The 225,425-nt window shown below is 63.2% G+C and carries 218 protein-coding genes and 3 pseudogenes (1 of these 221 only partly in view); 99 read left to right on the top strand and 122 right to left on the bottom strand.

What is annotated here, in order from left to right; genetic code table 11:
* The 7 genes from E4P09_RS11000 to E4P09_RS10970 form a co-directional block, all read right to left on the bottom strand.
* Positions 1-1,097 carry the 5' portion of an AMP-binding protein gene (locus E4P09_RS11000; protein WP_137389649.1) on the bottom strand. Its footprint begins 442 nt before the window's first position, so 1,097 of the gene's 1,539 nt are visible here — the first part of the coding sequence; the start codon lies at positions 1,095-1,097; the stop codon falls past the left edge of the window.
* Positions 1,097-2,011, bottom strand: coding sequence for a fumarylacetoacetate hydrolase family protein (locus E4P09_RS10995; protein ID WP_137389648.1), 915 nt, complete (start codon positions 2,009-2,011; stop codon positions 1,097-1,099). Before E4P09_RS10995 ends, E4P09_RS11000 begins: the two co-directional genes overlap by 1 nt.
* An 81-nt stretch (positions 2,012-2,092) precedes the next feature.
* A complete protein-coding gene (locus E4P09_RS10990; protein ID WP_170984430.1) occupies positions 2,093-3,181 on the bottom strand; it encodes a TRAP transporter substrate-binding protein in 1,089 nt (362 codons plus the stop codon).
* Between the two features lie 148 nt (positions 3,182-3,329).
* On the bottom strand, positions 3,330-4,694 hold the full coding sequence (locus E4P09_RS10985; RefSeq protein ID WP_239025133.1) for an FAD-binding oxidoreductase: 1,365 nt from the start codon (positions 4,692-4,694) through the stop codon (positions 3,330-3,332).
* Between the two features lie 44 nt (positions 4,695-4,738).
* Positions 4,739-5,896 (bottom strand): acyl-CoA dehydrogenase family protein, encoded by a 1,158-nt coding sequence (locus tag E4P09_RS10980; protein WP_137389646.1) that lies wholly within the window; start codon positions 5,894-5,896, stop codon positions 4,739-4,741.
* A complete protein-coding gene (locus tag E4P09_RS10975) occupies positions 5,886-6,776 on the bottom strand; it encodes a MaoC/PaaZ C-terminal domain-containing protein (protein WP_137389645.1) in 891 nt (296 codons plus the stop codon). The genes E4P09_RS10980 and E4P09_RS10975 overlap by 11 nt, the downstream gene beginning before the upstream one ends.
* A 3-nt stretch (positions 6,777-6,779) precedes the next feature.
* On the bottom strand, positions 6,780-8,003 hold the full coding sequence (locus tag E4P09_RS10970; protein WP_239025132.1) for a thiolase family protein: 1,224 nt from the start codon (positions 8,001-8,003) through the stop codon (positions 6,780-6,782).
* On the opposite strand from E4P09_RS10970, the gene fabG reads away from it, so the two are divergent.
* From fabG to E4P09_RS10950, 4 genes are all read left to right on the top strand, one after another.
* Complete coding sequence (gene fabG, locus E4P09_RS10965; RefSeq protein ID WP_205042085.1) at positions 7,983-8,927, top strand: 3-oxoacyl-ACP reductase FabG; 945 nt, start codon at positions 7,983-7,985, stop codon at positions 8,925-8,927. The two genes, E4P09_RS10970 and fabG, sit on opposite strands and share 21 nt — an antisense overlap.
* 48 nt (positions 8,928-8,975) lie before the next feature.
* Positions 8,976-11,033, top strand: a complete 2,058-nt coding sequence (locus tag E4P09_RS10960) for a flavin-containing monooxygenase (RefSeq protein WP_137389643.1) — start codon at positions 8,976-8,978, stop codon at positions 11,031-11,033.
* Positions 11,021-11,821, top strand: coding sequence for an alpha/beta fold hydrolase (locus E4P09_RS10955; RefSeq protein WP_137389642.1), 801 nt, complete (start codon positions 11,021-11,023; stop codon positions 11,819-11,821). The genes E4P09_RS10960 and E4P09_RS10955 overlap by 13 nt, the downstream gene beginning before the upstream one ends.
* A gap of 99 nt (positions 11,822-11,920) precedes the next feature.
* Positions 11,921-12,811, top strand: coding sequence for an IclR family transcriptional regulator (locus E4P09_RS10950; protein ID WP_137389641.1), 891 nt, complete (start codon positions 11,921-11,923; stop codon positions 12,809-12,811).
* 35 nt (positions 12,812-12,846) lie between these two features.
* On the opposite strand, the gene E4P09_RS10945 is transcribed toward E4P09_RS10950, so the two are convergent.
* Positions 12,847-13,764 (bottom strand): LysR family transcriptional regulator, encoded by a 918-nt coding sequence (locus tag E4P09_RS10945; protein WP_137389640.1) that lies wholly within the window; start codon positions 13,762-13,764, stop codon positions 12,847-12,849.
* 95 nt (positions 13,765-13,859) lie between these two features.
* On the opposite strand from E4P09_RS10945, the gene E4P09_RS10940 reads away from it, so the two are divergent.
* Complete coding sequence (locus E4P09_RS10940) at positions 13,860-14,741, top strand: aldo/keto reductase family oxidoreductase (protein WP_137389639.1); 882 nt, start codon at positions 13,860-13,862, stop codon at positions 14,739-14,741.
* Positions 14,742-14,790: 49 nt separating this feature from the next.
* On the opposite strand, the gene E4P09_RS10935 is transcribed toward E4P09_RS10940, so the two are convergent.
* The 4 genes from E4P09_RS10935 to E4P09_RS10920 form a co-directional block, all read right to left on the bottom strand.
* Complete coding sequence (locus tag E4P09_RS10935) at positions 14,791-15,018, bottom strand: hypothetical protein (RefSeq protein ID WP_137389638.1); 228 nt, start codon at positions 15,016-15,018, stop codon at positions 14,791-14,793.
* Positions 15,019-15,065: 47 nt separating this feature from the next.
* Positions 15,066-15,497 carry an SRPBCC family protein gene (locus E4P09_RS10930; RefSeq protein ID WP_137389637.1) on the bottom strand — a complete coding sequence of 144 codons (432 nt, stop codon included), beginning with the start codon at positions 15,495-15,497 and terminating at the stop codon, positions 15,066-15,068.
* Entirely contained in the window at positions 15,494-15,817 is a 324-nt protein-coding gene (locus tag E4P09_RS10925; RefSeq protein ID WP_137389636.1) for an ArsR/SmtB family transcription factor, read from the bottom strand. The genes E4P09_RS10930 and E4P09_RS10925 overlap by 4 nt, the downstream gene beginning before the upstream one ends.
* Positions 15,818-15,938: 121 nt before the next feature.
* Positions 15,939-16,220: a hypothetical protein gene (locus tag E4P09_RS10920; RefSeq protein WP_137389635.1), complete on the bottom strand. Its 282-nt coding sequence runs from the start codon at positions 16,218-16,220 to the stop codon at positions 15,939-15,941.
* A gap of 448 nt (positions 16,221-16,668) precedes the next feature.
* Between E4P09_RS10920 and E4P09_RS10915 the strand changes: the two genes are divergently transcribed.
* On the top strand, positions 16,669-18,186 hold the full coding sequence (locus E4P09_RS10915; RefSeq protein WP_137389634.1) for a S10 family peptidase: 1,518 nt from the start codon (positions 16,669-16,671) through the stop codon (positions 18,184-18,186).
* A gap of 89 nt (positions 18,187-18,275) precedes the next feature.
* On the top strand, positions 18,276-19,106 hold the full coding sequence (locus E4P09_RS10910) for an isocitrate lyase/PEP mutase family protein (protein WP_137389633.1): 831 nt from the start codon (positions 18,276-18,278) through the stop codon (positions 19,104-19,106).
* A 237-nt stretch (positions 19,107-19,343) separates the two neighbouring features.
* Here the strand turns inward: E4P09_RS10910 and E4P09_RS10905 are convergent, their stop codons facing one another.
* From E4P09_RS10905 to nthA, 5 genes are all read right to left on the bottom strand, one after another.
* Positions 19,344-19,763: a DUF3597 domain-containing protein gene (locus E4P09_RS10905; protein ID WP_137389632.1), complete on the bottom strand. Its 420-nt coding sequence runs from the start codon at positions 19,761-19,763 to the stop codon at positions 19,344-19,346.
* A 185-nt stretch (positions 19,764-19,948) separates the two neighbouring features.
* Complete coding sequence (locus E4P09_RS10900) at positions 19,949-20,581, bottom strand: hypothetical protein (protein WP_137389631.1); 633 nt, start codon at positions 20,579-20,581, stop codon at positions 19,949-19,951.
* 146 nt (positions 20,582-20,727) lie between these two features.
* Positions 20,728-21,087: a nitrile hydratase accessory protein gene (locus tag E4P09_RS10895; protein WP_239025131.1), complete on the bottom strand. Its 360-nt coding sequence runs from the start codon at positions 21,085-21,087 to the stop codon at positions 20,728-20,730.
* Positions 21,074-21,733, bottom strand: a complete 660-nt coding sequence (gene nthB, locus E4P09_RS10890) for a nitrile hydratase subunit beta (protein ID WP_137389629.1) — start codon at positions 21,731-21,733, stop codon at positions 21,074-21,076. Before nthB ends, E4P09_RS10895 begins: the two co-directional genes overlap by 14 nt.
* Positions 21,730-22,347, bottom strand: coding sequence for a nitrile hydratase subunit alpha (gene nthA, locus E4P09_RS10885; protein ID WP_137389628.1), 618 nt, complete (start codon positions 22,345-22,347; stop codon positions 21,730-21,732). The genes nthB and nthA overlap by 4 nt, the downstream gene beginning before the upstream one ends.
* 260 nt (positions 22,348-22,607) lie before the next feature.
* Here nthA and E4P09_RS10880 point away from each other — a divergent pair, with 260 nt between their 5' ends.
* Positions 22,608-24,107, top strand: a complete 1,500-nt coding sequence (locus E4P09_RS10880; protein ID WP_137389627.1) for an aldehyde dehydrogenase family protein — start codon at positions 22,608-22,610, stop codon at positions 24,105-24,107.
* 37 nt (positions 24,108-24,144) lie between these two features.
* Here the strand turns inward: E4P09_RS10880 and E4P09_RS10875 are convergent, their stop codons facing one another.
* Positions 24,145-25,158 (bottom strand): TRAP transporter substrate-binding protein, encoded by a 1,014-nt coding sequence (locus E4P09_RS10875; protein ID WP_137389626.1) that lies wholly within the window; start codon positions 25,156-25,158, stop codon positions 24,145-24,147.
* Between the two features lie 26 nt (positions 25,159-25,184).
* Positions 25,185-27,053, bottom strand: a complete 1,869-nt coding sequence (locus E4P09_RS10870; protein ID WP_137389625.1) for a TRAP transporter large permease subunit — start codon at positions 27,051-27,053, stop codon at positions 25,185-25,187.
* A 232-nt stretch (positions 27,054-27,285) separates the two neighbouring features.
* Here E4P09_RS10870 and E4P09_RS10865 point away from each other — a divergent pair, with 232 nt between their 5' ends.
* On the top strand, positions 27,286-27,606 hold the full coding sequence (locus E4P09_RS10865; RefSeq protein WP_137389624.1) for a hypothetical protein: 321 nt from the start codon (positions 27,286-27,288) through the stop codon (positions 27,604-27,606).
* A gap of 70 nt (positions 27,607-27,676) precedes the next feature.
* On the opposite strand, the gene E4P09_RS10860 is transcribed toward E4P09_RS10865, so the two are convergent.
* Positions 27,677-28,438 carry a crotonase/enoyl-CoA hydratase family protein gene (locus E4P09_RS10860; protein WP_137389623.1) on the bottom strand — a complete coding sequence of 254 codons (762 nt, stop codon included), beginning with the start codon at positions 28,436-28,438 and terminating at the stop codon, positions 27,677-27,679.
* Between the two features lie 173 nt (positions 28,439-28,611).
* Here E4P09_RS10860 and E4P09_RS10855 point away from each other — a divergent pair, with 173 nt between their 5' ends.
* Together E4P09_RS10855 and E4P09_RS26470 are read left to right on the top strand one after the other, a co-directional pair.
* Positions 28,612-29,175: a hypothetical protein gene (locus E4P09_RS10855; RefSeq protein ID WP_137389622.1), complete on the top strand. Its 564-nt coding sequence runs from the start codon at positions 28,612-28,614 to the stop codon at positions 29,173-29,175.
* Between the two features lie 148 nt (positions 29,176-29,323).
* Entirely contained in the window at positions 29,324-30,040 is a 717-nt protein-coding gene (locus tag E4P09_RS26470; protein WP_239025130.1) for an META domain-containing protein, read from the top strand.
* 55 nt (positions 30,041-30,095) lie between these two features.
* Here E4P09_RS26470 and E4P09_RS10845 read toward each other — a convergent pair whose 3' ends face one another.
* The 3 genes from E4P09_RS10845 to E4P09_RS10835 form a co-directional block, all read right to left on the bottom strand.
* Complete coding sequence (locus E4P09_RS10845; protein ID WP_137389621.1) at positions 30,096-30,413, bottom strand: hypothetical protein; 318 nt, start codon at positions 30,411-30,413, stop codon at positions 30,096-30,098.
* Between the two features lie 144 nt (positions 30,414-30,557).
* Entirely contained in the window at positions 30,558-32,372 is a 1,815-nt protein-coding gene (locus tag E4P09_RS10840) for an ATP-binding protein (protein ID WP_170984363.1), read from the bottom strand.
* Position 32,373: 1 nt separating this feature from the next.
* A complete protein-coding gene (locus E4P09_RS10835) occupies positions 32,374-33,240 on the bottom strand; it encodes a sensor histidine kinase (protein ID WP_137389619.1) in 867 nt (288 codons plus the stop codon).
* Between the two features lie 393 nt (positions 33,241-33,633).
* Here E4P09_RS10835 and E4P09_RS10830 point away from each other — a divergent pair, with 393 nt between their 5' ends.
* Both E4P09_RS10830 and E4P09_RS10825 read left to right on the top strand, forming a co-directional pair.
* Positions 33,634-34,779, top strand: coding sequence for a Ppx/GppA phosphatase family protein (locus tag E4P09_RS10830; protein WP_239025129.1), 1,146 nt, complete (start codon positions 33,634-33,636; stop codon positions 34,777-34,779).
* On the top strand, positions 34,779-35,474 hold the full coding sequence (locus E4P09_RS10825) for an RlmE family RNA methyltransferase (RefSeq protein ID WP_137389617.1): 696 nt from the start codon (positions 34,779-34,781) through the stop codon (positions 35,472-35,474). The genes E4P09_RS10830 and E4P09_RS10825 overlap by 1 nt, the downstream gene beginning before the upstream one ends.
* 9 nt (positions 35,475-35,483) lie before the next feature.
* Here E4P09_RS10825 and E4P09_RS10820 read toward each other — a convergent pair whose 3' ends face one another.
* On the bottom strand, positions 35,484-36,944 hold the full coding sequence (locus E4P09_RS10820; protein ID WP_137389616.1) for a DHA2 family efflux MFS transporter permease subunit: 1,461 nt from the start codon (positions 36,942-36,944) through the stop codon (positions 35,484-35,486).
* Between the two features lie 228 nt (positions 36,945-37,172).
* Between E4P09_RS10820 and guaB the strand changes: the two genes are divergently transcribed.
* From guaB to E4P09_RS10800, 4 genes and pseudogenes are all read left to right on the top strand, one after another.
* Positions 37,173-38,675: an IMP dehydrogenase gene (guaB, locus tag E4P09_RS10815; RefSeq protein WP_137389615.1), complete on the top strand. Its 1,503-nt coding sequence runs from the start codon at positions 37,173-37,175 to the stop codon at positions 38,673-38,675.
* Between the two features lie 31 nt (positions 38,676-38,706).
* The gene (locus E4P09_RS10810; RefSeq protein WP_137389614.1) at positions 38,707-39,999 is read left to right on the top strand and encodes an RsmB/NOP family class I SAM-dependent RNA methyltransferase; all 1,293 of its coding nucleotides are present in this window, start codon (positions 38,707-38,709) and stop codon (positions 39,997-39,999) included.
* Positions 39,971-41,632, top strand: a complete 1,662-nt coding sequence (guaA, locus tag E4P09_RS10805; RefSeq protein WP_170984362.1) for a glutamine-hydrolyzing GMP synthase — start codon at positions 39,971-39,973, stop codon at positions 41,630-41,632. Before E4P09_RS10810 ends, guaA begins: the two co-directional genes overlap by 29 nt.
* A gap of 24 nt (positions 41,633-41,656) precedes the next feature.
* Positions 41,657-42,413 (top strand): annotated as a pseudogene (locus tag E4P09_RS10800) (tyrosine-type recombinase/integrase); the annotation flags it as partial.
* On the opposite strand, the pseudogene E4P09_RS10795 reads toward E4P09_RS10800, so the two are convergent.
* A pseudogene (locus tag E4P09_RS10795) lies at positions 42,379-42,661 on the bottom strand (helix-turn-helix transcriptional regulator). The pseudogenes E4P09_RS10800 and E4P09_RS10795 overlap by 35 nt on opposite strands.
* Positions 42,662-43,066: 405 nt before the next feature.
* Complete coding sequence (gene gcvA, locus E4P09_RS10790; protein WP_137389612.1) at positions 43,067-43,954, bottom strand: transcriptional regulator GcvA; 888 nt, start codon at positions 43,952-43,954, stop codon at positions 43,067-43,069.
* Positions 43,955-44,167: 213 nt separating this feature from the next.
* Between gcvA and E4P09_RS10785 the strand changes: the two genes are divergently transcribed.
* Together E4P09_RS10785 and E4P09_RS25905 are read left to right on the top strand one after the other, a co-directional pair.
* Positions 44,168-44,620 (top strand): VOC family protein, encoded by a 453-nt coding sequence (locus E4P09_RS10785; protein ID WP_137389611.1) that lies wholly within the window; start codon positions 44,168-44,170, stop codon positions 44,618-44,620.
* Between the two features lie 144 nt (positions 44,621-44,764).
* On the top strand, positions 44,765-44,938 hold the full coding sequence (locus E4P09_RS25905) for a hypothetical protein (protein ID WP_170984361.1): 174 nt from the start codon (positions 44,765-44,767) through the stop codon (positions 44,936-44,938).
* A 7-nt stretch (positions 44,939-44,945) separates the two neighbouring features.
* Here E4P09_RS25905 and E4P09_RS10780 read toward each other — a convergent pair whose 3' ends face one another.
* A complete protein-coding gene (locus E4P09_RS10780; protein ID WP_170984360.1) occupies positions 44,946-45,557 on the bottom strand; it encodes a PadR family transcriptional regulator in 612 nt (203 codons plus the stop codon).
* Between the two features lie 97 nt (positions 45,558-45,654).
* On the opposite strand from E4P09_RS10780, the gene E4P09_RS10775 reads away from it, so the two are divergent.
* Complete coding sequence (locus tag E4P09_RS10775; protein ID WP_137389609.1) at positions 45,655-46,065, top strand: DUF6194 family protein; 411 nt, start codon at positions 45,655-45,657, stop codon at positions 46,063-46,065.
* 144 nt (positions 46,066-46,209) lie between these two features.
* Here E4P09_RS10775 and E4P09_RS10770 read toward each other — a convergent pair whose 3' ends face one another.
* The 3 genes from E4P09_RS10770 to E4P09_RS10760 all read right to left on the bottom strand — a co-directional run bounded on the left by E4P09_RS10770 (position 46,210) and on the right by E4P09_RS10760 (position 49,338).
* Positions 46,210-47,646 carry a carotenoid oxygenase family protein gene (locus E4P09_RS10770; protein ID WP_137389608.1) on the bottom strand — a complete coding sequence of 479 codons (1,437 nt, stop codon included), beginning with the start codon at positions 47,644-47,646 and terminating at the stop codon, positions 46,210-46,212.
* Between the two features lie 407 nt (positions 47,647-48,053).
* Positions 48,054-48,509 (bottom strand): VOC family protein, encoded by a 456-nt coding sequence (locus E4P09_RS10765; protein ID WP_137389607.1) that lies wholly within the window; start codon positions 48,507-48,509, stop codon positions 48,054-48,056.
* Between the two features lie 49 nt (positions 48,510-48,558).
* Positions 48,559-49,338 carry a LytTR family DNA-binding domain-containing protein gene (locus tag E4P09_RS10760; protein ID WP_170984359.1) on the bottom strand — a complete coding sequence of 260 codons (780 nt, stop codon included), beginning with the start codon at positions 49,336-49,338 and terminating at the stop codon, positions 48,559-48,561.
* A 366-nt stretch (positions 49,339-49,704) separates the two neighbouring features.
* On the opposite strand from E4P09_RS10760, the gene E4P09_RS10755 reads away from it, so the two are divergent.
* The 3 genes from E4P09_RS10755 to E4P09_RS10745 are packed head-to-tail and all read left to right on the top strand — an operon-like array spanning position 49,705 to position 52,068.
* Complete coding sequence (locus tag E4P09_RS10755) at positions 49,705-50,628, top strand: LysR family transcriptional regulator (RefSeq protein ID WP_137389605.1); 924 nt, start codon at positions 49,705-49,707, stop codon at positions 50,626-50,628.
* Between the two features lie 35 nt (positions 50,629-50,663).
* Positions 50,664-51,245, top strand: a complete 582-nt coding sequence (locus E4P09_RS10750; protein ID WP_137389604.1) for an antibiotic biosynthesis monooxygenase — start codon at positions 50,664-50,666, stop codon at positions 51,243-51,245.
* Between the two features lie 22 nt (positions 51,246-51,267).
* Positions 51,268-52,068, top strand: a complete 801-nt coding sequence (locus E4P09_RS10745) for an endonuclease/exonuclease/phosphatase family protein (RefSeq protein ID WP_137390268.1) — start codon at positions 51,268-51,270, stop codon at positions 52,066-52,068.
* A gap of 153 nt (positions 52,069-52,221) precedes the next feature.
* Here E4P09_RS10745 and E4P09_RS10740 read toward each other — a convergent pair whose 3' ends face one another.
* Entirely contained in the window at positions 52,222-52,359 is a 138-nt protein-coding gene (locus E4P09_RS10740; protein ID WP_428977704.1) for a DUF2274 domain-containing protein, read from the bottom strand.
* Between the two features lie 167 nt (positions 52,360-52,526).
* Between E4P09_RS10740 and E4P09_RS10735 the strand changes: the two genes are divergently transcribed.
* The 3 genes from E4P09_RS10735 to E4P09_RS10725 are packed head-to-tail and all read left to right on the top strand — an operon-like array spanning position 52,527 to position 54,877.
* Positions 52,527-52,802 (top strand): metal-sensing transcriptional repressor, encoded by a 276-nt coding sequence (locus E4P09_RS10735; protein WP_137389603.1) that lies wholly within the window; start codon positions 52,527-52,529, stop codon positions 52,800-52,802.
* Positions 52,803-52,810: 8 nt separating this feature from the next.
* A complete protein-coding gene (locus E4P09_RS10730; RefSeq protein WP_137389602.1) occupies positions 52,811-54,130 on the top strand; it encodes an MFS transporter in 1,320 nt (439 codons plus the stop codon).
* 27 nt (positions 54,131-54,157) lie between these two features.
* On the top strand, positions 54,158-54,877 hold the full coding sequence (locus tag E4P09_RS10725; RefSeq protein WP_137390266.1) for a nickel/cobalt transporter: 720 nt from the start codon (positions 54,158-54,160) through the stop codon (positions 54,875-54,877).
* Here E4P09_RS10725 and E4P09_RS26875 read toward each other — a convergent pair.
* Together E4P09_RS26875 and E4P09_RS10715 are read right to left on the bottom strand one after the other, a co-directional pair.
* Positions 54,773-55,138 carry a DUF2274 domain-containing protein gene (locus E4P09_RS26875; RefSeq protein WP_137389601.1) on the bottom strand — a complete coding sequence of 122 codons (366 nt, stop codon included), beginning with the start codon at positions 55,136-55,138 and terminating at the stop codon, positions 54,773-54,775. The genes E4P09_RS10725 and E4P09_RS26875 overlap by 105 nt on opposite strands.
* Positions 55,139-55,451: 313 nt before the next feature.
* Positions 55,452-56,783 carry a CaiB/BaiF CoA transferase family protein gene (locus E4P09_RS10715; RefSeq protein ID WP_239025127.1) on the bottom strand — a complete coding sequence of 444 codons (1,332 nt, stop codon included), beginning with the start codon at positions 56,781-56,783 and terminating at the stop codon, positions 55,452-55,454.
* 188 nt (positions 56,784-56,971) lie between these two features.
* On the opposite strand from E4P09_RS10715, the gene E4P09_RS10710 reads away from it, so the two are divergent.
* The 14 genes from E4P09_RS10710 (at position 56,972) to E4P09_RS10645 (ending at position 70,244) form a co-directional block, all read left to right on the top strand.
* Positions 56,972-58,183 (top strand): ABC transporter substrate-binding protein, encoded by a 1,212-nt coding sequence (locus tag E4P09_RS10710; RefSeq protein WP_137389600.1) that lies wholly within the window; start codon positions 56,972-56,974, stop codon positions 58,181-58,183.
* A gap of 82 nt (positions 58,184-58,265) precedes the next feature.
* Positions 58,266-59,015, top strand: a complete 750-nt coding sequence (locus E4P09_RS10705; RefSeq protein WP_137389599.1) for an SDR family NAD(P)-dependent oxidoreductase — start codon at positions 58,266-58,268, stop codon at positions 59,013-59,015.
* 5 nt (positions 59,016-59,020) lie between these two features.
* Positions 59,021-59,929: an NAD(P)-dependent oxidoreductase gene (locus E4P09_RS10700; RefSeq protein WP_137389598.1), complete on the top strand. Its 909-nt coding sequence runs from the start codon at positions 59,021-59,023 to the stop codon at positions 59,927-59,929.
* Positions 59,926-60,834, top strand: a complete 909-nt coding sequence (locus E4P09_RS10695) for a branched-chain amino acid ABC transporter permease (protein ID WP_137389597.1) — start codon at positions 59,926-59,928, stop codon at positions 60,832-60,834. Before E4P09_RS10700 ends, E4P09_RS10695 begins: the two co-directional genes overlap by 4 nt.
* Positions 60,827-61,804, top strand: a complete 978-nt coding sequence (locus tag E4P09_RS10690; RefSeq protein WP_239025126.1) for a branched-chain amino acid ABC transporter permease — start codon at positions 60,827-60,829, stop codon at positions 61,802-61,804. Before E4P09_RS10695 ends, E4P09_RS10690 begins: the two co-directional genes overlap by 8 nt.
* Positions 61,801-62,577 carry an ABC transporter ATP-binding protein gene (locus E4P09_RS10685; RefSeq protein ID WP_137389596.1) on the top strand — a complete coding sequence of 259 codons (777 nt, stop codon included), beginning with the start codon at positions 61,801-61,803 and terminating at the stop codon, positions 62,575-62,577. The genes E4P09_RS10690 and E4P09_RS10685 overlap by 4 nt, the downstream gene beginning before the upstream one ends.
* Positions 62,570-63,298: an ABC transporter ATP-binding protein gene (locus E4P09_RS10680; RefSeq protein ID WP_137389595.1), complete on the top strand. Its 729-nt coding sequence runs from the start codon at positions 62,570-62,572 to the stop codon at positions 63,296-63,298. The genes E4P09_RS10685 and E4P09_RS10680 overlap by 8 nt, the downstream gene beginning before the upstream one ends.
* 27 nt (positions 63,299-63,325) lie before the next feature.
* Complete coding sequence (locus tag E4P09_RS10675; RefSeq protein ID WP_137389594.1) at positions 63,326-64,135, top strand: N-acyl homoserine lactonase family protein; 810 nt, start codon at positions 63,326-63,328, stop codon at positions 64,133-64,135.
* Between the two features lie 82 nt (positions 64,136-64,217).
* Entirely contained in the window at positions 64,218-64,853 is a 636-nt protein-coding gene (locus E4P09_RS10670) for a GntR family transcriptional regulator (RefSeq protein WP_137389593.1), read from the top strand.
* Between the two features lie 79 nt (positions 64,854-64,932).
* Positions 64,933-65,511, top strand: a complete 579-nt coding sequence (locus E4P09_RS10665; RefSeq protein ID WP_137389592.1) for a cysteine hydrolase family protein — start codon at positions 64,933-64,935, stop codon at positions 65,509-65,511.
* Positions 65,512-65,743: 232 nt separating this feature from the next.
* Positions 65,744-66,955 carry an FAS1-like dehydratase domain-containing protein gene (locus E4P09_RS10660; RefSeq protein ID WP_137390263.1) on the top strand — a complete coding sequence of 404 codons (1,212 nt, stop codon included), beginning with the start codon at positions 65,744-65,746 and terminating at the stop codon, positions 66,953-66,955.
* A 23-nt stretch (positions 66,956-66,978) separates the two neighbouring features.
* The gene (locus E4P09_RS10655; protein ID WP_137389591.1) at positions 66,979-68,181 is read left to right on the top strand and encodes a CaiB/BaiF CoA transferase family protein; all 1,203 of its coding nucleotides are present in this window, start codon (positions 66,979-66,981) and stop codon (positions 68,179-68,181) included.
* On the top strand, positions 68,178-69,371 hold the full coding sequence (locus tag E4P09_RS10650) for a CaiB/BaiF CoA transferase family protein (RefSeq protein ID WP_137389590.1): 1,194 nt from the start codon (positions 68,178-68,180) through the stop codon (positions 69,369-69,371). Before E4P09_RS10655 ends, E4P09_RS10650 begins: the two co-directional genes overlap by 4 nt.
* A gap of 21 nt (positions 69,372-69,392) precedes the next feature.
* The gene (locus E4P09_RS10645; protein ID WP_137389589.1) at positions 69,393-70,244 is read left to right on the top strand and encodes an HTD2 family dehydratase; all 852 of its coding nucleotides are present in this window, start codon (positions 69,393-69,395) and stop codon (positions 70,242-70,244) included.
* A gap of 229 nt (positions 70,245-70,473) precedes the next feature.
* Here the strand turns inward: E4P09_RS10645 and E4P09_RS10640 are convergent, their stop codons facing one another.
* From E4P09_RS10640 to E4P09_RS26460, 6 genes and pseudogenes are all read right to left on the bottom strand, one after another.
* A complete protein-coding gene (locus E4P09_RS10640) occupies positions 70,474-71,205 on the bottom strand; it encodes an ABC transporter permease (RefSeq protein WP_170984358.1) in 732 nt (243 codons plus the stop codon).
* 23 nt (positions 71,206-71,228) lie between these two features.
* Positions 71,229-71,987, bottom strand: coding sequence for an ABC transporter ATP-binding protein (locus E4P09_RS10635; RefSeq protein ID WP_137389587.1), 759 nt, complete (start codon positions 71,985-71,987; stop codon positions 71,229-71,231).
* Positions 71,988-72,049: 62 nt separating this feature from the next.
* Entirely contained in the window at positions 72,050-73,039 is a 990-nt protein-coding gene (locus tag E4P09_RS10630) for an ABC transporter substrate-binding protein (protein ID WP_170984357.1), read from the bottom strand.
* A gap of 41 nt (positions 73,040-73,080) precedes the next feature.
* Entirely contained in the window at positions 73,081-74,406 is a 1,326-nt protein-coding gene (locus tag E4P09_RS10625; RefSeq protein ID WP_137389585.1) for a UbiD family decarboxylase, read from the bottom strand.
* The gene (locus E4P09_RS26465; RefSeq protein WP_239025185.1) at positions 74,399-75,025 is read right to left on the bottom strand and encodes a TIGR02444 family protein; all 627 of its coding nucleotides are present in this window, start codon (positions 75,023-75,025) and stop codon (positions 74,399-74,401) included. Before E4P09_RS26465 ends, E4P09_RS10625 begins: the two co-directional genes overlap by 8 nt.
* A 57-nt stretch (positions 75,026-75,082) precedes the next feature.
* Positions 75,083-75,652 (bottom strand): annotated as a pseudogene (locus E4P09_RS26460) (UbiX family flavin prenyltransferase); the annotation flags it as partial.
* A 191-nt stretch (positions 75,653-75,843) separates the two neighbouring features.
* On the opposite strand from E4P09_RS26460, the gene E4P09_RS10615 reads away from it, so the two are divergent.
* Positions 75,844-76,653: an IclR family transcriptional regulator gene (locus tag E4P09_RS10615; RefSeq protein ID WP_137389583.1), complete on the top strand. Its 810-nt coding sequence runs from the start codon at positions 75,844-75,846 to the stop codon at positions 76,651-76,653.
* Between the two features lie 84 nt (positions 76,654-76,737).
* Here the strand turns inward: E4P09_RS10615 and E4P09_RS10610 are convergent, their stop codons facing one another.
* The 8 genes from E4P09_RS10610 to E4P09_RS10575 all read right to left on the bottom strand — a co-directional run bounded on the left by E4P09_RS10610 (position 76,738) and on the right by E4P09_RS10575 (position 88,277).
* Entirely contained in the window at positions 76,738-78,336 is a 1,599-nt protein-coding gene (locus E4P09_RS10610; protein ID WP_205042111.1) for an ABC transporter ATP-binding protein, read from the bottom strand.
* 14 nt (positions 78,337-78,350) lie between these two features.
* Positions 78,351-79,214 carry an ABC transporter permease gene (locus E4P09_RS10605; protein ID WP_170984356.1) on the bottom strand — a complete coding sequence of 288 codons (864 nt, stop codon included), beginning with the start codon at positions 79,212-79,214 and terminating at the stop codon, positions 78,351-78,353.
* 28 nt (positions 79,215-79,242) lie between these two features.
* Positions 79,243-80,184: an ABC transporter permease gene (locus tag E4P09_RS10600; RefSeq protein ID WP_137389580.1), complete on the bottom strand. Its 942-nt coding sequence runs from the start codon at positions 80,182-80,184 to the stop codon at positions 79,243-79,245.
* Positions 80,184-81,767, bottom strand: a complete 1,584-nt coding sequence (locus tag E4P09_RS10595) for an ABC transporter substrate-binding protein (protein ID WP_137389579.1) — start codon at positions 81,765-81,767, stop codon at positions 80,184-80,186. The genes E4P09_RS10600 and E4P09_RS10595 overlap by 1 nt, the downstream gene beginning before the upstream one ends.
* Before the next feature lie 61 nt (positions 81,768-81,828).
* Positions 81,829-83,496: a gamma-glutamyltransferase gene (ggt, locus tag E4P09_RS10590; RefSeq protein ID WP_205042084.1), complete on the bottom strand. Its 1,668-nt coding sequence runs from the start codon at positions 83,494-83,496 to the stop codon at positions 81,829-81,831.
* Positions 83,497-83,706: 210 nt separating this feature from the next.
* Positions 83,707-84,675 carry a LysR family transcriptional regulator gene (locus E4P09_RS10585; protein ID WP_275406462.1) on the bottom strand — a complete coding sequence of 323 codons (969 nt, stop codon included), beginning with the start codon at positions 84,673-84,675 and terminating at the stop codon, positions 83,707-83,709.
* Between the two features lie 57 nt (positions 84,676-84,732).
* Positions 84,733-85,959 carry a CaiB/BaiF CoA transferase family protein gene (locus E4P09_RS10580; protein WP_137389576.1) on the bottom strand — a complete coding sequence of 409 codons (1,227 nt, stop codon included), beginning with the start codon at positions 85,957-85,959 and terminating at the stop codon, positions 84,733-84,735.
* A 23-nt stretch (positions 85,960-85,982) separates the two neighbouring features.
* Positions 85,983-88,277, bottom strand: a complete 2,295-nt coding sequence (locus E4P09_RS10575; protein WP_137389575.1) for a molybdopterin-dependent oxidoreductase — start codon at positions 88,275-88,277, stop codon at positions 85,983-85,985.
* 264 nt (positions 88,278-88,541) lie between these two features.
* On the opposite strand from E4P09_RS10575, the gene E4P09_RS10570 reads away from it, so the two are divergent.
* The gene (locus E4P09_RS10570) at positions 88,542-89,837 is read left to right on the top strand and encodes an NAD(P)/FAD-dependent oxidoreductase (RefSeq protein WP_170984355.1); all 1,296 of its coding nucleotides are present in this window, start codon (positions 88,542-88,544) and stop codon (positions 89,835-89,837) included.
* Between the two features lie 135 nt (positions 89,838-89,972).
* Here E4P09_RS10570 and E4P09_RS10565 read toward each other — a convergent pair whose 3' ends face one another.
* The 17 genes from E4P09_RS10565 to E4P09_RS10490 all read right to left on the bottom strand — a co-directional run bounded on the left by E4P09_RS10565 (position 89,973) and on the right by E4P09_RS10490 (position 105,832).
* A complete protein-coding gene (locus E4P09_RS10565; protein WP_137389573.1) occupies positions 89,973-90,818 on the bottom strand; it encodes a c-type cytochrome in 846 nt (281 codons plus the stop codon).
* Positions 90,815-91,201 carry a c-type cytochrome gene (locus tag E4P09_RS10560; protein ID WP_137389572.1) on the bottom strand — a complete coding sequence of 129 codons (387 nt, stop codon included), beginning with the start codon at positions 91,199-91,201 and terminating at the stop codon, positions 90,815-90,817. The genes E4P09_RS10565 and E4P09_RS10560 overlap by 4 nt, the downstream gene beginning before the upstream one ends.
* The gene (locus tag E4P09_RS10555) at positions 91,198-92,124 is read right to left on the bottom strand and encodes a cytochrome c oxidase assembly protein (RefSeq protein WP_170984354.1); all 927 of its coding nucleotides are present in this window, start codon (positions 92,122-92,124) and stop codon (positions 91,198-91,200) included. The genes E4P09_RS10560 and E4P09_RS10555 overlap by 4 nt, the downstream gene beginning before the upstream one ends.
* Positions 92,124-92,510 (bottom strand): hypothetical protein, encoded by a 387-nt coding sequence (locus E4P09_RS25900; protein ID WP_170984353.1) that lies wholly within the window; start codon positions 92,508-92,510, stop codon positions 92,124-92,126. The genes E4P09_RS10555 and E4P09_RS25900 overlap by 1 nt, the downstream gene beginning before the upstream one ends.
* Positions 92,511-92,525: 15 nt before the next feature.
* Entirely contained in the window at positions 92,526-93,128 is a 603-nt protein-coding gene (locus E4P09_RS10550; RefSeq protein WP_137389570.1) for a cytochrome c oxidase subunit 3, read from the bottom strand.
* On the bottom strand, positions 93,129-95,042 hold the full coding sequence (ctaD, locus tag E4P09_RS10545) for a cytochrome c oxidase subunit I (protein WP_137389569.1): 1,914 nt from the start codon (positions 95,040-95,042) through the stop codon (positions 93,129-93,131). It lies immediately after the preceding gene.
* The gene (locus tag E4P09_RS10540) at positions 95,039-96,124 is read right to left on the bottom strand and encodes a cytochrome c oxidase subunit II (RefSeq protein ID WP_137389568.1); all 1,086 of its coding nucleotides are present in this window, start codon (positions 96,122-96,124) and stop codon (positions 95,039-95,041) included. Before E4P09_RS10540 ends, ctaD begins: the two co-directional genes overlap by 4 nt.
* Before the next feature lie 62 nt (positions 96,125-96,186).
* Positions 96,187-97,104 (bottom strand): cation diffusion facilitator family transporter, encoded by a 918-nt coding sequence (locus tag E4P09_RS10535; RefSeq protein WP_137389567.1) that lies wholly within the window; start codon positions 97,102-97,104, stop codon positions 96,187-96,189.
* A 40-nt stretch (positions 97,105-97,144) separates the two neighbouring features.
* Positions 97,145-97,501: a sensory rhodopsin transducer gene (locus E4P09_RS10530; protein WP_170984352.1), complete on the bottom strand. Its 357-nt coding sequence runs from the start codon at positions 97,499-97,501 to the stop codon at positions 97,145-97,147.
* A gap of 288 nt (positions 97,502-97,789) precedes the next feature.
* Complete coding sequence (locus tag E4P09_RS26870) at positions 97,790-97,927, bottom strand: sensory rhodopsin transducer (RefSeq protein ID WP_137389565.1); 138 nt, start codon at positions 97,925-97,927, stop codon at positions 97,790-97,792.
* 100 nt (positions 97,928-98,027) lie between these two features.
* Entirely contained in the window at positions 98,028-98,774 is a 747-nt protein-coding gene (locus tag E4P09_RS10520) for a siderophore-interacting protein (RefSeq protein WP_137389564.1), read from the bottom strand.
* Between the two features lie 11 nt (positions 98,775-98,785).
* Positions 98,786-99,586, bottom strand: a complete 801-nt coding sequence (locus tag E4P09_RS10515) for an ABC transporter ATP-binding protein (protein ID WP_137389563.1) — start codon at positions 99,584-99,586, stop codon at positions 98,786-98,788.
* Positions 99,586-100,635: a FecCD family ABC transporter permease gene (locus E4P09_RS10510; RefSeq protein ID WP_137389562.1), complete on the bottom strand. Its 1,050-nt coding sequence runs from the start codon at positions 100,633-100,635 to the stop codon at positions 99,586-99,588. Before E4P09_RS10510 ends, E4P09_RS10515 begins: the two co-directional genes overlap by 1 nt.
* Positions 100,632-101,756, bottom strand: a complete 1,125-nt coding sequence (locus tag E4P09_RS10505) for an ABC transporter substrate-binding protein (RefSeq protein WP_137389561.1) — start codon at positions 101,754-101,756, stop codon at positions 100,632-100,634. The genes E4P09_RS10510 and E4P09_RS10505 overlap by 4 nt, the downstream gene beginning before the upstream one ends.
* Before the next feature lie 17 nt (positions 101,757-101,773).
* Positions 101,774-104,089, bottom strand: coding sequence for a TonB-dependent receptor (locus tag E4P09_RS10500; RefSeq protein WP_137389560.1), 2,316 nt, complete (start codon positions 104,087-104,089; stop codon positions 101,774-101,776).
* 191 nt (positions 104,090-104,280) lie between these two features.
* Complete coding sequence (locus E4P09_RS10495) at positions 104,281-105,252, bottom strand: FecR family protein (protein ID WP_137389559.1); 972 nt, start codon at positions 105,250-105,252, stop codon at positions 104,281-104,283.
* Positions 105,253-105,346: 94 nt separating this feature from the next.
* Positions 105,347-105,832: an RNA polymerase sigma factor gene (locus E4P09_RS10490; RefSeq protein ID WP_137390262.1), complete on the bottom strand. Its 486-nt coding sequence runs from the start codon at positions 105,830-105,832 to the stop codon at positions 105,347-105,349.
* 374 nt (positions 105,833-106,206) lie between these two features.
* On the opposite strand from E4P09_RS10490, the gene phnF reads away from it, so the two are divergent.
* From phnF to E4P09_RS10460, 6 genes are all read left to right on the top strand, one after another.
* Positions 106,207-106,929 (top strand): phosphonate metabolism transcriptional regulator PhnF, encoded by a 723-nt coding sequence (gene phnF / locus E4P09_RS10485; protein WP_137389558.1) that lies wholly within the window; start codon positions 106,207-106,209, stop codon positions 106,927-106,929.
* Between the two features lie 127 nt (positions 106,930-107,056).
* Positions 107,057-108,352 (top strand): extracellular solute-binding protein, encoded by a 1,296-nt coding sequence (locus E4P09_RS10480; protein WP_137389557.1) that lies wholly within the window; start codon positions 107,057-107,059, stop codon positions 108,350-108,352.
* Positions 108,353-108,417: 65 nt separating this feature from the next.
* Positions 108,418-109,599 carry an ABC transporter ATP-binding protein gene (locus E4P09_RS10475; RefSeq protein ID WP_137389556.1) on the top strand — a complete coding sequence of 394 codons (1,182 nt, stop codon included), beginning with the start codon at positions 108,418-108,420 and terminating at the stop codon, positions 109,597-109,599.
* Positions 109,596-110,525 carry a carbohydrate ABC transporter permease gene (locus E4P09_RS10470; RefSeq protein ID WP_137389555.1) on the top strand — a complete coding sequence of 310 codons (930 nt, stop codon included), beginning with the start codon at positions 109,596-109,598 and terminating at the stop codon, positions 110,523-110,525. Before E4P09_RS10475 ends, E4P09_RS10470 begins: the two co-directional genes overlap by 4 nt.
* Positions 110,522-111,346 carry a carbohydrate ABC transporter permease gene (locus E4P09_RS10465; RefSeq protein WP_137389554.1) on the top strand — a complete coding sequence of 275 codons (825 nt, stop codon included), beginning with the start codon at positions 110,522-110,524 and terminating at the stop codon, positions 111,344-111,346. Before E4P09_RS10470 ends, E4P09_RS10465 begins: the two co-directional genes overlap by 4 nt.
* A gap of 15 nt (positions 111,347-111,361) precedes the next feature.
* On the top strand, positions 111,362-112,186 hold the full coding sequence (locus tag E4P09_RS10460) for a phosphodiesterase (RefSeq protein ID WP_137389553.1): 825 nt from the start codon (positions 111,362-111,364) through the stop codon (positions 112,184-112,186).
* 18 nt (positions 112,187-112,204) lie between these two features.
* On the opposite strand, the gene E4P09_RS10455 is transcribed toward E4P09_RS10460, so the two are convergent.
* The 3 genes from E4P09_RS10455 to E4P09_RS10445 are packed head-to-tail and all read right to left on the bottom strand — an operon-like array spanning position 112,205 to position 116,582.
* Positions 112,205-113,809 carry a GMC family oxidoreductase gene (locus tag E4P09_RS10455; RefSeq protein WP_137389552.1) on the bottom strand — a complete coding sequence of 535 codons (1,605 nt, stop codon included), beginning with the start codon at positions 113,807-113,809 and terminating at the stop codon, positions 112,205-112,207.
* 23 nt (positions 113,810-113,832) lie between these two features.
* Complete coding sequence (locus E4P09_RS10450; RefSeq protein ID WP_275406461.1) at positions 113,833-115,017, bottom strand: mandelate racemase/muconate lactonizing enzyme family protein; 1,185 nt, start codon at positions 115,015-115,017, stop codon at positions 113,833-113,835.
* Positions 115,005-116,582, bottom strand: coding sequence for an ABC transporter substrate-binding protein (locus E4P09_RS10445; protein ID WP_137389550.1), 1,578 nt, complete (start codon positions 116,580-116,582; stop codon positions 115,005-115,007). Before E4P09_RS10445 ends, E4P09_RS10450 begins: the two co-directional genes overlap by 13 nt.
* Positions 116,583-116,705: 123 nt before the next feature.
* Between E4P09_RS10445 and E4P09_RS10440 the strand changes: the two genes are divergently transcribed.
* Positions 116,706-117,611, top strand: a complete 906-nt coding sequence (locus E4P09_RS10440) for a LysR substrate-binding domain-containing protein (protein ID WP_137389549.1) — start codon at positions 116,706-116,708, stop codon at positions 117,609-117,611.
* A gap of 125 nt (positions 117,612-117,736) precedes the next feature.
* Here the strand turns inward: E4P09_RS10440 and E4P09_RS10435 are convergent, their stop codons facing one another.
* Positions 117,737-118,744, bottom strand: a complete 1,008-nt coding sequence (locus E4P09_RS10435) for a TerC family protein (protein ID WP_137389548.1) — start codon at positions 118,742-118,744, stop codon at positions 117,737-117,739.
* Between the two features lie 105 nt (positions 118,745-118,849).
* Complete coding sequence (locus tag E4P09_RS10430) at positions 118,850-119,110, bottom strand: TFIIB-type zinc ribbon-containing protein (RefSeq protein WP_137389547.1); 261 nt, start codon at positions 119,108-119,110, stop codon at positions 118,850-118,852.
* Positions 119,111-119,393: 283 nt separating this feature from the next.
* Here E4P09_RS10430 and E4P09_RS10425 point away from each other — a divergent pair, with 283 nt between their 5' ends.
* From E4P09_RS10425 to E4P09_RS10380, 10 genes are all read left to right on the top strand, one after another.
* Positions 119,394-119,723, top strand: coding sequence for an ArsR/SmtB family transcription factor (locus tag E4P09_RS10425; protein ID WP_137389546.1), 330 nt, complete (start codon positions 119,394-119,396; stop codon positions 119,721-119,723).
* On the top strand, positions 119,720-120,184 hold the full coding sequence (locus tag E4P09_RS10420) for an SRPBCC family protein (RefSeq protein WP_137389545.1): 465 nt from the start codon (positions 119,720-119,722) through the stop codon (positions 120,182-120,184). Before E4P09_RS10425 ends, E4P09_RS10420 begins: the two co-directional genes overlap by 4 nt.
* A 539-nt stretch (positions 120,185-120,723) precedes the next feature.
* On the top strand, positions 120,724-121,227 hold the full coding sequence (locus E4P09_RS10415; protein ID WP_170984351.1) for a TRAP transporter small permease subunit: 504 nt from the start codon (positions 120,724-120,726) through the stop codon (positions 121,225-121,227).
* Positions 121,224-122,531: a TRAP transporter large permease gene (locus E4P09_RS10410; protein ID WP_137389543.1), complete on the top strand. Its 1,308-nt coding sequence runs from the start codon at positions 121,224-121,226 to the stop codon at positions 122,529-122,531. Before E4P09_RS10415 ends, E4P09_RS10410 begins: the two co-directional genes overlap by 4 nt.
* Before the next feature lie 34 nt (positions 122,532-122,565).
* Positions 122,566-123,582, top strand: coding sequence for a TRAP transporter substrate-binding protein (locus E4P09_RS10405; RefSeq protein ID WP_137389542.1), 1,017 nt, complete (start codon positions 122,566-122,568; stop codon positions 123,580-123,582).
* Between the two features lie 250 nt (positions 123,583-123,832).
* A complete protein-coding gene (locus E4P09_RS10400; protein WP_137389541.1) occupies positions 123,833-125,038 on the top strand; it encodes an alpha-hydroxy acid oxidase in 1,206 nt (401 codons plus the stop codon).
* Between the two features lie 29 nt (positions 125,039-125,067).
* Positions 125,068-126,375, top strand: coding sequence for an NtaA/DmoA family FMN-dependent monooxygenase (locus E4P09_RS10395; RefSeq protein ID WP_137389540.1), 1,308 nt, complete (start codon positions 125,068-125,070; stop codon positions 126,373-126,375).
* 17 nt (positions 126,376-126,392) lie between these two features.
* Positions 126,393-127,235: an amidohydrolase family protein gene (locus E4P09_RS10390; RefSeq protein WP_137389539.1), complete on the top strand. Its 843-nt coding sequence runs from the start codon at positions 126,393-126,395 to the stop codon at positions 127,233-127,235.
* Between the two features lie 157 nt (positions 127,236-127,392).
* Positions 127,393-128,358, top strand: coding sequence for a LysR family transcriptional regulator (locus E4P09_RS10385; RefSeq protein WP_170984350.1), 966 nt, complete (start codon positions 127,393-127,395; stop codon positions 128,356-128,358).
* Positions 128,359-128,389: 31 nt separating this feature from the next.
* The gene (locus E4P09_RS10380; RefSeq protein WP_137389537.1) at positions 128,390-129,361 is read left to right on the top strand and encodes a flavin reductase; all 972 of its coding nucleotides are present in this window, start codon (positions 128,390-128,392) and stop codon (positions 129,359-129,361) included.
* Between the two features lie 52 nt (positions 129,362-129,413).
* Here the strand turns inward: E4P09_RS10380 and E4P09_RS10375 are convergent, their stop codons facing one another.
* Positions 129,414-130,130 (bottom strand): 4-carboxy-4-hydroxy-2-oxoadipate aldolase/oxaloacetate decarboxylase, encoded by a 717-nt coding sequence (locus E4P09_RS10375; protein WP_137389536.1) that lies wholly within the window; start codon positions 130,128-130,130, stop codon positions 129,414-129,416.
* A 241-nt stretch (positions 130,131-130,371) separates the two neighbouring features.
* The gene (locus E4P09_RS10370; protein WP_239025124.1) at positions 130,372-131,790 is read right to left on the bottom strand and encodes an MFS transporter; all 1,419 of its coding nucleotides are present in this window, start codon (positions 131,788-131,790) and stop codon (positions 130,372-130,374) included.
* A gap of 99 nt (positions 131,791-131,889) precedes the next feature.
* Here E4P09_RS10370 and E4P09_RS10365 point away from each other — a divergent pair, with 99 nt between their 5' ends.
* Entirely contained in the window at positions 131,890-132,315 is a 426-nt protein-coding gene (locus E4P09_RS10365; protein WP_137389535.1) for a winged helix-turn-helix transcriptional regulator, read from the top strand.
* Positions 132,316-132,362: 47 nt separating this feature from the next.
* On the opposite strand, the gene E4P09_RS10360 is transcribed toward E4P09_RS10365, so the two are convergent.
* From E4P09_RS10360 to E4P09_RS10335, 6 genes are all read right to left on the bottom strand, one after another.
* Positions 132,363-133,199, bottom strand: a complete 837-nt coding sequence (locus E4P09_RS10360) for a CoA-transferase (RefSeq protein ID WP_137389534.1) — start codon at positions 133,197-133,199, stop codon at positions 132,363-132,365.
* Positions 133,196-134,104, bottom strand: a complete 909-nt coding sequence (locus tag E4P09_RS10355; protein WP_137389533.1) for a CoA transferase subunit A — start codon at positions 134,102-134,104, stop codon at positions 133,196-133,198. The genes E4P09_RS10360 and E4P09_RS10355 overlap by 4 nt, the downstream gene beginning before the upstream one ends.
* Positions 134,101-135,108, bottom strand: coding sequence for an ABC transporter permease (locus E4P09_RS10350; RefSeq protein WP_170984349.1), 1,008 nt, complete (start codon positions 135,106-135,108; stop codon positions 134,101-134,103). The genes E4P09_RS10355 and E4P09_RS10350 overlap by 4 nt, the downstream gene beginning before the upstream one ends.
* Before the next feature lie 60 nt (positions 135,109-135,168).
* Positions 135,169-136,143 (bottom strand): sugar ABC transporter substrate-binding protein, encoded by a 975-nt coding sequence (locus E4P09_RS10345; RefSeq protein ID WP_170984348.1) that lies wholly within the window; start codon positions 136,141-136,143, stop codon positions 135,169-135,171.
* Between the two features lie 182 nt (positions 136,144-136,325).
* Positions 136,326-137,519: a CaiB/BaiF CoA transferase family protein gene (locus tag E4P09_RS10340; RefSeq protein WP_137389530.1), complete on the bottom strand. Its 1,194-nt coding sequence runs from the start codon at positions 137,517-137,519 to the stop codon at positions 136,326-136,328.
* Positions 137,520-137,521: 2 nt separating this feature from the next.
* Positions 137,522-139,000 (bottom strand): xylulokinase, encoded by a 1,479-nt coding sequence (locus tag E4P09_RS10335; protein WP_137389529.1) that lies wholly within the window; start codon positions 138,998-139,000, stop codon positions 137,522-137,524.
* 194 nt (positions 139,001-139,194) lie between these two features.
* Between E4P09_RS10335 and E4P09_RS10330 the strand changes: the two genes are divergently transcribed.
* Genes E4P09_RS10330 through E4P09_RS10315 form a run of 4 tightly spaced genes read left to right on the top strand, consistent with a single transcriptional unit; the run spans position 139,195 to position 143,644 of the window.
* Positions 139,195-140,877 (top strand): thiamine pyrophosphate-binding protein, encoded by a 1,683-nt coding sequence (locus E4P09_RS10330; RefSeq protein WP_137389528.1) that lies wholly within the window; start codon positions 139,195-139,197, stop codon positions 140,875-140,877.
* Positions 140,874-141,899, top strand: a complete 1,026-nt coding sequence (locus E4P09_RS10325) for an ABC transporter permease (protein WP_170984347.1) — start codon at positions 140,874-140,876, stop codon at positions 141,897-141,899. Before E4P09_RS10330 ends, E4P09_RS10325 begins: the two co-directional genes overlap by 4 nt.
* 48 nt (positions 141,900-141,947) lie before the next feature.
* Positions 141,948-142,868 carry a substrate-binding domain-containing protein gene (locus E4P09_RS10320; protein ID WP_137389526.1) on the top strand — a complete coding sequence of 307 codons (921 nt, stop codon included), beginning with the start codon at positions 141,948-141,950 and terminating at the stop codon, positions 142,866-142,868.
* Between the two features lie 26 nt (positions 142,869-142,894).
* On the top strand, positions 142,895-143,644 hold the full coding sequence (locus tag E4P09_RS10315) for an ATP-binding cassette domain-containing protein (RefSeq protein ID WP_137389525.1): 750 nt from the start codon (positions 142,895-142,897) through the stop codon (positions 143,642-143,644).
* Here E4P09_RS10315 and E4P09_RS10310 read toward each other — a convergent pair whose 3' ends face one another.
* The 4 genes from E4P09_RS10310 to E4P09_RS10295 are packed head-to-tail and all read right to left on the bottom strand — an operon-like array spanning position 143,645 to position 146,936.
* The gene (locus tag E4P09_RS10310) at positions 143,645-144,397 is read right to left on the bottom strand and encodes a CoA transferase subunit A (protein WP_137389524.1); all 753 of its coding nucleotides are present in this window, start codon (positions 144,395-144,397) and stop codon (positions 143,645-143,647) included.
* Between the two features lie 15 nt (positions 144,398-144,412).
* A complete protein-coding gene (locus tag E4P09_RS10305) occupies positions 144,413-145,198 on the bottom strand; it encodes a CoA-transferase subunit beta (RefSeq protein WP_205042083.1) in 786 nt (261 codons plus the stop codon).
* A complete protein-coding gene (locus E4P09_RS10300) occupies positions 145,191-146,123 on the bottom strand; it encodes a CoA transferase subunit A (protein ID WP_137389523.1) in 933 nt (310 codons plus the stop codon). The genes E4P09_RS10305 and E4P09_RS10300 overlap by 8 nt, the downstream gene beginning before the upstream one ends.
* 33 nt (positions 146,124-146,156) lie before the next feature.
* Positions 146,157-146,936: an ATP-binding cassette domain-containing protein gene (locus E4P09_RS10295; protein WP_239025123.1), complete on the bottom strand. Its 780-nt coding sequence runs from the start codon at positions 146,934-146,936 to the stop codon at positions 146,157-146,159.
* 216 nt (positions 146,937-147,152) lie between these two features.
* Here E4P09_RS10295 and E4P09_RS10290 point away from each other — a divergent pair, with 216 nt between their 5' ends.
* Both E4P09_RS10290 and E4P09_RS10285 read left to right on the top strand, forming a co-directional pair.
* Positions 147,153-148,211: a LacI family DNA-binding transcriptional regulator gene (locus E4P09_RS10290; RefSeq protein ID WP_137389522.1), complete on the top strand. Its 1,059-nt coding sequence runs from the start codon at positions 147,153-147,155 to the stop codon at positions 148,209-148,211.
* A gap of 9 nt (positions 148,212-148,220) precedes the next feature.
* Positions 148,221-149,396 carry a CaiB/BaiF CoA transferase family protein gene (locus tag E4P09_RS10285; protein WP_137389521.1) on the top strand — a complete coding sequence of 392 codons (1,176 nt, stop codon included), beginning with the start codon at positions 148,221-148,223 and terminating at the stop codon, positions 149,394-149,396.
* Positions 149,397-149,407: 11 nt separating this feature from the next.
* Here the strand turns inward: E4P09_RS10285 and E4P09_RS10280 are convergent, their stop codons facing one another.
* From E4P09_RS10280 to E4P09_RS10270, 3 genes are read right to left on the bottom strand one after another with little or no spacing between them, the layout of a single operon-like run.
* Positions 149,408-151,156, bottom strand: coding sequence for an acetolactate synthase catalytic subunit (locus E4P09_RS10280; protein WP_239025122.1), 1,749 nt, complete (start codon positions 151,154-151,156; stop codon positions 149,408-149,410).
* A gap of 37 nt (positions 151,157-151,193) precedes the next feature.
* The gene (locus E4P09_RS10275; RefSeq protein ID WP_137389520.1) at positions 151,194-152,000 is read right to left on the bottom strand and encodes a CoA-transferase subunit beta; all 807 of its coding nucleotides are present in this window, start codon (positions 151,998-152,000) and stop codon (positions 151,194-151,196) included.
* 4 nt (positions 152,001-152,004) lie between these two features.
* Positions 152,005-152,895: a CoA transferase subunit A gene (locus E4P09_RS10270; protein ID WP_137389519.1), complete on the bottom strand. Its 891-nt coding sequence runs from the start codon at positions 152,893-152,895 to the stop codon at positions 152,005-152,007.
* Between the two features lie 149 nt (positions 152,896-153,044).
* On the opposite strand from E4P09_RS10270, the gene E4P09_RS10265 reads away from it, so the two are divergent.
* Genes E4P09_RS10265 through E4P09_RS10250 form a run of 4 tightly spaced genes read left to right on the top strand, consistent with a single transcriptional unit; the run spans position 153,045 to position 157,667 of the window.
* Positions 153,045-154,577, top strand: a complete 1,533-nt coding sequence (locus E4P09_RS10265; RefSeq protein ID WP_428977703.1) for a sugar ABC transporter ATP-binding protein — start codon at positions 153,045-153,047, stop codon at positions 154,575-154,577.
* The gene (locus E4P09_RS10260; RefSeq protein ID WP_137389517.1) at positions 154,574-155,557 is read left to right on the top strand and encodes an ABC transporter permease; all 984 of its coding nucleotides are present in this window, start codon (positions 154,574-154,576) and stop codon (positions 155,555-155,557) included. The genes E4P09_RS10265 and E4P09_RS10260 overlap by 4 nt, the downstream gene beginning before the upstream one ends.
* Before the next feature lie 27 nt (positions 155,558-155,584).
* The gene (locus tag E4P09_RS10255) at positions 155,585-156,595 is read left to right on the top strand and encodes a substrate-binding domain-containing protein (protein ID WP_137389516.1); all 1,011 of its coding nucleotides are present in this window, start codon (positions 155,585-155,587) and stop codon (positions 156,593-156,595) included.
* 58 nt (positions 156,596-156,653) lie between these two features.
* On the top strand, positions 156,654-157,667 hold the full coding sequence (locus E4P09_RS10250; protein ID WP_137389515.1) for a hotdog family protein: 1,014 nt from the start codon (positions 156,654-156,656) through the stop codon (positions 157,665-157,667).
* Positions 157,668-157,676: 9 nt separating this feature from the next.
* Here the strand turns inward: E4P09_RS10250 and E4P09_RS10245 are convergent, their stop codons facing one another.
* Positions 157,677-158,522 carry a transcriptional regulator gene (locus tag E4P09_RS10245; protein WP_137389514.1) on the bottom strand — a complete coding sequence of 282 codons (846 nt, stop codon included), beginning with the start codon at positions 158,520-158,522 and terminating at the stop codon, positions 157,677-157,679.
* A 203-nt stretch (positions 158,523-158,725) separates the two neighbouring features.
* On the opposite strand from E4P09_RS10245, the gene E4P09_RS10240 reads away from it, so the two are divergent.
* Positions 158,726-159,946, top strand: a complete 1,221-nt coding sequence (locus tag E4P09_RS10240) for an ABC transporter substrate-binding protein (protein WP_170984346.1) — start codon at positions 158,726-158,728, stop codon at positions 159,944-159,946.
* 93 nt (positions 159,947-160,039) lie between these two features.
* Here the strand turns inward: E4P09_RS10240 and E4P09_RS10235 are convergent, their stop codons facing one another.
* From E4P09_RS10235 to E4P09_RS10200, 8 genes are all read right to left on the bottom strand, one after another.
* On the bottom strand, positions 160,040-160,756 hold the full coding sequence (locus E4P09_RS10235; RefSeq protein WP_137389512.1) for an ABC transporter ATP-binding protein: 717 nt from the start codon (positions 160,754-160,756) through the stop codon (positions 160,040-160,042).
* Positions 160,746-161,477, bottom strand: coding sequence for an ABC transporter ATP-binding protein (locus tag E4P09_RS10230; protein WP_137389511.1), 732 nt, complete (start codon positions 161,475-161,477; stop codon positions 160,746-160,748). The genes E4P09_RS10235 and E4P09_RS10230 overlap by 11 nt, the downstream gene beginning before the upstream one ends.
* Entirely contained in the window at positions 161,470-162,411 is a 942-nt protein-coding gene (locus tag E4P09_RS10225; protein WP_137389510.1) for a branched-chain amino acid ABC transporter permease, read from the bottom strand. The genes E4P09_RS10230 and E4P09_RS10225 overlap by 8 nt, the downstream gene beginning before the upstream one ends.
* Positions 162,408-163,310, bottom strand: coding sequence for a branched-chain amino acid ABC transporter permease (locus tag E4P09_RS10220; protein ID WP_137389509.1), 903 nt, complete (start codon positions 163,308-163,310; stop codon positions 162,408-162,410). Before E4P09_RS10220 ends, E4P09_RS10225 begins: the two co-directional genes overlap by 4 nt.
* 196 nt (positions 163,311-163,506) lie before the next feature.
* On the bottom strand, positions 163,507-164,901 hold the full coding sequence (gene lpdA / locus E4P09_RS10215) for a dihydrolipoyl dehydrogenase (protein ID WP_137389508.1): 1,395 nt from the start codon (positions 164,899-164,901) through the stop codon (positions 163,507-163,509).
* 3 nt (positions 164,902-164,904) lie between these two features.
* Positions 164,905-166,143: a dihydrolipoamide acetyltransferase family protein gene (locus E4P09_RS10210; RefSeq protein WP_137389507.1), complete on the bottom strand. Its 1,239-nt coding sequence runs from the start codon at positions 166,141-166,143 to the stop codon at positions 164,905-164,907.
* A gap of 1 nt (position 166,144) precedes the next feature.
* Positions 166,145-167,158 carry an alpha-ketoacid dehydrogenase subunit beta gene (locus E4P09_RS10205; protein WP_137389506.1) on the bottom strand — a complete coding sequence of 338 codons (1,014 nt, stop codon included), beginning with the start codon at positions 167,156-167,158 and terminating at the stop codon, positions 166,145-166,147.
* 2 nt (positions 167,159-167,160) lie between these two features.
* Complete coding sequence (locus tag E4P09_RS10200; RefSeq protein WP_137389505.1) at positions 167,161-168,399, bottom strand: thiamine pyrophosphate-dependent enzyme; 1,239 nt, start codon at positions 168,397-168,399, stop codon at positions 167,161-167,163.
* Between the two features lie 513 nt (positions 168,400-168,912).
* On the opposite strand from E4P09_RS10200, the gene E4P09_RS10195 reads away from it, so the two are divergent.
* The 3 genes from E4P09_RS10195 to E4P09_RS10185 are packed head-to-tail and all read left to right on the top strand — an operon-like array spanning position 168,913 to position 170,315.
* Complete coding sequence (locus tag E4P09_RS10195) at positions 168,913-169,386, top strand: Lrp/AsnC family transcriptional regulator (protein ID WP_137389504.1); 474 nt, start codon at positions 168,913-168,915, stop codon at positions 169,384-169,386.
* A gap of 48 nt (positions 169,387-169,434) precedes the next feature.
* The gene (locus tag E4P09_RS26950) at positions 169,435-170,001 is read left to right on the top strand and encodes an MmcQ/YjbR family DNA-binding protein (RefSeq protein WP_487392613.1); all 567 of its coding nucleotides are present in this window, start codon (positions 169,435-169,437) and stop codon (positions 169,999-170,001) included.
* Positions 169,998-170,315, top strand: coding sequence for a GNAT family N-acetyltransferase (locus E4P09_RS10185; RefSeq protein ID WP_239025121.1), 318 nt, complete (start codon positions 169,998-170,000; stop codon positions 170,313-170,315). The genes E4P09_RS26950 and E4P09_RS10185 overlap by 4 nt, the downstream gene beginning before the upstream one ends.
* 19 nt (positions 170,316-170,334) lie before the next feature.
* On the opposite strand, the gene E4P09_RS10180 is transcribed toward E4P09_RS10185, so the two are convergent.
* Both E4P09_RS10180 and E4P09_RS10175 read right to left on the bottom strand, forming a co-directional pair.
* A complete protein-coding gene (locus E4P09_RS10180) occupies positions 170,335-171,213 on the bottom strand; it encodes a sigma-70 family RNA polymerase sigma factor (protein WP_137389503.1) in 879 nt (292 codons plus the stop codon).
* Positions 171,214-171,536: 323 nt separating this feature from the next.
* Positions 171,537-172,187 carry a glutathione S-transferase N-terminal domain-containing protein gene (locus E4P09_RS10175; RefSeq protein WP_137389502.1) on the bottom strand — a complete coding sequence of 217 codons (651 nt, stop codon included), beginning with the start codon at positions 172,185-172,187 and terminating at the stop codon, positions 171,537-171,539.
* 134 nt (positions 172,188-172,321) lie between these two features.
* On the opposite strand from E4P09_RS10175, the gene E4P09_RS10170 reads away from it, so the two are divergent.
* Positions 172,322-172,954, top strand: coding sequence for a TetR/AcrR family transcriptional regulator (locus E4P09_RS10170; RefSeq protein WP_137389501.1), 633 nt, complete (start codon positions 172,322-172,324; stop codon positions 172,952-172,954).
* Positions 172,955-173,021: 67 nt separating this feature from the next.
* On the opposite strand, the gene E4P09_RS10165 is transcribed toward E4P09_RS10170, so the two are convergent.
* A complete protein-coding gene (locus E4P09_RS10165) occupies positions 173,022-173,426 on the bottom strand; it encodes a MerR family DNA-binding protein (RefSeq protein ID WP_239025120.1) in 405 nt (134 codons plus the stop codon).
* 171 nt (positions 173,427-173,597) lie between these two features.
* On the opposite strand from E4P09_RS10165, the gene E4P09_RS10160 reads away from it, so the two are divergent.
* Positions 173,598-173,963: a SpoIIAA family protein gene (locus E4P09_RS10160; protein ID WP_137389499.1), complete on the top strand. Its 366-nt coding sequence runs from the start codon at positions 173,598-173,600 to the stop codon at positions 173,961-173,963.
* A gap of 225 nt (positions 173,964-174,188) precedes the next feature.
* Positions 174,189-175,325 (top strand): amidohydrolase family protein, encoded by a 1,137-nt coding sequence (locus tag E4P09_RS10155; RefSeq protein WP_137389498.1) that lies wholly within the window; start codon positions 174,189-174,191, stop codon positions 175,323-175,325.
* Positions 175,326-175,486: 161 nt separating this feature from the next.
* Here the strand turns inward: E4P09_RS10155 and E4P09_RS10150 are convergent, their stop codons facing one another.
* On the bottom strand, positions 175,487-175,879 hold the full coding sequence (locus tag E4P09_RS10150; RefSeq protein WP_137389497.1) for a VOC family protein: 393 nt from the start codon (positions 175,877-175,879) through the stop codon (positions 175,487-175,489).
* A gap of 699 nt (positions 175,880-176,578) precedes the next feature.
* Between E4P09_RS10150 and E4P09_RS10145 the strand changes: the two genes are divergently transcribed.
* Together E4P09_RS10145 and E4P09_RS10140 are read left to right on the top strand one after the other, a co-directional pair.
* Entirely contained in the window at positions 176,579-176,908 is a 330-nt protein-coding gene (locus E4P09_RS10145; protein ID WP_137389496.1) for an antibiotic biosynthesis monooxygenase family protein, read from the top strand.
* Between the two features lie 37 nt (positions 176,909-176,945).
* The gene (locus E4P09_RS10140; protein ID WP_170984345.1) at positions 176,946-177,563 is read left to right on the top strand and encodes a class I SAM-dependent DNA methyltransferase; all 618 of its coding nucleotides are present in this window, start codon (positions 176,946-176,948) and stop codon (positions 177,561-177,563) included.
* 80 nt (positions 177,564-177,643) lie between these two features.
* Here E4P09_RS10140 and E4P09_RS10135 read toward each other — a convergent pair whose 3' ends face one another.
* Together E4P09_RS10135 and E4P09_RS10130 are read right to left on the bottom strand one after the other, a co-directional pair.
* Complete coding sequence (locus E4P09_RS10135; RefSeq protein WP_205042082.1) at positions 177,644-178,012, bottom strand: cupin domain-containing protein; 369 nt, start codon at positions 178,010-178,012, stop codon at positions 177,644-177,646.
* 61 nt (positions 178,013-178,073) lie between these two features.
* Positions 178,074-178,943, bottom strand: a complete 870-nt coding sequence (locus E4P09_RS10130) for a LysR family transcriptional regulator (protein ID WP_137389494.1) — start codon at positions 178,941-178,943, stop codon at positions 178,074-178,076.
* Between the two features lie 162 nt (positions 178,944-179,105).
* On the opposite strand from E4P09_RS10130, the gene E4P09_RS10125 reads away from it, so the two are divergent.
* On the top strand, positions 179,106-180,080 hold the full coding sequence (locus tag E4P09_RS10125; RefSeq protein ID WP_137389493.1) for a LysR family transcriptional regulator: 975 nt from the start codon (positions 179,106-179,108) through the stop codon (positions 180,078-180,080).
* On the opposite strand, the gene E4P09_RS10120 is transcribed toward E4P09_RS10125, so the two are convergent.
* Both E4P09_RS10120 and E4P09_RS10115 read right to left on the bottom strand, forming a co-directional pair.
* Complete coding sequence (locus E4P09_RS10120) at positions 179,993-180,718, bottom strand: ribonuclease activity regulator RraA (protein WP_137389492.1); 726 nt, start codon at positions 180,716-180,718, stop codon at positions 179,993-179,995. The two genes, E4P09_RS10125 and E4P09_RS10120, sit on opposite strands and share 88 nt — an antisense overlap.
* Before the next feature lie 36 nt (positions 180,719-180,754).
* Entirely contained in the window at positions 180,755-182,128 is a 1,374-nt protein-coding gene (locus tag E4P09_RS10115; protein ID WP_137389491.1) for an MmgE/PrpD family protein, read from the bottom strand.
* Positions 182,129-182,384: 256 nt separating this feature from the next.
* On the opposite strand from E4P09_RS10115, the gene E4P09_RS10110 reads away from it, so the two are divergent.
* Positions 182,385-183,161 (top strand): SDR family oxidoreductase, encoded by a 777-nt coding sequence (locus tag E4P09_RS10110; protein WP_137389490.1) that lies wholly within the window; start codon positions 182,385-182,387, stop codon positions 183,159-183,161.
* On the opposite strand, the gene E4P09_RS10105 is transcribed toward E4P09_RS10110, so the two are convergent.
* The gene (locus tag E4P09_RS10105; protein WP_137389489.1) at positions 183,158-184,285 is read right to left on the bottom strand and encodes a Rid family hydrolase; all 1,128 of its coding nucleotides are present in this window, start codon (positions 184,283-184,285) and stop codon (positions 183,158-183,160) included. The genes E4P09_RS10110 and E4P09_RS10105 overlap by 4 nt on opposite strands.
* A gap of 263 nt (positions 184,286-184,548) precedes the next feature.
* Between E4P09_RS10105 and E4P09_RS10100 the strand changes: the two genes are divergently transcribed.
* The 7 genes from E4P09_RS10100 to E4P09_RS10070 all read left to right on the top strand — a co-directional run bounded on the left by E4P09_RS10100 (position 184,549) and on the right by E4P09_RS10070 (position 189,796).
* Positions 184,549-185,475: an amino acid ABC transporter substrate-binding protein gene (locus E4P09_RS10100; RefSeq protein WP_205042081.1), complete on the top strand. Its 927-nt coding sequence runs from the start codon at positions 184,549-184,551 to the stop codon at positions 185,473-185,475.
* 69 nt (positions 185,476-185,544) lie between these two features.
* The gene (locus tag E4P09_RS10095) at positions 185,545-186,318 is read left to right on the top strand and encodes an amino acid ABC transporter permease (RefSeq protein ID WP_137389488.1); all 774 of its coding nucleotides are present in this window, start codon (positions 185,545-185,547) and stop codon (positions 186,316-186,318) included.
* Positions 186,302-186,985, top strand: coding sequence for an amino acid ABC transporter permease (locus tag E4P09_RS10090; RefSeq protein ID WP_137389487.1), 684 nt, complete (start codon positions 186,302-186,304; stop codon positions 186,983-186,985). The genes E4P09_RS10095 and E4P09_RS10090 overlap by 17 nt, the downstream gene beginning before the upstream one ends.
* 41 nt (positions 186,986-187,026) lie before the next feature.
* Positions 187,027-187,761 carry an amino acid ABC transporter ATP-binding protein gene (locus tag E4P09_RS10085; protein ID WP_137389486.1) on the top strand — a complete coding sequence of 245 codons (735 nt, stop codon included), beginning with the start codon at positions 187,027-187,029 and terminating at the stop codon, positions 187,759-187,761.
* Positions 187,762-187,885: 124 nt separating this feature from the next.
* Positions 187,886-188,539 carry an RraA family protein gene (locus E4P09_RS10080; protein WP_137389485.1) on the top strand — a complete coding sequence of 218 codons (654 nt, stop codon included), beginning with the start codon at positions 187,886-187,888 and terminating at the stop codon, positions 188,537-188,539.
* A gap of 3 nt (positions 188,540-188,542) precedes the next feature.
* Positions 188,543-189,199: an RraA family protein gene (locus tag E4P09_RS10075; protein ID WP_137389484.1), complete on the top strand. Its 657-nt coding sequence runs from the start codon at positions 188,543-188,545 to the stop codon at positions 189,197-189,199.
* Positions 189,200-189,796: an RraA family protein gene (locus tag E4P09_RS10070; protein ID WP_205042080.1), complete on the top strand. Its 597-nt coding sequence runs from the start codon at positions 189,200-189,202 to the stop codon at positions 189,794-189,796.
* An 83-nt stretch (positions 189,797-189,879) separates the two neighbouring features.
* Here the strand turns inward: E4P09_RS10070 and E4P09_RS10065 are convergent, their stop codons facing one another.
* From E4P09_RS10065 to E4P09_RS10030, 8 genes are all read right to left on the bottom strand, one after another.
* Positions 189,880-190,497 carry a hypothetical protein gene (locus tag E4P09_RS10065; protein WP_137389483.1) on the bottom strand — a complete coding sequence of 206 codons (618 nt, stop codon included), beginning with the start codon at positions 190,495-190,497 and terminating at the stop codon, positions 189,880-189,882.
* 154 nt (positions 190,498-190,651) lie between these two features.
* Positions 190,652-191,473, bottom strand: coding sequence for a PRC-barrel domain-containing protein (locus E4P09_RS10060; protein ID WP_137389482.1), 822 nt, complete (start codon positions 191,471-191,473; stop codon positions 190,652-190,654).
* 115 nt (positions 191,474-191,588) lie between these two features.
* Positions 191,589-192,650 (bottom strand): ABC transporter ATP-binding protein, encoded by a 1,062-nt coding sequence (locus E4P09_RS10055; RefSeq protein ID WP_137389481.1) that lies wholly within the window; start codon positions 192,648-192,650, stop codon positions 191,589-191,591.
* A 5-nt stretch (positions 192,651-192,655) separates the two neighbouring features.
* Positions 192,656-193,315 carry a pyroglutamyl-peptidase I gene (locus E4P09_RS10050; protein ID WP_137389480.1) on the bottom strand — a complete coding sequence of 220 codons (660 nt, stop codon included), beginning with the start codon at positions 193,313-193,315 and terminating at the stop codon, positions 192,656-192,658.
* Between the two features lie 11 nt (positions 193,316-193,326).
* Positions 193,327-194,091 (bottom strand): ABC transporter permease, encoded by a 765-nt coding sequence (locus E4P09_RS10045; protein WP_137389479.1) that lies wholly within the window; start codon positions 194,089-194,091, stop codon positions 193,327-193,329.
* 1 nt (position 194,092) lies between these two features.
* Positions 194,093-194,968: an ABC transporter permease gene (locus E4P09_RS10040; protein WP_137389478.1), complete on the bottom strand. Its 876-nt coding sequence runs from the start codon at positions 194,966-194,968 to the stop codon at positions 194,093-194,095.
* 15 nt (positions 194,969-194,983) lie between these two features.
* Positions 194,984-196,150, bottom strand: coding sequence for an ABC transporter substrate-binding protein (locus E4P09_RS10035; RefSeq protein WP_170984344.1), 1,167 nt, complete (start codon positions 196,148-196,150; stop codon positions 194,984-194,986).
* A 93-nt stretch (positions 196,151-196,243) separates the two neighbouring features.
* A complete protein-coding gene (locus E4P09_RS10030) occupies positions 196,244-196,765 on the bottom strand; it encodes a winged helix DNA-binding protein (protein ID WP_239025119.1) in 522 nt (173 codons plus the stop codon).
* A gap of 113 nt (positions 196,766-196,878) precedes the next feature.
* Between E4P09_RS10030 and E4P09_RS10025 the strand changes: the two genes are divergently transcribed.
* Together E4P09_RS10025 and E4P09_RS10020 are read left to right on the top strand one after the other, a co-directional pair.
* The gene (locus E4P09_RS10025) at positions 196,879-200,490 is read left to right on the top strand and encodes a hydantoinase B/oxoprolinase family protein (RefSeq protein ID WP_205042079.1); all 3,612 of its coding nucleotides are present in this window, start codon (positions 196,879-196,881) and stop codon (positions 200,488-200,490) included.
* 100 nt (positions 200,491-200,590) lie between these two features.
* Positions 200,591-201,874 (top strand): NAD(P)/FAD-dependent oxidoreductase, encoded by a 1,284-nt coding sequence (locus tag E4P09_RS10020; protein WP_137389474.1) that lies wholly within the window; start codon positions 200,591-200,593, stop codon positions 201,872-201,874.
* A gap of 12 nt (positions 201,875-201,886) precedes the next feature.
* Here the strand turns inward: E4P09_RS10020 and E4P09_RS10015 are convergent, their stop codons facing one another.
* The 5 genes from E4P09_RS10015 to E4P09_RS09995 are packed head-to-tail and all read right to left on the bottom strand — an operon-like array spanning position 201,887 to position 207,034.
* Entirely contained in the window at positions 201,887-203,044 is a 1,158-nt protein-coding gene (locus E4P09_RS10015) for a M24 family metallopeptidase (RefSeq protein WP_137389473.1), read from the bottom strand.
* A gap of 31 nt (positions 203,045-203,075) precedes the next feature.
* The gene (locus E4P09_RS10010) at positions 203,076-203,888 is read right to left on the bottom strand and encodes an ABC transporter permease (RefSeq protein ID WP_137389472.1); all 813 of its coding nucleotides are present in this window, start codon (positions 203,886-203,888) and stop codon (positions 203,076-203,078) included.
* On the bottom strand, positions 203,888-204,802 hold the full coding sequence (locus E4P09_RS10005) for an ABC transporter permease (RefSeq protein ID WP_137389471.1): 915 nt from the start codon (positions 204,800-204,802) through the stop codon (positions 203,888-203,890). The genes E4P09_RS10010 and E4P09_RS10005 overlap by 1 nt, the downstream gene beginning before the upstream one ends.
* Positions 204,799-205,944 carry an ABC transporter ATP-binding protein gene (locus E4P09_RS10000; protein WP_428977702.1) on the bottom strand — a complete coding sequence of 382 codons (1,146 nt, stop codon included), beginning with the start codon at positions 205,942-205,944 and terminating at the stop codon, positions 204,799-204,801. Before E4P09_RS10000 ends, E4P09_RS10005 begins: the two co-directional genes overlap by 4 nt.
* Before the next feature lie 52 nt (positions 205,945-205,996).
* On the bottom strand, positions 205,997-207,034 hold the full coding sequence (locus E4P09_RS09995; protein ID WP_170984343.1) for a polyamine ABC transporter substrate-binding protein: 1,038 nt from the start codon (positions 207,032-207,034) through the stop codon (positions 205,997-205,999).
* Positions 207,035-207,260: 226 nt separating this feature from the next.
* Between E4P09_RS09995 and E4P09_RS09990 the strand changes: the two genes are divergently transcribed.
* Positions 207,261-208,880, top strand: a complete 1,620-nt coding sequence (locus tag E4P09_RS09990; protein WP_137389469.1) for an amidohydrolase — start codon at positions 207,261-207,263, stop codon at positions 208,878-208,880.
* Between the two features lie 6 nt (positions 208,881-208,886).
* On the opposite strand, the gene E4P09_RS09985 is transcribed toward E4P09_RS09990, so the two are convergent.
* Both E4P09_RS09985 and E4P09_RS09980 read right to left on the bottom strand, forming a co-directional pair.
* Entirely contained in the window at positions 208,887-209,789 is a 903-nt protein-coding gene (locus E4P09_RS09985; protein WP_137389468.1) for a DMT family transporter, read from the bottom strand.
* Positions 209,786-210,568: an IclR family transcriptional regulator gene (locus tag E4P09_RS09980; protein ID WP_275406460.1), complete on the bottom strand. Its 783-nt coding sequence runs from the start codon at positions 210,566-210,568 to the stop codon at positions 209,786-209,788. Before E4P09_RS09980 ends, E4P09_RS09985 begins: the two co-directional genes overlap by 4 nt.
* Before the next feature lie 150 nt (positions 210,569-210,718).
* On the opposite strand from E4P09_RS09980, the gene E4P09_RS09975 reads away from it, so the two are divergent.
* The 8 genes from E4P09_RS09975 (at position 210,719) to E4P09_RS09940 (ending at position 218,695) form a co-directional block, all read left to right on the top strand.
* Entirely contained in the window at positions 210,719-212,011 is a 1,293-nt protein-coding gene (locus tag E4P09_RS09975) for an ArgE/DapE family deacylase (protein ID WP_137389466.1), read from the top strand.
* Positions 212,012-212,073: 62 nt separating this feature from the next.
* A complete protein-coding gene (locus E4P09_RS09970) occupies positions 212,074-213,315 on the top strand; it encodes an ABC transporter substrate-binding protein (RefSeq protein ID WP_137389465.1) in 1,242 nt (413 codons plus the stop codon).
* An 87-nt stretch (positions 213,316-213,402) separates the two neighbouring features.
* Positions 213,403-214,146: an ABC transporter ATP-binding protein gene (locus E4P09_RS09965; protein ID WP_137389464.1), complete on the top strand. Its 744-nt coding sequence runs from the start codon at positions 213,403-213,405 to the stop codon at positions 214,144-214,146.
* Positions 214,139-214,858, top strand: a complete 720-nt coding sequence (locus E4P09_RS09960) for an ABC transporter ATP-binding protein (protein WP_239025118.1) — start codon at positions 214,139-214,141, stop codon at positions 214,856-214,858. The genes E4P09_RS09965 and E4P09_RS09960 overlap by 8 nt, the downstream gene beginning before the upstream one ends.
* Before the next feature lie 15 nt (positions 214,859-214,873).
* A complete protein-coding gene (locus E4P09_RS09955; protein WP_137389463.1) occupies positions 214,874-215,749 on the top strand; it encodes a branched-chain amino acid ABC transporter permease in 876 nt (291 codons plus the stop codon).
* A gap of 19 nt (positions 215,750-215,768) precedes the next feature.
* A complete protein-coding gene (locus E4P09_RS09950; protein WP_137389462.1) occupies positions 215,769-216,755 on the top strand; it encodes a branched-chain amino acid ABC transporter permease in 987 nt (328 codons plus the stop codon).
* Positions 216,756-216,774: 19 nt separating this feature from the next.
* Positions 216,775-218,061 carry an ArgE/DapE family deacylase gene (locus tag E4P09_RS09945; RefSeq protein ID WP_137389461.1) on the top strand — a complete coding sequence of 429 codons (1,287 nt, stop codon included), beginning with the start codon at positions 216,775-216,777 and terminating at the stop codon, positions 218,059-218,061.
* 49 nt (positions 218,062-218,110) lie between these two features.
* Positions 218,111-218,695, top strand: coding sequence for a putative glycolipid-binding domain-containing protein (locus E4P09_RS09940; protein ID WP_137389460.1), 585 nt, complete (start codon positions 218,111-218,113; stop codon positions 218,693-218,695).
* 38 nt (positions 218,696-218,733) lie between these two features.
* On the opposite strand, the gene E4P09_RS09935 is transcribed toward E4P09_RS09940, so the two are convergent.
* From E4P09_RS09935 to E4P09_RS09915, 5 genes are all read right to left on the bottom strand, one after another.
* Complete coding sequence (locus E4P09_RS09935; RefSeq protein ID WP_137389459.1) at positions 218,734-219,870, bottom strand: DJ-1/PfpI family protein; 1,137 nt, start codon at positions 219,868-219,870, stop codon at positions 218,734-218,736.
* A gap of 50 nt (positions 219,871-219,920) precedes the next feature.
* On the bottom strand, positions 219,921-220,946 hold the full coding sequence (locus E4P09_RS09930) for a GlxA family transcriptional regulator (protein WP_137389458.1): 1,026 nt from the start codon (positions 220,944-220,946) through the stop codon (positions 219,921-219,923).
* 268 nt (positions 220,947-221,214) lie between these two features.
* Positions 221,215-222,387, bottom strand: coding sequence for a mandelate racemase/muconate lactonizing enzyme family protein (locus tag E4P09_RS09925; RefSeq protein WP_137389457.1), 1,173 nt, complete (start codon positions 222,385-222,387; stop codon positions 221,215-221,217).
* A gap of 19 nt (positions 222,388-222,406) precedes the next feature.
* The gene (locus E4P09_RS09920) at positions 222,407-224,431 is read right to left on the bottom strand and encodes an oxidoreductase (RefSeq protein ID WP_137390252.1); all 2,025 of its coding nucleotides are present in this window, start codon (positions 224,429-224,431) and stop codon (positions 222,407-222,409) included.
* Positions 224,432-224,456: 25 nt separating this feature from the next.
* Positions 224,457-225,419: an ornithine cyclodeaminase gene (locus tag E4P09_RS09915; RefSeq protein ID WP_239025116.1), complete on the bottom strand. Its 963-nt coding sequence runs from the start codon at positions 225,417-225,419 to the stop codon at positions 224,457-224,459.
* Positions 225,420-225,425 lie beyond the last annotated feature (6 nt).

The following is a 225,425-nucleotide window of genomic DNA, read 5'->3' as shown; positions in this document are numbered from 1 at the left end:
AAGTCCGGATGGGCGGCATTCTTCGCGAGGATCTCGCCGACGCTGCCGGTCGGAAGCGGATTTCCCTCGCTGTCCTCGATCCTGATGGTCACGCCCGGTGCCGGGCGACCCACCGTTCCCCGATGCGCCAGCCACTCCTCACTGGTGCAGAAGGTGAGCGGCCCGTGCTCGGTCGATCCGTAGTATTCGTGCACCACCGGTCCAAGCCATTCGATTATTCGCAGCTTGACGGAGGGCGAGCACGGCCCCCCGGCATGCAGTACGAATCTGAGCGATGTCAGGTCGTAGTGCCTGCGGATCCCGGGGTCGAGCTCCAGCAGGCGCACGAACATCGTCGGAACGGCATAAAGATGAGTGATGCGATGGCGCTCGATATCCGCCAGCAGGCCTTTCGGGTCGAAGCGTGGTGGAAGCACGAGCGTCTCGGCCATGCGTAGCGCGCGCAGCGCAAAGAAGTTCGGCGCCGTGTGATAGAGTGGCGCCGAGACCAAGACGCGATCGCCCGGGCCGATCCCGAAGACCCGCGAGCGCATCTCCTCATTCTTCTCGGCCTGGTCGGGCGAGGGGGGCTTGCGGCGCACGCCCTTGGGATGGCCAGAGGTGCCGGAGGTATAAATCAGGCTATCCGTCGCAGCCGGCGGAGCATCGTCGAGCGGCGCGTGGCGGGAGAGCCAGTCGTTCCAATCCGTCCAGCCCGCGGCCACGCGGCATTCGTGGCGCTCTATACGATAGGCCTCCGCGATGTGCTGAGGAGTCGGAACGGCCAGCACCATCATGCCGTCCGGCAGCCTGCCGACGATGCTGGCCAGGAGATCCGCATGGGAGACCAGCACCTTCGGCGTACAATCGCCGATCACATAGAGCAGCTCGTCCGGCGTGAAATGCCAGTTCAGCGGCACGGGATAGGCGCTCACCGTCTGCGCCGCGACGGTTGCTTCGAGAAAAGGGCCGTCATTGCGCATCAGGATGGCGACGCAATCTTCGCGCCCGACACCAAGACAGCGGAAACCCGAGGCCGCCCTTCGCGCCCGGTCTTTCAGGCGCTGGCCGGGTAGCACGTCGTCACCGAGATATACCGTTGGGCCAGGGCCGTTCATCAGCCGACCGCCCGCACCGTGTTCCGCAGCACACCCACTCCTTCGATTTCGGCCTCGATGACGTCGCCGTCTGCCAGCCAGACCTGCGGCGACATTCCAAGACCCACGCCGGACGGCGTCCCCGTCGTCACGATGTCACCGGGCTCCAGCGTCATGCCGGCGGAAAGGCTTTCCAGGATCTCCGCACAACTGAAGAGCATGTCTGCGGTCGAGGACAGCTGCCTGGTCTCGCCATTCACCCGCAGCGACAGCCGCCGGCCACTCGGTGTGCCGAACTCGTCGGTGGTCACGATCCAGGGGCCAATGGGGCAGAACGTGTCGAGCGCCTTTCCCTTGAACCATTGGCCGTGCGAGAACTGGAGATCGCGCGCGGTGACGTCGTTGAGCACGGTATAACCGAAGATGACCCGTTCGGCGTCCGACGCCGCCAGGTCGCGGCATCTCTGGCCGATGACAAAGGCCAGTTCCACCTCATAGTCGAGCTTTCCCGTAACCCGCGGATCGAGGCGGATCTCGGCGTCGTGGCCGATCACCGAAGTCGGCGGCTTGGTGAAAAACTCGGGCACTTCCGGATAGGAAGGCGCGGCCCCCCGCGCTCTCGCGCCTTCCTCGATGTGCGCCTTGTAATTGCGTCCGACGCAGAAGATGTTCTTGTGCGGCCTCGGGATCGGAGAAAGCAAGCGCACGGTATCCAAGCGTTCGAAGAGTGCTGATGGATCCTCGGCGCGCGCCTTCTCGACCAATTCGGCGGCTTCGTCCAATGCTGCCTGTCCCGCGGCCAAGAAGTCGAGCGCGGTTTCCGGCCCCTCGGCGCCGCTCAGGCGCTGGCGCGCGCGGGCGAGGTCCAATATCGCCTCTGCGACTATGATCCCCAGTCGCTCCTTGCCGTCTTTCGCGTAGGTCGCGATCCTCATTCCTCTCGCCTGTCGTTGGAAGCACCACCCGCGCGCCACCGCCGTCCGCGCATTTCAGGGACGGCTCATGCCGGAAGAGAACTAGGCCTTGCCCCGCGTCCGCACCATGAAGGAGTCATAGGCATATTCGCTGATCTGCCACCAGGGCAGCACATCGCCGCGGAACGCCACCATGGAATCGTACATCGTCTTGAAAGCGGGGCTCTCGCCCGAAAGCTGATCATAGAGCTTGTTCGCCACTTGCAGCGACGCCTTCAGGATGCTGTCCGGCAGGGGCCGCACCTCGGCACCCGCGGCCACCATTCGGCGCAGGGCCGGCCCATTTGTGCTGTCATAGGCCCAGGTCATGTAGTTATGGCCGTATTGGGCCGCCGTGGTGACGATCGCCTTGTAGTTTTCCGGCAGCTCTTCCCACTTGTCCTTGCCGAACATCACGCAGCATTGCGAGCTGCCTTCCCAGAAGCTCGGCGCATAGTAGTATTTCGCCACCTTGACGAAGCCGAGCTTCTCGTCGTCGGCGGGGCCCGAAAACTCCACCGCATCCAGCGTGCCCCGCTCCAACGCCGAATAGACGTCGGTGACCGGAATCTGCTGCGCAACCACGCCGAGCTCGCCGAGGATACGGCCGGCGAGCCCGCTGACGCGGAACTTGAGGCCCTTTATGTCCTCGAGCCCCTTGATCTCCTTACGGAAGAAGCCGCCCATCTGCGCGCCCGAATTCCCGCAGGCCATCGCATAGGCGTTGTATTTGGAAAGCATCTCGTTGAAGAGATCCTGCCCGCCGCCCAGGTGCCACCAGGCATCGTGCTGGCGCGCGTTCAGGCCGAAGGGAATGCCGTTGCCGAAGGCGAAGCCCACATCCTTGCCGATGTAGTAATTCCCTGGCGTATGGGCCACCTCGATCGTGCCGTCGGACACGGCGTCGAGCGCCTGGTTGCCCGCGACGATCTCTCCCGGCCCAAAGAGCTGGATCTCGAAATTGCCGTCCGTCGCCTTGGTCACATATTTCGCGAAGGCGCTGGCGGATCCATAGAGATTCGGCAGCGTCTGGGGAAAACTGGTGACCATGCGCCAGCGAATTTTCGGCGAGGACTGCGCCACGGCCGGAGCTGAAAGCGCGGTGGCCGACGCGGCCACGGCGGCACCCTTCAGGAAGTTTCGGCGCAACAAGGTCTTGGTCATCGGATCTCGTTCCTCCCTGGTCGATTTGGATGTTTTCTTCATTGGCCTTCGCTCCTCCGCCCCGGCTGTGCACGCGGGTCGAGAGGTCGGCGGCTGCAGTACTCGACACTAGACATCACAAATATGAAAGTCAATTTCATGTCGAGTCCAGCAGCTTTCCCGGGTTCATGATTCCCAGCGGATCGAATGCGTGCTTGATCCGCCGCATCGCTGCGATCTCGGCCTCGCTGCGCGAAAGGCTGAGATACGGTTTTTTGGTCAGGCCGATGCCATGCTCGGCCGAGACGCTGCCGCCGAACGCGGCCAGCGCGCCGTAAACCTCGGCCTCGATCTCCGCCTTGGGCTGACTGGCTCCGGCCGAGGGGATGTGGACGACGAGATGAACGTTGTTGTCGCCGAGATGCCCGAAGGCCATGTGCACGGCATCGGGCCAATTTGCCCGAATGTCCGCTACGGCCGTGCGGATGAAAGCATCGGCGTCCTGCGCGGCAAGGCCGATGTCGAAAGAGGTGATCGGCCCGAGCAGGTTGCGCAGCTCGCCCACGCCTTCGCGAATGCGCCAGAAGTCTGCGGCCTCTCGCGCGGTCTGTGCGACCAGCGCGTCCGCTATGGCAGCCTCGTCCATGAGGCCGGCCAGACAGGCTTCCAGCCGTTCCGAACAGCGCTCCGGATCCATGCTGCTGATTTCGATGAGCGCATAGGCACCATGCATCGCGGCGAACGGGGGGCGAAGACCCAGCTTTGTCGTCATAAAATCCCAGAAGTCGGGCCACATCGCCTCGAAAGCCGTCAGCGCCGGTCCGAGCTGCGACCGGAGCGCGCCGAGCAGCATGAGAAGATTGTCGTAACCGGGTGCGGCGCATAGTGCGACGATGGTGCCACGCGGTCGCGGCTGCAGCTTGAGCACCGCGCGCGTGATGACGCCGAGCGTGCCCTCGGAACCGATGAAGAGCTGTTTCAGGTCGTAGCCGGTATTGTTCTTGACCAGACGGTTGAGCGCGCTCACCACCGTGCCGTCGGGCAGGACGACCTCGAGCCCGAGGACATGATCGCGCGCCGTACCGTAGCGGATCACGCGGTTGCCCCCGGCATTGGTGGCGAGGTTGCCGCCGATCGTGCAACTGCCCCTGGCGCCGAGATCGAGCGGGAAGCTCCATCCGGCCTCTTCCGCGGCCGCCTGGACCTGTTCGAGTGGCGTGCCGGCGAGCACGGTCATCGTGCCGGCCACCGGGTCGACATCATCCACGCCGACCATCCGATCGAGTGACAGCGCCACACACCCCGGCACGGGATGCGCACCCCCGACCAACCCGGTCAGGCCGCCCTGCGGCACGACCGGCGTTCGCGTTTCATGGCAGGCCCGAAGAATGGCGGAAACCTGGGCGACCGTGCGCGGCCGCGCCAGCGCGAGCGGTCGCACCGGCGGCAGGCGCGTCCAATCAGCGTAATGCTTCGCCGGAATATCCTCACCGAGGACGATGATCCCCGTCTCGCCCTCCACAGCCCTGAGCAGCAAGGTGTCGATTCCGGTGGGCTGCGCGAGGTTCATTGCCCTAGCCCCGTTTCCCGCAGCATGTTCCGCGCGATCACGAGCTGCTGGATCTGCGTCGTGCCCTCATAGATGCGCAGCACCCGCACGTCGCGGTAGAACCGCTCCACGCCGGCCTCCTGCATGTAGCCGGCGCCGCCGAAGATCTGGACCGTCCGGTCGGCAACGCGTCCGACCATCTCGGTTGCGAACATCTTGCAGCACGAGGCTTCGGTGGAAACCGTGGCGCCGGCATCGTATCTCGCGGCTGCGTCGCGGACCATGCACTCGGCGGCATAAATCTCGGCGCGGCTGTCGGCGAGCATGGCCTGCACCAGCTGGAACTCGCCGATGGGGCGGCCGAACTGTTTGCGCTCCACCGCATAGGCGAGGCCCTCATGCAGCAGCCGTCTCGCTTGGCCGATCGCAGCGGCTGCCACGCCGATCCGCCCGCGGTCGAGCACCTTCATGGCCGTTGCAAAGCCGCGACCTGGCTCGCCGCCGAGGATGCTGGACGCCGGTACGCGCACCCCATCGAGTATGACGTCGGCCGTCGCCGCGCCCCGCTGCCCCATTTTCCTGTCCCGCTTGCCGACGCTGAGGCCGGGGGTGTCGGCAGGCACGAGGAATGCCGTCACATGCCGGTTGCCCGGTAGCCGCTCGGCACTGGTGCGCGCCATGACGATGAACAGTCCGGCGAGCGGCGCATTGCTGATATAGCGCTTGGTCCCGGAGATCACGTACTCGTCCCCGTCCGGTATCGCGCTCGTGCGGAGGGCTGCACTGTCGGAACCGGAATCCGGCTCGGTGAGGCAGAAGGCGGTGATGATCTCACCGGAGGCGATGCGCGGCAGCCAGCGTTCCTTCTGCGCGCGCGTTCCGTCCATGACGATTCCCTGCGAGCCGACGCCGAGATTCATCGCAATGACCGAGCGGAACGCAAGCGAGGTCCAGGTCAGCTCGAAAACGAGCTCGATTTCTTCCGACAATGTCAGGCCCAGACCGCCGTACTCCTCGGGGATGGTGATGCCGAACAGGCCCATTTCCCGCATCTCGTCGATCACGTCGTCGGGCACGTGGTCCTCTTCGGCCACCTGGAACTCCAGCGGTACCAGCCGCTCACGCACGTAGCGCCGCAAGGTTTCACGCAAAGCCGTATCGATATCAGACGGCATGGTCCGTCACTTTCTCCTGCTCTGTCGCATTCGCCGTGCTGCTCGCGCCAAAGTCGACGACAACGGCGTCGCGTTCGAGCACGCGGGCCCGGAACGCCCCATTCGCGTAAATCTCGGTGCGCAGCGTCTCGCCCGGGAAGACCGGCCCTGTGAACCGTGCCGACATTGCGACCAATCGTGCCGGGTCGTCACTGCACAGCTGTTGCGCCACCGCCTTGGCCACCATGCCGAAGGTGCACATGCCGTGCAGCAGTGGTTTCGGAAAGCCGGCTTGCCTGGCGGCCAGCGGATCGCTGTGGATGGGATTCATATCGCCGTTCAGGCGGTAGAGCAGTGCCTGCTCGGGGCGGATCGGCAGATCCACGATGCCCGCCGGGCTGCCTTGCAAGCCGCTGACCGGAGCCGGGGGCTTGTGCGAGGGACCGCCAAAGCCGCCATCGCCGCGAAGAATATGGGTCTGCCTTAGGCGCGCGAAGATTTGCCCCTTGCTGTCGAATACCTCGCGCTCGGAATAGAGGAGGGCACCCTTTTCGGCCCCGCGGTCGATCAAATCCGTGACCCGCGTGCGGCCGGTGATCCGGCCTTCGACGGGAATCGGCCGCAGGATCTCGAGGGATTGCTCCGCGTGCAGAACACGCAAGGCATCGATCCCGAGCGCCGGATCGCCTAGCCAGAAGCCAGGATACCCCAGGACGAGCGCCATCGAAGGGAAGGCGGTGAAATCCGGGGATGCGGGATCGACGAAGCGTAGCTCGCTCCTGTCGCAGGCATCGCGGCCGAAGCCGATCGAGAGCGCATAGAGCGCCACGTCCCTGCGCGACAGGATCTGGATCTTGTCCGGCACGCGCCAGGTCAGCAGGCGGTTTGGATCAAAGGGCACGCGTTATACCACCGGCTTTTCGAGGATCGTGACGACGCAGGCAGCCTCTTCCACGCCATGAAAGCCACCACCGTTTTCGGCCAGAGCCAGACTGGCGCCCTCCACCTGCCGTGCGCCCGCCTCGCCGCGCAATTGGGTGACCAGCTCGAACAGCTGGATCGCTCCGGTCGCGCCGATCGGATGCCCTTTGGAGAGAAGTCCGCCGGAGACGTTGATCGGCAGCCGCCCGCCAAGGTTGGTGGCGCCGCTTTCGGCCAGCGGCCCGCCCTCGCCATAGGCGCAGAAGCCCACATTCTCGCAGTGCAGGATCTCGGCGAAGGCCGTCGCATCGTGAAGCTCGGCCACGGAGATGTCCCGCGGGCCCACGCTCGCCTGCTCATAGGCCCGCTGTGCCGCAACCCGCGTCAGGTGCCGGTCATAGGCCTTGGGATCACGATTGCTGCTGCTGCTGACCCCGATCCCACGGATCTTCACCGCGCGCTGCCCCCGCCCCAGCCGCCGCACCGCCGTCTCCGATCCGAGCAGCAGCGCGCAGGCGCCGTCGCTGATCGGCGCGCACATGGCGCGCGTGATCGGCCACACCACGAGCCGGTCCGCCAGCACGTCCTCCACGGTGAGGGGGAAGCGATATTGGGCGTAAGGGTTGTGTTGGGAATGCGTGTGGTTTTTGGCCGCGACGGCGGCAATCTGCCGTTCGGTCGTGCCGAAGGTCTGCATGTGAAAACGGGCTTGCGCGGCATAGATGTCCATGAACACCGACCGTTCTGGCGAGGCGTCGGCCTCGGCCTCGGGCGAGACGGGCACCCCGTCGCCCAGGCTCAGCAGAACCTTCATGTGCTGATCCGCCAGTTCGCGGTCCCAGCTGCCCTTGAAGGCCTCGAACATCTCACGCCGTTTCTCGGGATAGACCATCTTCTCCGCGCCCACGACCAGCGCGATATCCACGAGTCCCGCCTTCACCGCCGCATAGGCCTGAAAGACGCCGGAGCTGGAGCTTGCGCAGGCATTGTCCGTGTTGAAGATCGGAATGCCCTCGAAGCCGAACGCGCGCAGGGCGGCCTGCCCGCGAATGCCGTGCTGGCCTTCCAGCGCGCCCTGGCGCGTGTTGCAGAACCAGGCTGCCTCCACCTCAGCAATTTCCAGCTGCGCGTCGTCCAGAGCAGCCCGGACGGCTGCCGCCGTGAGCGCCTTGATCGATTTGTCGACATGCTTGCCGAGCGGCGTCATGCCCGCCCCAATGATGAATACGTCCGTCAATTGCCCGACCTGATTGTGAGCGGTGAGACCCAATGCCGCCAGTCTCGCCCCAATGATGATGCTCGCCACTATACGAAAATCATTTTCATTGACAAGCGTCCAACCCAAAAATACGGTCTGGCAGGCTTTGGAGCGACGGGAGTCTGGATGAATTTGGGATTGCGGGGCAAGGTGGCGATCGTGACTGGCGGCGCGCGCGGCATCGGGCGGTCGATATGCGAGCTTTTCGCCGAAGAGGGTGTTCGCGTCGCCGTGGCTGACATCGACGGCGACGGAGCCGGGGCGACGGCTTCGACAATCCGGCAAACGGGCGGCGAAGCCCTTGGCGTGCGCTGCGATGTGACGGATGGCGCCTCGGTGCAGGCCCTCACCGCAACCGTGGAGGCGGCGTTTGGCACCATCCACATCCTCGTCAACAATGCGGGCTTCACGCGCGACATGCGCATCGGGCGGATGACCGAGGCCGACTGGGACAGTGTTGTGGACGTGATCCTCAAAGGCGCTTTCAATTGCACCAAGGCTGTCCTTCCGGCGATGATGGAGCAAAGCGCCGGCCGGATCATCAACATCTCCTCGCGCGCGCATCTCGGCAATCCGGGCCAGGCGAACTATTCGGCCGCCAAGGCGGGCCTGATAGGCTTCACCAAGGCCATGTCGCTGGAGGTCGGCCGCAACTTCATCACCGTGAACGCGGTGGCGCCCGGCGTGGTGGAAACCGAGGCCGTGCGCGCCTTACCCCACTTCGAGAAGATCAGCGCCAATGTGGAAAAGACGGTCGCCATTCCACGGATGGGCAACGTCTCCGATGTCGCCGACGCAGTCGCCTTCCTCGCATCGGAACGGGCGAGCTACATCACCGGAGAGGTGCTTCACGTCACCGGCGGACGCTACTGAACAGGCGTCCTTCACCAAACGCAAATCACGGGCTGAAAGAGAAGAGCGTTGAGATACGAGATAGAACGCGATCCCCGCAAGCAGCTGGCCTATGCGGCCGCCCACCCGGACGAGCTCAGCACCGCGGTGGCCCAGGCCGATATCGTCCCGCTGCTGATGAGCTACGTGCAGCTGACCGGTGACTACGGCCTGCTCGACGAAGCTGCGCCTCATATCAAAGGCGGGTGGAGCTATATGCAGTCGATTCCGACGGCGCTGCAGAACCGGATCCGGGCCAAGGCCATCGCCGCGGTGATCGAGCTGGGCCGGAGCGGTCGGGCGTTTCCGGTCGAGCCGCCCGAAACCGAGTTCAAGCGGATGATCGATGTGGCCGTCGGCGAGAAGGTGCCCCCGGAATATGTCCAGCTCTTCCGCGAGGAGATGCTGCTGGGCGGCAACGACGCGCGGAAGTTCGAATGGCACAGGAAGCCCGCCCCGCAGAAGCTGAAGGACTTTCGGGTCCTGATCGTGGGCGCCGGGTTCTCAGGCCTGGCCATGGCGGTGCGCCTGCAGGAAGCAGGCATTCCCTACGTGATCATCGAGAAGAACACCGAGGTCGGCGGCACCTGGCTCGACAACCACTATCCCGATTGTGGCGTAGACACGCCGTGCCATTTCTTCTCCTATTCGTTCGAGCCGAACCCGGACTGGTCCCATTTCTTCGCCAAGCGCGACGAGATCCTGAACTATATCCTGCATTGCGCGAAGAAATACGACATCCGCCGCAACATCCGCTTCTCGGAAGAACTTCTGAGCGCCGAATACCAGCCGGAAACGGCGAGTTGGTCAATCAGAACGAAAACGGCGGACGGCACCATGGTCGAGCATCAGGCCGACGTCTTCATCACGGCCGTCGGGGCGCTCAACAGGCCTTCCATTCCGGACCTGCCGGGCTTGAAAGGCTTCAAGGGGCCGTGGTTCCACACGGCGCAGTGGGACGCCAAGGTGCCCATCAAGGGCCGGCGTGTGGCCATGATCGGCACCGGCGCCAGCGGCATGCAGACGGGGCCGGCGATCGCGCCCGAGGTCGCAAGGCTCACCATCTTCCAGCGGTCGCCGCACTGGGCGATGAAGCATCCGCTCTACCATGCCAACGTTCAGCCCGGCGTCAGCTGGGCCATGCGGTATATTCCCTTCTACGCGAGCTGGTTTCGACTGACCCTGTTCTGGGCGGCGTCCGAGGCCTTCCATGCGACGCTGAAGATCGATCCCGACTGGCCTCATCCCGAGCGCTCCCTGAACGCCGCGAATGAGCGGTGGCGGGAGGAGCTGGAAGCCTACATTACGTCCAAGGTGGGCCACCGAAAGGATCTGCTGGCCAAAGTGATCCCCGACTATCCGCCCTTCGGCAAGCGCATGCTGCGGGACAACCACTGGTACGACATGCTCCTGCGCAATAATGTCGAGTTGGTCACCGACCGGATCGAGCGTATAGAGGCCGACGGCGTGGTTGCCGCCGGGAAGAAATATCCAGCCGATGTGATCGTGCTGGCCACGGGCTTCCAGACCAAGCGCATGCTGGCGCCGATGCACATCGTCGGTGCCGATGGCAGATCCATCCGCGATCTCTGGGGCGATGAGGACCCCCGCGCGCATCGCGGTGTGACCGTGCCGGGCTTTCCGAACTTCTACATCGTCTACGGGCCCAACACCAACCTCGCCCACGGTGGCAGCGCCATCTTTCAGACGGAATGCCAGGTCGGCTACATCATGAAGGCACTCCGGGAGCATCTGGAGAACGGCTGGGATTCCATCGAAGTGCGGACCGAGGCCTTCCAGAAATACAACGACTGGATCGACAGCGTGCTGGAAGGCATGGTGTGGACCCATCCCGGCGTCAACAACTGGTACAAGAATTCCAAAGGGCGGATCGCCCTCAACTGGCCTAGACGGCTCGTCGACTACCGCGACGTGACGGCGGAGTTCGATCCCGGGGAGTACCATCTCTGCCGGCTCGGGGACGCTGGCGAGATGAGGCGAGGGTCGCCCGGTGAGTCGTTCCGCCCGGCCGCTGCCGCAAAAGGGCGAGCGGAAAGCAAGGCTGAAGTGCCGTCATGCTCGCACTGACCGCGTTCGGAGCGCTCCACTACGATCTGGTCGGCCCCTCGGCGGCACCGGTCGTGTGCATGCTGCATTCGCTCACCTCCGATAGCGGCATGTGGGCGGAGCAGGTGCCGGCGCTGTTGACCGCCGGCTACCAGGTGCTGCGGATCGACATGCGCGGGCACGGTGGCAGTTCCGCCACGGCCGGAGAATACCGGATCGACGAACTGGCCGCGGATGTGGTGCGGGTGCTCGACCAGCTCGGGCTTTCCGCCGTTCATCTCGTGGGGTTGTCCATCGGCGGAATGATCGGGCAGGCGCTCGCCGCGAACCATCCGCAGCGGCTTGCATCGCTTGTCGCATGCGCCACCACGGCAAAATGGGACGGCGACAGCGCCATGATGCACCGCCGCCTGGCGGCGGTGCGGGCGAGCGGCAGCCTCGATCCGATCGTCGACGACGCGATGACGCAGCGCTATTCGCCCGCCTTGCGAGAGCGCCGTCCGTTGCGGTGGCGAGCGCTGCGCGAGACTTTCCTCGGCACCTCGCTTTCCGGATATTTCGGCTGCATGCACGCGGTTCTCAATCACGACGTGTCACGGTTGCTGCCGTCCGTGCGCGTTCCGGTGCTGGTGGTGGCGGGCTCCGATGATCCCGTTACGCCGCCTGCTGCAAACCGCACCATCGCCGCGGCCGTGCCCGGCGCCCGTTACGAAGAGATCTCCGGGGGACGTCACTTTCTGAACGTGGAGTTCGACGACATCTTCAACAGGCTGCTGCTCGATTGGCTGGCAAGCCAGGGCGATCGGTAGGACAATTCAGGCAGCCCGGCCGTGTGTTCTTGATTTTGCTATGATAGGACAATACGAGCTGCATCACTCTCCGTGTGGTCGATAGAAAAGCTGGACGCCGTGGCCTCAACCGTTGCCAATAAATCTTCTTCTCGCAAGAAACAGCCGACCGAGGCGAAGGAAGCAAGGCCGCCCCGCGCCAAGACCAGGCAGTCGGGGCACGGCAATATGGGGGTGAACTGGGATGAGCTCGAATCCGACAACCAGTTCGTGAAGGCTCTGGGTCGTGGGCTCCAGGTCCTCAGTGCGTTCAAGGCAGGGGACGGCGTTCTCGGGAATACGGAGCTGGCCGAGCGAACCGGCCTGCCGACGGCGACGGTCTCGCGCATCACCTATACCCTCGCCAAGTGCGGATTTCTGGCTTTCAACAGGCGGCTGCGCATGTACGAGCTCAGCGGCGCAGCCTTTGCGCTCGGGCGTGTCGCCTTGGCCAATTTGGACGTCCGCCGCCTCGCGAAGCCCTATATGCGGGAACTCGCCGCCACGTCCGGCTTCAATGTCGGGCTCGGCACGCGCGACCGGCATTCCATGATCTATACCGATGCCTGCGAGGGCAGCAGCCTCGTCGGTCTCCGGCTCTTCGCGGGATCGCGGATCCCGATCGTCACCAGCGCCATGGGGCGCGCCTATCTCGCGGCTCTGCCGGAAGAAGAGCTGGCTGCCCTACTGAGCGAGCTCATGCCGCGGTATCAGAATTGGGAACGGTTGAAGGCGGGTATCGACCAAGCCCGCGAGGAGGTGGAGAAATACGGCTTCTGCGTCAGCCTCGGTGAGTGGCAGCCGGATATCCACGGCGTCGCCGCACCCATTCGCACCCCAGAAGGTGACAAGATCTTCGCCGTCAATCTCGGCGGACCATCTTACGCGCTGCCCGAGGACGCGGTCAGGAGCATACATGGCCCCGCCGTCTCGGACTTGGCGCGGCAGGTCGAGCAGCTGATGGCCGTTTGACGCCGCAGACGCCCTGGCCCCTGGATTGCCGGTCGTCACGTCGAATTGCTGCTCTTGCTCCATGCTCTGATGAAATCCACAAACGCCCGCAGCGGGGCAGGCACAAGGCGTCGCCCGGGATAGTAGAGAAACGGTCCCGAGAAGCGCTCCCACCAGGGTTCGAGAACGGGCTCGAGGGCGCCGCTCTCGAAATACGGACGCAGCCAGTCCTCAAACAAGCCGACGATACCGAGACCGGCGATCGCCGCATCCACGGCGAGGTCCGATGCGCCGCCGGCCGTCACCACCAGCGGTCCGGCCGGCTCGATCAGCACCCGCTCCCCGTCGCGCTCGAATTCCCATGGCGGCATCGCTCCGCTTGGAAAGCGGTGGCGCAAACAGGCATGGCCGAGCAGGTCGCGCGGGTGCTCAGGCCGGCCGTGCCGGTCGAGATAGGCGGGAGACGCGGCAGCGGCAAAGCGCTGTACGCGTGGCCCGATCGGCACCGCGATCATGTCCTGTTCCAGCCGCTCTTCATAGCGGATACCCGCATCGCACCCGGCCGCGAGCACGTCGACAAAGCTTTCCTCGGTGATCACCTCCAGCCGGATGTCGGGATAGGCAGCGAGAAACGAGGGGACGATACGTGGCAGCACCAGCCGAGCCGCGCTGACCGGCACATTCAGCCTCAGCGTGCCTGCCGGCCTGTCGCGAAAGCGGTTCACCACATCGAGCGCTGATTCCACCGCGTTCAAGGCCGGGCCGAGTTGTTCGAGGAGGCGCGCTCCGGCCTCGGTTGGCGCGACGCTGCGTGTGGTGCGGTGCAGCAGCCTGACACCAAGCCGGGCTTCCAGACGCCGCACCGCTTCGCTCAGGCCCGAGGCGCTCAAGCCGCTTTGGCGCGCGGCATCGCGGAAGCCGCGGGCATTTGCCACCGCCACAAAGGCATCGAGATCGCTCAGGTCCACCTTCATTGTTCGCAAATCCGCACGGCTTGTGCGGATTGTGCCTGATTATCGCGCATTCAAGCAACGCTTATCTGTGCGCTCCCGACAAAGAGGAGAGACCCATGACTAGCCTCGAAAAATCAGGAACCTTCGCGCTTGGCGACCGCACCGTGAGGCGCCTGGGCTATGGTGCCATGCAGCTCGCCGGGCCCGGCGTGTTCGGCCCACCCAAGGATCATAATGCGGCGGTGGCGGTGCTGCGCGCCGCCGTAGATGCCGGCGTGAACCATATCGATACGAGCGATTTCTACGGTCCGCATGTCACCAACCGGCTGATCCGCGAGGCGCTTGCGCCTTATCCCGACGATCTCGTTATCGTCACCAAGATCGGGGCCCGACGTGGTGAAGAGGGCTCATGGCTCCCAGCCTTCTCGAAGGAGGAACTGACCCGGGCCGTCCACGACAATCTGAGCAATCTCGGTCTCGACGTCTTGGAGGTGGTCAATCTGCGGATCATGTTCGACCCATATCGACCGGCCGAGGGATCGATCGCGGCACCGCTTGCGGCCTTGGCCGACCTTCAGCGGCAGGGGCTGGTGCGCCATATCGGACTGAGCAATGTTACGCCTGCCCAGATTGCCGAGGGTCGCCGGATCTGCGACATCGCCTGCGTGCAGAACCATTACAACTTGGTGCATCGCGCCGATGACGGCCTGATCGACGAGCTCGCGCGCGACGGCATCGCCTATGTTCCCTTCTTCCCGCTCGGGGGCTTCACGCCTCTACAGTCATCGCGCCTATCCGCTGTCGCTCGGCGCCTTGGTGCGACGCCCATGCAAGTGGCGCTCGCGTGGCTGCTTCATCGCGCGGCCAACATCCTTCTGATCCCGGGCACTTCGTCCATAGCGCATCTGCGTGAGAACATCGCGGCAGCCGAGATCGATCTGTCGGATGATATGCTCGAGGAACTGGACGGCATGGCGGAAAGCGCCAATTCCGCCTGACGTTGAGGCGCAAGGCGTGAAGGGATGGGGAGCTCGAAGGCCGCTCCCGTCACGGCCGTCCGACGGCGCGTCTCCGGCTGCGCCACTTGCTGGCATATGGCAAGACGAACATGTAGAGGCCGGTGAACATCAGCACGAAGAGCGGGGGCAGGGGCGCGTAGACCATCCAGGCGGGAGGCTCCCCCACTCCCATGGCGACGAAATTGGCGATAACGGTTACCGTGAAGACGATCGACAGCCAGCGGTGAACCTGCCGAACCCATTTGTTCCAATCCAATGGGACCTCCTCTCTCACAACGCGCCAAACGTAAAGGCAGCGGATTTTCAGTCCGTCCGCGCCAAGACGTCTTCCAGTTTGGCAAGGAACTGCGGCCACCCCGCCTTCGCGCCGCCATAGGCCTGCTTCTGATCCGGCCGGAAACCGGACTGCTCCATGCGAAGGTGGGTTCCCATGCGGGTTGGGGTGAGCGTGAAGGTCACCACGCTCCTCAGATTGTAGGCGGCGTCCTCATGCATAAAGTTCCAGGTGTAGGACAGCATTCTGCGCGGCTCGATGGCGAGGACCTCGCAGTCCAACACGCCGCCCCAGTCTCCGTGAAGATTGAAACGGTGGCCTACCGCGGGCTTGAAGTCGTTCTTCATGAGCCACGCTTCGATCAGATGCGGCTCCGTCAGCGCGCGCCAGATCTTTTCCGGCGGATGCGGCATTTCACGTTGGACGACAACGGAGCGCGTTTCGGCCGATGGTTCGGTCATTGATCCATCCTTTTCAGCAGGTCCTCGAGGTCGTCGAACCGGCTCTGCCAGAACCCGGTCATTTGCCGTGTCCAGTCGATTAGCGGGGCCAGGGCGCTAAGCTGCGCGCTGTAGTGCGTCTGGCGGCCTGCGTGGCGATCACGCACCAGACCGGCTTGTTTCAGCACCCCAAGATGCTTGGAGACGGCCGGCTGCGAAATCCCGGCCCGAGCCGTCAACGCCCCGACCGTCTGCTCTCCTTCACGACAGAGCCGCTCGAAAATGGCCCGCCGCGTGGGATCGGCAAGCGTTCTGAACAGCACATCGTGCGCGTTCGGCATAAAAACATAACCCGCTGGTTATCGGTTGAATTCATAACCGGCGGGATATATGTGAGTCAAGCCCGAACGTTCGCGCAGAACGTGATGTGTTCGATCCACGCCCCTGCGTGAGGGGCGGACTTCAGTAGGTAAATGCGCGGGAAATGGCACCGATATTGAGATGACCGTGTTCCGCCAGTCGGATTAGCTCGTGTGGTCCGACCTTGCCATAGCCGGAGACCGATAAACCGTCGCACAACGCCTGAGCAAGACGCGGGCTATGCTCGATGATATCGATCAACTGCGTGACGGTCATTTTGCCGGAGAGAATGCTGTCTGCGAAGGCCCTGATCCCCTTGTTTGTGAGAGTCGTCCCGTAGAGCATGGTCAGAGGAGCTCGATCATGTTCATTCATGGCCAGCAAGTAACTTCCTGGGAAGGGATGCGATATCTTTTTATCAATATCACAATAGTTGGCCGGCTCATTTAAGCCCATTTGGTGTGGTATGGTTACACAATTGGGTGATTAAAGTTTTCAACTATGTCGATCTCAAAGTCTCGAGATTTTGCCGCGCCCGGAAAATGGCGCAATACGGCCATTTTTTGCTCCCGCGAAGACCGGGACGGCATAGAGTCTGCTGGTGATCATCTCGGTCTAACAGGGTTAATTCCCGGCTGACACAAAGCAACAAGATTTAAAGGACTCTCATGATTTTTTATTCTCAAATAATCATACGACGTAAGCCGATGCGAGACCGGGTAGCATCTTCTCCCGCGCTGGGTATCGGCAGCGGCCACACACGGTCCTTTTACTTCGGCAAGGCTGGCCGCGTGATAGCTATGAGGCAGGTCTATACCGTCTCGGAGGCATCATGCGGCTCGAACTGAGGGTGGTCGTTGCTATTGTGCTGCTGCTTGTCGGCGGCCTTCCCGCCCATCCGGCAGAAACGGAACAACGAGCCGCCCCCTCGGGCGGCGTTCTGTCTCTGCTTCCGCCGCCGCAAACGACCGATCACACCATCGCCATCGGTCCCCGCACGCTCGCCTATCAGGCGACAGCCGGCACCTTGTCGCTCCTTTCCGGCAATGGCGAAGTCAGCGCCGAAGTTTTCTATGTAGCCTATGCGCTCCGCCAGGAAAATGCCGCGACCGGGGCATCGCAGCGCCCCATCACCTTCGTGTTCAACGGTGGCCCCGGGGCTGCTTCTGCCTATCTCCATCTCGGCGCCCTTGGACCACGCGTGATCAGGACAGCGGCCGAAGGGGAATTTCTCAGCCCGCCCCAGGAACTCATGGATAATCCGGACACCTGGCTCGACATGACCGACCTTGTCTTTGTCGATCCCGTGGGGACCGGGTACAGCCGCGAAGCGCCCGGCGAGAAGACGAGCAGCTTTTGGGGTGTCAACCAGGATGCCGCGATGATGGGAGCGTTCATCCGGCTCTATCTCGCGCAGGCGGGGCGCCTCGCATCGCCCGTGTTCCTCGCCGGTGAAAGCTATGGCGGGTTTCGGGCCGCGCTGCTTGCAAAAACCCTCCAGGAGGACGTGGGGATCAGTCCGAGCGGCGTCGTGCTCATCTCGCCGGCGCTCGAATTCATGCTCGTGCATCCCGATGAGTTCGATCCCCTCCACTGGGCGCTGGAACTGCCATCTCTGGCGGCAGTGCGCTTGAACAGCGAGGGTGTCACCGGCCCTGCATTGCAGGCGCAGCTGTCCGAGATCGAACGCTACGCGCTGGGTGAGTATCTGGTGGCCGTGACCAGCGGACTGGAGCGAGGCGGCGACCTTGCGAGCGAGCGCGTGGCGGCGATCACGGGGCTGCCGCTCGATCTCGTTCAACGAAACTTTGCCCGTATCCCCACCAGCTTGTTCGCCAAGGAATTCGCGCGGGCAAAGGGCAAGACGCTGAGCCCTTATGACGGCACGATCGAGGCCCCGGACATCGCGCCCCACAGCGCCCGGCTTTCCAGTCCGGATCCGGTGCTCGACCGCAGCGTGCCCGTGCTCACCTCTGCCTTCGTCGACTATGTGCGTGACGAGCTGAACTTCCATACCAAGATCAGCTACAGGCTTCTGAACCGGGAGGTCAGTCGCAGCTGGGACTACGGGACAAGCCCGTCGCGCCAGGGCTATGCCGGCGTCATGGACGACCTTCAGCGGGCACGGGCGCTGAACCCCTCCCTCAAGGTGCTGATCATCAACGGCTATACCGATCTCGTCACGCCCTACATGACATCTCGTTATCTCGTCCAGCAAGTCCCGTCGCTCGCCGGCGTGAACACCATCCGCACAACCGTGCTGGAGGGCGGGCACATGATGTATCTCCGGCCAGACAGCCGCAAGGCGCTGAAGGAGGCCGCGACCGAGCTTTACCAGGCGACCGAATAAGCCTGTGCCGGCCCTACAGAGGCCTTGTTCGTGTTACGTTCTCATGGCACTCTCATACGGGCGACTCTCGCTCACGACCAGGAGGGGATATGAGAAGCCGGCGGGACAAGTATGATGTGTTTCGCGAACTCCATTCGCAGCCGGGAGCATTCGTGATCCCGAATCCGTGGGATGCAGGTTCTGCCCGCATATTGACCGCGCTTGGCTTCGAGGCCTTGGCCACGACCAGCGCCGGCTATGCCTTCTCGGTGGGACGTCGTGACTCGGCGGCCGCTCTTTCGCGCGATGAAGTCTTGCAGAATGCGCGGAGCATCGTCGAGGCCACCGACTTACCTGTGTCGGCGGACCTGGAGGATGGCTTCGGGGCTGACCCGGCCGTCTGTGCTGAGACGATCGCGCTAGCCTCTGAAGTGGGCCTCGTCGGAGGCTCTATCGAGGATGCGACAGGAGATCCGAAAGACCCCATTTTCGATTTCACTCTCGCTGTCGAGCGCGTGGCAGCCGCCGCCGAGGAAGCACGCCGTCACTCCTTCGTTCTGACTGCACGCGCGGAGAACTTCCTGCATGGCCGGCCCGACCTGGACGATACTATTCGCCGTCTCAAAGCATTCGAGGATGCAGGGGCCGATGTTCTCTATGCGCCGGGCCTGCCAGGTCTGGATGCGATCCGGACCGTCTGCTCTGCCGTGAATCGCCCGGTGAACGTCGTCATGGGCCTCGTCGGGCAGCTATACACAGTTGGCGACTTGGAGGAAGCCGGGGTTAAACGGATCAGCGTCGGCGGCTCATTCGCCCGGGCAGCGCTAGGCGCCCTGGTGCGCGCCGCGCGCGAAGTGAAGGATCATGGCACGTTCACTTACGCCCAAAGCGCTATGTCAGCCCAGGAGGCGACGTCCTATATGCTGGACCTAAAGAGATAGCCGGCCTCAGTGCCAAGCAGACCGGCGCGAGAAAATGGGGAGGGCATACCGGCCAGTAGCCAAGGTGGAGCGGACGTCAACCCGGCGCAGGCGTTCAACCTCACCCGACGCGCGATAGGTGACTCCGCCCGTGTTGCTAGGGCGGTTCCGCTTTTCTCCGAATCGCGGATCCGCTCCAAGTTCTTGCTTGGTCGCACTTCTTCACGCGAACCGATATCCACTTCGCTCGAAAATGCTCTAAAGCAGGTCGGCGGGCACTTTCCCGCCATTCTCCTTCAGCTTCTGGATCACTTGCTTGTGCAGCCAAATGTTCATGGCAGCCGAATCGTTCATATCGCCGGTGTAGCCGAGTTCTTGTGCCAGCTCCTTTCGGTGGCTCAAGCTGCTGTCGAGGTCGAGCGCCTTCATGAGGTCCACGATCGATGTGCGCCAGTGGAGCGTCTGGCCTTTCCGTTTCACTGCCGCATCGAGAACGGCGGCAACGTCGACCGGGCCGGCCGCCGGTGAGGGGGCGACTGCCGGCTTGGATGTGTCGGGTGCGGTCGCTGCCGCGGCTGGAACGGGTTTGGCTTCGGCCGTCATCGTCGCGCCAGGCGCGGCGGAGGCTGTGCCCGCGCTGCCCCAGATCGCGCTCTTGATCTTGTCAAAAATGCCCATCGTCCACTCCTCTCAATGAACAGAATGCACCATCAGGACGAGCACCTGATGTCCTCGCGGACAGCCTGAGTATGCAGGTGCTGCTCAAACGGGCAACCAGATTGAGCAGCACCGCGTGCAGTGCCAGCCGGCCTGGGGGATGCTGGTCACGTCATTGAGCATTTCCTTGCTCGAGTGGCTATGGTCTAGGCTGTTATGAAATCCGAAGCAGGAGCGGTCAAAATCGCCGTATCTGCGATGCTCTGAACATTATCTGGAGCAGGTTCTTCAGAGGCTACCTGCTTGTACGAATAGGAGAAATCGATCTTCGAGAGTATTTCCTTCTCGGCTGCGGTCTTGCTGCCTTTGCTGTCAACCAGCTTATTCCACAATGTCGGCCGGAATAAGAACGAAGCCACTTCCTCGACTGCACCGTTATGATGCAAGTCGACGAGCAGCTTTGGGGGAATCTCGGTGGACGAACCATCTTGAAGCTCGATCGACTCGTACCGAAACAGGAACTCGACATATGGCTTGTCTGCAGGCGTCCCAAGCGGCTTGTATGCTCCACGATCCGGGAGGACGGTGCCTTCGGGCAGAGTGAACTTGACGCTGTCGAGACGAAGGTCGATTGAGTACGTGTATTTCACGTGGGACCTTTCGAGCGCATCGACAGTCATGGCATCAGAGCGGCCATTCGCCAGGACAACGGCGCAGAAGAGGCTTTTCCCATCCTCCCGAACCCCACAGAGAGTGGGGTGCCCGGTTTCCTGCATATGCTTCAGCGCATGGCTGCGTGCGTCCTCGTTCACGAGGGTTCTTGTGTCTGCCTCACTCACGTTCGTCTCCAGCCGAATAGGGATCCTGAGCCGATCAACCGCGCCATCGCGGTCGTTTTGTGTCCAGCCTGGGCTGTCATTCGGGCGAGGCAAGAGACCCATAAACGGCCGCTCGCGGGCGAGCGCAATCAGGGCTTGTAGGACAGCTACTGTCTTCCGATCTGGGGATCGTTCTCGAGCAGAATAGGCTTGCCATGCGGCGTCGCATGCGCTGCGCGCTGCCAAGCCGCAGTCAGGCTGTCGATCTCATCCCTCGCGGCAACGCCCTTATTGGCAAGAAGTCTCTCGAGAGTGGAGAGCCAGCATCGGTAGTAACCGCTGCCGTTTTCCGCTGCGCCGGATGTCTTCAGTTCAACGGATAAGCTGTCGGTCCATTCCCTCCAGGAAAACAGGCCGTTCTGGTGGAGCGCGATCACAATTGCGAAGGCTTGTGCCTGCCACGGCTCGGGAAAGACTTCATCTTGGCCGGCGAGCAGCGGAGGCAGCGGCACATCACGCCGGTTCAAGATAGCTCTCCCACGCGTCGATGGAGACCGTGAGTGTCGGATCGCTCCCTTCCCCCCAGATCTCCCGCCCATCAAAGACGACGGTATAGAGCCATTGCGGGTTCTCTCCCCGTCCGTGCGCGTTGCTATCTGGAAAGACGAAGCCGCCTCGCACCGCTTCGATCGTGCCAGACCTGCCCCGCGCATAGCGTGGCAAGCGCGTGTGTTCCTTCGGGTGGAAATTCCGCGTCCTGACCCGATCCCCTGGTTTGAAGCGGGCGGGGGCCGCAACCGGCCTGTCGCATGGTCCGCCTCTGGCAAGGCCAGCTGCCACGTCCGCTGCCTTGAGGACGCGCTTCGGAACAGCGCCCTTGCTCAGCATGCGGCCCGCCTTCAACTCGTCCGCACTGACGAAGCCATGGCGTTCGAGCAAGGATTCCAGCCCCTTGAGCCAGATCTCGTAATAGCTCGAGCTATAGTAGTCCGCCGGATGGAGAGATTCCCGCGCATGGCGGCCTTCGTCAATGTTCCATGCTCCCGTGGCGCTGGCCGCCAGGGTGACGCCAAACGCGCGCTTTTCCCACCCGGCATGGAAAACGGGCTCGTTTGCTTCGGGCAAGATGGGGCCAAACCCCATCTGGCCGCCGAGATCCTGCGGACCATTCATGGCGAAACTGGCTCCAGCGGCAGACCGGTGCCGATCATGCAATCCCTGGTGACCAATTCGGCCAACTGGCTTTCGTCCAAGCCATCCGAACCTCTCGGTCTCAGCGGCACGACAAGATAGCGCAGCTCAGCAGTCGAATCCCACACTCGGATCCTTGTCTCTGGCGGAAGCCGAACGCCGAATTCTTCTAGGACGCTGCGCGGATCGATAACGGCGCGGCTGCGATAGGCGGGGGACTTGTACCAGACGGGCGGAAGCCCCAGCACGGGCCAGGGATAGCAGGAACACAGGGTGCAGACGACGAGGTTATGGGTATCTTCGGTGTTGAAGACGGCCTGCATGTGCTCGCCCTGCCGCCCGGTGAAGCCGAGCGATGCGATCGCGGCCGTGGCATCTCGCTTCAGCCATTCGGCGTATTCCGGATCGCTCCAGGCCTTCGCGACAACTTTCGCGCCGTTTCGGGGACCGACCTTCGACTCGTACGTCTCGATGATGGCATCGACCGCCGCGGGATCAATCAGGCCTTTCTGGACCAATATCGTCTCGAGGGCGCGCACCCGCGCCGTCATGGGATCAAGCTGATTGTCGTGGTCATGATCATGATCGTGCGACATTGCGGAAGAGTAGTTGCTGAAGCGCTGCGAAACAAGCGTTTGCGCGGACCTCGCTGGCGATGTCGAGCTCGCCCGGGCGCCTGCGGCCGGGTATTATTCTTCGACGAGCTGGTGGATGCGGCAGTGTGCCTTGATTGACGGGCGGCGAAGGTCGCGTATCAACTGCGCCGGTCGTTCAGCAAGGGCGCGGTTGCCGGGTGCATCTGCCAGGGATGGATTCATCGCGGGCCGCTGTGCATGGCGCGATAGTGGAGGTCACCATGAATAAACCTGTCGTTCATCCCCGAATTGGGCAAAAGGCAGCGGAGTTTCTCGCCCGTGAGCACCGGCTCCTGATCGATGGGAAGTGGGTCTCTGCCGTCTCCGGCAAGATGTTCGATACTTACGATCCCGGCACCGGGCGGGTTGTTGCACGGGTGGCGGAGGGAGACGCTGCCGATATCGACCTCGCTGTCAGGGCGGCCCGGCAGGCGTTCGAAAGCGGACCATGGAACCGGATCACGCCGAGCGAACGAGGCCGGATGATCTGGAAGCTGGCCGAGCTCCTGGAGCAGAATGCCGACGAGCTCGCCGAGCTCGAAGCGCTGAACAACGGCAAGCCGCTTGCCACGGCGCGGAACGGCGACGTGCCGCTCAGCGCCGACATGTTCCGGTACATGGCGGGCTGGGCCACCAAAATCACGGGTGAGACGCTCAGCATCTCTACACCGGGCACTTTCCACGCCTTCACCGTGCGGGAGCCGATCGGTGTGGTCGGGCAGATCATTCCCTGGAACGCACCATTGCTGATGGCCGCCTGGAAACTCGCACCGGCGCTTGCTACCGGCTGCACGGTCGTGCTGAAGCCGGCTGAACAGACACCGCTCACGGCGCTGCGCCTCGGCGAGCTGATCCAGGAGGCCGGGATTCCCGATGGCGTCGTCAACATCGTGACGGGCTTTGGCCCAACCGCTGGCGCCGCCATCGCCGCCCATCCCGATATCGACAAGGTCGCGTTCACCGGCTCCAGCGAGGTCGGCCGCATCATCGTCAAGGCGGCCGCCGGCAATCTGAAGAAAGTGTCGCTCGAATTGGGCGGCAAATCGCCGGTCATCGTCTTTCCGGATGCCGACATGTCGGTCGCCGTGCCGGGCGCGACCCAGGCGATCTTCGCCAATAGCGGCCAGGTCTGCACGGCGGGGTCGCGGCTCTTCGCGCATAGGAAGGTCTTCGACCGCATCGTCGATGGCATTGCCCAGGAAGCCCAGAAGATCCGCGTCGGCCACGGGCTGAGCGAGGGCACCCAGATGGGGCCCGTCATCTCCCAGGAGCAGCTCGAAAGGGTAACCGGCTATATCGAGCAGGGTAAGGCGGCGGGTGCCACGGTTGCGGCCGGCGGCCGGCGGGTCGGCAACGAGGGCTATTTCATCGCGCCGACCATCCTGACCGATACCAATCCCGAAATGTCGGTGGTGCAGGAGGAGATCTTCGGGCCGGTGCTGTGTGCCATGAGCTTCGATGACGACGATCTCGACCGCATCGCCAAGCAGGCCAACGATACCATCTATGGCCTAGCCGGCAGCATCTGGACGCGCGATCTCAGCATCGCCCACAAGATGGCCCGCCGCATTCGCGCCGGCCGCATCGGCATCAACATTCACGGCTCTGTGGACGCGGCGCTGCCCACCGGCGGCTTCAAGCAGTCGGGCTGGGGACGCGAAAAGGGCCATGAAGGCCTGAACCTCTACACCGAGGTGAAATCGGTCATCATGTCGCTGTAGGCCGAATAGCTCCGGCGGGGTCGCCGCACCTCCCGCTTCAGGTCAGCTGGGTGCCGACGGCCTTTTCGAGAATGGCCCAGGCCTCGTCACCGTATTTGCCCTTCCACTCGGCGTAGAAGCCGGCATCCTTCAGCGCCTGGCGGAAGGGTGCGGTATCGGGCTCGTTTATCTTCATGCCCTTGGCCGCCAGTTCCTCCTTGAGGGTGGCGTTGAGCTTGGCCACGTCCTCGCGTTCCTTGACGCCGGCTTCGTTGATGTTGCGGGCGACGATCTCGCGGATATCCTCGGGCAGACGTTCCCAGGCGCGGCGATTGGCCAGGAACCAAAAACCGTCCCACATGTGGTTGGTGATCGAGCAATATTGCTGCACCTCGTAGAGCTTGGCGGTGGAGATGATGGCAAGCGGGTTTTCCTGGCCGTCCACGATCTTCGTCTGCAGGGCCGAATAGACCTCGGCAAAGTTGATGCTGGCCGGGGCAGCGCCGAAGGCGGAGAACATGGAGGTCCACAACGGGCTGACGGGCACGCGGATCTTGAAGCCCTTAAGGTCCTCAGGCGTGCTGATCGGCTTCGTGGAGCTGGTGATCTGGCGGAAGCCGTTGTCCCAGATCTTGTCCATGACCACCAGGTTCGATTTCTCGATTTGGCCGCGGACATACCGGCCAAGCTCGCCGTCCATAGCCGACCACACGGCGGCATCATTGGGGAAGGCGAAGCCGATGCCGCTGATCGAGGCATTGGGCACGAGGGTCGAGAGGATCAGAGGCGAGAGGGTGAAGAACTCGACCCCGCCCGAGCGCAGCTGGCTCAGCATGTCGGTGTCGGCGCCGAGCTGGTTGCTGGGGAAGATCTGGATCGCCATACGCCCGCCGGTCTCCTCGCGGATCTTGTCGGCCGCTTCCTGCGCCCGGATGTTCATGGGATGGGAGACCGGCAGGTTGTTCGCGTATTTGTAGTTGAACTCGGGCGTCTGCGCGCCGGCGTAGCGGAGCGTGCCGAGCAAAGAGACTGACGCGCTGCCCAGGAGCAGACCGCGGCGGGAAAGGTTCATTTGCGTTTCCTCCAGTTGTGGTGGGTTCAAAGATAGGCAATGGACAAGGCGGGCACGGCGGCAATCACCAACAAGCCAATCAGCAGCGCGGCGAGATAGGGCCACATCGCACCCATGGCTTCGTCCGGCGAGACGTTGCCGATCTTGCAAGCGATATAGAAGCCGATCCCGATCGGCGGCGCCATCAGACCTATGTTCATGGCGGTGACGATCACCATGGAATAGTGGATATCGTTGATGCCGAGCCGGCCGGCGATGGGAAACATGATCGGCGCCATCAGCACGATGGCGGGAAGCCCTTCGAGAACGCAGCCGAGCACCAGAAACACGGCTATGGAGACCAGCATGAAGGAGAACCAGCCGCCGGGAAGCTCCGTCATGTGGGTGGCGAGCTGGTTGGCAAAGCCGGTCTGGGTCAAGGCCCAAGCCATGGCCGAGGCGGTGCCGAGGATGAGCAGGATGGCGCCGGACAGGGCTGCCGTCTCGATCAGCATGGAATAGAAGGTCTTGAGGCTGAAGCCGCCATACAAGGCGATGCCGATGATCACCGCATAGAGCACGGCGATGGTCGAGACCTCCGTGGCCGTGGCGATGCCGCCGCCCACAGCACCGCGGATCAGGAAGGGCAGCACCAATGCCGGGGCGGCGATGAGCAAGGTGCTGCGGATAAGCGAGGACGGCGCGCGGTGGACGGCGTCCATGTTTTCCCCCGAGGCTTTCCAGCGGGCGAGCACGGCGAGCGCCAACAGCAGGACCATGGCGATCACGAAGCCGCTGGTGAACAGGGCGGCGATGGAAACGCCTGCCACCGAGCCGAGCACGATCAGCACGATGCTGGGGGGCACCGTGTCGGCCATGGCGGCGCCGGTGGCCAACAGGGCTATCATCTCCCTGGGCTTGTGGCCGCGGCGCTTCATCTCCGGGAACAGCGCGGGGGCGACGGTTGCCATGTCGGACACCTTCGAGCCGGAGATGCCGGAGACCAGGAACAGCGAGCCCAAGAGCACGTAGGACATGCCGGCCTTCACATGGCCCAGGAGCGATGCCAGGAACTCGACAATGGCCTTGCCCATGCCGGTCGCGTCGAGGATGCAGCCCAGCAGCACGAAGACCGGAACGGACAGCAGGATGAGGCTCGACATGCCCTCGTCCATCCGGCCGACCAGCACGATCAGAGGCACGGACGTGGTGAAGGCGATGAAGGCAATGGTGCCCAGGCCGAAGCAGAAGGCGATCGGCACCCCCAGGAGCAGGCAGACCGCCACCACGCCGACCAGGAAAATAACGATATTGGCATAGCCAAGGGCGGGCAGCAGCGGAGAGAGCAGCCAGCCGAGCGCGCTCAGGGCCACAATGACAGCGAGTGCGCCGATCAGGTTTGGCAGAGTGGACATGCGCAGCGCATGGGTGACCGCAATCAGGAACATCAGGCCCAGGCCGGCGACGATGGCGGCCGCCCGGAAGCTCATCGGGATGTTGAGGGCGGCCGAGGTGACGTACCACTCTTCCTGCACGTATTCGACCGCGGGCGGAATGAGCACCAGGATGACCGCGGCGACAAGGAGCAGCGCCAGGGTCGACACGAAGCCGCGGGCGCGCTCCGGGATCTTGCCGAGAAAGAGGGTCAGCCGCAGATGCTCGTTGCGGTCGATGGCGATTGCCGCGCCCAGCATGGCGAGCCACAGAAAGCAGATGGACGCCGCTTCATCGATCCAGATGATGGGTAGAGACAGGAGATAGCGCGAGGCGACGCCGACAAGCAGCAGTCCGATGACGGCAAGGAGCAGAAGCGCCGCCACGAATTCCACCGGGCGCATCAGCAGCGATCCGGGCCGAGCATCCATAACTTCGGCCTGCGTCTCCACCGCCATGGGTTCGTTCTCGGCAGCCGTCATGCTGCAAGCCTCCCTTTCCCATGTTCGAAGCTTGCCGGCCCAGGGCTGGCTGAAGTCCCCCTGATCCTCGATCCCCTCCACGGCTTGGGGACCGATCCCGGCACGCCCGCGTTCGGAACATAGCGCGAGCCTCGATGTTAATCGAGCATCAGCGCTCGCGGCCCCGGCGGTTGTGGATTTCGCCGTGGTCTGCCGCGGGCAGGGCCAAGCAACACAACGAGGAGAGATGACAATGGCAAGCGATGCCAAGGCAAAGCTGGTCGACTTTCTCGACCGGAAGGCATTCGAGCCGGTGCTGAGGGCCGACCCGGATCGATATTCCGAAAGCCAGCGCGCCAAGCTCGAGGATGTGAAGCGGGCGACGGAAAGCGAGCGGGAGCGGTTCCGCAACTACGAGTCCGCCGAGAAGGTCTATCAGATGTATCGGGACGACTTGTCCTCGGAACCCGCACAAGAGGTTGACCGGGAGCTGCGCGACCTCAATCTGCCGACCCTCAAGGACGTCAGGGAGGAATTCGAGCAGCTGGCCGAGGAGCTCGGGGTGCGGCACTAGGCCGGCAGCGTGTGGACGTTCAGTCCAGGGGGCGCCGAGCAGCCGGCGCCTCCCGAGACATATCGGCGGGTCAACGGCCTTTCCACACCGGCTTGCGCTTCTCGGCAAAGGCGGTGGCGCCTTCGCGCGCGTCCTCGGAGGTGAAAATGGGCGCCGTGATCTCCTGCTGGCGCTGGAACATCTCGGTGGTCGACCAGTCCTGGGATTCCAGGACCACGCGCTTGCTCACCGCAACGGCCATCGGGCCGTTCTCCACGATGGCCCTGGCCAGCTTCAGCGCTTCCTCCAGGGCGGTTCCGGGCTCGACCACGCGATTGACCAGCCCGTAGCGCTCGGCGCGCTCGGCGGAGATCATGTCGCCGGTGAGCACCAGCTCCATGGCGATGCGCTGAGGGATCTGGCGCGGCAGCCTGATCATGCCGCCGGCATTGGCCACGAGGCCGCGCTTCACCTCGGGCAAGCCGAACTTCGCCTCGCGGGAGGCGACGATGAGATCGCAGGTCAGCGCCAGTTCGAAGCCGCCGGCCAGCACATAGCCTTCCGCCGCTGCAATCAGCGGCTTCTTCGGCGGCGCCTGCACGAGACCGGCAAAGCCGCGGCCTTCGATCGTCACCTTCTCGCCCCGCAGGAACGCCTTGAGATCCATCCCGGAGCAGAAGGTGCCGCCCGCCCCGGTCAGGATGCCGACACGGAGATCGTCGCGGCGATCGAGCGTCTGCACCGCTTGGGCGATGCCCTCCGCCACGGCGCGATTGACCGCGTTGCGGGCCTCGGGACGATTGATCTCGATGATCGCAATCCCGTCCCGCTCGGAAAAGTTGACTTCCGCCATGATACCTCCCTGAGCTGATCACATTGGTGCGCTGCATTTAGGTGTGTTAGCGATGCGGCGTCCAGCCGGATTATTTTCTCCGTCAACAGACTTTCACCGGCTTCCTCGATCGCCCCAGCTGGGCAACCGAAGCCGTCGGTGCTATGCTGACCGACAAAAAGAGGGAGGGGACCATGGTGAGCCTGGTGCAGCGGGCCCTCTATGGCTGGGTGGTCGGGCGGCCGGCGAAAGATCTTGACGCCTATGTGAACCGGATGCGCGAGGCCTCTGAGGAGGAATGTGCGCAAGTCCTGGTTGCGACCAGCGTGGCGGCGCAATGGCTACAGGTCACGTCCATGACCAAGCTGCGCTTTCCTGAAGTGTATCTTTCCGGCGAGCGTCCAGCGGAGCTGCCCGAGGACAAGGATGTGCTCTCCAACTACATTGCCGAGCTCATCGAGCTGCGAAAGGCGATCCGCGGCGAGCAGGCGGCCAATGCCGTGATGGTGAATGCAGGTCTCATGACACTGGCCCACTCCATCCGCTGCGTTCGGGATGCGGACGGGCTGCTGGCTGTCGGTCGCGCCTTATGGGGTGAGATCCTGCGTGGGCAGGCGATCGCGGTCGAGATGACCGATGCCCTGTTCGTGCCGCGCCTGCTGGCACCAGACTGGAAACCCCCCTTGGGCTGGCACCTCGGCTATGCGGCCGAGCTTGCTCGCCGTTCCCCGCGCACGCCGCGCCAGGGGCCCGCATAAGCCTTCTGTTTGCGAGGGCGTGTCGTCATTTGCGCCGTGGCCTGCAACGGGCGCTTTTCGCCCTGCCGGTGCTCATGTTGCCTTTGCTGCCGCGGCGGAACATGCGAAAAGGCGATAGCAACGGCCAAAGACAGAGATGGAGCATCCCATGATCAGAATGGCTGTGGGGTTTGCGCAGGTGACTGTGGCAATCATGTGCGTGGTCGGTTTTGCGGCCGAAACCTACGCGGCGCAGGGCGATCCGGCCGGACGGTGGCTCGCGGAGGACATCAACGGGGCCGGCGTCATCGACCGGGTGCAGACCACGTTGGAGATTGCGGCGGACGGCAGCTATTCCGGGTTCGGCGGCTGCAACGGCTACAGCGGCCAGGCGCAGATCACGGCCGATGCGATACGGTTCAGTCCGCCGATTGCCACGCGCAAAGCCTGCATACCGGCGGTCATGGACCAGGAGGCGAGGTTCTTTCGCGCATTGGAAGCCGTGCGCAGCTGGCGGAAGGGACCGCACGGCAAGCTCGTTCTTCTCGATGAGAGCGGGAAACCTGTCATCCGCCTTGCAGGCCTGCAGCGTGGTGCGTCCATCAGCTTTGCGGTGCCCGGGGCTGAGACGGTAGACAGCCAGACGGTGACCTATGGCTGCGGGCCTGCCGATGTGGAGGTCACCTATCTCACTGCCGGTCCGGTCTCTCTGGCGCTGCTCACCATGAAAGACGAGTTCGTGGTGGCCTCCAGCGTCCTCTCGGGCTCCGGAGCCAAATACGCAGGAGCGCAGTACATCTGGTGGTCAAAAGGCGACAGTGCCAATCTCTATGATCTCATGCGCGGCGAGGATGCCGATCCCATCGCGTGCGCGGCGAAGAAGTAGGGGCGTTCTCAGGAGGAACGCGGATGCTGGGTTGATCGACTTTCAGTTGCACTGATCAGAAAATGGTAAACACTTTGCTGTCGAGGACGGAAGCCTCAATGGAAGGGGCGACGTGATGATCAAACGTCGATACGGAGCTGAAATGCGGCGCGGCTTCGTGTGTCCATGGCGAATAGGAGGTGCTGTGGAACAAATCGATATTCGAGCCGTGCTCGAACAAGCTTTTGCTAGCGTTGATTCCATGAGCATCCGCTAGCCGTTGCTGCATTTGGGATATCCACTTCATCTGCTGGTACCTAGCCTTGGCCTCAGCCCAGCTGTCGCTCTCAAAGTAATCGGAGAGACCGCTCCAAAGCTCCGTCAGTCCCGCCATGTATCGCTCGTACGAGGTGAACCATGGGCCAACATCATGTTGGACCTGAACTCCAATATCGTGCGTAAAGAGTTGTCTATCTACTTACGGTAGAGAAAATAGGGTAATGATCGATTGCTTGGCCGGAGGGACTACGAGCTTCGCCTATTCCGATGGGTCGGGTGTTTTCGATCCAGCGGTGGCGACGATGCGGGCGCGCAGGCTGCGCCAGTCGATCGGCTCTTGGGCGGGGGGGCTGCCCGGGGCTGTGGCTTCATGCGGTTGGGAAATGCTCCGAGAGCTGGTTTCCCTGGTCAGCTCCGACAGGGGCGGCAGCAGCCCGTACCGCACCGCCTCGGCAAGGTGCTCCTGGTCAGTGTCCATCGCCGCGCCGCTTGCCGCCAAAGCGCCCGCCTGCTCGCGCGGGATGGCGGCGGGCAAATCGTCCAGTCGCACTCGGCAGGGCAGCGTAAGGCCATCTCCGAACACTGCGCCTTCCTCCGGCGCCAATGTCGGCAGGGAATCCAGAAGACTGGGCAGGGCCGCCGAAGCGATGTCGCGAATAGCCTGCAGATCGTGCTGCCGGGTCAGCCTCATCGAAAACACGGTGCCGCACTGGGATGAAATAGCCGGGTCAAGCTCAGCCGGGCGCGCACTCGTCCAGGCCAGCGACACGCCATGCGCCGGGCCTTCCCTGGCAATGCGGGCCAGGGCCTTGCCGGCCGGGGAAGGATCGTGCCGTTCTTCAACCGCCGCATGCACCTCGATATTGTCGCAGGCGATGACGAGGGGGAGCTTTCCGCCAGCGAGCACGCCGATATCCAGCGCCAGGCGCGACAGGGCGGCCACGAGGACGCCGGCTGCTTCGGTCGGCAGCGCCTGCAGCGAAACCACCGTGATCGCCTTGCCATCATGGGAGATGCGGAACAGCTGGCCCAGCAGACTGCCCATCGCATCATCCCCTGGAGTTCTGCTGAACAGGGTGGCATAGCGCGGGTTGCGGCTGATCCTTTGCAGGTCTTCCCTTAGCCGCATCCGGGAGGCATAGGCAAGATCGGGCCCGGAACGGCGGGGCGGCCCATCCAGAAGCTCGATAAGATCCGCAAGCCGGTAAGGCACAGGCGCATCGGCGGGGATGGCTGCATTCTCTGGCGCGAGCGGCTGGCCGGTATCGACAAGGTCTGATGCCGGATCGAGGTGCTGCTGGGCAAGGTAGCGCTGCTTGGCCTGGGCAATGAGCGGTATCAGTACGGCGGCATCCACAGTTCGGCTTCCGCCATTGCTGACGAGCGCCGCCAGTTCCTCGACGGTCAGCAGCCAGTAGGGCAGGTTGAAATCCTTGGGCGTGATCACCTCGGCAAGATCCGCGAGCGCCTCGGCATGCTCGCCCGTCTGATCGAAGAGAACTATGCGTGCGTGGGGACGTGCCTCGGCAAGCCGGCCCAGTAAGGCAGCAAGCAGCCGAGACTTGCCAACCCTGCGATCACCGACAATGCCAAGGTGATTGCCGAACAGGTCATTGATCCCGACCCACACCGCCACGTCCGGCACCTGCCCGACATGACCGATGCAAAGGGCATCCTTTCCGCCGGTTCCGAAGATCTGGCCGAGATCGGCAGGTTCGGCAGGGAGCGCCTGATCGCCCAAGGTGGGGTAAACCGAGACACCCCGCCGGAAGCGCCCTGCGGCCCGTGAGGCGGCACGCGGCAGCTCACCCAGGAGTTCCACTTCGATGAGCCGCATTTCGTCGCCGCTTCCGGGCACCGGCACGTTCATGGCAGTGACCACGCCCAGGACCACTGCCGCGCTGGTGCCGGCAAACTTGACAAAGGATCCGATCTGGGGAGGGCGGCCGGCCTGCACCGGAGAACCAGACTCGGCCTGCAGAAGGACGACCGCGTGGGAGCCTGTCAGGGCGACGATGCGGCCGATCGCGGCGGAGGAGAAATCGAACCTGCTCTCCTGATCGGAGTCTTGCATCTCAGCGCTCATCGGCAGGACCCGTCGGAACAGAGGGTGTACCCATGGGCAGGTGGACGGTCACTGTCGTGCCTTCGCCCGGCACGCTTCGGATATCGAGCCGTCCTCGATGGAGATGGACAACCGCCGCGCACAGCGCCAGCCCGAGGCCGATGCCCTCTTGTCCCCGTCGGTTCACGGCATAGCCCTGGCCGAAAGGCAGCACCGCCGCCTGTACCTGGGCAGGGGTCATGCCGATGCCGGTATCCACGACACGGAGTGCGAGCACCTCGTTTTCAACCCGCGCCGAGACCGTGATCGCGCCGCCTTCCGGTGTGAACTTCACCGCGTTGGACAGCAAGCTGACCAGCATCTGCTTGATGCGCACGACGTCACCGTTGATCGCTGGCAGCTCCTCCGGTATGTCGGCCGTGATCGTATGATTGCGCTCCCGGGCTTGGCGATCGACGGCCCGGATCGCAGCCGGCACAACTTCCTGGATGCGGAACGGGTCGCGCGCCAGGGTCATGCTGCCCGCCTGGATCTTCGAAAGGTCGAGCATGCGATTGACCGTATCCAGCAGGTGTTCGGCCGCTTCGCTGATATAGCCGGTGTATTCCTGGGTCCGGTTGTCGGCTTGGTGGAGCTGAGACAGGATATGGGCAAAGCCCATGATCGCGTTTAAGGGCGTGCGCAGCTCATGGCTCATCCGGGCGATGAAGTCCGATTTGGCCTTGGAAGCGAGTTCGACCTCGACCAGCGCAGCTTGGTGGGTGAGGTCGGCGCTCCGGTGCAGGATGACCTGCTGCAGGCCCTGAGCGTAGCGAGAGAGCAGAGACTGGCGAGCCGGCATGGCGCCGGTGAGCAGGCGAGGATGCTGGCTGCCCATTGCATCGCCCCGTAGTTGTACATTCGGCAAAGAATTATAGGGAAAGGAATAAACCGCCCGTTAATCCGGGAAAATCTCACCACGCGGCGCTTGCTCTTTCCGGCTCTGGCGGTCGGGGTGGTCCATGGGAGAGGCATGCCGCGCCGCCGGGCTATAAACATGGTGCTCGCTTTACCTTCCTGCGCAAGCTGTTAGACTGAGCAGTGGCAAGACAGGTTTGAAGGCGGCAAGAACCGTCCCGGCTGAATGCGCGGTCGAGGGCTCTGCTGCCGGGTGATGGCTGTGATCGCGACGAGCGGAGCGGATCAAGACGCGCGGAAACGCCCGAAACGACGCCGGAGGTCGAGGCGCCGCTCCCGTGGTGTTCACAGCGTCAATACCAGCCCGAACGGCTTGGGCTCAGCCCAGCAGAACATCGCGCTGGAGACCAGTGGGGAGACAGGGCAGGGACTCGTGGTGCGGCCGCGGCAGGCCGGCCAGCTCGTCTTCAAGGCACCCGGTGTTGCGGCCTGCGCCGCGGGGCAGCGCAATGGCAGGGTTCCCGTCTATGGGGCGCTTGACCTTGGCACCAATAACTGCCGGCTGCTGATTGCGAGGCCGGCGGCGAGCGGGTTCAAGGTAATCGACGCCTTTTCACGTATTGTCCGGCTTGGTGAAGGCGTTACGGGCAGCGGCCGTCTGAGCGACCAGGCCATGAGCCGCACGATCGAGGCGCTTCGCGTCTGCGCCAGCAAGCTCGCCTGGCAGAAGGTGACGCGGTGCCGCCTGATCGCCACCGAGGCCTGCCGCACGGCGGTGAACGGCGCGAGCTTCATCGAGCGCGTGGCGCGCGAGACGGGGTTGCGGCTCGAAATCATAGATCGCAGTCTGGAGGCGGAGCTGGCGGTGGCGGGCTCCGCCGCGCTGTTGGCTCCCGACGCGAGGACGGCTCTGGTCTTTGATATCGGCGGCGGTTCCACCGAGCTGATGTGGCTGGAGCTCGACCACGGCCGCTACCGCATCGCCAACTGGACCTCGCTACCGTTTGGCGTGGTGACCTTGGCGGAAACCTTCGGGGGCATCGACGTGACCCCGGCGCAGTTCGACGCGATGCTCGATTTCGTGGCTCAGCCCCTGCACCGCTTCGCCGAAGCCTGTGGTGCCGGTGCAGGCACACCGCCCGACCACCTGCTGGGCACCTCGGGCACGGTAACCACCATTGCCGGGGTTCACCTGGCTCTCATGCGCTACGACCGCAGCAAGGTCGACGGATGCTGGCTGCACCGGGACGACGTACGCCGGGTGACGCGGCAGCTGCTCGCCATGTCCTATAGCGAGCGGGCGGCGAGCCCCTGCATCGGCCGTGACCGCGCCGACCTCGTGCTGGCGGGCTGCGCGATCCTCGAGGGCATCCAGGCGCTGTGGCCCAGCGAGCTGATCCGGGTCGCCGACCGAGGGCTGCGGGAAGGCATTTTGACCACGCTCATGGTGGAAGACGGCACCTTCGGCTGCGAGCCGGGGCTTGTACCCGGCGCCCTCGCCGAGGCGAGCGCGGTGTGATGCCGAAGTCGCAAGGCGGCGCCAGGGGGCAGCGGCAACTGTCGGTCCGGGTGAAGACGGCCAAGAAGCGTTCGGTCTCCTCCAAGCTTTGGCTCGAACGGCAGCTGAACGACCCTTATGTGGCGGAGGCCAAGCGGCAGGGCTATCGTTCGCGTGCAGCCTTCAAGCTGATCGAGATCGATGACAAGTACTGGTTGCTGAAGCCCGGCATGCGGGTGGTCGATCTCGGAGCGGCGCCGGGCGGCTGGTCTCAAGTGGCGGCAAACAAGGTCGAGGCGGCCGAGGGGAGCGGCCGCGTGGTCGCCGTCGATATCAATGCCTTCGAGCCGCTTCCCGGAGTCGCGTCGGTCATCATGGATTTCCTCGACCGTAACGCCCCGGCCGCGATCATCGACGCGCTGGGCGGGGAAGCCGATCTCGTGATGTCCGACATGGCCGCCCCGGCGACCGGGCACGCGAAGACCGACCATTTGAAGATCATGGCCCTGTGCGAAGCCGCTCTGGACTTTGCGTTCGAGGTGCTCAAGCCTGGTGGAGCGTTTCTGGCCAAGGTCTTCCAAGGGGGCACGGAGCACGAGCTGCTGGCGCAGATGAAGCGCTCCTTCAAGGCGGTGCGCCATGTGAAGCCGAAGGCGAGCCGTCCGGAATCGGCCGAGCTCTATGTGCTGGCGACCGGCTTCCGGGGGCGTGGCTAAGAGGCACCGTCACTCGTGCAAAGTGCCCTTCCGCGGCGAGACAGGCGGTGGCGCAGTGCCCCCCATGGCGCCGGCATGTCCCGCGGCCTCCACAACGCGCCCTGAGATTTCCGCCCCGGCATCCTGGTGCAGCCGCATGAATGTCAGGGCAGACAGGGCGGAGATCATGCCCACTGCCACAAAGGCCGGGATGAACTCCTCGGTGGTGACGGGCCCGCCTGTGTAGAGGACCGCAAGCTGGAGCAAGGCGGCGCCCAGGGCGATGCCAAGGCTCAAGGACAGCTGCTGTGCCATGCTGATGAACCCGGTGGCATTGGAGAGCGCCCGCTGGGGCAGGTCGGCGAAGGCGATGGTGTTCAGCGCCGTGAATTGGAGGGAGCGGAACACGCCGCCGACCAGCAGCACGGCCACCATGACCCAATAGGGGGTGGATGGCGTGAACAGGGCGCAGGCCGCCATGCTGATTCCGCACGCCCAAGCGTTCCAGATCAGCACGTTGCGGAAGCCCCACTCGCTGAGCACCCGGCCGACCCCGGCCTTCATCACCAGCGCGCCCGCCGCGGCCGCGAAGGTGACCGCGCCCGATTCGAGTGCGCTCTTGCCGAAGCCGACCTGCATGAGCAGCGGCAGCAGGAAGGGTAGGGCGCCGACCCCGATGCGGAACAGGCTGCCGCCGAGAATGCTGGCGCGGAAGGTTGAATAGCGGAGGAGGCGCAGGTTGATGATGGGATTTTCCCGGTGCAGGGCGTGATAGATGTAGGCGCCGAGCATGATCGCGCCAATGGCGGCCGACGCCAAGGAGAGATGGAGCGGCATGGCGCCGTCCCCGATGTTCTCGAGCCCGAAGACGAGGCCGGCAACCGCGATGCCTGACAAAAGGAAGCCACCGATGTCGAGCGGGGGCACGCTCTGCTCGCGCATCTCTGGAATGAAGGTCAGGGCCATCGTGATGGCGATCAGTCCGAAGGGCACATTGATCCAGAAAATCCAGTGCCAACTCGCGTAGGTGACAAGAAAGCCGCCGACCAGCGGCCCGACCACCGGGCCCACCAGCGCCGGCATGGTGACCCAGGCCATGGCGCCTACCAGCTCGGCCTTGGGTACATTCTTCACCAGCACCAAACGGGCCACCGGCACCATCATCGCGCCGCCAATGCCCTGCAACACGCGCGCAGCAATCAGCGTACCGACATTGGGCGCCAGGCCGCAGGCGATGGACGAGAAGGTGAACAGGCAGACCGCATAGCAGAAGACGCGGCGGGCGCCGAAGCGGTCCGCCATCCAACCGGAGATCGGCATGAACACGGCGAGGCTCAACAGATAGGCCGTCATGGCCAGGTGCAGGTTGAGCGGGTGCACGCCGAAGGAATTGCCTATGGCCGGCAGCGCCGTCCCGAGGACGGTCGAATCCAGGTTCTGCATGAAAAGCGCACAGGCGACGATTAAGGCGATAAGGCGTTGGCGAGGCATTGACTAAAATTCCTGAATTGAAAATGTCGCTGCTGACAATCGCCGTCAACGCGCTGCGGTGTACGGCAGCTATGCGCTCAGCGCGGGGATCACTATGCGCGCGAAACCCTTTCCAAACCGCCTAGGCGGTGTTAAAGACGCTCGCCATCCTTGTGAACCGGCGCGGTGCAAAACATATTCCCGCCGTAAACGTCGAGCTGCTCGGTGGCTCGCATGGAGGTTGGCATCATGGCGGTCCCGTCCGCGGCGGCATCTTTCCCGTTGTTCCTGACATTCGACGACGTGCTGCTCAAGCCAGCCGCATCATCGGTGCTGCCGGCCGAAGTCGACACGGCGACCTATCTCACCCGCGAGATCAAGCTGAACATCCCCATCATCTCGGCCGCCATGGACACGGTGACCGAGGCGCCGCTCGCCATTGCCATGGCGCAGGCCGGCGGCATCGGCGTGCTTCACCGCAACATGGAGCCGGAGATGCAGGCGGAACACGTGCGGCGTGTGAAGAAGTTCGAATCGGGCATGGTGGTGAACCCGGTGACCATCGCGCCCGAGGCGACGCTCGCCGAAGCGCTCGAGCTGATGGCGCGGCACGGCATTTCCGGCATTCCCGTCACGCAGCGCGACGGCGCCGGGCCGAACGGCGCGGGCAAGCTGGTTGGCATTCTGACCAATCGCGACGTACGGTTCGCGACCGATCTGAGGCAGCGGGTCTCGGAGCTGATGACCCGCGACAATCTGGTCACGGTGCGGGAAAGCGTCGACCGCGAGGAGGCAAAGCGCCTGCTGCACAAGCACCGGATCGAGAAGCTGCTGGTGGTTGACGATGATTTCCGCTGCGTGGGCCTGATCACGGTGAAGGATATCGAGAAGGCTGCCAAACATCCCAATGCCTGCAAGGATGACCAGGGGCGCCTGCGGGTTGCCGCCGCCACCGGCACGGGCGACAAGGGCTTCGAGCGCGCCGAGCACCTGATCGACGCGGGGGTCGACCTGGTGGTGGTCGATACGGCCCATGGTCATTCCCAGCACGTGATCGACCAGGTGCGGCGGATCAAGCGGCTGAGCAACAAGGTCCAGGTGATCGCAGGCAATGTCGCGACCGCCGAGGCGACCCGCGCGCTGATCGATGCCGGCGCAGACGCGATCAAGGTGGGCATCGGTCCAGGTTCGATCTGCACGACGCGCATCGTGGCGGGGGTGGGCGTGCCGCAGCTTTCGGCCATTCTCGACAGCACCGCCGAAGCGGCCAAGGCGGACGTGCCGGTGATTGCGGATGGCGGCATCAAGTATTCCGGCGACCTTGCCAAGGCGCTGGCCGCCGGCGCCAACGTGGCGATGGTCGGCTCGCTTCTGGCCGGTACGGACGAGAGCCCGGGCGAGGTGTTTCTTTATCAGGGCCGGTCCTACAAGGCGTATCGCGGGATGGGATCGCTCGGCGCCATGGCCCGGGGCTCGGCCGACCGCTATTTCCAGCAGGACGTCAAGGACCAGCTGAAGCTGGTGCCGGAGGGGATCGAGGGGCAGGTTCCCTACAAGGGGCCGCTGGCCAGCGTGCTGCATCAGCTGATCGGCGGGCTGCGTGCCGCCATGGGCTATACGGGTGCCGCTTCGCTGGCCGAGTTCCGCCAGAAGGCGGAGTTCGTGCGCATCACCTCGGCCGGCGCGCGCGAGAGCCATGTGCATGACGTGGTGATCACCCGGGAATCGCCGAACTATCCGACGCAGCTGTGAGGGTGCGGATTGAACCTGCGGGGGTGGTGCGATGACGCCCGGGGCACGCATCCAGGCGGCCATCGAGGTGATCGCGGAGATCGAGGATCGTCACCGCCCGGCGGCGGAGGCGCTGAAGGACTGGGGCCGGATGCACCGCTTTGCGGGGGCGGGCGACCGGGCTGCCATCGGCAATTTGGTGTTTGACGTGCTGCGGCGGCGCAATTCGCTCGCCGCACGGATGGAGGATGGCAGGCCGCGCACGCTCGTGCTCGCGGCGGCCGCCGACTTGCTTGGTCTGGATGCGAATGGCCTGGCCGGCTCGGTGGACGTGCCGCATGGGCCCGGGCCGCTCGGCGAGGCAGAGAAGGCGGGGCTTGCCCGGAAGCTCGACGGGACGGCCGCACCCTGGATTGCGGGCGATTATCCGGAATGGCTGCACCCCGCGTTCACTCGGGTATTCGGCGATCGGGCCGCGGAAGAGGGGGCGGCATTGGCGGTAAGGGCGCCAATCGATCTGCGGGTGAACGCGCTGCGCAGCTCGCGGGAGAAGGTGGCCCGGGCGCTCGCCCGGTTCTCGCCGCAAGAGACACCGCTGTCGCCCGTGGGCCTGCGCATCGCGCCGCCTCAGGGCTTGGGGCGTTCGCCCAATGTGGAGAGTGATCCCGCCCATGAGCGGGGGCTGTTCGAGGTGCAGGACGAGGGCTCGCAGCTCGCCGCTTTGCTTGCCGATACCCGGCCGGGCATGCAGGTGGCCGATATCTGCGCCGGCGCTGGTGGCAAGACGCTGGCGCTCGCGGCCGCCATGGGCAACAAGGGGCAGATCTACGCCCATGATGCGGATGCGACCCGACTCAAGCCGATCTTTGCCCGGCTCACTCGTGCGGCGGCGCGCAACGTGCAGGTGATCGGGGCGCACGAGCCGGAGCGGCTGGATGCCCATGCCGGCAAGCTCGACCGGGTTGTGGTCGATGCGCCGTGCACCGGCACGGGTGCGTGGCGGCGGCATCCGGATGCGAAATGGCGCCTGAAGCCGCAGGCTTTGGAGCGGCGCCTGGAGGAGCAACGACTGGTGTTGGACCGCGCGTCGACGCTGGTCAAGCCCGGTGGGCGGCTGGTGTACATCACCTGCTCGGTGCTGGCGGAAGAGAATGGCGATCAGATCGCCGGCTTCCTGGCGCGCCATCCAGGCTTCCAGGCTTTGCCATGGGCCGAGGTTTGGCGCGCCTCCCTCGGCGTTGATGTGCCGGCTTCGGCTGGGGCCGATAGCCACGGCCTGCTGCTCACGCCGGCTCGGCACGGCACGGATGGATTCTATGTCTGCATCATGGAGCGGGGGGAATGATGCCCGGCCGCACGGCGCATTGTCATTCGCGCCGAGGTCGCGTAAGTCCTCGCATCGACCACAGCTGGCTGAGGTTACCGTTGCAATGTCCGACACCGTACTGATCATCGATTTCGGCAGCCAGGTCACCCAATTGATTGCCCGCCGTGTGCGCGAGGCGGGGGTCTATTCCGAAATCGTGCCGTTCCAGTCGGCGGAGGTGGCGTTCGCCCGGATCAAGCCGCGCGCGGTGATCCTGTCCGGCAGCCCGGCCAGCGCGCTTGACATGGGCTCGCCGCGGGCGCCGCAAGCGATCTTCGAAGCGGGCCTGCCGGTGCTCGGCATCTGCTATGGCGAGCAGACGATCTGTGCCCAGCTCGGCGGCAAGGTGGAAGGTGGTCATCACCGCGAGTTCGGCCGGGCATTTCTGGACATTACGGACGAGTGCTTGTTGTTCGATGGCGTATGGCGGCAAGGCGAACGCCATCAGGTGTGGATGAGCCATGGCGACCGGGTGACCGCCATTCCCGATGGCTTTCGGGTGGTGGGCGTGTCGGACGGCGCGCCATTTGCCGCCATTGCCGACGACGTACGGCGGATTTATGCGGTTCAGTTCCACCCGGAGGTGGTGCATACGCCGGACGGCGCCAAGCTCATCGCCAATTTCGTGCACAAGGTCGCGGGCATCAAGGGCGACTGGTCGATGGCGGCGTTTCGCGAGGCTGCCGTCGAGCGCATCCGGCGCGAGGTGGGCAGCGGGCGGGTGCTGTGCGCGCTGTCGGGCGGGGTCGACAGCTCGGTTGCGGCCATTCTGATCCATGAGGCCATCGGCGAGCAGCTGACTTGCGTCTTCGTGGACCACGGGCTCATGCGGCTGAACGAGGCGCAGGAGGTGGTCTCGATGTTCCGTGACCACTACAATATCCCGCTGCTCCATGTGGATGCATCGGACAAATTCCTTGCGGCGCTCGATGGGGTGGCGGATCCCGAGGCGAAGCGCAAGACCATCGGCCGGCTGTTCATCGAGGTGTTCGAGGAGGAGGCTCGGAAGCTGGGCGGGGCTGATTTCCTGGCGCAGGGCACGCTTTACCCGGATGTGATCGAGAGCGTGTCCTTTCATGGTGGACCATCGCAGACCATCAAGTCGCATCACAATGTGGGCGGCCTGCCCGAGCGCATGGACATGAAGCTGGTGGAGCCCTTGCGCGAGCTGTTCAAGGACGAGGTGCGGGCGCTTGGCCGCGAGCTCGGCCTGCCCGAGCGCTTCGTCGGCCGGCATCCCTTCCCGGGGCCGGGGCTGGCCATCCGCTGCCCGGGCGGGGTCACCCGGGAGAAACTGGACATCTTGCGGCAAGCGGATGCCATCTATCTCGACGAGATCCGCAAGGCGGGGCTTTACGATGCGATTTGGCAGGCCTTTGCGGTGCTTCTCCCCGTGCAGACGGTGGGCGTGATGGGCGATGGCCGCACCTATGAGAGCGTGCTGGCGCTCAGGGCAGTCACCTCCAGCGACGGGATGACCGCGGATTTCTACCATTTCGACATGGAGTTCCTCGGCCGCACCGCGACACGCATCATCAACGAGGTGCGGGGCGTCAACCGCGTGGTCTACGACGTCACCAGCAAACCTCCGGGGACGATCGAGTGGGAATGATTTTTGCCCCGCCGAACGCCGCCGATTTTAAAGCAGATCTATGGCTTCGCGATCCTGCATCGAGAGAAGGTGCCCAACCCGGCGGATGAGGTCGGACCCGCCGCGATTGCGACATTCGCGCCAAGGGACCGGGCGCTCTCCCCGACCGAAATCCGGATCATGCTGAAGCAGCTTGAGCATGTACCGACGTTGCCGACCATTCGGCTGGGTATGAAATTGTTCCTGCTGACAATGGTGCGAAAGAGCGAACTCCAGCATGCGGTCTGGGACGAGGTGGATTTCGAAAATGCTGTGTGGACGATACCGAAGGAGAGGATGAAGCGGTCGAAGCCGCACAATGTCTATCTCTCGCGGCAGGCCTTCATCATGATCGCGCTGAAGACCTGCGCTGGAAACTCGCGATACCTGCTGCCGTCCAGGTATGATGACGACGCGCCGATGTCGCGCGCAACGTTCAACCGGGTGACCTATGCGGTCGTCGAGCAGGCTCAAAGGGAGGGGCTTCCGCTGGACCCCGTTTACCGTTCATGACCTGCGCCGCACGGGTTCCACGCTTTTGAACGAGTTGGGCTTCAACAGCGATTGGATCGAGAAATGCCTGGTCCACGAGGATGGCCGATCGTCGCGCGGCATCTATAACAAGGCTGAGTACGAGGTTCAGCGGCGCCACATGATGCAGGAATGGTCGGATATCGTGGACGCTTGGATGGAAGGGCGTAAGCACACGCCAGTGCTCTTGCCGCCAGCTATGCCTCTAGTCGAGTTGGATCCTGCCCTTTGACTGGCCTCGTCTTTCGCTTTGTGACCTCCGGGTGCTGAGCGCGACGGATCGGCGCTGTCCGCCGTGCAAGCAGCCATTCTTCGACTTCAGCTAAGTCCCAGACGATGCATCTTGGAAAGCGCAAGGCGTCGCGGGAATTCACCGTGCTGCTCCATCTCATAGATCGTACTGTCAGCGAGCGGCACCATCTCCCGCAACTGGTGCCGTCTGATGGTCTTCCGGATAGTCATTTGCTCCGTCTGCCTCATCCTCAATCTCCTTCACTGCTGCGGGGCGATTGAGAATGATAGCTGCCGATAGGGGAAGCTCTTTTGGATAGGAGCGCGGCGATTTTCGGGCTGTGGCGTACACATCGGCGGGTTGCGCCCGTGGGTGCAACATAGGAGTGAGGTGCGTCATCGTGGGCGTGGCTGCGATGACGATCCCTGCTCGCAGGCACGCCACAGTGAGTTGACGGGCGACGAGGGCGAGGCCAATCCGGGTCTTGTAACTGATAATTCCCGCGCGGCCTAACGCTTGCCAAGGGCAATTCTCGACGGGCTTCCATGTCTTCCCCGATTTGAAATCTCGTGGGGTCCACGCCCGCTACTTGGTTTGATTGGTGCAGAGGCGAACCAGGCGATTGCGACCTGCAAAGCAAAGGCCCGCTTGCGTTACCCAACCGCCATTTCGAGAAACAGCCAATCGCGGAATGCCTTGACCTTCCTCTGCCGGAGCGCGCCATCCGGATAGACGACATAGTATTTCCATCTCGACTTCAGCGACAGATCGAAGGGGCGCACCAGGCGCCCAGCCGCCAGATCGGCAGAGACAAGAGCGCTCCGGCCAAGCAGCACGCCCTCACCCTGCACGGCCGCTTCGACGGCGTAGGCGGCGGCGTCGAATCTCAGTCCGCTGCTGGCATCGATGTCATCCAGGCCCACGTGTTGCAGCCACATGGCCCAGCCGATGCGGAAGTTGTCATGGATGAGCCGGTGGTGCCGGAGGTCGTCGGGCACACGCAGCGGGTGCTCGCCCTGCAGCAGCGCAGGACTGCAGACTGGAGACACCTCCTCTTCAGCAAGGAGCTCCGCCACCACGCCCTCATATTCGCCCGTGCCGTAGCGTATGGCGATGTCGATTCCGTCTCTGATGAAGTCCGCGAACGCGCCTGAGGTGGCGAGGCGCACGTCGATGTCCGGATGGGTGCGATGGAAGCGGTGAAGCCGCGGCACGAGCCACCTGCCGGCAAAGCCGTCCGACGTGCTGACATTGAGGACGCCTGCCGATCTCGGGGCAGTAGCGGCGATGGTCGCAACGCTTATCCGGTCAAGGGCAGCGCCGATTTCCGCGCAATAGGCTGCACCTGCAGGGGTCAGGCTTACCGATCGCGTACCGCGCTCGAAGAGCCGGGTGCCGAGCGTCTCCTCGAGGTTGCGGATGGCGCGGCTGATCGCGCCGTGCGTCACGTTCAGTTCGGCCGCTGCTTTGGTGAAGCTCAGGTGCCTGGCGGCCGCGTCAAACGCCGGCAGTGCAGTCAGGGGAGGAAGGCGGCGGGGCATAGCTTACCTGTGAGTATTAGTCACAAATCATACAATAAAATTCGGTTGTCGTCCAGCGCCCTCTAGCTCACTTTGCAGCAACGGAAGCGCCAGAAGTTCGTATCGGAGGGCGCTGTGAGGATTTGTCACACTTATTGTGGTGCTTTTAGCAAGCAGCAGCCCTGGTCAGGCGGCGTTAGCCGGCGCTCGTCCAGTTACAGAAGGACAAATGACATGAAGATCTATCCGCACCTCTGGTTCGCATCCCAGGCCGAGGAGGCCATGGAATTTTACATGTCCGTGTTCAAGGACTCGAAGGCACTCGGGCGCACGGTGCTGCCCGATCCCGAGGTCTCGGTCGTTCGGTTCGAATTGGCCGGTCTGCCGATCGTTGCCCTAAACACCAACTCGCACGTGAAGTACAACGAGGCGTTCTCATTCCTCATCGAAACCGCTGATCAGGCCGAGACCGATTACTACTGGGATGCGCTGACCGCCGACGGTGGCAAAGAGCAGCCGTGTGGATGGCTGATCGACAAGTTCGGCGTCTATTGGCAGGTCACGCCGACCATCCTGATGCAGATGGAGGCTGACCCCGACCGGGAGAAGGCTGGCCGGGTGCTACAGGCGATGCAGAAGATGAAGAAGATCATCATCGCCGACCTCGAGCGCGCATACCAGGTCTAGCCACCGCTCGCCGCGGCGGAGGGCGGTGTGAGCCGTCGGCCGCGCCGAAGCAAAAAGCACCCCTAGCTCAATCCCGCTTCGAAAGGAGAAACCCATGGCAAAGCTAATGGGCAGGAAGACGGCAGCCACGTTGTCGTCGAGCCTTTGGATCTCGCCGACCGCGCCGCCTTCCTCGACATCGGCAGGCGCCATAAGATTACCGGCATCGTACACCTCGCGGCGACGCAGTTCGACCTGCCCGATCCCATCGAATACCTCCGCGCCGAATCTACGGCTCTGCTCAATGCACTTGAGGCGGCAAGGGATCATAATTCGTGAGAGCTCATCAGCGCTTTTGCCGGCCGCGAGAAGAGCTTTGATTTGCCTTCTGTGATTCCTTTTGCGATCTCGGTTCAGCCGCTGTCGCAGGTCCAGATGACAATGTTTGGACAAGCCGCTCGACCGAGTTCGCGATTGCATCGAGATAGTTGATCCAAAGGTCGAGGAGGTCGCCCGTGTTGGGAACGGCTCCGTCTTTCGGCGCCTCGGCTGCAAGACGGCTAAGAAAGTCGCGGTTCGCACGCAGCTTGTCGCGCAATTCGGAGAGGAGCGCCTGCGAGCGCTCCACGGGCAATTGGCTGAGGAAAGCCACGCCGGCGCTCAAATGTGTCAGCTCGAAGCTGCCCAGTGCATCCTCAAGGAGAGAGAAGAATTCGGTTTCGCCGTTACGGGTCAAGGAAAAGGCCACGCGGTCTGCGCCTCGCGCCCCGGCTTCGCTGCCGACAGCCCGGAGTTTGCCTTCCTTTTGGAGCTGCCCAATGGCGTGGTAGACCGAGCCCGATCTCACAGTCGTCCACGTCTCGACGCGCCAGTCCTCCAGCTGCTGACGCACCGCATAGCCATGCGCGGTGCCCAGGTGCCGAATTGTCCCTAGAACGAGGAGGCGTACCACGCTCACCGAATTCCCCATTTTCTGCGCAGCAAAACCTCTATAGCCAAACTTGGCTAAATGCTATAGGACCATTAGCCAAGTTTGGCTAATGGGGAGTATCCGTATGCCACCGTCACTCGATGCCATCAGGCACGACATCGCTTCCATGGGCTCGGACGTCCACGTCGACGCCACGACGCCCGATCTCTTCTTCTTCCGCGGCGAAGAGCGGCGCATGCCTTTCGCCACCATCGTCACGCGAGACACCGAATTCGACAGCTTCTCGCGGCTCGATATCGATGGGGCATTCCGATTGAACATTGGTCTCAACCGCGATGCCTTTGCGGCGCTGTTTCCCTCTTATGCGTCGCGCAAGGCTCTCGAAGCTGCCGATATCGACTACTCGGCTCGCGACACGCTCCTCCCGCATCCGGTCTACGGACGCATGCACTGGGTGTGCGCGATCAGCCCCGATCGGTGCTATGCCAAATGTCGCGATCTTCTGAGCCAGGCGTATGAGCAGGCCCGGCGATAGCTTCGAGCGCGTTGAAGATGCCGGTGGATCGACGAAGGATGACGACTCCGCGGCGCGACATGGTCGCGTGTCCAACCGCGCGATTAGGAAGAAAGGAGCCCTGGACTGGCCTGGTTTAGACCGCCGTGCAGCGCTTACAGGCGACTAATTTGGCAAGTTGGAAAAGTAGCTGCCGTGGAAGCCGAACGGTATGTGATGTGGGACCCATGCCCGGGCGAGTTCATCTAGCGTTGCGGCGTTCAGCACGAGTAAGAAGGAAGTGCGTGCGTCAACATCGAGGACAACGGACAGGAGCACGCCATCATCTTCCTCCATGCCGAACGGACGCGCAACGAAGACAGCTTCGCCTGGGAAGGCTCCCGGTCGCGCCCACCGCTTTACTGTCGCCGGCTCGGCCGCCGAAAGTTCGATTTTGGTGATGGTGTCGAGAAAGCGTTCCGTCGCGCTTTGCGCAACTCCCCAGACGCAGCGATGTGGCTTGCCTGCACGGCGTGAGTAATCGATGCGCGGCAGCTCAATGCGCGTATCGCAGAGCGGCTCATGCTCGATCTCCACTGCTTCCGCTCTCGTGCTGCGGAGCGGGATCCGAAATCGCGTCAGGGTCGACGTCGCGTTGACAGCTGCGCCCGAGCGCAATCGATCGAGGCGGAGGTCTTCGATGATCTGCGCATCAGGATAGGCGAGCAGATCGATCAGCAGCGCTCCGTTTGCCTCGTATGCATTGACATGATGGAAGCTGAAGCACGGCGCTGCCCTGGCGCGCGCCACGACCGCGCCGCTTGCCTTGTCAATCACCGTGAACTGCGTGCCGAGGCTGGGACGCCACCGATAGTTCGTGATGAAGGGTTTGCCCGAGAACGCGAGCCTGAGCGGGTTCACCCGCAGCGGAAACTCCGTAAGCACGAGATAGCGCTCTGACATGCCGAACGAATGCATGTAGCTCGGCTGGTCGACGGGAAGCTCGGCTAGGATGCGTTGCGTACCGCTCTCGTCGGCGAATACGCGGTAGACGCTCCGGCGCCCAATTTCGATAATGTAGGAGTAGCTACGCTCGCCGTCGTTGTGCGGATGGGCCGTTGAGATCTGACCTTTGATCGACGGGCTGAAGTCGAGTCGACCGCGCGTCTCGAGCGTGAGCGGATCGAAGCAGATCGGCATTGGCGTCTCGGTCATCGCCACGATTTGGTTAGCGAGCTGCATGACGTTGACGTTGGCGTTATCCGTCGGTTTACGGTCGAAGATCGCCATGACGCGGCCGAAGATGGTGCGGCATGGATCGGTCATGAACTCGCCGCGCGAAATGCGGCCCTTCCGTGCAGCCTCGCGGTAGCTTTTCGAGTGGAGGAACCTGTTCGTGTAATGTACAGCGCCGCCGCTGAAGTCGAATGCGTGGAGCATTGCGAGTCCGTCGAACCAGTGGGCATATGCATCGCTCCCGACCTCGAATTTTGCAGGACCGGTCCGAAGCAGGCTCCCGGTGAGCCATGGCGGCAACGCACCTGCGACCTCAAGCGGCAGCCGGTCGACTTCACGTTCGAGTGTGGTGAAGCCCAGAGACCAGGCGCTATTCGTTTCCGGCATCGTCGCCTCCTTCGCTCAAAACGCACGGCCGCCGAGTGTTCGCCGCTTTAGGGGCGTGTCCATATCCGCTCGGCCGCTTTTGCAGGTCTACGCGCAGCGAGATATGCTCGTGCTGATGGACCATCCATCGTGCGAGCGTTCCAAGCAGGTCGTTGCGCGCACCAAATATTTGACCGGGCGCTCCCGCGTCACAGTCCCTCCTGCGTTGATGAGCATAATGGCGGCAACGAGATCGCCGTTCCCCCAGACGTGCTTAGAGCCCCCATGCCGCAGCTCCAGATTATAGGCTTTGGAGAGATTTCACTGACTAGCACGCCGCTTCGGATCGGATAACCTTTCGGCTATGCTCTCCATCGCCGGTAACGATCGGCGTTGTGAGGCCCGCGCTCGATCGTCAAGGGTAACCGTTATCGATTGCTACCGAGTGGTTCTGCCAGTCCGATGAGAAGTCCTTCAGGGCCGCGGATGTAGCAGAGCCGATACGAGTCCTCGTACTGAACCACTTCGCCGACGAGCTGCGCACCGTGCTTGCGGAGTCTGTCGAGCGTTTCGTCGATGTCGCTCACGGTGAACATAGCACGCAGGTAGCCGAGCGCGTTCACCGGGGCGTTCCGGTGATCGGCGACTACGGACGGGGCGAGAAACCGCGAGAGCTCGAGGCGGCTATGGCCGTCGGGAGTGACCATCATGGCGATCTCGACGCGCTGATTACCCAGTCCAGTAATGCGTCCAGCCCATTCTCCTTCAACCATGCCTCGCCCCTCGAGCGTCAGGCCAAGCTCGGTGAAAAAGGAGACGGCGTCATCGAGGGATTCCACCACGATGCCGACATTGTCCATTCGTAGCAATTTGCTTTGGGTCATGATGTTGGTTCTGTCTCTGGTGATCGGATAGCTGGAGGTAGCGCAGCACTCAAGGGCTATCGTTGCCTATCCAGGCCTGCGCACGTAAATGCGCGACTCTGTTGCGCGCCACTGGAACAATAATTCCGTTCTTCAAATGGAGGCATAGGTTGCGACCATTGCGCTCCACAGCGTCGACTGCTCCCGCGGCAACCCAATAGCTGCGATGAACTTGAAGCCCACCAGGCTGGCCGAATTTCCGAATCGCATCGCGGAGCGGCATGAGCTCAAGATGTGAGCCATTGTCTCTGTGCACGCGCACATAGTTGTCCTCCATCTGAAGACACAACACCTCTCCGTTGAACGGCCTGGCTGTGGCGGCGGCGGCCAGTGGTGGCGGGTCTTCGATCGGCACGGCAAACCATGCACGGCGTGCTGTCTCCAGAATGAACCAAAGCACGAGCGTCGTCGTCAGGATCAAAAGTGCATTGGAATACCACTCGTCGGGTCGGACGCCTGCCACGCGGTTCCCCCAGAACCAGGACGACACCGAAAATGCAACGAACGCAATTGGTGCGGCGGTTGCAATGATGGCAACCGACAGGACGAACGGTCTCGGTAGACCCATGCGCAAGCCGAGCCGCAGCTGGAGGGGGATCAGCGAGCCAGCGAGAACTGTCCCAGCGAGCATGATGATGCATTGGTGGACCACGCGGAGAGCCAACGGATTGGGATAGGTACCAAACGGTCCAATGATGCCAAGGAAGACCCCCGCAAGTGCGCCGAAGCTGAGCGCACGCGCCCACCAGCTCACGCTCAGCGTCTCTCCGTTCCAACCCTCGATTTCCATTTGGAGAAGTCTACCGCCGCGCCGGGCTCGATCAAGGCGTAAGCCCCGTTGCCCACTCATCAAACCCGTTCGCCCATTCGCCAATCTCCCGTTGGCATTTTCCGGTGCGGGCGACATTCTGGAAGCGGAGATCTGAACCGCGCATGCCGCCGGGCAACGGATGTGCTTGAGCAGGCGATCGCCGGGTGCTCGATGGCTGACTGCAAAGATCAGGGCGGTTGAGATGCGTTAAGCCCGTGTCCGGCTAGCCGCTCGAAAGAACTCTCCACCGATGTCACGTTTCGAGATCCTCGCTCGTCACCGGCTATGCACGGAGCGCTGACTAGGGACTGACCAGGCGAGTAATGACTATGCGGTGACGCGAAGGTGCAACTTGAACTGAAGCATTTCCGCTATGCCGATGCGGCGGCGCAATTCGGCAGCTTTCGTAAAGCCGCCGACGCTCTTGGGCTCAAGCAGTCAAACTTGAGCCGGCGTATCCGCGACCTCGAGGAGCGCCTTGGCTATCGAGTGTTCGAGCGGACAAACGGAGGGGTGCTGCCAACATCGGCCGGTCGCGGCTTTCTCGAAGGCGCGCGCCGCGTGCTCGATGACGTTCAGACGATTGTTGGCGCCTCGGAAGCTGTGGCACGGGGTGCCGCCGGACAGCTCCGTATCGGCTTCTATACCTCACTTTCAGCTGGCAACCTTCGCAATGTGCTTATCGACTATTCGCGTAGGTTTCCGCAGGTCCGGATCGGCGCGATCGAGGATGAGCGTGCTCGCCTGTGCGCTGGCCTCAGGAAGGGTACGATAGACATCGCAATCGTTACCGGAGAGCCAACGGCAGAAGCTTGCCGGTCAATGGCGCTCTGGAGCGAGCGGATACTGATTGCCCTTCCTGACGCCCATCCGCTCGCGACAAAGGACGTGCTCAGCTGGGCTGACTTGAAGCGCGAGCGTTTCGTCCTGAGCACGCGCGATCCAGGTCCCGAGATCGAGGCTATTCTGATTGCGAAGCTGATCGCGCCGGGAGAGTCGCTCGACATTGATCATCAGGATGTCAACGCGGAGAGCTTGAAGAGCTTGGTCAGCGCTGGCCACGGCGTCACGGTCGTCTGCGAGTCGTGCATGGGGTCGACGCCGCCAGGCACGATCTTTTGCGAGATTCGCGACGGCAACGGTTCAACCCGAGTTGGGTTCTGCGCCTATTGGATGGCGCGCAATGAAAACCCCGCGTTGCGAAATTTCATCGGGGTCCTAGAGGAGCGCTGTCCCCCGTTGGTCACCCGTTCTCTCCAGCCTGAGTAATCAACCGCGGGAAACCACAAGAAGCGGAGAGAACGATGACGCGCGATCGCCCAGACGTTGCCACCCACACTCAAGACGGCGCGACTGTCGTCATCTCTCATCGGGTACGCACCGGACGCGAAGCCGATTACGAGAGGTGGCTCGAGGAGATCATTCCGGCGTGCAAGTCCTACCCGGGCCACCTGGGAATACAGGTGATACGCCCGGTGCCCGGCGCTACGCGAGAGTATACGCACCTCATCCGCTTCGACTCGCGCGATCACCTGCTCGCATGGATGAACTCGCCAGAGCGAGAGCAACTGATTGCGAAGGTGCAGCCGTTGTTAGCTGCCGACGATCGCTACGTTGTGAGGAGTGGCCTAGACTTCTGGTTTACGCCTCAAGGTGCGTCCATCAAGGTTCCAACGCGCTGGAAGCAGTTCCTGATAACGTGGTCCGTTATCTATCCTCTTGTGTTGATCGTACCCGAAATCATCATCTGGGTGTCCGGTCAGCTAGACGTTATAGTCCACAGATACATCGTCTCGCTTCTGGCAACGGCCGCGATTGTCTTTCTCATGATTTACGTGATCATGCCGCGATACACCAAGCTCGTCTCTCAATGGCTATATCGCTAGGCGGCACTATGGAGGATTGAAGGTGCGGATCATGTGTCTCAATGGCTGGGGCGGCACATTGCACGATCGGCTGATACCCTATCTCCGGGCTGAGTCTCCGGACGTCTTGTGCTTGCAGGAAGTGGTTCATACACCGGATGCATCCAGGGACTGGCTGGAATATAGAGATGGCACCCACGTGTTGCCGCAGCGCGCAAATTTTTTTCGCGAGGTTGCCGCAGCGCTGCCGGATCATGTTGCGAGCTTCTGTCCGGCGGCCCAAGGGGTTCTGTGGGACGGCCAAGAGACTATCCCGTCGCAATGGGGACTTGCGACCTTTGTCCGAGCGTCCTTTCCGATCATCGGGCAGGCTCAAGTGTTCGTTCATAAGTCGTTTTCGTCCGATGGCTTTGGGGAGCATCCCCGCTCCCGCAACGCTCATGCGGTCCGCATATGGGATATGGGAAAGGCCAGGACTGTGACGGTTGCGCACATGCACGGGCTGCGGGACCTGAACGGCAAGATGGATACCCCGGAGAGACTCGCGCAAGCACGCAGGTTCGCAGATCTGATCTCCTATGTTGCGGAGCAAGGCGACCAAATCGTCGCGTGCGGAGACTTCAACCTGGAACCCAGCAGCCTAACCTTCGAGGTGCTTGGCGGACTGGGGTTGAAGGATCTTGTGACGGCACGGAACCATGTGGATACCCGCACCTCCCATTACAAAAAGGCGGGGCGTTATGCAGATTACATGCTGGTCAATTCGGCAGTCGACGTGATCAGGTTTGATGTTGTCGTGGAGCCGGAAGTTTCGGACCACCGGCCGCTCGTGCTGGAATTCTGAAGTCTGCAGAACACCATGTCCTAGAGGAGAGAACTCGATTGTTCTCCCCTGCACATGATGCGCCCGGGCAGAGTTTTCGAGAGCGTCGAGTCTCCGTCCCGAGCCCCGTTCCCGCGGAGCCCGACGAGGAGGGATGTTAGGCCAGTTGCGCGCCTATGACCTTTCTAGGCCTACGGCACGCTTTGCCTTGAGGAATCCGCGGTCGGTGGCGATAAAACGTGCCAGCATTGGACCGATCAGCTTCACCGGCCCGGCGGTTTGGCCGGTTTCGCGGGCAAAGCACCTCGGCATTATCCGGACTCCTTCACGTCTTTCACGTTTGGACGGTAGGCACATCAAGCCGCCGGAAGAGCGGAAGTAGGTCGGCAGTTGAGCACTGCCGCCGCCATCGAAGCCTGCGGCGCAGTTCACGGGAGCTGAGCTTGACTCTATCCTCCGGGGGAGGATAGGCCGGAAGCATGACCAACACGATCCATGCCTCCCATCCCGCCATCGTCAAGCGCCTGAGGCGCGCCGAAGGCCATCTGCGCAGCGTCGTTGCCATGATCGAAGCCGGCCGGCCTTGCCTCGAGCTCGCCCAGCAGCTGCACGCGGTCGAGAAGGCTATAGGCCAAGCCAAGAAGACGCTTATCCGAGACCATCTTGATCACTGCCTAGGCGAGGCCGCACAGGCCTTGCCCGCCGGCCAGCAGCGCTCGATCGAGGAGTTCAAGGAGATCACGAAGTACCTTTAGGTCAGCCAGTGCTCGGCATTCTCGCAAACCGCACCTACCGTCATCTGTTCGCCGCGCAGGTAATCGCGCTGATCGGCACCGGGCTCGCCACGGTCGCGCTCGGGCTTCTGGCATTCGAGCTGGCCGGCGGCGAGGCCGGCGTGGTGCTGGGAACGGCGCTGGCGATCAAGATGATCGCCTATGTCGGCGTCGCGCCCGTCGCCGCCGCCTTTGCCGAGCGGCTGCCCCGCCGCGTCATGCTGGTTAGCCTCGACCTCGTGCGCGCGGCGGTGGCGGTGGCTCTCCCCTTCGTCACGGAAGTCTGGCAGGTCTATGTGCTGATTTTCCTGCTGCAGTCGGCATCGGCGGGCTTCACGCCGACCTTCCAGGCAACCATTCCGGACGTCCTGCCCCAGGAGAAGGACTACACGCGGGCGCTCTCCCTGTCGCGATTGGCCTACGATCTGGAAAGCCTTCTCAGCCCGATGCTCGCCGCCGTGCTGCTGACGGTGGTGAGCTTCCATGCGCTTTTTGCCGGCACCGTGATCGGCTTCCTGGCCTCGGCGGCGCTGGTCGTCTCGGTTCTGCTCCCCAGCCCGAGGGCGTCCGCGCCACGGGCCATCTACGATCGAACCACGCGCGGCTCCCGGTTCTACCTCGCCACACCGAGGTTGCGTGGCCTGCTTGCGGTCAATATGGCGGTCGCTGCCGCCGGCGCGATGGCGATCGTCAACACGGTGGTCATCGTGCAAGGCGAGTTCGGCCTGTCGCAGCGAGCGACCGCGCTGGCGCTGGCGGCGTTCGGCGGCGGGTCGATGGTCGCCGCGCTCGCCCTGCCAAGGCTGCTCGAAGCCGTATCCGATCGCGCGGCGATGCTGGCAGGCGTCATCCTCATGATCCTTGGTCTCGTGGCGGGAGCCACCGTCTCGGGTTACCAGGTCCTTCTGCCGCTCTGGTTCGTCCTCGGTCTCGGTTATTCGGCGGCCCAGACTCCCTCGGGCCGGCTGCTGCGGCGCTCATCGCATCCCGAAGACCGGCCCGCCTTGTTCGCCGCACAGTTCGCGCTGTCACATGTCTGCTGGCTCGTCACCTATCCCCTGGCAGGATGGCTCGGCGCCTCGGTCGGGCTCACCGCGACGTTCCTGATTCTCGCGGCGATCGCGGCCGCCGCCCTCGTGGTAGCGGCCCTCGTGTGGCCGGCTTCCGAACCGGAAGTGGTCGAGCACCGGCATCATGGCCTTGCCGAGGACGATCCGCATTGGGCGGAAGGATCGCGGCGAGGTGAGCGTCGCCATGCTCACGCCTTTGTCATCGACGACCTCCATCCGCAATGGCCGAGCGAGCCATGACCGACAATGAGTGACGATTGGGTCTATATGCTACAATGGGTCATTGAGGGCCAACGTGAGATCTATCTGACGTTCGCCGACCGCATAGGCGCGTTTGCCGGCGGCGGCAGCTGGACCGCGCTCGCCGCTTTCCTGCCGATGGGCATCGTGTTCGGCGCCGTCCACGCCATAACCCCCGGACACAGCAAATCGGTGCTTGCCACCTACCTCGCGGGATCGTCCACGGGAATGACCCGCAGTCTGATCGTTTCGCTGGCGCTCTCCTTCACGCATGTGAGCATGGCCGTCCTGATCGCGCTGCTGTCGCTTCCCCTTGTGTCAATCGCGCTCGGAAGCGTCGGCCGGGCACCATTGCTCGAGGATTTAAGCCGCGGCTTCCTCGGCGTCATCGGCCTGTGGATGTTGTGGCGGGCGTCGAGGCGCGAGAACCATGTTCGTGGTGTTGGGGAAGGAGCCGCCGTCGGCTTCATGGCGGGACTGATCCCGTGTCCGCTGACGCTGTTCGTCATGACCTTCGCGATCACGCGCGGCGTGCCCGAAGCCGGCATCGCCTTTACCTTCGCCATGATGGCGGGCGTGGCGGCGACGCTATCCCTTGTCGCGGTGACAGTGGTGTTTTTCCGTCAAGAGGTGACCCGGCTCCTAGAGACGCGCCCCCGCCTCATTGCCGCCTTCACGCGTACGATCGAGGCGGTCGCAGGTTTCATGCTCGTAACGGTTGCCCTGCGTGAGATCCTGATACGGTAGGGGTACGTTCGCTACTAGGACAGCTTCAGGCGGAGCCACCGTCTTCGGCAATGCTCGAAGTCGTACTGCTCGCTGGAGACGCCCCTCGTTGACGAGCACGGCCTGGCCGGCCTTCGCCTTACGGCTGCGCCAACCGCAATCCGAACGGACGAAGGCTTCCAGCATGTGCGGGATCAGCGCCGCGGTGTCCACGGGTTCGTACAGTCGGCTGTGTTCGGCTGCATACTGGTCGAGTTCATCCTTGAGCGGCTCCTGCGGCATGGCCAGGGCGCCAATGCTCGCAAAGGCGGAAGGTGAGTTGCTGCAGTACCGTAGGCAAGACCAAACGGCCGCTGCCCGACTTCCGGGGAAGGGAGCAGCGAGCGATACCCCTTTACCACATTGTCTTCAGCACCAAGCGCGACTGGAAACTAAATTTATATGGCGACTTGGAGGGCCGAGCCATTCGCTCGGACGCGAGCGTCGGGTCCAACTCCTGTGGGGTACACCAACGAATGTCGGTATCGGAGTTGCGCACCCGGACACAAACGATCGCGGCGTGAACCGCGGGGTTGGCGTGCGCGTTGTCACGATTTCAGCCTGCGGATGCTGCGGTCCTGCGGGGTTTGGCCCACAGTTCGGTATTCTTTTCAGCCTGAAGAGCTATGTTTGAGGCGGACAGCGCCTCGATCTGGTCTGCACTGTACCCGAGCTCGGCCAGCAGCTCGTTTGTATGTTCGCCCAGGAGGGGTGGAGGCGCGTCGAGGCCGTGATCCTTGATGTGAGCTGGGAACGGCAGATCGGGTGAGCGGAACCTGTATCCGCTGAAATGGAAGTCGGAACACTTCCCAGGAACCTGTGCCTGTGGGGCGTCGAGCACCCTGTCCAGCGAGAGAACTTCGCTGAAGCCGATGCCGTGGGTCGACAATTTCTGCGCAAGTGCATCGTATTTGTAGCTGTGCACGGCCGTGCGGACCAATTCTTCCACCTGCGGTCGCGCGGCGCGTCTCTGGCGCAGGCTGGCAAGCTCCGGGTCCGGCTGAAGGCTGGTGGCCTGGCAGAAGCGGCGCCAGTGTTCGTCGCTCAGCATGACCAGATAGATCCAGCGGCCATCCTGCGTTTCATAGGCGCCATAGCCGGGAATGCTGAACTCGGCCGACGGCTCCTGCTCCGGACGTCCGAGAAGCTGTGATTTAAGCTGCACGCCCAAGATATCGCGGGCAGCGATGTGCAAGCCCGTTTCGTACAGGCCGAACTCGATGTTACGGCATTTGCCGCCGCCGTTGTCGAGGAGGGCGGACAGGATTGCAATGACCGCGTAACAGCCGGCGAATTGGTCATGATAGGAAGGGCCGAGCCGGGATGGCCGACCGTCGACACGATTGGCGTACATTACTCCGGTCGCCGCTTCAGCAATGGGGTTCGAGGCGACCTCGTCCTGCAGTGGGCCGGGACCGTAGCCCTTGATATGGCAGAAAACGATATCGCGATTGAGGGCCCTGCAGGCCTCGTAAGTGAGGCCCATCTTGCGGGCGGCAGAGGGGGAGAGGTTTTGAACGATGATGTCGGCCCGCTCGACCAGCTTGCGGAATATCTCCTGGCCCGCATCCGTCTGCAGGTCGAGGCAAAGGCTCTTCTTGCCGCGGTTGAAGGCGAGATAGCTGCCGCTCGGGCCGCCCCGGACGAGCTTGCGCGTGGTTTCGCCCGCCGGAGGTTCGATCTTGATGACGTCCGCCCCGAGCTGGTTCAGGATGTGTGTGGCGTAGGGCGCGGCAATCATGCTGCCCAGCTCGATCACCGTCCTGTTGGACAATACGCCGTGGTTCATGGTTTCCTCCATGGCCTTCCCGGCCCGTTTGATGCATTCCTGATGCTGTGCAGCGGAGAGGGCGGTGCGCAACTTTTCCCCAGATGGCGAATAATGCATTATTTTGTCCCATGAACCTCATTATCGCCTAACTGAGCAGCTTTCAAGAGGGCGACTTTGGGGATCATTCCTGGGTGATGAGGCATTGGCGATTCGAGAGTAGATATTTAATGCATTATGCATTGACGGGCTTAAAATACGCACATATCCTCGATTCAAGAACAATGTGACGGATGGGAGGAGTGCAGATGCTTTCGCGTGTCGGATATGGGATCAGGGCTGCGCTTGTGGCGGCTGCTCTGGGTGTGGCCGGGGCCGCCGGGGCCGCGGATGTCGGGATCGATGAAGAGAAGAAAGTGGTAACGATCGGCGCCTTTACGCCGGTAACCGGCCCTGTGCCCTTCTACGCGATCCTCACTCATGCCGCCGATGCGTATTACCGCAATCTCAACGAGCAGGGCGGGATCGACGGCTGGACGGTCAAGTATGTGACCAAGGATGACGGCTATGATCCCGCACGCAGCGTGGCGGTGACACGTCAGCTCGTCGAGGATGACGGCATTTTCGCGCTGTCCGCATCCGTGGGGACCGCCACCAATGTGGCTGTGCTGCCTTATGCGCGTGAGGTCGGCCTCCCCGTGGTCAGCCCCATCGGCGGAGCGAGCGCTTTTTTCGTGGAGCCGAATGTCTTTCCGCTTTTGCCGGATTACGGCTGGTCGGCGGCTTCCAACCTGGACTATGCGGTCAACACGCTGGGCTTGAAGAAGATCGCCCTTCTCTGGGAAAATGACGAGCTCGGCAAGTCGGCCAAGCGTGGTTTCGATGCCTATATGAAGAAGCTCGGGCTCGAGCCCGCGGCCTCCGTGCCGTTCGACGTCAAGACGACGAGCTTCAGCCCGCATATCCGCCGTGTCGCCAACGCCGGTGCTGAGGCCGTGATCCTCTTTGGCTCGAACGCGAATCTTGCGGCCGCCCTGAAAGCGGCGGACTTGCAGGGGCTGGACGTGAAATGGTTCGCGCCGTTCTTCACGGCTGATCCGTCGACCCTAAAGCTTGCAGGCGATCTGCTGGAAGGGGTTTATTTTTCCTCCTGGCTCCTACCGGTTTCGAGCGACGATCCGGAGATCGTTGCCTATCGCGAGTCGATCAAGAAATACTACCCGGAGGATCCAATCGGCGTGTTCGGCCTGAACGGCTGGAGCAATGCCGGGATTTTCCACAAAGGCTTCGAAGCGCTACTAAAAAGCGGCAAGGAATTGACGCGCGAGAATCTCATCGCGGCGCTTGAGACGCTGGACAATGTTTCGGTGGGCGGAGCGCGGGGTGTCTCCTTCAAGCCGGGTGATCATCGAGGCACGCGCCAGGAAGGTATCATCCAGGTGAAGAACGGGGAATTCGAGCTGGTGCAGGAATTCAGGCCCTATCCCGCTGTTGTTTTCGACGCGCCCATGGCCGAATGAGGGGTGCCGGTGTGCCCGCTGCGAGAAATGCGGCGGGCGCCCATGCTGTCGAACGAAGAGGAAAAACGCGGGAGGAAATCGAATGGGCCTTGTTCCGGTCAGCGCGCCGGCGCGTCTCGACGGATCGGTCGCCATAGTCACGGGTGCTGCGGGAGGCATCGGCAGGGCGACGGTTTTGGCGCTTGCGGAGGCAGGCGCAACGGTGATCGCCACCGACATCGTGGAAGAGGCGACCTTCAGCGCCGGCAAGGTGGTCTACCGTCGCTATGACGTGACCTCGGTGGAGGAAACCGATGCACTTCTGGGCGGTATCCGCAGGGAGCACGGCCGCATCGATGCGCTGGTGCTTTGTGCCGGGACGATTTCCCACCGCTCGCTGACCCAATCCACCAATGAAGAGTGGCGCACGATCCTCGATGTCAACCTGATGGGCGTCGTCAATCCCGTCCGTGCCGTCTTTCCGGTGATGGCCGAGCAGGGCGGGGGCAAAATCGTGGCGCTCGGTTCCATCGCGGCGAAGATCGGCGGTGTGGCGTCCGGCCCCTCCTATGTGGCTGCCAAGTCGGCCGTGCACGGGCTGATGAAGTGGGTCGCCAAGGCGGGAGCCTCGCACGGCGTCTTTGCCAATGTCATCGCGCCGGGGCCGGTGGAAACGCCCATGTGGGAAACGGTGACGCAGCGCGCCGCCCCTTCTCCCAATGGCAACGTGCCGCTCGGGCGCTTCGGGCAGCCGGAAGATATCGCCCAAGCGATCCTCTTTCTCTGTTCACCCGCGTCCAACTGGATCACCGGAACCGTTCTCGACGTGAACGGCGGCATGTTGATGGATTGAGCGGCATGAGCAAGGACGCGACGATCGGATTCATCGGGCTCGGCGTCATGGGCGGCCCCATGTGCCGGAACATGGCCAGGAAGCACCCCGGGCGGGTGATCGCCTTCGACCTCTCGAGTGAGGCGCTGGCGGCATTGCGCGATACCAAAGCCGAGACCGCCGCTTCCATCGAGGCGCTGGCGGCGGAGGCGGATCTCGTCTTCCTGTCGCTGCCCGGCGGACCGCAGGTCGAGATGGTCTGCGGCCTGATTCTGACGAATGCACGGCCGGGGACGGCGGTGGTCGACCTCTCCACCATGCCCGTTGCCGTGGCGCGCAAGATGGCCGGCATCCTTGCGCAGAAGGATATCGGCTTTGCCGACGCGCCGGTGGCGCGCACGCGCGAGGCGGCCCAAAGCGGCGAGCTCGCGATCATGGTGGGCGCGCCGGACGCACTTTACGCGCGTATCCGGCCGATGCTCGACTACATCGCCACCGACATCACGCATGGCGGCGAGGTAGGGGCGGGGCAGGTGCTGAAGCTCGTCAACAACATGCTCGTTTTCGCCAACACAGTGGCTTTGGCCGAGATGATGGTTCTGGGCGAGAAGGCGGGCGTTGCCCCGGAGACGCTGCTCGAAGCGGTGTCCAAGGGATCGGGCGACAGTTTCGTTCTGCGCAATCACGGCCGCAAGGCCATGCTGCCGCGCAACTTTCCGGAAAAGGCTTTCTCGCCCGAATATGTGCTCAAGGACATCGGCTACGTCTTCGAGCTGGCAGGTGAGGCGGGCATTCCGCTGCCCGCAGCCGAGACCGCACGGCGCTATTACAGCGCCGCGGTCGAGCACGGGCTGGGCGGGCGCTACTTCCCGGGCGTGATCAAGCTCGTGGAGGATGGCGTCATGGGACAAGGCGGGGGAGCCGAGACCTCATGAGCCTCCCGGATGTTCTTGCCACGGCGGCGCGCGATCTCTTCCCGCTGATCTGGTCGGGAATGATCACCGGCTGCCTCTATGCGCTTGGGGCGCTCGGGCTGGTCATGATCTTCAAGTGCTCGCGGGTGGTGAATTTCTCGCACGGCAATGTGGCGGGCTTTGCCGCCTTCCTCATATACGGCTTTTCGAGCGGGGTGCTGCTGGAGCTCAGCTGGGGCGCTGCCGTGCTCCTGGCGGTCGTCGCCGTGATCGCCATTGCCTTCCTGACCTACGCGATCATCTCGCCCCTGGTCTTCGAGAACGACCTCACGGCGACGATAGCGACTTTGGGCGTCGGCCTGATCGCACAGGGGGCGACGCTGCTGATCTTCGGCGCCGACATCGTCGGCCTCGACCTGCCGGTGCCGCGCTTCAGCCTGTCGGTACTGGGGCTGCTGGTCACGGGCTACGACCTGACGGTGCTCGCCGTCGCGGTCGTCACCATCGGCGCTCTCTTCTTCGTCATCGACCACACCAAGCTCGGCATCGCCTTTCGAGCCATCTCGGATAACCCGTTCGCCGCCGAGGTTTGCGGGCTGAATCTGCGCTCGGTGCATCTTTTCGCCTGGATCGTGGCGGCGGTTCTGGGCGTCGTTGGAGCGCTGCTGATCGTGCCGACTACCTTCCTGAGCGTGACCACGGTGGCCGCGTTCATGCTGCAAGCCTTCGCCGCCGCGGTGATCGGCGGATTTGCCAGCCTCCCGGGCAGCCTCATCGGCGGCATCCTCATCGGCATCCTGATGAACCTGTTCACCTTCTACGTGTCGCCCGAGTTCAGCAGCACGTTTCTCCTGGGGATCATCCTGGTGGCGCTGAACATCTTCCCGAACGGCATTCTCGAGCGCGTGGGAGGCAGCCGTGTCTGACCGCACCGCTTCGATTGGTCTACGCAACCCGGTTCAGGGGATCGCGCCGGCGGAGATGCTCGGCTACGCAGTCATCGCCGTGCTGGTCTGCCTGCCGTGGTTCGTTGGCGGCTCGTGGGTGTTTGCGCTGGGCGTGTGCTTTGCCAATGCGATCGGCGTGCTCTCCGTCAGCATGCTTGTCCGCTATGGCGGGGAGGTTTCCATCGGCCACGCCTTCTTCGCCGCCATAGGAGCCTATTGCGTCGCCATTCTGGACACGCGTTACGGGCTTTCCCTTCCGGTGAGTCTGCCTCTGGCGGTGGTGCTCGGCGTTGCGTCCGGGGTGCTCTTCGCATGGCCCTCGCGAAGGCTTTCCGGCATCTATCTCGCCGTTTCGACCATGGCGCTGGCGCTGGCGATGCCGGAGCTCATCAACAATCTGGATAGCCTGACCGGCGGGTATGAGGGGCTCTATGTCTCTCAACCGGTCCTGCCGGGCGTGAGCATGTCCTACCAGCGTTACTACATCGCCTTGCTTGCCCTTGTCGCCGTCACCTATGCGCTGGCGCGCCTGCGCCAGTCGCGGCAGGGGCTGGCGCTGCTTCTGGCCAAGTCGCATCCGGCTGCTGCGGACGCTTTCGGGACATCGCGCGTCTGGGCGCGGGTGAGCGTGATGGGCATCAGCGGCGGTATCGCCGCGCTCTATGGCGCCGTGCTGGGCTTTGCCGGCTCGACCGTGTCGCCCAGCGGCTTCACGCTCTGGTCCTCGATATTCCTGCTGGTGGGTTCGGTGGTCGGCTTCTACGGCCTCACACTGCCTCGTGCGCTGGTGGGTGGCGCCTTTCTGACGCTGGTGCCGCAGCTCCTGTCGGCCTCGGGTGCCTGGATACCGGTGCTCTATGGGCTGGCGCTTCTGGGCATGATCCTCATTGGCCATTACCTGCCACGCATTCGGGAGATCGCCGGCCACCGGAAGGAGGCGGCGCGATGAACGGTGCAGTGACGGCGCTCGAAGGGAAAGGCATTTCCCTTTCATTCGGCGGCATCCAGGTGCTGAAGGGGCTGGATGTCCAATTCCGCGCGGGGGAAATCACCGGGCTGATCGGCCCCAACGGCGCGGGGAAGACGAGCCTATTTAATTGCCTGACCGGCGCCTATTCGCCCCAATCCGGAACCATCACCTATTCCGGGCACAGCCTCGACGGCCTGCCGCCTGCGGCGCGCGCGAGTATGGGCATCGTGCGCAGCTTCCAGCATGTGGCGCTGAGCCCCGATCTGACGGTCCTGGAAAATGTGATGATCGGTGTGGCGCGCAATTTCTACTCCGGATGGCCGGACGCTTTCCTGCCGCTGCCGCGAGGCCGGGCGGAGCGAGAGGAGATGCGGTCGGCGGCTTGGTCGGCTCTTGCCGAGCTGGGCTTGCCGGATGTGGGCGACAGGATGCCGGGCGAGCTGCCGCCCGGCATGCTGCGGCTGGTTGAAATCGCCCGCGCCATTGTCGGGAAACCCTCGGTCCTCCTGCTCGACGAGCCCGCGGCAGGGCTCAACAATGCCGAGACGCGGGATCTGATGGTTAGCCTCAGCGCCCTTGCCGCGCCCGGCCTCGTCATGGTGGTCGTGGAGCACGACATGGATCTCGTCATGTCCATATGCGACCGGATCTACGTGCTGAATTTCGGCGAGTTCGTCGCCTGCGGCACGCCGCAAGAGGTCCGCAACGACCCCGACGTGGTGCGGATCTATTTGGGCAGCGACGATGACTGACCTGCTCAACATATCCAACCTCTCGGTCTTCTATGGCGCGACGGCGCAGGCGGTGGAGAAGGTCTCCTTCTCCGTCGGGCCGGGCTCGGTCGTGGCACTGCTCGGTGCGAACGGGGCGGGAAAGACGTCGATCATGAAGGCCATTGCGGGGCTTATTCCGGCGCGCGGCCAAATCCGCTTCGAAGGCGAGCCGGTCGAGGCCGCGCCTGCCCGGGAGCGGGTCCGCAAGGGCATCGTCTACGTTCCGGAGGGGCGCGAGATCGTCGGCAACATGACCGTGCGCGAGAACCTCGTCCTGGGGGGCTATCATCTCTCCGGAAGCAGGCGGCGGCAGCGGATCGACATGGTGCTCGACCTGTTCCCGGAGATCGCCGACAAGGCCGAGCGATCAGCCTGGCGGTTGAGCGGCGGCGAGCAGCAGATGCTGGCGATCGGGCGGGGATTGATGGCGGCTCCGCGCCTGCTGCTCCTGGACGAGCCCTCCCTCGGGCTGGCGCCGCTTCTGGTGCGCCGGGTGTTCGACCGGCTGAGCGCGATCCGCAAGGAGAGCGACTTGGCTATCGTGCTGGTCGAGCAGAATTTGGCGATGACCATGCGCCTTTGCGACGAGGTGCATTTCCTGCGCGCGGGGCGCCTGGTGGGGCAGCGCACCAGGGAGGAGCTGAAGGAGGATTCGGCCCGCCAGGAGGCGATCGAAGCCTATCTCGGTGCAAGCGCCTGAAGGCAGAAGGGAAGGGGAGGCAAAAGCATGCCTGAGGCCGCAGAGAAGGGAGCGACGTGGCGCATCTACGGCATCCGCCATGCGACCAACAAGGAGCGCAGGCGCGGCCAGAACTTCATCCTTGAGGCCGATCCGGCAGCACCCCAGGTGTTGGACTTTTATTCCTGGGTTCTGATCGGCGATGGACGGGCCATTGTCGTCGATACCGGCATGGATCCGCAGAAGGCGGCAAAGCACGGCCACACCCATCTCCTGAGCCCGGTGCAGGCTTTGGCCACACTGGGCGTGGACGCCGCGACGGCGGACACGGTCATCCTCACGCATGCTCATTACGATCACCTGGGATATCTGGACGCTTTTCCGCACGCCCGTTTCCACATGCAGGCGGAGGAGATGGCCTATGTCACGGGGCCTTGGATGGAAAAGCCCTGGTTCCGCCGTGCCTACGAGCCGGATGAGATTTCGCGCCTCGTCCATCTCCTGCATGGCGGACGGCTTTCGCTGCACGGGCGGGACGAGCACATAGCCCAAGGCGTGAGTGTGCATTGGGTAGGCGGGCATTGCGCCGGGCAGGAGGTCGTGCGGGTGCGCACCGGCCGCGGGTGGGTGGTGCTCGCCTCGGACGCGCTGCATTACTATGAGGAATACGAGCGGGGCATACCCTTTGCGGTGGCCTTCAACCTCTCCGACATGATCGCCGCCCACGACCGGATCCGGGCGCTTGCCGACAGCGACGACCACGTGCTTCCCGCCCATGATCCGCGGATTGCCGAGATCTATCCCGTGGAAAACACGCAAAACATCTTCCGGCTTGACGTTTCACCCACCCGCAGGTGAGATCATGCCCTTGTGAAGGAGTGCATTATGCAATTCTCCACATGCTGTGAGACGTCTGAAAAGTGCACGGAAGGCCAACAGGTTGAAGCACCAGACCAAGGAAGAGCGGATCGCCGATTACCTTCGAGAAGGCATTATTTCCGGTCAATTCCCGCGTGGATCGAAGCTGAAGCAGGCACAGATCGCGGAAATGACCGGGACGAGCATTACGCCGGTGCGCGAGGCGATAAAGCTTCTCGAGGCGGAAGGCTTCATCCTCGGCACCTCGCATCGAGGGGCGGTCGTGGCGCCCTTCGATCTGAACGCGACCGAAGAGATCGTCGACCTGCGCGTGACGCTCGAATCGAAACTGGCATTGAAGGCGATGCAGCGCCTGACGGCGGCCGAGATGGAGGGTCTGCGCGCGCTGCAGGGCGAGTTGGACGATGCGGCTGCACGTGGAGACCGCGATGCCGTGCGCAAGATCAACTATCGCTTCCACGAGCTGCTCTACCTTGCCGCAGATCTGCCGCAGACGCTGCGGTTCGTGCGCACCCTCTGGGCGCGATATCCGTTCGACCTGATCAACAAGCTCGACAATCGCATCGAGCGCGCCTCCCGCGAGCATCGGGAGATGCTGAGCGCGATCCTGGCACGCGACGAGGGCGCGATGCTCGCCGCCCTGCGCACGCATATCCGCGCCGGCTGGGAAGAATTCAAGGCAAGCTACAGCGGATAGGCCGAAGAAACGCCGACCTCGTTCCGACGTTTCCGCGGGCTTGCCCGATTGCAGAAATGAAGAAACGAGGAGACGGAATATGGCTTCCGACACCGTTCTGCTTGTCATGGACATGATCAACGACCTGGTCCACCCCGAAGGGATGGGCGCCAAGACATATGTGCCGCTCTGCCGGGAGCGCGGGGTCTACGAAAACACGGTGCTCGCAATCAGGCGGGCGCGCGAGGCCGGCACAAGGGTGGGCTATGTGCGCGTCGGGTTTTCGCCCGATTATGCCGAATGCCCGCCCGGATCACCGGTTTTCTCCAAGGCACGCGAGAACGGGCTCTTCATCCTCGGTGCCTGGGGAACCGAGGTCTTCGCCGATTTCGCTCCGCAGGAAGGCGATTTGGACATTATCAAGCACCGGGTCAGCCCCTTTTACGGCACGAGGCTGGAACCGTTTCTACGTGCGCAGGGCATAGGGCGGCTGATCCTGGCCGGGGTGTCGACCAATGGCGTCGTCTCGGCGGCGGTGCGGGAAGGGCATGACCGCGACTATGCCTGTGTCGTCCTGGAAGATTGCTGCGCCGGCGCAACGAAGGAGGAGCATGACTATGCTCTGGCCGGATTGCGCCGCTATGCGCAGGTCACGACTGCGGCGGGGGTGGAATTCTGACTGCCCCGGTTCGCTGCTTCGCAAATAATGCATTGTTTCTGTGCGCGTCGAACGCGCAAGAAAGCAATTAACTCCTAAAATTCCGAATTTCCTGCTGGCGTCGCAATTCTCTTCCCGAATGCCGATTGACTGTGAAAAATAAAATGCATTAAATATCGGAAGAGCCGATCCTCGGCATTCCCGAGGGCAAGCTGGGCAGGAAATTCGAAGGGAGACGCGTGCCGTGACCACGATGGCGACCAAGCAGAAGGCCGAGCAGGATGTCGGGACCGCCCCGGCAGAGGGAAAGATCACGGACGAGGCTGTCGCCGCCGCCCGGGCCATGATCGGCCTACAATTGCGCCCAGAAGGCCCGTATCTGCAGGATGCGACCACGGATACTCTGCGCAACTGGTGCAACGGCATAGGCGACCTGAACCCGCTGTACCGTGAGCAGGAATACGGCCGCAATTCGCGTTATGGCGGTCAGATCGGGCACCCGATGTTTCCCATGGCCTTCGGCTGGGTGGGGCGCACGCGCTGGGGCCTTCCGGGCGTGCACGGTTTCTACGCGGGAAACGACTGGGAGCTGTTTCGCCACATACGGCCGGGTGACCGCATCAGCGCCATCGAGCGCGTGGTGGGCGTGGAGGAGAAGCAGAGCAAGTTCTCCGGCCGCCTGGTGCTGCAATATGTGGAGGCGACCTACAGCAACCAGCGTGGCGAAATCGTCGCGCGCGCGCTTGGCACCTGTACCCGGCACGAGCGCAGGGCCGCGCGCGAGGCCGGCAAATACAAGGACATCAAGACGCATGAATACACGCCCGAGGAATACGAGGCCATCGACGACGCGATCATGCGCGAGCCCGAGCGTATCCGCGGCAGCAACGTGCGCTATTGGGAGGACGTGAAGGAAGGCGAGCAGCTCGATCCGATCGTACGTGGACCGCTCTCGCTCATGGACACGATGGGTTTCCTCGTCGGCAGCGGCCGCGGCCACACGCACGGTGTCGTCTTTCAGGCGGCAATGAAGCATCCCGGGCACTTCTTCCGCAATCCCGAAGCGGGCGGCGGCATCGAATATACGGGCATTGGACATCATCGCGAATCGACTGCCAAAGAGGTCGGTGTTCCGGGCGTCTATGACTACGGCCCGCAGCGGTCATCCTGGATGTGCTCGCTGGTCACCAACTGGATGGGCGACGCCGCTTTCCTCAAACGGGTGCGCACCGAGATGCGGCGCTTCAACACCATGGGCGATACGACATGGTGCAAGGGCAAGGTATCGCGCAAATACATGAAGGATGGTTTCGCGCTCGTCGATCTGGAGATCTGGGGTGAGAACCAGCGCGGCGAGATCACGACCCCGGGTCTGGCGACGGTAATTTTGCCGAGCCGCGACCCGAACGCCAGGGTGTCTTTCGACGGCTCCGCGCTCGATCTCGAACTGCCTGTCGTGCGCTGAGCCGGGCAGGAAAGCCTCAGGCGATGCAGCAGGACAAACCCCTCGCGGGCGTGACGGTCGTGGAGCACGCCTCGGGCGTGGCTGCGGCCTATGCCGGGCGCCTTCTCGCGGCGATGGGGGCGGAGGTCATCATGGTTGAGTCTCCCTCCCTCTGCCCGTTGCGGCGCGAGCCGCCTTTTCTTGAAGGCGAATCCCGGCAAAGTGCGCTTTTCATTTATCTCGCCGCGGGCAAGCGCAGCGTGATCTGCGACCTGCACGACGAGGCGGAGCGTACGGATTTCAACCGGCTGGTGGCCGGGGCACAGATCCTGATCGACGACACGCCGCTGGCTGGCCGGCCGGCCCTGGGTCTCGACCAGGCGGCGGTCGCGGCGCGTCATCCGCACCTGGTGTATGTTTCGGTGCTGCCCTTCGGGGCGGAGGGGCCGAAGGCCGGGTGGAAGGGATGCGAGATCAACCTGATCCACGCCGGAGGTGAAGGCTATCTGCTGCCCAATGGCCTGTCGGCCGACATGTTTCCCGACCGACCGCCTCTCAAGATCGCCGGGCATTTCGCGGAGATGCAGGGCGGCGTGGTTGCCGCTTTCTCCGGGCTTTCGGCCCTTTTGGCCGGTGGGCTCAATGACGAGGGCTGCGAGGGGCAGTTCGTGGACGTTTCCATACAGGACGCCAATCTCGCCGTGAGTGCCTTCGCCCTGCAGCGGCTGGGGGACGGATCGCTCGAGCACCGGCTGACGCGCTCCTTCCGCTTCGGCGGCGTGATCGAGTGCCGTGACGGCTATGTGGAGCTTCTCACGCTCGAAGAACGGCAGTGGCAGGGCCTCGTCCGCCTGATGGGCAACCCTGAATGGGCGATGGACGGGGCGCTGGACGATGCGGCCGAACGCAGCCGGCGTGGTGCGGAGATCAACGAGCATATCAGGGCATGGGCGCGCGCGCACGATGTGCAGGAGCTGGTGGCGCATGCACAGGAGCTGGGCGTACCCATGGCACGCTACAACACGCCGGACGATATCCTGAACGGTGCGCATGAGACGGCGCGCGGCATCTTCCGCGATGTCGAGGTGCCGGGCGTAGGGCAGGTGAAGGTCCAGTCCGCTCCCTTCCGCTTCGGGACGGAGCCCCTGCCGCTCGATGGCGGGGCACCTGCGCCAGGGGCGGACCAGGCTTTGCTGGAAAAAGGCGGGCGAAGGGCGGCCGCGGATGCCGGGAGAGTCAGCGCATGAAGCCTCTGGAGGGTGTGCGCATAGCCGATTTCACCGTTCATGCCGCGGGTCCGTTCTGTACGCATATGCTCTCGCAGCTTGGCGCCGAGTGCATCAAGATCGAGAGCGCGCACCGGCCCGACATCTTTCGCAAGCCCCATGCCGTCTATGGCCGGTTCGGGCCGGCGACATTCGACCAGGTGGCGTCGAACAAGCTGTCGGTGCGGCTCAACCTCAAGCATCCGCAAGGGGTCGCCCTTGCCAAGCGGCTTGTTGCGATTTCCGATGTCGCCGCGGAAAGCTTTCGGGCCGGCGTGATGAAGCGCCTGGGTCTGGGGTACGAGGTCTTGCGCGAGGTGAAACCGGACATTGTCATGGTCTCGGTTTCCTCCTCCGGCCAGACCGGGCCGGACTCCCACTTCGCGGGCTATGCGCCCCTGTTCGGCGCCTGGGGCGGGCTGGGTCATCTCACGGGCTACGAGGACGGCCCTCCCGTCGAGATGCGCCATGTGATGGACCATTCGGTCGGCATGAACGCGGCACTGGCGACGGTGGGCGCATTGCACAAGCGGCGCCGGACGGGGCAGGGCAGCCATGTGGACATCGCCGCGCGGGAGGTCGCCTCATCCTTGGTGGGTGAGGCGCTGGCGGCGAGCTCTGCCGGTGTTCAGGTGAAGCGCATGGGCAATGCGCATCCCAAATATGCCCCGCACGGGCTTTATGCCACAAGGATGAAGGATCGCTGGCTGAGCATCGCCGTCACCGACGATGCAGAATGGGCTGCCCTGGCACGGGTGATGGGGCAGCCGGAGCTGGCACGGGATTTACGCTATGCCACTGCGGAAGCGCGGGTGAAGGCGCGTGATGCGGTTGATTCGCTCGTCTCTGCGTGGAGCGCCGGCGTCGATGCGGAGGATGCTGCCCATCAGCTCCAGGAGGCGGGGGTGCCGGCGCACGTCTCATGGAGCATGCGGGACGTGGCGCTGGACACCCACCTGCGGGTGCGCCGCGCGGTGGTGCCCGTGTGGGAGACCGGTGGCCGCGAGAGGCTGGCCGTGGGGTTTCCGGCACGGTTCTCGCGCAGCGACGATCCGACCATCGAGCGCGGAACGCCCGGATTGGGCGAGCACGAGGAATATGTCTATGGCGAGTTGCTGGGGATGGGACGGGCCGACTATGCGCGCCTCGTCGAGGACGGGGTCATCTACTGAACGGAGCGGGAGGCCGACGCCATGACGGCGGGTAACGACTATGCCGAAGCCATCGGCCGGACCGAGCGGCTGAGCGGGACGATCCTGCCCGAGCGGGCAGCGGCGCTGGCCGCGACGCTGGACCTTGGCCCGGCGCCCGCGCTGGGTGATGCTCTGCCGCCGGGCTGGCACTGGCTCTACTTCAATCCGTTCGTCGCCCGAAGCCGGCTGGGGCATGATGGACATCCCAAACGCGGAGGTTTCCTGCCCGACGTGAAGCTGCCGCGCCGGATGTGGGCGGGCGGGCGCCTCAACTATCACGCGCCGCTTCCCGTCGGCGCGGAAGCGGTAAAGGAGAGCGAGATCGCCAATGTGGTCTCGAAATCGGGGCGCGCCGGCGATCTGGTCTTCGTGACGGTGCGCCACACGATTTCCTGCGAGGGGCAGCCCTGCATCAGCGAGGAGCAGGACATCGTCTACCGCGAGGCCCCCGCACCCGATGCGCCGAAGCCGGCACCCGCACCCGCTCCGGAAGGGGCGGAGTGGTCGGAGGAGGTGGTGCCCGACACGGTTCTCCTGTTCCGCTATTCCGCGCTCACCTCGAACGGCCATCGCATCCACTATGATAAGCCTTATGCGGCGGGTGAGGAGGGCTATCCGGATCTCGTGGTGCACGGGCCTCTGATTGCCACACTGCTGCAGGGCTTTGCGGTCCGCTGCCGCTCCGGGGCACGGCTCGAAACCTTCGACTTTCGCGGCCAGGCGCCGCTCTTCGTGGACCGGCCCTTCCGTCTCGAGGCCAAGGCGGGGGAAAGGGACGGCAAGCTCAAGGTATGGGCGCGCGGGCCTGAAGGCGAGCTGGCGATGCGGGCCGAAGCGACGTTCGCCAAGTGAGGGAGACACGGTCCACGCGGGGTGCCGCGCAGCTATCTCTTCGTGCCCGGACAGAGTCGGTATCGTTTAGGCGCAATCGCATGATTTCGCTGGAGAACGAGGAGGTGGTGGGGTCGGACCGAGCTGACGGTAATCACGAAGGGAACCGCTACGATCGCTTCGGCACTCTATAGCGATCTGCCGTTGTTGCGATCGTGAGGCCTCCTGATCGCAACCCATCTCATTCAAATCAGCGCTTACGCTGCGACGGCCGCCACGTCAGGACCAGGCGCTCGAACAGCGAGACGGCGCCGATGCCCAGCATCGTAAAGGCCGTGATCGAGAACAGCGCAGCAAAGACCAGTGGTGTGTCGAGATTGAATTGCCCCGACAGGATCAGATGCCCTATGCCATCATTCCCGCCGATGAACTCACCGACGATCGAGCCGACCAGCGCCAGCGGGAATGCCACCTTGAGCGCATCCGTGATGTAAGGAATAGCGTTCATCAAGCGCACCTTCATGAAGATACGCCAGCGCGTTCCGCCGGAAAGCGTCGACAGATCGATGACATCTGCATCGATCTCGCCGAGCCCGGTCAGCGAGTTGACAAAGATCGGAAACAGGGCGAGCAGGAAAGCCAGCAGGATCTTCGACTCGATACCTAAGCCGAACCAGATCACGAATAAAGGCGCGATCGCGATCTTGGGGATGGAGTTGAATGCTGCCAGGAGCGGCATGACCACGGATCGGAGCGAGGGGACGTAGACGACGGCAAGCGCCAGCAGCACGCCCGAGACGAGAGCCATCGCCAGGCCCACCAGCGTGGTCAGCGCGGTCATCGCCAGACCCTGAAACTGCACCGAGGCAGTCTCGGCGAAGCGCTCGGCGATGGCCGACGGGAGCGGCAGAACGTAACTGGGAATTCCGGCGAGCGGAGCGCCGAACTGCCAGATCAGCAGCAGGGCGGCGAAGGCGAGCACGGGCCGGAGCGAATTCTGCATGATCAATACTCCGTCTCGCCCGCCTCGATGCCGTCGCGCACCCGAGCCGACAAGTCGACGAACCGTGGATCGCGCAAGGTGGCGGTGGTACGCGGGCGCGGCAGGTCGACCGAGACTATGTCGCGGATCCGCCCGGGACGCGGTGTCATGACGATCACCGTATCCGAGAGCAGCACGGCCTCGGTGATGCTGTGGGTGACGAACAGCACCGTGCTGCGGATTTCCTCCCATAGGGTCTGCAGGGCAAAGCCCATGCGCTCGCGGGTGATGACGTCCAGCGCGCCGAACGGTTCATCCATGAGGATCAGCGGCGGTTTCATAAGCATCGCCCGGCAGATCGCCGCCCGCTGCTGCATGCCGCCTGACAATTCGTGAGGATAGCTTGCCTCGAAGCCGGTCAAGCCAGCCAAGGCCATCAGTTCCTTGGCGCGCGCCTGATATTTGTTGGCCCGCAGCCCTCCCATCTCGGCAACGAAAAGAATGTTGGCAAGCGTCGTGCGCCAGGGCAGCAGTACCGGGGCCTGGAACACCATGCCGACATCGCGGATGGGCCCGCGCACTTCCTTGCCGCGGACCAGCAGGCGGCCGTGGCTGGGCTGCACGAGCCCCGCCGCGATGCGCAGCAAAGTCGACTTGCCGCAGCCGCTCGGGCCGACGATCGACACGAAACTGTTCTCGGGCACCGAGAACGAGACATTGTCGACCGCCAGCGTCGAACCGAACGACTTTGAGAGACCTTCGACAAGGAGGGATGTTGCCATGGTTTTTTCAGCAGTAGCGAGCTCGAATGATCGGGCGCCGTGCTTGCACGGCACCCGATGGCTCAATGACCCTTCAGGGCGAAGAGGTCATCGGGCGTCATGGCGACGTCGAGCTTCATGGCTTTCTTCACCAGGTCGATCGATCGTTGAATGCGCTCGTCGGTTGCCACGCCATAGCCATGCTCCTTGGCATAGGGCGTCTGCATCGATGCGATTGTGCCCGACCACTGGGCCAGCACCGTGTCGCGATCCATGGTGGGATTGTATTTGACCATGATGTCGGCCGTCTCCTCGGGATGCGCGATGGCGTAGTCCACCGCCTTTTTGGTTGCGTCGCTAAAACGCTTCAGCTCGCTGGGGTCTTTCTCGATCCTGGCGTTGTCCGTCACGAGTACATAGCCGAAGATGTCGTAGCCCCAGCGGTCAAAGCCCGCGAATTCTACGCTTTTCCCCTGGGCCGCGGCCACTTTCGACAGGGCCGGCATGTCACCGTCCGAGCTCGCCGTGATCAGGTCGACTTGGCCGCTGAGGAGCAGTGAAAAATAGACCCCGGGATCGGCCGCCTGCCAATCGATTTTGGAGATATCGAGCTTGTGCTCGTCGAAGATGATCGGAAGGATGACCCGCACACTGTCCGTATGGGAGGCCGCGATCTTCTTGCCGACCACAGTGTCCGGTGTGGGGTAGGGCGTGAGCGAGGCCAGGCCGTTGGTCGTCACGTCGGTATAGACCATGAACGCCTTCACCTTGGCGCCCTTGGCCACGGACTGAACGACGGAGCTGACATCGGCCATGCCAAAATCCGCCTGACCGCTGTCTACCGCCGTGAGGACGAAGCCGCTGCCCGTCGCCGGCGCGATCCTTATGTCGAAGCCTGCATCCTTGTAGAAGCCTTTCTCCAGGCCCACGAAGAATGGCGCATGCCGGCCATTGTAGACGTAGTTAGTCAGAAAGGTAATGGCCTTGGGTTCTTGTGCCCGCACCTCGAACGACGTGCTGCAGACAGCAAGAAGAGCGGTAATGGCCGCGGTAAATACGTGCGATCTCTTCACGACGGTCCCTCCGGTTTTATTGTTGAAGTTGCTCCGCATCTTCACTCACTGTCGAAATATGCGGAGAGATCCACGGTGTTGGCACCGGGAATTTTCTTGCGTTCATATTCATGACGACGTGCGAAAGGAACGGTCGCATCGATGCCGAGGCGCCCCCAATGCTCCTTGTGCTCGTCGCGATAGAAGGACGGCGTCTCGGGGATGATCAAGGTGTCCTTGTCAGGCCGCGAGCGGGTGAGCACGGCCCACATCACGTCGTCCATGCTGTAGATATCGACGTCTTCGTCGACGACGGTGCAAACTTTCGCCCAGGTCGGCTCCGCACCAAAGACCGCGAGCAGCACTTGCCGGGCGTGCCCTTCATATTGCTGACGGATCTTCACCACCGTATGCAGCACGAAAGGCTGACACGTCACGTCGACGATGCCGGGCAACACCGCGCTGATGCGCTGATAGATGTTCGCTGCGACCGAAAGCTCGAGCGTGAGCACCTCTTCCGACGAGCCGCATAGGATCGAATGGAAGATGGCATCCTCGCGGCAGGTCACGCCGAGCACTTCGAAAACCGCGTTCTGGCCGACGGGCGTGTAATAGCCCATGAACTCGCCGAAGGGTCCCTCCGCCCGACGCTCGTTGGGAATGAAGCGGCCTTCAATCACGATTTCGGTCGAGGCCGGCACCATCAGGTCGATATGCTTGCAGGGACGCATGGCGATCGGTGCGCCCTGCAGTTTGGCCGCCACCTCCATCTCATCGCTGTCATAAGGCAGAGGCGCGGCCGCGGTCAGGAAGCTCGTCGGCGGCGGGCCGATAAGCATCGCCGCCTCCAGATACTCGCCCTTTTGCTCGGCCTTCTCGTGATAGAGCGTGAGGTGGTGACGCGGCGCCAAACGGCAGCGCAGCTCGGTGTCGCTGACATACATGGAGCGATGGAACGACAGGTTCTGAACGCCGGTCTCAGGCTCCTTGGCCAGGAACATGGCTGACGTGAAATAAGGCGCGGCATCACGCTCGGAATAGGTGATCAGCGGCAGGTCCGACAATTTGCACTCGACATATTTGATGTCGCCGTTCGCGGGCACCGATGCCGGCATGGAGCGCTTTTCGGCGATCGCCGCGATGTTGCTCCACTGCTTGCAGAATTCGTCGGGCCCGATGCCAATGATCTCGGCGAGCCGTTCGCGCGAGCCATAGATATTGGTGAGCACAGGGAGCTTTGATCCGGTCACATTGTGGAACAAGATGGGCTTGCCCCATCGGCGGTGGGCAGCGTCGGTGACGGCCGCCAGCTCGTGCTTGCAATTCACCTCGCGGTGAACTTCCAGTAATTCGCCTCTCGCCTTCAACTTTTGCAGATAATTACGCATGGCGGGATCTCTGAATATCCTCAATGTCACTATTGTTCGTGTGGAATTTCTCGATCCTGTGCTCACGGGCGGCGCCCGCTAGGATGGCCAACGCAGCGCCAATCGCCTGATCGTCGAGACCATCCGAATGATCGCCGGCGAAATGGGTCCGGATCCGGTCAAGGCAGATGTCGATGTCGACATGCTCGGCAACTTTGGCCATTCGGGGGGCGTGCTGGTCCAACCAACCGGCCAAGACGGCAAGCTCGATCTTCTCTGCCTCCAATTCTTCCCCCTTGATGCGCTCGCGGAGCTCACGGGTTGCGGGCGAGGCTTCGGGCTTTGACTTAAGGGATGTGCGAATGCGACGGAGCGGCTGCACGATCTCGCGGCGCCAATCCTTCACCAGCGCATCCAGCTCGGCATAGCTCGATGCATCCAACAGAAGGTTCCGCTCGAGGGCTGCGAAAAGCCCGAGCAGCACGATGTCGATATCGGCGCGAAGCATCTCCTGGAGATCAAGACATGCTTGAGCTACGCCCGGCCGCCGGTAGAAGGACAGGGCGAAGTGCCACACGAGCTCTTCCAGCTCGGGCGCTTCTGCGGCATCAGCATTGCGGCTTCTGGCGGCTCTATCCATCTTCAAGGCGGCGATGCGCGCCTTTGAAGATTTTGTCCCGGTGCCGATGTCTTCGCCCCAGCGTGGCTCCTCGCCCGTATCGAGACCGAAGAGATCGAGGGCCCGGCCGACGCTGTGGCGGACGATGTCCTCAACCGAATCCGGGTGGGTATAAAGCGCGGGAACCGGGGGCATGACAATGGCACCTGCTTCGGTGACCGCCGTCATGGCCTTCAGGTGCCCGAGATGCAGCGGCGTCTCGCGGACCATCAGCACCAGCCGGCGCCGTTCCTTCAGCACGACGTCGGCGGCACGAGTGAGCAGGCTCGATGTCACGCCATAAGCGATCTCCGACAGAGTCCTGATCGAGCAGGGCGCAATCAACATGCCCATCGTGCGAAACGAGCCGCTTGAGATAGAGGCGCCGATATCCTCGGTACGATGCACGACGGTGGCGAGCGCGTGCACCTCGCGCAGCTTCATCGGCAGTTCGTGCGCGAGCGTCACCATGGCCGAACGGGACACGACCAGATGGGTCTCGATCCCGAGATTTCGCAACATCTCCAAGGCGACAACGCCATACAGGCTGCCCGAGGCGCCGCTGATCCCTACGATGAGCCGCGGCTTTTGTTCTCTATCCGCCCCCAAGACCGCCCCCTCTGCACCGTCAAACGGGCCGGGAGAAAACATCGCCAGGCGTAGCAACCAGGACCAGCTTGCCTGCCACGACGAAATCTCCTAATGTGCATGTTGCGCTATGCGCAACACTGTTGTGCATATAGCTTGCTGCTAACCTTGCGGCGGGTCAAGCGCGAATCCGTTCGGATAAGCTCGGAGACATGGTGAAGAAGGAGACGAGGACCGTGCCAGCGCGCAGCTCGAGTGTTGCTGCGGTCAAGCACGCCATTGGCGTCTTGCGCTGCATATCCGAGGTCGGCGAACCGATCGGCGTCAATGAAATTGCGCGCCGGGTAGGGCTGCACAAAAGCTCGATTTCACGCCTGGTCGCCACGCTGGCGGAAGAGCGTTTCGTCGAGCGTGATCCCCTCACGGAGCGTATAAAGCTGGGAACGGGTCTCGTTGCGCTCGCTGCACCTGTTCTCCTCGAACTTGAGATCAAGAGCGTCGTGCGGCCGGCCCTCGAGGCTTTGGCCAACGCTGCGCTCGAGACGGCGAGCTACAGCGTCTGGGACGGCGCGGATGCCGTCTGCGTCGAACAGGCGGTGGGCCCGAGGACCGTTAGGACCTTCTCTGAGCCGGGCCGTCGGGATCCCGGTCATTGCACCGCCGCGGGCAAGATGCTGCTTGCCCACCAATCGGCAAAGTCGATCGATGCTTATTGCGCAGCCGGCCTCAAACGCTTCAACGACAAGACCATCACCGATCCCGAGGTGTTGAGATGTGAGCTCGATCTGGCGCGGGAGAGAGGGTATGCCGTCAATTGGGGCGAACTCGACGGCGACGTCGGCGCCCTGTCGGCAGCCGTGTGGGACCGCAGAGGACACGTGGCTGGGACGGTCACGCTGACCGTACCAATCTACCGCTTCGGCACGGACCGCCACGATGAGTTGATTGCTCTCATCCTCGGTGCCGCCCGCGAGATCTCACAGAACTTGGGACACCGGGTCGGCGGTGGAACATTGGCATAGCGTGCCTCAAGCCCGGCCTGTCGCCAACAGGCAAGCCGATAGGCCGATGTGCTTGCATCGACCTGAAGGGATGCACTGACCGTTTCACCGGAGCTCGGCACCGGGAAGGGCCGCCAGAAGCTCTCGGGTGTAGCCATGCTGCGGGTTTTCAAAAACGCTCTTGGCCTCTCCCATTTCCACGATCCTGCCGCGCCTCATCACCGCGATCTGATTGCAGATGTTGGAGGCGACCCTGAGATCGTGGGTGATGAAGAGCATGGCGAAGCCGAGCTCTTTCTGGAGCGACTTGAACAGGTCGAGCACCTGCGCCTGAACTGTCACATCCAGTGCCGAGACGGCCTCGTCGGCGACGATGACCTCCGGTTCGAGCGCTAGCGCCCGGGCGATACACAGGCGCTGCCTCTGGCCGCCCGAAAACTCGTGCGGAAACCGGTCCATCGAGGAGGCCTGCAGGCCCACCAGCTCAAGCAGCTCGATGGCGCGCCTGCGGGCATCGGCGGTCGATTTGCCGTGGCGTACCGGGCCTTCGACAAGCGACTGCCCGATGCGGCGGCGCGGGTTGAGCGAGCTGTAGGGATCCTGGAAAATCATCTGGATACGGTGGCGGACATTCGCGAGGGCGCTAGCGGAGAGCGAGAGCAGATCGTGGTTGCCGAACAGAATCTCACCGCCGTTCGGTTGCTCGAAGCCGAGCACCGCTTTGGCCAGCGTACTTTTGCCGGATCCCGATTCCCCCACAATGCCCAACGTCTCCCGCGGCGCGAGCGCGAAGCTGACACCGTCCAGTGCATGGACCTCCTGCGTCTTCCGAAACCAGCCGGTCTGGCGGTACGTGAGATGCAGGTTCTTCACCTCCAGCGTCGGCTCGGCCGGAGCCGCGGCCGGCAGGTAGCGCAGCCGGGGCACGGCCGCGATAAGCTCACGCGTGTAGGGATGCTGCGGATTGCCGAGCACCTCATCGGGAACACCGCTTTCGACCACCCGACCGTGCTGCATCACCGTGACGTGGTCGGCAACGTCGGCGACCACGCCGAAATCATGGGTGATCATCAGGATGCCGCTGTCATGCTTTACCAGCAGTTCCTTGAACAGCCGAAGGATCTGCGCTTGAGTGGTGACATCGAGCGCGGTCGTCGGCTCGTCTGCGATGATCAGCGCCGGCTCCATGGCGAGCGCCATCGCGATCATCACCCTCTGGCGCTGCCCACCGGAAATCTGATGCGGGTACCGCCGGTAGATCGTCTCTGGCGACGGTAGGCGTACGTCTTCCATCAGTTCCAGAACCCGCTGATGCCCCGCCGCTTTGCTCATCTCCGGCTTGTGGAGCGCCAGCACTTCGGCGATCTGGTCGCCGAGCCGCATGACTGGATTGAGCGCCGTCAGTGGCTCCTGGAAGATCATCGCCATGCGATTGCCGCGGAGCGTGTTCATGCGCGCTTCGGATGCACGGCTGATCTCTTCGCCTTCGAGCCTGACAGAACCGCTTGTGATGCTGAGCGATTTCGGCAGAAGCCCCATTACGACGGATGCCGTGACCGACTTTCCCGAGCCGGATTCGCCGACCACGCAGGCGATCTCCCGCGGCCTGACCGACAGCGAAACGCCCTCCACCGCAAAGGCGCGGTCCAGTCCCCTGGGAAGGGCGACACTGAGATTTCTTATCTCGAGGATTGGAACGTCCATTGAAGGTGAAGCGGTCATGAATGCACCACCTTCGCGCGACGGGACAGGGTAGGGTCGAGCCAGTCGCGCAAGCTGTCGCCGAGAAGGTTGACCGACATCACCGTCAGCGCAAGCACCATGCCCGGCGCGATGATGGTCCAGGGCGCGCGCAGGAACACCGCGCGTCCCTCGGCAACGACATTGCCCCAGGTGGGGGTGCCCTGAGGAAAGCCGACGCCGAGGAAGCCCAGCACGGCCTCGGAGAGAATGGCCGCCGCGAAAATATAGGTCGTCTGAACGATCAGCGGCGCGATGCAACTCGGCAGGATATGACGCACGAGAATGAGCGGCGTCTGGATCGACATGCCCACGGCGGCCTGCACATAGGGTTCCTCGCGCACGCTCAGCACGACGCTTCGGACGAGACGGGCAACGCGCGGGATTTCGTTGAACACCAGCGCGCCGACGATTGTGACGAGGCTTGGGCCCAGCAAAGAGACGACCGCCACGGCGAAAAGGATGTTCGGGATTGCCATGATCGCGTCCATGACGCGCATGATCAGTCCGTCGAGCCTGCGGAAATATCCCGTCATTAGTCCAATGACGGTCCCGATCGCGCCGCCGGTCACGGCCGTCAGGAGCCCGACCAGCAACGAGAGCTTGGCCCCTTCCAGGGTGAGCGCGAAGACATCGCGGCCCATGGCGTCGGTGCCGAACCAGGCGAGTTCGGACGGTGCCTTGAGGCGCATGCGCGGGCGCACCATCATGGCCTCGCCGGACATGATCCAGGAACCGATCAACGACACGAGGATGATGATCGACAGCACCGCGAGGCAGCCGACCGGCAGGAGATTGCGGGAGACGAAAGCCTGCCGGGACGCCGAACGATCCGGAAGCATGGTCGTTTCAGATGCCAAACCCTGTGCCTCAATATCGAATGCGGGGATCGACAAGGATATAGGCGATGTCGATCAGTAAGTTCACGCCGACATAGATCAGCGCAAAGAACAGCATCAGCCCCTGCACCACCGGATAATCGCGCGCCAGAATGGCATCGATGGTCAGCCTGCCGATGCCGGGAATGTTGAAGACGCTCTCGGTGACGACCACACCGGAAATCAGCATCGCGATACCGAGCCCGATCACGGTGATGATCGGCACCGCCGCGTTCGGAAGGGCATGGCGCCACAAGGTGCGGAAGTCAGGATTGCCCTTGGCCTTGGCGGTCCGCACGAAATCCTGTCCCAGGACTTCGAGAAGGCTGGACCGGGTGACGCGGGCGATCAGCGCCATGAACACCAGTGCGAGCGTCAGCGAAGGCAGAACCAAATGCCGGGCGGCCGCCCCGAGATCGACGAGAGGACTGACATATCCCTGCACCGGCAAGAGCCCGGCGCTGATCGAGAAGAACAGCATCAACAGGTAGCCGACCACGAAGGCGGGGATCGAAAAGCCGAGAACGGACAGCGTCATGACCGCCCAGTCCACCCAGCTGTTGTGCCGCCATGCGGCGAGCGCTCCCAGCGGTACCGCGACGAGCACCGTGACGACGATCGCACAAAGTGCCAGCACGAGCGTGGGGCCGAGCCGGTCGGCGATGAGTTCGCTGACCGGCATGCGTGACAGGATCGATTGACCGAGATCGCCCTGTATGACGCTGCCGATCCAGGTCAGGAACTGCAGCGGCAGAGGTTGATCTAAACCCATGCTCGCCCGCAAATTCTCAATCTGTGCGGGGGTCGCGGCGTCTCCCGCGATGATCGTGGCCGGATCGCCCGGGCTGAGCCGGAGCAGGAGGAACACGATCACGGCGACGATGAACATCACCGGCACCGACGACGCGGCGCGAAGAACGATCAACCGCAGCATCAGGTCTTGGTCACGTTCCAGAGAACGACGACCGGCGAGTTGACGTAGTCCTTCAGCTCCGGACGCAGAGCAATGAACTGTTTGTAGGTCCCGAGCGGGATGTAAAAGACCTGATCATAGGCCCGCTTCTGCATCTCTTCAGCAATCGCCTTCTGCTTGGCCGGATCGGGCTCGCGCTGGTACTGCGTTTTCAACGTCTCCGTTTCGGGGTCGTCGATGAACCCCGTATAGCCCGCCTTGCCGCGGGCGTCGAAATTCATGTTGCCCAGCGGCGAAATCAGATCGATGCCGTCGAAAACGGCGTGGGCGAGGTTCCAGCCGCCTTCGGCCACCGGACCGGAATTGGCGCGCCTGGTGAGAAAGGCACTCCATTCCATCGTCTGAATCTCGCTGTCTATTCCGATCGAGGAGAGGATCTGCTGGGTCATCGGCGCCAGTGCCGAAAAAGAGGCGACATCGCCGGGCGTGATGATCACGACCTTCTCGCCCTTGTATCCAGATTCCTTGACGAGTTGCTTGGCACGCTCGAGGTTCGGCGTGCCGCTGTCGACGAAGCCGGCGTCCGTCTCCAGCGGGGTGCCGCAGCCGAAAAGCGCGCCGCAAATGCTGTAGGCCTCCGGATCACCGACGATGACATCCAGATAGTCGCGCTGGGTGACGGCAGCCTGTACCGCCTTGCGCAGGCGAACGTCGTCGAACGGTGGTTGCGCCCAGTTGAAGCGAATCGTGGAAACCGTCGGGCTGGCGCGGGCGATGACGGTGATGTCGGTGCCGTCGAACATCGGTTTGCGATCCGGGCTGACGGATTCGATGATGTCGAGTTCGTTGTTCTGCAGCGCGCTCATCGCCGTGTCCGGGCTCGGGAACCAGATCACTTCGATCCGGTCGACACCGGCCACCTTGCCGCCGGAAAGCCCGTCTGCGGGTTCCTCGCGCGGCACATATTTCTCGTTTTTCACATAGGTCCAGCTGACGCCCGGCCTGAAATCCTCCTGCACGAAGCGGAAGGGCCCGGAGCCCACGACCTCCTCAAGAACGGTCGCCGGTGGAAGGTCCGCTATACGCTTCGGCATGACGAAAAGAGGAATCGAGGTCGGTCGCGCAAAGGCTTCCAGCATGATGCCGAAGGGTTCGGAAAGGACGAGGCGGAAGCTGCGGTCGTCGGAAGCGGAAATGTCCTTGGTCACGGCCTTCAGGCGAAGGCCAACGATGTCCTTCTGCCACCAGCGCTGGATGGAGGCGATGACGTCGCTGGCAAGCACCGGGGCGCCGTCGTGGAAGGCGAGGCCATCCCGGAGGTGGAAATCCCAGGTGAGGCCGTCCTCCGAGGTCTTCCAGGTATCGACCATCTGCGGCTTCGGTACGTAGTTCGAATCCATCCCGAAAAGGGTGTCGTATACGAGGTAGGCGTGATTGCGCGTGACATAGGCGTTGGTGGTCACCGGATCGAGGACGCGCAGCGCCGCGTGGGGCGCAAAACGAATGACGCTTTGCCCCTGGGCAGTGGCGGGGCCCGGCCGGGTGGCGGCAAAGAGAAGGGCGCTGCTGGTGAAGAGCATCGCTTCACGGCGGGTCATATTCATTGCATCTCTCCTCCGAAGACCATGTTATTGTTAGCTTATTTTTTGCCAGGACATTTTTCCGTCAGTAGACCTTGCCGCGGCGCGGATCGGGCCAGAATGAGGTATTGGCGCGCGCCGGACCGCCCCCCGCGGCCATCGGCACGCCGTCGGCGCGCCAGCAGGCGGCACCGGTCATCGAGCCGTCCGGGTTGAACCGGATCGCCCCCATGCCGCCGGCCACATGGGCGACGGGCAGGACACGGTGTCCCCTTTCCGCAAGCCCGTCCCGAATAGCTTCCGGGAAGCCGGCTTCCACTTCCACTTCTTGCCCCCACGTGAAGACGCGGGGAGCCTCGACCGCTTCCTGTAACGACATGCCGTGATCGATCAGATTGATGACCGCCTGCATCGCGGAGGCCGGAATGCGGTGCGCGCCCGGCAGGCCGAGCGCGAAGGCGAGCTTGCCGTCTTTCCGGGCGATCAGCGCGGTGATCCCGCTGGTTATCCTCTTGCCGGGCGCAAGCGACAGCGCCTTTCCAGGATGGGGATCGAACAGATACATGTAGTTGTTGGCGATGATGCCGGTTCCCGGAATAACCACTCTCGCACCGAACAAGCTGTTGATCGTCTGTGTCGAGGTCACGACATTGCCCTCGCCGTCGGCGATCGTCACATGGGTCGTGTTGGCGGATTCGTTGGTCAGTATCCGGGCTTCCTGCCTGCGGGCCCGGTCCGGATCGAAATCCCTCCGCCTTTCCTCCGCATATGCCTTCGACGTGAGCCGTTCTATCGGCACGTCGACGAAGGCGGGATCCCCGATGACCGCGAGCCGGTCGGCGGCCGCGATCTTCATCGCCTCGATGAGCCGGTGCAACGTGTCCACGGTGCCGAAGCCTGCTTCGGCCACATCCGACGCTTCGAGCAGGTTCAGCACCTGCACGGTCTGTACGCCGCCGGAACAGGGCGGCGGCGGCCCAATGATCTCAAAACCCCGATAGGTGCCGATAACCGGCTCGCGCCGCAACACGCGATAGTCCTCAATGTCCCGCTCGGTCACCCAGGTGCCGGAATCGTTCAGGAACGCCCGCACATGCGCGCCGAGTTCGCCGGCCATCAGGGCTGCCGCGCCGCCTGTGGCGATAGCCTTGAGGGTGTTCGCATAATCTTTCTGAACGAGCACCTCTCCGGCCTGCAGCGGCTTGCCGCCCGGCAAGAAGACGGCCGCGATGGCATCGTCGAGCGCAAGATCGGGGCTGATTTCCTCTATGCAGGTGGCCAGGTAGGGAGACAGCACGAAGCCGTCCTCGGCGTAGCGGATGGCAGGGCCGAGCAATTGCTTCAGAGGCAAGCGGCCGAACTCCGCCGACATCTGGCACCAGGCCTTGAGATTGCCGGGCACCGCGATTGCCTTTGGACCTACCCGGTTCTGCCGGCCCTTCGTCTCCATGTAATCGGGCCAGCTGTCGGAGAGAGGCGTATAGATATCCGGCCTCGTCTGGGCGGGAGCGGTGGCCAGCCCGTCGAAGACATGCATGTCGCCGTTGGCGAGATGCACGACGGCCGTTCCGCCACCGAATATGCCGACCATCATCGGCTCCACGACCGTCAGCGCGAACAGCGAAGCGACCGTGGCGTCGAACGCGTTGCCGCCGGCCGCAAGCATCTCCATCGCCGCGGCGGATGCGAGCGGGTGATTGGTGACGGCAACCCCGCGCGTGCCCGTGACGGACCCCTTTTCGCAATCAAACATGGATCCTGCGCGTTCCGTCCAGTCAGACAACTTGCTGCCTTCCACCTGGGTGATGGTGCCAAGCGCAAGCATGGAAGAGATTGCGCGGTGCACATTCTGTTGCGATTTCGATCAGGCCAGACATTTGGAAATGGTCGATATGGCCGCCAGGAGGGCATTAAATGACACCCGGCCAATCATCACAATATTGCTGTAGCTTTAAATTGATAATCAAGACTTATCGGACGATGGGAATTGATCCGCCTCGGCCGCATTCTGCTGCTGCGTGTGATGGCGCGTTATCGCGATGAACGAGCGAACGATCGGCGAATGGTCGCCACGGCGGAAGGCGACGGCAAGTTCGGCCTTGGTGGCCTGCCCCTTGATCGGCTTATAGACCAGGGACGGAAGCTGAATGCAGCGGATGGATTGCGGAACCAGGGCCGCGCCAAGCCCGATCGACACCATGCTGGCGATGGTCATGAAATCACGCCCCCGTGGACCGAAGCGGGGCTGAAAGCCGGCCCTGTTGCAGGCGACAGTGGTGTGATGGTGGAAACTCATTTGGGAGGAGTGCTGCGGAATGATGAAGTCTTCGCTCGCCAGATCCGCGAGATCGACCTCCTGTTGCGTGGCCGCGGGATGCTTGGCGTTAAGGGCAAGCACGAGATCTTCGAAAAGGATCGGAATCGTATCGATGTTGCGCGGCAACGGAACGGGCGGCCGAATGAAGCCGATGTCCATCCGCCCTTCCGCAATCGCGTCGAGCTGGCGCAGCATCTCCAGTTCGGAAATGTTCAGTTCGACCGTCGGATGGTTCTCCCTGAATTCGCCGATCACCCTTGTCAGCATGCCGGTATAGGCCGCCGAGCCAACGTAACCCACCGCAAGCTTTCCGACCTCGCCGCGCGCCGCACGTTTTGCAACCTGGGTTGCGGCGTCGAACTGCACCATGAGCTTGCGCGTTTCCTCGTAGAACAGCTCCCCGGCTAGAGTGAAACGCAGCTTGCGCCGAGAACGATCGAAAAGCCGGACTTCGAGCAGATCTTCCAATATCCGGATCTGCTGGCTGAGCCCGGGTTGTGCGACGCCCAGCCGGTCGGCCGCGCGCGCGAAACTCATCTCCTCGGCGATCGCCATGAAATAGCGAAGGTGCCGCAACTCGATATTGCCGGAACCACGACGTCTTGGCGCGTCCACCGATTTCCCTCATCCGCGGGTGCAGAGTTCGGTAGAATAGGTAAGACCGGGTCGATATCAATCGGCTTTTGCGAGCTCGCTTGGCGCTCGCCGTGCTATACCGATCGATCCATCCGAGGCGAGCGCCCCTATCTCCTCATCGGAATAGCCTATTTCCCGGAGAACGCATTCCGTATCCTGCCCAAGCACCGGAGCAGGTCCCGAATGTTGCGGTTGCGATACGCTCCAGGTGGAAGGAACCCGCATCGTCCTGATCGCGCCTTCCACCGGGTGCTGCTGGTCTTCGAAGAAGCCGACGGCCTGGAGATGGGGATCCTCCATAATGCTGGTCAGGGAATGCAGCGGCATGCAGGGTATGTCTGCCGCATCCAAAAGCTCTTGCCATTCCGCCGTGGTGCGAGTGGCGAATATCTCCGTCAGGTGGTGATTGATCTCGTCGATATTTTCCTGCCGGCCTGCGAAGGTATCGAACTTCGGATCGGTAAGCGCATCGCATTCGCCAACGAGGATGCGGAAGCGCTGCCAATGCTGGTCGGTGTAGATCACGGCGCCGAGATGACCGTCGGCAGTCGCGAAGGGTTTGCGTCCGCGCGACAGAAGGCGCCGATAACCTCCCTCGTCCAGAGGAGGGTCGAAGGTGAGCCCGCCCATATGGTCGCCAAGCACGAAGCTGGCCATGGTCTCGAACATCGGGACGTCGATGCGCTGTCCTTGGCCGGTCCGGTCGCGGTGGCGAAGCCCGGCAACGATGGAAATCGCCGCATGCAGGCCGACGATCCGATCCGCCATGTTCACCGGGACGTAGGCTGGCGCTTCGCCTGATGCCTCCGCAAGCAGCATCGGAATGCCGGATGCCGCCTGGATAAGATCGTCATAGGTGGCGCGGTCCGCATAAGGACCGTCCTGGCCGAAACCGAAGGCGCCGACATAGAGCAGGCGGGGATTGACCTCGGCGACCTTTTCGTAGCCGAGGCCGAGCCGCTCCATCGCCTTCGGGCGAATGTTGTAGAAGAGAACGTCGCACGTCCTGGCTATCCGCAGAAGGGCCGCAAGCCCTCCTTTTCGCTTCAGGTTCAGAACGACGCTGCGTTTGCCGATATTGGAATGCAGGAAGAGGCCGCCCATGCTGCCGCCGCGGCTCGCGCCGGCATAGCGCAATATGTCACCTCCGTCGGGCTCGATTTTGACCACGTCCGCGCCCATGTCGCTGAGGATTGCGGTGGCGTAAGGTCCCATCAACACCGACGTCATGTCGAGGATGCGTATCCCCTCGAGAGGGCGCATAGGTTATCTCCTAATGGTCTTGGTCACCGGCCGGCCACGGCGGGCGGGTCGTAAGCCCGGATGGGGGGCAGAGGGCCGTCATGACGTCGCACTTCCACAACGGTCACCTGACCGCAGCAGCCTTGCGCCAGCTTCGACGTGCCGATGTCGCGGGTCACCATATTGGGGTTTCCGTGGCCGCATTCGGCGTTTTCGGCCTCGTGGTCGATCGGATCGAACCATGCACCTGTCGAAAGGTTGACCACGCCCGGCATGACGCCGTCGGTCAGCACCGCTGCGGCGAGGCAGGCGCCGCGCGCGTTGAAAATCCGTATGATGTCGCCGTCGCGAATGCCCCGTGCCGCCGCGTCCTGCGGATTAAGCCGGGCAGGCTCTCGCCCCTGGATCTTCGAGGACTGGCTGTAGGCCCCGAAATCCAGCTGGCTGTGCAGCCGTGTCGCGGGCTGGTTTGCGATCAGCACGAGAGGCGCAGCCTCATCGGTCACTTCATCCGGCGGGAGCCAGGCCGGATGACCCGGGCAATCGTCATAGCCGAAACCCGCGATCGTGCGGGAGAACAGTTCGATGCGGCCGCTCGGCGTCGGCAACGGCGCGGCCTCCGGGTCGTTGCGGAAGGCACGAAGCAATCCTCCGTCGTCGGGCGCGGATGGAAGAGCAAGCTCCCCGCGCTCCCAGAACTCCTCGAAATCGGGCGCATCCCAGCCATGTTCCGCAAGCGCCTGCCGGGTCGGCTCGTAGAGATGCGCCATCCATTCCCGCGCGTTGCGCCCTTCGGTAAAGGCATCCTCGCTGTCCATCAGCCGCGAGAGATCGGCGAAGATGTCGTAATCGTCCCGCGCCATACCAATCGGGGGCGCAAGCCTGCGCATGGCGATCAGCCTCGGGTCGGTCCCGGCGGCGCCTATGTCCTCGCGCTCCAGCGTCATCGTCGCCGGCAACACGATATCGGCCGACCGCGCCATGGGCGTCCAGGCGTTCTCCTGGACTATGATCGTTTCCGGAACGGCGAACGCCTTGCGTAGCCGGTTCAGGTCCTGGTGATGATGGAAAGGATTGCCTCCTGCCCAATAGATCAGCCGGATGTCGGGATAGGTTATCTCCCGGCCGTCATACTGATAGCGTGCTCCAGGGTTGAGCAGCATGTCGGAAATCCGCGCGACCGGTATGAAGTTGGAGACGCCATTGGTGCCCTGCGCCAGGGTCGGGATCGGGACGGCATTCATGCGCCGTCCCGTATGCCCCATCGCGCCGAGAGCGTAGTTGTAGCCGCCGCCCGGCAGACCGATCTGGCCCGCCATCGCCGCAAGCGCTACCCCCGCCCAGACGGGCTGCTCTCCGAAGCGGGCCCGTTGGAGCGCATGGGCCACGGTCACGAGCGAGCGCCGGGTGGTCATTTCCCGCGCTAGCCGGACGATGGTCTCCGTCGGCATGCCGGAGATCGCACTCGCCCACTCCGCCGTTTTCGGCTGACCATCGCCGTTTCCCGCCAGATAGGCGGCAAACACGTCAAAGCCCGTGCAATGACGTTCGAGAAATTGCCGGTCGTGCAACCCCTCGACCAGCATCGTGTGGCACAGCCCGAGCATAACCGCCACATCCGTCCCGGGACGGAGCGGGTGCCATATGGCGCCTGCTTCCGGCGGAAAGTCGTCCCGCAGCGGACTGAATAGATGGAAGCGGCAGCCGCGTGCGGCAGCCCGAGCCATGGCTCCCCGCTCGATATGAGTGGTGACGCCGCCGCTCGCGACGTTGGAGTTCTTGAGCGCCATGCCGCCGAATGCCAAGACGAGATCCGTTTCCGCCTCGATCTGCTCCCACGTCACGTTACGGCGCGACAGGGCCTCGAACGGACCGAGGATCCTCGGCAGGATGACCGACGAGGCGCCTGCGCTATAGCTGTTGACCGACCGTACATAACCGCCGATCGCCACGTTCAGGAAGCGGTGGATCTGGCTTTGAGCATGGTGGAACCGCCCGGCGCTCGACCAACCGTAGGATCCGCCATAAACGCCTTCGGCGCCGTGCCTGTCGCGAACGCGGCTGATCGCCTTGGCGGCGAGCGGCAGAACCTCTTCCCAATCCATCTCCACGAATGGCTCGTCAAGCCTGCGAGGTCCCGGATGCGGGCCCCGCTCCAGCCAGCTTCGCCGTACAGAAGGCTTCAGGATGCGAGCCCGATGGCGCAAGACGTCGGTGAAGTTTCCGAGGATGGGAGAAGGGTCGGGATCGGCAGGATGCGGCCGGACGTCCAGATGCTCACCATCCCACCTTGCGGTGAAGGTGCCCCAATGAGCCGCATGAGAAACATAATCGGACATCGAACCGCCTTCCCTGAGACCGAACGCCTGCAGCCTGCATCTCGATCACACCCGCACATTCTGTCGAAGCACCGCTCATATATCCAGTACGCTCCAACCATAAGTTCGATAAGCATATCCTATCAAAAAAGCTCTCGGGCCTCCCTGGACGAACGGCGCCTGGTGGTTACTTTTCGGCGCATCAGGTCTAGGCGCGAGAGCCGGGGATCGCCGTTTCACGAGACGGAGATTTTCTAGACCGGCGGCATGCGGTGGAGATGCCTCATGAAAAATGCCCCCGTCTACAAATCGAGATCAGGTTGGAACGCCCTGCTGCCTGAGCGCCGACCAAAGACCGAGCTGCCCTCCGAGCGGCGGTTTCGCAGCATTGTCGTCGGCGCGGGCTTCACGGGCCTGGCGATCGCGCGCCGGCTTGCCGAACTGGTTCCGGGCGAGGAAATCCTTCTGATCGAGGCATCGACGATCGGCGAGGGCGCATCGGGCCGGAATTCCGGCTATCTGCTGATCAATCCCGGCGAACCGAGCGCGAATGCTGCCGATTTTGCGGAGGACTGGGCAGCGCGCCAAATGGCTATCGCCAGGGAGGGGTTCCAGCTTTTACGATCACTCGTCGCCAGCCAATCGATCGATTGCGACTGGAACGAAACGCCGCTGGCGATCACCGCCGCGGCAACGCCGCGTGTGGAAAAGACGGCCCGCGAGACACGCCGGACTTATGAGGAATGGGGCCTTATCCCGAAGGAATACGACAGCCACGACCTGCAGCGGACAACAGGCACCGGCTATTACCGGTACGGGCTGCAATCACTGACCCGTGCGCTGGTTCAGCCGGCTGCGCTTCATCGCGGCCTTGCGGACTCGCTGCCAGCGGCGGTCAAGCTTCTTGAAGGCGCGACGGTGCACGCCCTGGGCAAGACCGCGCCATTCACGGTAGAGACCAGTCGCGGGGATTTCCTCGCCGACCGGCTGTTCATCGCGAACAACCTGCATGCCAGATCTCTGGGCATCGCGCGCAACCGGATGGTCGGGATCTATACCTACGGCGCCTTCACGCCTGAACTGGACGAGCGCGAATTCGAACAGTTGGGGGAGGAAGCCGACTGGGGCATATTGCCGGCGCATCGCATGGGAACCACCATGCGAAAGACCGGCCGCCGTCTGCTCATAAGAAGCGGCGATTCCTACGAAAAGGAGCTCGAGCCCGACGAGGCGCGCCGCATGCTGACCGGGCTTTACCGCAACCGTTATCCGCATATGCGCAGGCATGAGTTCGAGCACGTTTGGGGTGGCCTGACCGCCGTCACTCATAACGGAGGCTTCTATTTCGGCCGTGTTCAGCCAGGCATCTATGCTTCTGTCGGCTGCGGAGGCTCCGGTGTTGTCCGGGGCACCATACAAGGCAAGCTTCTGGCTGAGCTGGCTTGCGGTGTCGAGTCCCCGCTGCTCTCCGACCGCCTCAAGATCAAAGGCCCTATTTGGCTTCCGCCGGAACCTTTCCGAGGCATTGCAGCACGGTTACAGATCGCGGCCGAGCAAAGGCAGGCTGGGCGGGAACGTTAGGCTGGCCTGCTGAATTACGGTGGCGCCTGATGGCGTTTGAGCCGTCGGTCGTTGAGCAGTCGGGCTGTGACTGCCGGACGACGTCGCCGGGCGAGCTCTCAAACGCATCTCGCCGCGCTTTTATGGTTCGACGTTCTACGGATCGTTGCGGGAGTAGAGGTAGGCCACCATGTCGCGCGCGTGCTTCTCAGTCACGCCGAGCTCCGGCATGGCGGTTAGGGGATCCACGCCCTGCGGGTTCCGGATCCAGCGGACGAGATTCTGGCTGCTGTTTGGCAGAACACCGGCGATGTATTTGCGCTCGCCTATGCCTTCTAGCGGCGGCCCGACCCAGGTCTCCGGCCCGACGATCCCCTCGATCTGGTGACAGGCGATGCAGCCATATTGCCGGAGCGCCACTTTGCCCCTGTCGGGGTCGCCGGAATAGTTGCCCAGCGGCTGGTCCGTGGCCGGCTCGGTCGGGTTCGGCGCCGTTCCCGTCAGATCGTAGTACTCCACGGGCGAAAGGGTTGGAATGGCAAGAATGAAGGCGACGAGGTTCCAGATCTCCTCATCGCTCAGCTTGAAATCCCAGCCCGGCATGCCGGTCATCTTCAGGCCGTGCTTGGCTGCCCAGAAGATCTCGGCGGCACTGCGCTCACGGCCAATCTGCACGATGGGCGGCGGAAGGGGGGTCATTCCCAGCGCAAAGCGCTCCGGCGCTACCCCTGGCGCACCATGACACTGGCTGCAGTGCTGGCGGTAGAGGTCGAGCCCCGAGTGGAACCGGTCGTCCCCTGAAAGGTCCGGAACCACGATGTCGTCGGCGCGGACCTCGATCGAGCGTGTCAACGCCGTTGTGAGCAGCCAGTAGACAGGGGCGGTGTGCTGCCTGGTGGCGGCGACGTTGTAAATGCCGGAATAGACATAGGCCACGATCCCCACGGCCGCGACCGCCATCAGGGCAAGAACAACGAGGGCAAGCCTAAGAATATTTCTCATTTCCGCTCCCCCGTCCTGCGATAGAGATAAGCGGCGATATCGCGCGCCTCCTCCTCGCTCACGCCAAGCTCCGGCATGGCCGTGCGGGGATCAACGGCCGGAGGATCGACAATCCAGCGGATCAGGTCCCGGGGCGTGTTGGGCAGGACGCCGGCCACATAGGCGCGCTCATCATAATGCACGAGCGGCGGCCCCACCGTCGCGTCGGCGCCGGCTATACCGGGAATTGTATGGCAGATGCCGCAGCCGTGGCTGCGTATCGCGGCCGCGCCAGCCTCTGGGTCTCCCCGCACGCGAAGTTCGGGTGCTCCCGCCTCCTCCCCGCAGCCCGCAAGGGCGACGATCAGGAGGAGCGGGGTGGCAATGTGCCGGAGCTGGATCATCTTCCGCTCCCGGTCCGCTCGGGCAGGCGGTCGGTGCCGGTCTCCGGCCCGATCCAACGGGCTGCCGCCACGAGGCCGGCGGCAAGGTGCACCAGCCCGCCGGGTATCCACATGATGAGGCCACCGAGCTGCTGGTCCTCCAGCGCGGTCAGGCCCCAATAGGCGGTGGTTTCAAGATAGGGCGCGTAGAACGCGGCCGGCGCGAAGGTGAAGAGCGCGCCGAGAAGCGAGGAGTGGATCGCGGTGGTGAAGTTGGCAAGCACCGCCATACCGTTCCGGCGGCGCCCGTGCGTGGCGTCCAGGAAGACCCACCAGAACAGGAGTGCAGCGCCGAAGAAGCTCACGTGCTGCAAGGTGTGGATGCCGTCATGAACCGTCGCCGCTTCGAACAGGAAGGGCACATGCCAGGCCCACAGCACTACGGCATAGGTGGTCCATGCACCGAGCGGGCTTGTCCATGGCCGCCACACCGCAAGCCACCAAGGGTGTGCGAAGAAGCGGCCGAGGCCCCGGCGGGCTTCCACCGAAAAGGCCCACAGAAACACCACCGCCGGCCGCCCCAGGATGATAAGCGGCGCGGCGATCAGCATCAGGATTTCATGCTGCAGCATGTGGACGGAGAAGAGTTCCTCGCCCCATTGGTCGAGCGGCGACAGCAGCGCCACGGCAGTCCATAGCCACCCGACGGCGAAGACGGCCGCCTGCCACCGCCGGACCCCTGCACCCGTCCCGGCGCGGCGCCAAAGGCGACGAAGTCCCCACCTGTAAGCCCAGGCCGACACCGTAAGCAGCGCAAAGGTAAGAGCGGTCCATCCCCAGGCAAAGGCCGAATGGGGCGAGCCGACAGAGTGAGCCGTGGCCGTGTCCGTCGACAGCGCCAGGCACAAGGCGGCCAAGCCCGGGATATGCACGCGCCGCATCATCAAGTTGCCCCCGCGCAGGGGTCGAGCACGGGCACGGGAATGGTCTCGACCAGGATGCCGGCCGCCGAAAGCGTACAGATAAGAACGCCCACCGTGGTGATGAACCGGGCACGTGAGGCGGCAACGGCATGTGCTTCCGGGAAGCGGACGGTGGAGGCTGCCTGCCGCAGCCGCCATGAGAAATAGCCGGCCGCGGCGGCTACGCCGACCGCTGCCAGTGTGGCGAGATAGATCGGCCATTTCGTGCTCGTGCCGCAGAGCAGATGGGTGAGGCCGTAACTCAGGTTCTGGTGGGCGGCCCAGGCGACGGGGCCGAAGACCCAGCCCTCCCATATGGCGAGCGCGCCGGCCTTGCTGCGCAGGATGCCTTCTTCCCATTCTCCCATGCATCGCCTCCAGCATCACAGGACGCGCGGCGCCCAGCACAGCACGAGATAGAGCACCACCCAGATGCCAGCCACGAAGTACCAGTAGAGCGTGTCCACCACGACGCCGAGCTGCCTTTCCGGCGTGAAGTATCCGATCCCCGCGAGCAGGGCGACGACCGCCGTGCCTATGACGGCGGACACGACGTGGGTGAAGTGGAAGCCCATCATGACCCATACGATCGAACCATAGGGGTGGCTGTCCCAAGTGAAGTCGAGGGTCCAGAGCTCTATGCTTCGAAAAACGAGCACCAGGCAGGCGAGTGCCACGCTGGTGCTGGTGCCGAGCGTGAGCACCAGCTTTTTGCCGCGGTTGATCCCCCAGCCTGCCCAGAACATCGTGCCGCTGCTGATCAGCAGGAGAATGACATTGGCCGTCGGCAGAAGCAGGCTCGGCGGCTCCACACCGGGCGGTGGCCATGCGTCGGCATCCATGCGCAAATAGAAATAGCTCACGATCAGTGTCGCCACCACGGTCGCCTCGATGGTGACAACACCCAGCACGCCCCACCACAGCGGATGAGTCCGGTGGGCGAAGCGCGTCAGTCCGCTTGCATCGTAGCCTGCATACTTCCGCATCTAGTCGTCCCTCCATGGCCGGCGCGGCCAAAACCAGCCGATGAAGGTGGCGGCCGCGCCGAAGAAGCCGACGAGAAAGAAACTTGGCTGATAGAGAATGCCGAGGAAACCGGCGGAGGCCGCCAGCGCCGACAGGAAGGGCCAGATGGTCGGTCCCGGCATCACGGCGACGGCCTGCGGTGTTGCATCGAGAACCGTCGTCACCAAGGTCTCGCGCCGGTCATCGCGCAGGCCGGTGACGACAGGGATCGACAGCTGGCCACGCCGCTCCCAGAGCGGCCAGCGGCCGGAGATGATCGGGATATGCTCGTGGTTGTAGCACGGCGGCGGCGACCGTGTGGCCCATTCGATCGTCGGCGAGCCCCAGGGATCCTCGCCGGCCGGCGCGCCCCGCCTCAAACTCCAGAGCGCGTTGAAGAGGCTGAGCAGGAAGCCGCCCGCAAGCAGAAAGGCGCCGAACGTGGCGAGCAGATTCAGATCCCCCCAGCCGAGCTCCTGGAGATAGGTATAGACCCGCCGCGGCATGCCCTGGAGCCCGAGCTGATGCATGGGGAAGAAGGTGACGTTGAAGCCGATGAAGGCGAGCCAGAAGCTTGCCTTGCCGAGGCGTTCGTCCATCATCCGGCCGAACATCTTCGGATACCAGTAGTAGATGCCTCCGATGAGCGGGAAGACGGCGCCACCGATCAGCACGTAGTGGAAGTGGGCCACCAGGAAATAGGTGTCGTGCACCTGCAAGTCGAAGGGGATCGCCGCCACCATCACGCCGGTGATTCCGCCCACGATGAAGATCACGAAAAAACCGAGCACGAAGAGCAGCGGGGTGTCGAAGCGGATGCGCGTCCCCCATAGCGACGCGATCCAGCAGAAGACCTGTGTCCCCTGGGGAATGGCGATCATCGCGCTCGCGGCCATGAAGAAGCTCATGCCGAGCTGCGGCAGGCCGGTGGTGAACATGTGGTGCACCCATAGACCGAAGCCGATGAAGCCGGTCGCCACCAACGAGAGCACCAGCGCCGTGTAGCCGAAGATCGGCCGCTGGGTGAACACGGGAATGATGGTGGAGATGATGCCCAGCGCCGGCATCAGGATGATGTAGACCTCCGGATGGCCGAAGAACCAGAAGAGATGCTGCCAGAGGAGCGGCTGACCGCCCGTTTCCGGCGTAAAGAAATGCGTGTCGATCAGACGGTCCATGGTGAGCATGCTCGAGGCCGCGATGACCGCCGGCATGGCGAAGACGATCATGAAGGCCGTCACCAGCGCCGACCAGACGAAGAGCGGCATCCTGTTGAGCGACATGCCGGGCGCGCGCAGCTTCAGGATCGTCACGATCAGCTCCACGGCCGCCGTCAGCGCGGAGACCTCGATGAAGGTGATCATCGTGGTCCAGATGCCGACACCCAGGCCGGGCGAATACTCCTCGCCTGCGAGCGGCACATAGTTGAACCAGCCCGCGGAGGGAGCGGCCTGGAACAGCAGCGAGCCGAAAAACACCGTGCCGCCGATCAGATAGACGTAGTAGCCGAAGGCGTTGAGCCGCGGGAACGCCATGTCACGGGCGCCAATCATCATCGGCACGACATAGATGGCGATCCCCTCCATCACGGGAATCGCAAACAGGAACATCATCGCCGTGCCGTGGACGGTGAAGAACTGATTGTAGAGCTCCGGCGATAGAAAATCGTTCTCGGGCTGCATGAGCTGGATGCGCATCAGCACCGCCAAGGCGCCTGCCAGGAAGAAGAAGACGAAGGCGGTGATGACGAAGCGCCGGCCAATCACGCGCTGGTTCACCGGCATGAACCAGCGCGTGAGCCCCTTGGGCGCGGCCCAGGTGGCGGAAAGGCGCTCCGTCTCCTCGGATGACCGATCTACGGCCTCGCCGGGGCGATCGTGCTCGGCCACGCTCATTCGAGGCTCCCCAGATAAACGAGCAGGGCCTGGAGCTCGTTTGGCTCCATGACGGTGGAGGGCATCTTGTTGCCCGGCTTCACGTGTTGCGGATCGCTGATCCAACCGCCGAGGTGGCCCCTCGTGTTGGGGATGGCTGCGGCGGCGAGCATCCGGCGGCCGGCGAGATGGGTGAGGTCCGGTCCGATCTCTCCCACTTCCGATACGCCGCGGATCGTGTGACAGGCCGCGCAGCCCTGCTCGACGAATACCTGCCGTCCCCGCGCCTGCGCTTCGCTCTCCGGCTCGGTGGCGGGCTCGGCCTGGCGGGAGAGCCAGCGCTCGAACACCTCGGGCGGCTCGGCCACCACCAGAAAGCTCATCAGCGCATGCTGCGTACCGCAATATTCCGAGCACTGGCCGCGATAGACGCCGGCCTTCTCCGCCTCGATCCAGCTTTCGTTCACCTGGCCGGGAATGAGGTCGGTTTTGCCCTGGAGCCGCGGAACCCAGAAGCTGTGGATCACATTGTCGGAGATCAGGCGCAGCCGGACCGGCCGGCCCACCGGAACATGCATCTCGTTCGCGGTCGTCGCGATCAGATCGCCCTCTTCATCCAGGTAGCGCAGCTCCCACCACCAAAGCCGGCCCACAACTTCGACGATGGGCCCGCTCTCCGGCCGCTTCGCGATCTCTTTGCCGATGAGGACGCCGACGACGACCATGGCGAGGATGACGGCGAGGGGCGTGACCACCCCGCCGGTCAGCACCAGGAGAAAGGCACCGCGCGTTGAAAGCGGGCGTTCGCCGCGGGGGCCGCCCCGCCGCAGGCCGACGAACAGGAGAAGCAGTACGCCGGCCAAAATGACCATGCCCACCAAGAGCATCCCCCACCAGAAGTCGGCGATGAGGGCGGTCGTGCGGCTTGCCGGCTCAAGGCTGCTCTGGATCTGCGAGCATCCTTGGAGGAGCAAGATGACGAAGCCGCAGAACAGAACGATCCCGCTGTTCCCGCGCAGCGGGGGCGTTTCAGAAACTCGAGCTCGCTTCCGGTTCGGTCCCCCAGACATCACGCTGTTGGGCACCGGGCTGCCCCCGTCCATGTCTGCTTCCTCTCGTTACAGACCGGAACCATGACGCGGAGGCATCGTTCCCCTGCGGCTTTTCACATCGGTGACGCGGATTGCGGCCGCACGAACACGGAGGAGACCTCCGACAGCTCGGAGCAGATCCTTTGCTCGATGCGCCTCACGCAGGCTTCGAGCCGGGGCGTCGTGAGTTCGTCCTTGAACTCGATGCTGAGCGTGGCAACGATGTCCGTTGGCCCCAGATGCACCGTGAGTACATCGTTGACCCGCACCACATCCGGGTCGGCCCCCGCCAGTTCCACGATCCGGCGGCGGACCGATGGCAACGCCTGTTCTCCCATCAGAAGGCCCTTGCTCTCGCGGGCGAGGAAGATGGCGGTGGCCGCGAGCACGATCCCGATGCCGATCGAGCCGGCACCGTCAAGCTCCGGTATCGCCAGGATGTGGGCGGCAGTGATGGCGATGAAGGCTATGGCTAGGCCGAGAAGCGCTGCCGTATCCTCGAAAAGCACGGTGAAGGTCGTCGGATCCTTGCTGCGCCGCACCGCGGCGATGTAGCCGAGCCTACCCTTCTCCCGGCGGAAGTGCCGCAGCGCGATCGTCCAGGCGATGCCTTCGAATACCGCGGAAAGGCCGAGCACGACGTAGTTTACCGCGATGTTCCGGACCGGCTCGGGATGGAGCAGATGGGAAATGCCCTCGTAGAAGGACACGCCGGCTCCGAGCGCGAAGACCAGGAGCGCGACGATGAAGCTCCAGAAGTAGACTTCGCGGCCGTGCCCGAGCGGGTGGTCCTCGTCGGGAGGTCGCGCAGCCTTCCGCAACCCGTAGAGGAGGAGCACCTCGTTCCCCGTGTCCACCAGCGAATGCACGCCCTCGCTCAGCATGGCGGAGCTGCCGGTAAAAAAGGCGGCGCCGAATTTGGTGACGGCAATGAGAAAGTTGCCGGCGAGCGCTGCATAGATGACGCGGGTGGAGCCCGCTTGGGCGGTCATGGCGGTCTCCGCACGAACACAGCCCTACGGCCGGTCCTAATCAGGCCTCGGAATAGGCAATGGTCGAAAGCAGGGCATTCTCCGCCTGCCGAGTCTCGAGCGTGGGATGCTGCACGACGACCGGCTCATCCGAGGTGATGATGCTCGAATATGATGCATCTCGGGGTCTCTCCTCGGGATCGTTCAGCTCGTTGAAGCGCAGGTGCTGCACCGTTGCGCGATAGGGCCCGACCGGATCCCGATGGGTGAAGTAGGGCATGATCTCGATATGTGCATCACGCTCGCCCGCGTTCAGGATACACGCGGCCTCGTGGCTGCTCACGGCCGGCGCAGGGCCGTGGCTCTCTCCGGGGATATAGCCTTCCGCAATAGCCCACCGTCTGCGTCCTATCGGCATGGATGCCTCTCCAAGCTGAAACTGGACTGAAGCCGGAACTCGGACCAAGTCGGTTCGTTCCTGCGACAACATTTGAGGCGGGCGGAGGCTTCAGCTCCGCCGAATAGGGAACCCGATCGATCACTCCCTTCATGTCCCCGATGCCGTCGCCGTTGCTATCGGCAAAGCGCGAGACATCGATCGCACAGATGATTGCGTTTTTGTGCCAGGGTTCTCGGAGGAGAGCCTCGTCCGTACGGGATCAACGCTGGTCATGCGAATTCCTTGAGGGTTGGCCCCCGCGGAGGCTCAGTCCGGTTCCGCCCCCGCAAAGGCCACAGAGCCGGCCCACGCCGTCACTTTCGAGCCAGTGTCCATGCGAGTGAACTGCACGACGATCGGACGGTCAGATTCGGCCACGGCTGCATAGTCGACACCGAGCGGCACCGCGGAGGCGCGTCCTGTTCGACACCGCCCGGATGATCGACAGCGCTAGCCCGCTGGCTCCGCTGGCACGCATGCTCGCCGGAGGCGAGCCGAGGCAGCATCAATCCACGTGATCATGACCGCCTATTCTCCCTGGCCGCCAATAGCCTTCGGCTGAAATCTGCCCTTTGGCCAATCCGCGTTGGAGCAGCAACCGGCGCTGAGCCCGCACATTGCTGGTTTCGCCGATGATATAGGCATGGCCCAGGCCGGGTGGAAAGGTGAAGCCGGCGAGCCGATCCAGCACCAGGCTGCTGGGCCCCGGCCTGCCCCCGCCTCGATGAATCCAAGTGAGATCGAGATCAGCCGCCGTCCGGACAGGGAGCTCGTGGCCCGGACCAGCAACCTCCAGCAGGACATGAGCTGCTATCCCGGCGGGCGCTTCCTCGAGAATGTGCAGGATCGCCGGCAGGCAGGTTTCATCGCCGCAGAAGAGATGCCAGCTGGCTCCTGGATTCAGAACGATCCTGCCGCGGGGACCATAGGCAATCAGCGTCTTGCCCTTGTCGGCTGCACGCGCCCAGTTTGGCCCGGGCGTATCGCCGTGGAGAAGGAAGTCGATGGCGAGACAGCCTGCGCTGCGATCGACGTAGCGGATCGTGTAATCGCGCCAGCCGTTCTGGCCATCGGCCATCGGCAGTTCAAGCACGAGCGCCTGGCCCGGCTTGTACGCGAGTTCGCTCAGATCGTCGCAGCGAAGCAGCACGCGTCGAAAATTGGCGCCCACATCCAGGGCGTCGACCACCCGGAAATGCCACCTCTCTGGCTCTCGACGACGCGGGGCTTCCGGCTTGGATTGCTGAGCCATAGACACCTGCTCTACCTTTCTTCGGGACTAGGACCTTGCGCCGCCGGTCCGTCGATCAGAATGATGGGGGTACCCCGCGAGCAGCGCTCGATGCGGGCATCGACACCATAAGCCCGGCGCAGAATGCTGGCGCTGATGGCTTCTTCAGGAAGGCCGTCGGCGAGGACCTTTCCTGCCGCCAGGACGATCACGCGATCTGCGGTCCGAATTGCGAGATTGAGGTCGTGAATGGCCATGAGCGCGATCACGCCGTCCCGCCTCGTCGCCTCGCGCACGGCCCGGATAACGTCCAATTGCCAGTGCAGATCGAGCGCCGATGTCGGTTCATCGAGGAGGAGCAGCCGGGGCGCTCGCACCATGACCTGGGCGAGCCCCACCATCTGCCGCTGGCCGCCCGACATCTCGCTCAATGGATACAGCGCGATCTCGTGGATGCGCAGGCTGTCGAAGACGGCCTCCACGGCCTGTGCGGCAGCCGCTCTCCCCAGATCCTGGCGCGTGGCGCGAAGCACCCCGAGCACGGTCTCATAGGCAAGGAGCGACGTGGGTTGCGGTGGAATCTGGGGCAGATATGCCGTCTTCCGCATGCGGTCCACCGGTCGCAGGGCGCCGAGGTCCTCGGCATCGAGAGCGATTTTCCCCCGCATTTGGCAGAGGCCGGCGATCGCTTTCATCAGGGTGGACTTGCCGGCCGCATTGGGGCCGACGATGGCGGCCAAACACCCTGGCGCAATAACCGGCAGCGAGAGGTCGGTCAGCACCGACCTGCCTCGATAGCCAGCCGACTGGATGGTAATTGCGAGCCCCCTCATCAGCCGCGTCTCCTGGCCAGGACGAGGGCGAGGAAAACCGGAATCCCCGTGAGCGCGGTGACGATCCCAATAGGCACCACCAGGCCGGGGATGATGCTCTTCGAGGCGATGGAGGCGAGCGACAGTATGAATGCGCCAGCGAGCGCGCTGCCGGGCAGATAAAAGCGGTGGTCCTCACCCAGGGCGAGCCGGGCCACATGCGGGCCGATCAAACCGACGAAACCGATCGTACCGACGAAGGAAACGGCCACGGCAGCGAGCATCGAGGCGCGAAGCAAAGACAGCATACGCAACCGCTCCACGGGTATGCCGACGCTGCGCGCCTGATCCTCCCCGGCCCTCAAGGTGGTCAAGCTCCAGGCCTGACGCATCGACCAGGGCAGGACGACCACGAGGACGACGGCCACCACAGCGATTTTGTCCCAGGTGGTGCGCGTGAGGCTGCCCATGCTCCAGAAGACGATCTGCTGCAACTGGTCGGCGTCGGCCAGGAACTGGATGAGCCAGACCAGGGCTTCGCAGGTGAACAGGATGGCGATGCCGAAAAGCACCACGGTATCGGTGGACGCGCCATAGCTGCGAACCAATGGCTGGATCAGGAGCATGGCGGCCGCTGCGAACACGAAGGCCAGAGACGGCACCGTATAGGTCGCACTGATCCCGGACAATTCGATGCTGAATGCGATGGCCATGGCCGCACCCAGGGTCGCTGCAGCGGAGACGCCGAGGGTGAAGGGGCTGGCCAGGGGATTGTTGAGCACGGTCTGCATCTCAGCGCCCGCAAGGCCCAGAGAGCCACCGACCAGCAGGGCCATTACCGCTTGGGGCAGCCGGACATTCCAGAGGATGACAGACTGGCTCACGTCGAGGGAAGAGGGCGCGAACAGGCCACCTAGGAGGGCCTCCAGGGGAAAGAGCGACGGTCCCGTGGTCAGGTCGAACAGGAACGAGGCGACCACCGCCATTGCCAGAAGCGCCAGGCAAAGAATGCGGAACCGGATGAGATGCGAATAGCGTCGCGCCAGAGCAGGGGCCGCCGGGGTGGTCATCGCAGGGAGGTCCAGTAGACACCGTCGACCGCGAAGGGCTGGAACCGGCGATAGAGACCCTGCATCAGCGCTTCCGGATCCAGATCGGCAAAAAGTTCCGGATGCAACCATTTCGCGAAGACCTGGACGGCGACCACATTGAAGGGCGAGTTATAGAAATGGTGCCAGATGGCATGGGCGCGCCCGTCCTTCACCGCGGACAGTTCAGCGATGCCGACGCGCTGCATTGACCGGGCAAGGCTCGCTTGCGCCACGGTGGCCGGGATGCCGGCACCGAGGGTGACCCATTCGGGGTCATCCCTGACGCCGTTTCCGATGGCCGTGCCGATATAGATGTCGGGCTGATGGGTAAGGAGAAACTCCAGGCTGATGGTCCCGGCCTGACCGGGAATGATCTCCTTGGCGATGTTTACGCCGCCAGCTGCATCTACGAGGCCGGCCATCATGCCGTGAACCATCGTCTCGCAACAGCCTTCGGACAGACCGACGCGACTTTCGAGGAATACTCGCGGAGGCTCGGGACGCGTCGTCGAAAGGCGATCCTGCACCTGGCCAAGCGCGTCCTGCCAAGCCTTGATGAATTCGGCGGCCCGTGCTTCCCGGCCGAGCACCTGGCCGAGAAGGGCGATCGACTTCGGCGTGTTGACGAGGGGATCGCTGCGGAAATCTATGAAGACGATCTCGACACCTGCGGCTTGCAACGTGTCGATCACTTCCGCGGACCGGGAATTGGGACCATGTCCGTGAAGCCCGAAGATGGCGACCTGCGGCTTGAGGGCGAGCGTCTGTTCCAGGCTGAAACTGTCCTGGGACGTCCGGCCGATACGGGGCACATTCGCGAGCCTGGGAAAGGCTTTGACGAAGTTGCCGTAGTTCCCCGGATCGAGAAGCTCGAACTCGCCCATCATCCCGACGAGGCGGCTGGCCGGATCCTCCTCCAGAATTGCCAAAGCAGGAAGGAAGCGGCCTTCGCCCAGCACGATGCGCTCAACTTTTGCCGGTAGCTCCACACGCCGCCCTGCCAAGTCGACAATGGCTGCGGCGCGGCTGGCCGCGTTGCCAATGGCTACCAGGCACAGGGCCAGGAACAAGCTTCGACACAAGACCATCGACCGTCGCATTGGCGATGCCTTCCGGCTCAGAAGCGCGCCGTTGCGCTCAGGATGATCGACCGGCCGGGCTCATAGAGGGGCGTAACCGTTCCAAATTCCTGGCCGTAGGTGGCGCGGTCCGAATAGGTCTCGTCCAAGAGATTGCGGGCATCGATGCGGAAGCTGAGATTTGAGTATGCGGTGGGGCGGTATTCCGCAAACAGGCTGAAGACCTCGTAGCCCTTGTAAGGCCTGTTGCCGGGTGCCACGTCGTCATAGTCGAAGACGAATTCCGCATCGCCGCCAATCGTCACGCCCCAATCCACGAAATGGTGCGCGGCTGTGAGGGTCACGACCTGGCCAACGGGGGTCGCCAGATATATTCCGACGTCTGAGTCCGCTGGCTTGCCGTCGATGGTCACGTCGATGTCGGCATATTTCACGCGAACAAAGCCCGGTCCCCAATTATAGCCGGCGCCAATCTCGAACCCCTCGGATTCCACATCGCGCGCAATGATCGCGCCGAAAGCGCCGGGTCCACCTATTGCATATTTTGCGACCCGGGCATTGTAAATGTCCGTGCGGAAGACATTCCCCTCCAGGGTGAAGCCGTTGTACCGGGCCAGGAGCCCGATCGTGTAGTTGTCCGCCGTCACCGTTTCGGGACCCGTGTGGTAGTCCCAATTGGGGTTCATGATGAAGTTCTCGGCCAGCGGTATTCCAGCCCAGACATGCGAATAGCCGGCCTTCGCCGTCAGGTAGTCCTTCACCAATTCATATTCGCCGGAGATGTTGCCGCTGAAGCCGGCATTGCTCCAGTCCGATCCGTCTGTGCCGGTGAACCACTGTTGGTCGACCCGCCCACCGAAGGAGAGACGGGCGCGATCCCAGGCATCGAGGCGGGCCTGGGCATAGCCGCCGACATTGGTGGCGTATTCGGTCGCAGGCCCAAACTTATCGTTCAATTTCGCCTTGTCGTCATAGAAGTCGATGCCGGTCACGACGGTGCCGAGCGGCACCGTCCACTTGTTCTCAGCCTTGCCGTTCAGGCTTTCGGTCGTGCCGCTGACATCATAGCTTGAGGGTTCGGTGGCCGGCGGCACGGGACGGAGGAAGACCGGCACATGCACGTCGGTTCCGCTATAGGCCAGGACGACTTTCGGATCCCAGAAGGCGGTTGGGGTGACGTCCGTATAGGTGAAGACTGCATTCTTCCGGTCGAGCTCATAGTCGCGGATCCGCGGTTCCCAAGGCGGCCGACCATCGATGAAGCCGATATTGGCGCGGAATGGCCGTGGGGCATCGTCATTGATCTGCTCGTAGCTGAAGGCGAAGCGGTTGCCGGAAACAGTCGTGTAGGCGAGCTTGCCGATGCCGTTGATCACGTCGGTCGCCGTGCCACCCACCTTCTCGCCATTGCCGGCCCTGAACTCGTCGCCACCGCCCATGTTGAAATAGGCGAGGATGTCCCAGCCCTCATGCATGCCAAAGGTCGTGAGATTGCCAATCGAGGTGTTGCCATTGAAGTTGAAGGAATATTTGGCGAAGGCGCCGACGCCGTCTTCGGTGAGGAAATCGCGTGCGTCCTTCGTCTCGTAGGCGATGGTACCGGCGAGAGCGCCGGGTCCTGCATCGGCTGGCGCGACGCCCGCATCGACCGTTACGGCCTTCAGCAATTGCGGATCGATCAGTGTCGTGGCGTTGTGATGGAAAATCTTGTTGTTCTGCCGACTGCCGTCGATCGTTACGTTCAGGTTGGTCTCCTCGATGCCGTGGACATAGACCTTCTGCGACATGGGGATCGATGACCCGACCTTGATCCCCGGCTCGTCGCGAAAGACGCCGCTCAAATCATAGGGGTTATTGCGCTGCAGATCCTGGGGCGTGATGACGATCTCGGCCACGCCACCTTCGCCGATAGCGTGGCCGGTCACGTCGATCACGTCCAGCATTGTCGAGCCATCTGCATCGACCGTCCCGGGTTCTATCGGCGGCAGATCGTCGTCATCATCATTCCTGGCTGCCGCCTGGCCGATGACGGCGGTGCGCTCGCTGGTGATCGAATATGAGATGCCGGTGCCTTGCAGGAGGCGTGCGAGGGCCTGCCGTGGCGTCATCGTGCCGACGACCGCGCGCGACGTGATGCCCCGGGTCGTGGCGGCTGCGAGGGTCACCTGGAGACCGGATTGGCGGCCAAAAGCCGACAATGCGCTGGCGAGCGGCTGAGCGGGGATATTGAATGCCATCGGCGCTTCATTGACGGCTGCCGAAGGCGAAAGCACGGAAACATCCGCTGTTTGAGCATAGGTCTCTACGCTGTCAGCAAAGCTGAACAGGGCGGTGGTGGCGAGCAAGCGCAGCATCACCCTTCCCGCGAGGCGCCTGTCTCCCGCGCAAGGCAGGCGGAAACTCATCGACATCATAATCCCGGCTTCTCCGATCTCCGGTCAGGCATGGGGTCCTGAGGGCCCCACGCGCTGCCAGATCAGAGACGATCTGCGCCGCCGGTTTTTTCACCTCGATCGGAGTTTTTTCTCAGATGGCAGGGGCCACGTCAGGGTCCTGAAACGATCCGCAAATAGGGCGAGATCTCTCTCACCTTGCCGCCATAGGGCCGAACCAGGGCTCGCAGGGCTCGGTCCGGATCGTGGAGATCGTAGAGGCCTGTTACCTTCTTGTCGGCGAGCCTGGAATCGGGGATGGCGATCCAAGCCGAATGGTAGCGGCGGATCTGCTCGATCACCGAACCGATGCTGGCGTCGCGCACGAATAGGCGTCCGGCCCGCCAGGCGGCGATGTCATCGGCCTCGATCTCGGCCTTCGTCATCGTGCGGGTTGCCAGATCCACGGCGACCATCTCATTGGGCGCAACCCGAACAGTCTCCATTCGATCGTGGAGGCTTGTCGATACCGCAACCGATCCCTCGGAGACCTCGACTTCTGCCGTCGAGGATGAAAGTCGTACATTGAAGGCCGTGCCGGTGACGGAGACCTCGACCCCGGATGCCAGCACCTGGAAGGGGCGTGCGGGGTCCTTGGCGATCTCAAAGAACGCCTCACCGGAGAGCAGCGTCGCGCGACGCTGCGCGGTCGCAAGATCGACATCGATGGCGCTATCAGCCCCAAGCTCGATCACCGATCCGTCAGCGAGAGCTACTCTGCGGCTTTCACCGGTCGGCGTTACGTAATCGGCATGCCAGTGGCGCGTCAGGACTGGATAGGCCAGGGCGAGCAGGAGCGCGATCGCTGCCACCGAGATGAAGGATGCCAGTAGCGGCGCGCGGGAGGCGGGAGTGGCGTCCGCCTTCCGCCTGCTATCAGCGGGGTGGGGGGAGGCGGGGATTTCGCCCAGCAGTTGCCACGCCTGATTCGCACGCTGCCAAGCCGCCCGGTGCTCGGAAGACTGGTTGAGCCAGGAGGCAAAGTCCCTGGACAGAGCAGGATCGTCAGGGACGTCTTTGAGACGAAGCAGCCAGTCGGTCGCCTCTTCAAGGGCCGATCCCGTTCTTTCGTGGCGGTCGTTCAAGTCCAGGCCTGCTGCAATCTTCCGAGAATGGCGAAAGCGACGACTCGTCGCTGCTTGATGCCTAGACGATTAACCCAGGACGTTTTCTCGCGCTTCAGTTTCTTTCTGCGGCGAGCGCTTCGGCAATCTCGATGAGGGCGGAGCGGACATAGCGATGAGCCGTGGCTACGGAGATGCCGAGCTCGTCTGCGACCTCCTCCAAGGTATGGCCGCCGAAGCGGTGCAGCTCGACCGCTTGACGGGCTTTCTCTGGAAGTTGCTCCATGACGCGGGATACGATCTTCACCTGGGCGCAGAACAGGGCCGATTGTTCCGGAGTTGCCTCGCTCCGCGGGCGCGTCCAGAACGGCATCTCATGCTCGGCCTCTCGCGCTTCGATTTTCCGGCGCTTCAAGACGTCGAGGGCCAGATTGCGAACGATCCTGTAGAGATAGCCCAGAGGCTGCGCGGGATAGCCGGTCCTAGAGAGTGTCGGAGAAAATCTGAGGAAGGCCTCCTGGACCACATCCTCCGCGGCCTCGCGCGAGCCCAAGATCGGGGTTGCGAACGCGATCAAGGCAGGCCTGTAAGCCCTATACATATCCTGTATATCAACCGGCCCTTTCACGATCCTATTCCCACCAGCACACGTTCCATGCACTAGTGAATTTCAAATTTAAAAGCAATTGCAATGATTTAGAATTAGTCTAGACCCAAGGCGACCAACGACAGAGCTACTCTCGCAGCGCGTGGTCCCCATTGCCCTGGGCTTTCTGATACCGAGCAATAGACCACCTACGCCGAACGTATAGCCGTAACGACACCTCACCACCGGTGCAGTTGCTTCGTGGCGTACTGCTGCTCCGCCTGCTGGCGGGAAGTCCGGCGGGAATGCATTCGGCGGATCGCGTCAGTCATCTAGACAATTTCCGACATGCGTGCGAATGAATGCGCAGACATGTCAGGAGATGATTCATGCGTCGAGCGGGTACCATCCTATGGCGGGAGATTGATACGGCTTTGAGCAGCGAGATCGCGGAAGGGCGGTATCCGGCGGGCTCCAGGCTCCCCGCCGAGGCAGAGCTTGCAGCCCGGTTCGGGGTCAATCGCCACACTGTCCGGCGTGCCCTGGCGGAGCTGCAAAGCCGCGGCACCATCTCGGTCGAGCGCGGGCGGGGCATGTTCGTGAAGTCCCCGCGCTTCAGCTATCCCGTCAGCAACCGAACGCGCTTCAGTGAAAATGTCTCGCACATCGCCAAGAAGGCGCGCGGGCGGATGTTGCAAAGCTGGCAAATGCCTGCGACCGAAAAGCTGGCTCGCGATCTGGATATCCAAGTTGGCGCGACAGTCATTGCCTTCGATGATCTGCGCGTCATCGATGGGGAGCCTGTCAGCTTGACGACTCATCACTTCCCAGCCGACCGCTTCCATGAGTTGCCAACCATCTTCGCGGATACGGGCTCGATAACCGAGTCGTTGCTGCTTTTGGGTGTTGACGACTACACCCGGCGGCTGACGCGGGTTCATGCCCGCCGAAGCACGCCGGAAGAGGCTGCGCTCCTCAAACATGAGCCGGATGCGCCAGTTCTCGTGGTCGAGTCCATCAATATCGACCGACAAGGCAGGCCGATCGAGTTCGGCAATTCACGGTCGACAGGCGGGCTATGGGAGATCGTGCTCGAGGGTTCCCCGGCGTAACAGCCTAGATATCTAGATGTAATCCGCACGTCACATAGACCATCTATCCCTGCGCGACAGACCGACGACGGGCTGCACCAAGCAAGCCGCTTCGGACGGTCAGGCTCGCAGGTTGGGGGATGCCGCTATGAGATGGTTATTGAATGGTCTGGCCCTGGCGTCGGTCTTTGCTGGAATTGGTGGCTTGGTGCCGTCCGCATCAGCCGAACCTGTCGAGCTCACCGTCCAGTACACCCAGCCGCAGATCTTCGACAAGGTCTTCGAGAAGCTCAAGGCCGATTTCGAAGCGCAACACCCGGATATCAAAATCAAGTTTCGCGGACCTCACACTGATTACTCCGCCGGCGTGCAGGCCTTGCTGCGCCAGGCGACGGTCGGCGGCATGCCCGATGTTGATTACGTCGGCTTGTCCTTTGTTCCGATCGTCGGCGAGCGCGACATCGCCGTTGATCTCACGCCGTTGATGAAGGCCGATGGCTCGAGCTTTGAAAAGGAAGGCTGGACGGCTTCCATGCAGTCGATCGGCCAGGCAGACGGCAAGCAGATCGGCCTGCCCTTCGCCGTCTCCATGTCGCTCGTCTATTACAACGCCGATCTCGTGCGGAAGGTGGGTGCCGATCCTGACAACATGCCCCGGGATTGGGATGGGTTGCTGGGCATTGCGGGCAAGATCAAGGCCCTCGGGCCAGATATGGCCGGCATGTATATCCCTTACGCGAGCACCTGGTACGGGGCGTGGTATTTCCAAGGTGTCCTGTTCGGGCTCGGCGGCGAGATGATGACGCCCAATGCCAAGACTGTTGCTTTCGATAAGGATCCGTACTTCCAGAAGGCCTTCGACCTCTATCGCCGGATGGTCGACGAAGGCGGCCTCGTGCCAATGTCCGACCAGGCCGCCCGTCAACAATTCATCGCCGGTCGCATGGGGCTGTTCATCGACTCGATCTCGCGTCTCAACAATTTCACGACCTCGATCGGCGATCGGTTCACGCTCGGCACCAGCCCCCATCCGCTGGGCGCCGAGAACGGCCGCCTGCCAACCGGTGGCAATGTGGCGATCATCACCAAAGAGGCGGAGAAGGACCCGGCGATTCTCGCAGCTGCTTGGAAGTGGCTGAAATATTCCACCGGCCCGCAGGGGACCAATGCGGTCATCAGGCTCGTCGGATACACGCCTGTCAATGTGCTTGCCTTGGAGGATCCGGCGCTGCTGAAGGGGTATTTCGATGACAAGCCGCTCCACAGGACTGCGGTCGATCAGATCCCGCTCGTGCGAGAGTGGTACAGCTTTCCTGGTCCGAACACGATCAAGATCGACGACGTGATCGGACAGCATCTGGAGGCTGTCGTCGACAAGACCGAGACGCCCGAGCAGGCTCTCGTTTCTCTCACGAAGCAGGTCAACGAACTGCTGCCGCGCTGATCGCGCACAATGCTGACCGGGGCGCGCTGGAGAACGGCGCGCCCGAGCTTCCGCAGTGAGGCCAGATGGCAACGCTCGCACTTTCACGGATCGCGAAGACATTCGGGTCAGCCCCGGTTCTGCGTGGGATCGATCTTTCGATCGGCCATGGGGAATTCGTTGCCGTGGTGGGTCCGTCCGGATGCGGAAAATCCACATTGTTGCGGCTAATTGCCGGTCTCGACTGCCAGGATGCGGGAACAATCCACATCGACGGGATACCGGTCGATGGTACGCCGCCGAAAGAGCGCGACATCGCCATGGTGTTTCAGTCCTACGCCCTCTATCCGCATATGACGGTCGCGCAGAATATCGCGTTGCCTCTCGTCATGCGCGACCTTACCCGCGTGGAGCGCCTCCCACTCGCCCGCCATCTGCTGCCAGGTGTGGCTCGCAAACGCGCTGCCATCACCTCCGCAGTCGAGGAAGCCGCAGATTACGTTGCTTTGCGCGGGTATCTCGGTCGGAAGCCAAAGGAGCTTTCGGGCGGCCAACGACAGCGCGTCGCTCTTGCCCGCGCACTCGTTAGAAAGCCCAGGCTCTTTCTGTTGGACGAGCCACTTTCCAACCTCGATGCCGCCTTGCGCGCGTCCACGCGGACGGAGATCGTCGCACTGCAGAAGCGCCTTCAGATCACGACCGTTTATGTGACCCATGATCAGGTCGAGGCCATGACCATGGCCGACCGGATCGTCGTGCTCATGGATGGCGCTGTCCTGCAGGTCGGTTCGCCCAAGGAGATCTATGACGCGCCCGCTGATATTCGCGTTGCGCGCTTCATCGGCACGCCGCCGATCAACCTCCTCGCGGGTGAAATCATCGATGGTTTTGCGGTCCTGGCCGGCTCGCGGCTGCCAATCAGAGTACCGGGCGTCGAAAGTGGCACGATCCGCCTCGGTATCCGCGCCGAACACGTCAACCTGACGGGACGGGATGAGGGCATGCTCATGGGAACCGTCACGCAGAAGGAATTCCTGGGCTCGGAAGAGCTGGTCCACGTGGCACTGGAACGTGGACGCGATCTCGTGCTCATTGCGCGGCACCAGTCCGAGCTTCCACCACCGACGCCGGGATCCGTCGTCGGCGTCCAGTTCGCGAGCGACAGGATTCTCCTTTTCAATGCCGACGGGAAGCGCATCCCGAGCAGTCCTGCGATCGCCTCGCCTGCGCCGCTCCATCGGCGTTTCGCCGAGGCCGCTGCCTCATGACGAGGTCTGCTTTAGCGACAGCCTCGAGGCAACTCGGATCCGCTCAAACCGCTGCTCGGACCGAGGCGAGGATCGCTTGGATCCTAGTCTTGCCGTTCCTGGCGGGCGCGGTGGTGTTTCTCATTCTCCCCTGCATCGGCGTCATCGCCATGGCGCTGTCGGATTGGCAACTCGGTGACTCGAACATCCGCTTCGCTGGGCTGCAGAACTTCATTGAGCTGTGGCGCGATGACATCTTTCGCCAATCGGCTGCCAATACGGTGTTCTATGCCGCCCTCGTAACGCCGGCATCGGTGATCCTGGGATTGTGGCTTGCGCTCCTCATCGAAAGCTCATCGATCGGCCGCGCCTTTTTCCGCTCGGCCTTCTTTCTCCCGGTGGTCTCGACCACCGTCGCCATGGCAATCGTCTGGGAGTTCCTGCTCCATCCCTCTCTCGGCCCGGTCAATGCTTTGCTCTCTGCCGCCGGCCTGCCGCGCCAAAGCTTTCTCAGCAGTGCCTCGACGGTGCTGCCGACCTTGGCGATGATCGGGGTTTGGGAGAATGCGGGCTACAACATGGTCCTGTTCATGGCCGGCCTGAAGGCGATCCCACGTGATCTCCATGACGCGGCCGCTGTGGACGGGGCGCATCGGCCTTGGGAGCGGTTCTGGACGGTAACCTTTCCGCTTCTCGGGCCGACACTGGTCTTCGTTGTGATCATCTCCTTCCTGCGCTCATTCCGAGTGTTCGAAACGGTCGCCGCCATAACGCAGGGCGGGCCGCAGCGTGCCTCCGAGGTGGTGCTGTTCACCATCTACCGGGAGGGGTTCGTCTATTTCCGTGTCGGCTATGCTTCCGCGCTGACCGTTGCGTTCACGGCACTGCTTTTGACGCTCACCATTGTCAAATTTCGCTTCCTCGATCGGCGCGTGCACTATTCATGAAACTTCTCACCGTCTCGCTCCGGTTCGCATTGCTGTGTGTTCTGGCGATCGTGTTTCTCGCACCATTCGCCTACATGCTCGCCTTTTCTCTCAAGTCAGCGAGCGAGATCTTCAGCGGCAGCCTTTCTCTGCTGCCGAGCAGCCTCGATGGGTTTGTGAACTATTCGAGCGTTCTCTTCGAACGGCCCTTGCTGCTCTATCTCATGAACGGCGCCATCGTCTGCGCGGCGATCCTGTTTTTCCAGCTGCTCTTCGCGTTGCCCTGCGCCTATGCGGTCGCCAAGCTGCGCTTTGCCGGTCGCGAGCTCGTGCTGGGGCTCGTCCTGCTCGGATTGCTTATTCCGATCCAGGTCACGGCTCTGCCGATCTATGCAGGTTTCGCCCAGCTTCGGCTGCTCGACAGCTATGCGGCCTTGGTCCTGCCCTTTGTCTCATCGGCCTTTGCCGTCTTTCTATTTCGTCAATTCTTCCGGACCATGCCCGATGATCTTCTCGACGCAGCCCGCCTCGATGGGCTCGGCGAACTCAGCATCATGCTGCGGATCCTGCTGCCGCTGACGCTGCCGGCGGCGACCGCATTCGGGATCTTTTCGGTTGTCTCACACTGGAATGATCTGTTCTGGCCGCTGGTCGTCATTCAATCACCGGAGCTCAACACGCCACCGCTCGGGCTGATCTATTTCCGGTCGGCCGAAGCGGGTGATCGCTATGGCGAGTTGATGGCCGCAACCGTCGTCGTGACTGTGCCGCTCGTGGCGGCATTCCTCCTTGCTCAACGACGCTTCATCGAAGGTATCAGCCTTGGCGCTCTGAAAGGCTGAGAAGGGAGCTTTCGCATGCTCAAGATCATCCAGCTTACCGATTGCCATCTCGTGCCCAAGGGTGAGATGATCTTCGGCAGCGACCCGCATCAGCGGCTCACTGCAGCCGTGGCGGACATCAATCGCCATCACGGCGATGCCGCGCTGTGCGTCGTGACAGGCGATCTTGCCCATCACGCCGATCTCAGCGCCTATGTGCTGCTTCGTGAAACCCTGAACGGTCTTTCCGTCCCTTATCAGCTGCTTGCCGGCAATCACGACAATCGCGCCACATTGCACTCCGTCTTTCCCGAACTGAGTCTCGACACCAATGGCTTCGTTCAAACGGTCCGCGATACGTCGGCGGGCCGCTTGATCTTCCTCGATACGGTGGAGGAAGGGGTGCACACTGGGCTTTTCTGCAAGACGCGTCAGTACTGGTTGGCGGAGATGCTGGAGACGAGCGACAATCGGCCCGTCTATCTCTTCATGCATCATCCTCCCTTTCCAATCGCCCTGCCCCATATCGATCAGTATGTGATGACCAATGGCGATGAATTTGCCCGGGTGGTGGCGGGGCGGCCGAATATCCGCCACATCTTCTTCGGGCATGTGCACCGGCCGGTTTCCGGAAGCTGGCACGGCATTCCGTTCTCAGCGCTGCGCGGAACCAACCACCAGAGCTGGCTCACTTTTGAAGAGACGCGAAAAAATATCTGCAGCCTGGAACCGCCGGCCTATGCGGTCATCTTCCTCGACCGGGATCGAACAATCGTTCATTATCACGACTATCTCGACGCAAATCCGAGATATGCGTATGACCCCGACGCGCCACTGGATGATCAAGTTATACGGATTTGAGCTCGAGCAGCTGGCGATTTATTCGCCCAGCAGCAGCGCCGCCGCCCTGTCGGCCAGCATGAGTGTTGGTGCATTGGTGTTTCCAGAGGTGACATTCGGGAAGACCGAGGCATCGATGACCCGAAGCCGATCGATCCCGTAGACGCGCAGCCGATTGTCAACGACCGATGTGGCCGGATCCGGGCCCATGCGGCAGGTGCCGCAGGCATGAAAGACACTTCCGCAGCGTTGCTTGAAATCCTCGATCATGTCGTCATCCGACATGTCCAGGATCGAGGGTGGAATCGGCTCGGCAATGAGCCGCGCCATGGCCTCGGTGGCGACCATTCGCTTCATGAACCGGCCGCCGGCGAGGATGTCCGCGATGTCCGCCGCATCGGTCAGAGAGTTGGGCATGATGCGCGGCGGCACCATGGGGTCAGGCGAGCCAATCTCGATCCGCCCACGGCTCTTCGGCCGGCAAGGCTGATAGGAGAGGATGAAGCCGGAGAACGGGTCGGGGTTCATGAGCGGCCGCTTGTTGGCGGGCGCGGTGCGGTAGGTGATCGGGTTGAAATAGAGCTGGAGATCGGGGCGCGTGGCCTCGGCGTTTGATCGCACGAAACCGCCGCAGTGGTTGACGCTGGTGCTGAGCGGCCCGCTGCGCGTTGCGATGTAGCGCAGGCCTGAGATGATCTTGCCCCGCCAGGGATACAGGATGTCGTTGAGGGTTGGTTCGCGTGCCTTGAAGAAGAAGTCTATGGCGAGATGGTCCTGGAGATTGGCGCCGACCGCCTCGCGGTGGGCGACCACCGGAATGCCATGAGCTTGCAGTAGCGCGCCGGGACCTATCCCTGAGAGCTGGAGGATCTGTGGCGAGTTGACCGCGCCCGCGCTCACGATCACCCCGCGCCGAGCCATCGCCTGCAAGGTCCGGCCGCCACGAAGATATTCCACCCCCCTTGCCTGTCCGCTCTCGATGAGAATGCGCTTAACAAGCACTCGGGTGACGAGCTCGCACCGGCCACGGGCAAGGGCAGGCCTCAGAAAGGCATCAGCGGCCGACCATCTGAAGCCGTTGCGGGTGGTGATCTGGTAGAAGCCCACCCCTTCAGGATGAGGACCGTTGAAGTCATCGGTAACGGGCAGGCTCATCTCGCGGGCTGCAGCGAAGAAGTGGCGGCTTGCGGGATGGATCTCGCGACTCACATCGGTGACGTGAACGGGCCCGGACCCCTGACGTGAGCGGCCCCTGCAGCGCGTCTCCAGCCGCTCGAAATGGGGCGCGACATCGCTCCAGCCCCAGCCGGGGTTGCCCGCATCGCGCCAATCGTCGAAATCGGGCGGCAGGCCGCGGCAATAGATGAGCGCGTTGATCGAGCTCGACCCTCCGACCACCTTGCCGCGCGGCCAGTAGGCGCTTCGGCCGCCAAGCATGGGATCGGGTTCGGCGCGATAGCACCAGGCGACCCGCGTGTCGTAGAAGGTCCTTCCATAGCCGATCGGGACCTTGATCCAGAACCGCCTGTCCGAGCCGCCGGCTTCGAGCACCAGAACGCTGTTGCGGCCCGACGCAGTGAGCCGGTCCGCGAGCACACATCCGGCGGAGCCGGCACCAACGATGATATAGTCGAATTCGAGCATCGCGCAGGGCGGCGCCTCCGTCCTTAGAGCGCTAGCGTGCTGGCTTGGTACTGCGCCCGGTCGAGCCATGCCGGCGAGATCTCGACGCCCCAGCCGGGTTCATCGGGAATCTTGACCCTGCCGTCCACCACGTCATAAGGCGATTTGCGGAACAGGCTCTCCTGCCAGGGATAGTAGTCGTAGCCTTCTATCGAGAATTCGAGATAGGGACCCGCATTGTCGATCGCGCCCAGCAGGTGCATTGTGAAGAGCGTCACCATCGACAGGTTCGCACAGTGCGGGGTGCAAACGAGACCTGCCTCCGAAGCGAGCCTTGCGACCGCAAGGGTCCGGCTGATCCCGCCCATGTAGCAGACATCAGGCTGCACAACGTCAACCGCGCGCATGCCGATCATTTGCCGCCAGATCGGCATCAGCGAATCCTGTTCTCCGCCGGTGACATTCAGCGTCAGCGCGTCGGTGACCTCCTTGGTCTCGCCGAGTTCCCAGTAGGGGCACGGTTCCTCGAAATGCTCGATGCCGTGGTCTTCGAGAAGCCGCCCGACAGCGATGGCCTTTGCCGGGGAATAGGCGCCATTTGCATCGGCAAGGAGGGTCATCTGGTCTCGCAGCCTCTGCCGCAGCAATGGGACGATCGCCTCTGTTCGCCCCGGCCATTCGTCCTCGTCCTTGCCGCATTCCCGGCCGACGCGGAACTTGAACGCATCGAAGCCATAACGGTCGCGCAGTGCGGCGAAGCGATCGGCCTCGGCCTCGGGCGTAATGTCCCGGCGCATGCTCGAGGCATAGGTGCGCAGGGCGCGTGGCTCGCCCCCAAGCAGGCGACAGACGCTCTTACCCTCCAGCTTGCCGCGGAGGTCCCAGAGGGCCGTGTCAAGGCCGCTCAAAGCGCGGAAGATGTAGGAGCCGGGGAATTTGTGCTCCTTCCTCAGCACGTGATCCACCACGCCATCGATGTCGAGGGCATCCCATCCCAAGGCATGGGGAGCGATCTGCCGGTGGAAGATCGTGGCGGTGATGTCCGCATTGTAGGGAGATAGCTGCCCCCAGCCTTCGACGCCGCTGCTGGACGTGACGCGCACGAATCCGACGAACGCGTTGGTGAAGGTTTCAAGCTTGGCAATTTTCATTGGACAGTTCGGCCATGGGACATGTGCAAGCGCACAGCCCCAGGAGAGAGGGGAGATCTCAGTCTCTAAGCAAACCACCAGCGCTCGGCAGCGCGCAGACCGTCGAGATCCCAGTTGCTCGCGAGCTTCTCGTGGCCGACCGTCTTCGAGAGCGCGCCCGTGTAGTTCGCGAAGAGCGGGATAATCGCGCCGCCGTCATCGCGAAGGATGCGCTGCATCTCGGAATACATCTGGGCCCGCTTGCCATCGTCGAGTTCGGCGCGCGCGGCAACGAGCAGCTGATTGAACCGATCGTTGTTCCAGGCGGTATCGTTCCAAGGCGCGCCCGCGGCGTAGCCCACCGTGAAGGCCCAATCGGCGGTGGGCTTGCCGCCCCAATAGGAAGCGCAGAACGGCTTCTTCATCCACACATTGTCCCAGTAGCCGTCGTTCGGCTCGCGGACCACATTGATATCGATGCCTGCCTTGGCCGCCTGCTCCTTGAACAGCACCGCGGCATCGACCGCCCCGGCAAAGGCCGCATCCGAGGCATGGAGATCGACCGACAGCCGGTCGTGGCCTGCCTTCTTGAGATGATGCCGTGCCTGGTCGGGGTCATAAGTGCGCTGCGGTATGCTCGGATCGAAGTATCTGTAGCCGGGGGTGAGCGGCTGATCGTTGGCAACCGCGCCATAGCCTCGCAGTAGCGTCGAAAGGAGCTTCTCCCGATCCATTGCAAGCTTGAGCGCAAGGCGCACGTTCACGTCGCTGAAAGGCGCAGCTTGCGTGTTCATGGGGAAGGAATAGTGCTGACCACCATTGACGGAATAGATCTCGATCTTCTGGTTGCGTTCGAGAAAATGCACAGTCTTAAGGTCGATCCGATTCATCGCGTGGATCGCCCCGGTGGTGAGCGCATTGGTGCGGGCGGTCACGTCGGGAATGGCGAGGAACTCGACGGCATCGAACCAGGCCCGATCGCTCTTCCAATAATTCGGGTTGCGCTTGACGGTGGTCACCACCCCCGGCTCGAAGCGCTCGAGCACGTACCCGCCGCAGCCAGCGCCAGAGCGCGCATCGACTTTGCCGTCGACCGCCGGCATGATCGCGAGATGGTAATCCGAAACGAGATAGGGAAAGTCGGCATTGCCGCCGGTGAGCGTGAACACCACCGTATGGGGGTCTTCCGCGCGAAGATCGGCGACCGGCTCCAAGATCGGCTTTGCCGCCGATTGCGAGCCGGAGCCCCGGTGGTGGTTGATCGAGGCCACAACGTCATCCGCCGTCACGTCCTTGCCGTTGTGGAAAGTGATGCCGCGGCGCAGCCTGAACCGCCAGGTCTTGGCATCCGGCGTTGCCTCCCAGCTTTCGGCCACCTCGCCGCGCAGGTCGCCGTCATTGGCCACCTCGGTCAGGCAATTGTGCAGCGCACCGCCGACCGACTGCATGTAATTATCGGCATAAGTGCCGGGGTCGAGCGAGTCCGTGGTCGAACCGGACCCGATCCCCAGCTTGAAGGCACCGCCCCTCTTCGGCGCGGCTGCCCTGACGGGGCCCGCGCCCAGTGCGGTGACAGAGCCGGCAACGCCCAAAGCCGCCGCTCCCTTCATCAGATCGCGCCTCGTGAGCGCCGTCACGCTTTCCGAATGCCGCTTCACCTTCATTGAACCCTCCAGCCAGGTTCCAGCTCAGCATTGCCTTGGCGGGGAAGATTGCAATGGAGTTGCCCCTTGCCGAAGCAAAAGATTATGGATGTAAGGCATCGTTTCATTTGAAGGTGGCACTGGATGTCGTACCGGCTACCCCATCTCCAATGGCTGCGCGCCTTCGAGGCTGCCGCTCGCCACGAAAGCTTCTCTGCCGCGGCGAGAGAGCTCAATCTGACCCCCGCGGCGGTGAGCCATCAGACCCGGTGCTTGGAGCAGCATCTAGGGCATGCGCTGTTCGAGCGGCTTGCCCGCGGCGTGCGCCTCAGCGACATGGGCAAGGCTTATCTCCCATCGGTGCGCAAGGCCTTTGACGAGCTTTCCGTATCGACGGTCGGCATTTTCGGCGCGAAGCTCGGCGCGACGGTCTCGGTGCGTGCGCCCGTGTCGTTCGCGGCGCTGCGGCTCGCCCCGTGTCTCCGCGCCTTCGCAGCGGCTTATCCCGGCATCCATGTGCGCCTTCAGACGGCGATCTGGGCAGATGCGCTCAGTATGGAGGACGTTGATCTCGACATTCGCTTCGGTGATGGGCGTTGGGCAGATGCCGATGCGATTTCGCTGGGCCCGGAGGGGTCAATCCTGGTCTGCACGCGGCGCTTTGCCGAAGAGTGCTCGTTCGACATTGCTCAGATGGCGAGCCGCGGGGTCATCCAGATCATGGGTTGCGAAGACCGTTGGGCAAGCCTCATCGGCAAGGCTGGCGATGCAACGCTACGCAGCGTGGAGGTGGCGAGCGTCGACAATTCCCTCGTAGGACTCGAGCTGGCGAGCACCGGCCTCGGCTGTCTTCTCGTTCTGCGGACGCTCGCTAGCCCATATCTTCAGGCCAGCCGGCTCATCGAGCCGATCCCTGCGCTCGAGGTCGAGCACGACCAGTCCCATTACATCCTGATGAACGCGGAAAGCCGCCGCCATCCGGAGGCGCATCTCCTGCGCGAGTGGCTCATGACCAATTTGGCCGTTCGAAGGGCGGCGGCGGACGAGTGAAGGGATCATCGACAAGCGCACTCGTGCGAAATGCCGGGCTCGCATCACAGGTCTCATCGAGCATTGGACGCCAGCGGGGGCAGAAACGCCAGGAAAGCCTGGCCGCTTCACAACGCATGCACCGGCTACTCCGTCCTGGTGGGCTGCTCGCCAGTGTCCCGCGCCGGGCTGCCGGGCACCCACCCCGTGGGCAGCGCCTGCGGCTCAGGGGCCATGCCGCGGGTGCGCATGAGCGACAGGACGATCGAGCCGCCGATGAGCACCACCGTGGTGAAAAGGGCAAGCTCCGTGGGCACGAACTTGCCGCCGTAGAAGTAGTTGGCAATCATCTTAAAGCCGATCACCACAAGGACGAGTGACAGGGCGTATTTGAGGTAGACGAAGCGCGGCACGATTCCGGCCAGCGCGAAGTAGAGGGCGCGCAATCCCAGGATGGCGAAAACGTTCGAGGTGTAGACGATGAAGGGGTCGGTGGTGATCGCGATGATGGCAGGAATGGAATCGACGGCGAAGACCAGATCCGTGAACTCGATCATCATGAGAACCAGGAACAGCGGCGTGGCATAGAGCAAGCCGTTCTGTCGCACGAAGAAATGCTTGCCGTGAAAGGTCTCCGTCAGACGGAACCGCCGCCGCACCGCTCTCAGCACGATGTTGTTGTCGAGGTCCGGTTTCTGATCGGCCACGATCAGCATCTTGATACCGGTCACGATGAGGAAGGCGCCGAACACGAGCGCCATCCAGGCGAACTGGTGAATCAGTTGCACGCCGGCGAAAATGAGCACGCCGCGCATAAAGAGTGCGCCAAGAATGCCCCAGAAGAGCACTCGGTGCTGGTACTGCGCCGGCACAGAGAAATAGGTGAAGATCAGAACAATGACGAAGACGTTGTCGACGCTGAGCGACTTCTCGATGAAATAGCCGGTCAGGAAATCGACACCGTCCTGCGCTCCCCTCAGCCAGAATATGCCCGCGCCGAACAGCAGGGCAAGGACGACGTAGAAAAGGCTCAGCCACAGGGCCTCGCCGACTTTGATTTCGCGTTCCTTGCGGCGGAGCACGCCGAGGTCGAAGGCCAAGAGCGCCAGAACGAAGAGGTTGAACCCAATCCAGAGCCAGATGCTTGATTCCATGGATTCGCTTCCGCTGAACCGCCTTTACCAGGAGGATGAGGAGGGAATTGGTGACGGATGAAGAAAGGCCGGCCCTCCGAGGGCCGGCCTTGACCAGATGACCGGTCAGAAATCGAAAAGTTCGCCAAGCAGCGACTTGCGCTTCTTGTGGTGAGGCCGATCGTACCCAGCCTCGCGGTATTGAGGCCGCGCCTCCTGCCGGTAGGTCGTTTCCTTGGGCGGCGCGTCGGCCAGGCTGGACCGTTCTATCAGCTTGTCCAGCTCCCCGCGGTCAAGCCACACGCCGCGGCATTTGGGGCAGTAGTCGATCTCGATCCCCTGCCGCTCCGTCATCGTCAGCTCTGTCTGGTCGATCGGGCATTTCATTTCGTTCTCCATGCTCTGGCCGTGCCGCGGCCGATTGGGCTGCGGCTGGACGCCTTTACCTGGAGGACGACGGGGCTTCGAAAGGGTCGGCCAACAAGCCAGGTGCGCTTACCGCAGCTAACTCGAAATCCGACATCGCAGTGCCTGCGGCACTGCCAGAGGGGCCCGGACCTCGCAGATCTGGGAGTGCATCGCGTGGTTTTCAAGCTCGTCAGGCAGGGAATCTCTGCTGCCTTTTTCAATTAGTGTTGACTAATTGATTAGTGAATGCTATTTGATTGGCATGACCGAAGCCACTCCCATCAACGCCGTTATGCGCGCGCTTGCTGATCCTACCCGGCGGGCCGTGTTCGAGCGGATCGTCAGGTCCGACGAGATCACCGTCGTCGAACTAACGCGGGGGAGCGGCGTGACGCAGGGCGCCATCTCTCAACACCTCAAGGCACTGAAACAGGCCGGTCTGGTCGCCGAGCGCCCCGAAGGCCGAAAAGTCTACTACCGCGCGCAGCCGGAAGGCCTCGAGCCGCTGGTCGACTGGATGAGCCATTACGGCGTGTTCTGGCGCGAGCGCTTTGCAAATCTCAGAACATTGCTGAAGGAGATCGACCCATGAAGGACGCCGCATTGAAGCCCCACACGCAAGACATCGTAGTCGACGAGGTTTTCCCGCATACACCGGAGACGATCTGGAAAACGCTGACGACGCCCAGTCTGATGGGGCGCTGGCTGATGATGCCGGCCGGCTTCGAGCCCGTGGAAGGCAAACATTTCACCTATCAGACCACGCCGGCCGGCGCGTGGGACGGCACCATTCACTGCCAGGTGCTGGAGGTGAAGCCGCACGAACGGTTTGCCTATGCCTGGAAAGGTGGGCATGAGGGAAACGTCGGATACGGCTCCCGGCTGGACACCGTCGTCACGTTCATCCTTTCCAAGGTCGAAAACGGCACGCGCCTCCGCCTTGTCCATTCCGGGTTCGTCCTGCCGAAGAACGATACGGCCTTCAAGAACATGAGCGAGGGCTGGAAGAAGGTTGTCCGGAACATCGGCGCCATAATCGGCCAGCAGGACTAACGTGGCGGAGATCGCCGTCGCCGACGCAGCACTTTCCAAGACACCACGGCGACGAACGGGGCGTCGTGCCGGTGGCGCGGAACCCTCGCGGGTTCAGCCCATCGGCTTTGCGACGAGCGGGCCTGCTCATCGCAGGGCAGGGCCAATTACCACCTGCCATTCTGCGGGTATCCCCGGCTGATCCATCAGAAATCGAAATAAAACGCATCACAATAAACCGCATTCGGCATGCGGAAGGGGCATGCTATCAAAACCGCACCCTTGTTGGAGGACCCTACAGAAGGTCCGTGGGTAATCGCTCGCCGGGTCAAGGTTTTTCAGGCCGCTGATTGGTTTCAGGGCGCCCCGCTGTGCTATCGGGTACCCGAATGCCTGTCTCGGCCGAGACAGACTTCGCGACCAGGGCCTGCAGAAGCGAGGGAGACGGGGTGGGAGACGCGATAAGAGAAGAAGCAAGATGCCAGGGACGGAACCGATCGAAGCTGGTGCGAGGACTGGACAGAGTTGACGGGCTGATCGGCAAGGCAGAGGACGCTGCGATGGTGCTCTCGGCTCTGTCGATTGCCGCGATCACCATCATCGTTTGCACGGAAGTGCTGCTTCGGTCCGTGTTCAGTGTATCGACGCTGATTGCGACGGAGTTCCCCGGCTATCTCCTGGTCGCAAACGTCTTCCTCGGATTGGCCTGGACCTTCCGCAATGGCGGCTTCATCAGGGTCGAGCTGGTCTACATGAATTTCGGACCGCGGCTTGCCGCATTCGCGGATTTCACCATGGCGGCCGTCGGGACCGCGGTCCTGATCATCTATACCTACTATCTCTGCTGGTTCGTGTTGCAGAGCCATGCGACGCACGTGACCTCGATCTATGTGACGCGGACGCCTTTGTGGATCCCGCAGCTGGTGATGCCCGCCGGCTTGGTCCTCTTGACCCTATCCATGCTGATGGCCGCAGTGCGGGCGGCGGTGCGGCTCTTCTCGACCGGCAAGGAAGCGAGGGAGCAGCAGGGAAACGCCATGCCGGAGGTTGACAGCTGGCTATGACGTGGGTTGCGTTTTCGATCTTCAGCGTCACGACGCTTGTCCTGCTTCTCGCGGCGGGCACCTGGATTGCGATCGCGCTGATCACGACCGGCCTGTCGGGCCTTTATCTGACAGGTGGTCTGCGCCCCCTGATGGCGCTCGGCAGCATCAGCTGGAACTCGATCAACAGCTTCACGCTCAGCCCTGTCCCCTTGTTCATCGTCATGGGCGCGATCATCCTGCGTTGCGGGATCGCGGAGCGGTTCTATCAGGGCCTCGCCATTTGGCTGCGGGTCCTTCCCGGAGGGCTCCTCCAGTCGAACATCATCGCCTGCAGCGTTTTCGCGGCGGCCTGCGGCTCGAGCGTTGCGACGGCCGGGACAATCGGCACCGTGACAATCCCGCAGCTGCAGCGGCGCGGCTATGACAATCGGATGATCTTCGGGTCGCTGGCAGCCGGCGGAACACTCGGCATTCTCATTCCGCCGAGCATCGTGATGATCATCTACTGCTCGATCGTGGATGAGTCCGTGGCCAAGCTGTTCATGGCCGGCGTGATCCCGGGCCTCCTGCTCGCCCTGCTCTTCATGGCCTATATCGGCGTGCGCTGCATCCTGAATCCCAGTCTTGCGCCAGCCAGTACGGAAGACGGGGGCAAGCGGACGCTCCGCTCCCTGTTCGACATCGTGCCGCTGTTCGGGCTGATCATGTTCGTGATGGGCTCGATCTACGCGGGCTGGGCCACAGCGACGGAAGCCGCGGCGATCGGCGTGCTCGTGAGCTTTCTGATCGCTGCCTTGTATGGCGGCCTGACCTGGCCGAACGTCAAGCTTGCCCATATCGAAGCGGTGCGGACCACCTGCATGGTGCTGTTCATCGTGGTCGGTGCGCAGATCTTCTCCTATGGGCTTGCCTATTCGGGCGTGAGCCGGGCATTGACCGAATATGTGCTCTCGCTCGAGCTCTCCAGCTTCGTCCTGTTCCTCGCCATCGCCGTTCTCTATGTCGGGCTGGGGTGCCTCATCGACGGCTCGTCGATGATGCTGCTGACGCTCCCCGTACTTTATCCAATCATCACCGCTGCGGGCTTTGATCTCGTGTGGTTCGGGGTCGCGCTGGTGGTGCTGGTCGAAGTCGGGATGATCACGCCGCCAATCGGTCTCAACCTCTTCGTGCTGCACGGGCTGAGCAATGGGCGGCCGTTCGCGGATGTCGTCAACGGCTCGCTGCCCTACGTCATCATCATGCTGCTGTTCCTGATGCTGCTTTGGCTGGTGCCGGAGATCGCTTTGTGGCTTCCGAGCCAGATGGCCGGGAACGCCTGACGATCTTCACGTTCGCTCAAGGGAGGAAAAATTGATGAACAACTTCCGTTTCACCAGGAGATCGGCGCTGAAGGGCCTCGGCACGGTAGCGCTGCTTGCTGCGGCTGGAGGCCCAAGCTTCGCGAGCCCCCTGAAGTGGGATTTCATCATCATCTATGGGCCCGGCCATCCTTCCACAAACAACTACAAGGCCTTTGCCGACGACGTGCGCACGCGGACCAACGGCGCGCTTGACATCACGGTGCGAACACCAGGCGAGCTGCCCTTCGGCGGAACGGAAGCCCTGACCGTCGTCGGTCAAGGACAGGTGCAGATGTCGCTCGGCTACATGGGCTTCATCGCCGGAACCGCCAAAATCGCCGCGCTACCAGGACTGCCCTTCCTCATCCGCAATGCAGAAGAAGCCAACAAATCGATGGAGGTGCTTCTCCCCTATGTCGAAAAGGCCGTTCAGGCCCACGGGGCATCCATCCTCCTGTGGAACGGACAATATTGGCCGCAGAATCTCTACGGGCGGGGCAAACCCATCGATCGGCTCGACCAGCTGAGCGGCCGCAACGCCCGCGGGTCCACGCCCGAACAGGCCGACATCATCCGCCGCTATGGCGGCGCGCCCGTCACGCTGACCACCGCCGAGGTGCCCGAGGCGATGGAACGTGGCCTGGTTGATGCCCTGTTCACCGGCGCGGCCAATATAACCGGCTCGAAATGGACCGAGTTCCTGGAGTGGGGGTATCTCTGTGATCCGCATACCGGCATCGAATACGTGCTGATCAACAAGCAGGATTATGACGGTTTGCCTGCCGACATTCGCAAGGTGCTCGACGAGACCGTCGCGGACCATCGACCGAAGATGGCCGCGTCGCTCAAGAAGGTGAATGACGAGTCTCAGGCCTTGCTGCGCGAAAAGCTCAAGATCGTCGACGCGACCGAAGAGGACGTGAAGCGGTACGAATCCGAATGGGCCGGGTATTGGGCCGAATGGGCGAGCACTGCAGGTGCTGACGGCGAAGAGGCCCTGAAAAAGGTCCGTGAGGTGCTCGGCAAGTAACGCAGACCTTTCTCCTTCGGCAGTTCTCTCCGGAGGAGCATTATCCGAGTCGATATCGGGATACAGCGTCGGCGCCCAGGCGCCGACGAGGACGATGTTTTTTGCCGTCATCCCAAAGAGTAATCATCGAATATTCCGATTGATATCATCAGAACTTTGTCGATGGTCTCGATGTTCTACTTAAGATAAGTCAGATGGTGGAAAGCTTAATTGGCGGAGAGAGTTCCACGTTACAGTACATGGCGCGAGCATGAACCTAGACAAGGCGGTTAACATCGACGATATGGCTGTCTTGGCCAGGCGGTACTTACCGAGGATCGCCTTCGATTTCATTGACGGCGGTGTCGACGGAGAGGTCGGACTTGCACGCAATCGGGAGGCGCTCGACCGCTACAAGCTGGTTCCGCGGTATCTGATCGACGTTGAAAAGCGCAGCCAGGAGACGACGCTGTTCGGGTACGCGTATTCCGGTCCGTTCGGCATTTGCCCGATGGGCATTGCGGGCTTCTTCCGGCCCGGCGCGGACCTGATGCTGGCCAGAGCGGCCGCGAAATTCAACGTGCCTTACGTGATGTCAAGCGCGAGCTGCGACTCGATCGAAACGGCCATGGGCGAGGCACCGGAAACCACGTGGTTCCAGATCTACGGAACGCGAGATCCGCGGATAACGACGGATCTCATCCGGCGGGCCAAGGCGCTGAATGTGCGCGTTCTGATGCTGACGATCGACACCCCGGTGATGGCCAAGCGCGAACGGAACATGCGCAACGGTTTCCGCCGCCCCATGAAGATGACGCCGTCGGTCATCCTGCAGGGACTGAGCCGCCCCGCCTGGACCTTCCGCTACCTGGCCAAGGGCGGGATCCCGATGATGGAGAACTGGCGTCCATATGCAGCGCAGGGGGCGAGCGCAAACGATGTTGCGGATCTTTATGGCACGGAGACGCCTGCGCCCGCGCAGACCTGGGACGTGCTGAAGCTCGTGCGAAAGGCTTGGCCGGGGCCGCTGGCGGTGAAGGGTGTGCTTCATCCGGACGATGCCCTGACGTGCATGGAAATGGGTGCGGACGGCCTTGTCATTTCCAATCATGGCGGACGCCAGCTCGACAGCGCTCCGGCGTCGATGGACATGCTTCCCATCATAGCGGATGCGGTTGGGCACCGGGTGGAACTGCTCATCGACAGCGGCTTCCGGCGCGGGGCCGACGTGGCGAAGGCACTCTGCCTCGGGGCGAAAGCTGCCCTTTTCGGCCGGCCGGCGATGTTTAGCGTGGCAGCCGCGGGAGAGGCGGGCGCTTGCAAGATGCTCGACATCATCCGCCAGGAGATCAGCTTGGTCATGGGGCAGATGGGCTGGACCGATGTCAGCTGTGCGGGGCCGCACTGCCTTCTGGATCTGGCCAATCCGCCCCCGGTCAGCCCCAAGCCGATCATCCAACACCGCGCGTCCGCCTAATCGCGCTCGAACATACCAGCGGAGCTACCATGACCAACCGCATGCACTTGATTGGCTTTTACATGCACAGTCCCATCAACCATAGCGTGTTGAGCTGGGCCGATCCCGAGGACGAGCGGTTGGAGGGCCTCGGGTCATTCGAGCATTGGAAGCGGCTAGCGCGCACCCTCGAACGCGGATGCTTCGATGCTGCGTTCCTGGCGGACACGCCGGGCGGGTTCGACAGGTACAAGGAGAGCTTCGACGACTATGTACGGTATGGCGTCTGCTGGCCTTGCCACGATCCGATGGCACTGGCGGGGGTCATGCTGGCCGAGACCCAACATTTGGGGCTGGCCATCACGCTATCGACATCGGGAACGCACCCCTACACGGCGGTGCGCCGGCTATCCACTCTCGACTATCTGAGCGGCGGCCGGGTTGGCTGGAACATCGTGTCGGGCCACCTTCGCGGAGAGCACCGGGCATTGGGCCTCGCCCAGATGGAGCACGACCAACGCTATGATCAAGCTGACGAGTTCATGGAGATCTGCCATGCGCTCTGGAACGGCATCAAGCCGGGCGCCATCTTGGCGGACCGAGCGCGGGGCATCTATGCCGATCCCGAGCGCGTCGATGTCATCGACTTCGAAGGTACGTACTACGCCTGCAGGGCGGTACCGCCGGTGCTTCCCTCCGCGCAGGGCCGGCCTGTTCTGTTCCAGGCTGGCTCGTCCGGTCGCGGCCAGCAATTCGCCTTGAAGCACGCGGATGTCATCTTCTCCATCCAGCCCCGCGGAAGCGAGATGGCGCGCTTCGTGACAAAGCTCAACGACGCCGCCCAATCCGCTGGCCTCGCGGAGGTGCCGAAGGTGGTGTTCGGCATTCAGTGCGTGCTCGGCGGAACGGAAGCGGAGGCCAGACGCAAGCAGGCGGACATGAGCGCGCGCATACCGCTCGATGCCGCCCTGAGTCGCATGTCGGGCACGCTCGGCATCGACTTCAGCAAGCTGGATCTGGACCAGCCCCTTATCGCCAACGAAACGCAGGCCTCGCGTGGCATGCTCCAGGCGCTCGCGAATCTCACCGGCGATGGAAACGCGACGGTGCGGGATGCAGCGCGCGTGTTCGGTGCCTCGACGGGAATGCTGCAACTCGTCGGAACGCCGGAGCAGGTGGCCGATCAGCTCGAGACCCTCTGGCGCGAGAGCGGCTGCCACGGCTTCAACGTGACACCGACGACGAGCCTGAAAAGCGTCGAGGACTTCGTCGATCAGGTGGTGCCACGGCTGCAGGCGAAGGACGTCTTCCGCCGGGAATACGAGGGAGCGACGCTGCGAGACAACCTGATCCACTAGCCAAGGATTTGCCACCAATGTCCGAACGCGTTTTCCGGAAGCCAGCCCTCAAGGCCCCGCCTGGCGCCTGCGACACGCATATGCACTTCTACAATGATGCCTATGCCCCGTCGCCAAAGGCATGGCTGTTTCCGCCGAACTTCACGATCGAGGATTACCGACCAGTCCAGCAGCGGCTTGGCCTGCAGCGCATGGTGGTGGTGCAGCCCGTGACCTACGGTTTCGACAACAGCTGCATTTTGGACGCTGTTCAACAGATCGGCGATGACGCGCGGGCGGTGGTCACCGTGCCGGTTTCGATCTCCGACAATGAGCTCGAAGAGCTCTGGCGCCGCGGTGCGAGGGGCGTCCGGTTCCATCAGATGCGTGGCGGGATGATGGAGTGGTCGGAACTGCCCATGATGGCAGACCGTCTGAAAGGCACGGGCTGGCATGTCCAAGTGCAGCTCGACGGGCTCGAGCTGCCCCACTACGAGGCGCTCATCGCGGGGCTTCCGGGCACCGTGGTGATCGACCATATGGGCCGCTATTCGCAAGCGATCGCGCCCGAACACGAGGCGTTCCAGTCGCTGCTGCGCCTGGCCCGGCGAGAGAATGTCTACGTCAAGATTTCCGGCGTCTATCACATCTCGAAGACCGGCGGTCCCGGCTACGACGATGTAGCACCCTTGGGCAAGGCACTGGTTGAGGCGGGGCATGACCGGCTTCTCTGGGCCTCAGATTGGCCGCATCCGACCGAGACCGCGGAGACCATGCCAGACGACGCCGATCTTCTGGACCTGCTGCTCGCCTGGGTGCCGGACGAGGCTGCGAGAAGGGCCATTCTCGTGGACAATCCTGCGCGGCTCTACGGATTCTGAGGAGCCGCAGGGGATGACTGTCGGCCTCAGCTCGTTCCTCCGTTCCGGAATCATCGTCCGAACTGATGGGATGCGCGCGCTTCCTCCTAGATTTTTTCGGAGATGGGTTTATCACAGGGCTGACCGGCGTTTACGGAGGCCCAGGATGCTCAATCGGATGACGCTCGACCAACTCCAGATCCTGCTTGTGGTGGCCGAGCTCGGCAGTTTCTCGGCGGCGGCGCGCAAGCTCAACCGCGTGCAATCGGCTGTGAGCCAGTCGATCCAGTCGCTGGAGGATGCGCTTCAGTTGCAGTTGTTCGATCGGTCGCACAAGCTGCCGCGCTTGACCGACGCGGGGCGGGCGATCCTGGCCGATGCCAAGCGTACGCTCAGCAGTGCTGATGCCCTGCGGGCGCGGGCCAACAGTATCGCCACCGTGGCGGAGCCGGAGATCACCCTGGCGATCGAGCAGGTGTTTCCGAACGCGGTGCTGATCGAATCCCTGAACGAATTTCGCAGCCGCTACCCGCTCGTCTCGGTGACGCTGTTTGCGGAAGGCCTGGGCGCGCCCGAACAGTCGCTGCTCGATGGCAATGCGCGGCTCGCCATCTACTCGCCCGCGTTCGACGGCATGCCCGGCATTCAGCTGCAGTTCATGGGTGACGTTCCGATCTCGGTCGTCGCATCGGCGGATCATCCGCTGGCCCGTGTCCAAGGACTCATCAGCCAAGCGGAATTGGACGAGCACGTCCAGCTGACCCTGACGGACCGGACGAAGCGCTACCGTGGCGTCGTCATGGGATCGCGAACGTGGAGCTTTGTCGACCAGATCAACCGTCTCGACTTCGTGCTGCGAGGCTTCGGCTGGTGCACCATGCCGACCCATCTCGCTTGGCCTCATATCGAGGCGGGCAGGCTGGTCGAGCTGCAACTCGCCATCCATCAGGGCCGGCCGCTCATGTTCCCGCTCTATGCTGCCCACAAGGTGGATCAGCCTCCGGGATTGGCGGCGCAATGGCTCCTCCAGGATCTGCAGGAGCGATTCACGAAGTGGCTCGATACCTATCCGCGCCGCCAGGGTCCCGCCATTCAAATCAGGATCACGGTGGCCAGGAATGCATCCGCCGACCATAGAGCCTGACGGATGAGGCCCGCTACTTTGGAGATGTGCCATGACGAGGACTCCGGTGGAAGGCGGTCATCCGCGCGAAGAGGGAGCAGGCTTCCGTCGCGCTCTGGGAGAATTCGCCACGGGCGTGACGGTGATCACGACGACGGTCGGAGGCGTCGCCTACGGTCTGACGTCGAATTCGTTCGCATCGGTCTCTCTTGATCCGCCTCTCGTCCTGTGGTCGATCAGGCGGGAAAGCCAGAGCTTCGCAGCCTTCGAATCCTGCAGTCATTTCGCCGTGAACGTCTTGGCGCATGACCAGATCGCGGTTTCGCAGCGTTTTGCGCGATCGGGGCCGGACAAGTTCGCGGAGATGGCGGTTTCGGCCGGCGCAGGCGGCGCGCCCTTGCTGAGGGACGTGGTGGCCTCGTTCGAGTGCAAGCGGGTTCAGACCTACGAGGGGGGCGACCATCTCATATTGCTGGGCGAGGTCGAGAAATTCCGCCGCTACGACCGGCCGCCGCTGATCTTCGCCAAGGGGCGCTATGCGGTCATGGCCGACCATCCGGAGATCGCGGGCTTGGCCGCTGAGGACGGCTCGCGCCGCGGAAAGAGTGGCGGTGAGGTTCTTTCGAACCTTCTGATCCGCGCCTACAGCACCATCGCTGCAGAACTGGAAAGGCGGAGGCGGGAGTCGGGCCTCGGCCTAAGCTTGATGCAAGCCCGGCTCCTACGCGCGGTCTCGACCAATCGCGACAGCACGCTCGAGGCGCTTTTGCCGGAGCTTTTTCTCGACTTCAATGCGAGCTCCAATGTGCTGGGATCGCTTGTGGCACTTGGCCTGGTGACTGTGGACGACGAGAGCAAGGTCAGCCTGACCGAGAAGGGAGAGAGGTGCGTCGAGCAGATCGTGCGTCACGCGCGGGCCAATGAAGCGATGCTGCTTCAGGATATCACAGAGGACGAGCTGGCCATGATGACGTCCGTTCTCAACCGTATCGTCGCCCGTCGCAATCAGCGGACCGCTGCATAGGCCGCCTCCGGATCTTGGGCGCCATGGGAACGCCCAGTCGGCGCCAGCACGATCAGGATCCGGTCTCGTCGCGCCAAGTTGCATCCACCACCTGCACGCCCGCCGCGTCGAGATTGTTTTGCATCTGCAGGATCTCGAAAAGGGACGCGCCGGTCTTCAGTTGGGCGCGGATCGCCACTTCGCTCTCGGCACGGCTTCTTGCCTTCTCGACCGTTTCCGCCGCGAGACGGATCGGGATCGAAAGGACGCCGTCGTCGTCGGCGACGATGATATCGCCCGGCTCGATCCGAACGCCATCGCAAACGACCGGTATGTTGACCGCGCCAGGTCCCCGCTTCTCCGGATGGGCGGGGGAAATGATGGTCGACCACACTTTGCAGCCCATCTCGCGAAGCGCGCCGGTGTCGCGCACCGGGCCGTCGGCAACAACGCCCGCAATGCCCTTTTCCGTGGCGAATGTTCCGGCCACATCGCCCCAGAGGGCGCCCTGCGGAACGCCGCCGTTCACGAGGACGAGCATGTCGCCCCGCCGAGCGATGTTCAGAGCGGCATGGATCATCAGATTGTCGCCTGGATAGTTGTAGGACGTGATCGCCTGGCCGACCGCACGCTGCCCCGGCGCGATAGGCCGCATGCGCGGGCTCATCAGGCGGATCCTGCCCTCAATTGCGCCCAACGCCTCATGAAGGTCGGCGACCGAATAATCGGCGATTGCGCTGAGAAGCGATTGCGGGCAGCGCTCGATCTGCGTGTAGACGACTGACCTCATGGGCTATCCCTCGACTCCGAAGACTGGTGAACTGTACTGCTTGCAAATCTGAAAGCGGCAAAAGCATCGAACAAGATGTGGCGGTGAGGCTGGCACAGAGCCGTCGCTAGTTGAATAAGGGATTTTCTGATTGGCTCCATCGCCGAAGATGATGAAAGGACGTCTTTGCGATCAGCCGCTGCTGGTGGCGCGTCCGGGCGGACCGCCCGGCGATCGTTAGTCGCCGTCAAGCTGCATTGGGCTATCTCGCATTTGTCGGAGCTTTCGAGGTCGTCCACATCACGAAGGCAGCAACTGCCGCTGCGGCGACAGGCACAAGCAGCGCGATGCGTAAGGCCTCAAGGCGCGCTTCAGAGCCGCTGCCGCCACCGAGACCGAGGACGGCAAGCGCGCCGACCGCCGAAAGCCCGAGCCCGGCTCCGAACTGGAAGGCCGTGTTGACGAGGCTGCTCGCCAGGCCTTGTTCATTCTCGACAACACGGTTGGTGGCCATGATCGTCAGCGGCCCATAGGCGAGAGCAAACGCCAGTCCCAAGATGAGCATGGTTGGAAACATCGCGGCATAGGTCCAATCCAGATCAAGGCGTAGAAACAGGCCATAAGCGACCATGGCGAGGACGAGCCCTGCTATGATCACCCGGACATGGCCGAAGCGGTTCACTAAAACGGGCGTGAGCGTGGGCGCTAGGATTGCGTCGATGCTCACGACGATCATGGCAAGCCCGGTTTGCAGTGGAGTCCACTGCAGCAGCTCCTGCAGATAGAGTGTGATCACGAATTGAAAGCCGAAGAACGATCCGCCGAGGAGCAACATTGCCAAGTTGGCGCGAACGAGCGCCCCCGATTTGAAAATGCCCAGTCGGATCAAAGGCTCGCTTGTGTTCCGTTGGACCACTATGAAGACAATCCACAGAGCGGCGCTCACGGCACATGCTGCAAGTGCCGATAGAAGCGCCTCGGGGTGCTCGAGGCGAGCGATACCAAAGGCGGCGGAAAGCATAGCTGCCGTCATCACTGTTGCGCCCAAGAGATCGAACTTGCGATGCGCGGCGGTGCGGTGGTCATCAACGATGAACTTCACAGCGAGCAGAAGTATCAAAGCCGCGATGATGGCGGGCGCGAAGAATACCCAGCGCCAACTGATCGCGGTCAATACACCGCCGACAACCAAGCCTAGGGAGTAGCCCGCCGATGCTGCACCGGCATAGATAAGCACCGCCTTGTTGCGCCGCGGTCCCTCTGGAAAATTGGTGGTGATCAGCGACAGACCGGCGGGGGTCATGAAAGCGGCTGCGAGGCCGGTGATGAAACGGGCTGCCAGCAGCATCCAGCCTTCGGTGGCCAGCCCTCCCAGTCCGGAAAGAGCGAGGAACACACCGAGCGCAGCGAGGAAAACGCGGCGCCGGCCGTAGAGATCGCAAATGCGTCCGCCGAGGAGCATGAAGCCGGCGTAGCCGATCACGTAGGAACTGACCACGGCGCTCAGCGTCGTCGTGGAGAGAGCGAGATCTGCCCGAATGTGCGGCAATGCTACGTTGAGCATCGCAATGTCGAGCCCCTCTAGAAAAATCGCCCCGCATAAGATGAGGAGGGCGCCCTTCTCTCGGAGGCTCATGTTTACGGGATCGGGTACCGACGATCGCGACACTGTGGATGTCATGCGGGGCTCTCCGATGGGGTTGCCTGTCGAGCTCAGGGAATTTTTTATTACCGAGTTCCCTCTTGTAACCTCGTCAGCCATACGGCAGAGTGCCCAGCCATGAAAGAAGGCACTTTCGAATTACCAGGTAACTGCAGACTCACCTCCAGCTATGACGTCCTTCAGTGGGACGTTCGCGAGGGCTGCGAAGTGCGGCAGATCCTCGATAGGATCGCCGACAAATGGTCATTGCTGGTGATCGCGCTGCTCGATCAGCGCACTCTGAGATTCGCCGAGTTGCGGCGCAGTATCGACGGCATCAGCAAGCGCATGTTGACGACGACATTGCGCCAACTTGAACGGGACGGGATTGTGGAAAGGACGGTCTACCCCACGGTGCCCCCTAAGGTGGAATATAATCTCACACCTCTCGGCGCCTCGTTGCACCAAACCGTGCAGGCGCTCGTCGTATGGACAGAAACCAATCAGGTGAAGATTGCTGAAGCCCGCGAACGCTACGAAGCAAGACAGCGCGAAGGTGAGTAGCGTCGCGCAATCATCCCTTTCCCACAGCGCAGAATGCGCCGGTTGTCTCAGCCCACCTGCCCGTGCTCGTGGACGGGCATGAGCACGCGGCGGGGGTCGACCTCGCGGCGCAGGAGCTCCAGCTCCTCGTCGGAGGGCACGTCTGTCTCCGGCACCGATGAGAGGTCGCCGAGGTCGAAGCCTGTCGCGTCCTGCAGTGCCTCAGCGGTCACGCCGCGGTGGATCGAGCGCACCTTCATGCGCCCGGCCTCGCGGTCAAAATCGAAAATGCATTTCGGCGTCACCACCATGCAGGGACCGCCCCAGTCCAGGCCGAGCTCGGCGCGCCCCTCGAGGCCGCCGGGATAGCCGACACCCGAGACGTAATCGACCTTCTCGACGAAGTTGCGCCGGTCATGGTGGGGCATCATCACATATTCGCGCCGGAACAGGGTCATGTGCTCGGGCTGGAGAATGGGGCCGACCAGGCGCACATGGGGCCGCTCGTACGGGCCGATGCAGACGCTGTTGATGTTTCCCACGCGATCGACCTGCACCGCGCTGCTGAAGCCGAAGCTGACATCGCCGCGCTTCAGCACGAATTGCCCGGGATAGTCGACCATCTGTGCTTCGCAGGTGAGGTCGCGGAGCATGGCGCTGTGCTCTGAATCGGGCAGGCGGTCGATCTCGCTGAAATCGGGGTTGTGGTAGCAGCCTGCGAGCAGGATGGTCAGGTTCGGCGCATGCATGCGCTTGGCGAGCTCCATCGCGGCCAGTGGAATGCCGGTGCCGAACAGGGCCGCCGCGGCGCCGGTGAGCAGACCGGTGAAGCCGACTTCACCATCGGCGAAGCTGCGGGCGAGGGTGACGGCGATGGTTTCGTGGAGGCTTGCGGGTGCGGTCATGCGAGGCTCCCCAGATCGTGCAGCCGGGACAGTCGCGCGGACCCGAGCCGGTCGAGATAGGCGAAGTGGTCGGCGGGTTCACGCACCCAGCTATCGAGATAGGTGTTGAACGCGCTGTCGGAGGCGGAGGCTGCGACATAGGTGTCGAGGTGCTCGTCATCCGCGAGATATCGCCCCAGGGTCGGCGTCGGATGCGATCCCCAGGGGACCTCGACGACGGCGCTGACCCGATAGGAGGGCACGTCGACGAAACGGGCATGCCGCTTGATGAAAGCGCGGGGCACGATCTTCTCGGCCGTGACGATGACGTGGTCGCAGGAACGCGCCATCAGCACATCGCCGCTCTGCGGCAGGAGCCGTCGGGCGGGGATCACCACATTGCCTTGTTCGTCGGCGGCGATAGCGTGAATGACGACGATCTCCGCCTTGGCGGCGGGGAGCGCGTGCAGGCGGCGGCCTGTGATCGGGCAGGGGAACTCCTTTATCTCGCTGTTATAGGTGACGACGTCGTTACCGCCTAGGAACTTGGCGGGCCAGAAATCGAAGCCCTCCTGATTGGCACGGAAGCGATCCCAGCAGGCCATTTCAGGATAATCGACGACCTTGAGGCGGCCCGCTTCCACGGCGCGCCGATAGTTTCGGGCGAGGCCGTGCTTCTCCAGGCCGACATAGGAGGTTTCGACCTTGCTCAGGCATCCGGCCCCGGCCAGCATGTCGACGTCGAAGGAATGAGCGGAGCCGATGATGGTGAGATCGCGCCGCCCCTGCCGGACCAATTCGCGCACGAAGGCCATGGGTTTCTGGTAGACGGCAAAGCCACCGAGGGCGAGGCGGCAGCCGTCGGGCACCCGCTGCGCCGCCTCGGCGAGGCTGATCAGCTTTGAGGCGAGTGGGACTTTGCTCATATCACTCCATCCGCTCGTGAACGCTGACGGCGGAGCATGCTCCACCAGACCGCAAGGATGATGACGAGGCCTTGGGCGATGAGAAAGACGATGGGGTCGATGCCGGCCAGCACCATGCCATTGCGCAGAACCGCCACGAACATGACGCCCAGCACGGTGCCGATGAGGCGCCCGTAGCCACCGCTCAGGCTGGTGCCACCGACGATGACGGCCGCAATCACGTCGAGTTCCACATGCTCGCCCACGGTGGCGCTGCCGGAGTTCAGCCGGGAGACCAGCATGATCCCACCGATGGCGGCGAGAACCTGGACGATGACGAAGACGGCGATGCGGATCGCGCGGACCGGGACGCCGTAGCGGGCCGCGGTCACTGGGTTGCCACCCACGGCATAGATGTGCCGGCCGAAGCGCAGCTGGGTGAGCACGAGCCATCCAATGGCGATCGTGATCGCCATCAGCGCGACAGGCATGGGGATGCCCAAAACCGTGCCATACCACAAGCTGTCGAAGGCCGGCGGCATCGGCCCGATCGTCAGCCCATCACTGATGTAGAAGGCGATGCCGCGCAGCGCCGAGAGCAGGCCGAGGGTCGTGATAAAGGAGGGAATGGCCCATATCACCCGAAGCGAGCCGATGAAGGCGCCGATCAGCACGGCAATGCCCACCGCCAGCGCGCTCGCCGTGATGGGCGACCAGCCCAGCTTGATCACCAGCAGGGACATGACCGTGCCGGCGAGCCCCACGGTCGCGCCGACCGAGAGGTCGATCTCGCCGGCGATGATAACCATGGTCATGCCCACGGCGATGATCGCCACCACCGAGGTCTGGGTGAGCAGCGTCGAGAAGTTCGCCAGCGAGAGGAAATTCGGCGCGGTGACAGAGAAGTAGACGATCAGCGCCACCAGCGCGATGCCGACGCCGATCTCGGCGCGCCAGGAGGCGAGGATCGTGCTCAGCCGTGCGGAGCGTAGGGCTTCGCGCGGCCGGGCGAGCGTGCTGTTCATGGACATGGTCCCTCGCAGCGGGAAAGGCCAGAGGGCTGCTGGGCAACCCCCGGCCGGAACTCATTGAGACAGCGACCGGACGAGTTCGAGATATTCCTTGACCGCCTGCGGCTCGGTCTTGGTGTAGAGCTTGACTGGGACATTCACATGGCGGGGCTGGGCTTCGCCACGCTTGGCCTTCACCGCCGTTTCCACCGTGAGATAGCCCACCTTGTAAGGCTGCTGGTCTGACACCGCCTCAACGTTGCTGTCGGGATCGAGCAGCATATGGGCCAGGTCCTGGCTCATATCGATGCCGTAGAGCTTCGTCTTCGTATTGGCACGGCGGGCAGCGGCCGCGGCACCGGCGAGCGATCCGGCATTGGATGCCCAGATCGCGGTGGTGTCGGGCTTGCGGCGCAGAATATTCTCGAGCCCGTCGGCACCATCCTCGGGGGTGGCCGCGGTCACCTCGGCCACCAGCTCGTATTTCAGCCCGTCGAGCGCGGACAGGAAGCCCATGCGGCGGGGCTGCATATTGGCGTTGATCGGCGGGAGTGTGATCATGCCGATGGAGGGTTCTCCCTCGACGGTCTCGAGATAGCGGCGCAATTCCTTGCCGACCGATGCGGCGAGCTCGCGGCTGTCCACGCCGATGGTGTGGCTTGCGATGGAGGCATCCTCGAGCTTGGTATCATACTCGATGACCATGATGCCGCGGTCCTTGGCCCGGCGGGCAGAGGCGACGGAGCCCTGCTTATCCAAGGGCGGCATGATCAGCACGTCCACGCCGCGGGTGATGAAATCCTCGACCACCTGGCTCTCGGTCGGCAGCTTACGCTGATTGAGACCGAACTGGATGGTCGCGCCATATTTTTCGGCAGCATCGCGCATGCCGCGTTCGATCTGCTGCCAGAACTGCGAGTCGCGCGCGTAGATGATCGCGCCGATGGTGAGCTTGTCCTGAGCCTGCGCTGGAGTGGACGGACCGATCGCGAGGGCCGTGACGGCAGCCAGCGCCAGCATGGGCCGCTTGAGCCAATGATTAGAGAACATTCTTTCCCTCCTGGTGGCCGAACCGAATAGCGCGACTCGGCATTCGGGCATCTCGCGTGCCCTTGACGAGAAACGATTTCCGAAAACGTTTCTGCATGCCAATTGAGCAGGCAATGAGCCAAAGGTCAACCGCGAAGAGGATGATCCCATGCGGAAGATGTGCTTGCCGAGGCGTGCAAGGCTCATCCGAGCACCCTGCGGGCCATCAGATCGTCGCAGCGCTCATTCGACCAGCCGAGCCATTCCGCCGCCACCTCCCGCGTGTGTTCACCGACCAGCGGTGCCGCGCGCCGCACCGCACCGGGCGTGTCGCCCAGTATCACGGTCACGCCGTGAGTGGGATAGATGCCGGCGCGAGGGTGCTCCATCGACAAGATCTGCCCCCGCGCCTTGAGCTGCGGGTTTTCCACAACATCGACCATGGTGGCGACCTTCGCACAGGGGATGCCGGCGCGGTCCATGGCCTCGACCACGGCATCGGCGGTGTGCCGTGCAACCCAGGCCTGAACCTCGGCCTCTATGGCATCGGCATTCTCGACGCGGGTTTTCGCCGTGGCAAAGCGAGGATCCTGCAACAGGTCCTCACGGCCCATGGCGTTGGCCAGCCGGCGGAACAGCGGATCGGTGCCGGAGGCGATGTGCACCCAGGCGCCATCCGCGCCTTGGAACGTGTTCACCGGGGCGGTGTAGCGGTCGCGATTGCCCTGCCGCCGCATGGTCTTGCCGAGCACGACCTGTTCGGGGATCGCCGTCATCAGGAGGCTTGCGGCGCTTTCGAGGAGGGTTGCCTCGACAAGCTGTCCTCTGCCGGTCTGCTCGCGCGCGGCAAGGGCGGTAAGGACACCAATTGTGCCATAGAGCGCGGTCACGTAGTCGACCACGAAGGTGCCTGCCATTGTTGGCGGCCCATCGGGATCGCCGGTGATGTCCATCATGCCGCTCATCGCCTGGGCGATCACATCGAAGCAGGGGCGCTGGGCGAGCGGGCCCGTCTGTCCGAAACCGGAGATGCGCACCATGATGAGGCGCGGGTTGAGCACGCTCAGCGTCTCCCAGCCGCATCCCATCTGCTCCATGGTGCCGGGGCGGAAATTCTCGATGAGCACGTCGGCCTTGCCGGCCAGCTCACGCAACACGGCCTGGGCTTCGGGATTGCGGAAATCGAGCGCAAAACTGCGCTTGTTGCGATTATAGGTCATGAAATACACGCTCTCGCCGCCCAGCTTCGGCTCGTTGGCGCGCGTGTCCTCGCCCGTGTCGATCCGCTCCACCTTGACCACGTCGGCGCCGTGATCGCCGAGCTGCATGGCGCAGAACGGACCGGCGATGAAGCGCGAGACATCGAGCACCTTCAATCCCTGCAACGCGCTGGACATCGTCACAATTCTCCTGGCTCCGGTTCAGGACGTCGATTGAGCTGGTCTCGGAATGCGCCGTGGCGTCGCTTAACACGGGCGTAAAGGGCGGCGCTTTCGGGGCTGGGCTCGATCCGGTCGCGGATGTGGACCATAGCGCCGCTCGCCGCCCTCAGGTCGGTATGAAGGCCGATGCCGACGGCGGCCAGCATCGCGGCCCCGAGCGCCGATGCCTCGACCACCTCGGGCACGATCAGGGGCTTGCCTAGCAATGCCGCGCGGATTTCCAGCCAGAGACGTGACTCGGCACCGCCGCCGACCGCGCGGATGTCGCGCACCGGCGTGCCGGCCGCTTCGAGCGCATCGAAGACCTCGGCGACCTCCACGGCCACACCCTCGAGTGCTGCGCGGAAGACATGCCCGCGCCCGTGCTCGAAGCTCAGCTGGGTCATGCCGCCCCGCTCCTCCATCTTCCAGCGCGGCGTGCGCGAGCCGCCGAGAATGGGTGAGAAGATCAGCCCTTCGCTGCCGGCCGGAACGGTGGAGGCCTCTGCCGTCAGTGTGTCGAGGTCGGCGTTCAACACGGCGGCGAGCCAGGCTATGGCGCCTCCGGTCGCCGCCATCGGACCACCGATGCTCCAGGCCTGGCCGGAGGGGAAACGGTTCAGCACCAATCGCCGGGCAGCGTCGAAGCATGGCTGGTCGATGCAGGCGAGGACGACATCCGTCGTTCCCATAACGTTTACGGCGATTCCCGGCTCGACCATGCCGCCACCGATTCCGCCCACCGTCCCATCGGGCCCGCCGACAACAACCGGGATTCCCTCGACCAGCCTCAAAATTGAGGCGCTCTTACGGGTCAACGATCCGGCGATTTCGGTTGCGTCATGCACCTCGGGCAAGAGCGTGCTGGAAAGGTCGAGCGCGGCGATGAGCTCCTCATTCCAGCGCCCGCGGCTTACGTCGAACAGCAAAGTGTAGGATGCGCCGCCCGGATCGCATACAGCTTTCCCGCAGAGGCGCATGACCAGCCAATCCTTCACGGAGAGAACCTTATGGGCCCGCGCGAAAACCTCAGGGCGGTGCTCGCGGAACCACATGAGGCGCGGCGCGGTCAGCTCGGGATCGATGCGGCGACCGGTGACCTCGTAGATTGCGTCTCCGCCGAACCGGCTTTCGATGAAGGCCGCTTCTCGCGCGGCCCGCTGGTCCTGCCAGGTTGAGATTGGTGCCAGCGGCGCTCCTTCGACATCCACCAGCATCATGCCGAGCGCGGCGGTCACGGCGACCGCGGCAATACGCTCCGGATTGGCCTCGAGCGCCCTGGTGGCTTCGATGGCCGCGGTCCAGAGGGAGGCCGGGTCGGCTTCCGCAAGCGGGGGCTGATAGGTGACGGCAAAAGGGCGGCTGGCCTGGGCAAGGCACTGGCCCTTCGCGTTGAAAAGCGCTGCCCTGATGCGGCTCGTCCCCGCATCGATGGCCAGTATCAGCTCACGTCCCACGGTGCACCCTGCGGGCGTGAACAGCGGGGGCAGAGAGACTGGGACGACGGCTGGCGAGGGTCATGGAATCCGTGCGTGGTGATGACCCGGTCATAAATACACAGAAAACGATTTCCGAAAACGTTTTTTTCTGTTAGCTCTGCGGAGAAGGCGCGAAAGCCGCCGATCATCCAACGACGCAGGGAGAGCCGCAGATGACGACTTCGCACGCCGCGCCAAGCAAAATCAGCGCCGCACGCGCAGTTGTCGAATGCCTGAAGCTCGAGGGGGTCGAGTTCATCTTCGGCGTGCCGGGGGGACAGACGCTGTCCATCATGGATGCGCTGTATGATGAGCCGAGCATCCGCTTCATCACCACCCGCGATGAACGGGCGGCAGCCCATATGGCCGACGGCTATGGTCGGCTCACCGGCAAGCCAGGCGTCTGCCTTGCGACCACGGGTCCGGGCGCAACCAACCTGGTCACCGCGGTCGGCGGCGCGCACCGGGACTCGAGCCCTGTCGTGGTGATCACCTGCAACAATCGCCGCCGTCACATCGGCCAGGACGACAATCAGGACGCCGATCACGTCACGCTGTTCCGCCAGTTCACCAAGCTCAGCCGGTTCGTGCCCGACAGCGAGGGTATCCCGCAGGCGGTGCGCGAGGCTTTCCGGGTGTCGACGACGGGCAATCCCGGGCCGGTCCTGCTCGATTTCGCCCGGGATGCGGTGGAGGGCGGCGAGATCGCGTTCGAGCCGATCAAGCCGGAGTATTACCGTTTCAACGTGCGGCCGGTTGTGCCGCAAGCCTCGATCACCGCGGCCGCCGAGGTGCTCGCCGCCGCAAGGAAGCCGTTGCTGTGGCTGGGCCGCGGGGCGATCATTGCCAAAGCGGGCGACCCTGCGCTGGCGCTCGCCACGTCGCTTGGCGCTCCCATCGTCACGACATTCAACGGCATTTCCGCGGTACCCGGGGATCACGATCTGTGCTTCGGGCCACGCAGCCGGTTCGGCACCAAGGTTTCCAAGCACCTGCTGGAGGAGGCCGACTGTATCGTCGCGGTCGGTAACAGCTTGAATGCTGCCTCGACCTCGCGCTGGACCTTGCCGCTCACCCGCAACATCGTGCAGGTCGACCTCGATCCGGCTATGATCGGCCGCAATTATCCGGTGGCGGTTGGCCTGGTCGGCGATGCGACGGATGCTCTTGAGCGCCTCGCCGCCACGCTTCGCGACAAGGGTTCGGCGACCGCCGGCGCTCGTGCGGACTGGCTGGCTACCGCGCGGCGCCTGCGCGAGGACTGGCGCGCGCATGTGTTCGCCGATGCCTATGCCACGGCGATACCCATTAAGCCACAATGGGTGATGAAGGCGCTCGGCGATGCCGTCGACGCCAATACGGTGGTGGTGGCGGACGCCGGCAATCCCGGTGTCTGGACCCATATGCTGCCGATCAGGACGCCGGGCGCCTACATGAAGCCGGTCGGCTTCGGCAACATGGCCTTCGGCCTACCGGCCGCCATTGCCGCCAAGCTCGCCCAACCCCAGAAGGACGTGATTGCCGTGGTAGGCGACGGCTCCCTCGGCATGAGCATGGGTGATCTGGAGACGGCTGTTCGCGAAAAGGCGCCGCTGACGCTCCTCGTGATGAACGACATGGCCTATGGCAACATCAAGCAGGAGGAGCTGCACTTCCACGGCCAGCGCTATATCGGGGTCGATTTCGGCGATGTGGACTATTCAGGCATCGCGAAATGCATGGGTGGCGACGGCGAGAAAGTCACAAAACCCGGCGAGCTGGCCGCGGCGATCGCCCGGGGCAAGGCCTCCGACCGTCTCTATCTCATCGATATCCGCATCGATGGATCCGAGAACGTGTGGAAGGATCCGATATGATGAGTTCGGAGGTGGGCTCGAGCGCCACGCAGCCTTCACTCGTCCAGCGCCTCTTGGGCGCACAGGGGGATGAGCGCGGCCGAGATCTGGTGCTGCGCTGGCTGATGAACAATGCGGCCTTGGTGGGACTCGTCCTGCTGATCATCGTCTCTGCCTTGCTGTCGCCCCACTTCCTCACCGAGCAGAACCTGTTCAACGTCCTGCGGCAATGGACCATGGTGGGGCTGATCGCAATGGGCCTCACCTTCGTGATCATGTCCGGCGGGATCGATCTCTCGGGCGGCGCGATCCTCGCCTGCGCGACGGTGGTCGGCGCTCTCGCGATGCCCATCTTCGGGCCGGTCGGCGCCATCGTGGCCGTGCTTCTCCTTGGCGTGGCCTTCGGCTATCTCAATGGCGCTGTGATCACCTGGGGGCGCGTCACGCCCTTCGTGGCGACGCTCGGCACCATGACCATAGCCCGCGGCGTCGCCCTGATGCTGAGCGACGGGCGAACCATCATCACGGAAACACCGGAGTGGTTCCAGTTCTGGTTCGGCCGGGGCTTCATCGGCCCGGTGCCGGCGCCGGTGATCATCGCGGCCGCCTTCTTCATCGCAGCCGGCGTGGCGCTGCGCATGACGCGCTACGGGCGGCTCGTCGCCATGGTGGGCGATAACGAGGTCGCGGCCCATCGCTGCGGCGTGAACGTGCCGCGGGTGAAGCGCAGTGTCTACGTCATCCACGGCGTGGGCGCCGCGTTGGCCGGCCTGTTGTTCCTGGGGCGGCTCGGCGTCGGCGAGCCGGCGTCGGGCGCGCTGTTCGAGCTCAACGGCATCGCGGCGGTCGTGATCGGCGGCACGCCCTTCACCGGCGGCGCGGGCGGGGTTGGCCTTACCTTCATCGGCCTCATGGTGATCGGGCTCACCTACAACATTCTCAACCTGCTCTCGGTCTCACCCTACGCGCAGGATATCGCGCGGGGCGTGATCATCGTGGTCGCAGTCATGTTCAGTGTGAGGAGTATTCGAGCGAAGCGATAGGGCTGGCATGCCCTCATCACCAATAACAAACCTGCAGTGGAGGGAACGATGGCACGAAGGAAAATCATTGCCGGCCTGGCGGCTGGCCTCATCCTGATGGGCACCTATGCCGCCCAGGCTCAGGACAAGGTCTGGAACATCGTGGTCGCCCAGCCCAATGTCGAGCACCCCTATCGCGTCGGCGGGGTCGAGCGCGCCAAGGCTTGGGCCGCCGGGCGCAAAGACGTCAATCTCACGATCATCGACGGGCGCCGCGACAGTGCGGTCCAGCTCGCCGGGCTCGAAGACGCGCTGGTGCGCGGTGCCGATATCGTGGTGATGTCGCCCAACGACTCCGATGCGCTCGCGCCCATCGCGGCGACGGCGAAACGCGCCAACGTTCCTCTGGTGGTGTTCGACCGCAAGCTGAACGTGCCGGACACGGAGTATGCGGCCTTCATCGGCGGCGACAATGTGGAGATGGGCCGGATCGCGGCGCGCTACATCGTCGACAAGATTGGCGGGAAGGGCGTGGTCATCCAAATGGAGGGCACACCCGGCGCTTCCGCCACCACGGACCGGAAAACCGGTTTCGAAGAGGTGATGAAGCAGCATCCGGACATCAAGGTCTACAGCTATGTCGGCCACTACCGGATGCACGAGGCTGCCGCCGCCATGGAAGACGCGGCCGTGGCCCATCCGGATGTCGCGGCGGTGTTCGCCCATAACGACTCCATGGCGCTCGGCGCGGGCAAGGTGCTGGCCGAGAGCGGCAAGACCGACCTGGTCATCGTGGGCATGGATGGGGGACTCGAGGCCTGCCAGGGGCTGAAGGAGGGCAAGATGACGGGATCAGTGCACTATCCGACCATGTTCCCCGAGGCTCTCGAGCTTGCGATGAATGTTCTCACGGACAAGCCGGTGCAGAAGGTCAACCTCGTCGAGACGCCCATGGTGACGGCCGAGAACCTGGCTGACTATTGCAAGTAAGCCGTTGGGAGCAGCGTGCGCCGCCGATGAGCAAGCTTCTTGAACTTCAGGGTGTGACGAAGAGCTACGGCGCCGTCCGGGCGCTGAAGGGCATCGATCTCACCCTCAATACGGGCGAAGTGCTGGCGCTGATCGGCGACAATGGCGCCGGCAAGTCGACCCTGATCAAGGTGATCTCCGGCGCGATCGTGCCGGATGGCGGGCGGATGTTCTTCGACGGGCGCGAGGTGCACGTTCGGTCGCCGCAAGATGCCCGCGCCCTCGGGATCGAGACCGTCTACCAGGATCTCGCGCTGTTCGACAACTCGAACATTGCCGAGAACCTCTTCGCCGGGCGCGAGCCGGTCCGGCGCTTGCTGGGCCTTCCGTTCCTGCGCAAGGCCGAGATGCATGCCGAGAGCGCGCGCATCCTGGCGAGCCTGAAGATCCATATCAACTCCACCAAGGCGCTGGTCAAGGATCTGTCGGGCGGCCAGCGGCAGACGGTTGCGATCGGCCGGGCGGTGGCTTTCTCGCAGCGGGTCGTGATCCTCGACGAGCCGACGGCGGCGCTCGGTGTGCCGGAGCAGGAGAAGGTGCTCGAGCTGGTTCAGCAGCTGCGTGCGGACGGCTATTCGGTCGTGCTGATCAGCCACAATCTCGACCAGATTTTCCGCGTTTCCGACCGGATGCATGTGCTACGGCAGGGCGAGACCGCGGGGGTGCTTAACCGCGCCGATACGACGCCGGAGGAGGTGGTGCAGCTCATCACCGGCGCGAAGCGGCTCTTCCACTGATCAGCTGCGCAGGGCGCGGTTGGTGCTGACCGCCATGAGGCGGCGCGCGCCGATGCGGTCGAGTGCCGCCCAATGGTCGGCAATGCCGAAAACGTACTCATCCATCCACGCCCGCAGTGCCCCGGGCGAGCGCGTTGCTTGGGCAACTTGGGCCAGGGCCTCGGCATCGGCCGCATAGCGCGCTTCGCAGGCGGCGGGATAGGCGCCATAGGGTGCCTCCACGATGCATGTGACAGCCGATCCCGCGAGGAAGGGATCGGTTGGCCGGCTTGCGATGGTCTCTGCGCTGACGACCTGCTCGACCGAGACGATGACCGTTCTTGCCGAGCGGGCGAGAAGCAGATCGGGAAATTCCGGCTGCCATTCGTCCGTGGTAAAGCGGACATTGCCCTGTTCATCGGCGAAATGGGCGTGCAGGAGGACGATATCGGGGTGGAGCGCCGGGACGGCCTCGGCGAGGCCGGCCACGGTTGCGGAAGGCCAGCCGAGGGCGGCCGCGCGGAGACGGTTGCGCATGATCGATCCGCCGGCATCGACGCTCTCGGTGCAACCGGCCGCAACGAGCAGGTCGCGGGCGATGCTGCCTTCCCAGCCCGCCAGGCGCAGATGTTTGCGCCCCTGGCGGATAAGTTCACAGATGAGTGCTAGGGGCGGCCGACGACCCGCCTCGCCGCCGAGCGCCAGGAGTTGGCCGTTCTTGACGAGGCTGACAGCCTCGGCGAGGGATGCGAGTTTGTTGTGTCGAGAGGCCATGGCAGGGGTCAGCTCCTAAGATCCGAGATCGACCTTTGCCCGGGTGACGTAAACCCCATCGGGATCGATGACCTCCCGCAGCAGGCGCAGAAGACGTGCGTCCGGCACCGGCTCTGTCTCCAGGCTCGGCGCCGCCGGCAGCGGGAAGGCGACATGCGCCTGAACCTCCTCCAGCGTGGCGCCGGGATAGAGACGTTCGACCTGCATCCGCTTCGAGACCGGGTCGAAGCCGAGCACGGCGCGGTCGCTGATGACGCGGACGGGGCCGGCACCGGGCAGGCCTGCCGCCTCGCGGGCGCCTGGGCCGGTGAGAAAGCCGGGCGTTGTCAGGTATTGCAGCTTTTCGACGAAGCGCTTGCGGTCCAGCCGGGCGATGACGACGAAGCGCTTCGCCATGCTGGCGATGTCGTTCGCTCCGCCGCTGCCGGGCAGCCGAACCTTGGGCCTGGAATAGGGGCCAATGACGGTCGAGTTCAGGTTGCCGTAAGCGTCGATCTCGGCCGTGCCGAGGAAACCGATGTCGATGACGCCCTGCTGCAACAGGCTGAGGGCGTAGAACGTGCCGGCTATCTTGGTTGCACCATGGGCGAGCCGATAGTCGCCGACACCCGTCGCAAGATCGACCGGCTGCGGATCGATGATGCCGGATTCGAAGACGAGGTTCACGCGCGGCGCATGGGTCGCCTTGGCGAGATAGGCCGCCACCATGGGCAGACCCGTACCGATGAAGGCGGTGTCGCCATCGTTGATCTCGCGTGCGGCGGCGATGGCCATATATTCGTCGTGGCTGACATCAGCCATGGCATGCCTCGCGCAGATAGCCGAGAGCGGGATCGACACGCAGGCGCAACAGCCGCGACATCGTCAGCGCGTCGAGATAGGCCCAGTGATCGGGCAGGCCATAGACCCACCGGTCGAGCCAGGCCGCCGTCTCGGCCTCGGTTGCGGAGGCCGCGTAATAGTCCGCAAGATGCGGCGCATCGTGATCATAGTAGCCGTAGACGCCGGTGGGGTGAGCGCCATAGGGGAGGTGGACGACCATGTCGACCATGAGGGCGGGCAGAAGCGTCATCTCCGGCTGGCGGCGGATGACATCGGTATCGACGATCTCCTCGACGGTGACGATCACGAGGTCCGCCGCGCGGGCCTGCTCCTCGATGACGGAGGTCGTGCCGAAGAGCTTGATATTGCCGAGGTGATCGGCCTGCGCGGCATGGATGACGGCGACGTCCGGCTTCAGCGGCGATACGGCGGTGACCACGCCGTTGCCGAAGGGCGAGTGCAGCTGCTGGGCCTTTTCGTGCGCCGGCTCGAATCCGGAGACGGCGAGGATATCGGTGCCCGCCATGGCCCGCATGGGCATGAAGGGCAGCCCGAGCCCCGCGGCCATGAAGCGGGACACCATGCCGAAATGGCTATGGTCCTCGACCGCTATCGTGCCGGCCTCGACAGCCCTGGAAAAGCACCGGCAGCGACCGTAGCCCTCGAACATGAAGTTGGAGAAGTAAGCTTTCTCAAGCATGCTCGCCGCGGCCAGGAATTCGGCCACCCAGCACTCGGCCACGCTCATCAGGGTGAGCCGCGAACGGCCTTGGCGGATGAGCTCGCGGGTGAACGCCAGCGGCTGGTGGGAATGAGCGAAGCCGCCGGCTGTCAGTGAGGCGCCGTTCGCCACGGCGCTTGCGGCCTCTGCCAGCGGCGTGATCTTGGAAGGGGAACCCGCCATGGGTGATCCTTGACTTGCGAAGGCGAGGGGACGTCAGGCCGCCTCGATCCAGGTCTGGCGCGCGCCGGTGATGAGCGAGACGATGTCGTCGCCGGTGACCGCGTCGGTCGGCACGTCGCCGACCTTAGCGCCATGCCGGAGCACGATCACACGCTGGCTCATCTCGAGCACGAGTGGCATGTTGTGGCTGATGAGCACGATCGCGACGCCCTTGTCTTGCAGCCGGCGCACCGCATCCATGGCTCGTTTCGTCTCCTGCACGCCGAGCGCGGCGGTCGGCTCATCGAGGAGAGCGAGGGAAGATTTCCACAACTTGGTACGCGCCAGAGCGACCGCCTGGCGCTGGCCGCCGCTCAAGCCGGATACATTCGCATCGGCGCGGGGCGCGTTGACCGAGAGACCTTGCAACACCTCCTCGGCAGCCGCGCGCATTCCCCCTTTGTCGAGGAATTTCAGCGGCCCGAGGCCCCAGGTCCGCTCGCGGCCGAGGAAGATATTGTCGGCGACGCTGAGATTGTCGCACAGTCCGAGGTCCTGGTAGACGGTCTCGATGCCGAGGCTACGCGCCACGTCGGTGGAGGTGATGGCCACCGGACGCTGCTCGAACTCGATCTCGCCTTCGGTAGGCTGGATCGCACCCGAGAGGATCTTGACGAGCGTGGACTTGCCGGCGCCATTGTCGCCGACGAGGGCGACCGTCTCGCCCTTGCCGATACGGAAGTCGATGCCGCGCAGGGCCTCAACCGCGCCGTAAGACTTCTTGATGCCGCGGGCTTCGAGTAGGATTGGGCGACCAGCGCCGGACTGCATCATGAACTTCCTGGCCCGCCTCACTTGACGAATGGGGACGAAACGATTTCCGAAAACGTTTCTTGGAGAGTTAAACTACACATGCTATCACTGTCGCGTCAACAGCGGTCCTGATCTGCTTGCGATGCGTTTCATCTCGGGCTCTGATTTCTCGGTAATGCCATTCTCGCCGCAGCGGCCAGTCTTCGTTCGCAGGCGCACGCCAGGGAGCATCCAGGCATGAAGGACAGGAAGCGCGTTACCATCCGCGACGTCGCCAACGAGTGCGGCATTGCCTTGTCGACCGTGTCGAATGCGCTGGCTGGCAAGCAGCATGTCAGCGAGGAAACCCGGGCACTGGTGAGGGAGGCGGCCGAGCGCCTCGGCTACCGTGCCTCGGCCGTGGCGCGGGCATTGCGCATGCAGCGCAGCTTCACGATCGGAGTCCTGATCGCCGACATCACCAATCCGGCCTTCCCCGGTTTCGTCCGCGGCGTCGAAGACGTCGCCATCCGCGAGAAATGCAATCTGCTGCTCTGCAATACGGATGGAGAAGAGGAAAAGCAGCTCTGGCACATGCGCGCCCTACTCGACAGCCAGGTCGACGGAATGGTGCTCATTTCGCAGCATGTGGATACTCCGCGCGTGCGTGAGCTGCTCGATTCCGGAACACCCTTCGTGCTGGTGCAGCGCCGCAGCGCGCGCCACCAAGACGATTATGTCGGCTCGGACAATGTGAGCGGCATCACCCAGGCGGTGGAGCATCTCGCCGGGCTCGGGCACAAGCGCATCGGCTTCGTCCGTGGTCCCATGGATTCCTCGACCGCCGCCGAGCGCCTCGAGTCTTACAAGGCGGCCGTGCGTCGGCTCAAGCTCGATCGCGCTCCCGAGCTGATCTTCAACGGCGACTACAATCTCCCAACAGGCTACGACGCGGGGCTGCACTTCCTATCGCTCCCGGAGCGGCCGACCGCCATCATGGCGAGCAACGACCTCAACGCCATGGGCGTGATCGAGGCGGCCGCGGAGCTTGGGATCGAGGTGCCCTCGGAGCTGTCGGTCGTCGGCCTCGACGATATTCAACTCGCGTCGTTCCGGCGCATCGATCTGACCACCATCCACCTGCAGAAGCGCGCCATGGGGGCGGCCGCGGCGGAGATGCTGATGAAGCGCATCCGCAATCCCCGGCCGTCGCCGGCACGCGAGCAGATCTTCCCGACGGGCCTCGTGGTTCGCGGGTCGACCGCGCGCGCGCCGCAGGTGAGCTCAAGCCGCAAGCGCAAGAAAGAAGCCGTCTAAGGAGAGGAAATGGCCGGTTCGCTAGAGGGACTGAAGGTCCTCGATTTGTCGCGCTTCATCGCGGGGCCCATGTGCGGGATGCTGCTGGGCGACATGGGCGCGGACGTCGTCAAGGTGGAGCGGGCCGGCAAGGGCGAAGACGCGCGGGCCATCGCCCCCAAGGTGGGCGGCGAGAGCCTTTATGTGATGATGTACAACCGCAACAAGCGCAGCCTCACGCTCGATTACCGGACGGCGGAGGGCCAGCAGCTCTTGCGGAACCTTGCGGCCAAGGCCGATATCCTGATCGAGAACTTTCGGCCTGGCACGTTGGAAAAGATGGGCTGCGGATGGGAGGAGCTCTCCGCCCTCAATCCCCGGCTGATCATGGTGCGCATCTCCGGGTTCGGCCAGACCGGACCGCACGCACAGCGCCCCTGTTTCGATGTGATCGCCCAGGCGATGAGCGGCCTCATGGAGATCACCGGCGAGGCGGATGGCCCGCCTGTCCCTTCCGGTGCCTTCATCGTCGACCAGGTGACGGGACTCTATGCCACCGTCGGCGCGCTCGGCGCCGTGCAGGCCCGGGAGCGCACCGGGCGCGGCCAGGTGGTGGATACCGCGCTGCTCGACAGCGCCGTGACCTTGCTGCTCACCGGCATTCCCGAATATGCGCTGTTCGGCACCGAGGCTACCCGGAGGGGCGCACGCGATCGCTATTCGGCCCCTGCCAACAACTACCGCTGCCGGGATGGGCGCTGGGTGCACATCAATGGCGGCAATGACGCGCTGTTCCCGCGCCTGTGCAAGGCCGCCGGGTGCGAGCATCTTCTGGCGGACGAGCGCTTCTCGTCCCATGCGGCGCGGATGGCGAATGCGAAGGCGATCGAGGCGGTTGTCGCCGAATGGGCCGCCCAGCACGATGCGGATGCGATCGTGGACATGATGGCGCGGGCCGAGGTGCCTTGCGGGAAGGTTGCCACGATCGGCGAGGTCGTCGCCAATCCGCAGCTCAAGCACCGCGAGCAGATCGTCGATATCGAATATCCTGGCATCGGCCGGGTGCCCATGCACGGGGTCACGGTGAAGCTGTCCGAGACAGCAAACAGCATTCGGCGGCCCGCGCCGTCCCTGGGCGAGCATACGGCCGAGGTGGTGGCGGACTGGCTCGATTGCAGCCGCACCGAAGCGGTCGGCGCCAAATAGCGGGATGTCGGTTAAAACGCCACGTCCGGGCTGCCCTCGAAGCTGGTGATCGGCGGATAGGCATTGGGATCGGTCACCACGTCGAGAACACTCGTGCCGGGCCGCGCGAATGCTTCGCTGAGGGCCGCGGCGATCTCTGCCGGATCCTCGATCCTGATGCCCTGGCAGCCGCAAGCGCGCGCTATGGCCGCGTGGTCCACGGGCTCGAAATCGACCACGTCGGTGTGGCCGCCGAAGATCACGTCCTCGGCATGTTTCTGATAGCCGAGGATCTGGTTGTTCAGGACGGCCACGACCACGTCGAGGCGCATCCGCCGTGCGGTTTCGAGCTCTGACCAAACATGGGCGAAGCCGCCGTCTCCGGCGAGGCAGAAGACCCGGGCCTCGGGGCGTGCCACCTTGGCGCCCAACGCGAAAGGCAGGCCCCAGCCGAGGCCGGCAAGGCCGCGTGGCGTGATGAAGCGCATGCCGGGGCGCCGGGCGTGCAGATAATTGGCGACCCAGATCGAGGAATAGCTCGCATCCGCCACGACGATATCATCCTCGCGCAGCTGGGCATCAAGCTCCGCCATCAGCCGCTCGGGCCGGATCGGGCGGGCAGCGGAGCTCATGTAGGCGGCGCATTCGTCACGCCAGGCGAGCCTGCTCGCGGCGATCTGGCGCGCGAGCGCGTCGCGTGCCCCATGGCGGCGGGTGAGATCGCGCGCAAGGAGCGCCTGGGTCAAAGCCTCCACCGTCAGCTTGGCATCGCCGACGAGGCGGACTGCCTCGTAGTTGCGGCCGACTTCCATGCCATCGATATCGAGATGGATGATGGTGGCATCCTGAGGCAGCAGCGTCCAGGAATCGGTGCCGTTCTGGTTGGTGCGGTTGCCGATGAGCAGGATCACGTCCGCCCCGGTCACCAGATCGCGCAGATGGCGCGTGACGCCGCGGGTGCCCATGAAATAGCCGACCACGCCGACCGAGAGCGGGTGCTCCTCGCTGACGGCTCCTTTGCCCATGGCTGTCGTGGCCACCGGCAGGCTCGCCTGCTCCTGCAGGGCGGCAAGGGCGTTCTGGGCGCCGGACAAGTGGACCCCGCCACCGGCGATGATCAGCGGGCGCTCGGCTGCGGCGAGCAGATCGGCGGCGTCGGCGATCCGGGCGGGATCCGCGACGGTGCGGTCGAGCGGAAAAGTGCCGAGCGCGGCCGAGCGGGGTGCCACCTGACCGGAGGGAACGTCGACGAAGAGGTCGAGGGGGCACATGAGCACCGCCGGTCCCATCCGACCCGTGGTGGCGGCGGTGAAGGCCATGTCGATATAATCATCGATGCGGTCGACCTCCGCGACGCGGCGGATCCACTTGGCACAGCCCTTGAAGAGCTCGAGGTGGTCGAGCTCCTGGAAGGCATTCTTGTCGGTCTGCTTGCGGTGCACGTCCTGCACGATGGCGAGGACTGGGACCGAGGCCTTCAATGCCTCGGCGAGGCCGGGGACCAGCAGGGTCGCAGCCGGCCCGTTCTGGGCCGTGACCACCCCGACCCGCCGGGAAATGCGGGCATAGGCATCGGCCATGGCGGCGCCGGCGTTCTCGGTGCGATAGCCGATCTGCCTGATGCCGAATTGCGGCGCGATCAGATGGAGGGCGGAGGGAATGCTCTGGCCAAAGAGCGCGTCCACCCCGTGCCGGCGCAGCGCCGCCGCCATTCTGTGGGCGCCGGAGTCGTTTGCGATGCGCAGCCCGCAGGCATGCTGGGCTTCCATCGTCGGCACCATGGTCGTTCCTCCTGATTTTGAGACTTTGGCCGGGTGTTCAGACCCGCATCATGACGCCACGGGGATCGATCACCTCGCGCATGAGGCGCAGCTCTTCCGCGTCGGGTGTGGCCGTTACGGGAACATGGGGCGGGATCTCCGGGGCAAAGCTCATCTGCGCCAGTACGTCTTCGAGAGTGATGCTCGGATGGAGGGAGCGCAGGCGCATGCCGCCATCCCCGCCGAAGTCGAATATCGCGTTGTCGGTGACGACCAGGGCGGGGCCGGGGCCGCGAAGGCCGAATTCGCCGCGCGGGGTTCCACGCACGCGGTGGCCGACGCTGGTCACGAAATCCACCTGTTCGACGAAGGTGCGGCGATTGAGATCAACGATGATGATGGGGCGGCGCACGAAGGCGAGGTGCTCGGGTTGGGCGAGGCTGCCGACCAGGCGGACATCCGGCCGAGCATAATCGCCTATGGCTGTGATGTTGAGATTGCCGTATCGGTCGACCTGGGCGGCGGATTCGAAGGAGACATCGAAGCGGCTGCGGGCGAGCATGTCGCATTTGAAGGCCGTGTCCGCCGGGCAGGCGGCCGCCGGCCATCGGGTCAGGCTGTCCTGGCGCAGGTTGTCCGGCATGCGGGAGAGATCGGGGTCGAGCAGGTTTCCCCAGTAGACGGTCGCGCCAGGGGCATGGCGCAGCTGGGCGAGACGCGAGGCGGTGAGCGGAATGCCGACCGCTAGCGTGAAGGCGCGGCCATTGGTGCCCACGCCGACAAAGATCAGATCGTCATCCTTGATCTCGCGGGCGATGATGCAGGCTGCGAGCTCATTGGTGGTGAAGCCGGGGAGGGTGCTCATGGCATCAGTCCTGCTGGACGGAGAGGGACGGCAGGCGGGCGGCCGCGCCGCTCGCCGCGAGATAGTCGTGATGCGAGCGCGGCGTCATGACGAAGCGGTCGAGATAGGCTGCCATGCCCTCCGGCGTGCGGGCGTGCTCGAGATAGAGCCGCAGATGCTCCTCGTCCTCATCGTACAGGCTATCGCAGGCGGCTGGATGGGCGCCTTGCGGAACCTCGACGATGGCCTCGACCCACTGGCCCGGGATGTAGGTTTGCGTCGGCCGCACCTTGACCTCCTCGTGCGGGATGATCTTCTCGACGGTGACGATGAGGCGCTTGGCAGCGGTGGCCATGAGCTGGTCGATATCGTCGCTGTCGCGCACCACCGGCCATTGCACATTGCCGTAACGGTCGCCGGCATAACCGTGGATGATGGTGAAATCGGCCTCTGCCGCTGCGACGGCATGCAGCTTGTCGCCCGTGAACGGGCAGGTCATGGGCCGGATCTGCTCCGGGTTGCGCGCGGCGATGTCGGAGCCAAGCATGGATCGGACCGGCATGAAGGCGAGGCCGGCTGCGGCCGCGCGGAAGCGGGCGACCAGGGCGCATTCGGAGAAATCGCGCACAGCGATCGCTCCGCTCTGGACGCCGCGGCGGAAGTTGGGCGCGAGGCCATGGCTGAACATGCCGGCATAGATGCCCTCCCAGCGCTTCACGGCGCCGGCGGCGGCGAGCAGGTCGGTCGCTGTTGTGGTGGCCCAGGTCAGCAGGGTCAGATCCCTGACCCCGCGCCGGATCAGCTCACGAATGGCGGCGTTGGGCTGGCGCCTGAGCAGGCTGCCGCCGATGGCCAACGTTGCGCCGGATGAGACGGGCGCGAGGGCGGTTTCGAGAGAAGCGAGCTTGTCCTTCATAGAGGCTCCGGACGCCAAGGGGGCGGGTGGTTGGTACCACCCTCGCCGTTTCGCGCATTTTCAGCTTGCGCAAATCGTACAAAAACGTTTTTATATTGCCACCGCGCCAACCACAAGCCGTAAAACAGCGCGCATCTGCGACACTGCAGGTGAAACGGGAGGAACATTTGGATACCGACCCGGCATTTCTCAATGTGCGCAAGATTTCAAAGCGCTTTCCAGGCGTCGTGGCGCTGGATGAAGTATCTCTATCGCTCAAGCGCGCTGAAATACATGCGGTTGTCGGGGAGAATGGTGCCGGAAAATCCACTTTGATGAAGATTATCGATGGGATTTACCGGCCTGACGAGGGCGAGATCTTCCTCGACGGTGCGCCGGTGCAAATTGCGGATCCCTTCGCGGCTCTCGGATTGGGCATCAGCATGGTGCACCAGGAGCCGAAGCTGTGTGGCTCCCTGTCTATATCAGAAAACGTTTTCATGGGACGAATGCCGCGCGCGGCATGGGGTTGCGTGGACTGGGCGGAGGCCCATCGCCGGGCGGGTGCGCTCATGGCCCGGGTGGGCCTCGACCTCGACCCGCGCGTTGCCGTGGAGACGCTATCGGTTGCCCAGCGCCAGCTCGTGCAACTCGCCAAGGCGCTGGCGTTCGAGGTGCGGCTGATCATCCTGGACGAGCCGACGGCGAGCTTGACGCCCGTCGAAGTCGACCGGCTGTTCGCCATCGTCAAGGGCCTGCAGGCGGAGGGGGTCAGCTTCCTCTACATCTCCCATCACCTCGATGAGATCTTCCGCATCGCCTCACGCGTGACCGTGCTCAAGGACGGCCGCCATGTGGCCACGCTCGATCTGGCCGAGACCACGAAGGAGAGGCTCATCGGCCTGATGGTCGGGCGCGAGCTGGGCGAGCGCTTTCCGGAGAAAGGGCGTCAAACGGGCAAAGTTGTTCTGGAAGCGAAGAGGATTTCCGGCAAGGGCTTCCGCGACGTGAGCCTCGTGCTGCGCGCCGGCGAAATCCTCGGCCTCTCCGGACTGGTCGGCGCAGGCCGCACGGAACTCGCACGAGCGCTGTTCGGCGCCGACCCGATCTCCTCGGGTCAGATCCTGATCGATGGTGTGCCGGTCAAGCTGCGCAGCCCGGCGGACGCCATCCGGCACGGCGTCGCCTATGTCGCCGAGGACCGGCGCGATGGACTATTCATGCCGCTCTCGGTGCGGGAGAACGTCACGCTCGCCGCACCAGAGCGATATAGCCGGCACGGCGTGCTGAACACGCGCGTCCAGACTGGACAAGCCAGGATCTTCATCGACCGGCTGAACGTGCGCACGCCGCATGCCGAACAGCAGGTCGCACTGCTCAGCGGCGGCAACCAGCAGAAATGCATCCTCGCCCGCTGGCTGCTCAAGGGCGTGCGCGTTCTCATTCTCGACGAGCCGACGCGCGGTATTGACGTGGGGGCCAAGCGCGAGATCTACACCCTCGTCGACCAACTCGCCCGAGAGGGCATGGCGGTGCTGCTCATCTCGTCGGAGCTTCCGGAGATCCTCGGCATGGCGGACCGGGTGCTGGTGATGAGCGGCGGCGAAATCACGGGTGACGTGGAGGGGGCGCGCGCCACCGAGGAGCGGCTGCTCGCTCTCGCCCTGCCGGCCGAAACTTCACAACAAGGGCTCCACTTATGACCGACACGGCCGCGACCAATGCCGCGACTGCTCATGCAAAGCCTGGCGGCCGCGGGCTGCTCGGCTTCCTCGTGCGTTACAGCAACGTGCTGGCGCTCGTGCTGCTGCTCGTCATCGCGAGCCTGCTCTCGCCCTATTTCCTCTCGCCGCGCAACATTCTCAACGTGCTGCGCGGTGCCACGATGATCGGGCTCGTCAGCATCGGCATGACCTTTGTCATCCTGAATCGCGGCATCGACCTCTCGGCCGGCTCCATCGTCGGTCTGTCGGCCGCGCTCATGGCGGCCTTCGCGCCCTACGGGGTCGGCGTCGCCGCCCTGGTCGGGATCCTGGCGGGCGTCGCGGTCGGACTCGTCAACGGCCTGCTGATCACCTGGCTCCGGCTGCAACCCTTCATCGCAACCCTCAGCACGATGATCTTCGTGCGCGGGCTCGTCTATATCTACACGGAGGGCAGCAACATCATCGTGCGGGACGCCTCGCCCGCCTTCACCTTTCTGGGCTCCGGCTATATCGGACCCATTCCTGTGCCGGTCGTGCTGTTCGCCATCGTCTGGCTGATCGCCGCACTGGTGCTGCGCTACACCATATTCGGCCGGGCCATCTATGCGGTCGGTGCGAATGAAGAGGCCGCGCGGCTTTCCGGCATTGCGGTGGAGCGCAACAAGGTCGAGGTCTACATGGTCAGCGGTCTGCTGGCCGGGCTTGCCGGGATCGTGCTGGCGAGCCGCCTCACGGTGGGCGAGCCCAATGCCGGCACCCTCTACGAGCTCGATGCCATCGCGGCGACGCTGATCGGCGGCACCACCTTCGACGGCGGGGTCGGCGGGGTCGGTGGCACGGTGCTCGGCGTGCTCATTCTGGCGTTCCTGTCGAACGTCCTCAACCTGCTCAACGTGTCCCCCTACTCACAGATGCTGCTCAAGGGGGTGATCATCGTGCTGGCGGTGGTCATGAGCGAATGGAGAAAGCGGCGCTGAACGAACGTCCGCATTGGAGGAGGAAACATGACGCGCGAGATACCAAGGCGGGCAAGCCGCCGTGATATTCTGAAGGTCGGCGCGGCGGGGGCGGCCTTCGCCGCCGCACCGGCGATCTGGACGAGCCAGTCCTTCGCTCAAGCCGTGGAGGGAAAGACCATCGGCTTCACGATGTCGTTCTCCAACACCGAATGGATCAAGCAACAGCAGGCGGGGGTCGAGGAGACCGCCAAGAAATACGGCCTCAACGCCGTCGTCTACGATGCCCACGACCAGCCGGCGAAGCAGATCCGCGATATCGAAGACCTCATCGTCCGCAATGTGGACCTCATCATCATCTCGACCTATTACGCCGAGGCGATCACGCCGGCGGTGAAGGAGGTCAACCAGGCCAAGATCCCCATTGTGGTGCTGAGCTCGCCCCTGGCGGAGGGGACCGATTTCGCTTGCCATCTCGCCACCGACACCATGGCGACATCGCGCTCGGCGGGCGAGTACTACGTCAAGAAGCTGAACGGGAAGGGCATGGTGGCCCAGATCGAGGGCAAGCCAGGCTCGCTCATCAACCAGCAGCGGGGCAAGGGCTGGCGAGAGGTGATCGAGAAGCACCCGGACATCAAGATCGTCGGCCATATCGTCGCCAATTACGACCGCACCCAGGCCATTAAAGGCATGGAGGACATGCTGCAGGCCAACAAGCAGATCGATGCGGTGTACTGTCACAACGACGACATGGCGCTCGGCGCGGTGCGCGCCGCCAAGGAGGCGGGCCGCAAGGATCAGATGTGGTTCACTGGCTATGACGGCCTGACCGTCGAAGCGCTGGAGGCCATCTACAACGGGGACCTGGAGGCCGTCTGGGAGTATCTGCCCTTCGGAGTCGAGGGTGTCGAGGCGGCGGTGCAGATTCTGCGCGGCAAGCCGATCCAGAAGACGATCGCCTTCGAATCACCGCTGATCACCAAGGCCAATGTGACCGAATGGTATGATCCGGAGGCCCGCAAGCGGAAGGTGCTGCCCTCGCGGCTGACCTTCTGACGCCTTCGCCTGCGCCCTCCATTACTTGGCCGGACATGTTAATCGTAAGGACGAGACAATGAGCCAGTCGACCGCACCTGCTCCGTGGCGCGACCTGACCGATCCGCGGCGGGCCGTCACCGTCGAGGATCTCGAGGCCGGGCTGAAGGAGCCGGTCTTCGAGAATCTCGAGATTCCGGAACAGCTGGGGCCGGTGACGATCACGGTCGACGATCACAAGATCAAGCGCTTCTCGTTCACCCAGGATGATTACGGCTCCTGGTATCTGGAGGGCTGCCCGGCGTTCGGCGGCGCGCGGATCGGCCAGCCGGCGCTGCTTGGCAACGACCTGGTGCAGCTGTTCACCACCCGTTACGGTGCCAGCAAGACCGTGGGCTTCCACACCGAGGAGCAGATGTGGTTCGACAACCCGGTCAGGCTCGGTGAACGGGTGACCTTGTCGGGGACCTATGTGGACGCCTATGAGCGGCGCGGGCAGGGCTATGTGGTCATGGAAGCGCAGGCGGTCGGCGAGGATGGCCGCAGCATCGTGCGCCATCGGGGCGTCGAGATCCTGCGCACGGTGCCGGGGCTGATCGCCGGCCGCGGCGCCAGCCCCACGCCCGAACGGCGGGTCACGGGCGAGGTTCCAGCGGATGCGCGCCAGATCGAGGCGGCGACCGCCGACACCCGCGAAGGCGACGTGCTGCTTCCTCTGCGCAAGATTTTCACCGCCGAGCAGACGGCGGTGTTCTCCCGCATCGGCGAATTCGTTCGCAACACGCACAACGATCTCCAGATCGCTCGGGCCGCCAAGCTTCCGACGCTGATCGTCCAGGGCCAGCAGCAATATGGCGCCGCCGCCGAGCTCATGGCCCGCGTGTTCGGCCTTGCGTGGTTCACGGGAGGGTGGCTGAAGATGAAGTTCATCAACACGCTGCAGGTCTTTGATCCCGTGGAATTTTCCGGCGTTGTCACCTCCGTGACAAAGGAGGCCGATGGCCGGCGGGCGATTGAACTGGATGTCTGGGCCCGCCGGGAGTCCGACGGCCGGATGACCGCCGTGGGCTGGGCAAGCTGCGCCTTGCCCTGAGCCCTCGGGTCATGCAGGCGAGCGCACCTTGTCGTAGTCCGGGCCGGCGCGCATCAGAAAGCTGTCGGTGGGAGAAGCCTCGCGGAGATAGGTCAGGACGGACCGGGGCACCTCCGGCGCGTCCTGCGCAAACAGCCCGCAACCGGCGATCGCCTTCCGCCTGTCGACCTGACGGCCGAGATATTCGAGCACGGCGCGAGCGGCTACCGGCTGGTGCGCTTCCGTGGCGGTGATGCCGATCATCAGGCCGATGAGGGCGGAGACTCTGTTCCGGTAAGGCGGATAGAGGATGGTCTGAGACATCTCGTTGCCGAGCACCGATTCATGGTCGATCATGTGCAGGCGATCGCCGATCGGCAGTACAACGCCGCGATATTTGAACAGATCCGAATTCGCGTCGCGCTGCTCCGGCCGGCTGAGCAACTCCACCGTCTTGTAGAGCGTCAGCTTCTCGTCCTGATAGATGCAGACAAGCGAGCGCAGAATGAAAGACGGCGTCGAGAAGGAATAGAAATACTTATAGTAGTAGCCGCAATATTTGGCGAGCTGCGCGTGCTGGGCGATGGCCAGGCGCATCACCCGCTGGGCGCCGACGGGCAGTTCGCTGGTGATCTGCCGAGCGGCCGGGCGCAGGCGAACGACCTCGCTGAAGCGCTCGTGAGGCATGAGGATCTCGTATTCCTCCACGCCAAAGAAATCGCAAATGCGCCGCAGATTGCTGCTGGAAGGGAACGCTCCGCCGCCCAGATACTTCATGAACTGCTGGCGGTTCATCGCGAGCTTGCGCGTCACCTCCGTGATCGAGCGGTGGTAGCTGCAGAGAAGGCGGAGATTCTGGATAAAGTCCTGGTTCATGCCGTCTCCGTGCGCTGTCGCTTATGGAAGCACTTTTAGCTGCAATTCGCGACAGAGCAAGGCCATTTCGGCGATTGCCGGCCAGGCGCCTTCGGCCCACACTGGGGCGAGGTCGAAGAGGATTTTCCGGTTTGTCCAGGAAATCTCCGATGCCTGCAATGGCGCCAGCACCTCACAGTGCGTCCTCTAGGGGAGGTGATGTCATGAAGAAGCTAAGCAAGCTCTGCGCGGTGGCGGCCATCGCCTTGTTCGCGGGAACCGCGGTCGGCTGGTCGCAGGAAACGATTAAGATCGGCGGCATCGCGCCGCTTTCGCCACCCGGAGGCGTGCAGACGGGCGAGTCCCTCCGCGACGGCATGATCGTCGCGGCGGAGGAGTTGAATGCCAAGGGCGGGCTGCTCGGGAAGCGGGTGGAGCTCATTGTCGAAGACACGTCGGGCGTGCCGGAGAAGGGCGTTGCCGCGTTCGAGCGCCTGGCCACCAGCGAAGGCGTCGCGGCGGTCACCGGCAGCGCGCATAGCGCGGTCTGTATCGCGGTCGGGCCCGTCGCGCAGAAGCACGACATTCCCTTCATCGCAGGCGAGTGCTGGGCGGATGCCGTGACCGCGGCGGGAATACCGGAAGTGTTCCGCATCACGGTGGCCAACTCGCTCGTCTATTCGCAGGCGGCCGATTGGGTGAAGGAAGCCGGCTTCAAGAACATCGCCATCATCTCGGAGAATTCCGACTGGGGCTTCGGCATCATCGATGTGTTCACGAAGAACCTCAAAGACACCGGCGCGAACGTCACCTCCTTCACGGCGGAGCGCACGGTGAGCGACTTCACACCGCAGCTTCTGCAACTCAAGCGCGCCAACCCGGTGCCGGATCTGATCGTCGCGGGCTTTACGGGCTCCAACTTGCTGCTCATGCTGCGTCAGGCCTATGATCTGGGCCTTGCGCCGACTGCCGAGACTGCGATCTTCGCGGCCGGTTCCGACGTGCTGGAGCCGGAGTTCTGGAAAGTGATGGGTGATGCCGGTGTCTATGTCATCGGCAATCCGGCGGGTCTGCCGGGCAAGCCCGACACGGAGCTGTCGCGCAGCTTCTCCAAGGCTTACGAGGAGAAGTTCGGCCGTCCGGCAAACGCGGTGGCGATGGAAGGCTATGACGGTGTCATGGTCATCGCCGAGGCGATCAAGGCGGCCGGCTCGACCGAAGGACCCGCCCTGCAGGAGGCGCTGCGGAACCTGCGATGGAAGGGTACGCGCGGCGAGATCTATTTCCCGCAGGACAAGGATCCGGCCTGGCGGTTCCAGCAGTGGCCTGAGGTGCCGATTTTCGTCATCCAATATACGGAGCCGAACCAGACGCCGTCCGAGGCAGCGATCCTCTGGCCGAGAGCGGAAGCGACCGTCGACAAGATGGTGCTGAAGCCGGAGTAAACGGCGGCAAGGCGTCCAGAAGCGCCGCGCGGCAGGCCTCGCGCGGTGTTTTCGTCTGGTTCGGTGGGGTCTGCGGAAGATCAGGTGCCCGCGTCAGATGAGCCAATCCGCGATGGTCTCGCGGTATTCGCTATCGAACGTGGCCTTGGTGCCTTCCAGCTTGTTGGCGCCCAGTTCCAGCACGTAGATGTAATCGGCGACATCGGTGCCGGCCAACACGTTCTGGTCGACCATGAGAATGGTGCGTCCTTCCTCCGTCACCAGGCGGCGCAGATGGGCATAGATCGCGCCCGCCCGCTTGGGGTCCAGCCCGACGGTCGGTTCGTCGATCAGCAGCAGATCGGGATCGCTCATCAGGGCGAGCTCGAGCTGCATCAGCCTTTGCTGGCCGCCCGACATCAGGCCCGCTCGGCGGCCGCGAAACTCCTTCAGATAGGGCGCGCGTTCATAGACCCGTTCGATCGCACGGCGGGCACGGGGCTTGTCGCCGCGGAACGACCAGGTCGCCATCTCGACATTCTCGGCCACCGTCATGTCCTGGAACAGCGCATGGCCCTGCGGCACATAGGCGATGCCGATGCGCACCAGATCACGCGTTTCCACTGCGGTCAGGTCCCGGTCGCCGTAGGTGATGGTCCCGGTGTGCGGGCGCAACTGGCCGATGATGGCTTTCAGCAGCGTCGACTTGCCGACGCCGTTGGCGCCGATGATGGTGGTGAGCTGGGTCGGCCGCGCGATCACGTCGACACCGCGCAGGATGTCGATGTCGCGGCTGTAGCCGGCATGCAGATTCTTGACTTCAAGCAACATGCTGGGAGTCTCCGAGATAGGCTTCCAGCACCGCTTTGTCGGCACGGGTTTCCTCCGGCGTGCCGTCGCAGATGATGTCGCCGTAGCTCAGGGTCACCACGCGGCGGCTCAGGCCGAAGATCGAGCCCATGTCGTGACTGATGAGGATGACGGTGATGCCGTTTCCGTTCCAGTCACGAATCTTCTGGTACATGAAGCTCTTCAATTCCGGATGCACGCCACCGAACGGCTCATCGAGCAGAATCAGCTGCGGCGTCAGCATCATGATGCGCGCAAACTCGAGCAGCTTGGCCTGGCCGCCCGAAAGGGTCGCAGCCGGTTCGTGGGCGAGCCGCGTCAGCTGGAAGTCCTCGAGGATGGCCATGGCCCGCTCGGCGGCGGTCGGGCGCGACACCCGCCAGTCGGCCAGGCCCGAGACCAGCATGTTCTCCAGAACGGTCAGCCGGCGGAACACCTTGGTGACCTGAAAGGAGCGGCCGATGCCCAGCCGGGCGAGCTGATGCGGGGCAAGCCCCAGGATCATACGCCCGTCATAGCGCACTTCGCCGGCATCGGCGGCGTAGTAGCCGCTGATGACGTTCAGCAGGGTCGTCTTGCCGGAACCGTTCGGTCCGATCAGGCCCACCAGTTCGCCGGGCGCAATGTGGAGGTCGATCGCGTTGAGCGCGACCAGCCCGCCGAACCGCTTCGTAAGCCCTCTGATGGCAAGCTGCTCAGCCATGGCGTTTTCTCCCTTTCGCCATGGCGGCGGCAAGCGTGCCGAACAGGCCGTTGGGCGCGAAGCGCAGCATAAGGATCGCCACCAGGGCGAAGATGACCAGTCGCCACTGGCCGAACTCGCGCAGCGCCTCCAGCAAGGTCTGCAGAAGCACGCCGCCGAGCGCCGCGTAGAGCACGTTGTGGAAGCCGCCGATCACGGCCATGGCCAGGATGAAGCCCATTTCCTGCAGCGACATCATGGACGGCGCGATGAGCTGGACGAAATGCGCATAGAGCCCGCCGGCCAGGCCGGCAAAGGCGCTGGAGCAGGCGAAGGCGAAGGCTTTCCACAGGGTGACGTTCACGCCGAGGCTGGCGGCGCCGTCCTCGTCCTCGCGGATCGACTGGAAGAACAGGCCGATGCGCGATCGGATGAGAAGCCACATCAGCACGAGGCAGAAAGCGGTGACGGCGAGGAAAAGATAGTAGTAGTCGAGCCGCGTGCCCCCGGGAATGAGCGCGGCCGTCCGCAAGCCGCGGCTGCCTTGGGTGACGCCATGCTCGGCAGTTATTGTGATGCGGAGAATTTCGGCAAAGGCGATGGTGGTGAGGCCCAGATAGGCGCCATGCAGGCGCAGTGTCAGCAGACCCAGCGCAAAGCCGATGATCCCGGCGAGCAGAACCCCGAGCGCCAATCCGCCGACCACCGGCAGGTTGAAATAGACGATGCTGAGAGCGGAGACATAACCGCCGAGGCCGCTCATGGCTGCCTGCGCGAAGCTGATGCGCCCGACATAGCCCACCAGAAGCGACCAGCTCGCCGCCAGAAGCGCATAGTAGAAGCCGATCGTCAGCGTGTAGATCCAATATTCCGTCAGGCCCAACAGCGGCAGGCCGATGAAGGCCAGGAGCAGCAGGGCAACGGTGGCGGCTTTCCATGGGTCGCGCTGCGTCATGCCCGCCGCTCCCTGGTGCCGAACAGACCCTGCGGGCGCACCAGCAGGATGAGCACGAGAACGAGCAGCCCATAGGCGTCCTTATAGGCCAGCGCGCGGCTCGGATCGGGAATGAGAATGGTGGCGAAGCTTTCGACCTGGCCGAGGATCAGCGCACCGATGATGGCGCCGGGAATGGAGCCCAGTCCACCCAGGACGACGATGATGTAGGCCTTGATTGCCGGGACCACGCCCATGGGCGGGGTGACGTTGAAGACCGGCCCGATCAGCGCGCCGGCCAGGCCTGCGAGCGCGGCGCCGACCCCGAAGGCGATCAGGCCGACGCGGGCGACGCTGATGCCATAGATCTCGGCGGCCTGCCGGTTCTGGCTCACGGCCCGCACCGCCTTGCCGGCCCAGGTAAAGCGCAGCGCCAGGAGAACGACCGTGATCAACAGGACCGCCATTCCCGCTGCCGCCAACCGATCGCCGCTGATCACGAGCTCGCCGATCTCGACGCGGCCGCGGAACAGCGGCTGAGGACGCTGCGGCCATGGACCGAAGACGCTGTTGGCCAGGTTGAGTAGCAGGATCGACAGGGCGAAAGTGACCATGATGGCGTATTCGTCCGGCCGGTCGACCTTGCCCTGGTGAACCGGGCGGATGAGCAGCCATTCGACGAGCCCACCGAGCACCATCAGCGCGCAGCCGGCGGTCGCGACGCCGAGGACCGGTGGCACGCCAAGCGTGGTCACCGCGACGTAATAGGCATAGCCGCCGAGCATGTAGAACTCGCCATGGGCGAAGTTCACGATGCGCAGCACGCCGAAGATGATGGCGAGGCCCAGCGCCGTCAGCGCGTAAATGGCGCTGACGATCAAGCCGTTGATGGCCTGCTCGGATATGGCCAAAAGGCTCATGCCGGTTCCTGCCCCGTTCTTGTTCGATCCCCGTGAGAACGATTAACGGTTTTGCGGCGCGTAACAATGGGCTTTGCAAATGACGCACTGGCGCGCAAGGACGCTGTCGCCGCGTCAATGCGCGACAGTCCAATCCATGGAGGGCCGGCAATTATACTGCACCCACCATCGACCATGAGGCGCGCGCGCGGCTGGCTTACAAATGGAGGGGGCGCTCGATGGCGGCCAGGCTAGCCTCCTGGAAGGCTTCGCCCATGGTCGGGTGGGCGTGAATCGTGCCGGCGATGTCTTCGATCCGCGCGCCCATTTCGATCGCGAGCGCAAAGGTAGAGGCCAGTTCCGAGATTCCGGCACCGACAGCTTGCACGCCGAGGAGCACATGGTTGTCTGCGCGGGCGACGGCACGGACGAAGCCGTCCTCCCGTGCGATGCTCATGGCGCGGCCGCTGGCGCGGAAGGGAAAGCTGCCCGCGACGACCTGGATGCCCTCCTGCTTTGCCTGTTCCGGGGAGAGACCCGCGGTCACCACCTCCGGGTCGGTGAAGCAGACGGCGGGAATGCATTGCGCCGACCACCTGCGCGGCAGACCTGCGATAATCTCCGCGACCATCTTGCCCTGCGCCATGGCGCGATGGGCGAGCATGGGCTCGCCGGTAACGTCGCCGATCGCATACACACTGCGCATCGAGGTCTCGCAGCGGTCGCCGATCGCCACATATCGGCCGTTCATGGCCAGCTGGAGCTCCTCCAAGCCCCAGCCTTCGACGACCGGCCGCCGCCCAACCGTCACCAGCACCTTATCGGCCGAGATTTGCCTCGGTCCCTCGCCAGCCGGCTCAAGCGCGAGGCTCTTGGCGCCTCCGTCATATCTGCTGGCCTGAACCGATGTGAAAACCTCAATGCCGAGGTCCTTCAGCCGCCTCGCGACCGGGGCGGTCAGCTCGGCGTCATATTGCGGCAAGATGCGCTCAGCCGCCTCGACCACGGTGACCTTTGCGCCGAGCTTCGCGAATGCCGTCCCGATCTCCAGTCCGATATAGCCGGCTCCGACCACCGCGAGCCTGTTCGGGACGTCCACAAGCGACAGAGCATCTGCCGAAGACAGAATGGGCCCGCCGAAGGGCAGGTGCGGCAGCGCCTGCGGCGCTGAACCGGTGGCGATGACCACTGCCTCGGCGTGTACGACATGGCTGCCGTCATCTGATTGAACCTCGACGGTCTTGCCATCGAGAAAGCGCGCGCGGCCGAGCATAGCCCTGACCTTTGCCTTCCGCAGGAGGCCGTCGACGCCCTGGTTCAAGCGCGACACGATTGTGTCTTTCCACCCGACCGCCGTTGCGAGATCAAGGCTGGGCCTGCCGGCCTTCAGGCCCATGCTTTCAAGCTGCCGGTTGCCGCTCAGCCGGTGGAATTCGTCGGCGATGTGGATCAGCGCCTTGGAGGGGATGCAGCCCACATTGAGGCATGTGCCGCCAAGCCTGCCACTTTCGACAATGACGGTATCGAGGCCGAGTTGGCCGGCGCGAATGGCGCAGAGATAGCCGCCCGGTCCGGCACCAATGACCAGGAGCTTGCAGGTCAGTTCGGCCATGGCTCACGCATCCACAAAGATGAGGGCTGGCGTTTCGAGAAGCGCCTTCAAGCGCTGAACGAAGACGGCGGCATCCCAGCCGTCGACCACGCGATGGTCGAAGCTGCAGGAGATGTTCATCATCTTGCGCGGCACGAAGCGGGTGCCATCCCAGTGTGGGCGAACGGCCATGCGGTTCACGCCGACGATCGCCACTTCCGGATGATTGATGATCGGGGTCGTCGCCAGCGCGCCGAGGGGGCCCAGCGAGGAAATGGTGATCGAGGAGCCCGTCAGCGCCTCGCGGGTTGCCTTGCCCTCTCGGGCTGCGTTCGACATGCTAGCCACGTCCTCCGCGCATTCCCAGAGGTTCAGCGTCTCGACATGCCGTATGACGGGCACCATCAGCCCGGCCTCCGTCTGCGTGGCGATGCCGATGTGAACGCCGCCGAACTGGCGCAGCACGCCGGCTTCGGCATCGTAATGGGCATTGAGCGCCGGCTGTCGGCGCACCGCATCGACAATCGCCAGCATGAGGAATGGCAAAACCGTCAGCTTCGGCCTGTCGTCAGCGTGCTCCTCGTTCAGCTTGGCACGCAGCGCCTCCAGTGCGGTCACGTCCACTTCCTCGATGATGGCGAAGTGGGGGATCTCGCGATAGGCATGCGAAACGCGCTCCGCGATCTTGCGACGAAGGCCGACGATGATGGTTTCGCTGATCTCCGCGTTGGGGACCTTGCGGCCGACCTGAGCGCTCGATTTGCCCGATACGAACGCGTCGAGATCCTCGTGCGTAATGCGGCCGGCCGGGCCGCTGCCCGGCACGAGGCGAAGGTCGATGCCCGCTTCAATGGCGCGCAGCCTCACCGCCGGCGATGCCAGTGGCTTGGCGCCGGGCGAACGCGCAACAGGCGGATGGACCGGTGGGGCTTCGTCTTGCTGGGCACCCCTTGCCCGTGATGCCTCGAGTTTCGGCTGCTCGACCGGGGCCGTTGCAGGCTCTTCCGCCACATTGCCTTCACCCTCGACCTCCAGCCGCACAAGCTCGGCGCCGACCGCCACGGTCTCGCCGACGGCCGCCGCGAGCTTGACCACCTTTCCTCCCGCGGGTGAGGGGATTTCGACGGTTGCCTTGTCGGTCATCACGGCCGCGAGCGTATCATCCTGGCGAACGTCTTGCCCGACCGCCACATGCCATTCGACGAGTTCCGCCTCGGCTACCCCTTCGCCGACGTCGGGAACACGGATCGAGAGCAGTCCCATGTCAGGTCTCCAAAAGCTGCTTCATCGCCCGGCCGACCCGCGCCGGGCCGGGGAAATAGTCCCATTCCTGAGCATGGGGGTAAGGTGTGTCCCAGCCTGTCACCCTTTGCACCGGCACCTCGAGGCTGAAGAAGCAGTTGGACTGCACCAGTGCTGCGAGTTCCGCGCCGTATCCGCCGGTCAGCGTGGCCTCATGGACTACGAGACAGCGGCCCGTCTTGCGGACGGAAGCAACGATGGTGTCGAGGTCGAGAGGGAGCAAAGTACGCAGGTCGATGACTTCGGCATCGATGCCGTTTTCCTCCGCTGCGGCCAGCGCGACATGCACCATCGTGCCATAGGCAAGCACCGTCAGTGCCTGGCCTATCCGCCGAACCGCTGCCTGGCCGAGTGGCGTCAGATGATAGCCGGGCTCGACCTCGCCGAGATCGTGATTCTTCCAGGAGACGATCGGCCGGTCATGATGGCCATCGAAGGGCCCATTGTAGAGCCGCTTCGGCTCAAGGAAGATCACGGGGTCCGGATCCTCGATGGCCGACAGCAGCAGGCCCTTGGCGTCGGCCGGCGTCGACGGCACCACGGTCTTCAGGCCGGTGACATGCGTAAACAGCGCTTCCGGGCTCTGGCTGTGGGTCTGTGCCCCATAGATGCCGCCGCCGGTGGGCATTCTGATGACGAGCGGGCAGGTGAACTCGCCGGCCGAGCGATAGCGAAGCCGCGCGGCCTCCGACACGATCTGGTCGTAAGCCGGGTACATGTAATCAGCGAATTGTATTTCCACGCAGGGTTTCAGGCCGTATGCGGCCATGCCTATGGCCGTGCCGACGATTCCCAGCTCGCTGATCGGCGTGTCGAAGCAGCGGGCCTTGCCGTATTTCTGCTGAAGCCCCGCTGTGCATCTGAAGACGCCGCCGAAGAAGCCCACATCCTGGCCGAAGACGACGACGGTCGGATCGCGCTCCATGGCCAGGTCATGGGCGCTTCTGATCGCCTCGATCATGGTCATCCTAGCCATGATCAATATCCGGCTTCATGGCGCTGCCGCAGCAGATGGGGCGGCATGGTGGCGTAGACGTCCTCAAACATGTCGCGCGGCGAGGGCTTGCGGCCGGTCTGAAGGGTGCCGATCGCCTCGGCCTCCCGCTGCGCGGCGATCACCGTCTCCATGATCTCGGCCTCGGCTTGCGCATGGCGTTCCTCGGACCATTCACCGCGGGCGATCAGATGGCCCTTGAGCCTCAGGATGGGGTCACCGAGCGGCCAAGCGCTGCTTTCCTCCTTGGGCCGGTAAGCGGTCGGATCGTCGGAGGTGCTGTGGGCGGCGACCCGATAAGTGACATATTCCACGAGCGTGGGGCCGAGATTGGCCCGCGCCCGTTCGGTTGCCCATCTCGCCACCGCGCGCACGGCGAGATAGTCATTGCCGTCGACCCGCAGGGCAGGGATGCCGAAGCCGTGCCCGCGGGCGGCAAAGGTTCCAGAGCCGCCGCGCGCGATGCCCTGGAAGGTCGAGATCGCCCACTGGTTATTGACGATATTGAGAACGACGGGCGCCTTGTAGGTCGAGGCGAACACCAGCGCGGCGTGGAAATCGTTCTCCGCAGTCGCGCCTTCGCCGATCCATCCCGCGGCGATCTTCCGGTCGCCCATGATGGCGGACGCCATCGCCCATCCGACGGCTTGCGTGTACTGCGTGGCGAGGTTGCCGGATATGGAGAAAAATCCGTGCTCGCGGGAGGAATAGAAAACCGGCAGCTGCCGCCCGTGCGCCGGATCGCCCGCATTGGAGTAGACCTGGCACATCATCTTCACGAGCGGATAGCCGCTTGCAATCAGGAGGCCGGCCTGCCGATAGGTGGGAAAATTCATATCGCCCGGCTTCAGCTCGGGCTGGAAGCCGCAGCTCACGGCCTCTTCCCCGAGATGCTGCATATAGAAGGAGGTCTTGCCCTGGCGCTGCGCCATCAGCATGCGGGCGTCATAGGCGCGCAGGGTCAGCATGTCCCGCAGGCCCTTGCGCAGCTCATCAGGCGTCAGGTCTTCCGCCCACGGACCCACAGCCTCGCCTTTCCGGTCGAGAACGCGGATGATGGTGAAGGCGAGGTCTCTGATGTCCTCGGGGTTTACGTCCACAGGCGGACGGCGAACGGCGCCCGCCTGGGGGATTGGAACGCGGGAGAAGTCCGGCGTATCGCCCGGCCGGAATTCAGGCTCCGGGATGCTCAGTTGCAACCGCACAGATGTTTCTTCAGTCATCGCAAGCCTTCACGACGAGGACGTGAAGTCGGTGGTCAGGACGTACGGAGTTTCGCATGGCAAGCGTGAACGAAGAGCCGCATACGGGACGGGTGAAATGCATATCTGCCGCTTTCGCTATCTGCCCAATTCTAACACACTTCACTTTCGCTCCCATGGGACAGATCTTCGATGCCAGGCAGCACTGACACGCGAGCGACGAAAGTGTCGGCGGTGAGGGTGCCCACAGGCCGGTAGAGCAGCACTACGCTTGACCGCTCTTGGGCGGCGGGGCGGACCGACATGGACTGCAGAAGGAAGCCCATCCGCTGCACAATGCCCAGCACTCTGGCCAAGTGATTGAGCGGATCGCACGAGGTGAATCGTATGAACTGGCTGTCGGCTTCCATGTAGGAAACTTATCGGAAGGTGCATGGAAGCGGCTTTCGTTTTTGACCGTGAACAGGCGCGAGAGTAGACAACTCATCTGCAGAACGCGATAATTGCAGAAGAATCGTTCTGAAGAGTCTTCGCATGGTCAAACCGCTGGATCGCATCGACCGCAAGATTCTGCGGGTGCTGCTCGGGAATGCGCGGCTTTCCAACAGCCAGGTGGCCGAGATGGTGGGGCTCTCCCCCAGCCCGTGCTGGCAGAGAATCCGCCGGCTGGAGCAGGATGGCTATATCACCGGCTATGTTACCCTGCTGAACCAGCGGCTGCTTGGCGCGACGGAGACGGTCATCATAGAGGTCACGCTGGACCGCCACGACGACGAGATCCTGGAAAGCTTCGGGCGCGCAATGGCGGCAATGCCGGAAGTGCTCGAGGTCTATCTGACGACCGGGGAATACGATTATTTCATAAAGGTGGCCGTCAACGGCACCGCCGGCTACGAAGAGTTCCTGCGCAAGAAGCTGTACAGGGTGCCCGGCATCCGCCATTCGCGGTCAACCTTCGCGCTGCGATGCCTGAAGCAGACGCACTCCATAGCGCCTATGGTTGACTAACTGGCAGAGAGATGAGCGCGATGGCCTTCGACTACCGGTAGGGCTGCAATGAGCAACGATCGCGGTTCGGTTCCCGACAGATGGCTTGACGAGCTACGCTGGCGATGCCTGGCGCTCCCGGAGGCTGTCGAAGAATCTGCGTGGGCCGGCACGCGCTGGACGGTTCGTGGAAAGAATTTCGCCCATGTGCTCATGATCGACCGGGGATGGCCGCCGGCTTACGCGCGCGCCACGGGGATAGAGGGTCGGGGATGCGTCCTGACCTTCCGCTCCTCGCGGGTCGAGATAGATCCGGACTATTTTGAGCGTCCTCCATTCTTCCGTCCTCGTTGGTGGCCGGATATCGCCGGACTGGTGCTCGATGAGGATACGGATTGGAGGGAAGTCTCGACGCTCATAGAGGCAAGTTACCTCAGGCTTGCGCCCCGAAAGCTTGCGGCACGCGCCGCCGCGCCTCGGCCCGTCATGGATGCAGAGATGGGCGAGCTTGCCAGGCTTTGGTTCGATGGCTGGAAGGACGCGCACGCCGACCGACTGCCGCAAGAGCTTACGAGACATCGTACACTTGAAAGCTTCACTGCGCGTTGCGTGCGGAGCGGGCGGATGCAGCCGTGATCGGCCCGGCGGGTGCACCGCTGGGCTTCTACCTGCTCAAGGGCGACGAGCTCAATCAGCTTTATGTGGGGAGCGAAGCCCGCGGATCAGGCATCGCTTCAACCCTGATCGCCCACGCCGAAGCCCGCCTTCGCCAGATCGGGGTCGAAACTGCCTGGCTCGCATGCGCCATCGGCAACGAGCGTGCTGCCCGATTCTATGAGAAAAGCGGGTGGTGCCGGTCGGGCGTGGTGGTCAGCCGATTGCCTACACCCGACGGCGTGGTCGAGCTCGAAGTCTGGCGATACGAGAAGCGCCTTTTGCCAGGGAGCTGAGAGAGCCCGTCCCGAGCCATCAATGAACGCTTCCTTCCGCAAGGTGACGCAGCTTGTCCGGATTGCGCATGATGTAGATCGCGATGATCTTGCCGTCGACGATTTCTAGGGCGGTGGTCTGCGGAAGGCCATCGCCCTCGATCGTAACGAAGCCGGGCAAGCCGTTGATCGTCTCAAAGCTGACGAGCTGCGACATGCTCCGCGCGAACATCCGCGCGAGCGAAGCATGGACCTGCACAGCCTCCTCGATGCCAACGATCGGTGCTCTGGCAGCGGGACGCTTTCCCCCGCCATCGGAGTAAATCGTCACATCCGCGGCAAGCAGCGACCGAAGGGCCTCGGTGTCACCGCCACGGGATGCTGCAAAAAAAGCCTTGGCGATCTCGAAACCTCGCTCCTTCGAGACGGGAAAGCGCGGCCGGCCCGCCCGAACATGCGTGCGCGCGCGGCTGGCGAGCTGACGGCAGGTGGCGGCATCGCGTTCGATGGTCTCGGCGACCTCGTCGAACCCGAGGCCGAACACGTCGTGCAGAAGAAACGCGGCGCGTTCAAGCGGCGATAGCCGCTCCAGCGCCATCATCAGCGGCAGTGTCACGTCGTCCAACTCGTCCGGCTCCGTCTCCACAACAGGCTCGGGCAGCCAAGGTCCGATATAGGTCTCGCGCTGCCGACGTGCTGATTTCAGCACGTCGAGGCACAGTCGGGTGACGATACGGCGCAGGAAGGCTTCCGGCTGACGCACCGCGCTGCGGTCGGCATCGAGCCAGCGCAGGAAGGCATCCTGCACCACGTCCTCGGCTTCGGCCATCGATCCCAGCATGCGGTAGGCAATGCGGGTCAATTTCGGACGCAGCGGATCAAAAGAGTCCGCCGCGTCCTGGTTCGGCTGCGGGACCATCACGCCGCCTTCCGGATGCTGGATCCGGCACGTCTGACTTGGAGCCCGACATTGAGACGGCGGAAGGCGTTGATCGCGCCGATGAGCAGAGTGATCCGATCAGTGGCTTGACCACACCGCAGCGGGCGAGCGGGTTGGGGCGGGGCGGTCATTGCTGTTCCTCCATAGTGCGGGTTGCGATGACATGACGAAACACAAGCCCCCTGTGTGACATGCGCCGCAAACTTTTTTCCGACCTCAGTTCCCGAAGCTTCTGCTGCATGCGATCCTGTGCGATATCGTTTCGGTATCCATCAGTCGCATGATCGGCGAGACAGCTTCGGCTATTGCTCTGAGCGCGCAACGGGAGCGTAGAAGATGCCGCTATCTCCGTAGGGTCCGAGGCCCTCGGCAGCGAGCGCCTCTTGAACTTTCGGTCGCTGCCCGACGCTCTTCATGAAGGCTTGAAGGCCCGGCCATCTCGCAAGCTCAACACTGTTCCAGGGAGACCAGTTGAGGCAGACGAAGAGGTAAGCGTCGACCACCGTGAATGCTTCGCCGGTGACATACGGAGTCTTCATGTGCTTGCTCAGCCAGGTGAGCCGCTTCGATACGTGATCGAGTAGCGCCGCCTTTGCCGGCGCGTAGGGCGGCATCATGAGCATGGCCATCGGCTTGTGGAGTTCGGAGGTGATGAAGTTCAGCCAGGATTGGACCCGTGCGCGTTCTATCGTGCCAGAGCTCGGCAGCAAGCCGCCCTCCGGATGCAGCTCGGCAAGGTACTGCACGATCGCCGGTCCCTCGGTCAGTTTCTCTCCATTGTCCAGCATGAGGACGGGAACATAGCCGTTTGCGTTAATGCGAATGAAATCCTCGCCGTCGCTGGTCCGGTGGGTGGCGCGGTCCACATTGATGAGCTCGATCGGGATGCCGAGTTCCCTGCAAACGATGTGGGGGGACAGCGAACAGGCCCCTGGATGCATATAGAGTTTCACGGGCAACCTCCATCTTTGCCACAAGGCCTGGTCACCACAGCTCGTCAGATGACCGCGACCAGATCTTAGGTGGACTTTTGTACTATTCCGCATAAAATGGATCGCGTCAACGGATTTTGTTCGAACCAGTACAAATGTCGAAACTCCCCAAGAAAACCGGGCGACCGCGCGCCTATGATCCTGATCAAGCGCTCCAGCAGGCGAGGTGCGTCTTCTGGGACGGCGGGTTCAGCTCAACATCTCTCGACGATATCAGCGCCGCCACATCGATGAATCGGCCTAGCCTCTATGGTGCATTCGGCGACAAGGAGGCGCTCTATCTCAAGACGCTGGAGCGATACAGGGACGAGAGTCTGGGGGCGCTGCGCGATGCTCTCAGCCCCGATCGACCGCTGAAAGAGGGGCTTCATCTGGTCTATTCCAGATCACTCGATACCTATCTCGCCGGTGAGCGCTCGGCGCGCGGCTGTTTTCTGATCGGCACGGCCACGGTGGAGGCCGTAAACCACCCGGAAATTCGAGCGATTCTGTCCGGCAGCTTGGATGCTTTCGAGGGCGTCATCGAAAACAGACTGCAAATCGCGGTCGAGCGCGGAGAACTCGAGCGGCAAACGGATACGGTCGCATTGTCGCGATTCCTCTCAGTTGTCATGCATTCGCTTGCGGTCCGCGCACGCGCGGGACAGTCGCGAGAGGTGCTCGACGATATCGCGCGGTCTGCGGTCGATCTGGTCTGTGGATCGAAGACGCGCGCTGAGACGAGGTAGTGCCGGTTGTAGCCCGTGGCCAGATCTCCATTGGCAGTCTTCCGTTGGAGACCACTGCCTCCGTCGATTATTGCCACTCAGGATCTTCGGGTTCGGCCAATTGCTGGAGGACGCCACAATTGGCCCCAGGCCCATAGCGGCAGAGCCTGTCGGAGCTTTCTATGAGTTCCAGAATACTGCGCTCCAACGCCTGTATCTCGGCGAGCTTGCTGCGAAGGTTTGCCAGATGTGCTTCCGCTATGGTGCGCGCCTCGCGACATGATCGTTCCTGGTCGTCCATAAGCGAGACGAGATCGCGAACCTGCGCGATCGGAAAGCCGAATTCTCGACAACGGCGGATGAATGCCAGCTTCCTCACGTCGTCTCGGCCGTAGGTGCGCTGTCCGCCGAACGCGCGATGCGCCGGCGGCAGAAGTCCGATTGCTTCGTAATACCGGATGGTCGGCGTCGTCGTGCCGGTGATCCGCGCCAACTCGCCTATCCTCAGGGCCATGAAAAAATTTCCAGCCAGTCGTCTTGAACTTCAAGGTGCTTGAAGGGGTAGATAAGCCACAGCCTCACACCTGTGAAGCGGAAGAAGAGCTTTGGCGGAAAGGTCAGCGTCCTGCAGCGTTGCGGCAAGATCTAATAAGAGCAGGTTTCGATGATCGATTTCATGAAGGAAAGCAACGGAGATATTGTCGGGATCAGGGCAACCGGCAAGCTGACAGGTGGAGACTACAGCGACGTGCTCGTCTCCTGGTTGGAAGGCCTGATTCAGCGCTACGGAACGCTTCGCGTCCTGTTCTATATGGACGAGGATTTTCGCGGCTGGGACCTCCACGCTGCTTGGGCGAACACGGAGCTTGATTTCAAATTCAGAAGCAGATTTGAAAGGGTGGCGATCGTCGGCGCGCCCGCTTGGGAGGAGTGGTGTGTTCGGCTCGCGAGCCTCGTGGTGAAGGGCGAGCTGCGCCTCTTCAAATCTTATCAGCTGGCCGAGGCCTGGGAATGGCTGCGAGCCTCGTGAGCGCTGGAGGGCTTTCTCTCAAATCGACCGTACTGCGGCCTAGACTATTGTAAATTGTTGCCCAGACCGTTCCCAGCGTTTCTCCCGCTACCTGAGTCGCTGTAAGTTGTTTCACCAGTCACGGCTGCAATGTCTATTTTCGTCGTATCGACGCGTGGACCCTAGATCGCACGCAGAACATCCAAGCTACTGCGCGGTCTCACCAAGGCGCCATCGAAAGGTGCGATGATGCTCATCAACGGCAAACCCGCCGCACGGATTATTGCTCTGGAGGAAGCATTTTTGCACCCCAAGGTTTGGGAGCACTATCCGGATTGGCTCCAGCAGCGGTTCAGATTGGTCAAGCCCAGGCTCATGGATGTGGGACCGGAGCGCATCCGTCGTATGGACGCGGCAGGGATTGACCTGCAAGTGCTTTCCCATGTGCAGCCCGGCGTCCAAGCGCTCACTGATGCAGGGTTGTCGGTGGCTCTATGCCGAGAGGTCAATGATTGGTTGGGCGAAATAGTGAGGGCCTATCCCGAGCGGTTTGCCGGCTTTGCGATGCTGCCTACGCAATCGCCACCGGATGCCGCCGACGAGCTTGAACGAACTGTTAGGCAGCATCAATTCAAGGGTGCCCTTGTCAATGGGCACACCAACGGGAAGTATCTCGATGACCGCTCCTTCTCAGTCCTGCTCAGCCGGGCCGAAGCGCTTGATGTTCCGATATACATTCACCCGACTGATCCTCCCCCACCTGTCATTGACGCTTATTATGAAAACTATCCCGCTCTCATCCCGGCCTGGGGGTTTCTCGTAGAAACCGGTACGCACCTGCTGAGGATGATTGTTTCGGGCGTATTTGATCGTCATCCAAAGTTAAAGATCATTGTCGGGCATATGGGTGAATTAATACCCTACACCATGGCGCGTCTGGCCCAAGCCCTCACCTTTGGCGAGTGGCTCATTAGAGCGGAAGCGGCTCGGGCCGCGCATATCGCGCCATCCAGCGCCGGTATGGAAAGGAGTTTGAATTACTATATGTCACGGAACGTGTTCATCACGACGAGTGGGGTTTTTGATCAGCCCGTATTCGAATGCGCAAAGGCCTATATCAATATCGACAATATCCTATTTGCTGTTGATGATCCGTTCCGCGACAATATCGAAGGGGTCGATTTCCTACGCAGCGTAAATCTATCGGCCGCGGATAGAGAAAAGCTGGCACATGGAAACGCGGAGCAAATACTCAAAATACCTCGCGCCGACGGAACGGTCACAACCAGATCGGCGATTGGCTTTGCGGCAAATCTGGAAAGTCTTAGAGCGAGGATTAAATCGAGGCTCGGCCGCGCCCTGATCAACGCTCTTATAAGGTGACCCGGACCATGAAAAAGGCTGCCGCGAACGCGTAATGAGCAGACGCCGCAGCTTTGCCGTCCCATAGAGGCTGAAATCGCCGTCTCCAGCACATGGACGTACCCGGACGGATGACGCGCTCTATGGGACCGTTGGTTCAATGGCCGTGAAGCGTCACGGCCTTACTCAGTGGACTCGTGCAGCATGATCAGGTTTCCGCAGCCATCCTCGAGTATGGCGGTGGTGGGGTAATCCCCATGCTTCTGGGGCTCTCTCCGGAATTGCACGCCTAGCTTCGTAAGCCGTTCATATTCCGCCTGAACGTTGTCGCAGCCGAGCGAGGTGAAGGGGATGCCATTGTCGTAGAGCGCCTTCTGGTAGGCGCGCGAGAACTCATAGCCGGAGGGTTCCAGCAGCAACTCGACCCCCGAGCCATCCGCCGCGATCACCGTCAGCCATCGCGCTCCGTCGGCCGGAAAATCCTGCTTTTTCACGAAGCCCAGCTTGCCGACATAGAAGTCCTCGGCCTTCTGTTGGTCGTGCACCAATACCGAAGATAGGTTGCAACGGATCATTGTCTTGCTCCCTTGTCTGTTTCGGGCCGCAGGGTGGTTTCTAGCGCGTTCCGCTTTTCTGCGAATCGCGGATCCGCGCTAGGTCCTTGCTTGGTCGCATTTTCTTCACGCGAACCGGTGTCCACCTCGCTCGAAAATGCTTTAGCCTGTCGAGCCATTCGGTCGAGGCCGGCCGCACCGGTTCGGGCCTTCAGGGCCCTCGCTGTCCCGGCCAGTGGTGCGCATGAGCTCCCGTGCTGCCGTTTTCCGGGCGCCGCAGGGTGTTTCAGGAACTCGCTCGGATCGGATCTGCATGCGGTAACGGCCACCGACACGGATAGCTGTCTCCGCGTTCCCGCCCATGCAGCGGCGCATATGCGATGGAGACAACCTAGAGTGTGTCCAGGGAAAGCGGCAAGGTTCTGGTGAGCGCAATCGTGCATTCAGGCTCCACCCCCAAGGGAAACCGAGAAAGCAGCCCGCTGTTACTGCCTCCCGGGGCAACTTTTCCGCTTTTGCGCCTAGTTCCATGAACATGGATCGTCTTCCCTACTTGAGCACTGACGCTCGTCTACCGCTTGAAGCAGCTTGAAGTTCAAGATCCTCAATTCAGGTGCTTGACAAAGGCGACCGGCGAATATGCCCTTATACCTATCCGGGTTCACGTTATCTGCGTACGAGGCCAAGTTCGACTCCGCTCTCAACCAAATGAGGCTCCTAATGATCGGGCGACTCTGGAAGACAGGATTGAAACCTGGACGCGGTGACGCATACGAGACGTTTGCGCGAGAGATTTCCCTGCCCATGTTCTGCAAGCAAAAGGGATTTCTCGGCTGCGTGATGAGCCGTGATGACGAGACAGGCCTCGTTATGACGTTCTGGGAAGACCTGGACGCCGTGAAAGCACTTGATACCTCGCCGACTTACCAGGAGACCGTGTCCAGGATTCTCGCTGCGGACCTCCTCACGGCCGAGCAGACTACGACGATCGGGGAAGTGCATTTGCTTGATCTCGCAAAAGTCGCAACGGGCCAGCATGACATCCGGTGATATGCCGCCAATGGAGAGTGCAGAACGGGATCGACGCGTGGCGGACAGCTATGACGCAGTCGCCCAGGCGTATGCTGCAAGTGTCGCCGGCGTGGACCGCAAGCCGCTCGATTTGGCATTTCTCCACCAGTTTGTTCAGCGGCTCGGCCGCCGCGGCCCAGTGTTTGACATCGGCTGCGGGCCAGGCGACGTGACGCGGTACTTGCATGATGCCGGCGTGGAGGTGGAAGGTATCGACATTTCGGCGGCCATGATTGCGGAAGCACGCCGGGCTCACCCCCAAGTCGCCTTTTCCGTGGGCGGCTTTGCGGATCTCGGCGAAAGGCCGAAAGCGCCAGCTGGGATCGTGGCCTTCTATTCGCTCATTCATCTGCCTCCGTCCGATCTTCAGGAGGCCTTCCACCGGTTCAGGCGAAATTTGCAACCGGATGGCCTCTTGCTCGTCGCATTTCACGTCGGCGACGGTGCTACGCAGGTGGACGAGTGGTTCGGCAAGCCAGTCTCGCTGACAGGCTACTTCTTCTCGCCGGCACAATTGTCTGAGATGCTGAAGGAGGCCGGCTTCACCATCGACTCCACGCTCATCCGGCCGCCCTATCCGGAAATGGAGTTTCCGAGCGAACGAATTTACCTGCTGGCCAGGTCGGAAGCTTGAGAGCTCAGTTGTGAGACCTGGCGTCTAATCAAACATGATGCGTTTCCTTCACACGAGCCTTCGCGCCGGCGTCCGCCGCTTCACCGGGGGCTCAATGTGCGATCTCCCTTCGTCGTGGGGCATGCTATTGCAAGAAATGTTGCCTCCCGATCGGATTCGTTGAGGACCTGATGAGACCGGCCTGGCACGATCTCGATGCCGTCGTGAACCGCCAGTTTGGTTCTTTCGCCCTCCACCTCGATCGTCAGCTCTCCCGAAAGGACGAAGAAGAATTGCCGCGCCTTGGTATGAAAGTGGCGCAGCTCGGATGTTCCTGGGGGCATCGCCTCTTGAACGACAAGCATGTCAGGCCGGTCCACCAGGTCCCAGCTGAAGCAGTTGGAGCCCCACGGGCGCGGCGCGATCGCGTCCTTGTTTATCATCCGTTGCCCTCCTAAAAACCAGGCCATATACCGGCTGCCGCGGTCTTCGGAACAATATTTTGTTCGCCTGGCTGAAAGACGAAGATCGTCATATCAGGAGATTCTTCAGTCGCTCTGATCCCGGATCATTACGAAACACGAGCGAGATTTCGTTGATCCGGATCTGCTCGTCCAGCTCGATGAATTTCACATTGCCGACGCGCAGCCGCGAAGATGTCTTTGGTACGATCGCCACGCCGAGGCCGCATGCGACAAAGCCTATCTGCGAGATGATCGAGACGGCCTCATGCTTGATCAAAGGGCTAAAGCCGTTCCGGATACAGCCCGAGATGATCGCATCGTAGAGTTCAGGATTCACATGGCGGGATGCGAAGATCATCTCTTCGTCCGCAAGTCGCGTTATATGGATTTGCCTCTCCCGTGCAAGCCGGTGGCGATGTGGAACCGCGGCAACCAAATGGTCGGACGTAAGCGGAAGGACGGTGAGATCCTTCTCAGTCCGCATAATCCGAATGAGTGCGATGTCAATCTCCCGGCGCCGAAGCATGTCCTGGGCATGGGCCGTATTGACTTCTCGTATGAGGACCTCGAATTCCGGATCTCGCTCCTTTGCGGCCGCGAGGAGACGCGGCAAAGGATCGAACAGTGCAGATGTGATGCATCCGATCCGCAGCACGTTACGCATACCGTCCTTCGCTCGGCGCGCGATGACCTGGAGCCTTTCGATATCCGACAGGACTCGACGTGCTTCTCGCAGGAGGAGCTCGCCCGTCGGCGTCAGCGTCACGGCACGGCGGTTGCGCTCGAACAGCTTGACTTGCAATCGGGCTTCGAGGTCCTGGATCTGCTGGCTCAGAGGTGGCTGGGCCATGCCCAATCGTGCTGCGGCCCGTCCGAAATGCAGCTCTTCGGCAACAGCCACGAAATAGGTCAGCCGCCTTACGTCGCGAAAGTCCATGATGTCTCGATCGTTGATTGTTCATACGATTAACATATCAATGAGCGAGGATAAATATATTTTTGCGGATCTTGCTGCATGCTTACCGTATCGTGGCAATAGAAATCGACACAGGCAGACCCGAACTGCCGAGAGGGGGCGGGCCGCGGAGGCCGGTATGCCATGACCTCAGATCAGCTCGCCTTGTTCGTGAGAATTGCCGAGAGCGGGTCGTTGTCACGCGCTGCGCTGTCGCTCTCGCTGACCCAACCCTCGCTTAGCCGTCAGCTTCGTCTGCTCGAGGACGAACTTGGAGCCGCGTTGTTCTATCGGAACGGCCGGGGTCTCATCCTGACGGAAGCGGGCGAGGCCTTGCTTGGCCGCGCTCGCGCCATCCTCTCTGACCTTTCATATGCGGCAGAGCTGATCTCTCATCTCGGTAGTGGCGTCCGCAATGCCGTTATCGGACTGCCGCCAACTTTGAGCGCAGTTCTGACCCTGCCGCTCACGACGGCGCTGCTCTCGGAGTTCCCCGGCATCAGGCTGCGCCTTATCGAGGGCTTCACAACCAGCCTGGTTGACAAGCTGTCCCGCGGCGAGGCGGATGTCGCGATCATGTATCGCCCAAGGGCTGCCGACCAGTTTTCCGCCGAGCCGCTGTTCTACGAACGCCTGTGTTTTGTGACGGCCGCCTCCAAATGGCAGGCCAAGTCAGAGATTTGCTTCGAGACGCTCTGCCGGCAGCCGCTCGTGCTGCCGGCCCGGCCTCACGCTCTACGCGTTCTGCTCGAAGAGGTCGCGAACGCAAGGCACCTGCGGCTCGATATCCAGTTCGAGGTCGATTCATTCTCTTCGATCGTTCAGTTCGTCGAAAGCGGGATTGCCGGATCGGTCCTGCCGGCTGCGAGCGTCGCCCGCCAGATCGCATCGCATCAGATATTCGCCCTCCCGATCGCCGATCCGCCAGTCACCCGTCACATTGTTCTTGCGACATCGCGAAACCGGCCGCAGGCCAGCGGGCTAGGCAAGCTCATCGCCGCGATCAAAGCGCAGGTGCATGCTGTTACGGCTCATCCCGAGGGAGCGCCGTTGCTTGCAGACGCCGTAGGCGGAGTTCGCGCTGCAAATCTGGCCTTGGCCGCCTCGTCGGGCGGGTAAAGACCGGGGAGGGGCTGACCCTCCTCGACCTCCTTCAGAATCCATGCCTCGAGTTCCTCCTGCGCAGGCCCATCCTTGATGATCTCGTCCACGAGCTCTTTCGGGATGACCACCGCGCCGTCGTCGTCTGCTACGATGATGTCCCCGGGAAGCACCGCAACGCCGCCGCACCCCACCGGCTCTTGGCACCCGACGAATGTCAATCCAGCGATCGAGGGTGGTGCTGCTGCACCTCGGGCCCAGACGGGCAGGCCTGTCGCGATCACGCCGGCCGCATCACGAACCGGCCCATCGCTGACGAGGCCTGCAACCCCCCGCAGCCTCAACCGGGCGCACAAGATGTCGCCAAGAATTCCGCAGTCATCAATGCCGCCGGCAGCGACAACCGCGACACTGCCGGGTTCGACGCGCTCGATTGCGGCGCGGCTCGAGCTTGGCGAAGTCCAGGCCGCCGGGTTCGCCAAATCCTCTCGGCCGGGGATGAAGCGGAGGGTGAAGGCTGGTCCGACCAGCCGATTACCTGGCCGCAGCCGTCTAGGACCCTTCATCCACGTTCTGCGCACGCCACTTTTCAACAGGAGCGTGGTTATGGTGGCCGTCGAAAGCGACGACAGGATTTTGCGACGATCTTCATCCATAATAGGAGATGTCCCAGCGAGCGTTTCCACTAGCCGTCACCAAACGGCCGCCGATGTTCCCGAAAAGGTCGCGCAGAGCTCGCGGACCTCGCCCAACCTCTCCAGCCGGCCTACGCAGGAGACGATTTCTCTCGTTCGAGCGGGTCCCAATATCGGTTCGACGAGCATGTGAAATTTGGAGATTACCCGCTCGCCTTGCTGCATCACATCGGTTTCGGGCATGCCGCAATCCGATCTGGCTGACAATTCGCGCCCGCCGCGGGTGAACGCCGTGACTTGCGCGAATGTCAGCGGGAAGCGTTCATCGAACTCCACGCGGATGCGATCTCGTAATTCGACGACATCGCTTCTGTTGACGTTTTCGTCCGTATAACTTTCCGGGCTCGAGGTATCGATGCCCAGCGCGGCAAAGGCTGCAAGCAGGCGGAAACTGAATTTTCCTTCCATGCCGGTTCTCGGCGACTGGATGTTGCAAATCTTGTCGCAAGCCGGGTTGACGCGAACGACCATTCTTTCAACTTCGTCGGGCGACAGGCCGTCGCGTATGAGCATGAGCACGCTGTCGATTGTCGAGTGCGTCTCGAAGCAGGCGGCATGGTACTTAAACAAATTGTCGAACAAGTGCAGCCCGCCGCGCGGGTTTTGAAGGGCTGCCTCGGGGTTGAAGTCCGGCGAGTGTGTCGCCGCGAAGCCCTGGCTACATTCCAGAATATCCGAGCGGCCGGTCAGGCCGCGACGCGCAAGGTTCACTGCAACCACTGCGTTCTGCGCGGCGCGCGCCACCTGCAGGATCTTGCTCATCGATCCGAATACGGACTTCATGCCTGCTGCCTGGGACGCGGCAATCGACAGTGCGGTCAGCGTATGGGCGTGATCCAATCGTTGGATGTAGGCGCCGCCGACTGCGGCCCCGAGGCATCCAACAGTCGCGGTTGCTTGAAAGCCCCGTGCGTAGTGACCGGGCGCCACCAGCTGTGCCAAGCGGCATACTGCTTCGTAGCCCACGACAAAGGCATCCAGCAGATCGCTGCCCGAGGCGCCCCGTTTCTCGGCGAGCGCCAGCACAGTCGACAGTACGGGAACGGAAGCGTGGCCCGGCATGGCCAGGTTGACGTCGTCATAATCCAATGCATGCGAAAGGGCTGCGTTGAGCATGGCTGCCGTCGCTGCGTGGGCCTTTCGCGGATGGCCGACGATCGAGGCTTCCTCTCCAACGCCCTCCTTCAGAAATTCGTCGCGCAGGAGTTTTGGCGCGGGCTCTTTGATGGCTGCCAGAGACACGCCGATCCAATCGAGCACACACTGTTTCGCAAGCTCGTCGATGGCTGCACGCTCTACGGTGTTCGGTGCCTCAAAGCAGGTCGCGGCCAGAAGCGAAGTCAACGGTAGGTTATTCGCGCCATTATCCATAAAATTTCGACCAGAATGTCAGAGAGTGCGTTGGGAATGGCACATATTAAGAGTCTGAATGGCGTGATGATACAATTAATATCAGATATTTATTTTTGTAATATCTAAGGTAGTGTTGCATATTCATTTGGAATCGCGTGTAATATTGATGCATACTCGCCGCCATCATCGTTATTGTGGAACTTGTTCAGCGGCTTAACGACGATCCCAGTCGTCGTAATCGCGACCAAAAGACGAAAACATGGGGAAGTGCCAAATGGATCTCGAACTCGCGGGGAAGCGGGCTCTTGTACTCGGTGCGAGCCGGGGAATGGGCCGAGCGATCGCGGAGCGCCTTTCCCATGAAGGCGCGCATGTCGCGATCACGAGTCGATCATCCTTGTCAGCTTCTGCGGCCGCGGCCGGCATTGGTGCTCATGTACAGGGCTTTGCCTGGGACACCGGAGATATCAACGCCACCACGAGTTTTCACCAGCGTGTCGTCGAGCGTTTCGGTCCGCCCGATGTGCTTGTGCTGAATTCCGGAGGACCTCCCGCGGGTCCAGCCAGGAATGTGCCGAGCGCGGAATGGATGCGGTGGTTCGAGCGTCTCTTTCTCGGGCTGGTTCAGTTGGTGGATCTTTGCTTGCCGAGCATGGTCGATCAGCGATGGGGGAGGGTTCTCAACATTTCTTCATCCGGCATTGTTCAGCCCATCGAGAACCTTGGCATATCCAATGCGCTAAGGCCGTCGCTGGTTGGCTGGATGAAAACCGTTGCCAACGAGGTCGCTCCCTGCGGCGTCACGCTCAACACCATCGTGCCAGGTCGTATCGAAACGGAGCGTGTGGTCGAGATAGACGCTGCAAATGCGAAACGCCGAGGGCTAGATGTCTCTGAGATCAGGAGGATGTCGTCCGCACAGATCCCAATCGGCCGCTATGGCGCGGTCGGCGAAGTGGCGGCGGCCGCAGCGTTTCTCTGCAGCGGCCCGGCATCCTTCATTACGGGCGCAATACTGCGTGTCGACGGTGGCCAGATTCGATCCATCTAGCGGCTGCGTGCGAGAACCATCGAAGCCATCATGCTGGACGGAGAGGCGGGCCTTTGGAGCTCGACGGTCGCGCGCGCCGGCGGCGGCTCCGAAAAATACGTTCCGTACACCTCGTTCATCGCCGCAAATTGCGTCAGATCACCGAGAAAGACGTTCACAAATGCAGCATCCTCGATCGAAAAGCCGTGCGCGGAAGCACTGCTCGCGAGCTGCACGAGAGAATGGCGCGTCGCATCGGCCGTCGTCGCGCCCGTTCCGCGGGATGTGCCGCAGAAAAGCGTGTCGCCGAGCCGCGCGCTGTCGAGGCCGGGTCGGTTGCCATCGAGCGCCTGTCTGTCCAATGCCGCGACAGCTGAGACCGCGATGGTCGAACGGCCGATCAGCGCGTTCACGCGGAGGAAGCTGACCGCCACGCCCATTCCATCGAGCAATCTGCCAAAGCCTTCCCGGACAGTGGCATCGTCCCACGAACCATCGTAGACGACAGTCAGAGAGGCGAGGTGGTCGACATCCATTCCATGCTCTGTGAGGTGCCGCGAAAGGTCGCCTAAGAACGAGCGCAGCCCTTCTGCGGTTGGATCAGCCCAACCGTCCAAGGCAAAATACATGCGGTCCATCGTGGCGGCACCCGAAACCCGGCTAACGCGATTGTCGATTTCCGGCAGAAATGCCGGCTTTCCGGTCCAGGCCACAGCAAGAAGCTCCGTCTTTGTCGGCTGGCTCGGATCGCCCGACACCAGGGGCATTCGCGAAACCTCAAATGCCAAGTGAGCCGGGCGGTGCGATCCGACATAGTGATCGTAAGCCTGCATCTCCAATGGGGCATCGCCGGCAGCGCTTAGATAGATTTGAGTAGAGACAATATTGTGCGCATCCAGACCTGCGGCGCGCAAGATGGCAGCGACCTTGTCGATCGATTCCTGCATCGTCCGACCGCCTTGTCCGGAGATGTAGAGATAGTCGTCGGCCAATATTCCGGGAGAGTATGGCCCCAATGGCTTTGACGATGACGGAAATATTTGGCGGCGGCGCGGATCGGTGCTGGACAAGATGTGGACCTCGAGGTCGCTCGTGATTTCCGTTGCAACGAAGGGGCCGATTTTGGCTCCTTCACCTTTGCGCATGTGATCGCAATGAGGATTATCTGTTATCGGAGCAGCTGCTTGGCCAATACTATCGGCGACTTACTGTATTCACGCTTTCCGGCAGATGGCATCAGGCTGGCACATCCTGTCAGTCTTCATATCCGCCAGATATGACAGATGCACGCCGATCGAATTGGACCGGATCAAGTCCATATGTTTTGCTGAGCTGGGGAGGAGCAAAATTGGGGGAAACACCCAGAATCGGCTCCCTTCGTGCAGGAACGGACTGACGGGAGACGCTTATGTCCATACGAATTCCAAACATCTTGGGCGGTTTGGCTCTTGGCGGGCTACTTATGGCCGTCTTTCCAGCCACCCCCAATGCTGGAGAACTTTCGGGTACGCTGAAGAAAATCGCCGACACCGGAACAATTGCTATTGGGCATCGCGAAGCGTCCATTCCGTTCTCCTATGTCACCGATGACGGCGAGGTCGTCGGGTACGCCTATGAGCTGTGCCGGCTTGTGGCCGACAAGATCAAGGCGCGCTTCGATCTGGAGCCGCTCAAGATCACCACTGTTCCTGTGGCGGGATCTGCGCGTATTCCACTGCTTCTAAACGGCACTATCGACCTCGAATGCAGCTCCACAACCAACAATCTCCGTCGGCAGGAGCAGGTCGCCTTCACCATGACTCATTTCGTTGCCGCGATCCGCGTCGCCGCGAAAAAGGATTCCGACGTGAGGCAACTGGCCGATCTCGCGGGGAAAAGGGTGGCTGCGGTGGCCGGAAGCACCACCATAAGTCTGCTGCAGGCGCTGAATGCCGAACGCAATCTGAACCTCGAGATCGTGCAGGGCAAGGACATAGCCGAAACCTTCCTTCTCCTCGAAACCGATCGCGTTGCGGGCATGGTGATCGACGACATCCTGGCTGCGTCCAGCATTGCCAATTCGCGCAACCCTGATGGTTACATTATTTCGGAGGAGGCGCTTTCGGTCGAGCCATACGCGATCATGCTCCGCCGCGATGATCCGCAGTTCAAGGCGGCGGTTGATGCCGCCATGTTGGAGATCATCACGTCCGGCAAGATGGAATCGCTTTACAACAAGTGGTTCATGGAGCCCATTCCGCCCCGTGGCATTGTCCTCAACCTGCCGATTAGCAGCGGCATGCGCAAAGCACTGGCCCAGCCTTCGGATACGGCCGATCCAGCCTATTACAAGTAGCGTTGTGCCCGAAACGGGAGACTTGCTCGCCGGAACGCTTCCCGGCGAGCATGGATGTGGTGGGTTGCGATGAGCTACAACTGGGATTGGGGCGTCCTGTTCGAATTGGCGCCGGACGGCACCCACACATACATGGCGGTGCTGCTCCACGGAGCCCTTTGGACCGCCGCTGTTGCCTTGAGTTCCTACGGGATCGCGCTCGTGCTGGGCGCTATCGTTGGTGTGCTCCGCACGGCAGAGAACCGCATACTCAGTATCGGTGCCGCAACGTATGTGGAGTTGTTTAGAAATATTCCGCTCATCGTCCAGATGTTCTTATGGTACTTTGTTTTCCCGGAATTTCTGCCGAGCAAAGCTTCGACCTGGGTAAAGCAGCTTTCTTTAGCGCCGTTTATCATGGCGGTCGCTGCGCTGGGTCTTTATACCTCGGCGCGGATTGCCGAATTGCTCCGCTCTGCTATTCAGAGCCGCCCTCCCGGCCAGATTAACGCGGCGCTCGCGCTCGGTCTGACGCGGGGACAGGCCTACCGGCTGGTGCTGCTGCCGGTCGCGTTCCGTCTCGTCGTGCCACCTCTCACCAGTGAGTTCATCGGCGTCATAAAAAACAGCGCTATCGCGCTGACCATCGGAGTCGTCGAACTTACCGCAAGCTCTCGCCTCATTCAGGAGCTCACGTTTCACATTTTCGAGGTGTTTACGGTTGCAAGCCTGATCTATCTCGCGATGAACTTCACGGTTGTAAAGATCATGGGAACCATTGAACAGGCTTGCCAAATACCTGGGATGATCAAGCGTCAAGGCGCGGCCAATCCTACAAGGAAGGCAAATGTTCTCCGAGTTTGATTTTGAAGTCATCTGGAACTCGATCGGATATTTGTTCCTGGTGGGAATGCGGTTCACGCTGCTTTTGACACTCCTTGCTGGCGCTGGAGGCTTCGTCCTTGGAACCCTCCTCGCGATAGCCCGTCTGTCGCGCTTCCACCTCCTGTCCTATGCTGCAGCGGCATATGTCAACCTGCTGCGGTCCCTACCGCTCATCCTACTGATATTCTGGTTCTATTTCCTTGTCCCGTTCATTCCCCAATGGATTTTCGGCCTCCCGAGGCCCGTGCCGGTCGGCGCGTTTCTCTCGGCGCTGATCCCGTTCATACTCATCGAGGCGGCCTATTTCTGCGAGATCGTCAGAGCCGGCATCCAAGGCATTCCGGACGGGCAAAGAAATGCAGGCATGGCGTTGGGCCTCAATGGCGCGCAGCTCTATCGGCTCATCATCCTGCCGCAGGCCATCCGCAACATGGTTCCAGCCTTGTTGACGCAGCTTCTGGTGCTTTTTCAGGACACGTCGCTCGTCTACGTGCTCTCCCTTACCGATTTTCTCGGCGCCGCGACCAAGGTCGGCCAGCGCGACGGCCGCTTGCCGGAAATGTACGTTTTCGTCGCGGTTGTCTATCTCGCGATGTCCTTCGCCTTCTCGCAGTACATCGGGAAGCTGGCAAAACGAAAGAAGTAGAGGCTGTTCCGCCTACCAGCCGCCAAGCGGGGGGTATCTCGGTGATTTCAATTCGCAACGTTTCGAAGCACTACGGTAATTTCCGTGTGCTGAATAACTGCTCGCTGGAGGTCGCGAGAGGCGAGGTGGTCGTTGTATGCGGCCCTTCCGGCTCCGGGAAATCAACCTTGATCAAATGCGTGAACGGCCTCGAGCCCTTTCAGAAGGGCGAAATCATCGTGGGCGGCGTCAGCGTGGGGGATCCGAAAACCGAACTTCCGAAACTGCGCGCTCGCGTCGGAATGGTGTTCCAGCATTTCGAGTTGTTCCCGCACCTCAATGCGATCGAAAACATCGTGTTGGCGCAGGTGAATGTACTGCGCCGTACCAGACAAGAGAGCTTGGAAAAGGCACACGAGCTTCTTCGTCGCGTGGATATGGTTGCCCATGGCCAGAAATATCCCGGGAATCTGTCCGGGGGACAGCAGCAGCGGGTTGCAATCGCCCGTGCGCTCGCCATGGATCCGGTCGCAATGCTCTTTGACGAGCCGACATCGGCGCTCGATCCCGAAATGATCAGCGAGGTCCTCGACGTCATGATCTTGCTCGCCGAGGAAGGCATGACGATGATCGTCGTCACACATGAAATGGGGTTCGCCAGCAAGGTCGCGGATCGCGTGGTTTTCATGAGCGACGGAGAGATCATGGAAAACCGGGATGCGACATCATTCTTCGTCCATCCGGAATCGGAACGCACCCAACAGTTCCTATCCCGTATTTTACGCTCCGAGAGCTGAGGAGTATCCTCGAACTGTGCGATACGAAACGCATATCGGCGTGTGGCGGAAAGAGAATTGGACGATGTGGCGGCGAGCATGTTCTGAAGACGAAACACCTTCGCGTCAAACATGGAAAGCCAGAATGCTGCCTCGCTTGCAATACATGGATTCGTGCGCGATCTCCGACGCCCTGGACTTCCTCGGGCTCCCGGGTTCCACGAATGGCATCCTGCCGTTGTGGCCGTGTGAGCGTATCGTCGGGCGGGCTCTCACGGTGCAAGTGGACAATAAAAAGGCCGCCGGGGAAACGCAGCACATGATCACGCCGGCGGTCGAAAAGGCGGATAGCGACACTGTTCTCGTGATCGCCAATGCCGGCGACAAATCCATTTCATGTTGGGGCGGGATTATCGCCCACGCCGCGATCATAAAGGGAATTCGCGGCGTGGTGATTGATGGCGCGGGCCGCGATCTCGACGAGAACAGAGAACTACGCTTTCCGGTCTTCGGGAGGAGTGCCGTCCACGTCAGCGCGCGTAACCGTCTCGTCCAGACCGATTTTGACTGCGACGTGGAATTCGCCGGCGTGAAGGTTTCCTCCGGCGACTATGTCGTTGCCGATGCGAGTGGGACCGTGTTCATCGGCCAAGACCGTATCGCTGACGTTCTCGATATTGCCGAGCGCGTGAAAAAGCGCGAGGCGGCGATGATCGAAGCTGTACGCTCGGGCCGATCGGTGGTCGAAGTCATGCATGACAGGCAATTTGCCAAGATCATGGAACGGGGAGGTGAATGAGCCATGGACGTCCATGCAATATCGGAAGGCTTGAAGAACCTGTCCACGCCCTCGGTGTCCGACGCCATGGACAGGATCGGCGTTGAGGGGTGTTGCCTCGGGCTTCTTCCGCTTTTCAACAAGGTCAGGATGGCAGGGCCGGCGTTCACTGTGCGCTATCGGCCGATCTCTCGCGAAAAGGGCACTGTGGGCGACTTCATCGACGACATCCCCGCGAGGGCGGTTGTGGTGATCGACAATGGTGGCCGTATCGACTGCACGGTGTGGGGGGATATCCTGACCCAAGTGGCCTTGCGGCGCGGTCTTTCTGGAACCGTCATCGACGGTGTGTGCCGTGATGTCGATCTGGCTCTGGACAATCAGTATCCGATCTTCAGCAGGGGGCGATACATGCGGACCGGCAAGGATCGGATCGAATTGGCTGAGGTCGGTGGAACGGTTCAGCTGAGCAATATCCCGGTTCGCCCGAACGATATCATCCTCGGGGATTCCAACGGGGTGGTGGTGGTGCCCTGGGATTGCGCCGAGGCTGTGCTGCGAACGGCGCAGGAGATCGAAGCGACGGAGGCTCGGATCATTTCCGAAGTCTCATCCGGCACAACGCTGCGAGAAGCGCGTCGGAACCACGCCTATCACCTGCTGCAAAGAAAGGGTTCCTAGGTGGATCTCGCCGCGGTTCTTCAGCTCGGCACAGCAACTCTGCTGGAGGCATCCAAGCTGCAGGCTTGGCTGGGGCCGGACATCCGGGCGATGTGGGCCGGTGCTCAATTGGCCGGACCTGCATATCCGGTGCGCTGTGCGTCCGGAGACAATCTCGCCATTCATTTGGCCATGGATCGGACACCCAAAGGCGCCGTTCTGGTGATTGATGGGGCCGGTGCGACGTGCGGTTACTGGGGCGAGATCCTCACCGCGATGGCACAACAACGCGAGGTCGCAGGCGTGGTCGTCAACGGTGGTGTTCGCGATACCGCCGCGCTGGAACAGTTGCGCTTCCCGGTGTTCGCGCGTGGTGTCGGCCTGAGCGGCACGACCAAGGGCTATGCGGGGGAGCCCGGCGCATCGGTTTTCATCGGCGGCGTGTCAATCCAAGAGGGAGACTTGGTCGTCGGCGACCGAGATGGGGTGATTTGTCTCCCGAGAACCCACATTTCATCCATCCTCGAAAAAGCGAAAATGCGCAGGGCGCGCGAGGAGATCTTCCTCGCCGAAATCCGGGAGGGCAAATCCACTTTGGAACTGCTCGGGCTCAAGTAGGGCAGGGCAGGCCTTGAGCGGCCGTGGCGGGCTCCATCAATACGCCTGGGCGGCGGATGATCTCGAATAGCGCGCCCCCGTGATCAGGCCGCCTCGAACGCCCCGATGCCGAGCAGCGACAGTGCGCGCGCGAGAGCGTCTTCGAAAGCTGCAACCTCGATATGCGCATAGGCACGCAATTGCTGGCAGGCGCCTTCAATATGCCGGTCTACCATCGCCGTCGTCCGTTCAACCTGCGGGAGCAGATCTCTGCGCATTCGCCGACGTGAGACGAGATTACGTGCACACTGGTCGACCGGCGTGCTCAGCCGGATAATGCGCAGGTCGTGCGTACGCGCCAGAGCCATCGAATATTTGACGTCCGCGCCCAATGCCAATCCTTCGATGAGAACATCATGTCCGGCGGTCGCGAAGGCGTCAGCGGACCGCGCGATCTCCTCAAGGCCGCCATGAGCGATCGGGATCGTGTCGCACCCGCCGCTCGTCACCTCATAATCGCCAAGGACGACAAGCGGCCGCCCGCGTCCCGGATGCCGGATATGATAGCCGAAAGGGCGCCCGCGCCCAGGTCGATTGATGAGCTCTATTCCAGTATTGCTGCACGATGCCCCGCGGATCCATCCGTATTTCTCAAGTATTCTGCGGACCAGTTCCGTTTTCCCCGATCCGCCTGCTCCTCTCGGATTGATGATCAATCCCATCCGATCGCTCCCTCACAACACCTTTCGGCAAATAGGGGCGATCCAGCTCTGGCTCAACATTTATCGCAAGCAGCAGAAGCGGGATGGTGTTGTGAGGGCCGGCACAGCCGTCTCTCCATGGGAGCGATCGAACGGGCAGCGCCGGCGGCTTGTCTCAAGCCGTTGGCCGCCAATAGGGCGGAAGCCCATAGTAGTTGTAGAGCCGCGCCTCGTAATCGCGTTCAACCGGCCGCGACGGATCGAATTCGGGCGCGTTCTTAATGTCTTCGCGCGTGCGCTGGACCCGGATCGTTTGCTCGCTCCAGCGGATGTCCTCCACCCACTCCGGCGCAATCAGCACGAACTTGCCTGGCCACCAGTTTTTCGTATCGACCATGACATAGCGGACCACCCATGCGTCTTCGTCAATGAGGAAGTCCTCCACGTGACCGATGTCGCCGTCGCTCGCCTCGATGTAATAATCCGTGACTTCCGCGATGCTGCGCAGATGCTGGTCCTCCTCGCGCTGCCTCTCGGCTTCTGCCGTGGCGCGCCGGGCGATCGCGTTGTCGGCAGGTGAGGCCTCTCTTCTCTCCAACGGATATGGTGGGAGCTCGCCATAGCCGAGGCCGGCCCCGGCTATCATGGGCGCCCCGTAGGCCATCGGTATCCCGTACCAATAGGGATTCCAGCCGTAATAGCCGTAGATTGACGCTTCGACCTGGCGCGATACCGGCCTGTGCGTGTCGACGTCCGGGCTGTTCCTGACTTGCTCCCGCGACAGGTCTACGGCGATGTGCCGTAATTCGCGATCGCTCCTCCCCAAATGAGAGGACGGCAGCAAGACGCGGCGGCCGGAGAGCCAGGTGCCCGTATCGACGACCAGCCAGCGCACGGTCCAGGACTGATCATCGATGAGAAGATCATCCACGCTGCCGATCTCCCCGTCAGTAGCGCGAAGGGAATAGCCGTTGAGCTGTGATGCCCTCTGCAACATCTTCGTTCCTTTCCGCGTGCATTCAAAGCCAACTTGGGACGGAACGAAGTATGGAAGCGCCAGTTCCTGGTTCAGCTCATGAAATTGCCGGCCCAATGCACGCGGAAAGCCGTGCTCAGACCGGCTCTGGCTCCAGGAGCACCACACTCTCCTTGGCGACTGCGACCTCAACGGACTGGCCGACGTCGACACCCGGATTCGCGGTGGCTGAAGCGGTGATCAGCTGACCATCGGCGAGGCGCAGCTGATAATCGGTATAGACACCGCGATAGGTGATCCGGACGAGTTCGGCGGGAAAGCTGAGATCCTGAGGGCCCGGCGTTCCGTTGATCCGGATATCCTCGCCACGGATCGCCACGGCCGGCGGCTCGGCCAGCCGGGCCTGCGTGCCGGAGACAGGCAGCCGAAACGCCGCGCAGGTAAAGGCACCGTCGGACACCTGCCCGGTGATCACATTGCTGCCGCGGAAGAAGTCCGCCACGAACTTGGTCCTGGGGCGCCGGAACAGCGTGTGCGGCTCATCAACCTGCACCAGGTGCCCGTGGTTGAGCACGGCCACCCGGTCGCTCATGGTCAGCGCCTCTTCCTGGTCATGGGTGACATAGACGAAGCTCGTTCCTGTGGCGCGCTGGATATCCTTGAGCTGGGCCTGCATCTCCCGGCGGATCTTCTCGTCCAGGGCGGACAACGGCTCGTCCAGCAGCAACAGCCGCGGCCGCGGCGCCAGCGCCCGAGCGATGGCGACCCGCTGCTGCTCGCCGCCGGAAAGCCGGGTGACCGACCGTTGCTCGAAGCCCGGCAGATTGACCAGCTCCAGGAGCTCCGATACCCGCCTGGCGATGGCGCCGCGGTCCATGGGTTTGCGCCGCAGGCCATAGCCGACATTCTGTGCGACCGTCATGTGGGGGAAGTTCGCATATTGCTGGAACACCATGCCGAGCTCACGGCGCCAAGGCGGAAGCTCGGTCACGTCCTGGCCGCCGATCAGGATACGGCCGGCATCCGGCTGCTCCAGCCCCGCGATCATGCGCAGGACGGTGGATTTGCCCGAGCCGCTCGGGCCGAGCATGGTGAAGAACTCGCCGTTGCTCACCTGCAGGTCCACGCCGGCTGCGGTGACCAGCGGGCCGAAGCTCTTTTCAACCTGGCTGACATGCAGGAGCGGCTGATCGGGCATAGGTCTCAAGCCCCGGCGACTGAGACGGCCAAGGTGGTGCGCACCGCCTCCACCATCGTGTCGAGGCTCATGGAGGCAAGGTCCGCCCGCTGGTGAAGCTCGAGCTGGCCCTGTTGGCTCAGCTCATCCAGCAGCTCCGCCACCTGCTGCGGCAGATAGGGCAAATGGAGGAAGCCGCAGCGGGCACCGTGGCCCACCTGCTCGCAGGCGGCCAGCGCGCGATAGAGCGTGGCGTTGCAGAGGAAGGTGCCGGCGGTATCGGAGGTGCGCGCCGGAATGCCTTTGCGGCGCAGCGCCGTGATGATGCGGCCGACGGGCAGCGTGACGGCGCGGGCGACCGGCCCCTGGGCGTCGACGGGATCATCGAGAAGGAGCGCGCCGTCATTGTCGGGGATCTCGAAGCTCGCGCGATTGACGGCCACCCGCTCCAGCCGGATCATTGGCTCGCCAGGCCACAGGCCGGTTGAAAGGACAACCGTGGGCCGGTGCGTCGCGATGGCCTGCTCCAGCGGATCCTTGGCCGCGGTGAATGAGCATGGGAGCAACAGGGTGCGCACAGTCGCGCCTTCGATGCTGCTGCCACCGAGGGCGCGCAAGACCTCGGCGGAGGGGTTGAGCTGCCGCCCGCCATAGGGCTGAAAGCCGGTCAGGAGAATGTCGGCCATGAGTGCTTCTCCTAGCTTTGCTGCTGCTTGCGGCCGAGCGCCACCAGAACGAGGATGAGCAGCAGGGTGACGATGATGATCAGGCTCATCAGGGCGTACATGTTCGGGGTCAAGCCGACCTGCTGGTAGCGCGACCAGATGAAGGTCTGCACGGTGTTGTTGCCGCCTTGCACGACAGCCGTCCGCACCGTCTCGTTGAACGACAGGATGACGGAGAAGGTCGCAGCCCCGGTCAGGCCCGGAGCGATCTGCGGCAGCTCCACCTCCCGGAAGGCCTGAAGGCGGTTGGCACCGGACGTATAGGCGGCCTCCAGATAAAGCGTGTCGAAGCCGGACATCACCGTCAGGATAATGAGAAAGGCAAACGGCAACGCCCATAGGGTCTGCACAACGGCCATGGTGAACAGGGAGGGGTCGATGCCGGTGAGCCTGAAGAACAGGCTGGTGGAGACGCCCATGCTCACGCCGGGGATGAACAGCGGCAGCAGAACGATGGTGATGATGAGCCGCGGCAGCCCGAAGCTGCGTACCGCCTGGGCTGCCGCAAGCCCGAGCAGGGGGGCGGCGATGCCGACGATGGCGGCGAGCAGCACGGAATTGGTGATGGCACTCACCAGGGTCGGGTCGGCCCCGATCGCCGCGAAGTTGTTGAGCGTAGCCGCGCCGGTCTGCGGGTCGCGTATGGCCAGCAGCAGCGGCGGCACGAGGGGCGCATAGAGGAAGACGAGCACCGCCGCGAGGCACAGCCAGACCAGAAGGTGCAGGCTGCCTCTCATCTCAGCGCCCCAGCACCTTGCCGAGGAACAGGCGCAGGTCGAAGAACCTGAGCCACAGGAGCAGCATGATCAGCATGCAGCCGACCACCACCGTCGACATCGCTGCCGCCATGGGATAGTTCAGCACGTCCAGCGAGCTGGTGATGGCATTGCCCATGAGCTGGTAGCCGACCCCGCCGAGGATCTGCGAGACGGCGACCTCGCCGAAGGCGCCGACGAACCCGAAAATGGCGGCCGCGAACACGCCGGGCAGGGAAAGCGGCAGCACCACGCGCAGGAAGGTTTGCAGCGGCGCCTCGCCCAGCATCCAGCTGGCCTCGATGAGGCGCTTGTCGATCGCGCTCAGCGACAGCCAGATCGGGTAGACCATGAAGGGCATATAGGCGGCGATCAGGCCGAGATAGACCGCGAAATCAGAAAACAGGAGCCAGTCGAGCGGCTGGTTGATCACACCGAGGTCGAGCAGGAACTGGTTCACCGGTCCGGTGCGCCCGAGCAGATAGGCCCAGGCGAAGGTCCTGATCACATAGTTCACCAGGAACGGTACGGAGAGCAGGAACAGGAAGATCCTGGTCCGGCTGGGCTTCAGCCGGAAGGTGATGAGATAGGCAACGGCATAGGCGATCAGCAGCATGATCAGGGTCGAGCTGATCGCCACGAAGAAGCTGCGCCTCAGCACGGAGAAGCGCGCGCCTTCGAAGAACAGCCCATAGGAGGTGAGAGTGAAGCCCGGCTGCATGCCGATCATCTTGCGCTCCCAGAAGCTGACGACGAGCGTCAGCACGAGCGGCACGATGATGGCGAGCGCGCAGAGCAGCACCGGCCCCGCAAGCAGGACCAGCGCTGCCGGATCGCGGCGCTTCACGGCAAGGCTCATCTCGACCTCGAGGCCTCAGGCCGCCTTGAAGCGCTGCCATTCCTCCTCATAGGTCTCGATGTTTGTTGGCCAGCGCGCCTGCCAGGTGCCGCCGGCCTCGAATTTTTCTTTCACGCCTGCATCGATCTCGGCGATCCGCTTGGCGGTCGCCTCGTCGAACTTGTCCGACTGGGCGGCGAAGGCCGGCGCCTGCGGATTGGTCATGTAGCCGCGCAGGCTGGTGATCATCGCACCGTATTCCGGGCTCAGCATGTAATCGAGCAGCTGGTATGAAGCCTCGATCTTCTCGGGCGAACGGTCGCCCTTGACGAGATAGGCGGCCATGGCCCAGAGCAGGTAGCCTTCCTTCGGCTTGGCATAGACCGCGTCCACCCCCTTTGCTTTGGCCGCGAACACCATCGGTTCCCAGCAGTCCATGACATAGACTTCCTGGTTGACGAGCAGGTTCACCGCTTGCTCGAAGCTCGACCAGATGACCCGGAACTGGCCTTCCTTCTTCTTCTCGATGAGGAAATCGACCACCTTGGCGATCTCTTCCTTGCTCATGTCGGAGGGGTCGTTGATCTCAGTGAGCCCGGCGCTTTTCAGGTAAAGCGCCGTCTTCTGACCGGCGGTGGTGTAGTTGTCCTCAAGGGCGACGAAGCCCTTGAACTTGGGGTCGAACAGCGCGCCATAGCTGTCGAGCGTGCCGCCCGTCTTCTCCGGCAGGTAGGCGAAGGAGTCGCCCTGGAGCACGGTGGGCACGCCGTAGATGGTTCCCTCATAGCCGATGAAGTCAAAGCCCTTGGAGCCCGGCTTGAAGTATTCCGCGATATAGGCATTGTTCTGCCAATTCTTGAGCCGGCTCACATCGAGGGGCACGATAAGGTCGTTCTCCACCAGCGGGTTCTGCATGCCGCCGACAATGTTGATGATGTCGTAGGATTGGCGGCCGCCGCCGGCAATGAGCTGATTGAGAACTGCCGACGGGCCGTTGCCGATCGACACCACGTTGACGGTGTTGCCCGTTTCCTTGGTGTAGGTCGACCAGTCGCCATTGGGATCGCCAACACCGATATCGGCCAGCGTCACCGTCTGGCCTGCCGCCAGGGCCAAGTCCGGCCTGAGGCCGAACGCAGCCGCGCCGATGGCCGCCGATTTGAGCACTGTCCGGCGGCTTACGGCTTTCAGCATGATGGTCATGAAAACCCTCCCGTTTGAGAACGCTCCCCGTCCAGGCCTCATGATGGCGAAATGTAGATAAGTTGTCGAGAAGTTGGCTTCAGCACATCACTCCTACAGCGATGCGGCTGCGCGAGCGGCTTGATCATAATAGCCGGAAAGGGTGCGCATCTGCGCAGCGATGCGCGACATGCTTGCTTCGTCAAGCCCGAGTGATGCTACGGGTTGCACCAACAGCGTCTCGCGGATGGCCTTGTAGCGCTCGCAAGCCTTGGTCCCCGCGGGCGTGGCGGAGATGAACTTCTCCTTGCCTTGCCGCTGACTGGTCACGAGCTTCATCCGCTCGAGCTTCTTCACCGAATAGCTGACCACGTGGGTGTCCTCGATATTCAGGACGAAGCACAGGTCGGCCAGCCGTTTCGCCTTGGAGCGGTGCTGCACAGAGTGGAGCACCAGCACGTCGATGGCCGAGAGATCCGGCAGCCCGGCCGCTGCCATGGCCCGCACCATCCAGCGGTGGAAGGCATGCGAGACGAGGATCAGGCCAAATTCGAATTCCGAGAGCACGGGCAAGGCCCCTGCGGCCAGATGGGCTGACGAAACAATGGGGCCGGGAGCAGGTGAGGAAAGCGACACGTCAGACGTCTCCGGATTGCGGTCGATGGATGCTGGTTGACTATATTGACAAAATGTCGGCACTTTATCGATAAAATGCCTCGCATTCATACCGCATTCATAATGGAAAAATGATGGCTTCAGGCAAGTGGGACTTCTGGATAGATCGCGGCGGCACTTTCACGGACGTCATCGCCCGTAGGCCCGATGGCGGCCTCGCAGCGCTCAAGCTGTTGTCGGATAACCCGGAAGCCTATCGGGATGCGGCCATACAGGGCATCCGCGAGCTCATGAGTGTGGGCCCTAGCGAACGGATTCCGTCGGAAAGGATCGCCACGGTGAAGATGGGGACCACGGTCGCCACCAATGCGCTGCTGGAGCGCAAGGGCGACCGGACGGTGCTCGTCGTCACCAAGGGCTTCGGCGACGCCTTGCGCATTGGCTATCAGGCGCGGCCCGATATCTTCGCCAAGAAGATCATCAAGCCCGACCAGCTCTATGAGCGCGTGCTGGAGGTCGGCGAACGGGTGCTGGCGGATGGCACGGTGGAGAGAGCGCTGGACCTGCAGGCGATCCGCCGTGACCTCGAAGCGATCTTCGCCGAAGGCATCCGCGCCTGCGCCATCCTGTTCATGCATGCCTACCGCTATCCCGCGCACGAGAAGGCGGTGGCGGCTCTGGCGCGCGAGGTGGGCTTCACGCAGGTCTCTGCGTCGCACGAAGTCAGCCCCCTGATCAAGCTAGTGGGCCGCGGCGATACCACGGTGGTGGATGCCTATCTCTCGCCGGTGCTGCGCCGCTATGTGGACCAGGTGGCGTCGGACCTTGATGGCGGCGATGACGAAGGCACCGCCCGAGTCATGTTCATGATGTCGTCGGGCGGATTGACCGATGCGCGCCTGTTCCAGGGGCGGGATGCGATCCTGTCCGGTCCGGCCGGCGGCGTGGTCGGCTGTGTGGAGACCGCCCGCATCGCCGGGTTCGACAAGATCATCGGCTTCGACATGGGCGGCACCTCGACGGACGTGTCGCATTTCGACGGCGTGTTCGAGCGCACGCTGGAGAGCGAGGTGGCCGGGGTGCGCATGCGCGCGCCGATGATGCTGATCCATACGGTGGCGGCCGGGGGCGGCTCAATCCTGCATTTCGACGGCGCGCGCTTCCAGGTCGGGCCGGACAGCGCCGGCGCCAATCCCGGTCCGCGCTGCTACCGCCGGGGCGGGCCGCTGGCGGTGACCGATGCCAATGTCATGGTCGGCAAGCTTGATCCGCGGTTCTTCCCGGCGATCTTCGGGCCTGAGCGAAACCAGCCGCTCGATGCCGAGGCCGTCGCCCAAGGCTTTGGCGAGCTTGCTGCGCGGGTGGGGGAAGGGGCAACGCCGGAATCCGTTGCCGACGGCTTCATCCGCATCGCGGTTGAGAACATGGCCAACGCCATCAAGAAGATCTCGGTGCAGCGCGGCTATGACGTGACCGAATATGCGCTGCAATGTTTCGGTGGCGCCGGCGGCCAGCATGCTTGCCTGGTGGCTGATACGCTCGGCATCAAGACGGTGATGATCCACCCCTTGTCGAGCCTGCTTTCGGCCTATGGCATGGGGCTGGCCGATATCCGCGCGACGCGCCAGCGCACGGTGGAGGTGCCGCTCGATGCGGACGGGCTTGCGGCTGCCACCCACACTCTGGACGAGCTCGCCGCCGAGGCGCATGGCGAGTTGCTGCATCAGCGCGTTCCGGCCGATGACATCATCATCCACCACCGGGCCCATATCCGCTATGCCGGCACGGACACGTCTCTCGAGATCGACTTCGGTGGCATTGCCGACATGACGGCGCGGTTCGAGGCAGCGCACCGCTCCCGTTTCGGCTTCATCGACGAGACTCGCGCGCTGAGCATCGATGCGGTCTCCGTCGAGGCGGTGGGCGGCGGTGGCGTCGCTGACGAGCCGGATCTGCCGGTCGTGTCTGGTCAGCCTTCGCCGGCCGTGCACACGCGCTTCTTCTCGCAAGGGGCCTGGCACGAGGCGCCGGTGTTCATGCGGGAAGACTTGGGACCGGGTGCACAGGTGGCCGGCCCCGCACTGATTATCGAGCCGCATCAGACCATCGTCGTCGAGCCCGGCTGGCGCGCGGAGATCAGCCGCAAGAACCACGTGATGCTGCAGCGGACGGAAGCCGCCCGTGTCGCGCCGGCGGTGGGCACCGAGGCCGACCCGGTGATGCTGGAGGTGTTCAACAACCTGTTCATGTCCATTGCCGAGCAGATGGGCGTGACCCTCCAGAACACCGCTTATTCCGTGAACATCAAGGAGCGGCTGGATTTCTCCTGTGCCGTCTTCGACGCGCAAGGGCAGCTCGTGGCCAATGCACCGCATATGCCGGTGCATCTGGGCTCCATGGACCGGTCGGTGGAAAGCGTGATCGCGGCACATAAGGGCAACATCCGGCCCGGCGATGTCTATGCTATCAACGCGCCCTATAATGGCGGGACACATCTGCCGGACATTACTGTCGTGACCCCAGTGTTCGACGCGGCCGGCAACGAGATCCTGTTCTTCGTGGCCTCGCGCGGCCATCATGCTGATGTGGGTGGCATCGCGCCGGGCTCCATGTCGCCGCGCGCCACCACGATCGAGGAGGAAGGGGTCTATATCGACAATTTCAAGCTGGTGGATCGCGGCCGCTTCCGGGAACAGGCGCTCAATGAGCTGCTCATGGGTGCGAAATACCCCGTCCGCAACCTTGTGCAGAACGTGAACGACCTGAAGGCGCAGATCGCCGCGAACGAGAAGGGCGTGGCCGAGCTGCGCCGGATGATCGACCATTTCGGCCTCGACGTGGTGCAGGCCTATATGGGCCATGTGCAGGACAATGCGGCCGAGAGCGTGCGGCGCGTGATCAGTAGCCTGAAGGACTCGTCCTTCGAGTATGAGATGGATCAGGGCTGCGTCATCCGGGTGAAGATTTCGATCGATCGTGAGCGGCGCGAGGCCACGGTGGATTTCACCGGCACCTCGCCGCAGCGGGATGACAATTTCAACGCGCCCGAGCCGGTGACGCGCGCTGCCGTGCTTTACGTCTTCCGGGTGATGGTGGAAGGCAATATCCCGATGAATGCGGGATGCCTGCGGCCGATCAACGTCATCATCCCGCAGGGGTCGATGCTATCGCCCCGCTATCCCGCCGCGGTGGTTGCCGGCAATGTGGAGGTGAGCCAGGCGGTGACCAATTGCCTGTTCGGCGCGCTGAGTGCCATGGCTGCCGCCCAGGGCACCATGAACAACCTGACCTTCGGCAACGAGACCTATCAATATTACGAGACCATCTGCTCCGGCGCACCGGCTGGCCCCGGTTTCGACGGGGCGGATGCGGTGCACACGCATATGACCAATTCCCGGCTCACCGATCCCGAGGTGCTGGAGCTGCGCTATCCGGTGGTGCTGGAGGATTTCCATATCCGGCGCGGCTCTGGCGGGCGGGGCAAGTGGAATGCCGGCGACGGCACCTCCCGCACCATCCGCTTCCTCACCCGCATGGACTGCGCCATTCTCTCAGGCCACCGCCGAGTGCGCCCCTTCGGGCTCCATGGCGGCGAGCCGGGCGAGTGCGGCGAGAACCTGGTGCGCCGCAAGGAGGGGCGGATGGAGCGTCTCCAAGGCGCGGACCAGACCGTGCTGGATGCGGGAGATGCGATCATCATCAAGACGCCGACGGGGGGCGGGTATGGCCCTCCTGACCACGCCTGAGCCGAACCGGAGGAGCCGGGCGTCGATCGAGAGTGTTCTCTGACCGGCAGAGGCGTGGTTCAATAGCTCCCCGCCACACCCTCCGTCGTCGAGCGCTGATATGGTGATTGCTGCTTCTTCGCTGTGGGCCGCCACCGCCGAACCCGCCCCGGCAACCGTGCCCCTTGCCGGCGAGATCCGCGCTGATGTCGCCGTGGTGGGCGGCGGCTTCTGCGGTCTCTCCTGCGCCCTCCATCTGGCGGAAGCTGGCGTCGATACCGTGCTGCTGGAAGCGCAGGAGCCCGGCTGGGGTGCCTCGGGCCGTAATGGCGGGCAGGTCATCCCCTGCTTCAAGGACGATCCTGAGACGCTCATCGCCCGCCTGGGCGAGGATCTGGGCGAACGCATGAGCAGGCTCGGGGCCGAGGCCGGCACCCTGGTGGAAAACCTGATTGCCCGGCACAACATTGCCTGCGCCTACCGACGCAACGGCTGGATCCTGGGAATCGCCGGTATGCGCGGCATTCCGGCCATGGAGAGTCGCACCCGGCAATGGCAGGCGCGTGGGTTGCCCGTGCGCCTGCTCGACCGGGAAGAGACGGCTGCCCTGATCGGCGCACCAATTTATGCGGCGGGCTATCTCGATCCCCGTGGCGGCGCGCTCAACCCGCTGTCTTTCGCCCGCGGTCTAGCTGCCGCTGGGATGAGGCAGGGGGCGCGCATTCACACCGGTTCGCCCGTCATCGCCATCACCAGGGAGGGGTCGTCATGGCGGGTCGCAACCGCATCCGGCGCGGTGCTCGCAAGCCAGGTGGTGGTCGCGACCGGCGCCTACTCGACCGACCTCATCCCGGCGCTGAGGCGCAGCATATTGCCGGTGCAATCGATCCAGATCGCCACGCCGCCCATGCCAGCAGAGATCCAGCGCACCATTCTGCCGCAGGGCCATGTGGTGTCCGATAATCGGCGGCTTCTGCTCTATTTCCGCTTCAACGAGCAGGGCCGGTTCGTGTTCGGCGGACGCGGCTCCCTGGGCGGCGAGAGCATCGCGGAGGCCCATGTGACGGCGCTGGCCGAAACCATGCGCCGCAGTTTCCCGCAGCTTGGCCAAATAGGCTTTCAGCATGTGTGGGCCGGTCAGGTGGATATCACGCCGGGGCGCCGGCTGCGCGTGCATGAGCCCTCGCCGGGGCTCATCGCGGTCTTCGGCTTCAGCGGCCGCGGCGTCGCGATCGCGCCGGCCGTGGGCAAGGCGATCGCCGAGGCGGTGCTGGCTGGCACGCACAAGGGCTTGCCGTTGCCGGTCACGCCCATGCGGCCCGTGCCGTTCCACGGCCTGAGGCTGCCGGCCATGGCGGTTGCGGCTCAGTGGTTCCGGTTGCTCGACCGTCTCGAGGCGCGCTGAGGCTGCGGCAGGTCAGGTTCGCACGACGTATTCGGGCTTGACTTTGCTCAGCACCTCGGCCGGGCCGTCACGGGTCAGGATGGTATAGCCTAAGGACATGGCCAGGTTCTGCGGCGCATCGATCAAGATGGCGTGCAGGAACAGGATCATGCCTGGCACGATGGCCATCTCGTTACCCGAATAGATCATGGGCGGAACGTCCATCCAGGACGGCCGATAGGTCGCGCCAAGGGAATAACCGCAAGCGGACATACGGGCGTGCCCGTAGCCCGCCCGGTCATAGACCGCGCGGTGCGCATCATCGATGGCCCCGATGGTGTTGCCCGGCCGTGCCGCCTCGGTCATGGCGGTGATCGCCTCCAGGGTGACGTCGAACATCGTCTGCTGCACCGGGTTGGCGCGGCCGATGGAGATGGTGCGCATGAGGCAGGCGCAATAGCGGCGATAGCTCCCCGCATGCTCGATGGTCAGCTGGTCAACCGGGTCCAGCGTGCGGAAACCGGTGGCGCTACGCACGAGCAGGGCGCGGTCGCCCGAGCCGAGCACGGGACCGGAGGGGGCCGGATCACCGCCGCCCGCGAGAATCGGCACGGCTCCGGCCGCGGCAATCTCGCCCTCGAACGCACCGGGTCGCGATGCCTCCAGCATGGCCACGAGCGACGCATCAGCGAGCTCCGCCGCGCGCCGGACATAGGCGATCTCGGCAGGCGATTTCACCGCACGCAGCTGGCGCACCAGGTTCGAGGCGTCCACCAGCTCGCACCAATTGCTGAGGCGGCGGCGCACGAGCTCGTAATTGTCGGCGGTGAGCCCGAAGGTGCGCATCTCGATGCCGACGCGGGCGCCTTTCAGGCCTTTCTCTTCCAGGATCGCCATCAGCTCGCGAGAGGGATCCATGCCGGGGGCGTCATACCACAGGCGGATGTCTTCCATGGTCGACGTGCGGCGGGCCTGCTCCAAGTCGGGCCGGCGGGTGAGCAGGGTCAGCGGCTCGTCATTGGCGGTCATGATCGCGCATTGGAAGAACACGAAGCCGGACGTGTCATAGCCGGTGAGGTAATACATGCTCTCCTGGGCGAAGAGCAGCAGGGCATCCAGCCCCTCGCGTCGCATGGCCGCCCTCGCGTTGGCGAGGCGCGTCTCGAATTCTTCTCGCTCGAAATGCAGCATCGGGGCACCTCGTTGTGCTGAGCTCCGGGGCTCAGCGCTTGCGTCCGGACTGGAGGAACTGGGTCATCCCCAAAAGGATGATGGAAACGGCGATCAGCAGGGTCGATATGGCTGCAATCGTCGGGTCGATCTCGTCCCGCAAGGCCAGGAACATGCGCCGGGTGAGGGTCGCTTTCTCGCCACCGACGATGAGCAGCGCGATCACCACTTCGTCGAGCGAGGTGATGAAGGCGAGCAGAGCGCCGGAAATCACGGAATTGCGGATCTGCGGCAGGGTGACGGTCAGGAACGCCCAGGGGCGGGATGCGCCCATGCTGCGCGCTACCATCTCCTGGTTGAGATCGAAATTGTGCAGCCCCGCGGTGACGGAGATCAGCACAAGGGGAATGGCCAGGGCTGAATGGGCAAGCACCAGGCCGGGAATGGAGTTGTTGAGGCCGAGCGGGGCGAAAAAAATGAAGACGCCGATCGCCAGCAAAATGACCGGAATCATCATGGGCAGCGCCAGCAGAACCTGGACGTAGCGGCCAGCCGAAAGACGGGCGGTATAGAGGCCGTAGGCGGCGAGTGTGCCGGATACGGTCGCAACCACCGTGGTCCAGATCGCCGCCTGGAACGACACCCATGTGGCGTCTCGCCATTCGATCGAGTCGAAATACGCGCGGTACCAGCGGGTTGACCAGGATTCGGGCGGGAAGGTGAGATAGCGCGACCCGGAGAAGCTCATGGGGATCACGAGCAAGGTCGGCGCGATCAGGAACAGGATGACCAGCCCGCAGAAGACATAGAGCCACAGGCGCCTGAAGTGGGTGATCTGGGTCGAGGTTGCCGGCCGGTTCAGCATCACTTGCCCCCGATCATGGTGAAGGCGCCGGTTAGCCGCGCCACCAGCCAGAGAATGCCAAGCGTGATCACCAGCAGCACGACGCCGAGGGCGCTCGCGGCGCCCCAGTCGGAATAGACGGCAACGGAGCGCTCGATCTGCATGGCCCACATCATCACCCGGCCGCCACCAAGCAGGGCGGGCGTGACATAGAAGCCGAGAGAGAGCACGAACACCACGATCAGTCCGGCGATCAGGCCGGGCACGGACAGCGGCACGAACACCTGCCAGAAAGCCTTGATGGGCGATGCCCCGAGATTGGCCGCCGCCCGCATATAACCCTCGTCGATGGTCTTCATCGTGGCATAGAGCGGCAGCACCATGAAGGGCAGCATGATGTGGGTCATGCCGATGGTAGTGCCGGTGAAGTTGTGGACGAGGCGCAGCGGCTCATCGATCAGCCCTATGCCCTGCAGCCAATCATTGACGAGGCCGCGGCGTTGGAGCAGCACCAGCCAGGCATAGGTGCGCACCAGCAGCGACGTCCAGAACGGAAACAGCACGCAGATCAGCACGAGGCTTGCCGCGCGCGGCGGGAGCTGCGCAGCGAGATAGGCCAGGGGGTAGCCGAGCACCAGGCAAATGCCGGTGACGAGAAAGGCGAGCTGGAACGTGGTGGAGAGGGTGAGCCGATAAGACGGGTGCAGGAGGCGTTCGTAATGGTCGAGCGTCAGTCCGTCTTGTCCCACGATGGATAGCCAGAACAGCCAGCCCATGGGAATGAGCACGACGCAGCCCACGATCAGCAACGCCGGCACGGTCAGGGCGAGCAGGGACTGCCGCTCGCGGCTTGCAAGCTGTGCCAGGGCTTCGGCATTCTTGCCTTGGCGCTTGGCCGCAGGCGATGGCGATTGCGCTTCCAGGACAGCGCTCATCGGGCGACCGCGCTCGCGTCGGCATCATCTTCCCTGGGCACGATGATCGTGTCGTCGACGGAGAAGCCGACGCGCACATCGGCCCCGACCGCAGGCAGGGTCTCTCCGCTCTGATGCGGACGGCGCAAGGCGATCTCCTGGCCATCGGCCGTGTTGATATAGGCCACCACGCTGTCGCCCTGGAACACCGTCTGGCGGACCTTTCCAGCGATCGTGTTGGTATCGGCATCAGGCCCGGTGGTGAGAACCCTCAGCTTCTCCGGGCGCAGCACGAGCACTTGCGGTCGGCTCGTATCGAGGCGCTCGCGGGTGCGCAGCGGCTGGCCGAACAGCATGGGCTGACCGTTGCGGATCTCGACCGGAAGCGTGAAGGATTCCCCGATGAAGCTGGCTACGAACTGGGTGCGCGGGCGCTGGTAGAGGTCCTGGGGGCGGTCGAGCTGGACCAGCTTGCCGTGATTGATGACCGCGATGCGGTCGGACATGGTCAGCGCTTCGCGCTGGTCGTGGGTGACATAGACCGTCGTCAGGCCGAGACGGTCATGCATTCTGCGCAGCTCGAGCTGCATCTGCTCGCGCAGATTCTTGTCGAGCGCCGACAGCGGCTCGTCCATCAGCAATATGCGCGGCTCGAAAATGACCGCCCGGGCCACGGCGACCCTCTGCCGTTGCCCGCCGGACAGCTGGTCGACCTTGCGGTCGCCATAACCCTTGAGCTGCACGAGATCGAGGGCCGCCTCCACCCGCCTGGCGATCTCGGACCTGCTCACGCCGCGCAGCTTGAGGGGGTAGGCCAGGTTCCCGGCAACGGTCATGTGCGGGAACAGCGCATAGTTCTGGAACACCATGCCGATGTCGCGCTTATGCGGCGGCAGCAGCACCACCTCCTGGTCGCCGAAACGGAGGCTGCCGGAATCGGGCCGCACGAACCCGGCGATCACCATGAGCAGCGTGGTTTTGCCCGAGCCGGAGGGTCCAAGCAGCGTGATGAACTCGCCGCTCTCGATCGAGAGGCTGATGTCGTCGAGCGCGGCGAAGCCGCCATAGGTCTTCACCACGTTCTCGATGGTGATGGGGAGCGACGCCACTCGGCCGGAAGGCGCAGCCGTAGCCGGCTGCCGCATGCCCGCTGTTACGTTCATACTCGCGCTACCGTGCTGATGGGCCGAGGGCGAGCGCCTTCGGCCACGGCTGTCATTCCTGAATGAACAGGTCGAATTCTCGGGTCAGCTTATCGAGATTGTCCGCCCAGTAATTCGCGTCGAGCACGAAACCCTTCTTGGCATTCTCCGGTGCGCTGGGCAGCCTGGCGGCGACCTCGGGCTTGATGACGCCCGTGTCGAACGCCTCCGTATTGGCCGGACCGTAATTGATGAACAGCGCGATGCGTGCCTGGACCTCCGGCCGGCTCATGATCTCGATCGCCTTCATTGCCAGGTCCTTGTTCTTGGCCCCTTTGGGAATCACCCAGCAATCGGTGAGCAGCATTTGCTGGTTGAAGGTGAGGCTGACCTTCTCGCCCTCCTGCGCCAGCGCCTCGGCACGGCCGTTCCAGATGGTCACCATGTCGACTTCGCGGTCCTTCAGGAGCTGCGCCGACTGCGCGCCCGACGTCCACCAGGCCACCACATCGTCCTTGATCTCGGCGAGCTTCTTGAATGCCCGTTCGGTATCGAGCGGATAGAGCTTGTCCATGGGCACGCCGTCAGCCAGCAGGGCCGATTCGAGGGTGTAGACCGGGCTGCGGCGCATGCTGCGCCCGCCGGGGAAGGTCTCGGTGTCCCACATGTCAGCCCAGGAGCTGGGCTTCTTGTCCGGGTATTTCTCGTCGCTCCAGGCGAGGGTTGCCGCATAGACCAGGTTGCCGATCCAGCCTTCGCCCTTCATGTTGTCGGGAATGCCCTTGATGGCGAGAATCTTGGGATCGAGCTTTTCGACATTGCCCTCCTTGTCGAGGATGGCGCAGCTGTAATTACCCTGCTGGACGAGGTCCCAGGTGGGGCTGCCGGATGCGACCTGGGCGCGGACATCGGCGATGCCGGAGGTCGAGTCCTCCTTGATCTTGATGCCGAGCTCCTTCTCCACCACGTCGAACCAGGCGTCGCGCTGAGCCTTCTGGTAGACGCCGCCCCAGGATGCGATCGTAAGGGTTTCCTGCGCATTCGCAGGCAAAACGGCCATCGGCAAAGCCAAGATGGCCAGTGCAGTTGCGCCAAACAGTCCGGCTTTCATCGCGCGCTCCCCAGTTGTTCTCATTGGTCCGTGATCCTGAATGAGGTCACAGGGTCCGGTCAAGGGGAGAGGTTCGCAACGCGTGTGGAAGGCGAAAGAATTCCGGGCTTTGCGCCGGGGCGGGTTGTGTTAGAAATCCTGGTCTCACCGCTTCGCTCGTCCAAAACCGGATGAATCCGTCCTCAGAACATCTGCGCCGAGGGGCGCGCCGGAAGGGAAACGCCCAATGATCGATCGTCTTGTGATCAACGGCAAGATCGCCACCATGGAACGCGAGGGTGCCTTCGTGGAGGCCTTTGCGATCCACGATGGATGTATCGTGGCCCGCGGCACCACGCAGGAGATCCGTGCGCTGGCGCCCAAGGCCGAGGTGATCGATTGCGGCGGCCGCACGGTGCTGCCCGGGTTCATCGACAGCCATTGCCATCCGGATATGCATGGCGCGCGGCTCGGGCGCTGGACCGACCTGTCGACCGGCTTCTCCAGCAAGGCGGAGGTGCTCGATTTCGTTCGGCGCGCAACCGAGGGGAAGCCCGCCGGGCATTGGTTCGTGGGCTTCCGCTATGATGATCTGCGGCTGGGGGGCTATCCTACGCGGGAAGAACTCGACAACGCAGCCGGCGGGCGGCCTGCCTTCCTCTACCGCCGCGACTCGCACCTGGGCTTTGCCAACAGCGCCGCCCTCAAGCTCGTGGGCTTCACCCGCGAGAGCCAGGATCCGCCGTTCGGCCGCCTCGACCGGCACCCCGAGACCGGCGAGCTCACCGGCCTATTGCGCGAGACCGCCGCGCACGAGGTGGTCAATTACTGCCAGCGCGATTTCACGCCGGACGACTTTGCCGGCGGGCTGGTGAAGGTGTTCGACGATTTCGCCTCCTACGGCATCACCTCGGTGCATAACAGCCTGTGCTCGACGCAAGGCATCATCGCCTACCAGAAGATGCGGGAGAACGGCGAACTGCGCATGCGCGTGGGGCTTTTGGCCAGCGGCCGCGAGGATGATCTGATCGAGGCGATCATCCGCTCGGGCTGGCGCACGGGCTTTGGCGATGAATGGGTGCGGCTCACTGGCGTCGAATGGTGCCCGGACTGCTCGACCAGCGGCCGGACCGCGGCTTATTACGAGCCCTATGTGGGCGAGAAGGTGCTGGGCGAGCCCGACGACAATCGCGGCATGCTGCTCTATGAGCTGGAGGACTTCAAGCAGCGGGTGCTGCGGGCCCACAAGGCTGGGTTGCTGGTGGGCGCCGACGGGGTGGGCGACCGGGGCATCGATTTCGTGCTCGATGCCTTCGAGCATGCGCTCCACCATCATCCCGTCCACGACCACCGCCTGCGGGTCGAGCATTGCTGCAATGTGACGCCGCCGATCCTGCAGCGGCTCAAGCGGCTTGCGGTGATTTGCTCCTCCGCCACCGGTTTCGCCTATGACCTGGGCGATGCCTATCGCAGGAACCGGGGGCCGGAGGCGATGCGCTATATGTGGCCGCATCGCAGCATGATCGATGCGGGCGTGGTCGCGCCGGGGCACTCCGACTCACCGGTGTGCCACCCGAACCCGATGCGGGGGATCTATTCCCTGGTGAACCGCAAGACCGACACCGGCGCCGATCTCGACCGGTCGGAAGCGATCACGGTGTACGAGGCGATCGCATGCTACACGACGCTTGGCGCCTATTGCGGCAAGGAGGAGCACCTCAAGGGCGATCTCGGCATTGGCAAGCTCGCCGATTTCATCATCCTCGAGGACGATATCTTCAGCATCGATCCGGAGCGTCTGGCGGAGCTGCGCGTGGCCGAAACCTTCCTCGGCGGCGAGCGCATCTTCCATCGGGCGGCAGCGTGAGCCCAGTCATGCCGGGCGTGCGCGCTTTGACGGCAGCAGAATGCTAAGGGCGGCCAGGGTGATCAAGCACAGGCCGACATAATCCATAGCCGTGGGGCGTTCGCCCAAGAGCATCGTGGCGCTTCCTACGCCGATCGCGGGTACCAGCAGCGTTCCGAGGCTGGCAACCCCGAGCGGCACATGCGGCAGGATCGCGAACCACAGCAGGTAAGCCATAACGAGCGCCACGACCACGTGATAGAGGAGCGCCAACACGGTGCTCTCGGCGAGCGCGTGATAGACGGGTATGCCTTCGAACAGCAGCATGCCGCCTATGGCGCAGGCGGCGCCGGTGAGCAGCTGCCAACTGGCCACGGTGAGCGGGGCCGCATCGATGGGCCATTTCTTGGTGACGACGCTGCCGAGCGCCCAGGAGACGCCGCCGCACAGCGCATAAAGGAGTCCGACGTTTAAGCCGCCCGAGGCGACAAGCGGCGACGCCAGCGCCGCCAGCCCCGCGAGGCCCAGTCCAACGCCGACCATCCGCTGCCAGTTCAGCGGCTCGGCCAGGAAGATCCGGGCGAAGATGACTGCCCAGACCGGCATGGTGAAGGTGACGATCACGGCCCTAGAGGTGGGGGCGAGGAGCTGGGCAAAGGCGAGGAACAGGTTGAAGCCGGCAATGGTCAGGAGGCCGGCGAGGATCAGAGGCGCGACCTCGCGGCGGGATACGGAGAGCTTATCGCCGCGGATGAGCGCCGCCATCGCCAGGGCGATGCCGGCGAGCGTCAGGCCGATGGCGCGAAATGTCCAGGGCGAGATCTCGTTGAGCGCGATTTTGACCGCCGGCCAGTTCAGTCCCCAGAAGACGGCCAGGATCAGCACGCCGGCAAGATGCAGCGGCCGGGCGGAGGTTGCGGAAACCTTCATGGCTGGAAGCGTGCTCCGATTTCGGCGGCTGCTTCCAGCATCGCCTTGAGATGGCGCGGTTCGCCGTTCTCGATCGGCAGCCGCGGTGACAGCGTGGTGATGCTGATGCTGGCGATGAAGCGCCCGCTGCGGTCGAAGACCGGGACGCCCAGTCCGGCAAGCCCGACGATGTAGTCGTCGACCGCGAGCTCCCAGCCGCGCTCGTGGATGATCTGCGCCGCCGCCTGCAGCTTCGCCGGGTCGGTCTCGGAAAACGGCGTGTGCTTGGGCAGGTCTTTCCGCAAGACCTTTGCTCGTTCCTTTTCGCTGAGATAAGCGAGGATGACACGCGGTCCGCCGGCACAGTTCAGGGAAATGCGGGTACCGATCGCCGACCATTGCGCATCGATCTGCAGGTCGCGTGCCTTGACCCGGTCGAGGCAGAGCGCCTGGCCGCCGAAGCAGGACCACATAAAGGCGGTGGCGCCGGTGATTTCGGTGAGCCGGGCGAGCACTGGCTCGGCCACATCGCGCAGCTCGCGGCCGTAATCCACCGCCGGCACCAGCGTGAGCACCGCGGGCGCCAGCGAGTAGGTCTGCGCGGCGTCGTCGTATTCCACGAACTGCGTGACGCAGAGGGTGTGGAGCAGGCGGCGCGCAGTGCTCTTGTCGAGCCGGGTTCGGCGGGAGAGTTCCGCGAGCGAGAGATGGGTCTGCCGGGGCGTGAAGGCGCGCAGCAGCGCCACCGCGCGCTCGACGGAGCGGACGAGCGGCACGCCAGGTGGGGGCCTTAACCCCATGTCAGTCCCGCCTGCATCAGAGAGCTGTGTCATTGCGTGATACATGGTGCCATATCTTGACACGGTGTAAAGAGCTTTCATACCCTGACCAGATTGCTGTGTTGTCTGGCCGTGCGGCCACGGGGTCGCCGTCGCATGAGGGAAGGTTGAATGGCGCTTGCTCCGGATCTGCGTCGCGCGATCGTCGATTCCGTCGAACATGGCTTTGCGGAACAGCTTTCCTATACGCAGAAGCTGGTTTCGTTCCCGTCGGTTCGGGGCGCTGAGCACACGGTGCAGGACTTCACGTTCCGCGAGCTGCACAGGCGCGGCTACATGATGGACCGCTTTCCCATGGACCGGGCGGCGATCGAGCGTCATCCCGGGGGCTCGCCATGGTCAGCGGAGCATTCGACCGCGCCGATCGTGGTCGGTATTCATCATCCGCGGAAGGAGAAGGGGCGCTCTCTCATCCTCCAGTCTCATCTCGATGTGGTTCCGACCGGGCCGGAGGCGATGTGGCAGCATTCACCCTATGGCGGCGAGATCGTGGGGGACTGGATGTATGGCCGCGGCTCCGGCGACATGAAGGCTGGGGCGGCGGCCAACATCTTCGCGCTGGATGCCCTGCGGCGGATCGGCCTGCAACCGGCGGCCACCGTCTATGTGCAGTCGGTGGTGGAGGAAGAGTCGACCGGCAACGGCGCGCTCATGACCCACCTGCGCGGCTACAAGGCGGATGCGGTGCTGATCCCCGAGCCGGAGGACGAGAAGCTGGTCCGCGCCAATGCGGGCGTGATCTGGTTTCAAGTAGAGGTGCGGGGCCTGCCGGTGCATGTGCGCGAGATGGGCACGGGCGCCAACGCCATCGATGCCGCTTATCGCGTGATCGGCGAATTGCGCAAGCTGGAGCAGGCGTGGAACGACCGCAAGGTCGATTACGAGCACTTCAAGGACGATCCGCATCCCATCAACTTGAACATCGGCAAGATCGAGGGGGGTGACTGGGCCTCGTCCGTTCCGTGCTGGTGCCGCATCGATTGCCGCATCGCTATTTATCCGGGCGTGGATGCGGCCAGCGCGGCGCGCGAGATCAGCGAGCGCGTTGCGGAATTCGCGCGGCGGGATCCGTTCCTGTCGAACATGCCGCCCAAGGTCACCTTCAACGGGTTCCATACCGAGGGTTACGTGCTCGAGCCCGGCTCGGCCGCAGAGCGGGTGTTGGCAGAGGCGCACGAAGCAGCAACAGGCCAGCCGCTTGGGACCCTGGTCACGCCGGCCTATCTCGATACGCGGGTCTATGCGCTCTACGACCAAATTCCAGCCTTGTGCTACGGGCCGGTTTCCCGGAACATCCACGGGTTCGATGAGTGCGTGAGCATCTCATCGGTGAAGCGGATCACCACGGCCATGGCACTGTTCATCGCGGAGTGGTGCGGCACCGAGCCTCTGATGGAGGCATAAGGCGGCAGGCTCAAGCAGCGTTCATCCAAGTCCAACCCACAAGCAGAACAGGGGAGATATCGATGAGACTGAGGCGTCACCTGAAAAGTTTCTCTCTCGCGGCCGCACTCTCCACCGCAGCATTCGCCTGGACCGGAGCTGTTTCGGCTGCCGAGCTCACCATCGGCGTTATCGGTCCGCTCAGCGGACCTGCCGCCAATTCCGGCATTTCCATGCGCCAGGCCTATGAGGCGGCCGCTGCGCAGGTGAACAAGGACGGCGGGGTCGAGGTCGATGGCGAGAAGCGCCAGGTCAAGCTGATTTTCGAGGACAGCGCGTCGCGCCCGGAGGTCGGGGTCAGCGCTGCTCAGAAGCTGCTGACTCGCGACAATGTCGACATTCTGGTTGGTGATACGATCGCCAGCTCCGTGACCTTGGCGATCATGGAAATTGCGCCGAGCTTCGGCAAGTTCATGATGAGCGGCCAGCCGGTGTCGATCGAGATCGCCAAGAAGATCCAGAGCGATCCCGAGCGTTTCGCCAATTTCTGGAAGTCGAGCTTCAACAGCGATGCCTATGCGCAGACGCTGTTCGAGTCTGTCAACGAACTGATCACGAAGGGCAGCTTCACCCCGGAGAACAAGAAGGTTGCCTTCATCGTCGAGGATACCGACTACGGCAAGTCCAATGTCGAGTATACCGAGCCCCTGTTCAAAGAGGCCGGCTGGACAGTCTCCTCGAGCGAGACGGTGCCGCTGGGCCATGCCGACTTCTATCCGCAGCTTTCGAAGCTGCGCGGCGATGAGCCGGACGTGCTGATCTCGATCTTCACCTCGGTCAATTCCGGCATCGCCCTGGTCAAGCAGATCAAGGAGCAGGGGCTGAAGTCGCTGCACCTTGCGGTCTATTACCCGATCCGTCCCGAATTCCTGCCGGGGGCGGGCGATGCGGCCAATGGCCTGTTGTGGACGCCTCTGTTCTTCGACCCTGCAAACAACCCGAAGCACAAGGAATTCGCCGAGATGTTCAAGGGCCTGACCGGGGTCGAGGGCAATGGCGACCATGCCCAGGGCTTCTGCCAGATGAGTATGCTGCTCAACAACATCAAGGCTGCGGGCACGATCGAGCCGGACAAGATCTCCGAAGCTTTCGCCAAGACCGACTTCCCGTGTGTGATTGCGCGCTACGTCTACAACACTGAGAACCACACACCGAAGGTGGGCGCGGACTACCTGCCGGTGCCCATGGCGCAGATCCAGAACGGCGTCAGCTACGCAATCTGGCCGGCGACGACCGCCACGTCCGAGTTCAAGCCGGTCGAGTAGCACGTTTTCAGCAGCGCCCGAGATCAGTCGAGCTCGGGCGATTCCGCGCCGTGGCCACGGCATCACAAGTTCGGAGTCCAGACCCTCATGCCGAGCGCGACGCCGGAGCCGCTGCTGAAGGTCGACGGCATCATCATGTCTTTCGGCGGCATCGTGGCTGTCGACGACCTGTCGTTCAGCGTCGCGCCGGGAGAGATCCTCGCGCTGATGGGCCCGAACGGCGCCGGCAAGACCACCACCTTTCATGTGATTGCCGGGGTGCATTCGCCCAATGCCGGCCGCATCATCTTCGATGGCCAGGAGATCACCAGCTTGAAGCCGGACGGCCGCTGTCGCGCCGGCCTCGCCCGCACGTTCCAGATCACGCAGCCGTTCCATGAGCTGACGGTTGAGGAAAACGTCATGGTCGGGGCCTTGGCCCATAACCGCACCATGGCAGAGGCGAGGGTGGACGCGCGCCGCTATGTGGAGATGGTGGGGCTGGCGGATCGAGCTGATGTCCTGGCCAAAGGGTTGAGCACCGGTCAGCGCAAGCGGCTGGAAATGGCGCGCGCCATGGCCACCCGGCCGAAGCTGATGCTGCTGGACGAGGTGACTGGCGGGGTGGACCAGAAGAGCATTCCGGGGCTGATCGCGCTGGTGAAGCGGCTGCGCGATGAGGGGCTGACGCTGGTCATCATCGAGCACAACATGCGGGTGATCAACGAGCTTGCCGACCGCGCCATCTTCATGAACCGGGGTGTGGCGATGGCGGAGGGGACGCCAGCGGAGATCGCCGCGCATCCCGAGGTGATCGACCTCTATCTCGGGGAGGCGATGGAGCATGGCTGATGCGCCGATGCTGCAGGTGGAGAACCTGAACGTGCTCTATGGCGACTACCAGGTGCTCTGGGACGTCTCCATGAGCGTCGGGCATCATGAGGTGGTGGCAATTCTCGGGCCGAACGGATCCGGCAAGAGCACGGTGCTGAAGGCCATAATGGGGCTGGCGCCGATTCGGTCCGGCAAGGTGACGTTCGAGGGCCGCGACCTCACCAAAGTGCCGACCCACGAGATGGTGAGCCTCGGCATTTCCATGGTGCTGGAGCGGCGGCGGCTGTTCGGCGACATGACCGTGCGCGAGAACGTGCTGCTCGGCGCCTATCACCACAGCGTCAACAAGGATACGCGCAGCCGGCTGGAATGGGTGGAGAGCCTGTTTCCCATTCTGGCGGAGCGGCGCGATCAGACCGCGGGGAAGATGAGCGGTGGCGAGCAGCAGATGGTGGCGATCGCCCGCAGCCTGATGTCGAGGCCCCGCTTGCTGCTGATGGACGAGCCCTATCTCGGCCTTGCGCCGCGCATCGTGAAGCAGATCGCCGACATCATCCGCCGCATCAATCAGGAGGGAATATCGGTAATCTTCAACGAGCAGAACGTCCAGCTCTCGTTCGGCGTGTCACATCGCGGCTATCTGCTCGAAGGCGGCCGCGTGGTGCTGTCGGGTACGGGCGATGAGATGATCCACTCCGACGTGATCCGCCGTGTCTATCTCGGCGCCTGAGATCGGGAGAGGGCCTTGAACTACGCGATCTTCCTGGAGCAGGTCATCAACGGTCTGATCGTCGGCTCGATGTATGCCCTGATCGGCAGCGGCATTGCTCTGATCTATGGCACGATGCGCGTGCTGAACCTCGCCCATGGCGAGTTCTACATGCTGGGCGGCTATTTCGTCTTTTTCCTGATCGTCACCTATGGGGTGCCGTCCTATCTCGCCATACCCGTTGCCGTCGTGGCTACCTTCATCCTCGGCGCGCTCATCCAGCGGCTGACCATCCACTACCTGCTATTGCAGGAGGGTTGGGCCTTCTCGACCATTGCCGCTACCTTGGGACTCTCCATCTTCCTGCAGAATGCGGCGCTGCTGCTGTTTGGCGAGCAGTTCCAGAGCGTGCCCTATTATCTCTCGGGCGTGGTGGCCCTGGGCGACATCCGGCTGCCGGTGCAACGACTGCTCATCTTCGCGGTGGCGCTTCTGACCATCGCGGCCATGACTTTCATTCTGAAGCGCACCCGGCTGGGCTGGGCCATTCGCGCCACGTCGCAAGACCGCGACGCTGCCGCCGTGGTCGGCATCCCCGCTCAGCGCATCTATCTCATCACCTTCGGCATCGCCGCGGCGCTCGGAGCCATCGCGGCCGCCATGCTAGCGCCGATCTATGCCATCAACCCGTGGAGCGGTATGCCGATCCTGCTCAAAGGGTTCGTGGTGGTGATCCTCGGCGGGCTCGGCAGCTTTCCCGGTGCGATTGCGGGCGGCCTCATTCTCGGCGTGGTGGAAGCCATCGGCGTGCAGCTCACATCCTCCGAATGGCGGGACGTGATCGCTTTCGCCCTGATGATCGCCGTGATCTGGTGGCGGCCCTGGGGCCTGTTCGGAAGGAAGCCGTCGTGACGGTCCGCGGGAGAGAAGCATGTTTCAACCGCTGAAGCCGCAGCATTGGGTGCTCATCGCTGCCGCCATCGCGGTCATGGCGGCGATCCCGCTCGCCACGCGCGACAGCTACCTGCTGCACGTGCTGATCCTGTCGATGATCTTCGGCATCTTCGCTTCGGCCTGGAACCTGGTCGCCGGCTTCGCTGGCCTCAAGACCTTCGGCCATCACGCGTTTTTCGGGATCGGCGCCTATGCTTCGGCCCTGATCAGCATCAATGCGGGCTTGAGTCCCTGGATCACGGTGTGGATCGCGGCGCTGGCGGCGACCGTGGCGGGCTTGTTCATCGGGCTGCCGATCCTGCGGATCAAGTCCATGCCGCATGTGGCGATCGTGACGCTGGGCTTTGCGGAGATGGTGCGCATCGTCATCTCCAACCTGCAATCGATCACCCGTGGCGAGCTTGGGCTGTGGGGCATACCGGCCTTCAATGGCTTCACGCTGCCGGGCCTCGGCAAGGTGGCGTTCACGCCTGCCGACAAGGTGCCCTATTACTATCTGGTGCTGGTGCTGCTGATTGCCTCCACGGCCGTGATCAGCCTGCTGATGCGGTCGAAGACGGGGCTCGCCATGGTGGCCATGCGCGATGCGGAGGACGCGGCGGAGAGCCTGGGCGTCAACCTCACCAGGCAGAAGCTGCTGGTGTTCGGGGTCAGCGCGTTCCTGGTGGGGCTCGCCGGTGCGTTCTATGCCCATTATATCGCCATTCTCACTCCGTCGGCGGCGGTCGGCGCCGATCTCATGATCCTGATCATCGCCATGGCGCTGGTGGGCGGGTTGGGCACGCTGAGCGGCCCGCTCATCGGCGCGCTCATCCTGACGGTTGCGGTCGAGCTGTTGCGGGACCTCGATAACTACCGCCTGCTGGTCTATGGGGCGCTCATCGTGCTGGTGGTGATGTTCCTGCCCCGCGGGCTTGCCACCCTTGGCCCGCTGGTCACCCGGCGCATCGGCGCACGCGCTTAACAAAGGAGAAGGAGCAGGCATGCTCGACAAGGATATTGCCCGAGCGATTGGCGACGCGGTGGACGCGGCGTTCGATGATCAGGTGCGCTTCACGCAGGAGATGGTGCGCATACCTTCGCTGCGGGGCCAAGAGCACACCATGCAGGACTTCATGGCCGATGCGATGGCCCGGCGCGGCCTCGATGTGGACCATTGGCGCATCGACGTGAACGATATCAAGGACCTGCCGGGCTTTGCGCCGGTGAGCATATCGTACGAGAATTCGTTCAACGTGGTGGGCACCTACCGGCCGAAGGCGCGCAAGGGCCGCTCGCTCATCTTCAACGGGCATGTGGATGTGGTGCCGACGGGGCCATGGGAACGGTGGACGTCGCCACCCTTCGAGCCGCGCATCGAAGGCAAGTGGATGTATGGCCGCGGGGCGGGCGACATGAAGGCCGGCCTGGCGGCGACGCTGTTCGCCTTTGATGCGGTGCGGGCGGCCGGCTTCGTGCCCACGGCGCCGATTCATTTCCAGTCGGTGGTCGAGGAGGAATGCACCGGCAACGGCACCTTGGCTTGTCTGCAGCGCGGCTATCGCGCCGATTGCGCCTTCGTGCCCGAGCCGCTGGAGCCAAAGCTCATGCGCGCCGAGGTGGGGCTGATCTGGTTCCGCGTGCATGTGGACGGCGATCCGCAGCATGCTTCCGCCGGCTTCAACAATGTCGGCGCCAATGCCATCGAGAAGGCGCTGAGCCTGTGGCCGCCCATCAAGGCACTGGAAGATGTGTGGAACGCGCGCAAGGTGGACCATCCCATCTACAAGGACCATCCCCATCCGATCCGGGTCAATCTCGGCGAAATCTCGGGTGGCGAATGGACGTCCAGCGTGCCGGCCAAGGCGGTTCTGAACGTGCGCGTGGGCGTGCTGCCGGGCGTGAAGCTCTCGGATATCCGGGACGAAATCGAGGCGTGTGTCCGCAAGGCAGCTCTCGCCGATCCCTATCTCTCCAACAATCCGCCGCGGGTCGAGTATCACGGCCACATGGCGGAAGGCTATGTGCTGGAGAATGCGCAGGTGCCGGAGGCGGTGCTCGCCGACTGCCACTCTGCGGTGTTCAACACGAAGCTGGAGGAGGCGGCCACCTCCGCAGCCACGGACGCGCGCTTCTTCGGCCTCTATCAGAACACCCCGGGCCTCGTTTACGGTCCTATCTGCGAACGGCCGCATGGGATCGATGAACGGGTAGACTTGGACTCGGTGCGGGCGGTGACCAAGACCATGGCGTTGTTCCTGGCCGAGTGGTGCGGTGTGGAGAAGGGGTAGCCCTCTTCTTCCGGGTTGTCTACGGCACTAGGGGCAGGAGGCAAGCGGAATGTCCGAAGCGCCAAGTCAGGAACGGCGAGAGCTCTTTTGCTGGCGCCGTATCGATATGGTCGGTCTGGAGCTTCTGGCCTTGCGGAGAAACGCGGAGGGCGTGTGGGTGGAATCATCCGTCATCTGCGGCTGGCAGGGTGGCTATCGGCTGGACCACAGCTGGCAACTCACGCCCGACTGGCGGACCCTGTCGCTTGGGATCGAGCGGTGGGATGCGGACGGGCGGCGGTCGCTCTCACTTAAGCGGGACGGCAACAGGTGGCTCGTTGACGGTGAGCCCCGACCGGACCTGGACGGCGCGGACGAGCCGGACCTTTCGGTAACCCCCTTCTGCAACACCCTTATCATCCGTCACATGCTCGCGGACGAGGGCAGTACTCTCACCGTGGACACGGCCTATGTGAACGGGGATGACCTGAGAGTCTCGCGCTCACGCCAACGCTATGATTTCAAGGCGTCAGGATGTTTCCGCTATGTCGACCTGGGGCTGGCGGCGGGCTTCGAGGCGGATCTCCACGTGGATAATGACGGGCTGGTGCGCCATTACGAGCATCTGTTCGAGCGGGTCGAGGTCAGCAGCTGATTGCCGAGCAGGCTGGCCCGGCAGCTTTTGCGCAGCGGTCATCGCGGATATTCGAGCTGCATGGCAACGAAATCGCCCGTGCGCATTCCATAACGTGCCGTGATGCCGGTAAGAGCTTGATCCAATGCCTCGGCCGGGCGCTCATTCCCGATCGGTAAAATGCGCCGCGCGGTCGGCCAGCTCTCGGCGAACTGATCGGGGATGACGCGGATGCCGTTACGGGTCTCGACTGCATTGGCTGTGGCGGCAAAGGTCACTGTCTGTGACCGATAGGTGCGCGACCAGGCATCTGCGACAAGGGCAAGGGACACCTCGTCCACTCCAGGTGCAAGTTCGATACCGAGTTGCTCCCGGTTCCAGAAGGTGAGCGTGTTGAGGATCGCCGTCAGCGCAAACGGACGGGTGAACTTGAAAGCATCGCTGTCATGACGCGCATCCCATTCGGCGAGGCCGAGATCCTGGCCGACGGCCAGCGCCTTGTCGCGGCCGGCAATAGCCTCGATAAGCGTGAGCATCATTGGCATGGACGCGGTGATCCCCGTGGTGGTGGCCACGCCTTGGTCAACCACCAGCCGCCGGTTGGCGACATATTGGACCGTGGGATGCTTCTCGCGCAGCTCATCGAGGTAATACCAGTGGGTCGTCGCCCGCTTGCCGTCGAGCAAGCCAGCGGCGGCGACGACCTTGGCCCCCGCGCAGACGCCTATGACGATTGCGCCCTTCCGTTGCTGGCCGTTGAGCCATTGCATGATGATCGGATCGTCATCCCTGTGCATGGCCGGGACGATGACATAATCGGCACCTTCCGGATGACGCGCATCAAAGTCCGCAATCGTGGCCTGAGGCTCGACCTGGAGCGCGGGATAAAGCGTGACCGGCCCAGGCTTGGTTGCGAGCGCCATCACGTCGGCGACGTCGGCGCGCCGCAGGATGCCGTAAGGCATGAGATAATCGGTGGTCTCGGTGCCCTCGTTGATGCCGATGATCGCGATCAGCGGGCGCACGCGCTTGGGTGGCTTCAACGCCGCGAGGGCGGCTTCAGTCTCCTCCCGCGCGATCGCCGGCGGGGTTCCGACAGCCGAAGCAGGCGGCAATGACAGAATCCAAAGCCCGGCAACCAGTCCGAACAGGGCGGCTACCGCCAATCCGCTTCGCAATAAGAGGCGCCGATTCATCGAGTGGCTCCTGCAAGTTGCTCCAGTCCGCTTGGTCCGGCCTGGGAGCCTCAGATCATGCGAATGGGGTCGAGCTGGTTTTGATAGGGGTGCAGATCGTTCAGCGGCGAGACCTGGCTCGGCTCGGTCGGCGTGATGGTGTGGGAGAAGCGATCTTCGGTCGGGGACACGCCATAGGCCTCGCGATAGCGCTGCAGGAAATGCGAGTAGGAATAGAAGCCGCAGCGGGTGCTGATGGTCGAGAGATCGATTTTGGTCGCCTTGACCAGCTTGCGCGCTCGCGACAGCCGGATCATCCGGTAGTAGTCGGACGTGCTGCATTTCAGGCTGTGGCAGAACATGCGGTCGAGATGGCGGCGTGAAACGCCCAGCTGCGCGGCGATATCCTCAACCTTGAGCGGCTCCTGGATCGCATCCTCCATAATTCGGCATGCCTCGCGCACCGTGGACGGCAGGCCGTTATAGGCCGAGGTGAAGATGTCATCCAGCGGCGCCCAGAGATCGCGCCGGTAGGGATGAATGATGATGTTGGCCACCCGCGCTGCGACCGCGTTGCCAAGGGTAGCGGTCACCAAGTGCAGCATCATGTCGATGCAGGCGCTGCCTCCGGCGCATGTCATGCGCTTGTCGCACCAGGTATAGACCTTCTTGACGAACTTCACTTCCGGGAATAGCTGGGCGAAGAGCGGAAGGTTGTTGAAATGCGCCGTGGCGGTGTAGCCGTTCAGCACCCCCGCCTTGGCGATGTGGTAGACGCCGCTTTCGACGGAGCCGATCGCCTTGCCGTGGCGGGCAAAGCGCCGGATCAAGTTCTGTGTCTCGCCGTTCTCGTATTTGTCGTGCTTGAAGCTGGAGCACACGATGAGGGCATCGAACTCCCTGAGGTCGCGGATATGGCAGTGCGCCTGAAGAGGGATGCCGCTGCTGGAGGCGACCATGGCGCTGGTATCGTGCACCAGGATCGCCTCAAAACGAGGCTGCGGATAGAGGGAGTTGGCGACCCGCAGGGTCTCCAACGCCGAGACGACACCAAGCAGCTGGTATTCGGGGAGCAGGAGAAACGCGATCTTGTACATCACCTTCTCATTCCACGGATCAAGCCATGCTAGATCAGTGGACCGCCTTTAGCCATCCCTGCGAGAGCAAGAGTAACATTCGCCGGGATCCGGCGGTCCAGAAAGCATTTTACCGTGTTGCCCTGGATGCCCCGGTCCAGCCGGGGCATGACTATTATCAGCTACTTAGGTCATTGCCGCGCTTGACGCGGCAATCCAGGGCGAAGGAGGAGGTGTTAAACGTGCGGCTCCGCCTGACCTCCTACCGCCATCGCATCTTTTCTGAAACCTAACCCGCCAAGGTGAAGGTGGCAAACAGGCTGTTCTGCAGGGCTTCGCGCCGGAGCGTCACCCCGAAGCCCGGCGCGCCGCTGACCGGCAGCACCCCGTTCTTCACCGTCGGCTCCAGCGGGTTCTCCAGCACCTCGGTATGGCCGGGGATGCGCCCCCAATAGGGGAAATGCTCCTGGATATAGAAGTTCGGGATAGCGGCGCTGAAATGCATGCCCACGGCAGTGGAGAGCGCGCTGGCGCAGATGTGCGGCTGCACCTTGAGGCTGTAGGCCTCTGCCATGGCCGCGATCTTGCGCGCTTCGAGCAGGCCGCCGGTATTGCCGATATCGGGCTGCAGGATGTCGACCGCGCGCGTTTCCAGGATGTCGCGGAAGCCATAGCGGGTATAGACCCGCTCACCCACCGCGATGCGCTGGGAGATGGCGTTGGCGATCTTGACGAGCGAGCCGATATCGCCGGGATCTGCCGGCTCCTCCACATAAGTGATGTCGTATTTCTCGATGGCGTGACAGAAGCGGATCGTGTCGTCGGGCGTGATGCCCGCGGACAAGTCGAGCATGAGCTCCACGTCAGGCCCGACCGCCGACCGGATGGCGGCCACGCGCGCGATCGCCCGCCTCACCACGGTGGGATCGCTGGCGGCGCGCAGGGAGGGATGCCGCAAGCGCCCTTCCGGCAACACGGTGGCGAATGGATAGAATTTCAGGGCGTCGTAGCCATCGGCGGCTGCCTGCTCGGCGGCGGCCGGCAGCTCTTCGTCGCTGGTGCAGCCGAAATACCAGCCATTGGCGTAGGTTCTGAGACCGTCGCGCATGCGGCCGCCCAGCAGCTCATAGACGGGCACGCCGAGGTGACGCGCCTTGATGTCAAGCATGGCCTGCTCGATGGCGCTCATGGCCGCGAAGATGACCGGTCCGCCGCCCTTGGCCCAGAAGCCGTGATCATAGATCTCCGTCCACAGGCTCTCGATGCGCAGGGGGTCGACGCCGCGCATCATGTAACGCTCGATGATGTCCTTGAGCATGCCGGCCGCCGCCGTGCCGCCGATCCCGTAGGCAATGGCGGCTTCTCCCAGGCCCACCAAGCCCTCGTCGGTAGCGAGTTCGAGCAGAACCGGACGAATGCCGCCGCTTTCGACGAGATAGATGCTGGCCGATTTCAGTTTCATATTGCCCCCTTGAGATGCGTCACAGGCTGCGGCACAGGCGCATGGCATCGAGAATGGCCGCGTGAATGTCGCGCGAGGAGACTGCGTCTCCGATGCGGTAGAGCGCGTAGGTACCATCCGGATTGAGCATCAGGCCTTGTCTCTCGCCGGCGGCGAAAGCGTCGAGATCGATGACGCCGTCATTGCGCGACCGGGCTCTCATGTCCCGGTAGAGTTCGTCCATGGGCATGGTGCCGCGCTCAATGATCAAGCGATCGCAGTCCAACACCTCTTCGGCATCGCTGTATTCGTTGATCAGGGTCGCCTGCAGCCGGTTGCCCACGCGGGCGATGCGCGTCAGCCGCCGGTCGGGGTGGATGCGGGTGCCAGCCCGGTAGAGCTCGCGCATGATGAAGGGCCGGTCGAGATAACTGGCCTCCTGCCCGGCGTGGTGGTCGGGCGTGACATAGATGAGCTCGGCCCCTTGCGCGGCCAGCATCTCGGCGGCGGCGGCCCCGGTGATCGTACCGGTGCCGTCATAGAGCATGATTGTGCCCTGGGGCGCGCTCGGCGTCTCCAGCAGGCTCCACACGGTGTCGGCAAGCTCCGCCCCCTCCACCTCATGCTCCATGCGATCCGGTAGCCCGCCGGTGGCTGTGATGACCACATCGGGCTTTTCCGCTTCGATCATCGCCTGGTCGGCAAAGCAGTTATAGTGATAGACGACGCCCAGCCGCTCGGTTTCCGCCACTCGCCAGTCGACGATGCCGATCAGATCCTTGCGCTTGGGCATGCGGCTGGCGAGCAGCACCTGACCGCCGGCGCGCGGGGCGGCTTCGAACACCACCACCTCGTGGCCGCGTTCGGCGGAGACACGGGCCGCTTCCAAGCCAGCCGGCCCGGCGCCCACCACCACCACCTTGAGGCGCTGCTCCGCTGGCTCGATCAGATGCGGCAGGGTCTTCTCGCGGCCGATGGAGGGATTGTGAATGCAGCGGCGCTGCCAGGAGCAATAGGTGGCGCCCACACAGGGCCTGATCCGCTCCTCTTCCCCACGTGCGATCTTGTTGACGATGTGGGGATCGGCGATGTGCGCGCGGGTCATGCCGACGAGGTCGATGATGCCTTCGCGGATCGCGTAGCGGGCGGTGGCGATGTCGGTGATCCGCGCGGCGTGGAACTTGGGCAGGCTGAGCTGGCCGTTGAACGCGGCCACGTGGGCAAGCTGCGGCGCCAGGCCGACATACATGCCCGGCATGTAATTCGCGAGCCCAACCTCCGTGTCGATACGGCCATAGGTGAAGTTGAAGAAATCGATGAGGCCCGACCTTTCATGCAGCTTGGCGATGTCCAGGTAGTCGCGGGTGGACAGGCCTTCCTCGCGTCCCTCGCCGACGGCCATGCGGAGGCCCAGCAGGAAGCGGCCGCCGACGCGCCGGCGGATCTCCTCCAGCACCATGAGGCCGAAGCGGCAGCGGTTCTCGAGGGATCCACCGAATTCGTCGGTGCGCTTGTTGATCAGCGGGTTCCAGAACTGGCCTACCAGGTGGCCGTGCACATGGATCTCGACGCCATCGAGCCCTCCTTCGCGGCAGCGCCAGGCCGCATCGCCGAAATGCTTCACGATGCGCCTGATGTCGTGATGGTCGATCTCCTTGGTGAAGCCGCGGTGGGACGGCTCGCGGTAGCGGGAGGGCGACACCGTGGGCAGCCAATTGTCGGCGCGCCAATGGCTGCGCCCACCGAGATGGGTGAGCTGGCACATGATGGCGGTGCCGTGCCGGTGCACCCGCTCGGCAAATTCCCGGAAATAAGGGATGATGCTGTCGTCGCCTACATAGAGCTGACCGAATACCGAGCCTGAATCCGGCGAGACGTTGGACGAGCCGCCGAACATGGTAAGGCCGATGCCGCCCTTGGCCTTCTCCTCGTGATAGAGCTGATAGCGCTCTTTGGGCTTGGCATCCTCGCCATAGCTGATGGCATGACTGGTGCTCATGACCCGGTTCTTGAGGGTCAAATGCGCTATGGTCAGCGGTTCGAGTAATGGGTCCTGGGACGACATGGATTTCAGCTTCACTTTCCGGTGCTCACGCAGCGTGTTCCAATTCTTCGAGCCGCTGGTAAAGATGGCGGGCGACGAACAGATCGAGCTGGCCGGCGCCGCCGTTCTTGAAAAGGGTGATGTCGTCGGGGGCGAATGCCGGCGGCGGCTCCGCCTGGCACAGGTCGAACAGGTTGCCGTGCACGTCGTCCCCGGTGATCACGCCATCGCGGAGCGGCGCGATGAACTCACCCGAGCGCTCCAGACAGCCGAAATCATCCACATAGATGCGTGCACGGCGAAGCACGTGGTCATCGGCCTCGCGCATGTCCGGCGTGAACGAGCCGATGAGATTGACATGGGCACCCGGCTTGAGCAGCGCGCCTTTAACGAGAGGACTGGTCGCCATGGTGGCGCCGACAATGATGTCCGCTTCCGGCACTTCCCGGTCGAGGTCGGAGGCCGCCACTGCCGGGATGCCCTGCTGCCGGAGGCTTGTGGCGAGGGTAGCCGCCCGCTCGGCCGTTCGGTTCCAAATGCGGACCTCGCGAATGCCGGGCCGCACGGTCAGCATGGCCTCGACCACATAGGGCGCGAGCGCGCCTGCCCCTACCATCAGCAGGCGTGCGGATTCCTTACGGGCGAGAAAGCTGGCGCCGAGGGCGGAGTCGGCAGCCGTCTTGCGGAAGATGAGGGCCTCGCCATCGATGACGAGCTGCGGCTTGCCGGTCTGCGGGCTGAACAGGATGTAGAGGGCATCGACCGTGGGCACGTTGAAGGCGGCGACGTTGCCGGGAAAGGACGCGACCAGCTTCACCCCGAGCGCCTCGCCATGCTGCCATGTGGGCAGGGCGAGCAGCATGTTCGGCAATCCGCTGGGCCGCGGCTCCTCTAGCACGGCCCGCGCCGTCTCCGGCATCGGTCCGCGATGGGAGAACCTGAGCGCCTCGATCAGGCCGGGCCAGTCGAGCAGGCGGTGCACGGTTTGGGCATCGACAAAACGCATCATTGTTCC

The organism is Rhodoligotrophos defluvii, from assembly GCF_005281615.1.
In the GTDB taxonomy this organism is placed as follows: Bacteria; Pseudomonadota; Alphaproteobacteria; order Rhizobiales; family Im1; genus Rhodoligotrophos; species Rhodoligotrophos defluvii.
The sequence above is the reverse complement of the archived record's forward strand: the minus strand, read 5'-3'. Positions and strand labels throughout refer to the sequence as shown.

What these genes read in the sequence shown, in the direction of transcription:
- E4P09_RS10995 (WP_137389648.1), bottom strand. Translation starts at nt 2,011, where the DNA reads ATGAGGATCGCGACCTACGCGAAAGACGGCAAGGAGCGACTGGGGATC.
- E4P09_RS10980 (WP_137389646.1), bottom strand. Translation starts at nt 5,896, where the DNA reads ATGCCGTCTGATATCGATACGGCTTTGCGTGAAACCTTGCGGCGCTAC.
- fabG (WP_205042085.1), top strand. Translation starts at nt 7,983, where the DNA reads ATGCTTGCCGAGCGGCGTCATGCCCGCCCCAATGATGAATACGTCCGT.
- E4P09_RS10970 (WP_239025132.1), bottom strand. Translation starts at nt 8,003, where the DNA reads ATGACGCCGCTCGGCAAGCATGTCGACAAATCGATCAAGGCGCTCACG.
- E4P09_RS10955 (WP_137389642.1), top strand. Translation starts at nt 11,021, where the DNA reads ATGCTCGCACTGACCGCGTTCGGAGCGCTCCACTACGATCTGGTCGGC.
- E4P09_RS10945 (WP_137389640.1), bottom strand. Translation starts at nt 13,764, where the DNA reads ATGAAGGTGGACCTGAGCGATCTCGATGCCTTTGTGGCGGTGGCAAAT.
- E4P09_RS10940 (WP_137389639.1), top strand. Translation starts at nt 13,860, where the DNA reads ATGACTAGCCTCGAAAAATCAGGAACCTTCGCGCTTGGCGACCGCACC.
- E4P09_RS10930 (WP_137389637.1), bottom strand. Translation starts at nt 15,497, where the DNA reads ATGACCGAACCATCGGCCGAAACGCGCTCCGTTGTCGTCCAACGTGAA.
- E4P09_RS10925 (WP_137389636.1), bottom strand. Translation starts at nt 15,817, where the DNA reads ATGCCGAACGCGCACGATGTGCTGTTCAGAACGCTTGCCGATCCCACG.
- E4P09_RS10915 (WP_137389634.1), top strand. Translation starts at nt 16,669, where the DNA reads ATGCGGCTCGAACTGAGGGTGGTCGTTGCTATTGTGCTGCTGCTTGTC.
- E4P09_RS10910 (WP_137389633.1), top strand. Translation starts at nt 18,276, where the DNA reads ATGAGAAGCCGGCGGGACAAGTATGATGTGTTTCGCGAACTCCATTCG.
- E4P09_RS10905 (WP_137389632.1), bottom strand. Translation starts at nt 19,763, where the DNA reads ATGGGCATTTTTGACAAGATCAAGAGCGCGATCTGGGGCAGCGCGGGC.
- nthB (WP_137389629.1), bottom strand. Translation starts at nt 21,733, where the DNA reads ATGAATGGTCCGCAGGATCTCGGCGGCCAGATGGGGTTTGGCCCCATC.
- nthA (WP_137389628.1), bottom strand. Translation starts at nt 22,347, where the DNA reads ATGTCGCACGATCATGATCATGACCACGACAATCAGCTTGATCCCATG.
- E4P09_RS10880 (WP_137389627.1), top strand. Translation starts at nt 22,608, where the DNA reads ATGAATAAACCTGTCGTTCATCCCCGAATTGGGCAAAAGGCAGCGGAG.
- E4P09_RS10875 (WP_137389626.1), bottom strand. Translation starts at nt 25,158, where the DNA reads ATGAACCTTTCCCGCCGCGGTCTGCTCCTGGGCAGCGCGTCAGTCTCT.
- E4P09_RS10870 (WP_137389625.1), bottom strand. Translation starts at nt 27,053, where the DNA reads ATGACGGCTGCCGAGAACGAACCCATGGCGGTGGAGACGCAGGCCGAA.
- E4P09_RS10865 (WP_137389624.1), top strand. Translation starts at nt 27,286, where the DNA reads ATGGCAAGCGATGCCAAGGCAAAGCTGGTCGACTTTCTCGACCGGAAG.
- E4P09_RS10860 (WP_137389623.1), bottom strand. Translation starts at nt 28,438, where the DNA reads ATGGCGGAAGTCAACTTTTCCGAGCGGGACGGGATTGCGATCATCGAG.
- E4P09_RS10855 (WP_137389622.1), top strand. Translation starts at nt 28,612, where the DNA reads ATGGTGAGCCTGGTGCAGCGGGCCCTCTATGGCTGGGTGGTCGGGCGG.
- E4P09_RS26470 (WP_239025130.1), top strand. Translation starts at nt 29,324, where the DNA reads ATGATCAGAATGGCTGTGGGGTTTGCGCAGGTGACTGTGGCAATCATG.
- E4P09_RS10845 (WP_137389621.1), bottom strand. Translation starts at nt 30,413, where the DNA reads ATGGCGGGACTGACGGAGCTTTGGAGCGGTCTCTCCGATTACTTTGAG.
- E4P09_RS10840 (WP_170984363.1), bottom strand. Translation starts at nt 32,372, where the DNA reads ATGCAAGACTCCGATCAGGAGAGCAGGTTCGATTTCTCCTCCGCCGCG.
- E4P09_RS10835 (WP_137389619.1), bottom strand. Translation starts at nt 33,240, where the DNA reads ATGGGCAGCCAGCATCCTCGCCTGCTCACCGGCGCCATGCCGGCTCGC.
- E4P09_RS10825 (WP_137389617.1), top strand. Translation starts at nt 34,779, where the DNA reads ATGCCGAAGTCGCAAGGCGGCGCCAGGGGGCAGCGGCAACTGTCGGTC.
- E4P09_RS10820 (WP_137389616.1), bottom strand. Translation starts at nt 36,944, where the DNA reads ATGCCTCGCCAACGCCTTATCGCCTTAATCGTCGCCTGTGCGCTTTTC.
- guaB (WP_137389615.1), top strand. Translation starts at nt 37,173, where the DNA reads ATGGCGGTCCCGTCCGCGGCGGCATCTTTCCCGTTGTTCCTGACATTC.
- E4P09_RS10810 (WP_137389614.1), top strand. Translation starts at nt 38,707, where the DNA reads ATGACGCCCGGGGCACGCATCCAGGCGGCCATCGAGGTGATCGCGGAG.
- guaA (WP_170984362.1), top strand. Translation starts at nt 39,971, where the DNA reads ATGTCTGCATCATGGAGCGGGGGGAATGATGCCCGGCCGCACGGCGCA.
- gcvA (WP_137389612.1), bottom strand. Translation starts at nt 43,954, where the DNA reads ATGCCCCGCCGCCTTCCTCCCCTGACTGCACTGCCGGCGTTTGACGCG.
- E4P09_RS10785 (WP_137389611.1), top strand. Translation starts at nt 44,168, where the DNA reads ATGAAGATCTATCCGCACCTCTGGTTCGCATCCCAGGCCGAGGAGGCC.
- E4P09_RS10775 (WP_137389609.1), top strand. Translation starts at nt 45,655, where the DNA reads ATGCCACCGTCACTCGATGCCATCAGGCACGACATCGCTTCCATGGGC.
- E4P09_RS10770 (WP_137389608.1), bottom strand. Translation starts at nt 47,646, where the DNA reads ATGCCGGAAACGAATAGCGCCTGGTCTCTGGGCTTCACCACACTCGAA.
- E4P09_RS10765 (WP_137389607.1), bottom strand. Translation starts at nt 48,509, where the DNA reads ATGACCCAAAGCAAATTGCTACGAATGGACAATGTCGGCATCGTGGTG.
- E4P09_RS10760 (WP_170984359.1), bottom strand. Translation starts at nt 49,338, where the DNA reads ATGGAAATCGAGGGTTGGAACGGAGAGACGCTGAGCGTGAGCTGGTGG.
- E4P09_RS10750 (WP_137389604.1), top strand. Translation starts at nt 50,664, where the DNA reads ATGACGCGCGATCGCCCAGACGTTGCCACCCACACTCAAGACGGCGCG.
- E4P09_RS10740 (WP_428977704.1), bottom strand. Translation starts at nt 52,359, where the DNA reads ATGCCGAGGTGCTTTGCCCGCGAAACCGGCCAAACCGCCGGGCCGGTG.
- E4P09_RS10735 (WP_137389603.1), top strand. Translation starts at nt 52,527, where the DNA reads ATGACCAACACGATCCATGCCTCCCATCCCGCCATCGTCAAGCGCCTG.
- E4P09_RS10725 (WP_137390266.1), top strand. Translation starts at nt 54,158, where the DNA reads ATGCTACAATGGGTCATTGAGGGCCAACGTGAGATCTATCTGACGTTC.
- E4P09_RS26875 (WP_137389601.1), bottom strand. Translation starts at nt 55,138, where the DNA reads ATGCCGCAGGAGCCGCTCAAGGATGAACTCGACCAGTATGCAGCCGAA.
- E4P09_RS10715 (WP_239025127.1), bottom strand. Translation starts at nt 56,783, where the DNA reads ATGCATTATTCGCCATCTGGGGAAAAGTTGCGCACCGCCCTCTCCGCT.
- E4P09_RS10710 (WP_137389600.1), top strand. Translation starts at nt 56,972, where the DNA reads ATGCTTTCGCGTGTCGGATATGGGATCAGGGCTGCGCTTGTGGCGGCT.
- E4P09_RS10705 (WP_137389599.1), top strand. Translation starts at nt 58,266, where the DNA reads ATGGGCCTTGTTCCGGTCAGCGCGCCGGCGCGTCTCGACGGATCGGTC.
- E4P09_RS10700 (WP_137389598.1), top strand. Translation starts at nt 59,021, where the DNA reads ATGAGCAAGGACGCGACGATCGGATTCATCGGGCTCGGCGTCATGGGC.
- E4P09_RS10695 (WP_137389597.1), top strand. Translation starts at nt 59,926, where the DNA reads ATGAGCCTCCCGGATGTTCTTGCCACGGCGGCGCGCGATCTCTTCCCG.
- E4P09_RS10685 (WP_137389596.1), top strand. Translation starts at nt 61,801, where the DNA reads ATGAACGGTGCAGTGACGGCGCTCGAAGGGAAAGGCATTTCCCTTTCA.
- E4P09_RS10680 (WP_137389595.1), top strand. Translation starts at nt 62,570, where the DNA reads ATGACTGACCTGCTCAACATATCCAACCTCTCGGTCTTCTATGGCGCG.
- E4P09_RS10675 (WP_137389594.1), top strand. Translation starts at nt 63,326, where the DNA reads ATGCCTGAGGCCGCAGAGAAGGGAGCGACGTGGCGCATCTACGGCATC.
- E4P09_RS10665 (WP_137389592.1), top strand. Translation starts at nt 64,933, where the DNA reads ATGGCTTCCGACACCGTTCTGCTTGTCATGGACATGATCAACGACCTG.
- E4P09_RS10660 (WP_137390263.1), top strand. Translation starts at nt 65,744, where the DNA reads ATGGCGACCAAGCAGAAGGCCGAGCAGGATGTCGGGACCGCCCCGGCA.
- E4P09_RS10655 (WP_137389591.1), top strand. Translation starts at nt 66,979, where the DNA reads ATGCAGCAGGACAAACCCCTCGCGGGCGTGACGGTCGTGGAGCACGCC.
- E4P09_RS10650 (WP_137389590.1), top strand. Translation starts at nt 68,178, where the DNA reads ATGAAGCCTCTGGAGGGTGTGCGCATAGCCGATTTCACCGTTCATGCC.
- E4P09_RS10645 (WP_137389589.1), top strand. Translation starts at nt 69,393, where the DNA reads ATGACGGCGGGTAACGACTATGCCGAAGCCATCGGCCGGACCGAGCGG.
- E4P09_RS10635 (WP_137389587.1), bottom strand. Translation starts at nt 71,987, where the DNA reads ATGGCAACATCCCTCCTTGTCGAAGGTCTCTCAAAGTCGTTCGGTTCG.
- E4P09_RS10625 (WP_137389585.1), bottom strand. Translation starts at nt 74,406, where the DNA reads ATGCGTAATTATCTGCAAAAGTTGAAGGCGAGAGGCGAATTACTGGAA.
- E4P09_RS26465 (WP_239025185.1), bottom strand. Translation starts at nt 75,025, where the DNA reads ATGGATAGAGCCGCCAGAAGCCGCAATGCTGATGCCGCAGAAGCGCCC.
- E4P09_RS10615 (WP_137389583.1), top strand. Translation starts at nt 75,844, where the DNA reads ATGGTGAAGAAGGAGACGAGGACCGTGCCAGCGCGCAGCTCGAGTGTT.
- E4P09_RS10610 (WP_205042111.1), bottom strand. Translation starts at nt 78,336, where the DNA reads ATGGACGTTCCAATCCTCGAGATAAGAAATCTCAGTGTCGCCCTTCCC.
- E4P09_RS10605 (WP_170984356.1), bottom strand. Translation starts at nt 79,214, where the DNA reads ATGCTTCCGGATCGTTCGGCGTCCCGGCAGGCTTTCGTCTCCCGCAAT.
- E4P09_RS10600 (WP_137389580.1), bottom strand. Translation starts at nt 80,184, where the DNA reads ATGCTGCGGTTGATCGTTCTTCGCGCCGCGTCGTCGGTGCCGGTGATG.
- E4P09_RS10595 (WP_137389579.1), bottom strand. Translation starts at nt 81,767, where the DNA reads ATGAATATGACCCGCCGTGAAGCGATGCTCTTCACCAGCAGCGCCCTT.
- ggt (WP_205042084.1), bottom strand. Translation starts at nt 83,496, where the DNA reads ATGTTTGATTGCGAAAAGGGGTCCGTCACGGGCACGCGCGGGGTTGCC.
- E4P09_RS10580 (WP_137389576.1), bottom strand. Translation starts at nt 85,959, where the DNA reads ATGCGCCCTCTCGAGGGGATACGCATCCTCGACATGACGTCGGTGTTG.
- E4P09_RS10575 (WP_137389575.1), bottom strand. Translation starts at nt 88,277, where the DNA reads ATGTCCGATTATGTTTCTCATGCGGCTCATTGGGGCACCTTCACCGCA.
- E4P09_RS10570 (WP_170984355.1), top strand. Translation starts at nt 88,542, where the DNA reads ATGAAAAATGCCCCCGTCTACAAATCGAGATCAGGTTGGAACGCCCTG.
- E4P09_RS10565 (WP_137389573.1), bottom strand. Translation starts at nt 90,818, where the DNA reads ATGAGAAATATTCTTAGGCTTGCCCTCGTTGTTCTTGCCCTGATGGCG.
- E4P09_RS10560 (WP_137389572.1), bottom strand. Translation starts at nt 91,201, where the DNA reads ATGATCCAGCTCCGGCACATTGCCACCCCGCTCCTCCTGATCGTCGCC.
- E4P09_RS10555 (WP_170984354.1), bottom strand. Translation starts at nt 92,124, where the DNA reads ATGATGCGGCGCGTGCATATCCCGGGCTTGGCCGCCTTGTGCCTGGCG.
- E4P09_RS25900 (WP_170984353.1), bottom strand. Translation starts at nt 92,510, where the DNA reads ATGGGAGAATGGGAAGAAGGCATCCTGCGCAGCAAGGCCGGCGCGCTC.
- E4P09_RS10550 (WP_137389570.1), bottom strand. Translation starts at nt 93,128, where the DNA reads ATGCGGAAGTATGCAGGCTACGATGCAAGCGGACTGACGCGCTTCGCC.
- ctaD (WP_137389569.1), bottom strand. Translation starts at nt 95,042, where the DNA reads ATGAGCGTGGCCGAGCACGATCGCCCCGGCGAGGCCGTAGATCGGTCA.
- E4P09_RS10540 (WP_137389568.1), bottom strand. Translation starts at nt 96,124, where the DNA reads ATGGACGGGGGCAGCCCGGTGCCCAACAGCGTGATGTCTGGGGGACCG.
- E4P09_RS10535 (WP_137389567.1), bottom strand. Translation starts at nt 97,104, where the DNA reads ATGACCGCCCAAGCGGGCTCCACCCGCGTCATCTATGCAGCGCTCGCC.
- E4P09_RS10530 (WP_170984352.1), bottom strand. Translation starts at nt 97,501, where the DNA reads ATGCCGATAGGACGCAGACGGTGGGCTATTGCGGAAGGCTATATCCCC.
- E4P09_RS10520 (WP_137389564.1), bottom strand. Translation starts at nt 98,774, where the DNA reads ATGGCTCAGCAATCCAAGCCGGAAGCCCCGCGTCGTCGAGAGCCAGAG.
- E4P09_RS10515 (WP_137389563.1), bottom strand. Translation starts at nt 99,586, where the DNA reads ATGAGGGGGCTCGCAATTACCATCCAGTCGGCTGGCTATCGAGGCAGG.
- E4P09_RS10510 (WP_137389562.1), bottom strand. Translation starts at nt 100,635, where the DNA reads ATGACCACCCCGGCGGCCCCTGCTCTGGCGCGACGCTATTCGCATCTC.
- E4P09_RS10505 (WP_137389561.1), bottom strand. Translation starts at nt 101,756, where the DNA reads ATGCGACGGTCGATGGTCTTGTGTCGAAGCTTGTTCCTGGCCCTGTGC.
- E4P09_RS10500 (WP_137389560.1), bottom strand. Translation starts at nt 104,089, where the DNA reads ATGCTGCGCTTGCTCGCCACCACCGCCCTGTTCAGCTTTGCTGACAGC.
- E4P09_RS10490 (WP_137390262.1), bottom strand. Translation starts at nt 105,832, where the DNA reads ATGTATAGGGCTTACAGGCCTGCCTTGATCGCGTTCGCAACCCCGATC.
- phnF (WP_137389558.1), top strand. Translation starts at nt 106,207, where the DNA reads ATGCGTCGAGCGGGTACCATCCTATGGCGGGAGATTGATACGGCTTTG.
- E4P09_RS10480 (WP_137389557.1), top strand. Translation starts at nt 107,057, where the DNA reads ATGAGATGGTTATTGAATGGTCTGGCCCTGGCGTCGGTCTTTGCTGGA.
- E4P09_RS10475 (WP_137389556.1), top strand. Translation starts at nt 108,418, where the DNA reads ATGGCAACGCTCGCACTTTCACGGATCGCGAAGACATTCGGGTCAGCC.
- E4P09_RS10470 (WP_137389555.1), top strand. Translation starts at nt 109,596, where the DNA reads ATGACGAGGTCTGCTTTAGCGACAGCCTCGAGGCAACTCGGATCCGCT.
- E4P09_RS10465 (WP_137389554.1), top strand. Translation starts at nt 110,522, where the DNA reads ATGAAACTTCTCACCGTCTCGCTCCGGTTCGCATTGCTGTGTGTTCTG.
- E4P09_RS10460 (WP_137389553.1), top strand. Translation starts at nt 111,362, where the DNA reads ATGCTCAAGATCATCCAGCTTACCGATTGCCATCTCGTGCCCAAGGGT.
- E4P09_RS10455 (WP_137389552.1), bottom strand. Translation starts at nt 113,809, where the DNA reads ATGCTCGAATTCGACTATATCATCGTTGGTGCCGGCTCCGCCGGATGT.
- E4P09_RS10445 (WP_137389550.1), bottom strand. Translation starts at nt 116,582, where the DNA reads ATGAAGGTGAAGCGGCATTCGGAAAGCGTGACGGCGCTCACGAGGCGC.
- E4P09_RS10440 (WP_137389549.1), top strand. Translation starts at nt 116,706, where the DNA reads ATGTCGTACCGGCTACCCCATCTCCAATGGCTGCGCGCCTTCGAGGCT.
- E4P09_RS10435 (WP_137389548.1), bottom strand. Translation starts at nt 118,744, where the DNA reads ATGGAATCAAGCATCTGGCTCTGGATTGGGTTCAACCTCTTCGTTCTG.
- E4P09_RS10430 (WP_137389547.1), bottom strand. Translation starts at nt 119,110, where the DNA reads ATGAAATGCCCGATCGACCAGACAGAGCTGACGATGACGGAGCGGCAG.
- E4P09_RS10425 (WP_137389546.1), top strand. Translation starts at nt 119,394, where the DNA reads ATGACCGAAGCCACTCCCATCAACGCCGTTATGCGCGCGCTTGCTGAT.
- E4P09_RS10420 (WP_137389545.1), top strand. Translation starts at nt 119,720, where the DNA reads ATGAAGGACGCCGCATTGAAGCCCCACACGCAAGACATCGTAGTCGAC.
- E4P09_RS10415 (WP_170984351.1), top strand. Translation starts at nt 120,724, where the DNA reads ATGGTGCTCTCGGCTCTGTCGATTGCCGCGATCACCATCATCGTTTGC.
- E4P09_RS10410 (WP_137389543.1), top strand. Translation starts at nt 121,224, where the DNA reads ATGACGTGGGTTGCGTTTTCGATCTTCAGCGTCACGACGCTTGTCCTG.
- E4P09_RS10405 (WP_137389542.1), top strand. Translation starts at nt 122,566, where the DNA reads ATGAACAACTTCCGTTTCACCAGGAGATCGGCGCTGAAGGGCCTCGGC.
- E4P09_RS10400 (WP_137389541.1), top strand. Translation starts at nt 123,833, where the DNA reads ATGAACCTAGACAAGGCGGTTAACATCGACGATATGGCTGTCTTGGCC.
- E4P09_RS10395 (WP_137389540.1), top strand. Translation starts at nt 125,068, where the DNA reads ATGACCAACCGCATGCACTTGATTGGCTTTTACATGCACAGTCCCATC.
- E4P09_RS10390 (WP_137389539.1), top strand. Translation starts at nt 126,393, where the DNA reads ATGTCCGAACGCGTTTTCCGGAAGCCAGCCCTCAAGGCCCCGCCTGGC.
- E4P09_RS10385 (WP_170984350.1), top strand. Translation starts at nt 127,393, where the DNA reads ATGACGCTCGACCAACTCCAGATCCTGCTTGTGGTGGCCGAGCTCGGC.
- E4P09_RS10380 (WP_137389537.1), top strand. Translation starts at nt 128,390, where the DNA reads ATGACGAGGACTCCGGTGGAAGGCGGTCATCCGCGCGAAGAGGGAGCA.
- E4P09_RS10375 (WP_137389536.1), bottom strand. Translation starts at nt 130,130, where the DNA reads ATGAGGTCAGTCGTCTACACGCAGATCGAGCGCTGCCCGCAATCGCTT.
- E4P09_RS10370 (WP_239025124.1), bottom strand. Translation starts at nt 131,790, where the DNA reads ATGACATCCACAGTGTCGCGATCGTCGGTACCCGATCCCGTAAACATG.
- E4P09_RS10365 (WP_137389535.1), top strand. Translation starts at nt 131,890, where the DNA reads ATGAAAGAAGGCACTTTCGAATTACCAGGTAACTGCAGACTCACCTCC.
- E4P09_RS10360 (WP_137389534.1), bottom strand. Translation starts at nt 133,199, where the DNA reads ATGACCGCACCCGCAAGCCTCCACGAAACCATCGCCGTCACCCTCGCC.
- E4P09_RS10355 (WP_137389533.1), bottom strand. Translation starts at nt 134,104, where the DNA reads ATGAGCAAAGTCCCACTCGCCTCAAAGCTGATCAGCCTCGCCGAGGCG.
- E4P09_RS10350 (WP_170984349.1), bottom strand. Translation starts at nt 135,108, where the DNA reads ATGAACAGCACGCTCGCCCGGCCGCGCGAAGCCCTACGCTCCGCACGG.
- E4P09_RS10345 (WP_170984348.1), bottom strand. Translation starts at nt 136,143, where the DNA reads ATGTTCTCTAATCATTGGCTCAAGCGGCCCATGCTGGCGCTGGCTGCC.
- E4P09_RS10340 (WP_137389530.1), bottom strand. Translation starts at nt 137,519, where the DNA reads ATGTCCAGCGCGTTGCAGGGATTGAAGGTGCTCGATGTCTCGCGCTTC.
- E4P09_RS10330 (WP_137389528.1), top strand. Translation starts at nt 139,195, where the DNA reads ATGACGACTTCGCACGCCGCGCCAAGCAAAATCAGCGCCGCACGCGCA.
- E4P09_RS10325 (WP_170984347.1), top strand. Translation starts at nt 140,874, where the DNA reads ATGATGAGTTCGGAGGTGGGCTCGAGCGCCACGCAGCCTTCACTCGTC.
- E4P09_RS10320 (WP_137389526.1), top strand. Translation starts at nt 141,948, where the DNA reads ATGGCACGAAGGAAAATCATTGCCGGCCTGGCGGCTGGCCTCATCCTG.
- E4P09_RS10315 (WP_137389525.1), top strand. Translation starts at nt 142,895, where the DNA reads ATGAGCAAGCTTCTTGAACTTCAGGGTGTGACGAAGAGCTACGGCGCC.
- E4P09_RS10310 (WP_137389524.1), bottom strand. Translation starts at nt 144,397, where the DNA reads ATGGCCTCTCGACACAACAAACTCGCATCCCTCGCCGAGGCTGTCAGC.
- E4P09_RS10305 (WP_205042083.1), bottom strand. Translation starts at nt 145,198, where the DNA reads ATGGCTGATGTCAGCCACGACGAATATATGGCCATCGCCGCCGCACGC.
- E4P09_RS10300 (WP_137389523.1), bottom strand. Translation starts at nt 146,123, where the DNA reads ATGGCGGGTTCCCCTTCCAAGATCACGCCGCTGGCAGAGGCCGCAAGC.
- E4P09_RS10295 (WP_239025123.1), bottom strand. Translation starts at nt 146,936, where the DNA reads ATGATGCAGTCCGGCGCTGGTCGCCCAATCCTACTCGAAGCCCGCGGC.
- E4P09_RS10290 (WP_137389522.1), top strand. Translation starts at nt 147,153, where the DNA reads ATGAAGGACAGGAAGCGCGTTACCATCCGCGACGTCGCCAACGAGTGC.
- E4P09_RS10285 (WP_137389521.1), top strand. Translation starts at nt 148,221, where the DNA reads ATGGCCGGTTCGCTAGAGGGACTGAAGGTCCTCGATTTGTCGCGCTTC.
- E4P09_RS10280 (WP_239025122.1), bottom strand. Translation starts at nt 151,156, where the DNA reads ATGGTGCCGACGATGGAAGCCCAGCATGCCTGCGGGCTGCGCATCGCA.
- E4P09_RS10275 (WP_137389520.1), bottom strand. Translation starts at nt 152,000, where the DNA reads ATGAGCACCCTCCCCGGCTTCACCACCAATGAGCTCGCAGCCTGCATC.
- E4P09_RS10270 (WP_137389519.1), bottom strand. Translation starts at nt 152,895, where the DNA reads ATGAAGGACAAGCTCGCTTCTCTCGAAACCGCCCTCGCGCCCGTCTCA.
- E4P09_RS10260 (WP_137389517.1), top strand. Translation starts at nt 154,574, where the DNA reads ATGACCGACACGGCCGCGACCAATGCCGCGACTGCTCATGCAAAGCCT.
- E4P09_RS10255 (WP_137389516.1), top strand. Translation starts at nt 155,585, where the DNA reads ATGACGCGCGAGATACCAAGGCGGGCAAGCCGCCGTGATATTCTGAAG.
- E4P09_RS10250 (WP_137389515.1), top strand. Translation starts at nt 156,654, where the DNA reads ATGAGCCAGTCGACCGCACCTGCTCCGTGGCGCGACCTGACCGATCCG.
- E4P09_RS10245 (WP_137389514.1), bottom strand. Translation starts at nt 158,522, where the DNA reads ATGAACCAGGACTTTATCCAGAATCTCCGCCTTCTCTGCAGCTACCAC.
- E4P09_RS10240 (WP_170984346.1), top strand. Translation starts at nt 158,726, where the DNA reads ATGAAGAAGCTAAGCAAGCTCTGCGCGGTGGCGGCCATCGCCTTGTTC.
- E4P09_RS10235 (WP_137389512.1), bottom strand. Translation starts at nt 160,756, where the DNA reads ATGTTGCTTGAAGTCAAGAATCTGCATGCCGGCTACAGCCGCGACATC.
- E4P09_RS10230 (WP_137389511.1), bottom strand. Translation starts at nt 161,477, where the DNA reads ATGGCTGAGCAGCTTGCCATCAGAGGGCTTACGAAGCGGTTCGGCGGG.
- E4P09_RS10225 (WP_137389510.1), bottom strand. Translation starts at nt 162,411, where the DNA reads ATGACGCAGCGCGACCCATGGAAAGCCGCCACCGTTGCCCTGCTGCTC.
- E4P09_RS10220 (WP_137389509.1), bottom strand. Translation starts at nt 163,310, where the DNA reads ATGAGCCTTTTGGCCATATCCGAGCAGGCCATCAACGGCTTGATCGTC.
- lpdA (WP_137389508.1), bottom strand. Translation starts at nt 164,901, where the DNA reads ATGGCCGAACTGACCTGCAAGCTCCTGGTCATTGGTGCCGGACCGGGC.
- E4P09_RS10210 (WP_137389507.1), bottom strand. Translation starts at nt 166,143, where the DNA reads ATGGGACTGCTCTCGATCCGTGTTCCCGACGTCGGCGAAGGGGTAGCC.
- E4P09_RS10205 (WP_137389506.1), bottom strand. Translation starts at nt 167,158, where the DNA reads ATGGCTAGGATGACCATGATCGAGGCGATCAGAAGCGCCCATGACCTG.
- E4P09_RS10200 (WP_137389505.1), bottom strand. Translation starts at nt 168,399, where the DNA reads ATGACTGAAGAAACATCTGTGCGGTTGCAACTGAGCATCCCGGAGCCT.
- E4P09_RS10195 (WP_137389504.1), top strand. Translation starts at nt 168,913, where the DNA reads ATGGTCAAACCGCTGGATCGCATCGACCGCAAGATTCTGCGGGTGCTG.
- E4P09_RS26950 (WP_487392613.1), top strand. Translation starts at nt 169,435, where the DNA reads ATGAGCAACGATCGCGGTTCGGTTCCCGACAGATGGCTTGACGAGCTA.
- E4P09_RS10180 (WP_137389503.1), bottom strand. Translation starts at nt 171,213, where the DNA reads ATGGTCCCGCAGCCGAACCAGGACGCGGCGGACTCTTTTGATCCGCTG.
- E4P09_RS10170 (WP_137389501.1), top strand. Translation starts at nt 172,322, where the DNA reads ATGTCGAAACTCCCCAAGAAAACCGGGCGACCGCGCGCCTATGATCCT.
- E4P09_RS10160 (WP_137389499.1), top strand. Translation starts at nt 173,598, where the DNA reads ATGATCGATTTCATGAAGGAAAGCAACGGAGATATTGTCGGGATCAGG.
- E4P09_RS10155 (WP_137389498.1), top strand. Translation starts at nt 174,189, where the DNA reads ATGATGCTCATCAACGGCAAACCCGCCGCACGGATTATTGCTCTGGAG.
- E4P09_RS10150 (WP_137389497.1), bottom strand. Translation starts at nt 175,879, where the DNA reads ATGATCCGTTGCAACCTATCTTCGGTATTGGTGCACGACCAACAGAAG.
- E4P09_RS10145 (WP_137389496.1), top strand. Translation starts at nt 176,579, where the DNA reads ATGATCGGGCGACTCTGGAAGACAGGATTGAAACCTGGACGCGGTGAC.
- E4P09_RS10135 (WP_205042082.1), bottom strand. Translation starts at nt 178,012, where the DNA reads ATGGCCTGGTTTTTAGGAGGGCAACGGATGATAAACAAGGACGCGATC.
- E4P09_RS10130 (WP_137389494.1), bottom strand. Translation starts at nt 178,943, where the DNA reads ATGGACTTTCGCGACGTAAGGCGGCTGACCTATTTCGTGGCTGTTGCC.
- E4P09_RS10125 (WP_137389493.1), top strand. Translation starts at nt 179,106, where the DNA reads ATGACCTCAGATCAGCTCGCCTTGTTCGTGAGAATTGCCGAGAGCGGG.
- E4P09_RS10120 (WP_137389492.1), bottom strand. Translation starts at nt 180,718, where the DNA reads ATGGATGAAGATCGTCGCAAAATCCTGTCGTCGCTTTCGACGGCCACC.
- E4P09_RS10115 (WP_137389491.1), bottom strand. Translation starts at nt 182,128, where the DNA reads ATGGATAATGGCGCGAATAACCTACCGTTGACTTCGCTTCTGGCCGCG.
- E4P09_RS10110 (WP_137389490.1), top strand. Translation starts at nt 182,385, where the DNA reads ATGGATCTCGAACTCGCGGGGAAGCGGGCTCTTGTACTCGGTGCGAGC.
- E4P09_RS10105 (WP_137389489.1), bottom strand. Translation starts at nt 184,285, where the DNA reads ATGCGCAAAGGTGAAGGAGCCAAAATCGGCCCCTTCGTTGCAACGGAA.
- E4P09_RS10100 (WP_205042081.1), top strand. Translation starts at nt 184,549, where the DNA reads ATGTCCATACGAATTCCAAACATCTTGGGCGGTTTGGCTCTTGGCGGG.
- E4P09_RS10095 (WP_137389488.1), top strand. Translation starts at nt 185,545, where the DNA reads ATGAGCTACAACTGGGATTGGGGCGTCCTGTTCGAATTGGCGCCGGAC.
- E4P09_RS10090 (WP_137389487.1), top strand. Translation starts at nt 186,302, where the DNA reads ATGTTCTCCGAGTTTGATTTTGAAGTCATCTGGAACTCGATCGGATAT.
- E4P09_RS10080 (WP_137389485.1), top strand. Translation starts at nt 187,886, where the DNA reads ATGCTGCCTCGCTTGCAATACATGGATTCGTGCGCGATCTCCGACGCC.
- E4P09_RS10075 (WP_137389484.1), top strand. Translation starts at nt 188,543, where the DNA reads ATGGACGTCCATGCAATATCGGAAGGCTTGAAGAACCTGTCCACGCCC.
- E4P09_RS10065 (WP_137389483.1), bottom strand. Translation starts at nt 190,497, where the DNA reads ATGGGATTGATCATCAATCCGAGAGGAGCAGGCGGATCGGGGAAAACG.
- E4P09_RS10060 (WP_137389482.1), bottom strand. Translation starts at nt 191,473, where the DNA reads ATGTTGCAGAGGGCATCACAGCTCAACGGCTATTCCCTTCGCGCTACT.
- E4P09_RS10055 (WP_137389481.1), bottom strand. Translation starts at nt 192,650, where the DNA reads ATGCCCGATCAGCCGCTCCTGCATGTCAGCCAGGTTGAAAAGAGCTTC.
- E4P09_RS10050 (WP_137389480.1), bottom strand. Translation starts at nt 193,315, where the DNA reads ATGGCCGACATTCTCCTGACCGGCTTTCAGCCCTATGGCGGGCGGCAG.
- E4P09_RS10045 (WP_137389479.1), bottom strand. Translation starts at nt 194,091, where the DNA reads ATGAGAGGCAGCCTGCACCTTCTGGTCTGGCTGTGCCTCGCGGCGGTG.
- E4P09_RS10040 (WP_137389478.1), bottom strand. Translation starts at nt 194,968, where the DNA reads ATGAGCCTTGCCGTGAAGCGCCGCGATCCGGCAGCGCTGGTCCTGCTT.
- E4P09_RS10035 (WP_170984344.1), bottom strand. Translation starts at nt 196,150, where the DNA reads ATGACCATCATGCTGAAAGCCGTAAGCCGCCGGACAGTGCTCAAATCG.
- E4P09_RS10025 (WP_205042079.1), top strand. Translation starts at nt 196,879, where the DNA reads ATGGCTTCAGGCAAGTGGGACTTCTGGATAGATCGCGGCGGCACTTTC.
- E4P09_RS10020 (WP_137389474.1), top strand. Translation starts at nt 200,591, where the DNA reads ATGGTGATTGCTGCTTCTTCGCTGTGGGCCGCCACCGCCGAACCCGCC.
- E4P09_RS10015 (WP_137389473.1), bottom strand. Translation starts at nt 203,044, where the DNA reads ATGCTGCATTTCGAGCGAGAAGAATTCGAGACGCGCCTCGCCAACGCG.
- E4P09_RS10010 (WP_137389472.1), bottom strand. Translation starts at nt 203,888, where the DNA reads ATGCTGAACCGGCCGGCAACCTCGACCCAGATCACCCACTTCAGGCGC.
- E4P09_RS10005 (WP_137389471.1), bottom strand. Translation starts at nt 204,802, where the DNA reads ATGAGCGCTGTCCTGGAAGCGCAATCGCCATCGCCTGCGGCCAAGCGC.
- E4P09_RS10000 (WP_428977702.1), bottom strand. Translation starts at nt 205,944, where the DNA reads ATGAACGTAACAGCGGGCATGCGGCAGCCGGCTACGGCTGCGCCTTCC.
- E4P09_RS09995 (WP_170984343.1), bottom strand. Translation starts at nt 207,034, where the DNA reads ATGAAAGCCGGACTGTTTGGCGCAACTGCACTGGCCATCTTGGCTTTG.
- E4P09_RS09990 (WP_137389469.1), top strand. Translation starts at nt 207,261, where the DNA reads ATGATCGATCGTCTTGTGATCAACGGCAAGATCGCCACCATGGAACGC.
- E4P09_RS09985 (WP_137389468.1), bottom strand. Translation starts at nt 209,789, where the DNA reads ATGAAGGTTTCCGCAACCTCCGCCCGGCCGCTGCATCTTGCCGGCGTG.
- E4P09_RS09980 (WP_275406460.1), bottom strand. Translation starts at nt 210,568, where the DNA reads ATGGGGTTAAGGCCCCCACCTGGCGTGCCGCTCGTCCGCTCCGTCGAG.
- E4P09_RS09975 (WP_137389466.1), top strand. Translation starts at nt 210,719, where the DNA reads ATGGCGCTTGCTCCGGATCTGCGTCGCGCGATCGTCGATTCCGTCGAA.
- E4P09_RS09970 (WP_137389465.1), top strand. Translation starts at nt 212,074, where the DNA reads ATGAGACTGAGGCGTCACCTGAAAAGTTTCTCTCTCGCGGCCGCACTC.
- E4P09_RS09965 (WP_137389464.1), top strand. Translation starts at nt 213,403, where the DNA reads ATGCCGAGCGCGACGCCGGAGCCGCTGCTGAAGGTCGACGGCATCATC.
- E4P09_RS09960 (WP_239025118.1), top strand. Translation starts at nt 214,139, where the DNA reads ATGGCTGATGCGCCGATGCTGCAGGTGGAGAACCTGAACGTGCTCTAT.
- E4P09_RS09950 (WP_137389462.1), top strand. Translation starts at nt 215,769, where the DNA reads ATGTTTCAACCGCTGAAGCCGCAGCATTGGGTGCTCATCGCTGCCGCC.
- E4P09_RS09945 (WP_137389461.1), top strand. Translation starts at nt 216,775, where the DNA reads ATGCTCGACAAGGATATTGCCCGAGCGATTGGCGACGCGGTGGACGCG.
- E4P09_RS09940 (WP_137389460.1), top strand. Translation starts at nt 218,111, where the DNA reads ATGTCCGAAGCGCCAAGTCAGGAACGGCGAGAGCTCTTTTGCTGGCGC.
- E4P09_RS09935 (WP_137389459.1), bottom strand. Translation starts at nt 219,870, where the DNA reads ATGAATCGGCGCCTCTTATTGCGAAGCGGATTGGCGGTAGCCGCCCTG.
- E4P09_RS09930 (WP_137389458.1), bottom strand. Translation starts at nt 220,946, where the DNA reads ATGTACAAGATCGCGTTTCTCCTGCTCCCCGAATACCAGCTGCTTGGT.
- E4P09_RS09925 (WP_137389457.1), bottom strand. Translation starts at nt 222,387, where the DNA reads ATGAAACTGAAATCGGCCAGCATCTATCTCGTCGAAAGCGGCGGCATT.
- E4P09_RS09920 (WP_137390252.1), bottom strand. Translation starts at nt 224,431, where the DNA reads ATGTCGTCCCAGGACCCATTACTCGAACCGCTGACCATAGCGCATTTG.
- E4P09_RS09915 (WP_239025116.1), bottom strand. Translation starts at nt 225,419, where the DNA reads ATGATGCGTTTTGTCGATGCCCAAACCGTGCACCGCCTGCTCGACTGG.